Genomic DNA, 176,565 nt, shown 5'->3' on the forward strand with positions numbered 1-176,565 from the left:
CGAGCTCAGCGATTGGAAGCTGGTGGAAGGCTCCAGTGCAGCCATGACCGCAGCTCTCGATAAAGCGATCAAGGACGAAGAGCCGGTCATCATTACCGGCTGGACGCCACACTGGATGTTCTCCAAATATGATCTGAAATATCTGGAGGATCCGAAGAAGATCTATGGTGAAGCTGAAGAGATTCACACTCTCGTTCGTTTGGGACTGGAAGAGGACCAGCCAGAAGCGTATCAGTTCCTGGACAACTTCATGTGGACCTCCGATGCAATGGGTGAAATCATGACCGCGATTCAAGAAGGCCAGGATCCCGCCGAAGCTGCGAAGGAATGGGCGGAGAATAACACGGATCTCGTCGATGAATGGACAAAGGATATTCAGCCTGTAGATGGCGAAGAATTCAAGTTCAGCTATGTAGCCTGGGACTCTGAAATTGCGAGCACGAACCTTGTGCAGTACATTTTGGAAAGCAGACTTGGCTATGAAGTAACGGCATTGCAGGTTGAGGCTGGTCCAATGTGGACCGGTGTCGCAAACGGTGACGTGGATGCCACTGTTGCAGCATGGCTGCCGCTGACTCATGCGGATTACATGGCTGAGTTTGAGGACAAGGTGGTCGATCTCGGCCCGAGCATGGAAGGCGTGAAGACAGGACTGGTCGTTCCTTCTTATGTTGAAGCCAATTCTATTGAGGATCTCAAAAGCGAATAAAGATGACTCGATTCTCACGTTCTTAGTGCATAATGCATAATGACAAAGAGGCTGTCCCACAAGATCCAGGATCTTACGGGATGGCCTCTTTTGATTGTGGTGAGAGTTACGTGACTTGGTTCACGCCGCTGTCGCTAGATATCTCTAAATTTGCAGCAAGCTCTGGATCAGCAGCGACAGGATCAGCACGCCGCCGCTGGACATCGTGGCCTTCATGGACGCACCCATTAACGGCAGATATGCCTCTGAGCGGTTGTGCTCCTGGAGCCGCCCGTACACCATATACAGCGGAAGCACTGTAATCAGTGCCGCCAGACCATACAGCGGGAGCGCTCCTGCCGCGACACAAGCTACCATGGACAAGCATGCCAGCAGCAAGAGGAGTCTGGAGAAGCGAAGGGCTCTCTTTTCTCCCCAGACGACGACCAGTGTATTCTTCCCCGCCTGCCGGTCTGCCTGCCAATGCAAAAAGTGGTGGTTAAACAAAATCAGCGTAGTTAACAACCCGATGGGCAACGACAACAGCAGTGCCCGGTAGTCCATGTGAGAGGTCTGCACATAATAAGCTCCCATTACCGGCAGGATGCCGAAGGAGAGCAGGATGGCAATTTCACTATAGCCTTTGCCCCGGTAGCCGAATTGAACCGGTGGCGCAACATAAAAATACGCAATGAGTCCCCCCAGCGCTCCGAGCACAAAGGCCCACCAGCCGCTGAGAAGGCCCAGGATCACGCCGCTTGCAGCAGCGATGACGAACAGCAGCCAGGTCACAGCCTCAAATTTGCGAAGGGACCATATGCCTTGCGTCAAGAATCCGGAGTTGGTCGAAATTGCATCGACATGGTGATCGGCTTCTCCATCTGCTCCATTCTTGAAGTCCCACAGATCATTAATCATGTTGGAGAATAAATGCGCTGCCGCTGCACCTGCCAGAGTCAGCAGAAACAGCCACGGGTGAAACTCTCCTGTCCACACATACGCTCCCAGCGCTCCGAGAGCCACGGGAATCAGCATCACAGGAATGACATTCAGCCTGGAAGCTTTAGCAAATGATGTCCAGCCATTCATATTGCCGGTTCACTCCTTTCTTATCGTCAGTTGGACGTCTGCAATCTTGCGAAATCAGACGCCGCCACATTGTGAAACAAAGTACGATCTCCTTTATCATAACATATTTCAGCAGGCGTTTGAGCCGCGTTTTCTATGATTCTCTTTTTCAAATGATATAAAAAAGAAGCCTGCCCCGACTGCCCGGGACAAGCTTCTTCATCCTTACTTTACCACGATGCCTGATCCAACAAAGCCTTCAGGCGACCCGGATAATCGGTAATAATTCCGTCTATGCCGGACGCTGCTGCCTCTGCAAGTGACGCTTCATCATTAATGGTCCAGCCATACACCTTGAGGCCCTTACTCTGCGGCCCCTTCAAATCCTTGAGCTCCAGCCGGCTGTAATTGGGATGCAGGGAGAAGACCTTCGTGCCCGCCGCCAAAGGCAGCTCTTCATGGCGATCCAGCGTCAAGCTGTACAGCAGGCCGACTTCAATCCGCGGCTCCAGCTCCCGAATGAGCCGGAGGCTCTTCCAGTCGAAAGAGGATATCACCACCTGATCCAGCCTGTCACAGTCTCTCAAGAGCTTGACCAGCGCAGGCTCAATAGCTCCGTGATACTTGCCCTTGATCTCCACATTAAGCATGACCTGCGGCGGAACGAGATGAAGCACCTGCGCAAGGGTTGGAATGGTCTCCCCGGCATAGCGTTCATGAAACCACGAGCCCGCATCATAGGTCTGCAGCTGCTCTACAGTCATATCATTCACTTTGCCGGAGCCATTCGTTGTCCGGTCAATGGAATCATCATGAATGACGACCAGGCTGTTATCCTTGCTAAGATGAATATCCAGCTCAATGCCGGTACAGCCCTGCTCCAATCCCAGCCGGAACGCAGCCAGCGTATTCTCGGGAGCTTCTCCGGAAGCCCCCCGGTGAGCAAAAATCACCGGCTTGTTAGGTATGGACATCCTTCCTGCTCCTTTCTGTAACGCTTTCAGGTTCTCTGTTTATATCACTGCTGTCGGTTTCAGCTGTGTGCCCAACCCCAGCTTCTCAATCAGCTGAATCATTTGCTTGGACATATTCACATAGCCCTCAGCATCCGGGTGCAGCTTGTCCGGGAAGCTGTCCTTCCATTCCTCGCCGAACACCTCCAGGCCATCCAGGTAGTACAGATTGTTATCTCCCTGACCTTGCATAACCTCAACGGTCTCGCGAACAATCGTGCGCATGATCTGCAGTGTCAGATCTACCTTGTTGGGATGCGTTTCCCGACTTTCCTTCTCGGCGAAGATCGGGGACTGAAGAATAATCGGAGTGTGCGGGTGCTTCTCCCGAACGACCTGTACGAAGCCAATCAGTGCTGCCTGGAAGGTACGCTCACTCATGGACGATACGCCCATAATATTAATGCCGGCACAGATCGAAATGAGATCAGCCGGAAGCTCGCGAATCATGCGCGCCACCATCATTTCCAAATGGCAATTTCCGGAGTATCCCAGGTTGGTGCTGTGCCAGTCAAAATGGTTCGCCACCAGCGCCGGCCACGTTCTTGACGGTCCTGAAGCTTCCTCGCACTGTGTTATTGAGCTGCCATAGCTGATCCATCTCAGACGGTTGTCCTCAATATGGCTGTAAGATGCGCCGTGATCGAGCTCCAGCTCACGTACGATGAGCGGACCTTTTTTCTGCGGGAGAAACAGCTCCACGCGGCTGGAGTTCTCCGGCAGGTTATCAAACCGGCACACCTCCTGATTGGGAGTCATGTCTACCGACTGATGCAGCTTGCCGTCAACCACGCAGTCGATGGTCCGCTCAACATCAGAGCCCTCTACGTGCAGCACAGCCGTACGGCTGTCACTCTTGAAGGTGATGCGAACGCCTGCGGGTACCTCTGTCTGACGCAGCAGCGACTTGGGTAAGAACAGCTCCTGCTGCTCATACGGAATACGCCATGGCTTTGCGCCCGCTGGTGTGCTTTCTACACTTACCGCTCCTTGATAATCTAATTCTGTCCCCTTCAGCTTCATAATGAATGAAGCACCTCTCTTTCCTTCTGCCTGAATTTGTGGTCGTCGGCATCCCGTGCTCTACCGAAATTACGATCATGTTAAAATTCGACACAAAATCCGTTGATCCTTTCTCGAAAACGTATTCTTTTGTAGAAAATAGAGCACAAAAAAAGCTTCATGCGAGCCCTAAGGACGCATGAAGCTGGTTGATTGGAAACGTAGTATACCCTCTAAATAATATGCTGGAAACGCTGGGCGTGATCTTCCAGCTGCTGAGATGAGACAGACAAGCCGTTGAAATCCTCCACCGCTGCTTTAATCATGTGCTGGCTCTCCTGAACGTCGAATTGCACCTGACTCGCTCCTGTGGAAATCTTGATGACTTCCTTCGTAATCCCGTTGATGTTGCTGCGTACTTCCCCGATGGACTGCTCCACCTTCACCGAGAGCTTGCGAACCTCCTTCGCCACCACATCGAACCCGCGTCCGTGCTCTCCGGCTCTTGCGGCTTCAATCGCTGCATTCAGAGCCAGCAGCTGAGTCTGGCTGGCAATATCGCGGATCGTCTGCACCACGCCTTTGATTTCATCCGCACGGCGATGCAGGCCCTCCAGCGTCAAGGCATTATTCTCGGAGACCGAAGCGATCTGATCAATCAGATTCATCAGCTCTGCACTACGATGGATGCCCTTCGTCGACCGGCCGCTTAAATCCTCAGCCATCTTGAGCAGATTCTCTACTACAAGGGAAATATGGTTCTGACGCTCTGTAATATTGGTTGCGATCTTCTGGATTCCGATGACCTTGCGGGCATCCTCGTCCATGATCGGCATATAGGTCGCTTCCAGCCATACAGATTGACCGAGGGCGTCTCTTCTCTCGATTTTGTCCTGAAAGCTTCGGCCTTCGAATAGCCGCTGCCAAAACAACTCATATTCCGGACTAAGGCTGAACTGAGGCAGACAAAATTGCTTATGATGCATACCGAGCATATCCTCTTTGCGGTACTTGACGCTTGAAGCAAACAGATCATTGACATAAGTGACTCTTCGACTTGCGTCGAAACGTATAACCGCCACGTACTTTTCCAGCGCATGTACAATCATAGGATCCGATACTCTAACCTCTTCCAGCTGCTGCAGCATAATATGTACCCACCCTCTCAACATTTCAGACCTTAGTTGAAACATTAGTCCTAGTTACAATTACCCTGTATATCTCTAAATTGAAACATTTTTATCGTTATTTTTCGACATATTCAATCTGCTCCATGATTCAATCCAGCAGCCCGTGGATAATGGCAACCGCTTCCGCCCGGGTCAAAGCGCGATCCGGCTTGAACGAGCCGTCCGGATCGCCCTGCATCCACCCAGCCCGGAATACAGCATCCACGATACTTTTGGCCCAGTGGAGCTCCACATCGTCAAAAGCCGGCGTACCTTCACTTCGCTCCAAGCCGGCGCTTTATGGAACGCCAAACAGCCGTACCCGCGTGTAGCTTTCGGGTACGGCTATATATAAACTTGATTCAGCGGCAGCCGTTACACTACCTTGCTTTATACGGCCACCACATTCGGTCTTCCTCAAGCAGCAGCCCTTCGACTCTCTGGCGCAGCTGCTTTAGCCTCCTGACCTCGCCCTGCTCAGTAGCATACTGAAACACCGCCGCGACAAGCTCTACGAAGGTACGGTAGTATTTTTCCCGGATGGGGATGCACCATAAATAGTCCTTCCCATCCAAGAGATCTCCCTGATACAGGCTGATGGCCTGCTCATAAGCGGCTATGGTCTCACGCCGGGTCGGCTGCTTACAGGCAGCCAGTCGATCAAACTCACGAAAATCACAATATACGTCTTTCGCATCTACGGTGTAAATGCCATTTTTGCTTCGGATGTGGAGCTGGATTCCTGCATTTCGCAGGGATTGCTTCAACCGGAACATCATCGTATGTAAATTTTGCTGGGATTTCTCTACGGACGACTCTTCCCACAGCTCATCAATAATCCGCCATTTGCTAATTCCTTTGTCCTGGTGCAGCACGAGCAGTGCCAGCAGCTCTTCGATCTTCGGGGTTAAAAAGCTTGATGGACTCCCCTCTATCCGCAGATGCGGATTACCAAAGAAATAAAGCTCTCCCTGGTCAGGGAGCTTGGGAACATCCAGTCCTTTTTTCTTATAGACCCGGCTCACAATTTCATCCACCGACTGTACATCGACCGGCTTCAAAATATAATGAATCGCGTTCAGCTCAAACGCCCGGATCGCATACTGCTCGTAAGCGGTCACGAACACAATGGACAACTCCTTCGTATTCGGGGACTCCATCAGTCTGGCTGCCAGCTCCAGTCCGCTCATCTCCGGCATATCCACATCGAGAAAAAGCACATCGGCATCCAGCTGCGGAATCTGTATCAGCGCTTCCTCCGGATCTGTAAACGAGCCCATGATGCTGATTCCGGACGCTTCTCGGATGACCTTATTCAGCAGATCCAGGACGAGCCGCTCATCATCGACCAGTACCGCCTTAATCATGACATCACCTCCTGCTCTCGATGTAGCGGAATGGAGAAATAGACCTCGGTTCCCTGACCATTCGTATTGAATTGCAGCTGTACGCCGTACATTTGCTTTAGACGAGCGTTCACATTGAGCAGACTGATGCCGTTTCCTGTTCGGTCCGCTGGATCCTTGTTACCCTGCCGGATCGGAGCCAGCTGCTCGGCGGCCATGCCTTTGCCATTATCCTTCACACTGATAAACATGCTATTGTCCCGCTTCTGAATGATCAGCTTCACTTTGCCGCCGTGTTTATTTTTTAAAATCCCATGCCGAATGGCGTTCTCCACCAGTGGTTCAATGACGAGCGGAATGATCTGCAGGTGCATTAGATCCTCATCGACGTCAAAATCAACCTGAATCCGGTCCTCGAACCTGGCTTTTTCAATATCGACAAACACTTTAATCCAATCCAGCTCGTTCCTGAGCGTAACATAGTCTGTATTCACATCCACCTGAAAGGAGCGCTTCAAATAATTAGACAGATCACTCAGCAGCCGGCCCGCCCGTTCGCCATTGGTGTAGCACAAGCTGATAATACTGCTCAAGGTATTAAACAAGAAATGCGGTTTGATCTGTGCCTGCAAAAAAGCCAGCTCGTTGCGCTGTGCCTCCTTGGTTGTCTGATCGAGCGTGGTATGCGTCTGAATCAGCTGAATGGACAGCTCCTCATTACGTTTATAAGAGTTGGCATATCGGACCAACAGCAGTGCAGCCAAGGCGATGCTGTAGACGGAAACCGTCAGGAAGGAGATAAACATATCTGACTTGATGCCCACGCTGAACAGAATCATATCCAGCCAGTACAGAAAAACACTGCAGATACAGATCAGAAGCGTGCGGTGCTCCGGACTGCTGGAACGGCTGCGGACGTACTGAATGACCACTCTGACCCAAGCCGTAAAAAACAGCAGTACCGTGGTGAGGATATAAAAAGTGAAGGTACCGGTATAAATCTGAACAGGCACAATGAGCACCAACAGCATAAAAATGCCATAGTACACCAGCAGGAGATAAAGGCTTCGGCGGGACAGAAAGGCCGGGTTGACCTTATGGATCACCACCCACACCGTGATGACGCTGCAAGCACTCATTAAATGCCCGAACCGGAAGGTATGCTCCAAAGTCATTCCCGGGATAAATTGCGCAAAAATACGCTCGCTGTAAATCCCGTTCATAATCCCGAAGAACAGGCAACTGAGCGCCAGCGGCAGCGTGACCGGTTCTTTTTTGCGATAATGCTTGTTCCCCAGCCACAAGAGCAGGTACAAGAAGCCAAGCACCATAACAATTAAGATCATGGCGAACTCGAACATTAGCTTGCGGTTCTGCAGCAGGGAAAGCCCCTCCTGCGTTCCAAACAGCATAGGTTTGGCAATGCCGCCCACAATATACTCGTGATTGGCTGCGTGAATGACGATCTCTGCCGTTCGCTCCTCCAGTTCAAAATAGACAACCGTGGAGGAATTACCCGCCACGCTATTCTTGAGCGTCATCGAGGCACGGCCGTCCTCCAGCAGCAGCTCTCCGTTGACATACACCCGGCTGGCATTGCGAATATTTGCTTTTTTCAAGGCGAAATATTTATGGTCAGGAATGTTGTGAATCACCGCCCGGTAAGTAGCAAAGCCTTTGGCCATATGCTCATTGCCGTCCAGATCCATGAGCCAGTTGCCTGGCACCTGTATATACGATGCTTGCTGTGAGAGTGCAGTGAATGATTCCGGATCGACAAACTGATTCCAGTAAAATTCCCACTCCCCATCCAGCGCAATCACCTCGTCATGAAGGAAATTCGTTTCAGCCAGATCCAGGGTGCCCTTTTGAACATGAGTTGTTATCTGCAAAGCTTGCGAGTAATAATATATAAGAACCAGTAATGTTACAGTGATTGCGGTTACAAAAGTGATGCGGATACGTTTCAACCTTCACACCCTCTACCCTGTTTCGTGTCACATGTTGTCGTTTGAAGTCGCACGGTCCGTTTCATGGTAGCATAATTCTCCGGGGACTAACATTCTTTTTATCCCAGTTATGGTGTTATTTCATAGTAATAAGAAGAGTGATGGCAAACATCATTATAACAGCTCATTCTGTGCGCCACGGCCGTATCCACTCACTACTTTGTCGGGTATAATGGTTTATAAATAAGGATCCAAGACGATCGCAAGAACGAAACGATTTAGCAACATATTTTTATAAAGGAGTGGTTCTCCATGTCAATGGTACGCAAACTCCATCCTCATATAGCAAAAGACTTAAGGGAGTTTTTATCTGAAAACAATATTTCCACCAAGAAACTTGTTATAGACCTTGAAGCAGAAACCATCGAGGACTTTGATGATTACTCCGTCGATGACATATTAAGTGTGGCTGGAATCCTGAAGCCCGGTGAAGCGCAACAATTATTAGATCATATTCAGGAGTCACGGGAGGGCTGGGGAAAGTGACCCACAACCACTCCTACATGTCGATTCTGCTGTCTCAAGAAAAGCAGCATTCATGCAAAGCAAGCAGAGAAGCAAGGGACGGAAAATAAAAACTCCTGATGCGCTCATTATTGCAACTGCCTTAACAGCTAATTTGATACTGGCTTCTCTCCTCACATCGGCAATAAATCACTAGGAACGGTATCTAACTAGATTTTGAACCCCTCCTAAGAATCAAAAACAGAAGACACCTTGGAGCGATTTCCATCACTCTAAGGTGTCTTCTTTTATAAAATATGGACAAAATGTGGGCAATCCGGGCTTCTCCGAGGAGAAACCCTTGCCACACAGGGGTTCATACCCCGTTTTACATCATGCCACCCGGTGGCGCAAAAACACCAGGTATATGGAAAATGCAGCACCGCTATCTTCGTTCCGAATGTTTGGCTGATTAGTAAAGTTGGTTGGGCTTAAGGGCAGATAATCATTATATTAAAATAAACTTTACAAAAGTTAGTAAAATGGGGCTCACCTCTTTATTTATATCTCCTAGAGATCAGAAACTCGGCAACGGGGTACACAGCCAAACCGAAGCACAAGATGAGGTTTAATGGAACATTGTCTTGTCCATTCACGTACTTCTCGACGACGAGAAGGATGACCAAGGCGATTAGAAGGGCGTAGTAACTGATTTTTGCGCTTTTCAATTGAATCGTCTTGCCCAATTCGTCGTCTTGACTGAAACCCTGATGCTGGGTTCCCCATGTCAAAGCGGACATGACCACTCCGAGCGGAATCGCCAAGCGGATAAAATCGTCAACAACCCCAAGCGTATCTCGTTGAAGCCACCGGTAGAACATTTGACAGAACAACAGGAAGAATAGTCCCCCAACGATATAAGCTAGAAGCTGACGCCAGTTCATCTTGGCGGTTTTCATAATTTTGTTCCTCCTTGAAGAGACTTGTTAATTACGAATGAATAACTCATCGACTGTCATGCCTAAAACTTCCGCAAGTCTAAAGGCAAGCTGGAGCGTCGGATCGTATTTATTATTCTCGATAGCATTGATCCAACTCCGTATATCAAAATGTTTTTACATCTCCATTTAATTACACTGTAAATGTCAAATTCTTTTACAATTTTCCCCTGATAAAAGCTGACTTCATAACTTAAGGGCGCGTTAAGCAAACGGAGACCGTTACTCTAACAGCACAGCGGCAGTCTTGCAATTAGACTAAACAGTGGGCACAGCTCATTCCACCAAAGACGCCAAACAAGAATGCGCATATCGAATCCTTCCATGCGATTCTAGAATCGGAGTGTTATCAGCGGCACGAGTTTGAGAACTATCAACAAGCGTATGAAATCGTCAGCCACTTTATCCACAACTACAATCACAAGCGAATCCATGGTAGCCTACACGATCTGTCGCCGTACGAATACCGAGATGCAATTCAACAAGGAATGGTGGAGCCCAAGGTCATCAAAGTGTAACCGCCGGAAGAAAAATGACGAAAACCGCAACAACCTTAAGCAATTCTATGCAATTTGTCGAATAAGAGGTTCGTGGTCCGGATTAAAGGGGCTAAACCGGTTTGTTGGGACTTACAACAATACAGACAATTGATCCACTCCCAAGCAATCACCACAACTATGTATACATAACAGCTTAATTACAATACTCCTTAAGCAGCATGAAAGGGCAATGAAAGGGAATCTAACAGGATGCCCCTTTTCTTTAAACAGTTACATATAGTTTTCGTAATACCACACCCCAATGATAAATACTATTCCAAATAGAAACATAAGAAAAAATAATAACCAAACTACAAACAATAATATCCAAAGACTTCGTTTAAATACTTTTTGAATTAGTTTATTCATTATTCCTGTTAACCTCCTAAACAAAATTTATATCATATTTCATTAGCATGTTCTCTGATCCGATTTTCTCGCACAGCGCGACGATTAATTGACTCGACCGCCGACATCGATACCATATTCCCAAATGGTATGTAAATTCCATAATCTATGTCATACGCATACTTCATTGCTTGCTTAGGCTGGAGTAGGCATTCATGGGTATCTCCTATCACCCAAAAATCTCCAACTATTCGTATGCTCCCCAGCAATTTCAATAAGTTTGTAAACCAGAGCTACGGAAAATGTTTTTGAAAATCCCTGTTCCTTTAGTTGTTCCATAATTATACACATCAATATTATGATCAGTAATGTATTCAAAAAATGGCTCAAGATGCTTAATCTCTAAGGCAAGTCCCTCCCTTTCATAAAAAAAGAAGACACCTTGGAGCGATTTCCATCACTCTAAGGTGTCTTCCTTTTATAAAATATGGACAAAATATGGGCAATCCGGGCTTCTCAGAGGAGAAACCCTTGCCTTACAGGGGTTCATACCCCGTATTACATCATGCCGCCCATTCCACCCATGCCGCCCATGTCTGGAGCAGCAGCCTTCTCAGGCTCAGGCTTGTCAGCGATCACCGCTTCGGTGGTCAGGAACATTGCTGCTACAGATGCAGCGTTTTGCAGGGCAGAACGCGTTACCTTCGCAGGGTCAACGATGCCTGCTTCGAACATGTTCACCCAAGTGTCAGCAGCAGCGTTGTAGCCAATGCCAACTTCTTCGTTCTTCAGGCGCTCTACAATAACAGAGCCTTCCTTACCAGCGTTCGCAGCGATCGTACGGATTGGCTCTTCCAGCGCGCGCAGCACGATGTTAACACCAGTCTTCTCGTCGCCTTGCGTTTCTACCGCAGCAACCGCTTTGTATACGTTCACCAGAGCAGTACCACCGCCGGATACGATACCTTCTTCTACCGCAGCACGAGTCGCGTTCAGAGCGTCTTCGATACGCAGCTTGCGTTCTTTCAGCTCGGTTTCAGTAGCTGCACCGACCTTGATAACAGCAACACCGCCAGCCAATTTAGCCAGACGCTCTTGCAGCTTCTCTTTGTCGAACTCGGAAGTCGTTTCTTCCAGCTGTGTGCGGATTTGCTTCACGCGAGCTTCGATATCCGCTTTGTCGCCAGCACCGTCCACGATAATGGTGTTCTCTTTGGTTACGCGTACTTGACGTGCAGTACCCAGTTGGTCCACAGTAGCGGATTTCAGGTCCAGACCCAATTCCTCGGTAATCACCTGGCCGCCTGTCAGAGCAGCGATATCCTGCAGCATAGCCTTGCGGCGGTCGCCGAAGCCTGGAGCTTTGACAGCCACTGCATTAAAGGTACCACGCAGCTTGTTCACGATCAGCATCGCTTGAGCTTCGCCTTCGATATCTTCAGCAATCAGCACGAGCGGCTTGCTTTGTTGCACGACCTTCTCCAGCAGAGGCAGAATTTCCTGGGTGTTGGAGATCTTCTTGTCGGTGATCAGGATGTACGGATTATCAAGCACCGCTTCCATCTTGTCTGTGTCTGTAATCATGTACGGAGAAATGTAGCCGCGGTCGAACTGCATACCTTCTACAACTTCCATTTCAGTCAGGAATCCACGGGATTCTTCAACCGTAATGACGCCGTCCTTGCCGACTTTCTCCATGGCTTCTGCGATCAGCTGTCCTACTTCCTCGTCAGCTGCAGAGATAGAAGCAACCTGTGCGATGGACTGTTGTCCTTCAATCGCTTTGGAGATGTTCTTCAGCTCTTCTACCGCTGCACGAACAGCCTTGTCAATGCCTTTGCGGATAACCATTGGATTTGCACCCGCAGTAACGTTCTTCAAGCCTTCGCGAATCATCGCCTGAGCAAGAACCGTTGCTGTTGTTGTACCGTCACCGGCAACATCATTCGTCTTAGTCGCTACTTCCTTCACGAGCTGAGCACCCATGTTCTCGAATGCATCTTCCAGCTCGATTTCTTTCGCGATGGTTACACCGTCATTCGTGATGAGCGGGCTGCCAAACTTCTTCTCGAGTACCACGTTACGTCCTTTCGGACCCAATGTTACCTTTACTGCGTTAGCCAATGCATCTACACCGCGAAGCATTGCGCGGCGAGCGTCTTCACTGAACTTAATATCCTTAGCCATGATATTACATACCTCCCTGGAATTTTAATAAATTACGAATGTGCTCCTATATACAGGTTAACGAATTAACCCAGAATCGCGTGGATGTCGCTTTCTTTCATAATCAAATATTCTTTACCTTCATATTTGATTTCTGTTCCAGCGTATTTAGAGAAGAGTACACGGTCGCCTTCCTTAACTTCCAATGCTACGCGCGCGCCGTCCTTCAGAGTACCGCTGCCTACAGCGATAACCTTTCCTTCTTGCGGCTTTTCTTTCGCGGAGTCCGGAAGCACGATCCCGAATGCCGTGGTTTCTTCTTGTGCGATAGGTTCTACCAATACGCGTTCACCTAAAGGTCTGATCATGAAAAATAGCCTCCTTGTTAAATAAATATAAGGTTTATCTGAGCCTTGCTGTATGTATTAGCACTCAACAAGTCTCAGTGCTAACAACCATGTTTTATGATACTCAAGTTGATCTGAAATTTCAAGTACCCCGAAGCAATTTTTACTCAAATTTTACTTCAAATCAGAGCAGCATCCGGGTTTGTCCAGCAACTCCCCTCTTCCATTGTATCCAAGGGTCCCCACTTTATGCCTGAGGGCCATTCCCGCTTCTCCCTGCAGCCCGCTTAAAGAGCACCACGCCAAACTATACGCATACATATTTGCACAAAAAAAGCGCCCCCACAGGGACGCTTCTCACTCTTCTTCTTTGCGGACATACCGCTCTTCCATTTCCATATCTGCCGCAAGCTGCTTGCGGTAGATAAAAGCGGATAAATAAACACTAAACTCATAGAGCAGCAATAGCGGAATCGTTACGAGAAAGTCGGAAATGAAATCCGGCGGCGTAATAATAACAGCGACAAACACCAATGCAAAATAAGCATAGCGCCGCAGCTTCTTCAGCCGGATCGGATTCAAAATGCGTATTCTCGTTAGAAACATCACAACCAGCGGCAGCTCGAACAGCAGCGCCAGCGGCAGCACGAGGTTAAACATAAAGCTGAAATAATTCGTAATTCCGTACGTTTCCTCCAGCCCCATGCTCTGAGTAATTGTTGTTGTGAAGGACAGCGTCATCGGAAACACGATATAGTAGCCGAATAATACGCCTGCAATAAACAGAACAAAGGTATACGGCACATAGCGGACAGCCGCCTTCTGCTCCTCTTTGCGCAGGCCAGGCTTTACAAACGCCCACAGCTGGTAAAAAATAAACGGCACTGAAATGACCAGCGAGAACAACGCCGCAATCTTCATATAAATGCCGATGCCGTCCCAGAAGGAGAAGGCATTCAATTCGAACTGCTGTGCCTGCTCTGACCCCGTCAAATACTGATAGACCGGCTCGGCAATAAACAGGCCTCCGACCAAGCCGACCACAAACAAGCTCAGCACCCATATAATCCGCCGCCTGAGCTCGGTCAAATGCTCAGTCAGCTCCATTAACTTCATCTGCTCGGACACGCCCATCATCACCTCATCACTTCACCAAGCAGCTTCACATGCTCAGAAACAATCAAATCCCTCCGAAGAGGGATTTCTGTACAGCTGCTACGCAGCTTATTCCGGCAGACGCTTGTCTTCTGCACGTGCAGCAGCAGGCTGCGGTGCAGTCTCAGTCTTCTTGGAAGCCGGCTCATCCTCTATAATCTCGCGTGCTCCGTCCTTGAATTCACGAAACGTTCTTCCTACTGCACGTCCCAGCTCAGGAAGCTTGTTCGGACCGAACAGCAGCAGCGCAAGAATAACTAACAGAATAACTCCAGGTACACCTATTGAAGAACCCATAATTACATCTCCTCCTTATACAGCACAGAAGCAGCCGACAGGGGCCGATTCAGGCAGCAAATACCGTCATCACTCAGAACAACAGCACATAGACATATATCGACATCATATCATATCAAAAATGGCATAAACAGCCCTTCTTCATGACAAATTGTGTACAAATCCTGCTTCTTTTACGTCCGTGAATCTTCCCGGTACTGCCCCGTTACCATCAGCAGCGCCTCCGGCAGCTGATCCATCACTGCCGCCAGGTTCTCATGCACACCCTTAGGGGAGCCCGGCAGGTTCAGCACGAGCGTCCGTCCGCGAATACCGCATACACCGCGGAACAGCATGGCACTGCGGTTCTTCTGCATAACCGCGGCCCGCATGGCCTCGGCAATGCCTGGAACCTGTCTCTCTATAACCCGAAGCGTTGCCTCGGGCGTCACATCCCGCACCGCAAGCTCGGTTCCTCCCGTCGTCAGCACCAGATCCACATGGTAATAATCGGTCAGTTCAATCAAAGCGGCCGTAATCTCGTCCTCTTCATCCGGGACAATCCGGTATTCGATAATTTGCCCGCCCAGCTCTTCTTCTACCAGCTCCCGGATGACCTGGGCACTGGTATCCTCGCGTTCTCCCCGTGCCCCCTTGTCACTGGCTGTCAGGATCGCCGTCTTCCACACCATGAGAAATCTCTCCTTTCCCTCATCAGCGAATATCCTGATTCATTAAATATGATTGTCAAAGCTAGACTTGATAATCTCCATTCTTGCCGCCGCGCTTGCTCACCAGGCGCGTCGGTCCGATCTGCATATCCTTTTGCAGCGCCTTGCACATGTCGTAAACCGTTAAAGCGGCAGCAGACACCGCCGTCAGCGCCTCCATCTCAACCCCCGTCTTGCCGGTGGTCTTCACAGAGGCTTCTATATAAAGCTCATCCAGGCCGTTGTCGCCAAACTGAATATCGACTCCGGTCAGCGGCAGCGGATGACACATGGGGATCCAGCTAGACGTATTCTTGGCCGCCATAATACCCGCAACCTGTGCTACTGCCAGCACATCCCCCTTCTCGATGCCGCCCTCCAAAATCCGCTTCAGCGTGTTGGGATGCATTCTTACGGCGGTTTGCGCTACCGCGGTCCGGTGCGTTACTTCCTTATCCGTGACATCGACCATTCTCGCTCTGCCCTGCTCGTTCATATGACTAAGCTCCATGATATGGCTCTCCTGTTCCTGTTTCAAACTTCATCCACCCCTGATCTGTGACCAGTCCATCCAGCCTCAGGTCATGAATCTCCATCGGCACTTGAGGGATCACCTGCTCCTGAAAACCAATGCCTATCCATCTCGGCTGCCGGCCTGCCGCCTGCGCTTCCCCATCCAGCCGGCTGCGCAGGGTATCAAAATATCCGCCGCCATAGCCCAGCCTTCCGCCATAAGCATCAAAAGCCAGCCCTGGCACCCAGATCACCTCCGGCACTTGCCCGGGGCCATATTTCACGGCTGTCTTCGGATCGGGCTCCGGAATACCGTAGCTCCCCGCTGCAAGTGAAGCTTCAGGGGTCAGATCATACAATTCCATCTCTCGAGATCCGCGCTGACTGCGAGGAGCAATAACCTGAACCCCGCTGCTCCAGGCCCATTGAATGATGGGCCAGGTATCGAGCTCTGAACGGAAGGGCAGATAGATCAGCATGCTGGCGAATCGATATTGCTTCATACATTCCACAGCCAGATCTGACGCTTGGCGTGACAGCCGGTCCCTGGTCTCCGGGCTTAATGAATCCCGAATCCCCTTCATCCTGGCACGTAAATCCGACTTCGCCTCAGACGGCAAAGATATGTCATAACTCCTGTCCAAACCTGAGCTCTTCCTCTCGGATCTTATTTAAGTTTAGTTTACCACTGTTCCTCCCTTTCGCCAAGAATGCGGAAGCGATGACGTGATCTGTCGCTTGTTTTTTATTTTTCATGTAAACTGGCTTTAATGTGACATGATGATCTGCAAGAGCTCTAGATCTTCCCGTAAAGTTCAAGATATAGATGGAGGTATTACACAGCATGCTGTTACAAGCGAACGGAATTAAGAAATCATACGGCGTTACTCCCGTGCTGGAGGGGGTGAATCTGCAGATTCTGGAGCGTGAGCGGATTGGCCTGGTCGGAGTGAACGGAGCCGGTAAATCTACCCTGCTGAAAGTGCTGGCCGGCGAAATGTCCTACGACAGCGGACAGATTTTTAAATCCAAGGAAACTACAATCGGTTATCTGGCCCAGAACAGCGGACTTCAGTCCAGCCGCAGCATCGGGGAAGAAATGCGAGAGGTGTTCGCCCCGCTGCTGGACACCGAGCGCGAGCTTCGCCAGCTGGAGCAGCAAATCGCCGAGCGGAGCAGCAGCAGTGACTCCAAGCAATACGAGGACCTGCTCGCCCGCTATGCCGCCCGCTCCGACTGGTTCAAGGACCATGGCGGATATGAGATGGAAACCCGGATTCGCAGTGTACTGCACGGTATGGGCTTTGGCGGCTTTTCGCAGGAGACGCTCATTTCCACCTTAAGCGGCGGGCAGAAGACCCGCCTTGCACTCGCCCGCATTTTGCTGCAGTCACCGGATCTTCTCATGCTCGATGAGCCTACCAACCATCTCGACATCGCAACCTTAACGTGGCTGGAGGATTATTTGCGAGGGTATGCCGGCGCACTGCTCGTTGTCTCTCATGACCGTTATTTTCTGGACCGGCTCGTGACGACAATTGTAGAAGTAGAGCGGCATCAATCCCGACGCTATACCGGTAATTACAGCAAATATATTGAATTGAAGGCGGCAGAGTATGAGTCGCAGCTGAAGCAGTACGAGAAGCAGCAGGATGAGATTGCGAAGATGGAAACCTTCATTCAGCGTAACATCGTTCGGGCGTCTACAACCAAGCGGGCACAGAGCCGGCGTAAAGCCCTGGATAAGCTGGAGCGGCTGGACCGTCCGGCAGGAGATTTGAAGAAGGCTCACTTCTCTTTTGAGACCGAATATATGTCAGGCAAAGAAGTGCTGCAGGCCCGTGATCTGGCCGTGTCCTTTGAGGGAAGCAGCACGCTGTTCCGCAATGTTTCCTTCGACCTGCGCCGCGGAGAAACCGTAGCGTTAATCGGACCGAACGGGATCGGGAAATCCACATTGTTGAAATGCTTGATGGGAGATATGCAGCCGGCCGCCGGTACTTTTCAATGGGGAACCAAGGTGAAGCTGGGCTTCTATGACCAGGAGCAGTCTAACCTGAACCCCTCCAATACCGTGCTGGAGGAGCTATGGGGCACCTATCCCCATTTTGAAGAGGCAAGGATTCGTACCGTGCTGGGCAACTTTTTGTTCAGCGGTGAGGATGTTCTGAAGAAGATCAGCTCTCTTAGCGGCGGGGAAAAAGCCCGTGTTTCCCTGGCCAAGCTCATGCTCCTGGAAGCCAATATGCTCGTGCTTGACGAGCCGACCAACCATCTGGATCTGTTCAGCAAAGAGGTGCTGGAGTCCGCCCTGATGGATTACGAGGGTACTCTGCTGTTCATTTCTCACGACCGTTACTTCTTGAACAAAATGGCGGAGCGGATTATTGAGCTGCATACGGAGGGTGCGGAGCATTTCCTGGGTAATTATGACGATTATACGGAGAAAAAGAAAGAGCTCTTGGAGCTGGGCTACGAGCCCGGAGAGCCGTTTCAGAAGACCTCTGACTCGTCTGCAGCCCGCAAGGAGTCCAAGCCGGATGCCGGAGCAGCCGATAAGCCAGGGGCCTCCTCTTATGAAGCGGACAAGCAGGCGAAGCGCGAAGAACGGAACCGGCAGCGCAGGCTGGAAACGCTGGAGAACCGCATCCAGGAGCTGGAGAACGAGATTGCCAGCCTGGAGGGAGAAATGGCATTGCCGGAGGTATATCAGGACTATGTCGCCCTGCAGGAGAAGCAGCAGCAGCTGGATGCACTGAAGGAAGAGCTGAATCCGATTTTTGCAGAGTGGGAGAATTTGCTGGAGGAAGCCTAAGGTGTCTCACTCTAATCTCATCCCAGCCGTATGATCTTAGGTATTTGGACATACTGGGAGAAAATTTACAGCGATGTTCACAAAATATTCATGATTGTAAACTTGTTTACACATCAAATGTTGTGCACAGACTTATCCCCAGATGTAGTGAATAACTCCGCCCTCATCCGGGGATAAAAAGCGCTTCATTTGCTTATAAACTGGCTTTTTCATCACTATGACCAATATTATCCACGAAGTTGTACACATTATCCACAGAATTCACACCTAATTGTGAAAATATTGTTCTCACTTTCAGTCTTTTGTAAAATCGCTGTCTATCAGCCTTCCACAGACTTATGCACAATTTGGGTAGAATATGTGTATAAGTCTGTCCACAACTTGACTTCCACTTTGTTTCGTAATAGTGCAATACGGTTAATGTAATTTTTCGTGTGTTTTATTGTAAAAAAAGATGAGGCTGTCCTCCAAAGATCCAGGATCTTGGGGGACAGCCTCTTTTTGGGGTCACCAGTCACTACCACTCCTCCAGCTTGAGCTGGGGATCCGCTTTTAGATCCAGCCCGCTGACGGCTCCCTGCTTCCACTTGAGGTGAGCTGCGGCGGCGATCATAGCCGCGTTATCCGTGCAGTACACGTGCGGAGGGATGAGAAGCGGGATGCCCTCCTGCTCACAGCGGGCGCTCAGGCGCTGCCGCAGACCGCGGTTGGCCGCGACCCCGCCGCAAAGCAGCAGCTGCTGGCTGCCGAATTCCTTGACGGCACGGATCGCTTTTTCCACCAGCACCTCCGTCACTGAATCCTGGAAGCCCTTCGCAATGGCCGCGGTCTGCACGTCTTCACCGCGCATTTTGCTCTGGTTAACAGCATTCAGCACCGCCGATTTCAAGCCGCTGAAGCTGAAATCATAGGAGTCTGGCTCCAGCCATACCCGCGGCAGCTCTACCGCCTCGCTGGCTTCAAGCGCCAGCTTGTCTACATGCGGCCCTCCCGGATAAGGGAAGCCCAGTGCACGCGCTACCTTGTCATACGCCTCTCCAACCGCATCATCCCGGGTGCGTCCGATCAGGCGGAAGTCTCCCTCCTCCTGCAGATCGACCAGCTCCGTATGTCCTCCCGACACAACGAGCGCCATGCACGGGTACTCCAGCGGAGAGACAATCCGGTTGGCATAAATATGCCCGGCAATGTGATGCGTTCCGATGAGCGGCTTGTCCAGGGCAAGCGCCAGGCTTTTGGCAGCCACGACGCCCACGAGCAGCGCTCCAACCAGTCCCGGTCCCTGGGTGACTGCAATACAAGAAAGCTCTTGCAGCTTCACACCTGCCAGCTGCACGGCCTCCTGGATGCTCAAAGTGATGTTCTCCACATGCTTGCGCGATGCGACCTCGGGCACAACTCCCCCAAAGCTTTGATGGGTTTCGATCTGGCTCGCGATCACGTTAGACAGCACCTCATGTCCGTCACGCACAACCGCAACCGAGGTTTCGTCACAGCTGGTCTCAATCGCCAGAATGAGGCTGGAGACGTCTGAAGCTGCCGAATGTGTTTGCTTATGCTCTTGCTCTATCATGATATATCTTCGCTTCCTTCCTCCTGAGCCTGTGCCCGGTAAGCATCAAGCTCTGCCCACATGATGAGGGCGTCCTCCTGATTGTCGGAATAATAGCCTTTGCGGATGCCGGCGGGGGCAAAGCCTTTTTTGACATACAGATTCCGGGCTACCTCATTGCTTACCCGTACCTCCAGCGTCATGCGCTCCATCCCCATAAAAGCCGCCGTCTTCATCAGCTCGTCCAGCAGACGCTCGCCCCATTTTCGGCCCCGGTAGTCCCCCAGCAGGGCAACATTCGTAATATGGGCCTCGTCGACGATCGTCCACATCCCCGCATAGCCGATCAGCTGGCCTTCATATTCCATGACCATATAATGGGCAAAATGGTTCATCGTCATCTCATTTTGAAACGCTTCTTCGGTCCACGGAAGGCTGAAGGCATCCTGCTCGACCTCCATCACGCTGGGGATATCGTCCAGGGTCATACGCCTGAATGTCAGCCCCGCCTCCCGCTCCGGGTGCTCCTGTTGCTTCATCTGATGCTGGCCTCCCTTCACCGCTTGCGCAGCAGATTGCTTTCTGCCTCAGACAGCTGTGTATAATTCGGTACCAGCGTATGCGGCTCGTCCCGCTCTCCTCGCAGCAGCCGCGCTGCTCCCAGCAGACCCGCCCACTGGCCTTCCAGCTCATAAGGAAGAACCGTTACCGGTCCTCCATAAACCTCAGCCAGTCTGGATGCTGCATCGGCGTGAACCCCGGTGTCTCCAGTAAACCAGATTCCCGCTGGCAAAGAGTCCTTTTCCAGCGTGACCAGCCGTTCACTTAACTCCTCCACCCAAGATTGCATAAGCCGGATGGCATCCGGTGCAAGCCGCTCCGGTGCAGCACCCGTGCTTCCTTCAAATAACGCCGTATAGGCCTGGCCTCTGCGGGCATCCATCACAGGAATGACCCAATGCCGGCCAGCCCCCGCTTCGTCGTGCCTCTTCAGCGCCTGCTCCAAACCGCCCCATGCCAGTGCGTGCAGGCTGGATATCCCCACAATCGGGATGTCGTTCGCCCAGGCCAGGGTCTTGGCCGCAGTCACCGCCATGCGCACGCCGGTATAAGATCCTGGACCCACACCGACCGCAATGCCGTCCAAATCGGCAACGGTAACCCCTGATTGCTGAAGAACACGCTCCAGCACCGGATGCATATGAACCGAATGATTTCGTTCTACACTTTCATGAATTTCGCCCAGCAGCTCCTGATCCTCCAGCACAGCTGCAGCCAGCGAGGCTGTGGACGTATCCAACGCCAAAAGCCGCTGTCGCGGCTTGCTTTGATTCCTGCTCATCGCTATCTAACCCCGTTCTGTTTCAAGTCGCGGCACCAGCCGTCCGTGATGTCACCCTGGCCGGTCAGCGTAATAAGGCGGGCCGAGTCGCCCCGGTGCTCCAGGTGAATATGCAGATGCTCCTGTGGCAGCAGCTCTGTGATGAGCGAGCTCCATTCCACCAGGCACACACCATCGCCGTAAAAATAATCGTCCAGCCCCAGCTCATCCGCTTCCTCCAGGGATAAACGATACACATCCATATGGTAGAGCGGCAATCGCCCCTCGTACTCTTTAATGATGGTAAAGGTCGGACTGTTTACCACACCACTCACGCCTAGCGCGCGGGCGAAGCACTGGGAAAAGGCCGTTTTACCCGCCCCAAGATCCCCGTCCAGGCCAATGACCGTACCAGGCTGTACCACGCCAGCCAGCCAAACGGCCAGCCGCTCCGTATCCTCCAGCCCGGAAGACTCGTAATTAAATGTTTCTGTCACTTGTATTCACCCCATACGTGAATGCTAATCGTCAGCTCCAACATGTCCTTAATTATATCGGTCCCAACAAGCACCCGCAAGGGAAGCGAAGCGCAGGACGCAAAAAGGAGCCGGGACTCCCCGGCTCCTGTGACTCTGTATAAATGGAAGCGTTAAGGTTATTGATTCCCGGCATCAATGATTCTTCTTATTATTACATAGGTGCTTCGTAACACAAGATGGCGGTTGTCTTCTTTGCCGCAAAAGCATAAGTAACTGGATAATCAAAAAATGGATAACTACTGCGTGTTGTATGTTTTTTTGATTATTCTTCCATTTTACCCTATTATTAATTACATGTATTAACATTTAAATACAGCTTGGAGGAGAACTAATGAAACGCATTGTCAAAATAGGACTTGCTGGAATCCTGCTCACAACCGTATTTTGCGCAGGTGCTTATGCTTCAACAGTAGTACCTAAAGTCTTTGTTCATGGCAATATCACTCAAAGCACAACAGCACCGAAAATTATTGATGGAACAGTCTATGTACCACTTCGTACAATATCTGAAGGCCTTGGAGCAAATATTCAATGGGATAATAAGAGTAAAACCGTGTATGTCAATTCTGATCCGAACTTCAAAACGGAAACCGGCAGCGTATCGTATGTAAATGAGCGTGATCTAGCATTTAATTGGATTATGGCCTACGATGATCGACGGAAGGAAGATGTACTTGCATTAAACGCACCGGGATTCAGAACAGATATTTATAATGAAAGCTTCCCTATTGGAAACTACAATATGGCCAGCATTATCGAAATGCAACCTGTAGACCGCAGTGAAAATACTTTAACTGTACGTATTGTGCAACGAGTCACCGCAGAAGATGATTACAATGTCAAAGTAGAGAAATGGAAATTCACATTTGAGGGAACTAACAAAATTAAATCGGTGATGATCGTACCGAAATCGACCCAGTATTTAGAACGATACACCTTGTTTCCAGGAACAAGCTTTGGAGAGTAGAATACCAACCATAAACATGTTTCCCTAAAAGTAAAGATCCTAAATAGCGAGTTAACTCCTTATGTATGACTTTCAGTTTGTCTATCTAAGATAGACAAACTCTTTGATTTAAAGCCGCTAAATTTAGCGGCTTTTTTGTTTGCATATGAAGACTCCTTTGAGGATTATACTAGCATGCACTATCGCTCAGCATGTCCGTAAGGAACTGTGATACAACTACTGTTTCATTTACTTCCCGTTCTTTTACATAGGACTCTCTAATAAAACCTCACTCGCCCTCCTGCAGGCGGTCTACACTGACCGTCATCGTGTTGGCCGGGCGGGAGCCCACCTGCACCGTCGCCATGCCGTTGGCATGGTCCAGTTCCTCGATCCACACCGGCTGGCCGGCAAGATGAACCTTAATCGTATCCGGTGATTCAAAAATATGAATAGCGCGCTGCATCTCCATCCTCTATTCCTCCTCTCCATAGCGGGGAGTCTCGTCCACCGTATTCATCGTATCTGTGGTCGTCTCTCCGATCTCCCCGTTGTCATCTTCTGTCACGTATCCGCCGCCGAGCCCTTCGTTGATCATCCGGTCCACATCAAACATCGTCGATTCCCGGGACAAGCCCCGGTCCTCGCCGGTCAGCTCCTCCCAATCCAGCATCTCGCCGTTTACAGGCTCCAGTGCGTCCTCATTGAAGAGTGAGCTGTGCTGATCCGGCAGTCCGCCGCTTTCCTTGCCTCGTCTTTCGTGCTGCTTCATGGTTATGCATGCTCCTTTTCTGCCAGGAATCCCTTCTCAATATGCCTCCATCCCCCCGGTATTATGCAGGCCGTAGCGTCATAAGGAGGTACTTTTTGGGGCAAACTATAAATAGTTTATACAGAAGCGATATCAAGGATAGAAAGGTTGTGCCGCCACATGCATACCGTCTGGAAGGGTGCCATCAGCTTCGGATTGGTCCATGTCCCTGTCAAAATGTTCTCCGCCACAGAAGATAAGGATATTTCGATGAAATATTTACATAAAGTCTGCGGCAGCCCGCTGTCCTATGTTCGCAAATGCCCCGTGTGCGAGGAGGAAGTGGCATGGGAGGACATCAGCAAGGGCTATGAGTACGAGAAGGGACGCTTTGTTCTTTTTGAAAAAGAAGAGCTCGAGCAGCTCACCGATGCAAACAGCAAGAGTATTACGATTCTTGACTTTGTGAATTTGACGGATATTGATCCGATTTATTTCCAGAAGACGTATTATCTCTCTCCCGATCAGGCAGGGTCCAATGCATACCGCCTGCTGCTGGAGGCTATGCGGCTGTCGGGCAAAATCGGCATCGCCAAAATCGCCATCCGCTCCAAGAGCAGCCTCGCTGCCATCCGCGTGCTGGATGAATGCCTCGTGATCGAGACGATTTTTTATCCCGATGAGATTCGGCCGCTGTCACAGGTGCCCAACCTGCCGGAAGGCGTCGCCGTCAATGACAAGGAGCTGACCATGGCGCGCATGCTGATCGAGCAGCTGTCCACGCCGTTTGAGCCGGGAAAGTATACAGATGATTACCGGGAACGGCTGCTTGGTGCGATCCAGAGCAAGATTGCGGGCGAGGAAATTAAGGTCGCTCCGGCGGCGCAGGAGAGCAATGTTGTCGATCTGATGGCTGCCTTGCAGGCCAGCATTGAGGCTGTCAAGCCGATTGCGACGGACCCCGGGGACGCCGGCAAAAAGCGCAAGCCTGCCCGGAAGCCGGCGGCTGCAGCTGCGGCCAAGGTTAGCGGGGACGTCGGCGCCGCTCCCCCGGCCAAGCCGAAGCGGCAGAGCCGTAAAGCCAAGTCACCGGAAGCCGGCTCCTGATGGCCAGCGGCAGCCCCCTGTTTCCGAGGGAGCCGATGGCGCCCATTGCGGTGGACGACATTCCGGAGGGCGAGGAATGGGGCTACCAGCTGAAGTGGGATGGCGTGCGCATCCTGGCGCTTGTAGAGCACGGCAAGGTGACGCTCATGTCACGCAAGCTGCTGGATAAGACGGCCCTGTATCCAGAGATTACAGCATGTCTGCGCAGCGGATTTCAGCAGCGCCTGCTGCTGGATGGGGAGGTCATTTATTTCGATCCGGAGCAGGGACGGCCGGTGTTTCAGAAGGTGCTGCAGCGCGAGCGCTCCAGAGTCGCTGCCGCCCAGAGTCCCCGGCTCACCTATGTTCTGTTTGACCTGCTGATCGAAGGTGAAGAAGATCTGCGTACGCTGCCGTATGAGCAGCGACACGCTCGTCTCCAGGAGCTGATGGCGAAGCAGCCTGGTCTGCTGCTGTCCGAGCTGTTTCGTGATGGTCCCCGCCTGTGGGAATGGGCACAGGAGCGCGGCTGGGAAGGCATCGTCATCAAGCGCCTCAGCGCACCTTACCGCGAAGGCAAGAAACACAAGGATTGGCTGAAGAAGAAGATAGCACTCACCGTACAAGCCAGCTCACCCGGAATCATTCTGCGGGAAGGACGGGTTGCCAGTCTCGTTGTATTGGGTGAAGACGATGCCTATATCGGACGAGTCTCCCTCGGGCTAACCGAGCCGCTGAGGCGTCAGCTGCTCTCCTTTGCCCAGCAGCATCCCGGGCCGCCGCGCTGGTCACCATCGCCTGCGGCTGGGCGCAAGGAGCAGATCCAGTGGCTCAGCCTGCCTCTACAGCTTACGGTCACGTTTCTGGAGTGGAGTCAGGACGGTATGATGCGTCATCCGAAGCTGCTGCATTTGGAAGGGCTGGAGCCGGAATGAGGAAGCAAGTGAAAGGCTTGCTGAGGATTGAGGGCCAGGACATCGTGGTTACGAATCCGGACAAGCCCTTATGGCCCGAGGTCGGCATTACCAAAGCCATGTATTTGCAGAAGCTGACCGCCCTCTCTCCATTTCTGCTGCGTTACACGTCCAATCGGCTGCTCACGACCATCCGCTATCCGCACGGGGCTGCGGGAGAATCCTTTTATCAGAAAAATGCGCCTCAGCCGCGTCCCTCCTTCGTCCAGACCGCCGTTCATGAGAAGATTAACTACGTGCTGTTGAATGGCCTGCCCGAGCTGCTGTGGCTCGGTAATCTCGCCGCACTGGAGTTTCATCCGTCGCTGCACGCTGCCGGCAGTACACTGCCGTGCGAATGGATGATTGATCTGGATCCCACACTTCCCGAGGAGCCGCGCATCATGGAAGCAGCCAGCCTCGTAGGAGAGCTCCTCCGCTCGCTCGGCATCCAGTCCGTTCCCAAGACGTCCGGGGCTACCGGCGTGCAGATTATCGTGCCGATTGAAGCCGGGCTGACCTTCGAGGAGCTGCGCAGCGCCGGACAGTTTCTCGCCCAGTATGTATCCCAGAAGCATCCCGAGCTGTTTACGGTAGAGCGGCTGAAGAAGCACCGCGGCAACAAGATTTACTTCGATTATCTTCAGCATTACAGCGGACGCACGCTGGCTGCTCCCTACACTCCCCGCGCACGTCCCGGTGCCACAGTCTCTACACCCTTGACCTGGGAAGAGGTGAATCGGAATGTCTCGCCTTCCTCCTATCATTTGCTCAATATTGAGGAGCGGCTCCAGGAGAAAGGGGATTTGCTGTCTCTCCTCCCTCCCCAGCCACTGGCACCTCTTCTGGGACATCTGCGCAAGAAGCAGACCTGATCTTTCATAGAAAAAAAAGCATCCTGCATACGCGCCAAACGCGATATGCAGGATGCTTTCTTGTTAGTGGATATCCTTCTTCTTGAACCGTCCGCCCTTCACATCGTGAATATTGCCTACAGCGAGGAAAGCTTGCGAATCCCAATCCTCCACGATGGTCTTGAGCTTCGCTTCCTCCAGGCGCGTAATAACGGTGAAGATGACCTTCTTGCTGTCGCCGGTATAAGCACCCTCGCCATCCAGGTAAGTCACTCCGCGTCCCAGACGCTGGGTCAGAGCATCCCCGATCTCCTTGTAGCGGTCGCTGATAATCCATACCGATTTGGACTGATCCAGCCCCTCGATCGTAATATCAATCAGCTTGAACGCCAGATAGTAGGCAATCAGAGAGTACATGGCCCGGTCCCAACCGAAGACGAAGCCGGCGCTGCCCAGGATGAACAGATTGATGAACATCACAATCTCTCCGACCGAGAACGGCAGCCTCTTGCTGAACAGAATGGCTACAATCTCGGTGCCGTCGAGCGATCCTCCAGAGCGGATGACCAGACCGACGCCGATCCCCAGAATGACACCCCCGAAGACGGCTGCAAGCAGCGGATCAATCGTAATGGGAGCCACCGGATGCAGCAGATACGTTCCCAGAGACATAACCAAAACGGCAAAAAGCGTAGAAAGCGCGAACGTTTTGCCAATTTGCTTATACCCCATGAACAGAAAGGGCAGGTTAAATAGCGTCAGAAAGATCCCCAGCGGCAGTGCGGTTGCATGGGATACCATGATGGAGATGCCTGTAATTCCGCCGTCAATAATGCGGTTCGGGACGAGGAAGATTTCCAGACCCACAGCCATAAAGCCCGCACCCAGGGTGAGAAAAATGAGCCGCCGCAGCAATCTCGCCCACATCGACTTGGCAGGCTGCTTCTCCGGCTGCACCGGCGTCTTCGCGGCAGGTGACACCTGCTGCTCGCGCGGCGGTGGTGCCGGCTTGGACAAGGATTTCAGTTCACTGGACATATGATTCCCCCGATTCTTAACCCAACGGCCGTCTTGCGGCCTGTCATGTAATATGTTTATTTTATCACATAACCTTGCGATATAGAAAAGGAGGAGGTGAAACAATATTCACCGCCTCCCGATAATATAAAGTGATCAGCCCTTCCTTATAGCATGGGAGACAGCATGCGGCAGAAGATCTCCGCTGCTTTTTGCGCGCGTCCCCGTTTGTGAAAGGCCTCCTCGTCAATCTCCTTACTGTGCGTCAGATCCTCCTGAAAATCAGCTACCAGATGCCCGATCGGCTGCGGATCGAACATGACCGCCGTCAGCTCAAAGTTGCAGAAGAAGCTCCGCATATCCATATTCGCCGTTCCTACCGAGCCCAGCAGGTCATCCACGATGAGCACCTTCGCATGGATGAAGCCTTTTTGATACTCATAAAATCGTACGCCGGCCGTAATCAGATCCTCTACATACGAGAGTGAAGCCAGCTTGACGAGTCGTGAATCCGCCTTGTCCGGGATGATGATGCGCACATCTACCCCGCTGACGGCCGCCGTTTTGAGTGCTTCAAAGATGCCTTCATCCGGGATGAAATAGGGCGTTGTGATCCAGATGCGCTCCTTGGCTACCGAAATAGATCCGAAGCACATCTCCTGAATTGCGTTCCAGTTCAGATCCGGACCGCTGCTCAGAATCTGCACCTGCTCATCCCCCTTGCATTGATGCTTGGGGAAGAGAGCCATATCGACGATTTTTTCACCGGCAGCGAGCCGCCAGTCATGCAGGAAGACATTCTGGAGAAAATAGACCGCGTCCCCCTGCACCTCAAGATGCGTATCGCGCCAATAGCCCATATCAGGGTATTTGCCCAAGTAATCGTCACCGACATTTATGCCGCCGAGAAAGCCGACCGTGCCGTCTACCACGACAATTTTGCGGTGATTGCGGTAATTGATCCTCCGGTTCAGCACGGACACCATCGCAGGAAGGAAGAAGTGAAACTCTACGCCCGAATCCTTAAACCTGCGGATGAATGAGCGCTTCAGCTTATAGCTGCCCAGCCCGTCACAGATGAGGCGGACCTTCACGCCCTCCTTGGCTTTGCGGATCATGACATCCTGGAACTTCGTCCCGATTGAATCATGCCGAAAGATATAAAATTCCACATGGATATGATCCTTTGCCTGCTCCATCGCGTGAAGCATCGCAGCAAAGGCCTCTTCCCCATCCGTCAGCACCCGGGTCGTATTGCAGCCCGTAATCGGCGTCTCGGACAAGTGATTCAGCAGATTGAACAGCCTCAGATTGTGCTTGAATTCGGGGTTATGCATGCCGGATACCTGATCCACCACCGCTGCGCGGTCCCACAGATGATTCTTGATTTCACGGAAGAGCCGGGTGCCCCGATTGCGGATTTTGAGCCGCTGCCTGTAATCCTGGGCAATAAAGTAGTAGAGAATGAAGCCGAGCAAAGGCAGGCAGAACAGAATAAACATCCAGGCCACCGCCTTGGACGGGTTGCGGAATTCCAGCAGCAGCACAGCCGCCATCTGAAGCACAAACGCAATGAGTGCAAGCAGGAGCCACATAACGGCAGCCTCCCAACGTCTAAGTATAATGGTTCCGTCCTGCAGTGCATGCAAAGATTTCTATTACAGCATTGACCAGGAGGAGAGTGATTAATCAATACATACCCAATCTCCCCGGTAACTGAATACACCGCGATCCATCCCGGGATTTGCTGACATGTTTCCACGTCCTCCGGAATAGATAAAGAGTAAGAAGCCGTCCAAGCATTGCCATGCCGCTTGCTATGAAACCCGGGCGGTGCAGAAAGGGGTGCTCATGAAACGAAAGCCGGGAAAGCAGCCGTTAACTCTGCTCGTGCTGCGGGATGCCCAGCAGTCCGTGCGGCAGATTCATTTGTCCAAGCCCTTGATGATCCTCGTTCCGGCCGCTGCCGTTCTCTCGATAGCCGGCCTGATTCTTACGATGCACATACAAGCTGAGCGTACCGTCTCCGGGCTGGAGCGCCAGCTGCTATTAAAAAATCTGGAAGCCTTGCGCATGGAAATTACGGTTACAGATAAGGATGAAGCGATTGAGCGGTTAAACCAGGCCATTCTTCAGCTGTCCAGTGAAGCGGCCGAAACCGAAGAGCAGATGCAGCGGGTCCAGGAGCTGGAGGCCGAGCTGCGGCAATTCATGAAGCGTCACGGGTACGATCCGGATAACATTACTTCCCTGGAGTCTTCAGGCGGCATGGGCGGCGAGTATGTTGCAGTGCACGAGTCTGAAATGCTGCAGCTGGCCGAAGAGACCCAGGATGATTTCGAGCGGGTGCGGCAGCTGATGTCCGTCATGGAGCAGGCCATCCCCCGGGCTCTCGACAGCGCGGAGCAGACTCGCCTGAAGCGGGAGGCCACCCCTTCCCTGTGGCCGACCAAATCCCGCACGCTGACGTCCAGCTTCGGCTATCGAACCGATCCCATCAATGGAAAAACCGCCTTTCATGCCGGCATCGACATTGCCGGTGACACCGGCGATCCCGTATATGCCGCCGCAAGCGGGACGGTCAGCGCCGTGGAAAGGAGTGCGGTCCGGGGCCGCTACGTCATTGTCGATCATCCGGACGGACTCCAGACCTGGTACGTTCATCTGGACTCTGCTGCCGTTCAGGCCGGGGACTCCATTACCCAAGGCGATGTGCTCGGCCGGCTGGGAAGCACCGGGCGCAGCACAGGCCCGCATCTGCATTTTGAAGTCGTGAAGAATAACCGAACGGTAAACCCGCTGGAATATGTGAAGTAAATGCAATGGATTTGAAGGAGGATGAATACACATGATGAGATCCAGGAAGAAGTCAGCACGGCGGTCCCAAGGCCCCGCCACATTGATCAGTCAGGGAAGCCAGGTCGAGGGCAAGCTGATCTGTGAGAGTGATCTTCGGATTGATGGACAGTTTCAAGGAGATATTGAAAGCACGGGAGAGGTAACGATCGGAGAGCTCGCTGTAGCGCGCTCAAATATTACGGCCAAAGAGGTGTTCATTGCCGGAAAGGTGTATGGCGACGTGGCAGCTGAGGAAAGACTGACGATTACACGAACTGGACAAATGTATGGGGATGTGGTGGCCTCCTCCCTCATCATTATGGAGGGCGGGGTGTTAAACGGGGCCAGCCGCATGGAGCACCAAGCTTCTTCGGGGGATTCCGGTACAGCTTCCGATGCTCGCCATTTGCCGCAGCCGGAAGCGGGATAAGACTTGAGGACGGTTGGAGGATGAAGCAGCGAGCAGGCCATATGACGGGGTCATTCAAGGCTCGGGCCTTGATGTCCCCGGCTGGCTGCTGGCTATGGAGGATGGATCCTGACATTTTTGGGCGGCACATTCTTCGCAGAGTCCAATCGGAATATTATGCTTGAAATAACCGGTACGAAAAATTTTTCCGGACTGGTTCACGACACGGCAGCAAACAATGCAGTACATGTTCATCTCATCCATTCGGACCGCTTCCTCTCCGGGTCGTTTGTCGGATTGACTCGATACATATTGTATCATATTTAAAAATGTATATAATCCCGAAAAGTTTGTCAACCCGCAGTTAGGTCTTTTTGCCTGAGTGGGAAGAAATAAGGTCTTAATATAAAAAAGACAGCTGCCTCTCCGGTGCAAAAGTCCGGTGCGAAAGGCAGCTGTCTTCTATTTCGTCATGCCCGTCTGCTCCTGCAGCAGACGGCTGAATCTGCCCTGCCGGTCCTGTGCCAGCTGACGGTAGCCCCCCTGCTGGATAACAGCCCCCTGCTCCATGACTATGACCTGATCCGCATTGCGGATGGTGGACAGGCGATGGGCGATCACAACAATCGTCATGCTTCCTCTCAGGCTCTCCAGTGCAGTCTGGATCAGCCGCTCGTTCTCTGTGTCCAGGGCACTGGTCGCTTCATCCAGCACGAGCAGGGTCGGGCGCTTGAGGATGGCCCGGGCGAGAACGATCCGCTGTCGCTCTCCTCCGGAGAGGCGGATTCCCCGGTCTCCAATGACCGTGTCCAGCCCCAGCGGCAGGCTGCGCACGAATTCCTCCGACGCGGAGAAGCGCAGCGCTTCCCACAGCTCTTCCTCCGACGCATCCGGTGCCACCAGCTTTAAGTTATGGCGAATGCTCTCATGGAACAGGAAAGGGTCCTGCGGAACATATCCGATGCCCTCCCGGAGCCGGTGCAGCTGCTGCTCCTTTAGCGGGATGCCGTCTACGAGGACCTCCCCGCTTTCCGGCGGAATCAGGCCCATGAGCAGATCCATCAGGGTGCTCTTGCCCGCGCCGGACCTGCCGACGATGGCTGTCATTTGACGGGCAGGAATTTGAATGTTGATATCGCGAAGGGCATAGACGGGGGAGTCGGGTTTATACCTGTAGCTGACGCCGCGGCACTGGATGCCCTGGGTCATGTGCAGCTTCTCCTGTTTCCCCTTGTTCTCTTCCTCGCCTCCTGTCCACTCCCGCTCTTGTCTAAGCTCCTGCTCCAGCCGGCGCATCGCGGTAAAGGCGGGTATGTTCGTGACAAGCTGCTCGGACTGTGATTGAATCGTAATGAAGCGCGGCCATAGCCTGGAGAAGATCAGCACGATCAGGATCAGCTTCTCTGCCGGGGTATGCAGCATTTCGATGGACACATAGATAAATCCCGCGATCAGCAGCACCGAGGACAGGCGGTAGATGAGCTGGGACTTGGAATTAATATCTCCGAACGTAATAAAATTGGTCTCCATTTGACGGGAGAGCCTTGCGAACCAAGAGGTATGAAAGGGCTCAAGACGATTGCTCTTGATGTCCTTAATGCCGCTGAAATGCTCCTGAATCCCGGCAAAATAATACTTCGACAGCTCCGTCGTCTGCTCTCCCACCCGCTTCGACCCCCGAATATATCTTCGTCCGAACAGCGCGAGCGCAGCACCCGAAAGAAGCACAAAGGCGGTCAAGAGCGGCGAAATCCAGAAGGCAAGGCCGATCTGAATCAGTGTGAACAGCCCGGCTGTAATCATGCTCATGAACAGAAATACTCCTTGATTGACCCTTCCCAGCTCATTGGACATCATGTGGTGAAAGTCCGATTTGCGGCTTCGGAGGAAGAACTCCCACCTTGCGTACAGCAGTCCTTCATACGTTTCCATCCGCATCCGGCGGATAAAGCCCTGCAGCATGCGCGTGCTTAGCAGGCTCTGCAGCCGGGTGAGCATGGCTTGCCCTCCCAGAATAAGCACATACAATACTAGTACCAGGAGCAGGCTCAGCTCGGTGAACCAGCCTTCCAGCAGGGTCTGCACCCCCGATACAAGCGGCCAATCGTTCCAGGCCTGCTGCTCCAGGAGGCCGATCATGCCCAGCAGCGGAATCATGAGATACAGTCCGAGTCCTTCCAGCAGGCTGATTACCAATACAAGCGTGATATTCAGAACCAATCTGAAGCCGGAAGCTCTGTACAGCTTGGCGATAAAATACATCAGATCCTTCAAGACAACAACTCCTTATACGCCGGAGCGTTCCGGCTTGAGGCCTTTACGAGAAGGCTGCTTTGCAAAAATGCCCACGACAGCATACTGCTCATGCCCTTCAGCTCCGGTCACCAAATAAGAGCCGCTGCGCAGCCAGGCATGAGCGGCCATACGGCCCTGAGCATCTCGGCCGCTTCCCAGGTACAGGGTGCTCTCCACACCGCGCCGCTCCAGCATGACCATGGCTGCTACCGCTTTGACCAGACACTGACTCTCCCACCAGGTATAGCGGCTCATACGGTGTACCGCTTTGGATACCTGCTTCAGCAGCCTCAGCTCCTGCTCCGTGCACGGAGCTGCCGAGGTCTCCTTCATCGGAGCTCCCAGCGAAGCGGACACCTTGGCGAACGGAAGCAGCTTGAAGATTCGGCCCCAGGCCAAGCAGAGATAAGCCTCGGCATGCAGCATTTTTACGGAAAGGGAACTGTTCAGAATGCGCTGCAGCTTTGTCTTTCTCCTCATGACCCCGACTTCACCTGAATGAGGCCTTCCTCAACCAGCTGGGTGACAAAGGCCTGAACCTGCATATCACACACCTCGCGCTCAATATCGTATTCTGCGACCAGCTGATCCACGATCAGAGACAGCGAGATCGGCGCTGCCGCCAGCTCCCAGATCCGTCCCCCGATGTTCCCCAGGTTGTAGTACTTCCCGTTCTGTATACTCATCATGACCTTCTCGCCGTCCATGTCACTGACCAGAAACCCTTCCTTCTGTACGATCAAATCTTGGGCTGTCATCATATGGCTCTTCATCTTTAATTCCTCCCCGCGAATGGATTTTTGGACAAGGCCTGGAGACGGCGCCAGGACCACAGCACCGGCCGAAGCACGTAATACAAGAAATGGAGCTCCCGTGGAAGCGGCAGCTGCATAGCATCTCTGGAGTTCGGAAGCAGCTTGTTTCGGAAATAAGCCGCTCTTTGTTTTCCGTCCATAAGTGCAATCAAGTAACGGTTATAGTGCCAGGCTACGCTTTTTTCCGGGACTGGATTGAGCTGAACGATTCGTTCAATGTAATGAAGCGCCATGGCGGCCAGCTGCCGGCTCTTCGCGCTTTTCATGAAGGGATGCAGCTCTACCGGAATCCGGACGTAGAACAGTGCCGACGCCAGAATCCAGGCCTGCCCCGCATAATGCTCCCCTCCCTGCTCCCGTAGATGATGCTCCAGGAGAAGAGCGTCTAGTCGCGGAGTCAGCTTGACTATATCCATCAGCCAGCGGAGACGGAACCAGCCGTGCCTCGCCCCGTGGTCGGTCAAATACCCGAGCAGATCCTCATGCCCCAATCCGTATACGGTCTGCCCGGACACCGAGATGGCGCTGCGCCGGGACCAGAGCTGATCAAAGGAATACGCTTTGCTGAAGTGCGGATTGAGGCGCCAATGGAGCTCCACCTGAGCCGCGTGCGCCGCATGCTTTAACGAAACATGGTGACTGGTCTGCTTCCAGTTCGCCAGGACACGCTCCTCTTCCGGGATGTACCCGAGTTCCTTCAATACTCCCTCGGCTTTCTCGACCTCGTCTTGATGCAGCAGCAGATCCAGATCCTTGGAGGTCCGAAGAGACACATCCCCATACAGCTGCATCGCAAGAGAAGGTCCTTTCAGAAACAGGCAGCGGATTCCGGACTTCTCCAGCGCCGCCTGAATGGTGCTCATCTCCCGGGTCAAATGCAGCATCTGGACTGTATTACTCTGGTACTGCCGGCGAAGAGCTTCGAGAATGTCATCCGGAACCAGCCGTTTCGGCAGCTCCTTCAGCCGCAGATAGACGCGCGGAAACACCCGATGATGCATGGCCAGCCGGACCAGCAGACTCCAATCCAGCTGCGGCGGACATTGCCGGACCAAGGCTTCTGCCGGTACCTCCTCGCGCAGCAGCCGCAGCATAAACACCAGCTCTTTGGGCATTGCAGAGCTGCTTCGTTCTAGAATCCCGCGGGTTTTCAACATAAACACCTCCGTAGGTATCATGACAGGGTAGGCACCGGCTCTCGCAAGCCTTGATTCATACCGGGACGCCCCACCGAATAGTAGACGAGCCCGGTTTCAGCCAGCTGCTCTTCCGTGTAAATATTCCGTCCATCAATCAGGTAAGGCCTCTTCAGCCAGCTCTCAATTTGGACCGGGGAAATATGCTGGAATTCGCTCCACTCGGTCAGAATGCACAGGGCATCACATTCACGAGCAGCGTCCGCAGCCTCACTGCAATACTCCACGCCGTCCTTCCCGAACTGCTTCCTGAAGTTATCTGCCGCGACCGGGTCGTAGGCTTTCACGCGCACCCCCCGCTCCAGCAGCGCCGAGATAATCTCAACAGCCGGGGCATCCCGCACATCATCCGTCTCCGGCTTGAATGACAGCCCCCAGATGCCGATGACCGCGTCCTCCATGTTCTCCAGCAGCAGGTCGAGCTTTCGCACGACGTTAAAACGCTGATCGCGATTCACCTCAACGACGGATTTCAGCAGCTTGAAATCATAGTCCATCTGCCCTGCAATCTGAATCAGTGCCTGGGTATCCTTAGGGAAGCAAGAGCCCCCGTACCCGATTCCTGCCTTCAAAAAAGAAGAACCGATGCGCTTGTCGAATCCCATTCCATGGGCGACTTGAGTCACATCGGCTCCTACCTTTTCACATATGTTGGCAATTTCATTAATAAAGGAGATTTTGGTCGCTAAAAATGCGTTGGACGCGTACTTGATCATCTCGGCACTTCGGATATCCGTAATGACAATATTTGCGGTCAGCCGCTCATGAAGCTGTACCAGCTTGTCAGCTGCCCTTACACTGTCGGTCCCGATAATGATTCGGTCCGGATTCATCGTGTCCATGACCGCTGTACCCTCCCGCAGAAATTCCGGTACAGATGCGACGTCGAACTCCTCCCGGGTTCTTGCGGCAATAATCTCCCGGATTTTCTCGTTCGTGCCGACCGGAACCGTACTCTTGGTTACGACTACCGTATACCCGCTCAGCGATTCCGCAATGTCCACCGCCGCCTGCTCGATATAGCTCAGATTCGCCTGGCCATTCGGCAGAGAAGGCGTTCCTACTGCGATGATAACCAGCTCAGCCCCTTGAACAGCGTCCGCGGTGTTCGTCGTAAAGCTCAGGCGTCCCTGGTCCAGATTATCGACAATCAAGGGCTGCAGGCCCAGCTCGTAGATGGGAGCTTCTCCCGCCTGAAGGCGTTCGATTTTCTCTGCCACCTTATCCACGCACACCACCTGATGCCCCAGCTCTGAAAAGCATACTCCTGACACCAAGCCGACATAGCCGGCTCCAATCACTGCAATCTTCAATGGATTTCACTCCCCAGCGCCATCATAATAATTTCTTCCCAGTGCACAGCGAGCCGGACAATATCATCCTCAATCAGCTGGCTGCCGGTCTGTACCTCGATAATCTCCATATCTGTAAACCCCTTCAGGCTATGCCGGGCCTCAGCCGGGATGACGATCACATCGCCTTTACCTACCTTGGAAGCCACGCCGTCCAGAATCATTTCTCCTTCGCCGGATATGACCGTCCAGACCTCGCTGCGCAGCAGATGGTACTGGTAGCTCAGATTGTTGCCTGCGGTCACGCAGATGCGCTTGGTCAGCACCTCATACCCTCCCGGATACTTGATATAGTCGAGCACCCGGTACCGGCCCCAGCGCCGTTCCTCGTACATGGGACGCTGGTCCCCGAAGGAAAGCACCTCCTTGATGCGCAGACTGGCATTTTTCTCTGACACCAGAATGCCGTCCGGACTTGCTGCCACAATCAGGTTCGGGGCGCCAATGACCGTAATCGGGATGTCCAGCTCATTAATAATATGCGTGTTGAAGGAATCATCCGTTAACACACCCTTGCCGACCAGAGGCGTGTGAATCTCTTCGGTCAGCATATCCCAGGTGCCGAGATCCTTCCAGATCCCGTGGTACGGCAGCGCGACAATCTTCTCTGCCCGCTCCACGATGGCATAATCGAAGCTGATCTTCTCCATTCGGCTATATTGGCGAAGCATTTCTTCATATTGAATCGGTAGGCCGCGGTCTAGCAGCTGCTGAATGATATAGCCCAGCCGGAAAGCAAACACGCCGCAGTTCCACAGCGCTGACTGCTGAATCAGCCCGCGGGCCTGCTCTTCATCCGGCTTCTCCGCAAAGTGGCTGATCCTCACATAATCCATTCCCTGCTCGGTCACAGCATGCTCCCCCGGCACCATATAGCCGAATTTAGAAGAAGGGCGGTCCGGCGCTGCGCCAATTAATCCAAGGTCCGCGCCAGTGTCCTTCAGCAGCGGCTCCAGCTCTTTGACCTTCTGGAAGAAATGTGTCTCCACGTAGGGATCCACCGGCAGCACGGCCACGATCTCATCGAGGCTTGCCCCCTTCATGGAATATAAATAGCAGGCAGATAAGGCAATCGCCGGGAAGGTATCCCGGCGCTCCGGCTCGACAATGATCTCCAGCTCATAGCCCAGCTGACTTTGCAGCAGCTCCACCTGAGATTTGCCTGTAGCTACGGCGGCGGTGGATTGAAGCTGCAGCTCCCCGAGCTGGCTCCAGACACGCTGCACCATGGACTGCGGCTGTCCGTCAGGTCCTTTGAGCACCTTCAGAAACTGCTTCGATCGGGTCTCATTCGACAGCGGCCATAAGCGGTTCCCGCTGCCTCCGGACAATAGTATCATTTGCACGTTACCCGCTCCTTTTCACTTCTGTAATTCGGGCTGGGCCCGGTTGGGCATGCAGCATGCCCTCAATGACTCCCTGCATCCGGCGGATAAATACGTCCTCACTAAAGGCCTGCGCATGTCTGCGTATGGCGGCCGGGTCCCAGGCTTGCTGTTCAAACCGCTTCATGGCTGAAATGAGAGAGTGTACGGACTGCTCTTCAAAGAACAGCCCCGTCCTGCCTGCAGCCACTGTGTCCAGTGCTCCGCCTTCGCGGTAGGCAATGATTGGCCTTCCACAAGCGTTTACCTCCAGCGGCGTAATCCCGAAGTCCTCCATTCCCGGAAAGATCAGCGCCTTGCAATGCTGCATGCGGCGAACGACCGTCTCATCACTTTCTCTACCCAAAAAGGTTACCGTCTCCCCAGCCATCTCCTCCAGCCGCTTACGGTCCGGGCCATCCCCGACAATCAGCAGCCGCTGCTTCGTTCTCGTGCATGCCTTCACGGCAAGCTCAATCTTCTTATAAGATACGAGCCTGGACACTACCAAGTAGTAATCTCCCGGCTTGCGGTCACTGATCTCAAAGCGGTCAATATCAACCGGGGGAAAAATAATTTGTGCTTCTGCTCCATAGTGGCGGCGAATCCGTTCCTTCACAGTCGTCGAATTGGCGATCAGCCGGTCCACCTGCCTGGAGTTCCGCTGATCCCAGATTTGCAGCGGATAGGTCAGCCATTTGGCCAGCAGCTTTAAGGCTCTGGGTACCTTTACCCCTTCCATATACGACTCGAAGCTCCACGCAAAGCGCATCGGAGTATGGCAGTAGCAGGCGTGCAGCGCCCCCCGTCCTTTTCGGACTCCCTTGGCATAAGCACTGCTGGAGCTGAGGATCAAGTCATAGCCCTCCAGATCCATCGACCTTACAGCAAAGGGATACAGCCAGAAGAACAGCTTGAATTTGCTGAATATACCGGGAATGCCCTGCATCCAGGTGGTCCGGATATCCGCATCCTGAAGCTCCGGCAGCAGCTTGCTGCGATCCATTATCGTTGTATAGATCGGCGCATCCGGAAACATGCGGTGCAGCACCGCTACAACCCGCTCCGCGCCTCCCATCTGGTTCAAATAATCATGCACGATGGCCACCTTCAGCTCTCTCATCACATCATCTCCTTTACCGGATGATGCTCCAGCTGTTTTCCACTGGCTGTATGCAGCAGCTGATGATATACCTGCTCTACCTTATCCGCGGTCTGGGTAATACAGAAATGATCGATGGCACGCTGCCGGCCGTTCTCACTCAGCCGGGACCACAGCTCGGGGTTATCGAGCGTTAAGCGAACATATCGGATCAGCTCCGGGACATTTCCGGTTTCATACATGAAGCCGCTTTGTCCATGCTCAATAATCTCCGGCACGCCGCCGCCGTAAGTCCCGATAACCGGTGTGCCTTGGGACATGGCCTCAATCACGACTCTCCCGAAGGGTTCTTCCTTCGAGCATAATAAAAGGAGGTCCGCTCCGCAACAAATTTCCAGCACATCGTCCCGGAAGCCGGTAAATCGAACCCGGCTGCTCAGACCCAGGCTCTGCACCCGTTGCTGCAGCTGCTCCAGATAACGCTCGTTCTCCGGTCTGAATTTCGCTTCGCCGACAATCCACAGCACCGCATTCCGACCCTCCTGAACCAGCGTGGAAAAAGCCTCAATGGCATCCTCCTGCCTCTTCCATGGAGCAATCTGACCAATAATAGCAAGCACCTCGACATCATTAGCGGCTCCAAGCTCATGGCGAACCTTGACACGCAGACGCTGCCGCTCCTCCAGGCCCAAGTGCTGCAGCTCCACACCATTATGAACCAGGTGATAACGCTGCTCCCGGCCCTGTCCCTTCATTTCCTGGAGAACAGGATTAGAGATGCCGATCAGTGCATGTGCGCTGCGGGAAGCGAACCAGCGGATCAGCCTGCCCATCCAGCCCTTGGGCGGCAGATCCCGCACATGCCATACGACCGGGAGCCTGTGCAGCCACCGGAAAGAGCCTGCCATAATCCCGGCCCGGATGGAGTTGGCATGAACCAGCTCAGCCCCGCTGTGCCTGAGCTGCCGAGCCAGCTTCCAGCCGGCACCCAGCATCCCCAGCAGATCGACGGCAAGCCGCAGCGGATTGCGAGTCATTCGGGCCCGATAGCTCGGCAGCGGCTGTACGTCCAAGTCAAGGCTTCGCGCCCTGTCCAGCAGCTCGCCTTCCGGAGCGAACAAGACCGGCTGGGCCTGCTTCAAATGCCGGGCCGTTAACAAGAGGCTGATTTCTGCGCCGCTGATCATGCTTGTATGGTTATAGAATGCGATTTTCATGGCCGAAATGTCCTCCTCTTCTGAATTTCCTCGGCGAACACGTCAGTCACCGCTGACGCTACCCTGCTCCAGGTATAGCGCTCCAAAACTTTAGCGCGGCAGGCTTCTCTAGAGGGAAGCAGCGCCGGGTGATCCAGGACGTCGATGATTTTGCGGCTGATGGATTCCGCCGTGCCGTCTGTGAACAGCAGTTCCTTCTCCACATCCTCCAGAATCTCCCGCGTTCCACCGTAAGGCGTTCCCAGAACCGGCGTTCCACAGGCCAGGGATTCAACCGTAATCAGTCCGAAGCCCTCCAGCGTCTGTGTCGGTACAATGCTGATATCTGCAGCCTGGTAACAACGGACCAGCTCCTCATTCGAGATGCGACCTAGCAGCTTCACATGCGCCGAGAGTTCAAGCTCGTGAATCATATTTTCCAGCTCTGTACGCAGCGGTCCGTCACCCCCAATCCACAGGACGGCATCCGGATGGTGCTGGATCACCTCCCTCATGGCATAGATCAGGCGGTCGATTCCCATCCGGCGAACCAGACGGCGGATGCAGAACAGCACCGGCTGACCTGCAGTAAAGCCCATCTCCGCGCGCAGTTTCTCCCGATCCAAAGATGGCTGAAACAGCATATGGTCTACCGCGCCGGGGATGATATGAATCTTTGACTTGTCAATGCCGTACGTGTGAACCAGCACATCCCGAAAATACTGGCTCAGTACAATAAAGCTGTCGGAGCGGCGGTATGTAAGCTGCTCTACCTGTTTTTTCAGCCAGAACCTGGCTTCGTTCATCAGCCCCGTCTTCGCATTCTCCTCTACCTTCGATTCCATAGCCCAAGGGCCGTGGAAGTGCGTCACGATGGGAACGTGCAGCGGAATCTGCTTTCGCGTCACCATCGTGGTATAGAAGGCAAAATGCGGATTGAATACATCCGGCTGAAAGCTTCGAACTGCCTGGACCGCATGCCGCTGCACCACTTTCATCCGATTCAGGAAATGATTGATCCGAATATCGGAAGCGGCATTGTCGATGCCGCGCTCCTGGGGCAGCTGGGCATCTCTCGGAGCAACCACTACGCCCATACCCCGGTGGCCATACTCACTCATTGCCCTTGTATAATCGGCAAAATACCGGTTAAGCCCGCCATGCTGAATATCTATCCAGCCCATGCCGGTCGATAGTACATTCATCGCTCGCTCACTTCTTCCATTGGATTTAGCTGATCAGTGTATTCTGGTAAATCTCAAGAGTGTCTCTAGCTACCCGCTCGACGCTGTAGTACTCCAGCCCCTGCGATGCTTTTGTCCGGTAAGCGTTTAGAACGTCAGGATATTTCAGCATAGCCATAATTCCTTTGGAAAGCTCCTCCGCCGATTTGGGTGGTACGAGCAATCCGTATTGTCCAAACTCTAGGGCCTCCGGCATACCGTCCACTTCGGTTGCAATAATAGCACAGCCAGCTTCACGGGCTTCGATCAGCACTAATGGAAAAGGATCTTTATGTGACGCTAATACGAAAATATCTGCAGCTTTCATATAAGCTCGCGGATCGGATTGATATCCAAGAAAATGGATTCGTTCTCGGTAATGCGAAGTGTCTGCCTGAGCTTCAAATGCTTCCCTGTCCGGACCGTCTCCAACTAGATATAAATGAGCTTCTTCATACTCTTTTGCCACAACATTGAACGCCTCTATAAGCTCGGCAATCCCTTTTCTCACATACATGCCTGCCACTGTTACAATCGGAATCCCTTCGAGAACAACCTCGGTCGAGATCTCCGTTCGTGGACTACCTATGGTCCCGTTACGAACCACATGCAGTTTGTTGGCTAAAATTCCTCTGCGCTGCATGGACTCCGCAACAGCTTGACTTACAGCAATCACCGAATCTCCCACCTTCATGATATTGGCGCTCTTTTGAAACTCATTGTGAACATGGGTAATGATTTTGTATTTGTGAAAGCCTTTCAGCAGCCGGGAAAGCAAGGCACCGGTCATCATATGCGCATGAATAATGTCAGGCTGGAATGCCTTGAGCATTTTTCGGAAATGAAAAAAGGCCTGGAGCATCGGCACCGGCCTTCGAGTTTGATTCAGATTATAATGAGTGATTCCGTGTTTATTGAGCAGCTGAGTATACCCCCCTCCCGCCGAGGCAACCGCTACATTGTGGCCGAGTCTGGCCTGCTCGCAGGCTAAGTCCACCATCACGTTGACAATGCCGTTCCCGCATTCTTTTACATGATTTGCGATATGCAAGATATGAATATGAATCACCTCGTCTCCGCCGCAGCGTGTACTTGTTTCATATTACGGATATATTTTCTGGAAATCATTAACGTTTGGAACGCATCCCGCATACCTTTGATCCCGCTTGTTCTTAATTTATTAGCTGTGATATGAGCGCCAGCGAGCAAGAGGAACATGTAGGCTTTCATCAAGGTTCGATCGGTCTGCCTATAACGTTTATATGTAACATAAATTCGTGAGGCTTCTTTAACGGGTCTGTAGTAATCCCGGTTCTCACTGGATGGAAAATGATGATTGACCGCTTCTTTACACAGATAGATTGTGTAACCAAGCTTTACAGCACGAGTAGTCAAATCCACTTCGTCATATCCGTAAATAAGCTGTTCGTCAAACTGAATTTCCTTGAAGAGCTCTGCCGGGAAAATGGTGCTGTTGATCACGACGGTCTGGATGTTACCCTTCTCATACTCATATGGTTTACTCTGATGTCCCAGAAAAGATTGATTATTCGGATATACAAGCAGACCATGATTGAGTTCCAGCCCCGTGATAATAGCCTTATCCCGTTGGGCCTGATTTACAGCTTGGAGTGCTGCCAGTGCATTCCTTATAAAATGCTCCTGCATAACGACATCATCATCCATAAATAGTAAATGTGATCCAGTAACTGCAGGAAGAATATGATTGCGGTTTGCACACAACCCTTTCTTCGGCCCATTCAAATATGTAACCGACGGAAACGCATGAGCAATCCATTGTCTTGTTTCTTCATTTGTACTGTCATCCGAAATAATAATTTCGTGTGCGGGAATGGAAGAATTTAAAACCGATTGGATCGCTTTATGCAATTCTTTGGGGCGATTACGAGTGCAGATACAAACTGAAAGTTGTGGATATTGCTCCATTAATGTCACCTCCAAATTTTAAAGATTTGCTGAAAAATAATTGAACTATAGTGACAATCCATCAAACATTAAAATAAGAAAACAAGAATTCAACTTATTTAATACTTGCTTCTATATTGTTGAACTCGCTCAAATACCCACCTAATATCTTTCCCTGATATTAGCCATTGTTTAATCATCACTTTATGCTTCATCTTATAGATAAAAGAAATAATAAAAAATTCAACGCAGGAAGATATTAAAAGACTGATCGCTGCACCATGGATCCCTAACCAAGGAATTAATATATTCAGTAGAATTACATTAGACCCAAGTGTTATTAGTCGAACTATAGTAACAGCACCAGGTCTTCCTATTGACATGAAACCCTGAGATAGAATCCAGGAAAGACTAGCCAACGCAGTCTGGAATATCAGTATACGAAATACCGGAACCGCATCATCAAATGAACTGCCGTATAACATAATAAGAGCATAGGGCGCTGCAATAAATACTAAAGCTCCAATCAGTACAGTAATAATTGAACTAAATCGGAACACCCTAAAAGTTAAATCTAATGCTTCATTTGCCCCTAGCTCTGAAGCTTTAGGATACAATACAGTTGTTATTGCATTCTGTAATGTGTTAAGCATTTTAGCCAAATTTAATGAAACTACATATAATCCGAGAGCACTTGGAGACAACAAACCTACTACTAATATTTGATCAATATAGCCAGAAAATGTTCCAGCCACATCAGTACCGTAAGACCTAATACCATAACTCATTAATTTCTTAGCGGATCGCCTCTTCTGTCGTTGTTTTATTTTGTAATAAGATACAAGACGTACTGTGGTCCATATAGCAATTGGAATAACCGGAACAAGAAATGCTATTGAAGTCATAAATGGTGTTACATGATTTGTAAATACTAAAATCAATAATATTATTAAAGTACCAAAAACTGGAGAGTATCTCATGAAATTAAATTGCCTATATTCTCCCCTCGATTGCAAGGCCGCTGTGTTAATTGAACCTATCAAAGCCACTGGTGACATTACTAAAGCTAAGGTAGCAAACTCAACAACTAATGTAGAATAATCTTTCATCCAGAATGGAATAATTACGGATCCCAAAGCCATTGCAATAATTCCCAATATTATACTCATATATAATGCAGTAATGTACAAAGAACCTTGATCCTCATCTTTTCTCTTCATAAAATATATTAGAGCAGTTGGCACTCCCATTGTAAGAGAGTATGCTAGAAATCTAGGCCACATAATCATTGCAGCCTGCTCTCCCCGACCTTCTGGCCCTAGATACCGGGCAATAATAATTCCTGTTACTACATTAAGCCCAAGTATAAATACATTAGATGCAAATACTTGAAACACATTGCCGATGCTTCCCCTCTTGTTCCTGAAGTTTGCTAACTTAACAATCATCATGTGCAATACTTCCTTCACGATAATTTATCGGGGTGCGATTTAAAACCTTATTAAATAGATACATATACTTTTCGGACATAATTTCCCAAGAATTATTCTTTGCCACGTTTCTTGCTTCCAAAGCCATATTATGTAGCTTGGTTCGATCGTCAAGCAGTTCATTAAGAACTCTAACCAAAGAATCAACATCATCCGGTTCTTCTAGTATTGCTGCTGAGTGACTAGATAGTAGTTCTACTACACCACAACAATTACTTGTGATTACAGGAAGACCAGTTGCCATCGCTTCAAGAATAACCAGAGAAAACGGCTCATATCTAGAAGGAAAAATAAATAAATCAGATAAAGACATTATTTCCGCAATATCTCCACGGTAGCCTAGAAAATGTACTCGATGCTTTATACCTAACTGTTCTGCCAGCAAGGGATAAGGACTCTTATCTACATATCCTAAAACTAATAATTCAATTTGCTCCGTCCTAGCTATTGACATCAATACCGTCTCTAAGTTTTTTCGCTTAGACTTAAGATCACCGGCGAATAAAGCATAAATCCTTTCATTATGCAAACCAAATTCACTACGTACAACACACCTCGGATAGAACTCATTTAAATCTACGCCATTCGGAACCACTGTAATTTTATTTTCATTAATTTTAGCGCTATGAATTAGTTCTTGCTTCACTTGCTCAGAAACTGCTATCACTTGCTTTGTACGATTAATTGCAATCCGCTCTAAAACTGAATTTACCTTGCTATAGATAAATTGGTAAACGCTCTTCGGGCTCTTACTTTCATGAAATGGATGATATGGGGACTTAATCCAAGCACTGTGAACAAAGTGTACACAATTAATATCAGATCGAGCATAAGTTATAAATCCATTAACTATTAAGAGTTGTATTGATTTTCTTTTAACAAAAATAAAGAAAGTCGATAAAATTGCAAACCATTGATATTTAAGAAGCATACTAGGTAATATACTTACCTTGATTTGGTGCCATTCAATATTTGGATGTAATCTTAAGTCTTCATCTAGTTCTGAAGATACGACAAGAATCATGTGTCCTTGTCTTAAGGCCTCAACTATAACTTCATAGTTAACTCTTCCCTGTCCATCACCTTTTTTCACTTTATGTGTCACGAAGCAAATTTTCATTTAGCTACCTCTTTCATAAGCGAATCACTTAAGATACATCTGGTCATGGTCTCCATCAATGCTTCGGCAATTTTATCATGCCCATTTTCATTCGGGTGAAAGCGATCTGCAAAGTAATCATCCCACTGATGCAGCATCATAGATGAATCACACATAAACACTTTTCCGCTAGCTCTAGTGTACTCAAATATTTCTTTAAGTGCTCTACGGTAAATTTCCATAGAGTTAGGGGTTCCAGGGAAATATTTTTCTTCTATACTTCCTGGTATTAGTAGGATAATCCTAGTGTTTGGACTATCACAAAGCACCTTTTGCACAAACTCCTTCGTTTGTTGCTTAAATTCTGTGACATCCATCCACTGTTTACCTCCAAATACTTTGATCAATAAAACCTTCACTCTCCAACGGATTGCTGATTCCATTTGTTCCATACATCTTCTAGTGAATCGGGACGAATAATACGGTCTAGGATCCATCCAACCAGCTTTCCGCCACCTACGAGGCATATACCGAAGTATACTTTTTCGTTCTCTCACTACTGCTTCAGTGTTTCCATGTGCAAATACGATTAGTTCAGGTTTCATTTCCAGGATATCGTGCTCATATCTTTGGCGCGACTCATTAACTTGCATTGCACTAGCTCCGTAATTAATTATTTCAATTGGTTCTGTTAACCCTTTACTGAGCTTTGACTTTAATAAATTGGCATAAGTTTTACCCGATCTAGTTACACCTAATCCTTCAGTTATTGAACCTCCTAGGAATACGATACGCAATATTAGACCTCCCATTATTTTTTTGATCTGAAGGTTTATCTACATACGTAAATGAAAGTGCAAGTAACAGTAATAATACAAATCCGCTTAGACCCCGTAATACATTACTAGCCATCATCAAGAATATAATCACACAAACTATGGAAAACGAAAGGGGTGTGTAAAGCTTTTCTAGTTTACTCGATTTGAACAAGGACACTAACAAATACAAAATAAATATTATAATCACAGTCCCAAAAAATACGCCAAATGTGTAAAATATGTTCAAATAACCGTTATCAAATGCGATTAAAGCAGTATCATTCTGAGTCAACTTCGCCCCTAAACCCGAGCTGCCTAATCCCATACCAACCGGATTAGATAATACTGTCGTAAATATGTGTTTGGAGAATAGTAATCTTTCATTGAAGGAGTGATCATCCTCTAATGCACTGAACGTATCCAATCTGGATACAACCTGTGAAGAACCAGGCAATACAGGAAGAATAAACTGGTAAGCCAGCAGTAAGATCGCTGCCAATATCAGCAGCTGGAGCCTATTCTTCATTTTTGAACGAAAAAAATACGCCATGATCATCACAGCGCATGCTATCCAGCCTACTCTTACTAAAGTAAGCAATAAGGCAAACGCAACTAGCAGTATGCCAGCATATCCGAATACACGCCATTTCTTCTGAACGACCATAACGGCCAGAGCTACAGCAAGAAATACCCCTGCTGGGCCCGGTGAGTTCAGGAGTGAAAATAATCTGAAGCGTTGCGGCTCCGCAATGCCAATGGAATTCATCTCGGCATTTGTCATCCAGAAATGATCCCAAGGTGGAAGCACCATATATTGATAAATACCGTAGGCTGCCACGAGCACCGCTAAACATGAAAAGCTGCGAAGCCATTGATCATGTGTCTTCCGACTAAACCCGGTCAAATGGACATACACAAGCACAAGAAATGGAACCACATAATTAAGAAGATCAAATACCGAGGACAATCCGTATCTCCAAAAACCTATGGCAAAGCCATAGACCAGTGCGGCACCAATTAATTTAATCACAAGTCCGATTCTGCGATCCAGATGCTTTATATTTGGGATAACAGGGATCAGCATGACCAAGCTGACCGTATAAGGAATTAACGAAATCAAGGAAGTCTCCGTGTAAGAACGAAAAGACCAATCCAGAAATCGTCTTATTTCTGGGCTAAACACCCACATGGTCAATGCGTAGGGAAGAAGGGCTTGCGGGCTTTTGAAATGAATATGAAGCGCAACAAGCATGCTAATGAATAGTAAACACAGCTCAATTAGCCTCATATGCAGTGATCCTGTAGAACCTGCAAGTCCTGTCATCACTGCAATGAAAAGAACCATTGACGCAAGAACAAGCCTGCCTAGCACGCGATCCGTACCACCCAAGGCGCGGCTTAATCCAAAGATCCTCTCCATGTCTTCCATCCACCCCATCTGCCTTTAATAGATAGTTTCCCCTTTTTCAAAGCCACATACCTCTGCTCTGGAAGCATTCTCAGACACTGCAGCAGCCCTGGAGATGATTTACTCCCAACCGCCGCAACCCATAGCAGATACAGCACACGGCGTGACAGGCTCGCATGCTTCAGCATGGCATACGTCTCATTGTGGGCCATATTGAAAAATGCGGTCTCATTGAAGCTGTTTCGCTGATCCTCATCAAATCGCTCTGCCGGGAAATGGTCTACACAGACCTGCGGATCGTAAATCAGCTTCCAGCCCTTCGCTTTCACCGCTCTGCTGAATTCCAGCTCGTTATGAACCTGCGCACCGCTCCCCTTCAGGCGCTCGTCAAACCACAGTCCGGCTATCGCCTGGCGTCGAAAGCTCATATTGGCGCCTTTAAGAACATCGACTTCCCGTGGATTTCCCATGCCAATATGATGATTTCCGATGATACGGCCGTAGGGCTTGATGATCCCAACCTGGGATTTCATTGGCTCGATGGCTGTTCCCCGTATGTGGACAACATCTCGGCCCCCAACGCCTCCTACCCGGGCATCTGATTGATAATGATGCTCCAGCTGCTCCAGCCAATCGGGGTGAGGAACGGTATCATCGTCTGTAAACGCCAAAATGGAGCCTGTACTGTTCTGAATGCCGCAGTTCAAGGCCGCAATCATTCCACCACGGACGACAACGACCATGACCAGGTTTTCGTCCTCTATTTTCTCAATAAAACGCCGGGTTTCTACATCGGTATCTCGTACCACAACCACAATCTCATCGGCTTGCCTGCGCTGCTGGCGAAGGCCTTCCAGACAATGGAGAAGCACCTCCACCCGCTGATACGTGGGAATTATAACGCTTATTGTCATCTTCATCCTTTGAACAACTCCATCAATAAGCTGAATTCGGAAACACCATGACCTTGACCGTACGCAGGATCACCTTCAGGTCCAGCCAGAGTCCGCGTTTCTCGATGTAATCCAGGTCGAGGGCCAGCATTTCCTCGAAGCTCAGGCCGTTTCGTCCGCTAACCTGCCACAGTCCAGTACATCCCGGTGTGACAGCCAGGCGCTGCTTGTCGTAGCTGCTATACTGTTCTACTTCTCGCGGCAGTGCCGGCCGCGGGCCGACGAGGGACATGTCTCCCCGAACGACATTCCACAGCTGCGGCAGCTCGTCAATGCTCGTCTTGCGAATCCATTTGCCGATTGCTGTAATCCGGGGATCCTCTTTCATCTTGAACATGGCCCCGTTGATTTCATTCTGTGCAAGCAGCTGCTCCAGCTGCTCCTCCGCGTTGGAAACCATGGAACGAAATTTATACATGCGAAACAGCTTTTCGTTCTTTCCCACCCGGGTTTGGCAAAAAAAAACGGACCCCTTAGGATCCTCCAGCTTGATCGCCAGGGCAATGACCAGTAAAAAAGGGGACAGCAGCAGCAGTCCCCCTAACGCCAGCAGCACATCGGTGCTGCGCTTCCATGCCAGATACAAGCGGCTTTGATGACCGCCGAGCTCTCTCCCCGTCCGTTGCTGCAGTGTATAACCGCCATAGCTCGTACTGCCATCCAGCACGATGTCTGCATCGTTATGCTGCGAATTCGGATACATGATTCAGGTCACCTCGTTAATTCAGTATTTTTCCGGAGTGCTCCCGTTCCAAAATACTCTCCATGCCCTCCAGCAACGGCTTGCGAAGCTCATCATTCTGCAGCGCAAAATCCAGTGTCGTCATAATAAAGCCCAGCTTCTCCCCGACATCATGGCGCGTGCCTTCGAAATCATAAGCGTATACGCCTTGGGCCTCGTTCAGCTTCTGAATCGCATCCGTCAGCTGGATTTCACCGCCCGCGCCCTCCTCCTGCCGCTCCAGATAATCGAAGATTTCTGGCGTCAGAATATATCTGCCCATAATGGCCAGCTGGGACGGCGCTTGTCCTGCCGGAGGCTTCTCCACGAAATACTCCACCTCATACAGCCGGTTCATTTTCTTCGCCGGTGCAATAATGCCGTAGCGGTGTGTCTGATCCATCGGTACCGTCTGCACCCCAATCATGGATCGCTGCGTAGTTTCGAATTGCAGCGCCAGCTGGCGGATACAAGGCACTTGAGATTTAACAATATCGTCACCCAGTAGAACCGCAAACGGCTCGTTTCCAATAAAATTACGTGCACACCATACGGCATGCCCTAGACCCTTGGCTTCCTTCTGTCTTATGTAATGAATATCTACGTTTGAGGAACGGCGAACCTCGTCCAGCAGCTCGAACTTGCCCTTGCTGAACAGATTGTGCTCCAGCTCAAACGCGTGATCGAAATGGTCCTCAATGGACCTCTTTCCCTTGCCGGTGACAATAATAATGTCTTCAATGCCCGAAGCCACGGCCTCCTCAACAATGTACTGAATGGTTGGCTTATCGACGATCGGGAGCATTTCCTTCGGCATCGCCTTGGTTGCCGGCAGAAACCGGGTGCCGAGCCCTGCTGCGGGAATAATCGCTTTTGTGACCTTTTTCATCGTACCTTCACGCTCCTGTCCATATTTTGGTGGAATGAATACATCAGGACTCTTTTTGTTTTTACAGAGGACTTAGCTACACACTCTTCCCCCTGAAAAAAACATAGCTAAGCCTTCTGAACAGGGCATTCAACCCATCCTCACATCACACCCTTGACAATCATGTCTAAGGTCCGAAAACGAACCCACAGCGTGACCGAGTGCCTACAGTGATAAAGGTGCAGTAGACATTACCTATTCGCTGTAAATTCCTTACTGCCTAGACGACCCGATTCATCACAACGCCCAGCATTCTGGCATGAACATGCTCCAGCTGCTCCCGGGCTTTCTTCAAATGCTCTTTTCTCACCTTGCCCGGCGCGGCAACCATGATCACCCCGTCACATATGGAGCCGACAATTACCGCATCCGAAGCCGCCAGTACGGCAGGAGTATCTACGAGTAGAACATCATATTGCTGCTTCAGCTGCTGCAGAAGCTGGTGCATCGCCGCAGAATCAATAAGCTCTGACGGATTGCCCGGAACAGGGCCGGACGGCAGCAGATCCAGATGCTCGAAGTCGGTAGGCTGCACTGCATCCTGAATACTGCAATGGCCGGTCAATAGGGAGCTCAGTCCCTGATGGTTCAGCTGAGGAAAAATGCGGTGCAGCGACGGCTTGCGCAAATCGGCATCGATCAGGAGCACCTTTTTGCCTTCCTGGGCATATGCGATCGCTAGGTTGCTAATCGTCGTTGTCTTGCCTTCTCCCCCCTGAGATGAGGTGACCATGACAGTGCGTGACTCCTGATCCTTGAAGGAGAACTGGATCTTGGTCCGCAGCAGCCGGTAGCTCTCCGCGATGGAGGATTTGGGGTTCATGGATACAATCAAACTGCTCTCATTGCTGAATCGTGGCATACTTTCCCTCACCTGCCTTTGGTTGTTGTGGAGCTTTCTTCGACTTGAACGCCGGCTTGAGATCACTCTTGGTCATACGGCCGACAGAGGCCAAGACCGGAGCTTCCATAATTTCAAGCACCTCTGACTCCGATTTCAGGGTGTCATCCAGATAATCCAGCAGGAAGATAAACCCGATCGCCAGCACGAAGGACACCATGAAGCTGATCAAAAGGTTCATCACCGGGTTGAAGTTAATAGCTCCCGGATTGGCTGCCGGGTCGGCTTCACTCAGAATCGTGATATTATCGATATTCATAATGCTCGGAATTTGGGCTTTAAAGACGGTAGAGACCGCATTCACGACAGCAGCGGCTTTTTCATAGGAAGTATCTTGATAGACGAGGTTCATCACCTGAGAATTGTTCGCTGAGGAAACCGAGATGCGGGCGGCCAGCTGTGATGCGCTCTCCCCCAGCTCGGGGTATTGCTCGACGACTTTATTCATTACGGCCGACGACTTGATAATTTCTTTATAGGAATTGATCAGAAAAATACTCGTTTGAATGGTGCTGGCATTCAATCCATCGCCCGACGACTGATTCACGATCAGCTTTGCATTTGCTGCATATACCGGTGTTGTAAAATAGAAGCTCTTCACACTTGCTGCCGTTAAAGCGACCACCACCATCATGACAATCAGCCACCACTTTTTCTGGATGACCCGGAAATACTGTTTCAGTTCCATTGGCTCGCAACCCTCCGCTAATGATTAATGCTGACACTTGTAACTAGAGTCCTACTCCGAGGCTCCACCCGAAGTCATGTGTAAGCCTTGCGATACACTATGTAGATTACACACCATAATTTAAGATACAATTTGTATCATGTCAAGCTAATTTTCGTGTTTTTCTGGAATCTGGAAGTCTGTTTGGATGTAAAGGTTTTCATTTTTAGGCAATAAGCAAGCCATGGATGTAACTAGAACAAGCCCCGCAGAGCCTGAATCTGCAGGGCTTCATCTTCTTTTCTGGTACCTTAGGTCCGGATGAGCTGCACACTGCCATTGCGTATGGCTATGCGGTAACGCTCCCCGGTCGCTTCGTCCGTCAGAATTACACCATTGCCCGGTCCCCTGATTTCAAGGGAATCCGTCATATAGCTGTGGGGAACCGGCGAGTAGGACCCGATCTGGTCCCAGTTCACCATGACTCCTGCAATATACGTGTCCCCGGTTTCCGGAATACCCGCGATGCTAAAATTGTATAATCGTCCGGTTCGGCTGGACATCTCCCGGCCCCGGAGGTGCTTCCACCCCGGCTCCCGCCAAGTGATTGTATCGTTAAAAATATATTCCCAGTTCTGCGCCGTCACCCGTCCCAGGGAGCGGTACAGGGAGCTGCTACCGGTGCTCGTTTCGAGGATGAAATACTGCATCGCCAGGTTCCGTCCGGCATCCCCTTCGTACGGAAGCGAGGGTGCCTGAAAGTCAATCACAACTCCCGGAGACCGCGAACCATCCGGGGTCACCTTCAATATAACGGGATTGCGGCCAAGGACCTGCTTCATTTCATTGCTAATAGGAACCGGAACCTGCTGCGGACTGACGAGACTGATCGTACCGCCATTCGTGACAGTCCAGTTCGACAGCACCTCCGGGTTGCGCAGCAGATTGGGCGCGGAGACAGGCATCCCTGTGCGGTGCTCCCGCTCCCGCATCCGTTCGTGCAGGTCCGAAGTCCGGTACAGCGGGGTCCATTTCCGCCGGATGACAGTCTGGGGCAGATTCAACCCCGTCAGATCACTTTCCCGTTCACCGGTCAGGACTTCAATATATGCGGTGCCTTTTCCACCTGGAGCCGTGGATAATCGCAGTTCCCCCAGATCATTATGAATGGTGACTGGATAGGTCAAGGTACCGAACCAGGCCGCATACTGCTGCTTCTCCTCCAGCCGCATCAAGGAATCCGGCAGTGCGTACTGCCAGCGGGTGGGATCGTCCGAGTATGAAGGAACGGACCAGGAGAACCCGAAGCCGAACATTCTGAGGCTGGAGGTATTCGATTTACTGAGCAGCTTGATGGCAGCCTCCCCGCACTGCTCGAATTGCACAGTGGTGTAAATGCCGTTTAAGCCATTCACAGAAGCGGCCTGGCGATAATCGTCCATCCCGCTGTCAATACATTGGTAGATCGCATAAGGCGCAAAGCCCAGATGCACCCTGTGCATATCGGCGGGAAAGCCTCCCCGGTGTCCGGCATGAAGGATGGTTCCCAGCAAAACGCCGCAGAATGCTCCGGAAATGCCGCCCCCTTGAAAGAAATAGTCCCCCGAATTGATTCTGCAATACACACCGATGAGCCCGCCCCAGGAGCAATCATAAGAGGTGACATGGCCCTTCGTGCTGTTCAGCAGCAGTCCCGTCTTCACTCTAGCCGTCTGAATATTGCGGAAGATTGGGGTAGCACCGCCTGCGACCTCGATCGCTGCACTGCCTGCTGCAAACATCTCATAAGAGCTCTGCTCGAACAGGCTCTTCTCCACCCAGGTCGAAAGATTTCTGGAATTGTAGCCCACCATCCCGAAGATGGAGAAGTTCTCAAATACCGCCTTGACCCCCGCATCCTGAATCCGCAGGCACGGGAGCAGGTCCGAGGACGTGTCCAGCGGGTCCCACAAAATCCGGCTGCCCTGCTGCCCGCTGTCTACATAGGGCGCTTCACCTACAATGCCGCGGCTCTGATTCTCAATAGTCTGCCGAATCCGGTAATCCCCGGACGGAATATACAGCCGGTGCCGCTTGCCGCACGCTGCCATGGCCGCCTGAAAGGCAGCCGTATCGTCAGCCTTTCCGTCGCCGACAGCCCCATACCATTTGACATTAATGCCCAGAGCCCTCATTTCCTCATCCATCGGATTGGCCATCTTATCTCCTCCTTGCTATATCATAGTGAAGGCCGTGCAAAAAGGTTTGTAGTACACGCCCAGGGCCGTATCTATATTCTATGAAATTGCACCTTGATGGTTGAATCCGGCTTCTCTGCTCGTATATGATACAGAGTGACTGGAGATACATATTGTATCAAATAACAAAAGGAGAAGGTGTTTGTGCGTATTTTGTTCACAGGGCTCTGGGCCATCCTGCTCTTCATATTTACATGCTCCTTCAGCTTTCAGGACCTCATCCAGCATCAAAGCCTTGACTTCAGCTTTAATGCTTCCCCCGATTGGTCGGAGCTCACCGAACAGGATGTTCAATGGTATCGGCGCGACTGGGTGCTGCGTAAGGCCGGACATCTCCTGGGCTTCTTTCTGCTGGCACTTCTGGCCTCCGGTGGAGGCAGAAGCACGTACGCATTCGGCTTGTGCCTGCTGTACGCAGCAGCTACCGAAATTTTGCAGCTGTATTTTTTTCGCGGTGGGCGTATTTACGATATGGCTATTGATGCTTTGGGGGTTCTTATGGCCTACCTGTGGTGCAGATTTCTCGTGAGGGTCAAATTAACCACTACTAATTTCACTAGACATAAAAAAAACACTTGATACAATTTGTAACTTCATGTATATTATGACCGATACTAAATGTATCTAATAAAACGTCAGGATGATCATGAAGGAGAAATGGATCATGAGTGCCATCGCCTGTATTTATCGCCTGGACGGAGAACCTGTACAGGCTGGGCATGACGAACTAGTCATGGACGCCCTGAAGCTGTACCCGGCAGATCAATGCTCCGTGTGGCAGCATGAACATGTCATGCTAGGATGTCTGCTCCAGCAAATGACGACCCAGTCTCTGGAGGAACAGCTTCCCTACCACGATTCCCGCCGCGGTCTGGCCATAACGGCAGACTGCATTCTGGACAATCGGGAGGAGCTCATGGACCAGCTGCTGATTCCACAGGAGCTGAGATCCTCCATGCCAGACAGCCAGCTCCTGCTGTGGGCCTATGAGAAGTGGGAGAGACGCATGCCGGAGCGGCTTGTGGGAGACTTCGCCTTCATCATCTGGGATCCGCGTCAGCATGTTCTGTTCGGTGCCCGGGATTTCTCCGGAGCGAGAACGCTGTATTATCATCGCGACCGGCAGCAGCTGTCCCTGTGCACCATGATTAAACCCCTGCTGTCCCTGCCCCATATACATAAAAGTCTGAACCATACCTGGCTGGCCGAATTTCTCGCCATCCGCGGTGTGTTCGAGCCGCCGGATATGCTCTCCACTGTTTATGAGGGGGTTGCCCAGCTGCCTCCCTCACATACCCTCACCGTCCGAGGAAATGACATCACGATTCAGAAATATGACAGCCTTAGAAATATCAGCCCGCTGCAGCTATCCTCCTCTCAGGAGTACGACGAAGCTTTCCGGGGAGTCTTTCAGAAAGCGGTGACCTCCCGCTTCCAACGGAGCCACCGCAAGGTGGGCGGCTATCTCAGCGGAGGTCTGGACTCCGGTTCCGTCGCCAGCTTTGCCGCCAAGGCACTCCAGCAGCAGCAGCGGCCGCTGCATACGTTCAGCTACGTCCCGGCCGAAGATTTTGAAGACTGGACACCCAAGCGCAGACTCGCCAATGAGCGGCCGCTGATTGAACAGACGGTTCAGTTTGCCGGTAATATGGAGCCCAGCTACTTGAGCTTTCAAGGAGCCAGCCCGTTCACCGAGATCGATGAATGGCTGGATACCCTGGAGTCCCCTTACAAATTCTTTGACAACACCTTCTGGCTCCGCGGCATTCATGAAGCCGCAAGCCAGCAGGGCATTGGTGTCCTTCTCAGCGGTGCCCGTGGTAACTACAGTATCTCCTGGGGTCCCGCATTCGGTTATTACGCCACTCTCTTGAAGCAGCTTCAATGGGGCAAGCTTCGGCGGGAGGTTCAGCAGTACAGCTTGAATACCGGCACCAGGCGCAAAATTATGTATTCTGTCTTGTGCCGCAAAGCATTTCCGATCGTCAATCGGCTCAAGCCGGTGGGAACAGCTTACGAGTTTCCGCAAATGATCAATGACGCTTATGCCAAAGAAACCGGCATCTACCATCGGCTGCAGGATCAGGCCTTTATTGGCATCGGCTCTGAAGCCGAGCTGCCGGCAGATCCGCTGGAGGCGCGAAAGGTTCATTTTGAACGCATTCACATGTGGGGTACGACCGGAACGAGCGGCTCCAAGCTTTCACTTCGCTACTCTCTTTGCGGCCATGACCCGACGAATGATCTTCGTGTCATCCGGTTCTGCCTGGCAGCACCCATCGAGCAGTTTGTGCAGCAGGGCATGGATCGGGCGTTGATTCGCCGCTCCACCAAGGGCTTGCTTCCGGATTCAATCCGCCTGAATCAGCGCACGCGGGGTATACAAGCGGCCGACTCCCTGCACCGAATGAAGCCGCATTGGCAGGAATTCTTGAACGCTCTGGAGCAGATGCGGCAGGATTCGCGGATGCAGCATGTGATGAACATGCCGGCCGTAGATACCGCGCTTGCCGAAGCACGGCATGGTATTGCGTCAGATCAAGCTTACCAGCCGGCATTCAAGCTGCTCATGCGAAGTCTCATTCTGCATCGATTTCTGCAGCACCACATGTAAAGCACTGTGCTTGAAAGGAGGTGAATGCGATGAAAAAAGAATGGAATGCTCCTACATTGGAAGTGCTTGATATGAACATGACGATGGCAGGCCCAGGCGATGTCCGTCCGGACGCTCTTCAACCGGACCCGGACGAAATGGTACATTTTAGCTAATGCTGTACACATGCACAAAACAGCCCCTGTACCGCTTCCTCCGGGTATTCGGGCTGTTTCTCTTCTTACTTAATAGAAGGAGTGAGTGAATTGTCTCAAGAACTACATTCCATCCCGATGTACAAAGCATTTGGCTTGCACATACAGAGTGAAATTCACTTTCCGGAATTGCCGACTCTCCCTCCTGCTTCAATCCAGGCACCACATTCTTCTGAGCCGATCGATCTTTACATTGGCTATGCGGACCTTGCCAGCCAGTGGGCTTCTTACTCCCCAACGGGTGCTTATATCAACACGCCGGACACCTATATGCTGCGCATCGAAGGCCTGGCTCTGTTCGCGTGCAAGAACGGAAACCGGATGGAGGCTTCTCCTGAGCCGGGAGCGGACCCGGATCAGCTGCGCCTGTACCTGCTGGGCACCTGTATGGGAGCGATCCTGCTCCAGCGTAAAATCCTCCCCCTTCATGGCAGCGCTATTGAAATCGACGGCAGAGCGTACGCCATTGTCGGCCATTCCGGACATGGAAAATCGACGCTCGCCTCAGCGCTGCTGCAGCAAGGTTATCGCCTGCTCACCGATGATGTGATCCCCGTCAGCAGGGATGCTAACGGCACCTTTCAGGTTACCCCCGCTTATCCGCAGCAGAAGCTATGGCAGGAAAGCCTGGATGTCTTCGGAATGAGCACCTCGGAATATCGTCCGCTGTTTGAGCGTGAGACTAAATTTGCTGTGCCGGTCACGTCCTCCTTCGTTCAGGACACCCTGCCGCTGGCCGGAATATTTGAGTTAGTCAAGGCAGACTGCAAAGACCTGATGCTTCAGGAAACAAGCCGGCTGGAACGGCTGTCCTTGCTATCAAGGCACACCTACCGCAGCTCCCTCCTTGAAGGATGCGGCCTGACCGCTTGGCATTTTGACATCACTGCGCGTCTGGCCTCCCAGGTAGATCTGTACCGCGTCTGGCGTCCTATAGACCAGCAAACGATACACTCCCTGCGCGAACTGGTGCTGGACAGAGCCCGCAGCGTCTCCGCAGCGTTCTCCCAATGATCCCGGTCCTCTTCTCTCCACAGCCAAAGAGAACATCCAGGAGATATCCCGGATGTTCTCTTTGGCTGTGCTGCTATTGCGGTGGCTGCATATGCTCCACTAGGATGGACCGGATTCGCTGGCGTTCCTTCGCTTCCACGATATAGTACCAGATTCCGCCGATGGTCGCGCCGGAGCCCTGAATTTCGATTTGTTTTGTGCCGTGCAGGTTCTTGCGGTATTTCGTCATCAGAATCTTCATTTCCTCAAAGGTGATGTCGGTCCTCACACTGCTCCCGATCCCCTCCAGCAGCTCATTCAAGCTGAATACCGTAGACATCTGCAAGGACTTCTGAAGCACGCCGTCAACAATCTGCCGCTGCCGCGTGTTCCGACCGAGATCGCCCCGAGGATCCTCAAATCTCATCCGGGAATACGCCAATGCCTGATCACCCGTAAGCTCAATACTGCCCTGTGTAAAATGGTAACCCCCATAATCAAACGCCATCGTATTCTGAACGCGGACTCCTCCCAGCGTGTCAATGATCCGGGCGAAGCCCTCCATATTAACCTTCACATAAAAATGGACCGGTACCTGCAGGAACGATTCTACTGTGCGGACAGACATATCCACGCCGCCAAAAGCGTAAGCATGATTAATTTTGTCCACCGTTCCGTGGCCGGCAATCGCGGTTCTTGTATCGCGGGGGATGTTAAACATCAGGATGGATTCCCTGGCCGGGTTCACGGACAGCAGAATCATCGCATCCGAGCGTCCACGGTCATGCTCACGCTCATCCACTCCCATAACGAGTACGGTGAACGGCTCCTTCTGATCCAGATTAGCCTGGATCGCCGGAACACTTTCTCCAGCCCTAATCGAAATCGCTTCCTTGTCAATGACAGCAGCCATATCCGATTGCGTGGCCTTCGGCTTGTTCCCCTTAGAGACCGGCTCCGTCTGAAGCACCGTTGGGGGCAAAGGTGTACGTTCTTCAAACATCTCATCCGCTGTTTTTTTCACCGAATGATACATACTGTACGCATAAATCCCGGTCCCAAGCAGCAAAGCTCCCAGAACCAGGGTGGTGATTTTCATGATTTTCCTCAAATGGGGTTGACTCCTTCCATCCCTTCCATGACCCGATTCATATGTTTCTAGTCACAATTTGACAAAAGCAAATGTACTTTTCTGCGTAAATAGAACACGTATTTAAGTTAAAAGAACTAATGACCTACCTGCGCAAGTATAGTAAAATATATGTATTCTTTTATTTGCGGGGATACAGTGAAGCTCCAGACCTCCGCTCCCGCCGGGAATGCCCAAATAACGGGCTTTGATAATGATGAATACGCCGATCCACAGAGTACCGTGACATCATTCGATTTAGCATGCCGGTAATCCGGAGCTTTTGCGTTTCATCCGCCTGCAGCTTGACGATGTAGAGCATTCGGCTCTCCCACGGCTTACTCCCTGCAATCTCCCCTTGCAGCAGGAGACGGTCTCTGGAGTCCATAAGCTCATAGATCAGCTGGACGCGATCCGATTGAGGAATTTCCCATTCACACAGAAATAGCAGCTGCTGCGGACTGATTTCCAGCACAGTTACCTCGTGGAAACGCCCGGATATAGGAAGTGTGCCGATGGCGGCAAGCTGTATTCGAACAGATGGGCCATATTGAATGCCCGAGAACATGGAACTATCCATAATACCCCTTCTTCTTTCGAGATTTCTGGTATAGGACATTCAGATCATGGATACAATGATACCAAATGTTTCAAGAAGATACGTTTCGTATCTAATTTCTATTTCCATATTACGATACATATTGTATCTAGTCAATACGCTTCCTTAGGATTTACGGGCAGTATATCCATTTATTTCATGGGTACTTTTTTATTGTTAATATAAAGGTGTGATTGTTAGCTACCGGAGGAGGACCATTCATGAACTACGGAGAAAGGATTGCAGCATTGCGGGAGCAGAGGGGCTGGACGCAGGAGGAGCTCGCAACTTCGATCGGCATCACCCGTGCTGCATTATCCCACTACGAGAAGAACCGGCGCAAGCCGGATTTCGAAACCTTGACCGGACTGGCAGACCGCTTCAATGTGTCGATTGATTATCTCATTGGACGGACCGGCAACGAGAAGATGGTTATGGAGCCGGATGTCAGACAATTTGTGGATGAGCTGGAGCTATCGGATGAGGACCTGTTGAATCGGTTCCACTTAACTGTAGATGGCCGCAAGCTGAGCGAAGAGGAAGCCCGGCGTTTCATTGCCTTCGTTCGGATGGAGCGCTCGATGAAATAACAAATCCCCGGATCGGTTTATAGGTCCGGGGATTCTTTCCACGCTGCGGCGGCTCGTAAACCACCCTCTTCGCTGCTATTCGTCTTCTTGAAGCGCAAGATGCTGCTTCCATTTGTCGGGATGGATTCCCATTTGGCTCATAATGGCATGAATGTCCAAGCTCTTTGGCTCCTGGTTCGGCTGCGGATTATTGATCCGCGTTCCGGTTTCTCTCTCCTTATTCATCCGCTACTTACCTCTTCCTTCCTTGTCTATTCTCTCCATCCCCCGGTATGATTACATCGCGTGCCACCCCTAACTTACTTACCAATATTATAATGGACCAAGCCTTGAGATGCTGTCGTCTCATGGAGGCTTGCCCATAAATTTTAGCTTCTAATTTTGTCGAATACTCAGCACATTTTACTATCCAATACTGAATTGTTAGATTTAGGCTGGATTTTGAGTAGCGTGGTTTGTCATTATGCAAGCAGCAGGCCTTTATACCCAAATTTATGTAAACCTTTTCATTTAAGACCTCGATGTGTTCATGACATGTTATTAAAAAAGAACGGGACGCTCCGTAAGGAGACGTCCCGTTCTCATGTCTGATCCTCTATGCTGCTTGTGATTTAGGCACCGCCAGTGCGCGCCAGCTCTCGCATATTCGCTTCGAAAGCGGCCAGCAGGGCAGCATCCCCGGTCAAGCCTTGATCCTGGACCTTCTGAATCTGCTCCAGCATCCGCTTGTAATCCTTCGGTATTACCTTCACGAACTTAGACAGTGACTGCTCCCAGTCTCCCAGAAGCTCCTGCGCTACACTGCTGTCCGTGTACATGGAATGCCGCTGAAGCATCGAGAACAGAATTTCAGACTCCTCTGCATCCTCTACGCGCTCCAGAAGCACCATTTCGCGATTGCAGCGATCCATAAAGTTTCCTTCCGGATCGTACACATAGGCTGTACCTCCGGACATCCCGGCTGCAAAGTTCCGGCCCGTCTCGCCCAGTACGGCTACACGTCCGCCGGTCATATACTCACAGCCGTGATCGCCTACGCCTTCAACGACAATGCTGGCTCCGGAATTCCGAACCGCAAAGCGTTCACCGGCAATCCCGCGGATATATGCTTCACCGCTCGTTGCTCCGTAAAATGCCGTGTTGCCGGCAATGATGTTCTCTTCCGGTACAAAGGTCGCCTGCGGGGAAGGCTTCACAATAATCTTTCCTCCCGACAAGCCTTTGCCGATGTAGTCATTGCTGTCGCCCTCTACTGTCAGCGTCATGCCCTTCGGTACAAAGGCGCCAAAGCTTTGGCCTGCAGAGCCTTCGAAGGTAAACTGAATCGTATCATCCGGCAATCCGGCAGCGCCATACTTGCGAGTGACCTCGCTGCCGACAATTGTACCTGCAGCACGATCTACGTTCGTAATGTGATACCTGCCTTCTACAGCTGTGCCAGCTTGAATTGCAGGCTCCGCTTGCCCCAGCAGAACGCGCATATCCAGCGTTTCTTCCAGACCGTGGTTCTGGTGCTGAGTACGGTAGCGCGTGCTCTCTTCGTTCAGCTCCGGCGTATAGAGAAGCGCGGAAATGTTGACGCCTTTCTTCTTCCAGTGGCTGTCTACATTGACGGAATCCAGGCAATCCGTGCGTCCGATCATTTCATCAACGGTGCGGAAGCCCAGCTCAGCCATCTGCTCCCGCATATCCTCTGCCACAAACTTCATAAAGTTCACAACATGCGCCGGATCTCCGGTGAAGTTCTTGCGCAGCTCAGGATTCTGGGTAGCGACGCCGACCGGACAAGTATCCATTTGACATACACGCATCATGATACAGCCGATCGCCACCAGTGGAGCTGTGGAGAAGCCATATTGCTCCGCGCCCAGCAGCGCCGCAATGATCAAGTCACGGCCGTTCAGCATCTTGCCGTCCGTCTCCAGAACGACGCGGTCCCGAAGGTTGTTCATCATCAGCGTCTGATGCGTTTCGGCAAGGCCCAGCTCCCAAGGCATCCCGGCATGACGGATGGAGCCCTGTGGTGAAGCACCGGTACCCCCATCGTAGCCGCTGACCAGAATAATATCTGCACGTCCTTTGGCAACGCCTGCGGCAATCGTGCCCACACCGACCTCGGAAACGAGCTTGACGTTAATGTCCGCACGAGGATTACTGTTCTTCAGATCGTAGATCAGCTCAGCCAGATCCTCAATGGAATAAATATCATGGTGAGGCGGAGGCGAGATCAGGCCGACGCCCGGCGTGGAGCCGCGAACCTCTGCGACCCAAGGATACACCTTACGTCCCGGCAGCTGGCCTCCCTCACCCGGCTTGGCACCCTGCGCCATCTTGATTTGAATTTCATCCGCGTTCACCAGGTAGTTCGAGGTTACACCGAAGCGTCCTGAGGCTACCTGCTTGATGGCGCTGCGGCGGGAATCACCGTTCTCATCCAGTGTGTAACGCGCCGGATCCTCGCCGCCTTCACCGGTATTGCTTCGTCCACCGATCCGGTTCATCCCGATTGCAAGGCTCTCATGCGCCTCTTTACTGATAGAACCGAAGGACATCGCGCCCGTCTTGAAGCGCTTCATGATGTTCTCCAGCGGCTCGACCTCATCCAGAGGCACTGGCTTGCCTCCCGGCTTGATCTGAAGCAGAGCGCGGAGCGTCATATGGCTCTCGTTCTCACCTTGTACCAGCTCTGCGTACTGCTTATATACCTTGTAATCACCGGTGCGTACAGCTTGCTGCAGCAGGTGAATCGTTCTTGGATTGAACAGATGCTCTTCTCCGCCGTTTCTCCACTGATACTCACCTACAGAATCCAGCGCCTTATCGTTGCCGTCTTTGTCTGTAAAGGCACGCTCATGGTGTGCCAGAGCCTCGGCAGCCACTTCTTCAAGGCCGATGCCTCCGATCCGGGAAGGTGTCCAGGTGAAGTACTGATCCACGAACTCGGACTTTAATCCGACCGCTTCAAAGATTTGAGCACCGCGATAAGACTGAATCGTGGAAATCCCCATCTTGGAGAGCACCTTCACGACGCCCTTGCTGGCAGCCTTGATGAAGTTCTTGACGGCCTTCTCGTGAGAAATACCGCGAAGCATCTTCTCTTGAATCATATCATCCAGAGTCTCGAACGCCAGATAAGGGTTGACGGCACTTACGCCATAGCCCAGCAAGAGCGCAAAATGATGCACCTCGCGAGGCTCGCCCGATTCCAGCAGAATGCTGACCCGGGTACGGGTGCCTTGGCGAATCAGATGGTGATGCAGGGTCGATACGGCGAGCAGTGAAGGAATCGCTGCGTTCTCGCGATCAACACCGCGGTCAGACAGAATCAGAATGTTGTGGCCCTTCTTGATTACGCGGTCAGCCGCTTCACACAGGCCATCCAGCGCCTTGCGCAGCCCTTCCGCGCCGTCTGCAGCGGTAAAGAAAATCGGAATGGTCATCGACTTGAAGCCTGGACGATGCACGTGACGGATTTTTGCAAAATCCTCGTTCGAGAGAATTGGAGAATCCAGACGGATATGACGGCAGCTCTCCGGCTCCGGCTGCAGCAGGTTCCGCTCCGGCCCGATGGTCGTAGCCGTAGAAGTGACCAGCTCCTCCCGAATCGCATCAATCGGCGGGTTGGTTACTTGGGCAAACATCTGTTTAAAATAATTAAACAGGCGCTGCGGGCGGTCGGACAATACAGCCAGCGGAGCGTCATAGCCCATAGAAGCAATCGCCTCGGCTCCGGTCAGCGCCATGGGCTCCAGCACCTTGCGCAGCTCTTCATACGTGAAGCCGAAGGATTGCTGCAGCTGACGTACATTTTCGTGCTTCGGATTTGGAAGCTCCGGTGCTTCAGGAAGATCTGAAAGCTCAACGAGATGCTCCTTCAGCCAATCACCGTAAGGGAGCTCGGAAGCAATCTTTGCCTTTACTTCTTCATCAGAAATAATGCGACCTTCCTGGGTATCAACGACCAGCATACGGCCTGGGCGCAGACGGTCCTTGCGCAGCACGTTCTCGGCAGGGATGTCCAGAACTCCTGCCTCGGAGGACAGTACAATCAGGTCATCCTTCGTCACATAATAACGGGATGGACGAAGACCGTTACGGTCCAGTGTCGCGGCGATCTGAACGCCGTCTGTAAATGCCATCGCGGCCGGGCCGTCCCACGGCTCCATCAGCGTGCTGTGATATTCATAGAACGATTTCTTCGTCGTGTCCATGCTCTCATGATTGTTCCAAGGCTCCGGCACCATCATCATCGCTACGTGCGGCAGGGAGCGTCCGCTCAAATACAGAAACTCGAAGGTGTTATCGAACATGCCTGTATCCGAGCCGTCCGGGTTAATGACAGGCTTGATCTTCTCCAGGTCGCTGCCGAACACTTCACTCTCAAACAGGGATTGACGGGCATGCATCCAGTTCACGTTGCCGCGAAGCGTATTAATCTCACCATTGTGGATCATAAAGCGGTATGGATGCGCGCGCTCCCAGCTTGGAAACGTATTGGTACTGAAACGGGAGTGCACGAGTGCAATCGCCGAGGTCAGGGAAGGATTTTGCAGATCCAGATAGAATTGGCCGACCTGAACTGTCGTCAGCATGCCTTTATATACAATCTTGCGGCAGGAAAGGCTGGATACATAGAAGGTATCGCCTTCCGGCACATTGCTGTAGCGGATCGCCAGCTCAGCGCGTCTGCGGATTACATACAGCTTGCGTTCGAAATCAAGGTCGTTCTGAATATCTTCACTGCGTCCAATAAACACCTGGCGGACGTAAGGCTTCGCTGCCTTCGCCGTCTTGCCAAGCATCTCGTCATCCGTCGGGACATCGCGGAAGCCGAGCAGAGTCTGTCCTTCTTCAGCAATGATGCCGGCAAGCTTCTGCTCATGCACTTCGCGAACGGCTGCATCATGGGAAAGGAACAGCATCCCGGCGCCGTACTGGCCTGCCTCTGGAAGCTCAAATCCCAGGCGCGCTGCTTCTTCAGCGAAGAAGCTGTGCGGAATCTGCATCATAATGCCCGCTCCGTCACCGGAATTCGGCTCACTGCCTTGTCCGCCGCGATGCTCCATATTGCCCAGCATTGTCAGCGCCTGGCTGACGATGCTATGTGAAGGGCTGCCCTTGATATGTGCGACAAAACCCATGCCGCAGGCGTCTTTCTCAAACTGCGGATCATATAACCCTTGTTTCTTCGGGAATTCGGTATGTTTCATAGTAAGCAACCTTTCCTGTTACAAAATAAAATAAAGCCGAAAAATGGGTCCTCCAAGACAAACCGGCCATTTCTCCTGCTTGGTGATCAATATTTGCATGACAATGACATTTTGTGCAAAATAATAAGAAGGAGCCTTCATCCATTAACATCAGAAGTTAGATTAGTGTTATTATTTTAGCATTCCCTTAATATCAGCGCAATTCAAACTTTTTATAATTTCGATAACTTTTGCTTTTGTGACCGTTCTCAAGCCAACTTACTTGATTGCTTATGTATAATAATGCAAAAAAACCACCAAAAAAGACATTCCGCATTTTTCAGCGAAATGTCTTTTTTTGTCACTGCACGGCGGTTATTGCCGGAGCGGGGTTGACTCTCTTCTTGTATTGATTCGTTAGGAAATACACGGCCGTCAGCACCAGGCACCCGCCGCCAAAGGCGGACAGAACCAAGGTATTGCTCCAGATCACGCTCACATCACCGGTAGAGATTACAGCCTTGAAGCCCGCTACACTGTACGTCATCGGAAGCAGCGGATTAAACAACCTCATCCAATCGGGAATCAGCTCCAGCGGGAACGTGCCTGCGCTTGTCGTAAGCTGTAGAATCAGGATGACTATGGCAACAAAGCGTCCCGGCAAATCGAGCCAAGTTACCAGCGCTTGAATCAGCAGCATATACGACAGACTCGTGATGATCGCAAACCCATAGAACATGGGTACGTTCTGGACCTCCAGATCCAGGCCGTAAATCAGAAGCAGCACGGCCAGCAGCGCCTGAATGACTCCCATAGCTGCAAAGGAAAGCGTCCGGCTCACGAGTCGGCTCAAGCCGCCAGCCCCAGGCACCGAAGACTCCACCACCGGCATCACAATGGAAGTAATCAGTGCACCGACAAACAATCCCAGCGACAGGAAGTACGGCGCAAACCCGGTCCCGTAGTTGGGCACCTCGTTTACTTTCTGCTCCTCCACCTCAACGGGTCCCGCAAACATCGTATACGTGCTGTCTGTTGCCTGAACCGCACCTGCCTGCTCCGCGGCTTCATTCAGTCTGGCTGCGAGTGTGCCGGAGCCGGATGTCAAGGAATTCATTCCGCTGACCAGTTCACCTGCACCGGCATCCAGCTCCTTCGAGCCGTCCGCGAGACGCCCGACCCCGCTGCCCAGCTTATCCGCGCCTTCGCTAAGCGCCAGCGTGCCCTGCTTCAGGCTGGCGGCGCCATCTGCGAGCTCAAGGCTGCCCTGTGCAGCCTCGCCCAGCTTGCTGCCAAACTGCTTCATGCCCGCCGACAGCTGTTCTTGCCCCGCCGTCAGCGATTTGGCACCCGCAAGGAGCTGTTCACTGCCGCCGGACAGCTCCTTGCTGCCCTGTAGCAGCTCTTCTGCGCCGGTGTTCAATCTGCCTGCTCCCTCGCTCAGCTCGGCAGTCCCCACCTTCAGCTTCGCGGCGCCGGCCCGCAGCTGCTCCTGGCTCTCACTCATTGATGCAGTGCCGGCTGCGAGCTCCTGGCTTGCTGCCAGCAGCTGCTGCAGTTCTGGCAGCGCAGCCAGCTGCTCATTGCTTTCAGACAGCTGCTGTAAGCCCCCGGCCAGCGCTTCGGCCCCTTCCTGCAGAGCCATAGCACCTTCCTGTGATTGCGCAAGGCCGTTCTCCAGGCTTTCTGCTCCGTTTGCGGCGCTCTGTGCTCCTGCCTGCAGCGCTGCAGCCCCATCGCGGCTGGCTTCCAGCCCTGCAGTCAATTCCCGGCTGCCGCTGGCTGCTCTTTCAATGCCGGCAGCCAGCTGAGTGCCGCCGCCGGCAGCGTCCTCTGCACCTGCCTGCAGCTCCTTCTGAGCCGCAAGCAGCTGGGACAAGCCTGATGCCAGCGCCTTCGCGCCCCCGTCCAGTGAGCTCGTGCCAGCCGCTATCTCCTGAACGCCCTGTGCCAGTGGAGCGACTCCGGAGCGAAGCTCCTCTGTACCGCTCACCAGCTTGCTCAGATTGTCTTTCAGCTTGAGAGCTCCTTCGTCCAGCTTCACCGCACCGTCTGACAGCTCAGAGGCACCCTGACCTGCCTCGCTCAGTCCGCCTGCCAAGGCGTGGACCTGCTGAAATAACGTCTCGGTATAAGCCTCTGTCACTTTTGCAGACACACTGGACTGAATCTGCTTGACCGCACTTCCACCGATCTGACCTGCGAGAAAGTTATAGCCCTCGTTCGGCTCAAAGATCAGCTTCGCCGGCTGCGGCTGCTCATCCAGTACAGTTGTCGCCTGCTTCGAGAACTGCTCTGGAATCACAATCGTCATGTAGTATTCATTATTTATCATCCCAGTCTCCGCTTCTTCACGGCTGACAAACTGCCAGTTGAAGTCACCGCCCTTCTTCAGCTCGGCAACAAGGTCCTCCCCAACGGTCAGTGTCTTCCCCTCGAATTCTGCACCCAGGTCATCATTGACGACGGCCACGGGCAGCTGCTCCATTTTTCCATACGGATCCCAGAAGGCTCCTAAGAACATCCCGCTGTACATAATCGGAATAAACAGGACGGCAATGAGTGGAATCAGCAACTTCCGATTACGCAGAGCCGCTCCCACATCCTTGAAAAACACATTCACTCTTCTCCATCTCCTCTTAATACAATATGACTATTTTGTTCATTTGGTCATTCCTGAGCAAAAAAATAAGACATTCCACCTGGGACGCCCTTCACCTTGGCAAAGCGGGTCCCTCCGTTATATCCGGCCGGATCCCGCATCCTTTAGTCCCTGCTCCATAAACAGCATCATATATTGCTTCACGTCATTCTTGGCCAGCGGCTCTCTCAAGCCATTAAAATTTCCTGCCAGAGACGTATACAGCTTCAGCATCACAAAGGCTATAACCTGAGAATCGCAAGGCTTGATCTCCTGCTGCTCAATCGCGTTCTCCACCACGCCTTGAATATACGATACAATTCCGTTCTCTACCTTGGACAAGCCATAGCCTGCCTTAGCGGTACCTAGATCCCGTTTCTCCTGCCCCAGCTTTATAAACAGCGAATGCTCATCCCGGAAATCCAGGAGCGCATCCAGCACGTCATACAGATTATCGAAGAAATGTCGGTCCTTACGGATCGTTCGCTCCGCGATCTTCTTCATCTCCAGCATGACCGAAAGCAGAATCTCTTCAAACAGCTCTTCTTTATTCGCAAAAAAAGTATAGATCGTCCCTTTGCCTACATTCGCAATCCGGGCTACCTGATCCATGGTTGTCGCCTTGTATCCAAAGCGCGCGAACGATTCGGCCGCGGCATCCAGGATCAGTTGACGGCGGTCTACAGCTGCCATATATCCATCCCCCTCCTTCGTGTATTATAATAGAAGAAACTTGTCCGGAATCGATAAATTGACTATAATTCAATTCTGGTCATTCAGTCATTCCAGTGTAGCAAATTCATCGCTGAAGCGCAATAGCTGCCATAGGCTTGGATTTTACAAAAATAAACGGAAAACATCCGCAGCTACAGCGTATATACTAGTAATGTCCTTTTTTGCGAAGTCACTCTTCAAAAATCCAATCCGTTTTTGTAAGATAGAGGAAGAAAGAAGTGGTGAAAACATGCGAAAAACAAGAGTGCTTCTCTTTTCAGAAGGCTTCGGCACAGGACATACCCAAGCGGCGTATGCATTGGCAGAAGGCCTCAAGAGAAAGAATCCGCATATTCAGTGCCGGGTCATTGAGCTTGGCAATTTCCTGAATCCGACAGTAGGCCCGCTGATTCTTTCTGCTTATCGCAAGACGGTAAGCGTCCGGCCCCGGCTTGTAGGCATGCTGTACCGTTCACAATACAAGAAATCGCTGAACAAGCTGACCCGGCTCGCACTGCACCGGATTTTTTATGCGCAGGCTTCCCAGGTCATTCAGCAGCTCAAGCCGGACCTGATTATATGCACCCATCCTTTTCCCAATGCCGTGGTATCCCGGCTCAAGCGTCAAGGACTGCACGTTCCTTTATACACGCTGATTACTGATTATGATGCGCATGGAACCTGGGTAAATCCCGAGGTTAATGAATACCTGGTGTCCACGCCGCAGGTGAAGAAGCTGTTGATGCGCAGATCGATCTTATCGCAGTACATACATGTAACCGGCATTCCGGTCCATCCGAAGTTCTGGGATCCTGAGCCTCCCGAGGCTCTCCGGACGGAGCTGGGGTTCAAGAATATGCCAACGATCCTGATCATGGGCGGCGGCTGGGGGCTGATGTTCAATAAGGAGCTGCTCAGCAAGCTGGCATCGAGAGCTGACGATATTCAGCTGATCTTTTGCATGGGACAGAACGACAAGCTCGTCGCCGAGATGAAGCACAATCCGTTGTTCCGCCATCCGCACATTCATGTGCTGGGATACCGCAAGGATATCCACAAGCTGATGGGCGCCTCGGACCTGCTCATTACAAAGCCCGGGGGCATGACGTGCACGGAAGGAGCCGCCAAGGGCATTCCGATGCTCTTCTACGAGCCGATTCCGGGTCAAGAGGAGGAGAACTGTCACTTTTTTGTGAGTGAGGGGCTTGGTGAGGTACTGGATCAGCCTGCGGTGCTGGATAAATGGCTGCAGCTGCTATCCTGCCGCTATGAGGACGTTCTGCAGTACCGCCGCCGCATGATGGACGGGGTTTCCCCGCATCTTATGCCTGATCACTGTGTGAATCAAGTGCTCTCCATGCTGAACCGCGAAACCGTGGCCATTCCCCATGGCGTTCAGGTGCTCGTGGATCAATAGTCTATCTGCCATCATTCAATAGTACTGTGCATCCTATACAAAAGGCTGGGCCCGCATGAGTAGCGGGTCCAGCCTTTTTGTGCGATTAGATATGAGGTTGTCTATAAGACTATATCTCCAGACTTTGTCCGGATGTCAGCGGATAGCCTTCGATGCCGGACTGCTTCAGCCGGTTACAGAAGTCCTGTCCATCCTGCTCAATGCCCGGAAAGGTGTTATAGTGTACCGGGATGACCCGTGGTGTGCGCAGCCATTGCGCTGCCAGCAGGGCATCCTGCGGTCCCATCGTGAGCGCATCTCCGATCGGCAGTGCCGCGCAGGCTATGGAATTCATCTCGCCAATCATCCGCAGATCACTGAATAGCGCGGTATCCCCGGCATGATAAAAGGTATGTCCTCCCATGGTGAGCAGCACGCCGGCCGGCTGTCCTGCATATACCCAGGAGTCTCCGTCCGATACGGATGAAGAGTGCAGCGCACTCGTCAGCTTAACCTCAAAGCCGTCATATTTGCGGGCCCCGCCAATATTGAGTCCATCGGCTTGAACCCCTTTTTTGCTGCAAAATACAGCAAGCTCATACACTGCAATAATCGGGCAGTTGTTTCTCCTGGCAAGATCGATGCAATCGCCAAAGTGATCATCATGGCCATGAGTCAGAATGACCGCATCCACTTCAATATTTTCCGGGGACACGCCACTTGAAGGATTGCCGGACAGAAAAGGATCTATAATCACCCTCGTCGCCTCATGCTCAACCAGCGTGCAGGAATGACCGTAATACGTTATTTTCACAGGGTTAGCACCTCCTGCTGTTACATTACCCGAAGGAGGCTATTTGTAAAAAGAATGATTTCCGATTTTTTTCGCAAAGGTTCTGGAATGATGCACCGTCAGGTCTTGAGCTAACGTTAAGGACAGGAAAAAATACGTATCATCGCTGACCGCCTTCTCGCCATGAAGTGCAGCATGCACCGCTTTAATCGTCTCTTCGCTCGGTTTTACCCGGTCCATACGTCCGTTCGCAACGGGACTGAACTGATGCTTCTGGTAAATCACATTTCTAATCGTATCGGGAAAATTGGCTGACCGCAGCCGGTTCAGGACAACATTGGCAACTGCCACTTTGCCTTCGTACGGTTCGCCTTCCGCCTCTGCCATAACAATCTTTTGGAGCAGAAGCAGCTCTTCAGCTGACAAAGCGTATTCCCAGGTAGCGTGCTGCTTCTCATTCTGGGTTAACGTCTTCGTTCTTGTGAAGAATAAAGTTGTGGGGGGGTGTAGGCTGTTCGCCTTGGCATTAACGGCATGAGTCCCCTCTGTGTTCTTCGGCTTCGCCTGGGCCTTAGGTGCTGAATCTTCTGTGCTCTCATCAACGGGCTTGGCTGTGCTTTTCGAATGCTGGCTCGCAGTTGCTTTCTCTTTAGCCTGAGCTTCTTCCTTGTCGGATTCGCTCTCCTGCTGCCGGGGTTCCGGAATAGACAATGCCTTGTCTGGCTCCGGCTTCCAGCCTTGAAGCTGGCTTGAATAATGAAATGCCGGTAGTTGAAACGGTTGGTTCTCATTCGGGCTTGAATGTTGAATCGGTGCTGCATTTGGCTTGACTGCCTGTATCGCTGTGCTGCTTGTTAACTCGGTACTCTGTCGGCTTGCTTCGCCTGGTTGCTGTGCCGAGGCCGCAGATGGCTTGCCGTTCACCAGGGAAGGCTTGCTCTTCTCTGTCTGTTCTGCGGATGTCTGCATTCCCAGCAGGCTTATTAAAGACAAGCTCACTAAAAGCGCTCCGACCAGCAGAGCGATGAAGCGATTTTGCCTAAACATTGAAATATCCATGTTCTTCCTCCTATAAGTCGGCACATTCCCTCTCTATGTAACCAGAAATTCAGGAGTTGAAAACACCCATTCTCGCAAAAATAAAAAGTTTGAGCGCGCTTCCTCCTGAGAGATCAGCCTGAAAAAGCAGCTCGTTCCTGAACTTCGTACATAGGGCTGGCACCCATCACGGTCCGATACAGCACCAGAGCGTCCGCCGTGAAGCGAACACGCTCTGGTCCCTGCTCCAGGCAGGGGATGGGAATGCGGCCGTCTATAAATTTTCTGGCAGCGGTAATATGAGGCCGGTAAGGGCGTTCCTCCGGCTTTAAGCCGAGGGCTGCCATACTGGCGGTCACCCGCTGCTGCAAAACCTGCAGCTCCTTCAGATCTCCGTCCACGCCTGTCCACATGACTCGCGGCGAAGCAGCCAGCCCGAACACCCCGCCCTTGCCGAGCGTAAGTGAAAAAGGCTTCTGTATCGCTGCAACGCTGGACAGGCTAGACACCACGGAGGCCGTCATCTCCGGATCCAGATCTCCAAGAAACTGAAGAGTAATATGATAATCCTGCGGGTGCACCCATTTGCGGAAGGACAGATGCTCCTTCAGCTCCTGAGTCCATTGAAGCATAGCGCCGGCTGCTTCCCGGGGCAGCGGCAGAGCGACAAACAAACGCATGACCGAGCTTCGGTCGGCTGCATTCATGCCATAACCTTCTTTCCTTTGTGGTTTGATTGCACCCTTACAGGATGTGCATTTCCCGCACTAAGTTCTACATGATACCATAAAATCTGAAAAAGGGAATGCAAAAAACTCCCAGCACGCCTGAAACGGCGTCGATTCAGCCTCTTCAGCTGCGTATATTTCATCAGCTTTGAATCCTGTTGTCAAGTCAGTGAGGCAGGATTATGGTCATCCTCCATCCCCTTCATGTAAGCGCTATACTCCTTGCCAGATCCCGATTTTAAGGGGTGCACCTGTTCCCCTATAGCAGACCCGGTCACTGATGCTGGATGTTTCCCGACATGCATCACTGGTTTAATTCTGATAAAATATTGAACGACCTGGTACTTTTTTCATTCATCTGAAGGAGGAGACCCCATTCATGCCGAAAATTGTTGCATTACACAAGCTTTCCCAGGAAGAACAGAACCGGATCACCGAGGCAGCGCAAGGCTATGAGCTCGTTGTCGGGAAGTATAAGGAGCTTCCATCCGGAACGGTATCCTCTGCGGATATTGTGCTGGGCTGGACCAAGGATGCTCAGGAGGAAGCCTTGCAGGAGAACAGCCGCGTTCGCTGGATCCAGGTTTGGTCCGCCGGTGTCGATAAGCTTCCGTTACAGGACTTCAAAGCCCGGGGCATCCAGCTTACGAATGCCAGTGGTGTGCACAGTATTCCGATTACCGAGCATATTTTCTCGCTGATGCTGGCCTTCAACCGGAATCTTCACCGCGCGATTGAAGGACAAAGCAGCCATCAATGGATCAAAGGCGGAGATTTTCGCGAGCTGTCCGGCAAAACCGCTGTCATCATCGGTGTCGGTCACATCGGAAGTGCTGCGGCGAAGGCAGCGCAAGCCTTTGGAATGAGAACGATTGGCGTCCGCCGCTCTGGCAAGCCTGACCCTTATATTGATGACATGATGACCACAGACAAGCTGAATGATGCCCTTGCGCAAGGAGATTACTGCATTAACATTTTGCCGCTCACGGACGAAACGAAGGGTTTGTTCAATAAAGACCGATTTGCTGCCATGAAGAAAGGAGCTTTCTTCGTCAACGTGGGCCGCGGACCTAGTGTAGTTACCTCCGCCCTTGTCGAAGCGCTGCAATCCGGACATCTGGCCGGCGCCGGACTGGATGTGTTCGAGGAGGAGCCGCTTCCAGCGGACCACCCGCTGTGGGATATGCAGCAGGTCATTATGACCCCGCATACGGCCGGTGATACGGTTCATTATAACGAACGGATTATGGATATATTTATAGACAATCTGAAGGCTTATGCAGATGAAAAGCCCTTGCCGCGCAACGTCATTGATTATGAGCGGGCGTACTAAGAGCTGTCAGCAGCTTCAATATAGATAGCAATAATCCCGGCAGTGTGACTGCCGGGATTTGCTATGTTTACATACTCTGGCACAGCCATATATCCCGCGTAAAGGTACCCTTGCGCGTCTGTACATGTCTCAGCACGGTCCAGCCGGTGTCTGCAAGGAGCGTCTCCAGCGGCTCGGGCGCTACGATTACGGCCCGGCCCGTCAGGCGGCGCAGCGACCTGAGCATCTGTATTTTCTCTTCCTCCGGAAGCACTGAGCAGACGTTGTACGGCAGATCCAGCACAGCTGCATCATAGCGGCCGCTGCGGTCATTCATATCCTGAATTCGTACACAGTCCTCGCCATACCCGTAATGCCGCAGATTGACTCTCGCACCCTGCACAGCAAGCGGATTTAAGTCGCCGCCTTCTGCTCTGAGCCCCATTGAGAGCGCCTCAATGAGCACATTGCCCATGCCGCAGCAGGGGTCAAGGAACGTCGTTCCCTCTAGCCGGGGTACTGCAATATTGACGAGTGCCCGCGCGGTCCGCGAGCTGAGGCCTGTCGAATAATTGTGCGGCTTGGAGGTATGCTCCAGCCACTGCCGCGGAGGCAGGTGCAGCTCACCGAGCAGCCATTTCCCTCCCGTGGCGGCCAGGCCGAAGGTGACATCCGGCGACTTCATTCGGGCCTGTCCCTGAATACAAGCGCCGATGCTCCTTTCCCGTGTTCGCTGCTCTTCATAGCTGCAGGCATCGCTTTCTTTCAGGTAGACGACCTTGAAGGTCATCTCCTCCGGCAGAGAGAGGCTAGCTGCCTGAAGCGCCAGCTCCTCGACCGTTGAAGCGGCAAACCAGACATCCAGCCGCGCTGTCAGAAACGGACTCCGGTCCGGGTTTACAGCTCTTTCACTGAATAGCAGGCCCCGGCTGGACGGTGCAGGCGATGATTTCGGCGTAACAGAGAAAGATCCTAGCAGCTCTGACAGCTCCAGCGCGCACAACGCCTGCTCGGATTCATGGGCAGCATAGGTGTAAAGATATGCATCCATCATGCTCATCCCTGCCGCATCACCTGAGACAGCAGGCGGTAAGAGCTCAGGCGCTGTTCATAGCTGCCCAGCGGCGGCGTAAAGATCATAAATTCACTGCAGCCGTAGTACTCTGCCATCAGCAGCAGCCGTGAATGTACCTTGTCCGGCGTGCCCGTAATGACCCGCCGCTCTTTCTCTCCTTCTTCCATAGGAAATCCGGGCATTACGACCTGCTCCGCCAAGGCCTCGGCTTCCCCCGGTACCGCGGCACAAATCACACTCACAGCAACCATAGCTGCCGGTGACGGCTGCAGCGGCGATACTGTGAAGCTCTCCCGGTATTGTGCCAATATTTCTTTGCCGTCCTTCTCACTCATAAACTGACCGAACACATAACCTGTCCCGTGCTCAGCCGCCAGGGCAGCACTCTTGGTGTTCGTACCCAGCATCCAGAGTGCCGGCTGGATCTTGGGCACCGGCTTAGCGGTTACCGCAGCTCCCTCATACGTATAAGCATCCTGAAGCAGCTCGCTCAGCGCCTTCACCCGATCACGCATCTCTGCCACATGCGAGAGGTAATTGCCGCTCAGTGCCATCGAAGCATGGGCGGAGCCTCCGGGAGCCCGCCCGATGCCCAGATCTACCCGATCCGGGAACAGTGCTGCCAGCATGCGGAAATTCTCCGCTACCTTGAGCGGACTGTAATGCGGGAGCAGCACCGCTCCTGATCCCAGGCGAATCTGCTTCGTAGCCGCGCCAATTCGCGCCAGCAGCACCTCCGGCGAAGCGCAGGACAGCTGATCCATATCATGATGCTCTGCCGCCCAGTAACGATGATATCCCCAGTGCTCCGCCTCCTGTGCAAGTGTTACAGTATGCTGCAAGGCTTCTTCAAAGCTTGATTCCCCGGTGTGCGGAACGAGATCAAGCACGCTTAATGACAGCTGTTGCATGTGAACCCCCTCCTGATGACGTCTCTTGCCGTTCATTAATCCAGGTCATAGATAGAGCCGACCTTTAATCCAAACAGCTCGTTATAGATTTTCTCTGCGAAGGCGTCCGTCATGCCTGCAATATAATCAATGACCATATGCTCCCAGGTCCAGATCGGCTGTGACCGCTTCTGATCCTCTTCATAGCGCTGGAGCCAGTCCGAGGGAATAATGGCTTTGGACGATTCCGGATCGAGAAACGCGCCCCATAGGCGCCGGATGATCCACTCGCTGCGCTTTTGCAGCCGCTGGACGCGAAGGTCGCGGATCATTGTCACCCAGGCGAAGCTTTTGAGCACACTGACCGTTCTCAGCATATCCTCGTCCTCCGCGCCCTCCTTCACGAACGTCACCTTTTTCCAATCTCCATCCGGAATGACGCCCAGGCTCCCGACAAACAGGCTGACCCAATACGCCTTCACCTCGCGCCGGGTGCGGGAATAATCATGCTGACACATGGGCAGCTTCTCATTCCAGACACGCTGGAAGTCATCCAGCACCTGTGCTACCTTCGGGCCGATGCTCTCCGGCTGCCAGCCGCTCCAGAAATCATCCTCCAGTGTCGTAATCTTCTCCACAATGAGCCGGTTCAGATGTCCGTCTCTCAAAAAATGCTCATGCACCTCAATCTTGCCCGCTTTAATTCCATCCTCCAGATCATGCGCGGAATACGCGATGTCATCGCAAAGATCCATCAGCTGCGCTTCCAGCGTCCGCTTCTTGTCCGGAATTTCCCAGGCCTGCCGAATCTGTGAAATATACTCCCACTCATGGCGGTACATGCCCTTGGGCTTCTCCAGCCCGGAAAAAGGATACTTGTTCACGCCCAGCAGCACGGCATCAGAGAGGTTCAAGCCGTTAACATCCTCTCGTTTCTCCAGAAACATCATCAGACGGAAATTATGTGCATTGCCTTCAAAATGCTCATATTTCTCCCGCATCAGCCGCTTCACCCGCAGCGCCTCTGCGGGGTCCGGAATGCCCGGCTGCTTCGCCAGCTCCTGCTCCGTCTTCCGGTCCACCAGCTTATCCAAAATATCCTGAAGCACCTCCTCGCCCTTATGGCCAAACGGAGGATGCCCGAAATCATGTGCGATCGCCGCGCACTCTACAACCTCGGGATCGATGATCAGACCGGCACTCTCTGCCGACTTAGGCAGCACCTCCGGGTAAGAGCGAAGCAGGCTGCGCGAGGCCTCCCTTGCAATCTGCGCCACCTCCAGGGAATGCGTCAAGCGCGTGCGGTAGTAATCTCCCGTGCCGGCCCCGAATACCTGCGATTTGCCCTGCAGCCGCCGAAAGGTCGGCGAATGAATCAGGCGGGAATAGTCCCGCTCATAAGCGGCCCGGGTTACGTCCTGCTTCGTCTGCTCCGGATATTGCCGATGCTCCCGCAGAGATTTCAATATATGCTCCATACTGTTCCACTCCTGTAACCAGTCTCTCTGTCTTGTGTTCTAATTATATGTTATTCCTGACGGTATTGAAAAAGGATGTCAGGTATTTTTGGAGTTTACTTCTTTCCATGAGATGCATTCCGATCATCCCGAAGTTCTTTTTGCAGCTCCAGAACAGCATGGTTTAATGCTTCAAGCTTCTTCTCAACACGCAGCAGCAAGAATCCGGCTACTACAATTGGAAATCCCAGGTTTGAAACCACAGAGCTCATCAGTGTAATCCAAGAAGAATCCTGCATGCATCACTCGCCTCCTTTCCTTTATCGACGTTGTGTCGTAACACTGAGTACACCTATTCCTTGAAATGAGATATCGCCTCCGCTTGCTACAAATATTGTACCTTCTTCAGGATATATCGCTGACGATCCAAGGAAGAACCTCGGACGAATCTCGGGACAAAAAAAGCAGGAACACACGTTCTTATTTAGCGGTGCTTGTCCCGTTGTATATTAGCTCATAGCTCTGCCATTTCCCTTCGCCTTGCTCCCCTTACGCAGCTTCTCCAAGTGAAGCATTCCCCGATCTGCAAACGCAAGAGCGAGCTTGTAAAAAGCGCGGCTGCGGATTTTGGCATACGTATCCTTGCTGACGGGCGGCTCCAGCATGTGATTGTACACCTTGTAATCGTAAACGTCGTCCTGCTTCAAATACCGCTCTCGAATCAGCCGCTGCTCCCGTTCACTCAGCCGTTCTACCATGAGATCAATCGTATCGCAATACTGCTTCCTCGCGGCAGGAACATCCATGTTCGTATTCTCTGCCTGCGCAGTCTGCTCTGAGGTTCCATTGGTGGGACCATGAGATCTGTCACCGTATAAAGCGGTCAGATCGGTTTCCCGGGCTTCAAAGGTGATGGTTTTATAAATGCGGTATTTTTCAAACAAGGCTTCAATGGCCTGCTGGGTCTTGCGGCGATCCAATTCCGGTAAATGGTGATTCATGCTTCTCACTCCTTAAAAAAATGTAGTGCGGGCTCAAAGGCTCTTCCATTTATCGAAGTCCCTGTTCCCATTTTGTTCGTATTTAAGATCAATATACCACTATTTGGTGTTTGTCGTAAAACAGGAATGCGTGACCCTTTTTGAATGCTGCTTAAGATATGCTCTTGTTTCCTTGCCTTTTGGCAACGATACGCAGAATTTAGAACCTGTTGGCAACACGCAGGCTCGTGTTTATACTATATAAAGGATGCAGTATATTTGAACGTTTAGGAGTGGCGGATGTGGAGCAAGCATTTGGCGAATATCTGAAAACACTTCGGGAAGATCAGAATCTCAGCATCAGTCAGCTATCGCAGGCGGCCGGCATTAGCGGCTCCCAAATTTCCCGGATTGAAAACGGCCTGAGAGGGATTCCCAAGCCGCAAACGCTCCGCAAGCTAGCGGAGGCGCTTCAAGCTCCTTATGAAGAGATGATGCAGGCGGCAGGATACTGGGAGGATCTGCAGTCCTCCGAGGACGAAGACAAGCTCGTGATTCCGGAATGGGCCACCAACAAGGACAAAAGGGATTTCAAGCACCTGCTCGAGGATGACGGAGAGCTTATGTTTGATGGAATTCCGCTGGACCAGGAGGACAAGCAGCGTATCAAGGACGTCCTGACCGGACTCTTATGGGAGGCCAAGAAAATGAACAAGCGCGGCAGGAACAAGCCATAGCTGTCCAGAATGTTAGGGGAGAGATTAAGTAAACGCTGACTCCCGTTAAATTTAGTAAAGCTGCAGGTGAATATCATGGATGATCTGCTTCAAGCACTTGTACGCAAGCTCGTACGCAAACATCATACAAGCTGTCCTTTTACACTGGCTTCGCTGCTCGGCGTTCACATCCGTTATGCTGATCTCGGCAAGTCTACCAAGGGGCTTTACGTCCGGAAGCTACGGCGGCGATTCATTGTCATTCATTCCAGGCTGCCTTTGGAGTGGCAGCGGTTCGTCTGTGCCCATGAGCTGGGTCATGATCGGCTGCATAAAGGGATCAGCCGTTTGTTTTTGGAGGATCACTCGTACTTTTGGCCAGGGAAGCTTGAACGCCAGGCCCATCGCTTCGCCATTCTGCTCCTTACCGCTAACGTGACACTGCAGCCCGACGAATCATTGAGAGAGTATTATTTAAGAGCCGGCATTCCACAGGAAATGCTTTATTTTTTTGATATTTAACCGAACACACATTCTTAATCAGGCGTGCTTGACGGATTGTAATTATTGCATGCTCACTTTATGATAGTTCTATCGATCTGTGTATTTATTCGGGAGGGAATGTATTGTGGCCGTATTTATAAACGAACAAATTCAAGCATCAGAGGTGGTCCTTAGCGGATTAAACGGAGAGCCGCTCGGGGTGTTGTCCCGGGAAGAGGCTCTTGCGATGGCCCGCTGGTATAAAGCCGACCTACTCTGCACCTCGCTGATGAGCAGCCCGCCGCCCTGCAGACTTGTTGCTAAAGGGAAAGGAAAGGCCTTCGCGCAAGGGCAGAAAAGAACGGAGAACAACAGCCGCCCCGCCGCGGACAAGAAGTCCAAAGGAACAGCGAAGGAAAAAGTAAAAGAGCTAAGATTTACTGCGCACATCGAGGAGCATGATTACGATACCAAGCTGCGCCAGGCAGACAAGCATCTCCGCTCCGGCAAGCCGGTGCAGCTTGTGGTCAGAGCCTCCGGCGCCAAAGAGGCTGCCGCGGCCAAAGCCGTGCTGGAGCGTCTCTTGACCGATCTGAAGGAATCCGGAACAAAGGAGACCGGGATCCAGTCCAGCGGTAAAGGCGCTCAGGTCAAATTGAATCCGCGCTAATGTATGAGAAGCTTCGGCTCATTCGTAGATGCTGACCATCATAGGGGATTTGTTAATGGAAGCTAAGTGACCAGGAAATCGATCGTTGATCTTAAACCAAATGACATGCTAGAAGCATGGGTCTGGTCTACAACGACATTTGGCGATGAGCTTATTGAAGTGACCGAAATCACGTAATACAAAGCAAAGAGCAGGATTTATCCCCTACTCTTTGCTTTGCTTGTACTCGTTTAGTTTGGTTGGACCCGTGTAACACCATTATAGATATAACGTCCAGGAGCTCCATCGCTGCCTCGATTTAGAATGAGAGCACTCAGTTGATCGTGTTACTGCGTTGTTCGGTTGTTCGATTGTTCGGCTTCATTTCATTAGTGCGGCACCTGCGCCTCAAAATCCTGCCGGCTGCCAAGGTCGCCGTGGTAGAACAGCACATCTCCGTCCAGCAGCGGAAACCTCTGTCCGGCAGGGTTGCGGATACTGTCCTGAAAGCCCTCAAGCCGCCACTGATTCATATGCGGGGCATGGATATACTGCAGATGCGGATGGGCAACATCCCCATTCCGCACGCTTTCAAGGTCAAAGTTCACGATAATGTATCCCTCTTTCAAGAACAGGTCCGATTGCTCGTCCAGTCCATAGCGCCGGGCATATTCCGGCAGCGAGGTCCCCTGCGGCACCGCATAGACCTCCGCCGGCAGGCTGTATTCGCCGTACCAGCGCTGGATCGCGGCACTCGCCCGGTAAGGATCTACCGTAGGCGGAAGGCCAGCCTTAGGACCGATCAGGGTCCGCAGCTGGGACGGCAGCAGCAGCCAATCATAACGGCCAATCCATGTTTTCTCCGTGCTCACCTGCTGGAGGTAGCGGCTCGTGTAGGGCTGCAGTGCCTCTCCTTGCGGACCTCTCTGGTACTGGTAAGCGGCCGTATCGAGCAGCTCCTGCAGCGGCACATTGCGCAGCCGGGTATTCAGCGTGATCTCGCGCTTCACCGTATCCTGCGGGGAGCCGATTGGAATGAAGTACTCCTTCCCGCGGTGGTAGTACAGGTCCACCGGCTGGCGACCCCGGCCATCTAAATGGACAAAATCAAATCGCGGTGTGATGGCGATACCGTCACTTGACCCGAACAAATTGCCCTTGGTCTTCACATCAAACTTGAAGTGGTAGCCCGTCTTCACAGCGGCATTAGCATAGCCGGCCTGCGGGTGCTTGCCCGGTGCAATCGGCAGGGTGTATGGCAGCACGTTGCCACGGCTGCCTCCATCCAGATGCTGCAGGCCGGTCCAGTACACCTTGCCGGTATGCTCTCTGCTTCCTTTCGCGGTGCGGAACACCGTCTCCCATGTGTAATCAGCAATATCCGTCACCTTGAAGTCATACAGCCGCCCGATCACGTCCACACTGACCTCATCCACCGCAGCGTGGTGCGAGAGATGAAGGTTTGCCTCCCGTTCCCAGCTGTAGTCTGCCGGAGCATTCTCAGCCAGCGTCCTGAAGTATACCTCGTACTCGCCTTCGTCGACCCATACCGGCAGGAAGAACTCCGTGTCCAGCTGGTGAACCGGAATGTCGATCCACGTATGCTTCGGGATAAAGGTGCTTCGATCTGCCTGATAGACATCAAACGGAAAGCGAACCTGCTTACTCCGAACATAGCGGGCATAATCCCGGTTCCCGTAGCCGGGAAAGGACGACGCCTGCAGATGCTGTCCGGAGGTTGGGATCCGGACGGTGAAGGGCCGATCCAGAATGAAGGCCGCCCGGGTAGGATGGGGCTCCGTCTTTTGGTTGTGCGCCTGGTCATCGGACACTGAGGCATAGAGGACAACCGGAGTATGTATTGTCACTGGATTAATGGATGCAATCGGAAAGACCGGATCGACTCCACTGTCCTGGATCTGGACGGGCATCCGCTGGTAAGCCAGGGTGCCCTGGCTGGGCGCCCTGGAGCGGTTGATTTTATCCGCCGAGATCACATGGTTCGGACTGTACAGTACATCAGGATGAATCCAGCCGGGCGCAGGAAGGGCCGATGGCGCCGGGCCCGACTCCTCCACCAGCGAGCTGTCCAGGATCAAGCTTTGGTTGAAGGTCAGGTGATCATTCCGGACCTTGACGGGCGTGACTGCTTCTTCCGCATAGGCTGTGAAATCCTCGGCTGGCACCTGGTCACCGGCGACCGTCTTGAGCGGCAAAGTGACCGCGTTGATGGAAGGCTCCAGAAGGTGCTCCCCCGCCGTTGCAGCAGCATAGGAAGGCGGCGTATATCCTGCCGGGCGCAGGGTCATCGTACCACCGGACAGGGCATAGTTCATCAGCTCCGCCTCCTGCAACTGATACACCTCCAGTTTCCCGATCACCCAGTAAGCGTAAGGTCGCTCTACCGTGTACTCCTGAGTCACCGTTTCGCTGCGCTGCTTGCGGACGGTTATCGTCGTGGGCTTTCCGCTGGCATCCGGCGGCCCATTTTCTTCCTCATCCCACTGAAGCAGATACGGCTGTGTGACCGGAACCGTGTATGTACACGTTCCGTGCATGTTCACAAACTCATTTTGATATAGATATGACCGCGCCATCACGTTGCCGTAGAGAGATTCCGAGGTCGGGATGCCCTGAAGCACGTCAAAGCGCTCCTGCCCCCGTGGATCTGCCCGAATTACGGCGGTCGCCGACGGGTCCATAACACTTCCCGTCACCGAGTCGCCTGGAACGGGCGCGGTGCAGCCGCCTCCCGGCGCGGGCGGCGGACCACAGTCTCCCACGCACCCGCCGTCTTGAACGGTCAGGGTGAGCGAGGCGGTCAGGACGTAGCCCTCATCATTCGGGGTCTCCTGCTTCCGCCAAACCGCGGTGACGGTCGCCGTCCCCGGGCTGACGCCTTTAACCTTGCCCGAGCTTCCGACAAGGCTAACAACAGACTGCTTGTCTGTGCTCCAATCGGCAGCGTAGGAGATATTCACCGGCGCGCTGAAATCAACTTGCCCTGGAGACAAGGTCGAAACCGCGGCGGCCAGACTCGTCTCCTCACCGATATCCAGCGTGGCCTTACCGGTGAGGGTGATTTTTTTCTCCTCGATTACGTCCCCACGCCAGTAGATGTTGATGGGGGTGTAGTAGCCAAAGGTCCACTTGCTCCAGTCCAGATAGCAGCCGCAAGCATCGCTCCAGGCTTTGTTGCCGGTGTCTTCTTGACTAAACGGTACGAACCCTTTTCCTGTTTTTGAAGTGATAATAGTAGCGGTCTTTAGATCTGTTATTTCTAAGCTAGTAATTTCAGATTGATATCCCTGACGAATAAGAACTGATTCTGCCTTTGTTATGATTTCATTTTTGACTTTTTCATAAGTATAACCCTGGTTATCCAAACTATTATACCGAGTTGGTTTGTAATAAAGATTACTTCTCATTTCAACCTTATCAACTACTTCTGTGACGTCAGGAATAGGCGCAAACTTTGTACCTGCATTATTCGCGTAGATGTACCCACCCGGAGCGCGGTAACTTTCTGCACGAAACCTACCATCGTCGATTTGATACCAATAGACTCCAGGGTTAGCTTCTTTTAATCCCTCGACTCTTATCACTTTTTTCTGGTAAGCCGTAGGTCCAGTTGACGCTTTCGGGTGAAAACTTGGCGTAGGGAGTTGTTCAGTGTCTGCTAGATCTGTGCTTTCAGCAATAATTTTGCTTGCTGCCAACGAGTAGTTCTCCAACATGAATAAAATTCCAACTATACTTAATAACGCCGTCAGGTTTCTAATTGAAAAAAACATGAAAAGCACCTATTACTTAGTGTATGGAATGGACCACGATGCAAGCGTTCCATTCCCAATTCTGCCCATATCACTACCATTAGCCCCATCGCCTATGCCTCTATTTAGAAATCGATGCATCCAAAAACGGCGTGGCACATCTTTTTTAAAAAACCCGGTCTTTATGAAATGATCTTTTGCTGGAAGTACTGTCAAACCAAACCTTGTAACTGCCTCACTGTTAAAACCATTTCCGGCCGTGAAATTGTAAAGCGTTGAGTTAGGAAATGCTGCATTTGTTAAAGACGTGTTGTCATTAGGGATCACGGTCGCCTCGAGAAACACATTATATACAAGGGGATGTACTGGAAATGTAAAATCACTAGATATAAACATCTTCCCATATAAATTCTTAGATTCTGATTTGCTCACTGCATCGACCACGATCATTCGATGCACCGTCATCGTTCCCCGGTTATAAAGCATGGGGTAAGGCTTATTAGCAAAGCTGTCAAAACTGGTGATTTTATTTGAACCATGAACGGTGTGATACACATGCGGCGTCGCCGACAGCAGATTCGTCCCCGTCAATCCAACCTCACGCATCTCCTCCAGATCCTGATAATCTGACGCCTCTTTAAGTTGTACCTGCTGGTATCGGGACAGAATGACGGCGACCTCTGCCCGGGTCGTTGGCTGGGATGGACCGAAGGTGCCGTCCAGATAACCCGTCATCAGTCCTGTGCCAAGCGCCACCGATAGATAGGGATAATCGCTCGGGCTTAATCCACCCTTGTAGTACTCAGCCACCGGTACTAGCGTATCCTTCGTATCCGAAAGCGCCTGTTTAAATCCTTCATTTCTGGCTGCAAGCCCTGAAGCCATCCACTTCGCCATCTCACGGCGGGTCAATGCCTTGTCTGGCTTAAAGCCGCCCGAGTAATCTGACGGCGTCAGAAAGCCCATCCCGATGGACTGTTCAATGCCAGATCTTCCCCAGTGACCTGCAATATCTGCAAAAGTGCTAGAGTCATTCTCTACCACGTTGCTCGAAATCCGTGACAGCAGTACGGCAAATTCCGCCCGCGTGATATGGGCTTGCGGCCGAAACGTCCCGTCGGCATATCCTTTGAAATACCCTTTAGCTACGGCACCTTCAATAGAAGCCTTAGCCCAGTGACTTGCTGGCACATCGTTAAACGAAGCTTTGGCTGCTTCCGCTGACTCCCCGTTCCCCAGTATGGCACCTATACACATTGCACCTGCCATAAGCGTCATCCACATTTTCTTCACGCTCTTTCTCCTCCTTAATCCATTTTGCCTGCACCGAGATCTTGTGCATCTCAATCAGCAAGCGACAAGCGGTATTCTGACGTCTAGCGATAACTAATACTGTCAATATTTTTATTGAACCATTTTTCCCGATCACTCAGATCTTGGAATAGAGAATGTTGTAAGGGTACCGTATCTCCCCATCGAACCACCATTACTGCTAGATTTCCATTCTCTGTTTAGAAACTTATGCATCCAAAATTTTCGCGGGACATTTTCCTTAAAGAATCCTGATGTCAGGTAATTATCATCTCTTGGAAGAACCGTCAGACCAAATTCTTTGATTGTCCCACTTTCAAATCCTCTTCCTGTGGTGAAGTTATAAACAGTTGCTGACGCAAAGGCGGCATTTGATAACGATGTATTGTTGTTTGGAACCACTGTGACCTCGAGAAAGACATTGTACATGTCACCCCTTACCGAAATACTGAAATACGAGTCTATAAACATCCTTGCGTACAAATTGTTATGTTGAGTTGAGGATTTTGCATCTGTAACAATCATTCGATGAACCGTCATAGTCCCACTGTTGTACAACATTGGATAGGATTTGTTTGAAAATCTAGTGAAATCCGCAATTTCAGTGGTGCCTAATATTTTGGGATACTCATGCGGCGTCGCCGACAGCAAATTCGTCCCCGTCAATCCAACCTCACGCATCTCCTCTAGATCCCGATAATCTGACGTCTCTTTATGTTGTACCTGCTGGTATCGAGATAGAATGACGGCAACCTCTGCCCGGGTCGTTGTCTGGGATGGACCGAAGGTGCCGTCCAGATAACCCGTCATCAGTCCTGTGCCAAGCGCCACCGATAGATATGGATAATCGCTCGGGTTTAATCCACCCTTGTAGTACTCAGCCACTGGTACTAGCGTATCCTTCGTATCCGACAGCGCCTGTTTAAATCCTTCATTTCTGGCTGCAAGCCCTGACGCCATCCACTTCGCCATCTCACGGCGGGTTAATGCCTTGTCTGGCTTAAAGCCGCCCGAGTAATCTGACGGCGTCAGAAAGCCCATCCCAATGGAATGCTCAATACCAGACCTTCCCCAGTGACCTGCAATATCTGCAAAAGTGCTAGAGTTATTTTCTACCGCATTGCTCGAAATCCGTGACAGCAGTACGGCAAACTCCGCCCGCGTGATATGGGCTTGCGGCCGAAACGTCCCGTCGGCATATCCTTTGAAATACCCTTTAGCTACAGCACCCTCAATAGAAGCCTTGGCCCAGTAACTTGCTGGCACGTCGTTAAACGAAGCTTTGGTCGCTCCCACCACCTTAGCGCCCCCTAGGAATAGCCCCATACATAGCGCGCCTGCCATAAATGCTTTCCACGTGTTCTTCATTCTCTTCTCCCGTTAAATTCGGTAATTTCGTTCCAGCTTCAACTACGACTATGTATAACAACATTGCTTTTGATAAACGGTAAAAGATTCAATCTTTTACCACGGATAAGTAGTTTGTTATGAACTTCTTTATTTTGACATTGGAATAGCCCAAGAAGTTAGTGTTCCATTTCCTAACCTGCCCATATGGCTGCCATTCACACTGGCATTTCTATCTTTGTTTAAGTGATTGTGAAACCAGAATGTTCTCGCAACATCTTTTTTAAAAAAGCCTGTCTTTATGAAATGATCGCTAACTGGAAGTAGTGTTAATCCGTATTGGCGGGCCGTTTTACTCTCAAATCCCCTTCCTTTTGTAAAATTATAAAGAGTGGAGTCAGGAAACGCCCCATTAGTAAGAGACGTGTTGTCATGAGGGATGACTGTCGCCTCCAAGAAGACATTGTAATGATCATCAACCACACGTACTGTAAGATCACTAGACATGAACATCTTCCCATATAAGTTCTTAGATTCCGTTTTACTCACTGCATCCACTACAATCATTCTATGTATCGTCATCGTTCCTCGATTATAGAGCATAGGATATGGCTTATTAGCAAACTTATCAAAAGAAGAAACTCTTTCTGTTTCGTATGACTTCGTGTACACATGCGGCGTCGCCGACAACAAATTCGTCCCCGTCAATCCAACCTCACGCATCTCCTCCAGATCCTGATAATCTGACGCCTCTTTAAGCTGTACCTGCTGATATCGAGACAGAATGACGGCAACCTCTGCCCGGGTCGTTGGCTGGGATGGACCGAAGGTGCCGTCCAGGTAACCCGTCATCAATCCTGTGCCAAGCACCACCGATAGATAAGAGTAATCGCTCGGGTTCAATCCACCCTTATAGTACTCAGCCACTGGTACTAGCGTATCCTTCGTATCCGACAGCGCCTGTTTAAATCCCTCATTTCTGGCTGCAAGCCCTGACGCCATCCACTTCGCCATCTCACGGCGGGTTAATGCCTCGTCTGGCTTAAAGCCGCCCGAGTAATCTGACGGCGTCAGAAAGCCCATCCCGATAGACTGTTCAATGCCAGATCTTCCCCAGTGACCTGCAATATCTGCAAATGTGCTAGAGTCATTCTCTACCACATTGCTCGAAATCCGTGACAGCAGTACGGCAAATTCCGCCCGCGTGATATGGGCTTGCGGCCGAAACGTCCCGTCGGCATATCCTTTGAAATACCCTTTAGCTACGGCACCCTCAATAGAAGCTTTAGCCCAGTGACTTGCTGGCACGTCGTTAAATGAAGCTTTGGCTGCTCCCACCACCTCAGCGCCCCCTAGGAACACCCCCATACATAGTGCGCCTGCCATAAATGGTCTCCACGTGTTCTTCATTTGCCTTGTCCTCCTCGACCAGCTCCGCTCCTTCTGAAATTGAAATCCTCCCCTCCTCTTAGTCAGCAAGCGACAAAACTCGCACTACAGGAAATTCTACCCATCTATTGCTATTTCCTCCTTATGAAGTCCTCAAGTACCAAAAAAAGCAGAGCCCGCCCAATGTCTCGGCAAGCTCCGCTTTATACGGCAGCAGGTAAGTATTTACAGTCAGTGTAGCACGGACCCTGTATAAAATCAATTGAAACGTACGTCTCCAATCCCGAAGCCCGGGGCCCAGATGGAGAACAAATACGCAGCACCTGCTGCAGCTGCCAGCAGCAGCATAATGACCAGATCATATCTGGAATATCGGGATTCGTAGAAAAAGGTTCTGCCCTTCCCCTGATCCCCGTCAAATTGCTTGGCTTCCATCGCCGCCGCGACGCGGTGGGCCCGGCGGATGCTTTGAGCCAGCAGCGGCACCGCGAACATATTGGCCCGCTCCGCCAGGCCGCGAATTCCTTTTACCGGACGCATACCGCGCACCTGAAGGGCCTGTCTTCGAATCAGAAACTCTTCCCACACCATCGGCAGCAGCCGAATGGAGGCCATAAAGCTGTACGCAAACTTAGGAGCCAGCTTCAACTTCTGCATCAGTCCATAGAAGAGGGCTACCGAAGACGTGGTCGTTACGAATAACAGCCCTTCCGCCGCAAACGCAATCCCTTTAAATCCAAGATGCAGGCCGCGGTAGAAGCTTTCCTCCGACACTTTAAACAGCCCCCACTCCCACCAGATGGTCTCTCCCTTCCCGAACAGCATCATCGTGGAAGCCGAGGAAACAAACGCGATCAGAAAGGGCAGTGAAAACAGCCCGATCTTCCACAGCTTCAAGCCGCAGAGCAGCACCAGACAAACCGTAAACACCGCAGCCTGATACATTATAAAATCCAGATTGTGCGTCAGCACCGTCATGGTGAACAGCAGCAGCAGAATACCCAGCTTGACTACAGGGTTAGCTTTATGCAGCCATGTGATTCGATCCTGTCCCCATACATTCATACCCCCACCTCCACGACACTGCTGAAGGATTCGGCCTTGGCCGCACATGCTTCCTTATCATACATGCCGCGGCTTGTCTGCCGGGACAGCAGCCGCCCCTGACCGATCTCCCAGATCTCGCGGGCCGCCTGATGAGCAATTTCCATCTCATGGGTGACCATCAAAATGGCGGTTCCCGCCTCATTCAGCTCCTGGCACAGCTCCAGGATGGCAAAGGTATTCCGGGCATCCTGCCCGAAGGTCGGCTCATCCAGCAGCAGAACGTCAGGCTTGCGGACCATCGCCGTTGCGACGCTCAGCCTTCGCTTCTGTCCGGTGGACAGCTGGTACGGATGCCGATCCTCCAGTCCCTTCAAGCCGAAACGGGCAAGACAGACCTCCGCTTCCTGCATCGCTTTCTCTGGAGTGTACCCTTCCACGATCAAGGAATAAGCAACCTCATCGAGCACCCGCTCACACACAAATTGCAGCTCCGGATTCTGAAACACAAATCCGATGCGGCGAAGCGCCTGCTCCCGCTGCTTGCGCACCCGCCGCTGACTGCCCGCCGGTATGACCTGCTCTCCAAGCCGGTACGTGCCGGTGAAGGGCAGCAGAGCCATCAGGCCGAGTAACAGCGAGCTTTTGCCAGCACCATTATGTCCGATAATGGCTGTGAAATCCCCTGGATACACCCGCGCTTCATCAACATGAACAATAGGTTGGTTTCTTCGCAGCACCTGAAATTGGCTCAACTCCAGCACAGGTGCAGGATTGCCTGTCTCTGTCAGAGGTCCTCCCTTCAGCTGATCCGGGACTCTGCCTTCCACTAAGCGCGATGACCGCTCCGGTTGCGTGGACCGAAACTCCTGCCACACTCCCGGGTGCCAGATGCCGTACTGCTTCAGCTCCTGACGATAGTCACCAAAAATAAAATCCGGTCTCCCATCGCCCAGAATCTGGCCCTCCGGTCCAAACAGCACCACCCGGTCCACGTAATGAAGCATCTCGTCGATCCGGTGCTCCACGATAATGAGCGTTCGGTCCCCTGAAACCGCCTTAACGGCTTCCCAGATTTGCTCCCGCCCTTCCGGGTCAAGCAAAGCAGAGGGCTCATCCAGGAACAGCACCTCCGGCTCCAGCAGCAGAGCTGATGCCAGCGCCAGGCGCTGCTTCATACCTTGTGACAGTGTGGAGATCGGTGTATGCATGTCGGGCAGCTTCAGCCCGACAGCGTCAAGGGCTTCCCGCATCCGATCACTCATATGGTCTCGCGGGACCTGTAAATTTTCCAGCACAAACGCTAATTCTTCATCGACATAAGGCATACAGAACTGCGTGTCTGGATCCTGAAACACATATGCCCATGAAGACGGATGCAGTTGGTCCGCGCATTTCATCGGCACTTCTACGGCTCTCGGAATCATTCCGCTCAGCACCTGAATGAGCGTAGATTTACCGCAGCCGCTCGGTCCCAGCAGCAGAATCTTTTCCCCCCGCTTTGCTTGAAAGCTAAGATCTCTGAACAGCAGCGGACCGTCTCCCGGAAACTTCAGCCGGAGATCCCGAACGGATGCGGCAATCGGCTCCACCGCTTCCGCCGTATCCAGCACCCTTGCAGCCGGCTCAGCCATTCCGTGCATCATCCAGAGCCGCATAGTCTTTGGAGGAGGCCGGATTCAGCAGCGAGGTCACCCCGGTCCGCTCCAGCGCCTTCGCCAGCGCCAGCATGGCCAGGCCCGCAATCAGCACACCGCTGATGACGCGCATGGAATACTTGAATATGAACATCCACAGTGCATAATCATCGGTATAGCTTAAGTAGAAGTCCATGAACATAGAGCCGAAGGCTGCTGCAGCCCCGGCCAGGGCAACCACCCAGGCCCCCGTCTTGCGATAGCGGAATGCGGCAAATATCAGCTCACAAGCTAGTCCCTGAATCAAGCCGTACAGCAGCAGATTCAAGCCCCACCCGCTTCCGAACAGTACCTCGATGTGCGCAGCAGCGAGCTCGGCAATGACTGCGACTCCGGGCTTTCGGATCAGCAGAAACGCAAGCGTCGCCGCCGCAAACCACATGCCGTACATGAGCTCGCCCGCCTCAGGAAACAGCGGCTTGAACAAGCTGTACACCGATGCCCAGAAATGATACACCACTCCAAATACTAACGAAATTAATACGGTGACGAGAATGTCACTGAGGCGAAGCCCCTTTTTTACCGGTAAACCTCCCAATGTCTTGCTTTGCATGTCCTTCATCCTCTCTTCTTCCTAGAATAACTTGCAAGAACGACAAAAAACCGCCTGGACACAAGCGCAGACGGAAAACAGACCCAATAGACACAAAGGGACGCGGATATTCTCTACGCTGGCATTACCCAGTTCAGATTAACGGTCAGCAGCAGGATCTTATCTGCAATCTCAGCCTGATTCACTCAAGCCCCCGTAGTCCATATTCGGTTTTTGGCTGACTTAAAAATACACAGATTTCCAACAATTTGCAAGAGTTTTTTTCACAGCGCTGCGCCTTATTGATTTCACCCTTGTTCTATGTCAATATAGTTCAGAATAGGAATGCTTCGTAAACGCCTGACACACGCGGTTTAAGGTTAAAGGAGAATATTATGGCCAAAACATTACTGAGACTGATGACCGAGCTTTCCTCCCGCCGTTGGGTATCCCGGGTAATGGGACGCTTTTCACACAGCGGGCTAAGCCGTTATCTGATCCCAACATTTATTAAAGCCTATCAAATTCCAGCCCACGAGGCGGAAAAAGAAATTCAGGAATACCGGTCGCTGAACGAGTTCTTCTCCCGCCGGCTAAAGATCGGCATGCGCGAGATTGATACGACGGCGGACGCGATGACCTCTCCCGTGGACGGCATTATTACCGGCATGGGAGAAATTCATGCAGGAACCATTCTAAATGTGAAGGGCCAGGATTATACCGTGGGCGATCTGCTCGCGCAGTCTCCCCGCATGGAAAATTACATGCATGGATATATGTATGTGCTGTACCTGAGCCCGACAGATTATCACCGCATTCACTCCCCCGTGACCGGCACCCAATCGGAAAGTGAATATCTCAAAGGCAAGGTGTATCCTGTCAATGATTTTGCGATGACGCATATCCGGGGAGTGTTGAGCCGGAACGAGCGGCTGATCACATACATTGCCCACGGATTTGGCGAGGTTGCTGTGGTGAAGGTCGGTGCCATGAACGTCAGCAGCATCCGCTATGCGGATGAATCGCGCACCCAGTGGAGCATCGGGGACGAGCTGGCTTATTTTGAATTCGGTTCCACCGTTGTCCTGCTGACCGAGAACGGAACCTTCACTCCCCGCGGCGATCTCAAGGTCGGCGATAAGGTCCGAATGGGAGAGCTCCTTGGCCTGCTGCACCCTCCTGCGAGCAAAGGCTAGCGGCCCCTGTCCTGTCACATATCTGTATAACCAAGCGGCAGCCCACCCACGTGAGCTGCCGCTTTGATCTGTTTATGAACGCACCCGTTAGCACCCGTTATTTCCGACTGCGCCGGATCGCTGACAGCACCAATCTCCGAAACAGGCGGTGCGGCAGCAGACGTTTGGCCGCAAGCGTCCAGCGGCTGGAGGATGGCAGCATATATCTCAGCTTGGGAGACTTCTGATCAACAATATTTCCTACCTGTACCGCGACCTCAAGAGGATCGCCGCTTGCGCCTGCGGTCTGGCTGGAGAAGGCCAGCACGTCCTCCAGCATCTCCCGGTACGGCGACTCTGCGGCGGGCTGGATTCCGCGGAAGCCCTTGTCCCAGATCGGCGTACCGTAGGCGCCCGGCTCCACCAGAACCACATGAATGCCAAACGGCTCAAGCTCCATCGCGAGACTCTCTCCCAGCCCTTCTACCGCAAACTTTGAGGCAGCGTACGGACCGTATCCTGGAAAGCCGATCACCCCGCTGATGCTGCTCATCAGAATGAGCTTGGCTCCCTCACTTTTCCGCAGCAGCGGCAGCGCCGCACGGGTCATGGAGATCGTTCCGAACACATTAACCTCAAATTGTCTCCGCCAGCTCTCTAGTGACAGCTCCTCCACAAACCCGCCCACCGCCTCTCCGGCATTGTTCACGAGCACGTCGAGCCGTCCCCAGCGGTCACTCGCCTCTTCCACTGCAGCATGGACCTGCTCCTCCAAACAAATATCGAGCAGCACGGCATGGATGCGTGTTTCGACACCGGCTGCCAGCGCCAGATCCATCAGCTCCGCCCGTGCTTCCTCTCTACGGACCCCGGCCATAACCTCATAGCCTCTGGAAGCCAGCTCCAATGCGATCAATTGTCCGAAGCCGCTGGATGCACCGGTAACCAGCGCGCTCTTGCCGCTGCGCGGCTTTACACCGTCAGCAGGCTTGTTGTTCCTTGCCATATTCTACTCTCCTTTATAACACATCAAAAAAGCACCCTGAACCGTGAAGCGCTTCAAGGTGCTGCTGAGTTTAAGCTGTATTAGAACCACATATCCACTTCGGGATTGGAATCAACGAATTTGGACCGACGCAGGCGATTTCTAAAAACGCTCCAGCCTCCTCGACCGCCGTTCAGGCTGCGCATTCTTCTTCTCTGGCTCATTGCCGGCACCCCCTCTCTGTATGTCTTGTCTTCCCTGATATTACCCTAGCAGGATTGCGGTGAACCAGATCCAAGCATGCGGTCAATTTCTGGATCCTGCAGTCCCTAGCGTACCTCTGACGGGCTTTTGCCGGTGTATTGCTTGAACTGCCTGCTGAAAAAGAAAATATCGCGGTACCCCAGGGCATCTGCCACCTCCGTCACGTTCATGCCCTGGTGCAGCAGCAGATGCTGTGCCCGTTCGATCCGCATCTTAATAATATACGACTGGACCGGAACGCCGACCAGCTCTTTGAACTTGATGGAGAAATAACGCGGCGACAGCCCGGCGCGGGCAGCCAGGTCCTCCACCTTGTGAGAAATGCCGGGATGAAGACGGACATAATTGGCAATCTCCTGAATGGCCTCACTCAAGTGATGACTGGCCTTTTTGACGTGTGGGGCCGAGCGGTCTTCCCGCAGCAGGAAAATCATCAGCTGTTTGAGCAGGAGCTTCCCCTCCTCCTCTGCCCCGAACGGCTGGTCGAGGTACAAGCGCACATAGCGGGCGAGCAAATACTCGAAATCAATCGTGTCCTTCAGCTGGCGGTACCGTGCAGGAATATCCTCAACCGGTTCGGTGACGTCAAAATGTATATAAGTCAAGACCAGCGGCTTCTGCGGGTTATGTGTTGCACTAGTATAATCGCCGGGATAAAAAAGAAAGCAGCTTCCTTTGGACACCTCGTAAGGCTCATCATTCACAATTACGGTGCCCTCACCGCTCCAAACATAGAATAGGTCATAATTTTGCATCGGTTTCTCACGCTTTTGCCATTTCCATCCGGGCTCGCAGACAATTTTGGCCAAAGCGGGCTTGATTACAAAAGAAGACGGCGATGCGTCCAGCATCACGTCATTCCCCCTGTCTTTCATTAATCGCACTACTACCCATCATACTCTTTTTTCAGCCGTTTTGCATATCCCTGGAGCTGACATTCCGTGATAGCTTATTACCTGGGGCAGATGACTTGTAATGGCGCTCATTTTTCGTGACGCTCACGCGGTGAAGTGATATAATGTTAGGCAATGATTGTAAACAGAAGGTAAATCCATTTTAACCCTAAGCATTCGGAAGGATGATATGAACTCATGAATTCATTGGCTGCACAATTGAATGAAAGCATTTCCGCGGGCAACCGCCATGTGTATGACATGCTGTCCAATCTAGGCCGAGAGATTTACTTCCCGAAGGAAGGCATTCTAAGCCAATCTGCGGAAGCCGCCAGCCAAGCCAAGCGATATAACGCAACGATCGGCATCGCCACAGAGGGCGGCGGACCGATGCACCTGGGCGTGATCCAGGATAAGCTGTCTGCCTATGCGCCGAAGGATCTCTATCCATATGCCCCGCCAGCCGGCAAGCCGGAGCTGCGCAGTGCCTGGCGCACGAAGATGCTGAAGGAGAATCCAAGCCTTGAAGGCAAGAGCATCAGCACTCCGATTATTACCAATGCGCTGACGCACGGCCTCTCCATCGTAGCAGATCTGTTCGTGGATGCAGGTGACGCTGTCATCTACCCGGATAAGAATTGGGAGAACTACGAGCTGACCTTCGGCATCCGCCGGCATGGCGAAGCAGTGAATTATCCTTTGTTTACAGAGGACATGAAGTTCAATGCCGCCGGGCTGCGCGAAGCACTCCTGAATCAGAAGGACAAAGGCAAGGCCGTCGTCATTCTAAATTTTCCGAATAACCCGACCGGCTATACTCCAGGAGCAGCCGAAGGCGAAGAAATCGTATCCGCCATCAAGGATGCAGCCGAAGCCGGCATTAATGTCGTCGCTGTCACAGACGATGCGTACTTCGGGCTTTTCTTCGAGGATTCCCTCCAGGAATCCTTGTTCGGGAAGCTGGCGGATCTCCATCCCCGTGTACTGGCTGTGAAGATTGACGGAGCTACGAAAGAAGAATTTGTCTGGGGCTTCCGCGTCGGCTTCATCACGTATGCCTCTCAGGATGCTGGTGTGCTGACTGCACTGGAGCAGAAGACGCTCGGCATCATCCGCGCCACAATTTCCAGCGGCTCGCACCCGTCCCAGACGTTTGTTCTAGAGGCGCTGAACTCCCCGGAGTTCGAGGCACAGAAGCAGGAGAAATTCGTTATTATGAAGGGCCGGGCGAACAAGGTGAAATTCCTGCTCGACAGCGGTAAATACGACGGCGCCTGGGATTACTATCCGTTTAACTCCGGATATTTCATGTGTCTGAAGCTGAAAGGCATCTCCGCCGAAAGCCTGCGCGTTCATCTGCTTCAGGCGTACGGCTTGGGCACGATCGCACTGGGTGAATATGATCTGCGGATCGCCTTCTCCTGCATTGAGGAGCAGCATCTGGAGGATCTGTTCGATCTCGTATATCAAGGCATTCAGGATTTGCAGTCCTCCTAATGCGACAGCAGGGCTGCTCCGAAGAATCTTCCGAGAAGATTCCGGAGCAGCCCTGTTTTTATTTCATGTACCCTCCACGCTCGCCCATACCTGTTCACCACGAGCATCATACAATACCATGTATCAAGCAACCACAACCAATTACGAACCGAAAGGGGAATGAAACATGAGTGCAGTTGCAGGTGCAGCAAGATGCGGAGGATACGGATACGGTGGATACGGTAATGTTGGAGCGATTCTGGTACTCTTTATCCTGCTCGTAATCATCACTCGCGCTTTCTGGGTATAATCCCGGTGACGCTTCCGTGGGGCTGTCGCAAGAGTAGACTCAAGGGATGGCCTCATCTTTAAGAAAAGAGCATGCAGCAGGCAAAATAACCAGCCAAAGGTATTATACCTGGCTGGTTATTTCTCTTTGTTGGCTTAAGGATGCAGCGATTTCGGACCAGCGGACGCGGACGCGTTCGCCTTTGACGCCAAATTCTGACATCGCTTGAGCTACAGGTCGTCCTCCTCCAGCTCCTTTTTGGCCTTGCGCATGGCAGCGGCACGGAAGCCCCACACCAGCACGAGGCCTGCTGCTCCCGTTCCCAGCACACGGACCGGCTGGGAGAGGAGCTGAGGCAGAAGGGGCAGCCACAAAAGCACCGCCCATAGCAGCTGCAGCTGAACCAGCAGCTTCACTTCATTGCGGGAGCGGGAGCCCTCCGGAAGCGGATAAACCATCAGCCAGAACGATTCCCGGTGCACATTCCGCAGCGACGACAGCTGAAGTCCCGCAATCATCAGGGCCACCAGGTACACTGCGGCTGAAGCAAGCTGTCCCCCGGTAATGATCATAAGAACAAGGCCCAGAGCTAAAACGCGCAGCAGAATCCCGAAGGACTCACTGCGGGACAGGCTTTTGATCAGCAGGAAACGGTATGCCGTCTCCTTGCTCCAGGGGATGCCGCTGCCCCATCGGGACAGCCATTTACGGGCATACACCCGCTGCTCCCCCTGAGGCACATTTACGAACCAGCTCAAGATAAGCATAACCTTTGCGGCATGCCGCTTCTCCAGCTGAATGAATCGTTCCCAGGGAACGGGGTGACGTACCGGAATCAGGCTGGCGGCGAGGTAAGCTGCAGCCAGCAGCGTGACAAAGATCAGACTGCTGACCGGGGAATACCACAGCCAGGATGCCAGCGCCAGCCCAATGACAGACCATCTCAAGAGGCGAAATCCGGCAGCCGCTGGCTTGTACACCATATGCTGCTCTCTCCAGCTTCCCCAGCCTGACAGCACCTTCAATCCGCTCAACAACAGCACCGTAAAAGTCAGACCCTGCGGATCCGTGTCACTGCGGATGTACAGCGGCCATAGAATAGTCACCGCCAGCAGCAGCAGGATCAGCTTGTACACGATGCCACGGATAACAGCACTGCTGAAATAGGAGGCCATTCTGGATTCCTGAGGCAGTAAGAAGACAACATCCGCAGGCTTTAGATATGTACGGGCGCTGCTGAATATCGTCAGCGGCAGCAGGATGCCAAGCATGATCCAGCGGATCGGCAATTCCTCTGGCACATTGATAAGGATTGACGTATACCATGCGGAGAACGCAATCAATAGAAACAGGAACACTACGGCGACACCACTCTGCAGGACATAGCCCAGATACGGCAGCACCTGGCTCCAGAATTGTCCGCGCCGGCTAGATAACAGCTCCTTCAGGTTCATCGGCGGCTCCCGTCTTGAATCAACGCATAAAATAACTGCTCCAGCGGCAATCCCGGCTTTCCGGCCTGCTCCGCAATGTCCTCCAAGCTGCCTTGGGCAATAATCCGGCCATGATGCAGTACGACAAAGCGTTCACAATAATTCTCGATCGTCGATAAAATATGGGAGCTCAGCAAAATGGATGCGCCGGTCTGCTTGATCTCCACCATGAAGTCCAGCAGTGAACGAATCCCCAGCGGGTCGAGGCCCAGAAACGGCTCATCGATAATGTACAGCGACGGCCGGGCCACGAAGGCGCACATAATCATGACCTTCTGGCGCATCCCCTTGGAGAGATGCGAGGACAGGCTGTCCATCTTCTCCTCCATCCGGAACATGCCGGACAAGGCTGCTGAGCGGGCCTCATAATCCGCTTTACTCACCCCGTAAGAGCGGGCTGTAAATTCCAGATGCTCCCGCACCGTCATCTCCTCATACAAAATCGGTGACTCCGGCACAAAGCCGAGCGCTCCATGATAACCCTCCGCATCCTGGCTGCGGGTTCTGCCCTGCACCCTGATCTCGCCCTTGTGCGGGTTCATGAGTCCAAGAATATGCTTCATCGTCGTGCTCTTGCCCGCTCCGTTGAGGCCAATCAGACCGACCATTTCTCCCGGCCGCACCTGAAAAGACACCTCATGCAGCACGGGACGGTTCAAGCTGTAGCCTCCGCTCAGTCCATTCACGGACAGGATCTCGGAAACCTCCTTCATTCCCTCACCCCCAACTTCTATTCACCCTTGGATTTATTCTTCAGCCATTTCGGCGCTCCTTTGTTCTTCCGGTCCTTGAGACGCTCGCTTTGCGATCTTGAGGAGACACTCTCTCTTGCACCGGCAGCAGATGACGGCCGCGCCGGCCGGTTCTCACTGCGCGCTGACGCCGGCTTCCCAGCGGTCTCTGAGGAGGCACCCTGCCGCGGCGAACGTTCGGAGCCGGGGCGTACGCCAGCCGTCTTCGCCTTCCCGCCGCTTCCGCCTGCCGGACGTTTAGCCGGAAAGCTGCTGGAGCGCGGTGTCCGTACCTTGCCGCCATACAGCGCCCGCTCTCCAATGGAGATGCCCAGCTCCTGATTGAATTTCCGCATAATGAACACCTGGCGGTCGGTGACTACCGTCACGGCCATACCGCTTTTTCCCATACGTCCGGTTCTGCCGGCTCGGTGCGTATAGCTCTCCGCGTTCAGAGGAGGATCATAATTGATGACCATCTCTAGCCCTTCAATATCCAGTCCTCTCGCAGCAACATCACTTGCAACCAGCAGCTGGGTGCTTCCTTCGCGGAACGCTTTCAGCACGCGGCTGCGTGTCAGCTTGTCTGCCTCCCCGTACAGGGCGGCGGAGGATAAGCCGACATAGTTCAGCTTGGCTTCCACCTCCGCCAGATCCTCCGTCTGATTCACAAATACGATCACGCGCTTCGGGTTATAATGCCGTACAATCCGGCGCACCATATCCACCCGGTCCCGCTCTTCCGCGACAAAATACACATGCTCCAGTGTAGACGGAGTCCGTGCACCAGGATCAATGCCGATCTCGACGGGCCTGTCCATCTCCTGCTTGACCAGCTGCGCTGTTTCCGCACTAACGGTGGCGGAGAGAAATACGAGCTGCCGCTGACGCAGCGTGCTCTTCAGAATCCGGTCCACATCTCCGGCGCCTCCCAGCTTGAATACCTGATCCACCTCATCCACAACCACGGTGCTGACTTCATGCATCTTCAGCTTCTTGATTTCGATCAGCTCCCGCACCCGTCCCGGTGTTCCCACAACCAGCTGGGGATGCTGCTTCAGCTTCTCCTGCTGACGCTTGATAGCAGCGCCGCCGATCAAGGAGAGCACCCGAATTCCTCTTGCTTCTCCGTACCGCTCCGCTTCCCGCACAATCTGCATCGCCAGCTCCTGGGTCGGCGCGAGGATCAGCTTCTGCAGATGCTTGCTGTCCGTGTCAATGCCCTGCAGTGCCGGCAACAGATAGGCCAGTGTCTTACCGGTCCCGGTCTGCGAGGTGGCCAGCACATCCTTGCCTTCCAAAATAGGCGGAATGGCTTCTGCCTGAACCGGAGAAGGCTCTGTAATTCCGTGCTCTGCCAGCCGCTCTGTAAATTCCCCGGCGATGCCGAGGCTTTGAAATCCATTAGAGGTCATGATGTTACTCCATCCTTTATCTCGAGAGTCCCGAGTTTCGTTTCATTCATTATATGCTAAAAAAGGCGCCCTCACCAAGTCAAAGACAAATTCCCTCGCCTTTAAGGTCTTCGGCCTCCGCCGCGCAAAAAAAGACGCCCCGCTTCCGGGGGCATTTAGCTTCCCTCGGGAGCGGGGCGGGTCGTTGCAGCATTACTTCATATCCAGCCAGCGATAAAGCACCTTGTCCATCAGTCTTGGAAACAGCTGATAGATTCTCATTCCCGCCGCCGCAGATCGCGGCAGATTGAGCTCTTCCTTCCGCTTCTTGATCAAGTGCACAATCCGGTCAGCAACGTAGTCCGGCTTCATGACAAACCAGCTAATATTTTTGACATATTGTCCTGAAGGATCTGCCTGGTCAAAAAACGGCGTGTCAATGGGACCGGGATTTACGGAGGAGACCGTAATCCCCGTTCCTCTCAGCTCTTGGCGGAGCGAATTGGTCAAGCCCAGAACCGCATGCTTGCTGGCCGCATAGCCGGATGACTTGGCAATCCCCATCTTCCCTGCAATTGAAGCGATATTGACGATCTGTCCGAAGCCCTGCTTCAGCATAACCGGCAGCACCGCTTGTGTCGTCCGGACAATGCCCATGTAATTGACATCCATCATATCCTGAAACCGCTCTGGCGGAGCATCCAAAAAATTCTCAAATACGCCGTAGCCCGCATTGTTGACGAGCACATCAATAACACCGTGCCGCGCCTCAATGTCGTGAACGACCGCTTTTACCTCTTCGGCATTGCCAATGTCCATCTGAATCGTTTCGTATTTGCCAGGCATTCCGCTGACCGCCTCTTTCAAGCGGGCTTCGGATCTGCCGGTCAAAATGACATAGGCCCCCTGCTGGGACAGCTTCTTGGCGGTCAAGGCCCCGATTCCGCTGGACGCTCCGGTGATGACTACAACTTTATTTTCAAGCATGATCAATTATCCTCCCTGCAGCCTCGCCGGGCAGGCTGGATCTTCGCCTTCGGTGTGATGGGCTGTGATCCTTCTATTTTATGAAATCATGACCTGAATATCCAGTTCCCCGATGCCGTCCATCTTCAGCGGGATACTGAGCGCTTTTCGTGAAGAAAATTCCGCAAAGCCTTCCGAGTGGTACACCTGCGGAGGCGTAATGTCCACATTGACCCCCTGATTGGATAAAATGGTGCTGGCATTCCCGCTGATCATATTGCTCAGCTCTGAAATCGCGCTCTTGCCCATTTCATCCATCTCCGTAATCACAAAGCCTCCCATCATGATCGACACCATGCGAAGTGCCACCTGCTCGTGGAGGCCAAAGACGATATCGCCCTTCATTTGGCCTGTCATGCCGATCAAGATCCAGATATGGTCCTGCTGAGATGAGATTTCTTTCACACCAAGAGTACCGGTTGAAGGCGAAATCTGGATGACTTGCTCAATGACATTCCTTGCTGATTCTAAAAATGGGTTGATGACTTCCGCTTTCATTCCCGAATGCCCCCTCGTCTGGGTTGTTGGTCAGGGTCCTAAAGTCCCACGTAATAGTGTAATGCCATTATAATAGATACCCTGTAATAATTCATCATAAATTAAGTCTGGAAGCGTTGTGCCAAAATCACGGGCCCGAGTCAACGGAATAAAACCCTCTCTAAAGAGGGTCTTTTGTAGTAGTTCAAAAAGAACAGTCTCTTACTATTTATCGGTTTTTTTCGTCTGCATTTAATAAACCAGCTGAAATTTTTTTACGGCAGACACCGTCATTTTCCAATCTTTCATGCTGCATACGTTTGCCCCCTATTTCAGAATCCCCTATAATTCAAGAAGACCCTGATTCGTGTACCGGTGATCAATTTATCTAGACTAGGAGGAAGGCCATGAATATCAGCCAGCTGGAAACGCTGATTACGATTTCCAAAACCATGAGCTTCCGTAAAGCCGGAGAGCTGCTAAACCTGACTCAGCCTGCCGTTTCGGCTCAAATTAAAAGTCTGGAAGAAGAATTCAAAACCGTGCTGGTAGACCGCAGCCAGCCTGTCACGTTAACTGACCGTGGACAAGTATTTGTAGAGCACGCTGATCAGATTCTACGCATTGTGGATGAGATGAAGCAGCGGCTTTCCGATTTGGATCAGACCCCGCAGGGGCATATCCGGCTCGGCACTACGACCTCCATTGCGATTCAGATCCTGCCGCGCGTGCTGTCGTATTTTCAGGATCAGTTTCCTCATATCAAGACGACGATTCAATCCATGGCATCCTCACAAATTTATCATGGTGTCGAGAACAACCTGATTGATGTCGGTATTGGCTATCTCATTGAGCGTAATCCCAATGTAAGCTCCTCCATCCTGTTCTATGATTCCTTTGAGCTGGTCGTCTCTCCTGACCATCCGCTAGCCAAACAAAGTAAAGCCGGCATTGAAGTGCTGGGCCAAACTCCCTTGATTTTGCTGACTCAGGACACTGTAGGCCGGCGCTTTGCAGATGAAGTCATGAGAAAGCATGGCATCGAGCCCCAGGTCATTATGGAGCTGTCCAGCAGTGAAGAAATCAAGCGGATGGTTGAAATCAACATGGGAGCGGGCATATTATCCAAGCAGTCTGTCTCCAAAGAGCTGCGCAACGGCTCTCTGCGCATTATTCCTTTAATTGAATTGGAGGTCAGTCACCCTGTCGGCGTCATCTATAAGAGCGGCCGGTATGTGAGCTCCGCGATGCGCCAGTTTCTGAGCGACTTGAAGGGCATGCCGGAAACACAGTTTATCAGCACGGAATAAAGTGCCGCCGGAGCACACCAGGACATCATATTCCAAGGAGGATTCCCATCATGAAGTTTGACTTGCATACCCATCATTTTCGTTGCGGACATGCGGACGGTAACATTCGGGATTATATAGAGGCCGGAATCGCCGCTGGACTTCAGGTCATTGGCATCTCGGATCACACGCCTTTCTTCGGACATGAAGAGGAGCAGCCGTTCCCCGGCATTGCGATGGCGAAGAGCGAGCTCGCCCATTATGTAGAAGAAGTACTTCAGCTCAAAAAAGAATATGACGGGCGTATTGATGTCCTGCTCGGCATTGAATCCGACTTTTTTCCCGAACACGGCGCTCTATATACCGAAACGCTCTCCCGATATCCCTTTGATTACATTATCGGTTCGGTCCATCAGACCCTGGGCGTCAGCATTTTCAACAAGAACCGCTGGAAAGGGCTGTCCCCTCAAGAGAAAGTGATGCATAAGGAAGAATATTATGCCTTGATCCGCCAATCCGCCCGGCACGGCCTGTTTCAAATTCTCGGCCATATTGACGCCATGAAGGGCAATTACCCCTCGTTCTCCGATATTATGACGGAAGAGGCGCTGGAGGAGACGCTGAAGGTCATCGCCGAGTGCGGCGTTGCCATCGAGATCAACACCTCCGGGAAGACCAAGCTCAGCGGCGGCTGGTATCCCTCCCACGCCATTCTGGAGCGTGCCTTCCACTATGGCGTGAATGTTACGTTCGGCTCTGACAGTCATGTCCCTTCGCGGGTCGGTGATGAGCTGATGGAGGTCGCTGCGGTACTTAAAGAGATCGGCTATACAGAGTGGGTGTATTACAAGCAGAAGCAGAAGGTTTCCGTTCCTCTTCCTTGAGGCGGAGATCTTTTTTTATAGTGGGTCATATTGAGGACAAAAAAAAGTGGACCCGAAGCAATTCGGGTCCCAAAGCATTTATATATTCTCAAAAGGGGGTCATGTGATAAGCTTACCCGATCGCTGTTAGAGTTTGATAACAGCTATATTTCAATTGTGTGACAATGATTTGCCTTAGCGGCTGGACAGCGTAAGCACGGTAATTTCCGGCCTGCACAGAAATCGCATCGGGAGTCTCGTCGTCCCCAGCCCGCGGTTAACATAGAGCGGCATTCCACGCTCACCCACGTTGTACAGACCCTGCACGTAGCGAAGTGCGCCAGGGGGCGTAACAACCTCACCAATGCCTGGCAGGCGAATCTGCCCCCCGTGGCTGTGTCCTGAAAGCTGAAGGTCTACAGGGTAAGTCGAGACGATACCGGCATAATCCGGCTCGTGCATCAGCATAAGTGTGTACATGCCCTCCGGAATGCCCTGTAATGCCTGCTCTGCATCAGGGGTTCCCTCCAGCCAGTCCTCCAGCCCCGCTACCGCGATGACCTTACCGCGCCGCTCCAGCAGCACATGGCTGTTGCGCAGCACCGTAAAGCCGGCAGAGGCCTGCTTCGAGACCAAATCATCGGCATTCTCATAATCATGATTTCCGAGAATCGACAGCACGCCCAGTGGAGCCTGCAGGCGGGACAGCGCCTCCAGCGAGCCGTCAAGGGCCTGAGCACGTCCGTCCACCATATCCCCCGTGAACACGATCAGGTCCGGCTTTTCTTGCAGAATCATCTCTACAACCTTCCCGGTCTTGTCAGACCAAAGAGGAAATCCGAGATGCAGATCACTGAAATGTACAATCTTCATGCCGTGAAAAGAAGCGGGCAGGCGCTGCTGCTGCAGATTCAGCCGGGTAAGCTCGATATGATTCGGCTCCCAGAATGCCCCGTAGCCTGCCCCAAGCAGCCCTGCGGCCGCTGCAGCCTGAAATCCGCGCTTCAGAAACTGCCTCCGCGTCATTCCCCGTCCGAGAGGCGGAGACAAGGATGGCGAGGAGTCCGGCTCTGTACCGGATCGTGATCCCGATGTATTCATCCTGTAGGTCCCCCCTGTTCCCGGTCTTTTGGAGCCTCATCCGGCGGCTCATCAAACGGTCCCTTCTTCTCCATGGGCAGTTCGTTCTCATCGCCGGGATCAAAGATCTGCCGTAGCGTTCCGAGCATGGATAGGGCGTAGCCCACGGTAATGAAGCTGAAGGTCATTTGCATCGTGACGACGAGCCGCGCCGTATTATCCACCGGTGACACATCCCCGTACCCGACAGTGACAAAAGTGGCTACACTGAAGTACAGAAACGTAATCATCTGGCTCAGTGTGTCTTCACCCAGATTCGTGCCCTCAAAGGATGAGCCCTCAAACAGCTTGTAAATCGACATATACACGATCGTAAAGAACAGCACGCAGGTCAGCGCCGCAAAGCTGATCCGCATCAGCGTCGTCCGCATCAGAATATGCTTATGCACCGACTCGGCAATTTTATTGAATATATAAATGATATAAAACACGACAGACAGCAGCACAAACAATACAACCAGCACCCGAACACCGGCTTCTCCCGGCACGACCGACATCAAATCAATCCATCCGAACAGATCCTCCAGCGACACGGCGATATAAATCAACAGCGGTGCCAGCAGCACCGGCCTGCTCGACCATTTCTTGTCCACATTATAAAAGATCAGGATCAGAGAAGCCAAGCCGATGATATTTATAATCCACATCCACCAATTCAAAGCCTCTCCGCCTCCCTTTGCTGGTCTCTTCCGTTAAGACCTACCTATCTATTACCCGTTATTCCGTGAGGCTGCTTCAGCCCTCTTGCCGGTAAAAAAAGACACCTGCGTTAACTGCCGCAGGTGCCTTTACATTCAGATTATACGCCCAGCCAGCGCTTGAAAAGCTGCTTCGTGGTGTCTTTGTTCATTTCTGCAATGGAGGTCGTCAATGGAATGCCTTTCGGACAAGAGCGGACACAGTTCTGCGAGTTTCCGCAGCCCTCAATGCCTCCGTCCTGCATCAGCGTCTCCAGGCGTTCTTCCTTATTCATCTCACCCGTTGGATGGGCGTTGAACAGGCGCACCTGAGAAATGGCTGCCGGACCGATGAAATCGGTCTTCTCGTTCACGTTCGGGCACGCTTCCAGGCAGACGCCGCAAGTCATGCACTTGGACAGCTCATAAGCCCACTGGCGCTTCTTCTCCGGCATACGCGGTCCCGGACCCAGGTCATAGGTACCGTCAATTGGAATCCACGCCTTGACCTTCTTCAGGGCGTTGAACATCCGGCTGCGGTCGATAACCAGGTCACGAACGACCGGGAAGGTCTTCATCGGTTCAATCTTGATCGGCTGCTCCAGCTTATCCACCAGTGCCGCACAGGCCTGACGCGGCTTCCCGTTAATGACCATCGAGCAGGCGCCGCATACTTCCTCCAGACAGTTGGCTTCCCAGCATACCGGAGAGGTATCTTTCCCCTCAGCGTTGCTCGGATTCCGCTGAATTTCCATCAGCGCACTGATTACGTTCATGCCGGGACGATACGGAATCTCGAAATCCTCACTGTAGGATTTCGACTCCGGGCTGTCCTGACGGGTGATACGAAACTTGACGTTTTTCGAGGACGCAGTTGTTTGAGCCATGTCTAATCCCCCTTCTTACTTATCTTTCGAATAATCGCGAATACGCGGTGTAATCAAGGATACATCCACTTCTTCATAAGAGATCTGCGGTCCATCCGCCGTCCACGCGGCTTTGGTCGTCTTCAGGAACTCATCATCATTACGGTCCGGGAACTCCGGCTTGTAGTGGGCACCGCGGCTTTCGTTCCGCATAAGGGCGCCCAGAGTCATTGCCTCAGCCAGCTCCAGCATGTTCCACAGCTGGCGGGTAAACGCTGCCCCTTGGTTATTCCAGCGGGATGTGTCCGTCATATTGATGTTCTTGTAGCGCTGCTTCAGTTCTTTGATCTTGTGGATCGTTTGCTCCAGCTTGTCGTTATAGCGAACCACCGTCATATTGTTGGTCATCCACTCGCCGAGCTCCTTATGAATCACATAAGCATTCTCGGTACCCTGCATGTTCAGCAGACCGTTAAACTTCGTCTCCTGCTCCTTGACTGCCCGCTCGAACACGTTGGAGGAAACATCCTCGGACGATTTCTTCAGGCCCTTCACATATTCAATTGCCTTCGGCCCTGCAACCATTCCGCCGTAGATGGCGGATACCAGAGAGTTCGCTCCCAGGCGGTTCGCGCCGTGGTATTGATACTCACATTCGCCGGCTGCAAACAGACCCGGAATGCTCGTCATCTGGTTGTAATCGACCCACATGCCGCCCATGGAATAATGGACCGCCGGGAAGATTTTCATCGGGATTTTGCGGGGATCATCACCCATGAATTTCTCATAGATTTCGATGATGCCGCCGAGCTTCACATCCAGCTCCTTCGGATCCTTATGGGACAGATCCAGGTAAACCATGTTCTCGCCATTAATGCCGAGTCCCATGTCTACGCAGACAGAGAAGATTTCGCGGGTTGCGATGTCACGAGGCACCAGGTTGCCGTAAGCCGGATATTTCTCTTCGAGGAAATACCATGGCTTGCCGTCTTTATAGGTCCAGATCCGGCCGCCTTCACCGCGGGCGGATTCCGACATCAGGCGCAGCTTGTCATCGCCCGGAATCGCTGTCGGGTGAATCTGGATGAACTCGCCGTTGGCGTAGTGAACACCCTGCTGGTACACAGCACTTGCCGCTGTACCTGTATTAATAACCGAGTTGGTCGTTTTGCCAAAAATAATACCAGGACCGCCGCTGGCCAAAATAACCGCGTCGGCACGGAATGCGCGCAGCTCCATGGTGCGCAGATCCTGTGCATTGATGCCCCAGCATACGCCGTCGTCATCCAGCACGGCGTTCAGGAATTCCCAGTTCTCGTACTTCGTTACGAGTCCTGCAGTTTCCCACCGGCGAACCTGCTCATCCAGCGCGTACAGCAGCTGCTGGCCGGTTGTAGCCCCCGCGTACGCGGTACGGTGATGCTTCGTGCCGCCGAAGCGGCGGAAGTCCAGCAAGCCCTCCGGCGTCCGGTTGAACATAACGCCCATGCGGTCCATGAGGTGAATGATGCCGGGTGCCGCGTCACACATAGCTTTTACCGGCGGCTGGTTCGCGAGAAAGTCTCCACCGTAAACGGTGTCGTCAAAGTGCTCCCAAGGTGAGTCGCCCTCCCCTTTGGTGTTCACGGCTCCGTTAATGCCGCCTTGCGCGCATACAGAGTGGGAACGCTTAACCGGTACCAGCGAGAATAGATGAACGTGTGCTCCGGCTTCTGCTGCCTTGATGGTAGCCATCAAGCCTGCGAGGCCTCCGCCCACAACAATAATGTTAGATGCCATTCTTAGGTCACTCCCCTTAGCTTAGAACTGTTTGGATCATATCAATCATTGCGGCAGCTTCTTCAAACTCCGAGCCGCGGAATGCATTCAGCGCCATAACGAACATTACGCTCATGATAACGAACAAGCCCATGCAGATGTATGAGGATACACGCTGAGCACGCGGTCCGACCGTGATGCCCCAGCTGACCATAAACGCCCACAGGCCGTTTGCAAAGTGGAACGATGCCGACACGATCCCGATCACGTACAGGACGAAGATCAGCGGATTGGTAACCATCTCATGCATGGCAGCTCCCAGCTCTTCATGCGTAATGTTGCCGATGGCCACCTGGAAGCGGGTGTCGTACATATGCCAGATGACAAACACAAACGTGATGACGCCCGTAATCCGCTGCAGCGTAAAGCGAATATTGCGGGAGTAGTTGTATCGGTCGATGTTGTTGTTCGCCTGATAGGCAATGTACAAGCCGTAAACTCCATGGTACAGCAGCGGCAGCCAGATCAGAAACGTTTCCAGGAACAGAACCAGCGGCATGCTGTTCAACAGGTTAACCGCCTTGTCGAATCCCTCTTTCCCTCTTTCATACGCTTGATAGTTCGTCAGCAGGTGCTCGATTAAAAAGGCGCCGAGCGGGATGACCCCTAGCAAGGAATGCAGCTTTCTGGAATAATACCCTTTCATCAGTGGACGTTCCCCTTTCATTGTGTATAGCGTTTTCATGAATCCAATCACTGTGAGGTAGTAACCCATCTTTCATGATACAGCATAATGCGATCTGTTTGTGACATGATTCTACAAAACAGGGCAGACTGCGAACATCATGTGTCACATTTTATGTTACTCCTTTTTTTCTTATAATGGAATTGCAATATAATTATTAAACGTTATAATATACACGCATAACGAGACGTTACCCATTTATAAGGAAGTGAAACCCTTGTTCGATGAACTGGATGTATTTGCTGTTGTGGTAGAACAGAGCAGCTTGAACAAAGCCTCCAAGCTGCTGAATCTGTCCCAGCCCGCCCTCTCCCGCAAGATTGCCAAGCTGGAGGACGAGCTGGGGGTACAGCTGTTTAACCGGCGCGGCAAGCGGCTGGAGCTGACCTCCATCGGACAGCTGGCGTACACTTACGCCCTTGAACAGCGGCAGAACCAGCTTCGCTTCATGCAGACCCTGGCTCACTACCGCGAGGGAGAACAGATCACAATTACCCTGGGAGCCAGCCTCACGACTCTTCAAACAACGCTGCCCCCCTTGGTGAACGCCTTCATGGAGCGCCATCCTTCGGCGGAGATCAAGCTCATTACCGGCAAAACGCATGAAATCGTGTCCTCCGTGCGGGACAAACGGGTCGATGTGGGAATTGTCGCTTCCTCCATCTCCCAGGCGGGCCTTAATTGCATCCCGCTCTTTGACGACCACCTGGAGCTGGTACTGCCTGAGGGACATCCGCTGGCTGATGCGCCCGAGGTGGGCATCGAGCAGCTGCAGGGGCTGCCGATGATCATCTTCTCGACCGGCACCTGGTACCGCAAGCTGACCGATGATCTGTTTCATCGGTGGGGCATTATGCCGGACATCCGCATGGAGATTGATTCCTTTGAAGCAATTGTCCGGCTCCTCCCCACCTGCAAAGCCGCCGCACTGCTTCCCAAGTCATACCTTCGGCCGCAGCTGCTGGCCGACAACGGACTTGTAGATATCCACATTCCGGTCCTCATCGAGACCCGGCGCACCACCAGCCTTATCTACGGTGAAGCCTCCGAGCTCAGCAGCGCGGCCAGCCGCTGGATTGCAGAGACCGAAGCACTATTCCGCAAGCTCGCGGAAGAGCGGCGGCAAGCCGATAACTAATGCTTCACCGCTTTCCTTGCTGAAACGACAATAGGCAGGCGAGACAGAGTATTCTGTCCCGCCTGCCTATTTCACACACTGCTTCATGCCCGGCCTGGCCCGCAGGCTTCACCTTAGGTGTTAACGACTTCACCTTCAAAGCGGTCAATATTATTCTTAGTTCCGATGACGACCATTATATCTCCCGCCTTGAGGACGTCCATCGCCGTCGGCGCCACAATAATACCCTTATGCTGATTGAGAGCCACGACGCTCACTCCGTATCGCGTCCGGGTGTTCAGCTCGCTGAGCGTTTTGCCGTCCATGCATTCGGTTACGGTCATCTCCACCAGCAAATAATCCTTCGACAGCTCCATATAGTCCACCAGATTGGGAGTCACGAGCTGATGCGCGACCCGGATGCCCATATCCCGCTCCGGAAAAATCACGCGATCCACGCCCAGCTTATCCAGAGCCCTTCCGTGCAGCACCGAGATCGCTTTGGCTACGACCGTCTTCACACCAAGCTCCTTGAGCTGAATTGCCGTCAGGATGCTCGTCTGGATATCATCGCCGATGGCCACAATCCCGCAGTCAAAGTTTCGGATGCCTAGCGATTTCAGCACCTCTTCATCCGTAGCATCCGCAACAACGGTATGTGTCAGCAGATCGCTCATATCCTCCACAATCTCTTCGTCCCGGTCCACGCCCAGCACCTCATAGCCAAGGTCCATCAGCTCCAGCGCCAGACTGGCGCCGAAGCGACCAAGGCCGATCACCGCAAACTGTTTTGGTTTCATGTCCTTCTATCCCCTTATCCAATAATCATTTTGCCTTCCGGATACCGGTACAGCTCTTTTCCCTTCTTCGGCCCGAGCGCGAATACGAGTGTCAGCAGGCCGACCCGGCCCGCAAACATGGTCACCGTAATCAGTACCTTGCCGAGCAGGGACAGCTCGGGCGTCAGTCCCATGGACAATCCTACCGTAGAAAATGCCGAGGCCGTTTCAAACAGAATCGCCAAAAAGCTCGCATCCTCCGTTGTAGACAGCACCATAGCCACTGCTACAATAAACAGCAGAGCCAGCAGAGAGACCGTCAGTGCCTTAAAGATCCGCTCCTGCGCCAGCCGGTGACGGAACAGCACGATATCATCACGTCCGCGAATCATCGAAATGACGGCACCGATCATAATCGTAAAGGTCGTCGTCTTGATTCCCCCGCCCGCCGATCCCGGCGATGCTCCAATAAACATAAGAATAATGATAAAAAACTGAGTGGCCTGGCGCAAATCCGGAATATTCAAGGTGTTGGCCCCTGCCGTCCGCGGCGTGACGGACTGGAACAAGGAGCCCCACAGCTTGCCGTCCCAGCCCAGTGCGCCCAGCGTTTTGACATTCGTAAATTCAAATATAAATATAATGACCGTACCGATCACAATCAGCGCTCCCGTCATGGACAGCACCACCTTGGAGTGCAGGGACAGCTTCCGCCGGGTTTTATAATCTACGATTTCTGACATTACAATAAAACCGATTCCGCCGGATATAATAAGAAATAGGCTCGTAAGATTAACAAAAGGATCACTCACATAACCCGTCAGGCTTCTGAAATCTCCGAACAGATCAAAGCCCGCATTGTTAAACAGGCTGATCGCGTGGAAAACAGCAAAATAGGCCGCTTTGCCCAAGGGCATATCGAATGCCCATCTGGCCGTATAAATGATTACCGCCACCCCTTCAATATACAAGGAGTACAGCAGCACTCTTCGGATCAGCCGCACGATCCCTTCCATAGCGGTCTGATTCATGGCCTCCTGCAGGATCAGCCGATCCTTGAGCGAGATTCGGCGCTTGAGAACCAGTGCAATCAAAGTAGCCATCGTCATAAAGCCCAGGCCGCCTACTTGTATCATACACATAATGACGATTTCCCCAAACGTGCTGAAGAACGTTTCTGTATCCACAACGACAAGACCCGTAACGCAGGTTGCAGAGGTGGCCGTAAACAAGGCATCCATAAATCCGAGCCCTTCCCCGCTTTCGCTGGCTATGGGAAGCATCAGCAGAAAAGCCCCCGTCAAAATAATGGCACTAAAGCCCGCAACCAGAAACTGCGGCGGGGACAAGCGGAGCCATTTCAGCTTCCATTTCAACTTCCGTTTCACTTTGCTCACCTCTTAAAAATGGCACATAAAAAAGACACTGGAAATCCAATGCCTTTTTATCGCGTTTGGGTCCCTGTGCACACAGCCTACGAGGTTAGCTGACGGATTCGGGCATATCACAGGCTGCCCTATTCGCTTCTCCTGCAAAAAGCGAAATTCACCCCAATTACATGGTTCCCCCGTTTTCTTATCGAAACTCGGCTGATCTATTCAATTATCGTCATGACGTTCTGACATGATGTGATTATAACGCATGCAGCCAGGGAATATCCAAAACCGTTTTTGACGGAAATCCATGTAAAAAGGTTCAAATTAGCCATATTCCAGAATCACAGCATCCCCTTTTCTGAGGTTTTCGAAATCTTTCCCGTGTTTTCAGTTTTTTTCAAGCTATTTGAAGGTTTCCTTCCTTGGACCATGCGCCCTTATTTGTGCTCCCGGCATCCCAGCCTATATACTTCTAAATAACAAAGCCTTCAACAGAGTCATCAAACTGAAAATCCATTTCGCAATAAAGGAGGGACATCATGAATCGGTCAGGCTCCCCGCTGGTCCTTAGGCCAGATTTCAAGCCCTTGCTCCTGATGGCTTTGGCCGGCTGTATACTGTTTCTCGCCCTGCAGGTGTACCCTGCACTATATTCCGGGGCGTCAACACCCCAGCCCATCGACAAATCCGAAGCAGCAGCGGCGGCACAGCGCTTTTATACCGAACAGATGACGCTGAGTCCCGGCAGCAGCCAAGAGCCCTTAGTGACATATACTGCGCGCTCTGAGCTTTACGGCTACCTGATGAAGGAGAAGCTGGTGCAGCTCTATGACGAACAATTCAAGGAGAAATATCCTTATGAGCTGTACCGGGTCACTCTCGATCAAGGAAATAGCAATGCCATCCATGTCGATGTCAATATGCATACCGGAGCAATTGCCGGCTTCACCTACGATTCGCAGGACTCCGGCTATGAGGGCGCCATGCTGCAGGAGGGCCGGGCGCAGCGGCAGCTACTGCTCCTGCTCGAAGGAGAGCTGACGCTTGCGGAGAAGCAGGCTTTAGCTGCCCCTTGGGTACAGCGCGCAGGCTATGATCCCGAGCAGCTGACGATGGTCACAGGCAAACGTGAGCCCGGGCTGATCTACCGGGACCCTGATGCTAAGGCCGGGGATGCGGTGCTGCAGCTTGCCTTTACTTTTGAGAACGGACAGCTTCGTTCTTTCGAGCCGGCTTTTGCCGCTCCTGAATCTCATCTGGCTTATGTCGATCAGCAGACCATGGCTGCCGTGCTGCTTACCTTGCTGGGCTACGGGCTGTTCACCCTTCTCCTGGGCATCCTGGCCGTCATTTACAGCGTCAGAACCCGGATGTACATCTCCTGGAAGCGAGGCGTTCTGCTTGCAGTCATCGTGTTTGTAACGCAAATGCTCAATGTGTACAATATGCTGCCGTCCTATGAAGCTCAAGGGATGTCGGAGACCATGATCGGCGGGCGGCTTCTCTTCTATGCCGGCTACTCCCTAGTCTTTTCGGCCCTGGTCTACTTCTCTCTTGCCGGGGGAACAGGGCTGTGGCTCAAAGAGGATGGCTTGAATCCTTTTCCCGAGGTCCGTGAGACCGGTTATGGCCGCTATGTATTGCAGAGCATGAAGCTGGGTTATGTATGGGCATTTATCTTGATGGGCGTGCAGTCAATTATTTTTGTCGTTCTCGGGCTGACACTGAACACATGGTCAACCATTGACGCCAGCCAATCTCCCTACAATATGCTGTATCCGTGGCTGTTCCCTCTGATGGCATGGTTTGCCGGCATCATGGAAGAAACCGTATACCGCCTGTTTGGCATTAAGATGCTGTCCAAGATATTCCGGAGCACGCTGGCCGCAAGTCTGATTTCGTCCCTGATTTGGGCGTTGGGGCATACGCTGTATCCTATTTTCCCAATCATATCAAGGCCGATCGAGCTCATCGTTATCGGTTTACTGTTCAGCTTTATCTTTCTGCGGTATGGATATTTGGCGGTCATGTTCTCCCACATCGTCTTTAACAGCATCCTGATGGGCTTCAGCCTGGCGATGATGAATGGAACAGGGAACATACTCACAGGCATCTTCTACATGCTGCTGCCAGCCATCGTGGGGTATCTGATCCATGTCTTCCATCGTCCGAAGATCCTTCCCGGCCCCGCAGCATAAAGCGATTCATACAGCACTGCGATGACACTATAAAAGAGGCTGTCTCTTTGAATCAATCCAAATAAAGACATGGAGGAGCTGGGCTAACCGCCCTGACTCTTCCATGTCTTTATTATTAATCTTGCTTTGGCGAGACGAATTCATCCTCTCTATTCGTTTCCGCCATCGGTCTGCATCTCGTCATTCAACGCCTTCAGAATCTGCCTCGCCAACTTGTCGCCAATCGATAACGGGCGGAAATCCTCAATACTGGCTTCCTTGATCTTCTTCACCGAGCCGAAATGCTTCAGCAGCAGCTTGCGCCGCTTCTCGCCAATGCCGGGAATGGCATCCAGCTTCGAGGTGACCATCGACTTGCCCCGCTGCTCGCGGTGAAATGAGATGGCGAACCGGTGCACCTCATCCTGAATGCGCTGCAGGAGATAGAACTCCTGGCTGTCCCGCGGCAGCGAGACTGGCTCCGGCGGGTCACCGACCATCAGCTGAGCTGTCTTATGCTTGGCATCCTTGACCAGACCACAGACCGGGATAAAGAGCCCCAGCTCGTTCTGCAAAATGTCAGACGCTGCCGAGATCTGCCCTCTGCCACCGTCCACAACGATCAGATCCGGCATGGCAAGATTCTCCTTCAGCACTCGTTCATAGCGGCGCCGGATCACCTCGCGCATCGTCTCATAATCATCCGGCCCCTGTACGGAGCGTACCTTATATTTACGGTACTCTTTTTTGTCCGGCTTGCCATCAGTGAATACCACCATCGCCGAGACCGGATTTGCTCCCTGAATGTTGGAGTTATCAAACGCTTCGATCCGGTGCAGCTTCTCAATACCGATGACCTCACCGAGATTGGCAGCAGCGATCGTGGTCCGCTCTTCATCCCGCTCAATCAAGCGGAATTTCTCGTTCAGCGCGACCTTGGCGTTGTCCACCGCCATGCCAACCATCTGACGCTTCGTGCCGCGCTGCGGCACATACACCTTGACACCAATCCACTGCTGCAGTGCTAAAGCCGCTCCTGAGGGCTCCACCGCACCGGGACGGGCGATCTGCTGCTGCAGCGGATTGTCCTGCAGCGCGTCCTCCTCACTCTCCGTTGCTTCCGCTTCTAATGCTGCTTCGGCCGCCAGCGGCTCCTTTGGAACCGGAACCATAGATTGCAGCGCCGCCGCACTGACAGACGCTGCAGCCTGCTGCTCCGAAGAGGCTTCAGCTGTGCCAGCCGCCTCCCCGCCTTCGGAAGGCTCTCCTCCAGCCTGCTCCGAGGCCTCCACGGGATAAGGAAGCAGAATCTCTTGCGGCAGCGCCGGATTGTCGCTGTAATACTGGGCTACGAAGGACAGGAAATCACTGTAGGCTTCGCCGTAATACGGGAAAGCCGACGTGTTGCGCTGAACCATTTTGCCCTGGCGCATATAAAAAATCTGCACACACATCCAGCCCTTGTCTGTCCAATAGCCGAACACGTCCCGGTCCCGGGTATCTGCGGTCGTAATTTTCTGCTTCTCCATGATGGCATCAATATGCATAATCTGATCCCGAAGCTCTTTGGCCCGCTCGAAGTACAGCTCCTCAGCAGCCTCCTGCATCTTCCGCTGAAGCTCCTTCTTCACTTCCTCATGCCCGCCGCTCAGAAAGCCGCGAATGTCGTTCGTAATATCCTCATAAGCCTGCTGCGGAATGTCCTTCACACAGGGCGCCATGCACTGGCCCATATGGTAATAGAGGCATACGTCCTTTGGCATGACGTCACATTTGCGGAGCGGATACATCCGGTCCAGCAGCTTCTTCGTTTCATGGGCCGCATAGGCATTCGGATAAGGGCCGAAATATTTTGCTTTATCTTTAAGCACCTTCCGCGTCACAATGAGGCGGGGGTGCGGTTCGTGAGTTATTTTTAGATAAGGATAGGTCTTGTCGTCCTTAAGCAGAACGTTGTAACGCGGCTGATGCGTCTTGATCAGGTTGCACTCCAGAATCAGAGCCTCCATGTTGCTGCTCGTCACAATGTATTCAAAGTCACGGATCTCCGAAACGAGCCGCTGGGTCTTGCCGTCATGACTGCCGGTGAAATACGAACGGACCCGGTTCTTGAGAACCTTCGCCTTGCCCACATAAATAATGGTGCCTTCTCCGTTCTTCATCAGATAGCAGCCTGACTGGTCAGGCAGCAGCGCGAGCTTGTTGCGAATCTTCTCCATGGCCTTCTCCTGTTCCTGAAGCCTACGCGCAAAGTCCTCCATCCTTCTCCTCCTCTCCAAGGGGGGAAATCACACAAAGCGCCTCCGGCAAATCAATACCGAAGGCGCTGTATGAGTGCTTGCAAGTCTCAGCGTTATGCTTATTGGTGCTTCGCGATAATGCCTTTCAGAGCTTCCTTGGAGTTGAGCCCTACTACTTTATCGACAGGCTGGCCGTCTTTAAAGAAGATCAGCGTAGGAATACTCATTACGCCAAAGCGGGATGCGGATTCTGGATTCTCATCCACATTCACCTTCGCAATTTTCACATCATCACCGAGGTCCTGGGACAACTCATCCAGGATTGGAGCCAGCATCTTGCAGGGACCGCACCAAGGCGCCCAAAAATCAACTACAACCGTTCCTTGACCTTCTACTTCGTTCGCAAAAGTCTGGTCGGATACATTGACGATAGCCATGAGTTTCTCCTCCTTACTGTAATATCGTTTCAGTCGGTGCTTAAACTATTATGTCTAAGCCGGCCCCCATAGTATACCACACTCTTCTGCCGATTGCGAAATCAGGAAACGCACCCGGCTGTGCCGATATTCTTTACAAACTTGCTGCCCACCCAGTATACTACTAGTAACAACCGTATGCTGGCGGAGAGACCGCCATCGTCGGCAGTTTAGGAGGCAGCACCATGGACGCTAACGTGCACGTAGTAGATCCTCGGGAGCATGTGAATGAAGAACCCCGCAATGACTTTTTCGACCTGATGCTCGGCTTTGGGGGCATGTTTGTCCTTATGCTCGTTATATTCTTCGCAATGGTCATTGTAAAGTTCATCATCAGCTAAACGCTCAAGAGTCCCAAAGAAGAAGGTATCCCCGGCCTGATCCAGGCCTGCGGGATACCTTCTTTTTTGGGGGATAGACAGAAACGCTTAAGATCTCCTCATATTTCCGCGCTGATTCTCACCAAATAGCTGTATCTCATCAACAAACGGCGCAATCCGGTTCATCAGGCGCTGTCCTTTATGGCTCTCTTCGCCGTCCTTGCTGGTGAAGCTCAAATGCTGCTCCAGTCCGTCCAGCCGGTAATTGGACGTATAAAAGGTCGGCTTGCGGTTCATGCGAAAGTTCAGGATCGAGCCCAGCACATGATCTCTGACCCAGGGACTCAGGTTCTCTGCCCCGATATCATCAAAGATAAGCAGGTCACAATGCTTCATCACCTCAATGCTTTCCTTCAGCTTCGCACTCTCCTGCAGCATCGACTTGATATCCTCCACGAAGTCAGGCATATATACGATAACACCGGTGTGCCCTTCCTTCGCCAGCTCATGCAGCAGATAGCACATGAGAAACGTCTTTCCGGTTCCGAAGGAGCCGGTCAGATACAGCCCCCGGGGCGACAAGCCGTTCTCCTTCGTATCCCGGATGTAACGGAAGACCTGATTCACCGCCGGGGCGCGAAGCCGATCCTTCGACATAATCTCAACCTCGTTATAGCCTTCCTCCAGGGCCCGCTCGTCCACATAAAAGCTGCGGACGCGCTTCTTGATCTGCTCCTCATTCATTCGGGAAATCTGAAGCGCACAAGGCGTCTTCCGCTCGTAAATCTCTGCCTTGCCGTTAACCGTCTGAATATCCAGGCTGCTGAAATGCCCTTGAAAATCATTCGGACAACGCTCCAGGCCCGGACAATGCTGACAATGGTCATGGTCCTTGGTATATTGATAGATCCGGCTCAGGTTCCTGTTGATCGCCTGCTCATCCAGCTCGGGATGCTCGGCCTTCAGGCGGAGCACCAGCGGATGACTCAGAATCCGGCCCAGAAGCTCGTCGGATCTGCGGCGGAAGGCCGGACTTTTCATACTGTCGAGCAGCTGTCCGAGGGATTCCATCGTCATCACCTTCTTTCATAGGTTCATATCATGCATTTGAGCTAACGCCCTAGCCTCTCTTCTTGGAGGTCTGCATCTCGGCAGCCAGTCTTAGCATTTCCTCATACTCCTCTTCCGTAACGCTCTCTCCGCCGGCAGAGGTCTGAGCAACCGGAATCTCCGGCTTGCCCTTCCCCCCTTTGGCGTATGTACGCGTGCGTGAAGCGGCAGCCGCTTGCTTGCCCTTGCTCTTGGCCTGGTCGCGGATATACTGGACGGCTTTCTCATAGGTGTCGACCTGCTTGAGCAGCATGTTGGAGGCAATCGCCTCGACAAAGTTCCGGTTGATCCGCTGGTCGCCGCCTGCAGCAATTAAAGACATCAGATAATGAATCAGAATATTAATAACTTCGCCCGGAAGCTTATAGCTATGGTCGATTTTCTCGAACATATCCATGAAGTGAGCCGGCACCGAGCCCGGAAAAAAGGTCTGCAGCAGCCGGGTATACGGTTCATTGCGAAGCATCATATTATATTGGTGAATATCACACTTGGACTGAAATTGCAGCGGAACCTCCACGTAATATTCGCTCTGGACTGCATGCTCCTCTGCCGGCACGTCCTGATCGGCGCTCAGCTCCTGATGCAAAGCGACCACCTTGCCTGCGGTCACCTGACGCTTCTCCTGCAGCTTCATGCCCTGACGGAAATGAAGACTTGCCTTGTGCTGGAGATCATCGAGCATAACCTCACCCTGACTGGAGAAAATCCCATCTTCATCCAGCAGACGGCATAAATCCTGCACATTCAGGTCATACTTGCGGACTACATAATTGACGACACCCAGCTGTTCATGGTCATGGCGCAGCCGTTCCACAAAGACGCGGTTCCGCGATTCACGCGGAAAGCGCAAAATAATGTCCGCATAATTCAATCCGCCTTCTCCCGCAGAGACTACAGGAACCGCCTGCTTGCGCGGCGTCTCCACCTCGGTCAGCGCCTGCTCGAGCTCGTAATCAATCACATGCGTATTCAGCTCAAAAATATCATAGAAAGGAACCGAGATGTTCTCCTTGTTGAAGGAAACGCCAGTCCACTCCTGCGGTTCCTTGCTCCACAGCTGCTCCCGCAGGGCAAGCACGGCGAATTTGCCGACCTTGTCACGCAGCAGCAGTGTCAGATGCTGTGTATTAAAAAATTCCGAGGGCGACAATGGTGTCTGCAGCTCGTACTCATATATATAATCGTCATTTTCCGGAGCATAAAGCCGGCTCGTCTGCAGCAGCCCTACCGCCTCCAGTTTGGAGGTTTGCTCAATCAGGTAGCGGCGGCCCTTCTCGCTGGGCTCCAGGCCAAGCGTCAGAAACAGGCGGCGCTGCTGATCAATCGGGGAGTACCCCACCTTTTCCAGCGGCACATGTGTGCACAGCAAGCGGTACAGACTGATGGCGAAGGCGCCAACCATCGGTTGATAAATGGAACTGAGCATTTTGTCATCCAAGCCGCTCAGGCAGAAGTCGCGGTACACGCAGTAACGGTGATTCTCGGTATAATGCAAAAAATTAGTCATGCGCATGGTGTAAGCTCCTTCCCCGTCTTTTTCGCCAAGAACAGGTCCCGGCCGAAAATAGACTGCCTCTATTCTATCATAAATACAGAGGACGATATCTGTTAAATCCAACTAAATTCTATGAAACCACCTGTGAAAAAAGAAACAAAAACGACCCGCCCGAATGGGGTGAGCCGCCAATGACATCAGACACAATCCAACATTACCTTAGAACATCTTAAAGCCCTTGACGCGCAGGACATGAATCGCCCAGCCGCTCAGCACCGCACCTGCCAGCCCCGCAATCCCGGTCAAATAATCCACCAGGCCGTACGAGCCGATATGGCTCAGGAACGTGGTCTCGCTGGAGTTCCACATACTGTATACTACCACCGGCAGAATGACAAGCACGAATAGATAGCACGGAAACCAGGTCGTCTTCATCAGCATGTTCAATATAAAGCCAATCCCGAACATCATTACAAAAAATAATATCATCAGTACCAACACGGGGATCAATTCAAGCATTGCCGACCTTCACCTCTTCTTTATACCGCCGCAAAACCGGACGGACTAGTTAGTAGTTTACTAAAAAAAATGTCGCTTATCAACGAATATTCCATGAATAGATTGTGTCAGGGTTTGCCCTTCAGCCCCTCCTTCGCTACAATGTAGGAAGATATGCCTGACCTAACCATTTCACGATGAAACAGGAGTGATCATATGAATGAAGCTGCCATGACCCTGGAGGGCTGGTACGCTCTGCATGATTTTCGTTCCATCCATTGGCCGGCCTGGAAGGCCGCGGATGAAGAGGAGCGCGCAGTTGCGCTGGAAGAGCTCAATGAATTTCTTTCCGCCTGGGAAGCCACCGGGGAGAGCAAGCAAGGCAGTACTGCTGTATACACGATTGTTGGACAAAAGGCTGACTTCGTGCTGATGCACCTTCGCGAGACGCTGGAGGAGCTGAACGAAATCGAAAATGCCTTTAACAAGACGACGTTTGCCAAGTATACGACCAAGGCTTACTCTTACGTAAGCGTAGTGGAGCTCAGCAATTACCTGGCCGGATCTTCCGGCGGCGATCCGATGGAGAATCCGCATGTGATTGCCCGCCTGAAGCCGGAGCTTCCCAAGTCCAGGCACATCTGCTTCTACCCGATGAACAAGAAGCGGGATTTGCAGGACAACTGGTACATGCTCAGCATGGATGAGCGCCGCACGATGATGCAAAGCCATGGCCTGATCGGCCGCGGCTATGCCGGTAAGGTGAAGCAGATTATCACCGGCTCGGTCGGCTTTGACGACTGGGAATGGGGCGTAACCTTGTTCGCAGATGATGCACTTCAGTTCAAGAAGCTTGTATATGAGATGCGCTTTGATGAAGTCAGCGCGCGCTTCGGCGAGTTCGGTCCGTTCTACGTCGGCAACCTGCTTCAGGCCGATGACTTTAACCAGCTGATGAAGGTTTAGCACTTGCATGAACTATAAAGAGGCTGTCCCAAAAGATCTAGGGTCTTGCGGGATGGCCTCGTTTGTTGTTGCGAGATGCCATGCGCGAGACGAAACGTTCCTCCCCTCGCTGTTGCCCCCAAATTTCTTTGAATTTATTCTGGCAAGGGAGATTTGCTCAAGAAGGCGGCAATAGACCGAAATAAAGACATGGCGGTGCTGGGATCACCTCCCTGACTCCGCCATGTCTTTATTTTTTGCTTCAGATCTCACTCAAGTGAGCTGCCTCGTTAAACAAGAATCTACTTTGGGGACAGCCCCTTTATCATAGCTTATCCAACGTTCATTCTAATTCTCGTCCTCACGAAGAGACTGAAGATATTCCGCGGTAGCCGCATCCCTCGCCCTGCTCTTCTCCTTCAGCCGCTCGATCGCCGGCATAATGAGCAGGTCCACCTCCTGCTGAATAGAGTAGGCGAGGTCATAGCGCTCCTGGGATTCCAGATAGAATCCGACCTCCATGAGCGCGTTATAACGGTCCAGCTCCTGCCGCTCCAGCAATCCGCGTACCTGTACACTGCAATGTCTCATTTATAGAAACCGTCCTTTTTTGAGTACGAGCGGAATGCCGCCGATCATAAACAAATACCGGAGATCCACCAGCTTCTTCAGCTGCGCTGCCTTCCAGCCCTGATACTGCTTGCTTCCCACGACGCCAATGCCCTGTCCCTTGCCCAGGGAAGCTACGGTGCCCTTGTGCTGGTACTGGAACTTCCGCAGCACCTTGCCGCGAATAGTAGCCACAATGTTCTGTGCGCAGCAGATGCCCTGCTGGATGGCCATCTGAGCCGTTGGCGGGTAAGGGCGCTCCCCGTTCAACACCAGGGAATTGTCACCGATAATATAAATATGATCATGCCCCGGTGCCCGCAGATATTCATCCACCTTGACCCGGCCGCGCATCGTCTCAAGTCCGGCAGCTTCAATAAGCCGGTTGCCCCGGATTCCTCCCGTCCACACGACCGTGTTGGAACGAAGCTCCTCTCCGGTGCTTAAGACGACGCCATGCGGAGTACACTCCTGAATTGCGGTGCCGAGCTTAAAGGTAACGCCTTTACGCGTCAGCAGCTCCATTGCGTAATCCACCAGCTCCGGCGCGAAGCCCGGAAGGGCCGAAGGGGCCGCCTCGACATTGTAGATATTGACCAGTGCGGGATCGACATCATATTCCTTACACAGCTTCGGGATGCGGTCCGCAAGCTCCGCCACAAATTCGATGCCGCTAAAGCCTGCACCGCCCACAACGAAATTAATCCGCTCCTGCGGCCGGCGTTCATTCTTGTAGAGCGCGAACTGATGCTCGATATGGGAGCGGATCAGCCGGACCGAGTTGATGCTGCGGATGGACATGGCATGCTCTGCAAGTCCTGGAATCCCGAAGGTTTCGGGCTCACCACCCAAGGCAATGATGAGATAATCATAGGAAAGGGTACCATCCTCAAGAATGACCTTCTTGTCATGGAGCCGGATCTCCTGTACAGAGGATTTGACCAGATCAATCTTGAACTCGTCGATCAGCTTCGAGATGGATACTCTGGTGTTCTCGATGCTGTCTGTTCCTGCAGCGGGCATATGCAGATGGGTCGTTATATAATGATAGTCATGGCGATTGACCAGCGTGACATCTGCTTCATTATAATTCAATTCCTTTTGCAGCCGCTGCGCTGTTAAAATGCCGCCGTAACCCGCTCCAAGGATTACGATTTTCGGTATGCTGCTCATCTTCCTGCTCCTTCCAAGCTTGCTTATCTATATAATTGGATTTCAGAAATATACGTTTGGTACCCTGTGATATAACATAAAAAAATAGAGAGCTCTGGATTAGAGCCCGCTGAGATTGACACATGATGACGCAAGTTATCACGTTAATCATAGACAGTTTCAGAACAAAGATCAAGCGGTAATTTAGCTAGGAAAAACCACCCCAGCTTGCATATGCCGGATTATCATTATAGGAAAGCCTGCTTCCATCCCGTGAAAGCGCCTCCCCTGCTCCTTCGGCTTTCTTTGAGGGGTAAAGAGCATTATAATAATGATGAATTGCTGGAATGGTTTATAAAAAAAACGGAGGTGTACCCCCATGACAGATATACCGCAGGAGTCAATGACCGACCTGCTCATTATTGGAGGAGGCCCGGCAGGCATGTTCGCCGCATTTTATGGCGGCATGCGGCAGGCCTCGGTGAAACTGATCGAGAGCATGCCTCAGCTCGGGGGACAGCTGTCTGCATTATATCCCGAGAAGTATATATATGATGTCGCCGGCTTCCCGAAAGTGACCGCTCAGGAGCTGGTTAACAATCTATCCAAGCAGATGGATCATTTCGATACCGATATCCGCCTTGATGAGAAGGTCCATACGGTGGAGAAAGCCGCGGAACGCCATTTTATCGTCAAGACGGATAAGGGCGAGTATCACGGTAAGTCTGTGATCATTACGGCCGGGGTTGGCGCCTTTGAGCCCCGGCGCCTGGAGCTGCCGAATGCAGCCGCTTTTGAAGAACGCAACCTGCACTACTTTGTCAGCGATTTGAGACGCTTTGAGGGCAAGAGAGTGCTGATCAGCGGCGGCGGAGACTCTGCCGTTGACTGGGCCTTGATGCTGGAGCCTTTGGCTGCGCAGGTTACCCTTGTACACCGCCGGGATAAGTTCCGTGCCCATGAGCATAGCGTAGAGCGGCTTATGAGCTCCAGTGTACAAGTCATTACCCCTACCGAGATTACCGCGCTTCACGGTGAGGACCAGATTACGAAGGTGACCCTGACTCATATTAAGAGCAAGGAAGAGCAGGATATTGAGGTCGATGATGTAATTGTCAATTTCGGCTTTGTCTCTTCGCTTGGCCCTATTACAGAGTGGGGTATTGCGATTGACAACAATTCCATTGTGGTCGATTCCCGGATGGAAACGAGCGTATCCGGCATTTTCGCCGCCGGGGATATTACCAGTTATCCGGGCAAGGTTAAGCTGATCGCAGTTGGCTTTGGCGAGGCACCGACGGCTGTAAATAACGCGAAGGTTTATTTTGATCCGGACGCCCGGCTGTCTCCGGGGCACAGCACCAATATGAAGATGTAAGGACACAAAAAAGGTATCTTTCTTCTGCAGGCCCAAGGCCAGCGGCATGAAAGATACCTTTTCTATGAGGCAACAGAATGGAGCTATTGCCATAGGTGCTGCTCTATATATAGTAGGTGACTGCCGGCGGACTAATGCAGGAGCATGATGGAATCGGTGTTGAGGTTCCGTTTCTGGATCTCCGCCATCAGAAGAGATATGAATTCCCGTTCAAGCTTCAGTTCTACCGCCATATAGTAGGAATCCAAAAGCATCTCATCCGTTAACATAGCCATCAGAATACACCCCTTCCTCAATTTTCCTGAATTCATCATATCAGACATTGGATGACAGAACAACCGTTCGTCTATCCACAAGGCATTGTGGAAATCCTGTGCACAAAATGTTGGTAACTATCCCCAACCTGCATGGAACTAAAGTGGATTATGGGGATATTATTTATACACAGGCTGCGGCCGTCCGTGGGTCTCCAAAAAAAATAATAGATTTATATATTATATCGGCAAGCTAGTATTCTTTTGTTATTACCCGAAAGGGGAATCAAGTAAACAAAATTGGAATTTTTTGATGAAATCATCAGTGCGGACGAGTATTTACCTCAAAGATCCAGATGCGTCCTTCGGTATCAATTCCATAATCAAAGCCCAGCTCTCCTATACCTGGAAAATGCTTCTCCATCACTTCAATGCCGATCCGTGTCAATGCTCGAAGATCCTTTCTGATCTGCGGCACATTAGCCTGTGGCAGTGAAAGGGCGATAGCCCGCCTGCCAGGAAGCATCGTTCCGCCTTTGCATAAATTGGTCACGAATAGCCCTCGCCGTGCCAGCCGCCCTACCATTGCGCGGCATGCCCAGGCGCCTTTATCTTTTACCACCTTGACCCGGTAGTCCAGCGGCCGGCCCTGAATAGTGGCCAGCTCAATACCCTGCTGGATCAAATAGGCTCTCCTGAACCGGAGTCTGGAGAGGAGCCGAAGCAGCTCCGGGAAGGCGCTGACATGGCGGCTTACTCTCTGATGCCTGACGCTGTAGCCCTTTTCGTTAGACTGGATCAGGATCACCCCGTTCCCGCCTGTACCGACGACCGGCTTGATTACCACCTTCCCATGCTTTAGCAGCATGGAGTTGAGTGCCTCCGGGGATAATGCCTTCGTTTCCGGGATATATGGAATTAACCGCGGATCGCTCCGCAACGCTTCGGTCTTTAACCACTTGCTGGCCAATTGTCTGGCTGCCATGCCCCGACACCTCCTCTGAAGTAGACTGACTTGCTCTACGCTAGAAAGCTGATGCTATATTTTACTCAGCCCCGCCCTCTTCTTCTTGGATGATTGTCCCGCTATCCCTAATTAATCACCACAGCGGATCAGGCTGTCTCTTTCCAAACCCTGCAATCTGTCGTATAGTATTATGGAAGCTTTACGCGGAGCATCATGCTGGATTTTTAGTAAGGGGAGGCATTTACATTGGAGGCTTTTTTCACTGTTCTATACTGGATTGCCATGATTGGCATGTCATTATCTCTGGCCGCCATTACCGTATTCATTTTTGCCATCGGCTTTAAATTTCTGAAGGACAAGCGCAGAGGCCTCGGAGCGGGCTGCATCGCTTTTTCATTAGTAGCTGCATCCATGGTGATCTTTATGCTGAATGAGAAATTCTTCTTCGCTTCATAAGAAAGAATACGACCCCCGAAGGATTATGCTTCAAGGCTGAAGCGCAATCCTTCGGGGGTCGTTTTCATTTACTGCGTCTTACGTTGAAAAAGTATCTATTGAAGAATTATTGCTTGCTCAAAGGTAAGAGGTGCGGAAAGTTCTTTCCAGTAGTAACACTCTTCGTACACTTCTTTAACGACATAAAAACGACCTCCATAACGGTTATTTTACCGTCATAAAGGCCGTAATCCACAATCCCTAAACGTTAAATTTAGGGTTGTTATTATACCAAATCGCCATTGAGGACTGCGTTTTTACAGGTACAATCCGCACTTCCCCGGAAAGCGCGTCCTAGCAAGGCTCCTCGCTCGGCTTGCCCGCATCGGTTGCTGTACGGAAGGAGCTTCCGCAGCCGCAGGTCACGGTCGCATTCGGGTTATGAATGGTGAAGCCGCCGGTCATTCCCGACTCTTCAAAATCAATTTCCAGGCCGTTCAGATACTTCACGCTTTCCTTATCGACCACCACTTTAAGGTCCTGCACATCCATATATACATCACTTTCCGTCTCGTCGTCGTCAAAGCCCATGGCATAGGAGAATCCGCTGCAGCCACCGGAAGTCACGCCCAGACGAAGGAACATATTCGGTAATTCCTGCTCAGACAGCATCTCTTTCAGTCGCTCTGCTGCTGATTCGCTGATTGTAATCATAGGTATCCCTCCTTTTCGCGTTTCATGTCTTAGTATACTCCAGATTACGACATCCCTCAAGCCAGGGTCTCCCTGTCTACACGGCATCTCTAATGACTTTAAACAAGGATCATGCTTCCCTTATGGCAAGCCAGCTTCTTCATCGTTTTCCTCTTGGTTTGTATTGCTCCATGCAGAGGTCGGGTTTATAATAGGGAGGAAACTTGAGAGGTCGAAGGCTGGATTACATGCCGTTATGCTCCCCAGTTTGCCCTGAGCCCATGGGCTGCGGCTGGTCTATAGTTGTATATTTTTTCACATATTATTGTAAATATAACGACTGCCTCCCATTGGTTGATGTACTTAGACAGCAGCGCGCCCGTGACGCGCACCAAGATACACAGATCTCCATCATGAAGGCATGCTTCGGGATCTGTCATAAGGAGGAAGGTATAGAATGTCTACCCTGATAAGTCCGGCCATGGACAAAAGAATGGCTGAGATCGTAGAAAAAGTTCAAAACGGAATCCGTCTCGATGTGGAAGACGGTGTATATTTATACCAAACGGATGACCTTTTAACCCTGGGACAGCTGGCTAACGAAGCCAATCTGCGTAAAAACGGGAAAAAGGTTTATTTTATTGAGAACATGAGCCTGTATTTTACCAATGTGTGTGAATCTCACTGCGCCTTCTGCAACTTCCGAAAAGATCAGGGCGAGGAAGGCTCGTACACCCTCTCTGGTCCGGAGATGATTGAGTACGTCGAGCAGCATTTTCATCCGGGAATCCGGGAATTTCATATCGTTGGCGGGCATAATAACCATGTTCCGTTTCAATACTATGTCGATTCCTTGAAAGCCCTCCATGAGCGTTTTCCAGAGGTTACTTTGAAGGCGTATACGGCTGCAGAGATTGAGTTCTTCACGCGAATCAGCGGACTTAGCATTGCCGAGGTGCTTCAAGAGCTCCAGAAGGCTGGGCTGAAGTCATTGACCGGCGGCGGCGCTGAGATTTTGTCCGATCAATACCGTCAAAAAATGAAAGTAGATAAAGCAAATGTCGATCAGTACCTGGAGGTGCACCGGACTGCGCACCAGCTCGGGATCCGCACGCACACGACGATGCTGTATGGATCGATCGAAAGTCATGAGGACCGGATTCGCCATATGATACAAATTCGCGAGCTGCAGGACGAAACGAACGGCTTCATGGTGTTCATTCCGCTCTCTATGCAGCCGAAGAATAAGAATGCGGGCATTATGCGCCGCAACTCCGCTTATGAGGATCTGAAGACCATCGCGATCAGCCGCCTGATGCTGGACAACATTGATCATATCAAGGCGTACTTCATTAATATTGGTGCCCAGCTGACCCAGGTGGCGCTGAGCTTCGGAGCCTCCGATGTGCATGGTACGATCCTGAAGGAGCGCATCAGCCACGCAGCCGGTGCCCTGACCCCGGAAGGCTTGACCCGCAAAGAGCTGGTCTGGCTGATCAAGGGTGCAGGCCGCATCCCGGTGGAGCGCGATACGTTTTACAATGAGATCATGGTTTACGAATAAGCCGTTTATCGCTGCTTCATGCGGTTAAGAAGAAGTATAAGGACACCCCGGCCAAGGCACAGGCACCAGGATGATGACTGCAAGCTCTGGCCGGCAGAAAGGAAGACATATATGAAAAAGCTCGTCATACTCGGCGGAGGCTACGGCGGTCTTGCCTTGATTCAGGAATTATTCAGCAGCTATCTTCCTCATGACCTGGAGGTTGTGCTCATTGACCGCATGCCTTATCAGGGACTGAAAACGGAATATTACGCACTGGCGGCAGGTACCGTTGCAGATACCGAGCTCCGCGTCCAGTTCCCTGAATACGATAAGCTCACGATTCATTACGGAGAGGTTACCTCCATTGATCTGGAGCACAAACGCATTCACCTTCACCAGGAGGACCCGATGGAGTATGATCAGCTCGCCATTGCGCTGGGCTGTACAGATCAATACCACGGTGTGCCGGGTGCAGCAGAATATACGTGCAGTCTCCAGTCCTTCTCGGGGGCGAGAGAGTCTTATCTTCGCTTGAACAACCTGAAGCCCTATAGCCAAGTGCATATTGTGGGCGGCGGACTGAGTGGAATCGAGGTCGCTGCGGATCTGAGAGAGAGCCGGCCTGATCTGAACATCGCCATTCTGGACCGGGGTGCCCGGGTACTTTCTTCTTTCCCGAATCGCCTGTCGGCCTATATTCAGCGTTGGTTTGCCGAGAACGACGTGAACATTCTGTCCGGAGTATCGGTCTCACGCGTTGAACCGAACATGGTATATAACATTGAGCAGCCGATTGCCACAGATATTACGGTATGGACCGCGGGCATCCAGCCGGTCGAGGTCGTGCAGAAGCTGGCATTGCCGAAGGATCGAAGCGGGCGTGTTATGCTGAATGAATGGTACCAGGTACCTTCACACCCTGAGGTTTATGTCATTGGGGACTGTGCCAGCCTTCCGTTCGTGCCAAGTGCTCAGGCAGCTGGCGCCCAGGCAGAACAGATCGGCCATGTTTTGAAAGCGTTGTGGAATGAGGAGAAGCCCAAGGTTCATCCTTTGAAGCTGAAGGGCACCCTCGGCTCTCTGGGCAAGCGTGCAGGCTTTGGCCTGATGGGCAAGACCTCCGTCATCGGACGAGTTCCCCGCCTGCTAAAGAGCGGCGTGCTGTGGAAGTCCAAGCGTCATTTCTAATTCGGCTCTTTCGCAGCTGAATGCGCCGCCAAGTCAAGGAACAGGGAGCTCTTCCTGTTATTTCGTTTCCAGCTCCCGCAGCCGTTTCAGGACAGCAGCATATAGCTCTTTCGCGGTTGGCGCTTCTACTTCCTCGTTGTTGACAAGCGCAAACGGTGTTTGGTCACATTGGCCGCAGCTCGTCAGGCATCCGTATTCAATGATGCTGCACAGTCCCTGCTCTTCTAGCGGACGCAGCGCTCGATCCGTTCCATAACTGGTGTTGCCGGCACAAAATTCAACAATTCTTTTCATTTGTAACAACCTGCCTTCAGATTGGCATTTTAATTTTCATCTATTTGTACTATAATATATGGAGGAAAGGAGTTGATCAAGATGAGCGAGAACACACAAACCACCGTTTACGATGAAGTGGCAGAAGTGCTCGATAAGCTTCGTCCGTTCCTGCAGCGTGATGGCGGTGACGTTGAGCTGGTCGACGTTGAAGACGGTATCGTTAAGCTGAAGCTGGTAGGTGCCTGCGGTAGCTGCCCAAGCTCCACGATTACACTGAAAGCCGGTATTGAGCGTGCACTGGTTGAAGAAGTGGAAGGCATTGAGGAAGTTGTTCAGGTATTCTGATCCATATAAGCTGAAGAGCCTTGGTCCATAACGGATCAAGGCTTTTTTTATTCTCATGTATGGATTCAGGACTGTGAAGCAATCTTGGGTCGAATAGGGTCCAGGCCGCCGGAAATATCCATAATGTTGCCGGTAATGAAATCGGAATGATCCATGCACAGAAACTCAATCACCCGTGCGATATCCTCTCCGCTGCCAGAGCGTCCGCGCGGGGTATCACTGTCGCTAATGCCAGCCACCTCAGCGATACTCTTCTCTTTGTTCGCTCCGCGAATATCACCAGGACAGATCATATTGACGGTAATCCCGTAAGGAGCCTCTTCAACCGCCAGCGTTTTCGTAAATGAAACCAGTCCGACCTTCGCTGCTGCATATACAGATCTGTGTGGCCAGGAACGGGCTTCTCCGGCATGACCAAACCCGAAATGAATGATCCGTCCCCACTTCTTCTCCCGCATAGACGGCAGTACCATATGATCCAGGAGCATCACTCCCGTCAGATTGCCGTTCACCAGATGAATAATTTCCTCGGACGTATATTGCGAGAACAATCTCCGCTCGCGGATAAATGGTCCCGCATTGTTCACCAGAATATCCACCGTACCCAGGTGCTGCTCAGTTTCCTCAGCCAGATGCTCCAGATCCTCCTGCTTTGCGACATCGGCCCGGACTGCAATGGCTCTGACACCGAGAGCTTCGATCTCGCTCTTCAGGACGTAAGCTTGTTCTTGACTATTCACATAATTGATAGCAATATGGCATCCCTGACGGGCGAGGGATAATGCTGTCATTTTTCCCAAACCGGTTGCACTGCCCGTAACCAGCGCTACTTTTCCCTTCAAAGGTCCTTCCTCCTCCGGCTTAGTCTCTTCTTCATTCTCAGTATAAAAGATTTCCTGGGAACGCTCAACAAACGCTCCATAAAGTCAATAAAGGCATGACTGCCGGCTTGCTGCTCGCGGCCAGTTCATGCCTTTATGATTGATGAGATCCCTGCTATGCATTTCGGCTTAACAAGCCGGTTTCCGGCAAGCGGGTCGCTTTAACGAGATAGGAGGAGATAACCGGAAATCTCTTCGCCAGCTCGGGATACCAAACATTCGTTTTGGCAAACGCAAGCCGTTGAATCATCCGCGCCCGCCGCAGCAGGCTGCCGAATTGGGCTTCGGCCTCTCTGGTGTAGCCGCTTCTCCATTCCTCCAGAGACAGCTCCCCATTGAGATACTGACTGGTCAAGCGGCTGCACAGCAGTGAGGAGCGCAGTGCAATCGACATACCGTCTCCACACAGCGGAGGAATCATCATCATAGCGTCCCCGACGTGCGGAAAGTCTGACCAGGGCTCAGGGGCATCCGATAGACGCACGGGGGCAATGGAAACCTGCGTGCCTTCAACGGGAACGGCCTCCTGAAGCCTGGCTGCCAGCTTGGGATTAGACTGGGCGGCAGCCTGCAGAATGTCCTGCACGGATTTACCGGCAGCCTGCACAGATTTCAGGGTCAGCAATGCCGCGATGTTTACTTTTCCGCCCTCAATGGTATTGATTCCGGTGTAGCCCCCCTCGCAAAAATACAGCTCTACCTCCGGTCCTAATGTGAGCCCCGTATAATGTGATTTCACACCGACATAGACCGTCTGATCTCTGTACTGATCCTCGGTATTGGGAACGAATTTCGGCTTTCTAGTTCCGTGGGCAGCAATCACGGCGCGAGTATGGTACAGCACCTCCTCCTCACCGGTCTTGATGCCGATCTGGTAAGTTCCATCCGCGTCCTGCACAATGGAGGTGACGTTACTCTTCGTCCGTATTTCTGCGCCTGCAGCAAGCGCTCTTGCATGAAGCAATGTATCCAGCTCATAGCGGCTGATGCCCCAGGCCTCACCTGGCAGCGAGGCTTCCATCTCCCCGCCTTGGGGCATCACGATTCTTGCTTTGGAGATCGGACTTGGTGAGATTAATGTCAGCTGGGGCACAATCCCCAGATACTCCAGCATCTCTTTCGTTTCCGGTGACATAAATTCACCGCAGGTCTTATGCCGGGGGAATTCCTGACGATCCAGCAGCAGCGTACGATGGCCCTGCTGCGCCAGCTGTATAGCCGTGCTGGCTCCGGCAATGCCTGCTCCAATAATAACGGCGTCCCAACTATGCATATCCGATTCCACTCTCCTTTCCTACCGGCTTCAAGGGATGCGGAATGACTACCGCATAGCGGAACAGAGGCTTCCAGGAGAACGTCATCGTTTCATGGTTCAGCCGGCGCTTCAGCTCCTTCCAGTCTCTCGCAGTAAATCCCTTGGCTACGGACAACGGGCCGTCATGCCGAATGTAGCGGTTACGGGAAATCAGCCGGGTTGTCAGCCAAACTGCAGTGTAGGAAACCTGATGCCTGTGAATATCATTGATCACAACACCATACCGGGAGGCGCGAAGCATATGAGAGACGATGTCTACCAGCTCATCCCCGTCAAAATGGTGTACGAATTGGGAGCCAGTAACAATATCAGCCGAGGCATCCGGAAGATCGCGCACGTCCGCACGCTGAACCTGAATCCGCGGCTCATCCTTGAACAAGGCCGCGGCTTCCTGGCACGCCTCTTCGGTGAGGTCGACAAGAATAATATGCAGCTCCACTCCCCGGCTGTCTGCCCATTCCAGCAGCTTCCGATTGACGTCACCGGAGCCTGCGCCTACATCCAGAACACTCAAGGACGCCGGGCTGCCCATCATTCTCCACAGCTTTTCCACGCCATAGCGTGTCGGTCCGGGAGCCGCGAATATTTTGTTCAAGCGCCTTAAATGCACCAGCGCCTCGCTCAGCTCTGCCCCGCCCATGGAGAAGTCATCCATTAACTCGTCTTCCTTCGCCCGGCTCGATAAATTCCTAAAGATAGACATGGTCCGCCTCCGACTCGGATGCCACCTTTGCCGCAATATATTCAAAGCGCATAAGCTCGGCTGTCAGGCCAGGGCCGAACGCCATGGCTACTCCGTTCTGAGCGGCGCTGCTTTGGGCTTTAAGGTCCCTGCGCATGGCAGCCAGTACGAAGAGAATGGTACAGGAGGACAGATTCCCGGCGGTACGCAGAATCTCGCGGCTGAACCGGGTTTGATCCTCCCGTAGACTCATTACCTCTTCCACGGAGTCCACAATGCCTCTTCCGCCAGGGTGAATGGCCCACAGTTCAGGAAGCTCCTCTCCTTCAAAGAGACGCTCCATTTCCGGAGCAATATATTGTCCCAGCAGTCTCGGAATCCGCGGCGACAGATATAGATCAAAGCCGAAATTGCCAACCTCCCAGGTCATATCCTCTGTCGTGTCCGGCAGCAGCACTGAATATCCTCTGCCCAGCTGGAAATAATGGCGGCTGTTTTCATCTGCGTGGCCAATGACGCAGGATGCCGAAGCATCGCCGAAGAAGGAGGCCGCAAACAGAGCTTCCTTCTCCATCACAGGCTGGAAGTGCAAGGTACACAGCTCTACGCAGACGACAAGCACAGTCGATCCCGGTGCTCCCTGCACGACATCCCTTGCCATCTGAATCGCTTTGAGACCTGCAGCACAGCCCTGGAAGATAACCGGCAAACGATTAACCCTTGGCGACAGGCCCAGCTGGGAGATCAGTGTCACATCAAGGCCTGGAAGGTATTGCCCCGTACAGCTGACTGTAATGAGATGGGTAATGGATTCCGGATGCGTACCTGCATCCTTCAGCGCTTTCTGGGCAGCTTCAAGAGCGAGCGGAGGCGCTTCTCTTTTATATGTATCCATCCGTTCTTCTGTGGTCGGTATGCCGCTGGCATCTCCGGTAGGAAGATACTTGCAGTCCTCCGCAGCTCCTGTATAGCTCGGCTCTACTGTATATCGGGTATCCACTCCGCAGGAGTTAAAAATCCTTCTTGCAAAGCGCGCCAGATCCGGCTTGTCCTGCAGATGGGAAGTTAGCAGATTGGTGATGTCAGGCTGAGGAACCTGATGAGCCGGCAGCGCTGTACCGAATCCCAGGATTGAGGCTTGCTGTGGATTTGTTTGAGGATTAGGGTTCATGAAAATGACCTCCTGAAATATGAATTCGTCGTTACCGTAAACAAGCTTCTCGCCAACGATAAGCCTAATGACTTTATTATGCCGTTATTGAACCTATTTACCCTGAACCACTTAAAAGGAATCTCACCCACTATAAAAAATACAGCGACTCCGGAAAGTTTCCGGGCCGCTGTATGCTCATTTCCATGAATTTGTTGGATCGACATCTGGCTTTTGCCGTTTTAGAATGCCGGGATAATAGATCCTTTGAACTGCTCTTCGATAAAAGTCTTCATCTCTGCCGAGGTCAGTGCCTCTGCCAGCTTCTGAATCGCTTCGGAATCCTTGTTGTCCGAGCGGGCAACAAGCAGGTTGGCATAAGGGTTATCCTTGTCCTCGATGACCAGCGCATCCTCCAGCGGATTCAAGCCCGCTTCCAGCGCATAGTTCGTATTAATGACTGCTGCATCCATCTCGTCGAGCATCCGGGGCAGCATCGCTGCATCGACCTCTTTAAACTCCAGGTTTTTCGGGTTGCCGGTAATATCCTTGGCGGTTACAGCCAGATTGCTGTCATCCTCCAGCTGAATAACACCATGCTTGGCCAGCAGAAGCAGGGCACGTCCTCCGTTTGAAGGATCGTTTGGAATGGCAATGACTGCACCGTCCTTCAGATCGTCCAAAGACTCTACCTGATTGGAGTAAGCTCCCATCGGCTCCACATGCACCGCAGTAACTGGAGCGAGATCGAAGCCGCGCTGCTCGATTTCGCCATCCAGATACGGCTTGTGCTGAAAGAAGTTGGCATCGATTTCTTTCTGGTCGGTCTGCTGGTTAGGCTGGACATAATCCGTGAATTCGATAATTTCAAGCTGAATGCCTTCTTGCTCCAGCACCGGCTTGACGTGCTCCAGAATTTGCGAGTGAGGCTGTGGCGATGCCCCTACACGCAGAGTGACGGTTTCACTTGCTGCTCCGTCTTTAGCTCCGGCATCCGAGCCGGTGCTTTCTTTTTCAGTGTCTGTCCCGCAAGCCGCAAGCACCAGAAGCATAGCCAGGGCCAAGATCATTACATTCCATTTTTTCATCTCGTTATATCCTCCAATATTTATAAATTTCACTTTTTTCTGCTTATGCCTACTTCCGGGTGTAATGCCGGACGATTCGGTCGCCTGCCATCTGCAGCAGCTGTACCAGCAGAATCATCAGCACAACCGCTACGAGCATCACTTCGGTTTCATAGCGGTTATAGCCGTATTTGATCGCGAGATCCCCCAGCCCGCCGCCGCCGACAAGACCGGACATGGCGGTATAGGACACCAGAGTCACGATCGTAATGGTCACCGCCGCGATCAGGCCTGGCCTGGCCTCCGGAAGCAGCACTCTCAGCACAACCTGCTTGGTTGAGGAGCCCATTGCCTGAGCGGCCTCAATAACGCCTTTATCCACCTCGCTCAGTGCGGTTTCTACAAGCCTTGCAAAGAAAGGCGCTGCCCCGATCACCAACGGGGGAATGGTTCCGAGCACCCCATAGGATTGACCAACAATGACTTTCGTAATCGGAATCAAGGCCACGATCAGGATAATGAATGGCACGGAGCGCAAAATATTGACTACGAAGGAGAGAACACTGTATCCTGCTCTCGCCCATCCTGACGAGGATCTTGACCACATGTACAGCATCACACCGATCGGCAGGCCGATCAGCACCGCGAACACGGAGGAAGCCAGAAGCATTCGCAGGGTGTCCAGCGTGGCTGTCAGTACTTCTTCCCAATCCACCAGGGTAAAATCCAATCCGAGCATCAGCCTGCCACCTCCACATCAAGTCCTTCTGCCTGAAGTGCCGCAATCGTGGCAGCTACCGCCTCCGGCTGGCCTTCAAATCGAACGATCAGCTGGCCATAAGGGGTTGCCTTGATCGTTGAAATCTTGCCCTGCAGGATTGCAAAAGCGACGCCGGTTTCTTTCACGGTCTGGGATAGAGTGGACTCGTAGGTTTTTGGCCCCAGAAACGTAATTTTGACTGTCTGGCTGTGGGACCCTTGAGAAGAAGCTCCCTGCTCGTACAGCGCCTCCGGAATAAATCCTTGATCCTCCCGGATAAAATCACGGGTAACCTCGTGCTTAGGTCGAAGAAACACTTCCGTGACCGGCCCCTGCTCCACAATCCCGCCCTGATGAATGACAGCAACCCGGTCACAGATGCTTTGAATAACATGCATTTCATGAGTAATGAGAACAATCGTGAGCTGAAAGCGCTCGTTGATGTCCAGCAGCAGCTTCAGGATGGAATCCGTCGTCTGCGGATCCAGTGCCGAAGTGGCCTCGTCACATAGCAGCACCTCAGGATCACTGGCCAGTGCTCGGGCGATGCCAACCCTCTGCTTCTGTCCCCCGGACAGCTGTGCGGGATATTTATTGCGATGCGCCTCCAGACCGACAAGCGTCAGCAGCTCACTGACCTTCCGTTCAATTTCCGCCTTGGGCGTCTTGATCAGCCGAAGCGGAAACGCAATATTGTCATACACCGTCGCTGAGGAGAGCAGATTGAAATGCTGAAAGATCATTCCGATACGGCGGCGCTCCTCCTGCAGCTGTTTTTTGCCGAGAGCTGTTAATTCGACACCGCCCACCCAGACCTCTCCCGAGGTCGGACGCTCCAGCAGATTCACGCAGCGAATCAAGGTGCTTTTCCCAGCTCCGGAATGCCCGATCACTCCAAAAATCTCGCCTTTCTGTATAGATAAATCGAGGCCTGACAAAGCGGTTGTCAACGCACCCGGTTTACCGTAATGCTTCGTAAGCTGCTTCAGCTCAATCACAGGCTGTACACTCCTTCCCTTCACTTCATTTTAACCAAAAAAAAAGAGAGCCCTATGGATTCCTCAGATGCAGAATCAAAAAAGGGCTCTCTTCGCTAACGAAAGAAAGATGCCTTGTCTCATCTGCCAAGACTGCGCTGTCGCTCAGTCTTGAAGGAATTAGCACCATGACACCTCTGATTCCCGCGGTATGCTGACCGTGACTCAGAAGTCGGTTGCCGGGCTTCATCGGGCCTGTCCCTCCGCCTCTCTCGATAAGAAAACATCGATATGAAATTATAATTTGATCGTTTTCAGAAACTATTCATGAATGCAATAGTTAGTATATGCCGTTTTCATTCTAAAGTCAAAAGGAATTTTAAGGAAATTTAAACCCGCTTTACGCCTTCATTCCTCTTTCAGACCAGAGCTTATTGGTGTAGTGATAGGACGCAGCCAGTGTCTTGCACACCATATCCAGCCCCTGTTTCAGATCATCCAGATGCTGATCCAGATCCTCCAGCTCCACCTTGTCGTTGAGACCCTTATGGCGCTGCCACAGATCATCCTGCATCTCCGAATTCATGTAGTGCACCTCGGCGTTACGGCGTTTGCGAAGCACGGACATCGGATTGCGATAGCTGTCCTTGATGGCTTCCAGCTCTCGGGATAAATCCTCATGGGTTTTCAAATATTTAAACTGCCGCAGCACCGTAAAATAACTGAAATGCGCCTTAACCTTAGACGTATTGAGATCATAAAGGTCATTCAGCACGGTTCCGAGCTTGTCGAGAATGGAGAAGACCCGGATAAATGCATTTTTGTAAAAGTAAACGTAACGGCCGTACTCTCCCTGCTCCTGAATGGACAGCTCATCGACATATCCTGCCTTGACCGATTTACGAAAATGTCCTGCTGCAAAGCAGCTTTGCTCCAGCTCATCCAGGGACACAATCAAGCCGCGCGTCCAAATCTCCAGCTTGCGGAAATCATGCGTGGGGTCTTGGTTCTTGTCAATTTCCTTCTGCAGAAGCTGTGTGGTTGTTACCATGGTTTCTATCGCATCTTCCATGAGCCCGTGATTAAGTCTAGGCTCCTCCCCAAGCAGTATTCGAAGCATGGCGTAACCTCCCTACGTTCAAGTTCAAGTTCATATAAGACGCGGCAGCTGGCGTATCGAGCGATGTTTTATTAAATATAAACAGATCTCTGGAGGAACTAAACCACTGCAGAGAGGATATGGAGCCCCACCTTTAAAATGTCCTTAAGGGGTCCCTGTTCATTCGTAAGGTGAACAAGCAAGCCCCCGAGGAGCTCGAGGACTTGTCGTATTGATTATTGGGTACCGTGCATGTGTTCTACATCTTATGAGGCTGCCGTTGCAAGCTGTTGATCTGCCTTCTGGGCAGGACGTGACCGGCTCAGCTGCCACACCCGGACACTAAGGTAGGCCAGAACCCCGAAGAGCGCTGAGATGAGCAAGGTATGACCCAAAGCGGCAAAAATGTACAGCTCCTCATTCTGCATCGTAGACATCAGCACTCCGCCGCTCAGCACCTGCAGCAGGCACAGCACTAAGGCCGCAACGCCCAGCATTTGAATTTCTTTATTATTGCGGTGACGCCAAAAAGCGAAATGCGCCATCACTGCAATGGTCAGCAGCAGCAATGCCGCCGCTACGCGGTGCATAAAGGCAATGCCAACGCCGCCTGAAAGCTCCGGGATAAGCTCTCCGTTACACAGCGGCCACCCGGAGCAGCCTTCCCTGGATTCCGTATGGCTTACAAATGCCCCTATGTACACTACCACGTAGGAGTACACTGCAGTTGCCCATACCAGATTCCGAAACCTCTTGCTGACCTGCGGCAATGGCTCGGAATCTTTCGTATCACCTTCATGCTCCAGCCGCCGCATAGCCAAGGCCAGCATCACCGAGCTTGCGAACGCAATGAGAGAAAACCCGAAATGCAGTGCCATCACAGCCGCTGATTGCGGAGACATTACGGCCATTGCGCCCATAATAGCCTGCAGGATGACAAAGACGGAGGTTAGCCCCACGTACGCCAGCAGATCCCGGCGATGCCGCTTGTAGCGAACGAAGGCAAGCAGAGAAGCCAGCGCTGACAAGCCAGCCAGTCCACTAATCAGGCGGTGCGAGTATTCAATCATAGAAGCCAGGGTGTAAGCGGGAACAAATTTCCCATTGCATAACGGCCATTCCTGCCCACAGCCCAAGCCTGAGTCTGTCTTCGTGACCACCATTCCGCCAAAGGTCGCCAGAAACATAACGAGGCACGTTATATAACTGAGCCATTTCAACTGTTTATTATTCAAAATTATTCACCTGCTGCCTTATATTTCGTATTCTGAGCATGAAGTTTCCCCACGCCATCTATATTATAGCGGATCATGGCGCCGGGGTCATGGCTTGTTTGTGACAAAATGTTCAAAAATAAAGCACTATCTCCTCTTTACAAGGAAATAGTGCTCTATTCGTATCTCATTTACTTGTGGATCGTGTTGTATACCTCCAGGGCGCGCTGCAGGAAGGCTTCAATCTCTTCCCGCGACTTGCGGAGCTTGTTCACGAACCGAACCAGCTCACGGCCATCCGTGTAAGCCACAAAGCTCGGGATGCCCAGGATATTCTGCTCCTGACTGACATCCCCCACCTGATCCACATCAACCTCTACCAGTGTCAGGCGGTCGCTGTACTGGGCTTCCAGGTCCGGCATGAAGGGATCGATAAATTTGCAGTCACCGCACCAGTCTGCCTTGAAAACAGCAATGGTCAGTCTTGGGGGCTGGATCGCAACTTGAAACTCAGCTTTTGACGTGATTTTTTCCATAGGTAACTCCCCTTTTCCTGTGAATTCCTCTCTCCACAATAGTGAAGCAAATGTCAGAGTGGAAGTCAAATTTTGCGAGCATACTACATGGGTACTCAAGAACACTGCGAAAGAAGGTCATGGTATGCCACAGCAGCGGAGACAGCGGACAGGCTCCCTTTGGTCGATGCTGAGCGCCCTGCCTCATGCCGCTTCCGAGGCTGTCAGCGGCTTAGCCGCATCCTGGCACAACTCCGGCGAGCTTCGCAGGAGCAAGCTTCCTCTGGATTGGAACGAGGGAAGCGTCAGGAGCATCCTGTGTATTCTCGACCGCACGGCTGAGGGCTGCCGGAGGGAACGCGACGCCCGTCATTCAAGGTTTCAGGCCGGAGTCGATGCTCCGCTGCCGGGCAGCAAAGCAGAGGACCTCGTTACGGCGGATCATCTGCTCATTCAGCGGATTCAGGAGATGACTGCCGATCGGAACCGAAGCAATGTAACACGCACGCAGGCTTATCTAGAGATCTATCTGGAATTTCCGGAGCTGCACTGGGCTCTGCTGGCCCATCTGGTTTCAAGAAATGCCGGCTGGAATATGACGGATCTGAAGGGCGGGCTCATGTCTGATTTGACCGATGCCGCGTTCAAGCTGAACATGTACCGATTTCTGGAGCGGTGCAACGCGCTTATTTTTCAAGATGCCTATCCGCAGCTGCTGTTGTATAAATATAGCCGTGAACAGAAGCGGAGCTGCTTTCACCTGCTGCCCTCGTTTCATGTTTCGGCCTTCATGACGCCGTTTTGGGAACGGTTCTGGATCGAACGCAGCAGCGGAGTGCTCAGTGTCGCCCTGATCATCAATGAGCAGAACTACATCGAAGGACGGGTGGTCTCCCATCCTTTTTACCGTGAGCAGGTGCTTCAGCATCCCTACCTCAAAATTCATGAATGGACCCGCCTGAATCAGATTCTGTTTCCACTGGGAGACAGTCGCTGCCGCCATGAGCTGTACAAAGAGTCCATTCTTCCCCTGCGCCCTTTAATCGGCCTGACCGTGCAGCATTTTGCCGACCCGTCCTCGCGGATCAAGATCGGCAAATCTCTATACGGCATGCTGTTCGGATATAAGCGTGTGCTGGAAGGTGCCTTGCATTTCGTCAACTGCACCCCGCACCTGGGTTCTAGGGAAGAGTATTGGCCTGCTCTATTCACATATCAGGCTGAGGGCTCCATGGATGCCCCTGATGAAAGCCAGGCTCTGCTCCAGTCCGAGTGGCTGCCGGACGGGCAGCGGCTCTACAGCCCGCGGCTGCTTCAGGTGTGGGAAGACCTGGATTACGAAAGCATTCCCCGTTATGACTGGTATCAGCAGCCGGATATGCTGCGTCATGTCAGCAAGCCGTCACTGCCCTATTTTGTAGATATGACCCACCGCCACCGTTCTTCGCTGGAGCGGACCTCCATGGCCCATGACGCTGGCCGGTGGCTGAAAGGTCCAAATACCTGATCAGCCTTTCTGGCGGAATGCAGAAGGCGCAAGCCGCATCAACGGACGCAGTACTTTTTGAAGCACGCGTGGATACCCCTTGAGCTCAGCCTGCCGCACAACCCCGAGAATGATCAAGAGCAGCAGGTACAGTGCACCTACCACGATGCCAACAATTGCGCACACAATCAAAAAGGCCAAGCGGTCAGGCATCACATTCACCAGCTGGCGGCTAAACCCTTCCGTACCGTAGCCGGCGCCAAAAGCGATCAGCACAGTCATGCCAAAGGCGATCCAGCGGGTGCCGAGAATGGAGAATGAGACAATGCTCTTGATGGTACGCACATTCAGAATCGTGATCACCAAGAAGCAGAGCGCCGTAGCTGCAATGATGCCGTAAATACCGAGCAGCGGCGATAACAGATAGCTGCCGGCCAGCTTTACCAGCAGGCCGACGATGACGTGCTTGACTGTGATTTTTGCTTTGCCGGTTCCCAGCAGAATGGAGCCCGAGGTAACCATCGTAATCTGAAAAATCGTAGTCAGCGTAAGCATCATAATAATACCGGTGCCCTCGATGGAGCTAAACAGCAATCCATTCAGGGAATAAGCGGCGGCGGCAAGAACCAGCACGACCGGCATTCCGGACAGAATCGCTACCCGCAGCGCCAGCGTAACCTGATGCTGCAGATGCTGCTCGTCTTTTCGGGCATAGGCAGCCGAAATAATCGGAATCAGTGATTGCGCCAGCGCGACTGCCAGGATGGGCGGGATTCCGGCAATGCTTTGAGCCCGCGTGCCTAGCACGGCCAGGGCTGCTGTAGCTTCCTCAGGGCCAATGACTCCGTTTAGCAGCGGCTTGACCAGTGAGGTATCGAGAAAGTTCACCGAGGGCACCGTCACGGAGGACAGCACAATCGGAATGGAAAGCGTAAATATCGCTTTATAGATCGTTCCCAGCGGAATGGTGGTGTCTGCGGCCAGCTCATGATTCAGCTTATCCTGACGGCGCAGCCGCAGAGCAAAGGCCAGCATGACGGCAAAGGCTGCCAGGCTGCCGAGCACGCCGCCAAAGGTAGCACCCGCGGCAGCAAGCGGATCATTATAGCCAAAGTGAATCAATATGTATGCGAGTCCGATGCCCGTCACCACTCTGGCAATCTGCTCTACAATTTGCGAAATTCCACCGGGCGTCATAAAGTTGCGGCCTTGAAAATACCCCCGCATCATCGCAATCGTCGGAAACAGCAGCAATGCCGGAGCAAGTGCCTGGATCGCTGCAGTTGCCTCCGGCAGCTTCGTCAGTCGGGCATAATAGGGCGCGAAGAAAAAGAGCAGCAGCGTAATGACGACCCCGACCCCGGCGGAGAAATACAGTGCAGCCTGATAGACCCGCTTGGCTTCTGCCGGGCGGTTCATCGCGTAGCGTTCGGATACCATCTTGCTCAGCGTGCTCGGCACGCCGGCGGTCGCTAAAGCGAGCAGAATCAAATAAATGTTGTTCGCACTTGCAAATGCAGATTGGCCGATATCATCCAGCAGGTGCTCCAGCGGAATCCGCTGCGCGATGCCGAGCACCCTTGCCACCAAGGCAGCCGCTGCCAGAATAATCGTCCCTTTAATAAAGCTGTCTTTTGCCAAAATAGCACCCTTCTTTCTTCCTCACGGCGTATCAAAAAACCCAAATAAAAAATATGACAATCATGGCCAGCTGTAAAATAACTTTGACCAGAATGCTGCTAAACAGACCCAGCACCGACCCTGCCCCAACCTTCATCGCTTTGCCCGGTCCCGAGCCGGCAAGCATCTCTCCAATCAGCGCACCGATAAAGGGTCCGATGATCAGGCCGAAAGCCGGGATGACGAACGGACCGATGATCAGGCCAATCGTACTGCCCCAAATGGAGGCTTTAGAGCCGCCCAGCCTTTTGACGCCCCAGGCATTGACGGCGTAATCCGCCACGAACAGCACGAGCAGAATCAGCGTTTGAATGATCCAGAACCATACGGTGTAATGCTGAAATGTGAAGAACCAGCCATATACGAACAGTGCCAAATAAATGGCGACCACACCCGGCAAAATAGGGTATACGGCCCCCGCCATGCCGACGGCAAACAAGGCAATTACCAGAATCCAGCCTAACACATCCATCTGATCTCACTCCTGTCTCAGGATAACATCTCGGATCACCTCAGCGATGCCGTCCTCATTATTACCCGCAACTACGAGATCCGCTTCATCCTTCACCGTCTGCTGGGCATTGCCCATGGCTACACCGAGCCCCGCCGCCTGGATAGCGGCCAGGTCATTCAGGCTGTCTCCACAGGCGACCACCTGCGACATGTCCAGCCCCAGCAGGTGACACACCTTCTTGATCCCCTCGGCCTTGTTTACACCCAGCGGATTGATCTCCAGATTGAACGGTGATGAGTTGGTAATTTCCAGGCCGCCCATATCCTGCAATGACATTAAAATATGATGGCGGACCTCCTCGTCCTCCGTGTAATATCCGAACTTCAGCCATTCCTGCTCCTCTAAAGTTTGGTGCAGAGCCTCACTCCAGCTGTCCCGGTTATACACCTGTTCTACCGTATAGGCCCAATACCAGGCACCGGTCTTCATAGCCAAGGCATGCATCTGTCGGACCAGACTGACATCCATCAGCGAGCGGTGGTACAGATCGTAGGGAGCTTTCCAGATTTCACTTCCGTTGACCGTCACCATCGGTGTGGCGAGCTCCAGCTGCTGTGCATAGGGATAAGCGCTTTTGAAGGCTCTGCCGGTAGACAGGCAGACATGCACGCCCTGCCGGACCGCTTCCTTAATCCACTTTACCGTTTCCCTCGAAATCTCATGCTCATCCGTCAGCAGTGTCCCGTCCATATCCAATGCCAGCAGCCGGTACTTTAAACTCATATGACCGCTCCCTTCCGCAAATAGCTTCCTTGCTTCAACATAAGGACATTTTATCACAAACCCGAGCCTCTCTTGCAAATGACACCCCGTGCATCGCACAGGAACATAGCAAAAAAGGACCCCTGCCCATCGCTGAGCAAGAATCCTCTTATGCGGGTAAAGGGATGCTACTCCGCGACTTCCTGCGGATTTCCCTCTGCCGCTGGTGCTGCTCCTTCTTCCTGCAGCTCTTCAGCCGCTTCACCTTCCCCCTCAGTCCCTTCCACTTTGGGATGCGGGGTGCCGTCCAGGCCATAAACCTCATCGTAGGCGTCAAAAATTTTGCGAGCGATAGGTGCAGCGCTGTAGGATCCGAAGCCGCCTTCCGGAACGATGACAGCCACCGCGAGCTTCGGCTTGTCTCTGGGCGCAAAGGCCACAAAGACACCGTTGTCTGTAAACTTAGCCTCGCCGTTCTCGTATATGACCATCTCCGAGGTTCCTGTCTTGCGGGCAAAATCATAACCAAAGCCCTCAAAGGAGGAAAGCCCCTGCGTATTCATGCCTTTAATAACTTCATCCCAGTGCTTATCCTCGAATTCGACGGTATTCAGTACCTGCCGCTTGAAGGTTTGAATGACCTGCCCGTCCTGATTCTCGATCTTCAGCGCCATTTGCGGCTTGATGCGCTCTCCCTTATTAGCAATAGTAGCTGTATACTGTGCCAGCTGCAGCGTTGTATACCCTCCGGACTGTCCGAAGGAGGCGAAAGACAGAGCCGCCATCGCACTGCCGGCCTGTTCGATGTTATCGTAATCGATCTTGCCAAGAAACTCTTTAGGCAGGCCGGACTGTGTGGAGACGCCCAGTCCAAACTGCTTCATATAATTATCCCAGACCTCTATTCCCGAAGCGCCGTACTTATTAAACAGCTTCTCTCCGACCATATCAATCATGAAGGCGTTAGAGGACTTTTCAATAGCGACCGCTCCGTTAATCGAACCCAGCACCTTGCTAAGAGAGTTTCTGACCTTACGTTCATCCTTGCCGATTTGAGCAAAGCCCTGATCGTAATAATAATCGTTGGCAGCAAACAAGCCTTCCTGCAGGCCGATCAATACACTGAGCGGCTTAATCGTAGAGCCTAGCCAAGGAACGGAATCCAGACCGTTCTTGGAACGCCCGCTGCCGTAAGGGGTAATAGTCCCGTTCTTGTAATGAGCTGTCACATGGTCCCAGTCCTGGGTTCCGTCCTTCCATACATTCGGATCATAGTCAGGTATACTGGCCATGGCTACGATGTTTCCCGTATCGACTTCCATGGCCACAGCATAGCCTGTCTGGGCCTCTGGATGCGTCTCACCGGAGAACGGCGTCGTGCGAAGCCATTTTAACTGATCTACAATCGCCTGCTCCGCCTCCATTTGAATATCCTTATGGATGGTGGTGTACACATTATACCCCTTCTCCGGCGGCATCAGTGACGGCACACCGTCAATCATATTCTGGGGATTGATCGGTATGCTCATATAGCCGCTTTTGCCGCGGAGCGCATCCTGAAACATCAGCTCGAGTCCGTCGACACCGACGAGCTCGGATTCCATATAGGTGAGCCCTGGTTCCCGATCACTGTTCTTCTTGTCGATCGCTGCATATTTATCCAGGCTTTTCTGACCACTGAACTTTTTGAGGTAGCCGACAGCCTGCACCGCAACCGTATCGGTGTCATAGTAGCGGACATTCTCCTCTACAATTTCCACCCCCGGAAATTGCTGCTTGTTCTCAATAAAGAACGCAACCTCTTTGTCCGTCAAGTCACCCTTGATACGGCGGGGCTCGTAACCATGCTGCCGGTTCGACTCCAGATCGAGCAGAGCGATAACCTCCTCCACCGTCAGCTTGGCATCCGGCTCGCCATGCTTGTTGAATGCCTCTACCATTTGTTCTGCGAACGCCTCGATTTCCGGACGATTCTTTTCTCCGGCAGGAGAGTTCTTGTTATAGTTTTTGAGGAGCGTGACGTACAGGGCATTGGATGGCTTGGAGTAAGCAATCGGCGTGCCGGCTGCATCCAGAATGCTGCCCCGGATCGGATTGAGCGGGTAATTTTTCGTTCGTCCCCCCGTCTCCTGCTGGGTCAGCTCCGGCCCTTCGACAAATTGTAAAAATGCAAGGCGTACAATGATGACGCTGAAAATAATAAAAGTGCTGAAGAAAAAAATGTTGATGCGCATGTTAAATTGACGCCCTGCATTTTCCTCTTCCTCTCTGCGCTTTGGGTCCCGTTTAAAAAGCCCCACCTTTGCTCTCACCCCTTTGTTTGCTGTAGCCTGTGTTCTTTAGAACACTTCCTCCTTGATATGCGTTTCGGAGAAACGCGGAGGGTTAAACCAATCTCCGCTCGGTGCCCAGGTTGGATCCAGCGGCACCCACTTGTCCTGCTCTGACAAATACACCTCGTTCCAGGCATGCGGGCCAAAGCCGCCTTCTCCGTTGTAGCCTCCCCCGGTCACTACGCGGACTTGTAGCTCCTGCGAACGGGCCATCATCGCGTAGAGGCGGGCATAGTCTATGCATACGCCCAGGCGCGTGTCATACGTATCCTGAGGAGTCTGCTCTTTCCAGATCCGCTGCTGTTCATACATCTCAACCTTATCATAATCATAGGATATTCTCGTGCCTACCCAGTCATAAATCATCCTGGCCTTCTCTTCATCCGTGACTGCGTCCTCAGTGATGTAAGCTGCCGTCTGTTCAATGCCTTCAGGGATAGCATGATCGATGACCTCGTACTTTTTCTGCATAATACCGTTCAGCTCTTTCTGAACGGACTGCTTAAACACCGGAAGCTGACGCTGCACCAGGGAGCCGGACAATGGCTCAATGACTGCCTGCGCACCTTGCTTATACAGCGGCGAAGCCTCTACATAGCGGCTGAACTCGCTGGCCGGGTTCAGGCTGACGCAAATAAATAACAGGGCAATAATAATCATTCCGCGCGCCGCCCCCAGCAGGACCCCGATTAACGCTCCCGCCGAGCGGCTGATCAGGGAGGACGAGCCCTCTTTGTTGCGGGTGTTCTCTCTGCCTGATGACGACAAGCCTCCAATGGTTAAGGCTGCCAGCAGGCGCAGCAAAGATAGAATGATGCCGTAGCTTATGATGAACAGAACCGCAAACCGCAGCAGCGGAAAGCTCGCCAGAGAATGCACGGCTGTAAACCAGATCTGCTCCCAGAAGCTGAGCTCCCTTGCCGGCATGCGTTCAGCCAGATCCTGCAGCCAGGCTGCGGCCTGAGGAGATACAGACAGGGTAAACAGAACCGAGATTCCCAGGCCCACGACACGCATTAGCGTATCTCCCAGAAAAAAAGCCAGCCTGCCTGCTGATCGCGACGCTCCCCGGTTCCAGCCCTGCACCAGAGAGAACACAGCAATGAGCAGCAGCAAAATCGTAACGGCATTGCCTTCCCGCAGACTGTCACTCCAAGCCGAAAGCATATCCTTCCTCCTTCTGCCTCATTCTGTGCTGTTTAATTTCGCTTGACCGATGTATTCCTGGATGCTTTGATTCACGTCCCAGGTTCCCACAGGCACTCCCCGAAAGGTCACCTCGACCTCATTCGCACCGCTTTCTCCCTTCAGCTCCAGATTCGGGGATTTGATGCTGTAGGTGCCGTCCTTGTTCGATGTATATTGTGCTTCCTTCGCTTCTTTCATCATCAGCGTCATGGCCTCGGCTTTGACCGTATCCACGGTCTCATTCTTGACCGTACTCACGACCTCCCCGATTCGATCCAGCGATATTCCGCTGTAAATCAAGAGACCGCCAGCAATCAAAATCACAAGCAGCCATTTCACCATGGTCTTGACTACATTCACTACAATCAGAAGCACAATCAAGCCAATCGCAATAATTAGCCAGTTCTGCTCTAGAAATTCAAGCCATACTTGTGTATCCAACCCTCTCACTCCTATCGGTATGCCCGTAATCTTCCTATGAGCCGTACTTATGTTAGTATACATGATTGCCTCCCTCTCTGTCAGCCAGACGCAGGGAACGGCGAGGGAGGCATAAGCCTGGACATTTCCGCGTACAAGTAGTACAGCTTGGTTTTTTATTCCCTGCGGCTTGGAGGTGCCTCAATGTGAAAACGGCCCTGTGGCTATATCTGTTTCTGTTCCTGGCTTATTTCGATCTTCATGCCCAGCATCCCGTGCTGACACCTTTTGCCCTGTCATTGGGAGCGGCACCGGCTTTCATCGGCTGGATGATGGGCATTTATGCACTCACTCACCTGCCCGGCAACCTCTTGGCGGGCAGCCTGATTGATCGCCATGGCAGCCGGCGCTACATTATTTTCAGCTTAACGGCAGCGGGAATCATTCTTCTGTTTCAGGCTCATGTCCAACTGCCCTGGCAGCTGCTGCTGCTGCGGTCGATCAGCGGCTTTGTGCTTGCTTTTCTGTCGCCAGCCTGTCTGGCACTCCTTGCCTCGTTATCCGTGAATCCCGTAACCCAGGGGAAATATATGTCCGGGCACGGGGTCGTCCATACGCTCGCCTCTGTGCTTTCTCCTGCTGCCGGGGCCATCATCGTCGCCCAAAGCGGATATAGCGGTACCTTCGTGGGTCTCGGGTGGCTGCTTATTTTTACAGGTGTAATCGCCTTTCTGACTGTGCCGCGTCCTGCCCGGCTCCCGACGAAAGCACGTCTACCGCAGAAAGTGACCGCAAAGGCCGAGCCGCTGCCGCAGGAAAGCTTTCCCTTCAGCCTCCGCCTGTACATGGTTCCATTTACCATTGCCTGCTGCCAGGGAATGCTCTTCTTTGAAATCTCGCTGCGTTCCGGCGGGCATGCCAGCATTCTGTCCACCGGGATTTTATTCTCCGCCGTCAGCATGGGCGCACTAGTGACGCTCAGCATGCTGTTTCTGAACCAATATTCCCCCGGCAAAAGAGTGGCCGTCGCCATGTTCATCCTGGCGCTTTGCTTCTACGCGCTGGCCGCCGCACACACACTGCCGCTTATTGGCATCCTGCTAGTGCTGGGGATGGCCAAGGGACTTCTGTTCCCAGCCCTTTCCTCTCTGTTTATTGAACGCAGCGGAGGAGCAGCGCTTGGCAGGGTGTTCTCTTATCAATCCATTGCCATGTCGATTGGCTCCTTCGCAGGACCTGTGGCAGCCGGACAGCTCCGGGGACATACTTCTCCTTACTTTATAGCCTTTCTGCTGTTAATGGCAGCTCTGATCGGTTTATTAACCGGCAAACAGAATTCCGCCAAGGTCATGCCCTCGGGGATACAGCTGTAGCTTCTTCTTGCTTTATTAGGCTGGAGCACAGTCGTCTCAGCGCCTTGTTCATACTATAAAGTACAGCTCATAACTACTACCATGATTACGAACCGAATGAAGGGGTGAAACAAAATGAGTCACGTCAACAAAGCAGCTGCTTATTGCGGCGGTGTCGGTACTTCTGTCGGCATGATCCTGGTGCTCTATATCCTCTTGGTCATCATCTTGAGCGGTCTGTTCTACTAAGCTGATCCTCAGCTTTATGGAGGTCTCTGCTTCATCAACAGAACGGTAGTCATGCTTTGCAGGCTGTCCCGCTGGGGGCAGCCTTTCATGCTGCCTTTTTTGCATTAAAAACAGGCAGAACGTTACAATATACATATATCGTTCATTTCCCGGGGAATGTGTGTTTCCATTTTCTTGCCAAATAAACATTGGAGGTGGATGCCTTGCCGATTTTCATTATTGTAGAGGGGAAGAACGACCGGAGCCGGCTTCGCCGCCTTCTGACACCGGAGATTGAAATTGTATGCACCTTTGGCACCCTGAATACAACCAGGCTTGAAACCCTTCACAAGCAAATTCGTCATGAGGACGTATACCTGTTTATGGACAATGACAGCTCCGGCAAAAAAATTCGCGGCATACTTCGGGATTCCTTCCCCGATGCTGAGCATATTTATACCCGCAGAGGTTATGCCGGTGTAGAGGGGACTCCCGATGAGTACCTGGTTGCCCAGCTGGAGAAGGCGGGTCTTGAAGAGTATATTGTATATCCTCCCGAGATGCTGCCCGGTAATTCGTGGGACAGCCAGCATGACTCCCATTAAGAGAAAAAGGACGATCCTCTAAAGGAACCGTCCTTTTATCATTTATTGAACGAGGCTCTTGAGATCCTTGACGATGTCCTCCACCTTGACCTGCATAGGATCAGTGGCGTCGTACAGCTTGCGGATATTGTGATCTCCATCGACCAGAGCAATCCGGTTACCATGAGAAAAATTACTCGTTTCATTCCCGATTAACGGTATTTTGAACGAGCCCTGCATCAGATCCCGCGTTTCCTCCTGGTCGCCGCGCAGGAAATACCAGCCACTGTAATCAGCGAAGAACTGATCACCGAAGGCTTTGATTTTTTCGGGGGTATCGGTCTCGGGATCGAAGGAGAAGGACAGGATTGCAGCTTTCTCTCCAAACAAGCCCTCCTCCTTCTTCAGCTCATTCTGAACCTGAGATAACACCATGGTGGTTGGCGGACATACGTCCGGGCAGCTGGTGAAGTAAAAATACATCAGCCTCACCTTTCCCTTCGTATCATCCAGCGTCACCGTCGATCCGTCCACATTCTCCATCTGGAAGTCGGCTACCTGCCCCATCACCGGCAGCTTGCTTTTTCCAATACCTAGAGTACTGAACAATAAAGCCCCTGCCGCAATCAGACAGACAGCTAGAATTAGCCAGGTCCATTTATATTTCTGAAGCAAATTCGACATCATGTGCTCTCCTTAACCGTTAAAGTGACAATATGTACGGATTAAAGTGTACCATAACGGAGGCAGCCTGTGGCAGGGAAAACAGTCCGGCGGACAAACTTCCTATGACAATTTCGTGACATCTTTTATACGCTTTCGTCCTTGACGGAACGTTTCTATTACGGCACAATTTGTCTAGGCAGCCCAATTTAGCGGGCAGCAAAAAACCCGAAGCGTGACGCTTCGGGCGGTATGCACAAGTCCTGATAAAGTTACTGACTGCTGCGTCCGGAAAGCGATTGCTCTGCCAATTGGACGAGGCGCTTGGTGATATATCCTCCCAAAGAACCAGTCTCACGGGATGTGTAATGACCCATGTAGCCGTCTTGTGGAATTGTGACGCCCAGCTCTTGCGCGGCCTCCATCTTCAGCTGCTGCAAGGCTGCGCTCGCTTGGGGAACAACCAGATTATTACTGCGGGATCCTCTTTGTGCCATGTTGTACATATCTCCCTTCAATGATGTCTGTGTCTTTTGCAAGCTTGCAAGCTTATTATGTCTCGCTCTTCGCAGCATTATACGGGAAATTCACATTATTATTTATAGGGAGGTCATAGGATATGGGAAAGGGATTGTCGCTGTGGTTTGCATCTTCCTCCATCGTTCTGATGGCTGCCGCCTCCATTATGCTCAGTCATAATATATGGGCTGCACTAGGCTTAGGGGTGCTGACCATCCTGAACATTGGATGGGGCTTTATCGTCAAAGCAAGATTGCGCCGGTCCGGCAAAGAGTAATCCTCCAGCCGTGCATTTGGGCTTCCGCCATTTCTAACGAATCTGTTATGATGGAACAATGATGAATATAATGAGCAAGAAACCATGTGGTGAAGGAGCATCGATATGAATCAGGTGACCAAGGGTCAGTGGAATGATTATGATACCTATACTCTTAACAGCGGCAGTCTCGAGGTTACAATTCTGCCCAGACTCGGAAACAATGTGATCGGAATCAATGACCTGCACGAAGAGCGCCAGATTATTCGCAGACCTGACGAAAGCGAGCTGGCATTTTATCTGCAAAAACCTTACCATTTCGGCATGCCCCTGCTGATTCCGCCCGGAAGAATATCCAAAGGACGCTTCCAATATGCCGGGCAGGATTATCAGTTTGATCAGAATACAGTCAACGATAATCATATACATGGCCTGCACCGGACTCAGGCCTGGTGCGTCAGTGATATTGAGGAAGACGAGGAAGGCTGCTCCGTGACAACAGAGCTTCATACCAGCGATGACCCTCATTGGCTGCAGCAGCTCCCGGAGCCCCTGAAGCTGCAAATGGTGTTTCATCTTCAAGGAACGACGCTGCAGCAGCGGCTACGCGTGAGCAATCTGGGAACTTCACCGGTTCCTTTCGGAATGGGATATCATACGTGGTTTCTGCTGGACGGAAGCCCCCAGAACTGGCAGCTAAGGCTTCCGGTAGATCATATTTGCGAGCTGGATGAAGAGCAGGTTCCCACCGGCGGCACCGTCCCCCTTCATGAGCTTGCCGAGTTACAACATGGAATGAGCCTTGCCGGCTCGAATCTGGATACGATATTCAAGCTTCAGGAGAATCAGCCTGCTGAAGCTGTTCTTACCCGAAATGACGGGTATACGCTTCACTACTCTGGAGATTCGTCCTTATTCAAGCACTGGGTGCTGTATACGAAGGGCGAAGCGCAGGACTTCTTATGTATAGAGCCCTATACGTGGCTGCCTAATGCACCGAACCTGCCACTGAGCAAGGAAGAGACAGGCCTGATTGAGCTTCTTCCCGGCTCTTCGGTAGAGCTCGTAACCACGCTTCAGATCCGCCGCCCGGAATCCTCTTCATAGTCTGAAGCCTTTCAACGATTTAGCTGTCCTTGCGGTCTCACACTCGCGAAGGGCAGCTTATTTCATGAACGGCTAATATTACCAGACTTCTGATTCTCTCTATAGCGCATGAGAAGCAGGACTTTCAACCATAATATCCTCATCAGCAATGAAGGAGGTGACAGAGATGGGCATGGGTCAAAACGGACAAGGTCGCCGTAACAGAAGCTCGAACAACCTGGTTGTTCCTCAAGCTAATGCGGGTCTGCAGCAAATGAAATATGAGGCTGCACAAGAACTGGGCGTAAGTATTCCTCAAGACGGTTACATGGGTCATTACACTTCCCGTGAAACCGGTTCTTTGGGAGGATACATCACAAAGCGTCTGGTACAAATGGCAGAGCAGCAATTGTCGGGTCGTTCTAACTCGTAATTGATTCTCTTCCCTCCAGATGATGAGAATGAGAAAGAGGCGGTCTTCTCCCCAAAGATCCGCCTCTTTCGTATGTACATAATAAAAGAAATAAGGGCTAAATCAATATTCTGCAGCTGCATCGGATACAGCCGGCCTGCTATAACGAATCATCATGTTTGCCATGTTGTAATTAGATTCCAGTACCGCATCCACGAGCACGATGCCTTGCTGAATGGTGAACTCATAGCTGATCTCGCCATGGGTCCAGCGACGCTTATGATTCAGGCTCTCAAGTGCCATGCTGCGAAAAGAGCTTTGCTGCACCGGTGTCAAGCCGCAGCCCGCTGGTGTTATTACACCGTTCCGGCCTGCAAGCGGATTATGGCGAATACCGAATTTGCCAATGACATTGTTTCGTATTTGCACAAACACGGTACCTGAGTTCAGTCCGGCCAATTCCTCCTCCAGCTCCTTAAACACGAGATCCAGCTGCCTTGCAAGAGATAACTGCTCTAATCTTATCATCTTCCTCCCCCTTTCCATTCCTATCATGATTAGGTATTTCAGCCTTTTACTAGGGCTTGTGACTCATTATAGGACAAGCTTCAAAATCCATCAACAATTTACAACATAATTGGGTATATATCCCTACTTTTTCATATTTAACACATTCATATTTCGTTTTTTTATGTCATTTTATTCTTTAATATGACAAAAAAAAGAGGCCAGCCAGTGACCTCTCCTGCATACCGCTTTCATATTTAAATCATCATTCTACACCATATTCTGAGTCATTTGCAGAAATTGACGAATATCCTGCTCGCAAGATGAAGCTGCTTTTTGCCAGAAATCCGGACGTGTCAGATCTACGCCCAGATGCTTTTGCGCCAGCTCCTCCACAGGCAGTATGCCGGTATCCTGCAGCAATGCATCATATCGTTCAGCAAAAGCTTCGCCCTGCTCCAAAGCAAGTGCGTACAAGCCGGCGCTGAACATATACCCAAATGTATACGGGAAGTTGTAGAACGGCACGCCTGTAATATAGAAGTGCAGCTTGGAGGCCCAGAAATGCGGATGATAGCCGGACAATGCATTCAGGTAAGCTTCTTTCTGAGCCTGCTCCATGAGATTGCTGATCTCGGACGCCGTCAGGATGCCCTGCTTGCGCTGCTCATAAAACGTGGTTTCAAACAAGAACCGGGCATGAATGTTCATAAAAAATGCCACGCTGCGGTTAATTTTTTCTTCTAAGAGCGCCAAACGCTCCTCCTCCTGCTGAGCTCCTTTGACCTGGGCATCGGACACAATCATCTCCGCAAAGGTCGAGGCTGTCTCAGCTACATTCATGGCATAGCTCTGGTTCAGTACCGGAAGCTCGGTCATCAAATGCTGATGATACGCATGCCCCAGCTCATGAGCCAAGGTAGATACATTGGAGGCCGTGCCGCTGTAGGTCATAAAAATCCGCGTCTGATTGCTGTGCTTCAGTGAGGTGCAGAAGCCTCCAGGGCGCTTGCCAGGGCGATCCTCCACCTCAATCCAGTTCTTATCAAAGGCCATCTGGGCAAAATCCGCCATTCTCGGGCTAAAGGCACGGAACTGGCGGACGATGCTTTCCGCAGCATCATCGTAGCTGATCTTGACTTCCGAGGTTTGCAGCGGTGCATCTACATCCTCCCAGGAGAGCTGGTCCATACCGAGCAGCTGGGCCTTGCGGTTCAGAAACTCCACCAGCAGCGGTTTCGTGCTTTGCACGACGGACCACATCGCATCCAGCGTCTCCTTCGACATCCGGTTAACTGCCAAAGGCTCCTTCAGCACCTGGTCCCAGTCGCGGGCCTCATACAGCTTGAGTCGGAACCCGGACAGATGGTTTAATGTATCAGCACAATAGTCTTCCGAGGCACTCCAGGCCTCTTCCCATTTCTGGAATACTTCCCTGCGAACCTCCTTGTCGGGATGGCTCAGCTTATTGGCAGCCTGGCCTGCGGAGAGCATACGCAGTTCACCATTCTCTTCAAAAGGAATCTGAATATGGCTCACAATGGTGTTATAGAAATCTCCCCATCCGTGATAGCCGTCTACAGACAAAGACAGGGCTAGGCTTTCCAGCTCAGGACTCATCTTCTCCCGGGCCCGGCTGCGGCTTTCACTTAAGGTAAAAGAGAGCGGTGCCATGTTATCCTTAGCCATCCAGTCATGAAACAAGGTATCGTCAATATCACGCAGTAAAGTACTGAACTGTACTGCAGCACTCTGAAAGGAAGCAAGAAGACCCGTGATTCGGCCCGATAACTGGTTGGCCTTCTTATCGCTTTGATCCTGTGCAGACAGGCAGCTGACAAAAGAGCGGGCTTCACTGCCCTTGGCCGTGCACTGCTCCAGCAGCTCCACAATGCCCTCCAGTCCGGCTGCTTCCTCCAGTGTCTGTGGTATGGATGCCGACTTCACTTGCTCCTGAAGCAGCTTGATATCCTGCTCCAGCCCTTGGATAAAGGCTTCAAACTCACTGGAGGCTGAGCCTCCCGGAAATATCGTATCCAGATCCCATGTCTGGCGCAACGGATGCTTCATCCTGTTCATCAACCTTTCCAAATTGGATTCATCAGTGTATAACTAATAGAAGTGCTTAGCAATCTTAAACAACGAAGGAGCGATCATGATGAGACCCTTACAAATATCCGCCGAAACGGCGCTAGCTTTATCGAAAAAGCTCGGGATTCCGCTCGAGAACCTGATGCATATGCCCCAGCATATCCTCATGCAAAAAATCGCCGAGCTCTCCCAATCCGACAATGAGGCGGATCAAGAAAGCCCGGAGAACAAGGACGGGAAGGAATCATGATCCCTTTTTCCAACACATGGCCTTATGACGTCGTCTCCAAGGATGTGTACGTCCAGAGCTGTCCTTTCTGCGGAGCCGACAATGTGCTGCTGCCCATGAAGCCGAAGGAGCTCATCAGCGTACGGGAGGGCAAGAAGAAGCTGCTCATCTTCCCCTGCTGCCACAATAAGGTTACCGTGGTGGACAGCGATGGAGATTATATTCTGACCGATCAGGCTCTAAGGTAGTCTCGTGCACCGACCGCGAGATTAAGACGAAGCCGGAGCATCCGTCTCCCGCTGTGTCCCCTCGGCCATCATCTGCTCCCGGAGCAGAGCCCATTGTTCTCTGGAGGCGCGGATCATCGCGGCATCGGTAATTTTCTGATCCTGTACGACTCTGGAGAACCATTGCACGGCTTCCCGGTATCGGCCGACCCTGCGGTTAAGCTCTCCGATCAGATATAGCAGCCGCGCATCATTTCCAGTAAAGCCTTCATATTCATAGCAGCGAACATACGCCTCCAGACTGTACTCCAGGAAGCGCTGCTCCTGCTCCGCATCATTTTGATACCGGTACAGCCAGGCAATATGCTGCAGCAGGCTCGCCACAATCCTGTCCTTTTCTCGGATGGCCTGGGCACACAGCAGAGCCAGCTTGTACGTTTCCAGCGCTTCCTCCAGCCTCCGCGCCCCGCCGAAGTCCCGCGTATTCCAGCGCCTTCCGACCTGATCATGAAATGCGGCTCGCTGCGCGTCATTCAGACTGGTCACAGAATGCTCGGTAAAGGCGAATCCGCAGGAGGGGCATACCCGGACGACGTAGAAGTCCGGATTCTCATTTTTGTAATAACCGCAGAAATCTGAATCACTCCGGTACGCCTTCTTCAGGCTGGGCCGAACCCTAGAGGTCTCAAACTCATGCTCACAATAAGGACATGCTACTTTAATTTTATACAGCGGCTCCATTGCCATGCTCATGACATCCCTGTCCCCCGCGCGTTCGCGCATTAATAGCTGTTCACAAAATGCCGGGCAGGCCCGGACAGCCGGTCCAGCACGAAGCTGGCCAGCGGTTCTTGAATACCTACATCCCGCAGGGCATGAGCCATGCAATGCAGCCATTCATCGGCATGTCCATCCGTGATGGTAAACTTCATATGCCTTGCTCGCATCATAGGATGGCCAAAGGCTTCCGAGAACAAAGCAGGCCCGCCAAAGAATTGGCTCAGAAACATATATTGCTTCTCCATAACCGGCTCGATATCTTCAGGAAACAGAGGCGCCAGCACGGCATTCTGCTGTACTCTAGGATAGAATGCCTCCACTAAAGCACGAACTCCCTCTGCTCCTCCCAGCTGGTCATACAGACTAAGACTTGGATCCATGGTATATATCATCTCCTGTCTTTCACACAACTCGTTATGCTTCTCATTATATCAAACCTGCCGCAAACGTCTAACCGTACCCCGGACACAAAAAAAGAGCTAAACTCAATGTTTAGCCCCTTGCTCCTTATCAGTAGCTTCTCCAGTCTTCTTCACTTTGACGACCCAGCGAAGCCCGTATCACATAAACAAACGCGCATACCAGCAATCCGGTCACTATACTCATAATCATCACTCCATCTCTGTTTCATCGTTACTTAAGATGTGCTTTGATGGTTTTAATTATAGCATAATACTCACAAAAATAAAGCTTTTTTGTAACCGCTTTCTAGGTCTTTTTGTACTGTTTGTCCTCATAACTGCATACAGTGGATCAGAGCCTCCCATGATTGCAATGGGACCTATTACTGTCTTTACTGGGGGGATTCAAGTGCATCATGCCTATTAAAAAGCTCGGATTTCCTATATTTACGGCCTTGATGCTCAGCCTCATCCTTCTGATGGCAATATTTCCGGAGTCTGCTCTGCAAGCTGCGGTACGCGGACTTTCCATATGGTGGGACGTTCTGTTTCCCTCCCTCTTTCCGTTCTTCGTCATCTCGGAGGTGCTGCTTGGCTTCGGCGTGGTCCATCTGATCGGCACCCTTCTGGATCCCTGGATGAGGCCCTTATTCCGCATTCCCGGCTGCGGCGGCTTCGTCGCCGCTATGGGCTACGTGTCCGGCTACCCGGTAGGCGCCAAGCTGACGGCCAAGCTGTGGGAGCAGAAGATGATTACGCGGGAAGAAGGAGAGCGCCTGGTCGCGTTCACCACCTCCTCAGATCCTATTTTTTTAATCGGCGCTGTCTCTGTCGGCTTTTTTCACAGCACCGAGCTGGCACTCATTCTGGCGATCGCTCATTACGGAAGCGGACTGCTCGTCGGATTGCTGATGCGATTTCATGGCGATCAAAGCTCGTCCTCTTCTCCCGCGCAGAAGCACAGCATGAAGGGCAGCCGCCTTAAGCGCGCCGTCCTGGACATGCATGCGGCCAGAAGCGCTGACGGTCGACCGCTGGGTGTGCTGCTGACAGAAGCCATTCAGTCCTCGCTGCAGCTGATGGTGGTCGTTGGCGGACTCGTCGTTTTCTTTTCTGTATTTTTGGAGCTTTGGACCCAGGCTGGTGTTCTGTCTGCGATCAATGCGGTGCTTGGCCAGCTGCTGCTGGCAGCGGGCGCTCCCGAGCAGCTCAGCATGGCCCTTATGGGAGGCTTATTCGAGGTCACACTGGGGGCTAAATATGCTGGAGGCGCTGGCGAAGCTGTACCTTTGATCTATAAGGCTGCCGTGGCTGCTTTCGTGCTGTCGTGGGGAGGCCTTTCGGTGCATGCCCAAATTGCCAGTATCCTTCATTCCACCAATCTGCGTTACTTGCCCTTTATGGGGGCCAGGCTTCTTCATGGGGCCATGGCTTTCACCGCCGTGCTGATCTTATGGGGTCCATTTATGGGAGAAGCCGAGCCTGTATTCACGCCAGTTCCTGTTTCTGATGGGGCTCTGAGCGGTTATACCCATTACATGGCCTGGTTTAGCCTGCTGCTCACATTGCTGTTAGGTGTTGTGATTATGACAGAGGCGGTGTATTGGATCTCGCGTAAATTGCGCAAATTGAAATCGTGAAGCATTGTTTTCTGTCACAGGATTGATTATCATCGTTATATAATCTTTTTAAAGGAGCTTATCGACTTGAGATACTATGTTCTGGACCGCGGTGATCCCTTGTCAGTCGAATTAAGTCAACAATTTCATAAGCTGGCGGGACAACGGGGCTTTCAGCTGGACGCGGAATCCCCGGAGATCGTAGTTTCTATCGGTGGAGATGGCACCATGCTGCATGCCTTTCACACGTTCATTGACCGGATTCCCGATCTCGCTTTTGTCGGGGTGCATACTGGGCATCTGGGCTTCTATGCAGACTGGAAAGCCGATGAAATCGAGAAGCTTGTTGATATGATGAGCGGGGAAGGAGAGCCGAAGGGAACGAAGCCCCGCTTCGTTAAATATCCTTTGGTTCAGCTGGAAATCCACAAGAAATCCGGCTCTGCCTCTTATATTGCGTTGAATGAATTTACGCTCAAGGGTGTCGATGGAACGGTCGTTGCCCAGATCGACATCAATGATGTCACGTTCGAGATGTTTCGGGGCGATGGCATCTGTATATCCACCCCATCCGGCAGTACAGCTTATAACAAGAGTGTCGGCGGCGCCATGGTGCATCCTTCCATCGATGCCTTGCAGATTGCGGAAATTGCATCCATTAACAATCGGATTTTCCGCACACTGGGGTCGCCGCTGCTGCTGCCAAAGCACCATCATTGCGATATTTTCTCCCGCAAGGACCAGCGGCTATTGTTAACGGTGGATCATAACAATATTCCGATTGATGACCTCATCTCTGTGCGCTGTCAGGTCGCCGAGCAGCAGGTCAGCTTTGCCCGCTACCGGCCGTTTCCATTCTGGAATCGGGTACGTGATGCATTCCTTGGCTAGTGCGGCTGCCAGACATAAAAGTAAAGTGGAGATCCCGGGCTTGTCCCGGGATCTCCACTTTTATGTTTCGTGATTTTATTTATGGACTGTCAGACAGCGGCAATGCGTCTTCGCTTTAGTTCTGGGGATCCTGGCTCCGGCTCGCCTTGGAGGCAGAACGCGCCTCTCTGCGGTCCCGTCGTTCCTTGCCTTCCCTCGGCTTGGCGTCTTTCCAGGGCTTTTGCGGCCTTCCGCCTCGGGACTCTCGTCCCTCCCGAGGCTCCTTGCCATTCTTGGAGCGGGACTGCGGCTCGGTCCCTTCCTTCACTTCCCGCTCCTGATTCCGGGAAGGGGGTTTTTCAGTCACCCGCGATAAATCCTCCCGGGGTGATGCTGCCATGACCTTGGCCGACGGTGCCGAAGCCTCCCCCGGCTCCTCCTCACTGGAAGCCGCCGCTGCTTCCTGGTTCAGCGTCTCCTTCAGCTCCCTTAATTCCTTGGGATCCTTGATCTCCTTGCTTTTGTGAAGAACAAAATACGCACAACCAAAATTACAATATTCATTAATATAATCCGACAATGTCGAGAAGCTGGAATCTCTGGTCGCCTTGGGGTGATTATCGCGGTAGAAGCCCTTGAGCCGAAGCTGATTGTATCCCCAGTCCCCTACAATATAATCATACCGTTCCAGCACCTCGCTGTACCGATCCCGGAACACTTCCGGATTCCAGCCACTGCGGTAATCTATGACAAGCTCGTAGCTTTTGTTCCCGATCACAATCACGTTATTCCCCTGCCTTTCCCGGCCAGACCCCTAATCTATAGGGCGGTCTCTTCCTTTCGACGTTCTGCAGAGCGAACCTGCTCATGAGCATGATATGAGCTCCGCACGAGCGGACCAGACTCCACATGGCTGAAGCCGCGGCTCAGGCCTTCTTCCTTCAGCTTCGCAAACTCTTCAGGAGTATAATATTTCTCAACGTCCAGATGCTTCTGTGTAGGCTGTAAGTATTGCCCGATGGTCATAATATCGCAGTCTGCAGCGCGGAGGTCATCCATCGCTCCCAGAATTTCATCCCATTCCTCACCTACGCCCAGCATAATGCTGGATTTGGTCGGAATGCTCGGCTGCATAGCTTTAGCCCGGCGAAGCAGCTCCAGAGAACGTTCATATTTCGCTTTCGCCCGCACCCGATCCGAAAGGCGCTCCACCGTTTCAATATTATGATTCAAAATATCAGGCTTGGCATTCATGACAATCCGCAGCGATTCCTCATCGCCCATAAAGTCAGGGATGAGCACCTCGACACTGCACAGCGGCAGACGCTTGCGAATTGCCTTCACCGTCTCGGCAAAGATCATCGCACCGCCATCCTTCAAATCATCCCGTGCCACACTTGTTACGACGCAGTGCTGCAGATTCATCTGTTCAGCGGCCTCCGCGACCCGCTCCGGCTCTTGCAGATCCAGCTCCGTCGGCAGGCCGGTATTGACGGCACAGAAGCGGCAGGCTCGCGTGCAGATGTCCCCCAAGATCATGAACGTAGCGGTTCGGTTCGCCCAGCATTCATAAATGTTCGGGCAGCGCGCCTCCTCGCAGACGGTATGTAGCGTTTTGGAGCGCATCATATTTTTGATTTCTTTATAGTTATCTCCCGTAGTGAGCTTAATCTTGATCCATTCCGGCTTCGGTTTGCTGTCTTTCGTTTTGGCCAAGAAAGAAACCTTCTTTCATATAAGGTTAAGTGTTTGCATGAACTTTCACATATTATATCATGAAAACCCTTAGATTACCTATCCTTGTCGCTATAGGATTGATCTATCCCCGGCATGGATAAAATCAGCTCTCTCGATACACCCTACAGGCAGGCATGGATGCGTGTATACCGCGATTGAACCAGGAGGACAGATCATGAAAAAAGCAACTCATAGGCGTTTACGGCGCTGGACCTGCCGGATTGCAGCCTTGGTGATGGCCTCTACAGCCTTAGCGGCCTGGCCGGCTGAAAGCTGGGCAGCCTTGCCGGACAAGTCGGCAGCGCAGTCCTCATCGCCTTCGAGCGCGAAGGATGACCCCTTTACGTACCGGATGCAGCTTTACGAGCGTATTGCTGCCGTCACTCAAGTTCCCTGGTACCGCCTTGCGGCCATCGACCAGTATGAGCGAACGCTGACAGCTGTCCATCCGAAGGACCGGAAGCATCCCGAGCGACACATCGGAATCTTCGTCCCGCTGACCGCTTGGGCAGGGCCGCTTAATCCCGTTCCTGAGGACACCCATCCCTTTACCATTGAAATGTACTCCGGCCTTGGACAGGATGGAGACGGAGACGGGGCCGCCGATCCCAATAATGATACCGACCTTCTTTACAGCGTTGCCTCTCGTCTCGCCGCCTATGGTCCACATGAGGATGACTTTGCCAATGGCCTGTGGGCTTATTATCAAAACGGACGGGCCGTTCAGCGGATTCTGCAGTATGGAAAGCTGTATGAGACGCATGGCAAGCTCGATCTGTTTGCCCATGCCTTCCCGCTTCCGGTCAAAAGCGATTATTCCTATCGAAGCACCTACGGTATGGGCAGAAGCTACGGGGGGCGGCGGATCCATGAGGGCACCGACCTGTTTGCCCGCTATGGCGTGACGGTGAGAAGCACCTGCTACGGCATCGTGGAGCTCAAGGGCTGGAACCGTTTCGGCGGCTGGAGAATCGGCATTCGCGATCTGAACAATCATTATCATTACTACGCCCATCTGCAAGGATTTGAAAAAAGCCTTCAAGCCGGCGATGTCGTCACGCCGGGTCAAACTATTGGCTGGGTTGGCAGCTCGGGATACGGAAAGCCCGGTACCTCCGGCAAATTCCCGCCTCACCTTCATTACGGCATCTACCGGGATACCGGCCTCAGCGAGTGGTCCTTTGATCCTTACCCGCTCTTGAAGCAATGGGAGCTGCAGGAACGCCGCGCACTTCAGAACAGCAAACAAACGCGCCGCTAGAAGCAGCTGCGCGTTTGTTTGCTATTCATGCTCCAGATTCCCTCCAACCTCGCCGCTGCCTTCAGTTCCTTCAGTCTGGCCTTCGACTTCTGGCTGCGGCACGATCTCATTCCCTGACGGAGCAGCAGGGCTTGAAGGCTTCACATCCCCCGCATCCGGTGACGTAAGCCCCGGTGACGGGATCGCAATGCTGGGAGCACCTGCGCTATTATTGCCCACCGGCTTGCCTTGACCGTCATAATAATACATGGGCACATCTCCCACCACCAGCATATAAGAGATCGGAATATCGGTCTCCACCACCTGCGGCTCCATATCAAAGGGCACAACGACGGCAACCTCTGTCACAATATGAACGAACACCTCAACCAGAATCATGTTAATGCCCGCTTCCTGCTGGCGGGTGTCCAGCTGCACCTTGACCGCGCCCTGGGGCTCAATCTTGACCGGAATTTTCGGTCCGAAGGAAGCAACGACCGGACTTTTGAGCACCTGCCCGAGCGGGATATGCTCTTTTTGCTCATGAATTGACTCCAGCGTCTCCTGCACCAGCTCCGTAGTAAACGAGGTTATCTTCAAATGCTCCGCATAATTCAGCATAAAGCCGGTCACCTTACCCGTGCTGTCTGTCTTCCAATTCACCAGATCATCAAAGGTTTTGCCATCTGTCACCTGGCTCGTAATCGCCTTGTTAATCGCCTCTGTCGCAATCTGCTTTACCCGAATTTGAGCGAGGTGCATGATGGGCGGCTTCAGATTCCGCTCAACATACAGAAACAGCTGAAACACCCCGAACAGCACCAAAAAAACAACGCCGACCCACCACCTGCGCCGCACCTTCAGGCGCAATCCCTTTCCCTTGTCCGGCGGTGCCCAGCCGGCAGACGCCGGCTTGCCTCCATGTCGGCTTCGCACCGGGCGGTATGCCGATTTGCGGTAGCGTTTATGCCGGTTGCGCTTGGGCCAGCCCCGCCAGGATAAAGACAGCCGGCGGCTTCCCCATTTTTTTCGTCGAAACATCTCACTCTCTCCTCCCTCTCCGGAGGTTCGCGAACAAGCCATTGCAGCCAAGCTGCACCTCTTCATCAGCCTATGCAAGCCAAGCCCAAAAAAGAAGAACGGTCGCCTCAACTGGGCACCGTTCTTCCATCAATAGCTTTTAGCGTTGCAGCCGCTGCCTTAACGCCTCAAACAGCAGCACTGTCGCGGCCATCGCCGCATTCAACGACTCTGCCTTCCCAGGCATCGGAATGATCACCGCGTCATCCACCAGCGCCGATACTGCAGGTGAAACACCGCTGCCCTCACTGCCGATCACCATCCAGCAGCTGCCAGTAAAATCATACTCAAAGGCCGAAGCCTTGCCCTCCAGAGAGGTCGTAACCAGACGCGCTCCCCGGGACCTGGCCTGCGGCAGCAGCTCCTCCAGATTTCCCTCGATCACCGGCAGGTGAAACAGCGAGCCCATGGTCGAACGCAGCGTTTTGGGATTGTACACATCCGCACAGCCCGTACCCAGCAGAACGCCTCCTGCTCCAGATGCATCTGCACTGCGGATAATCGTTCCTACATTGCCGGGATCCTGCAATCCGTCCAGCACAATGACCGGCTTCGAGGGATTCTCAAACAATCTGTCCAGTGAGCCCGCTTCCTTGCGTACAACCGCAAATACCGGCTGCGGCGTCGAAGCCTGACATACTTTTGCAATAATGCCCTCTGTGACCGCAATCCATTCCACATGTCTGCCCTGATCCGGAAGCTCCGCGGGAATCCCCCGGTCTTTATCATAGGCCACACACTCAATGTCAGCCCCGAAGCTCAAGGCCTCCTGAACGAGGTGGATGCCCTCTACGACATATTTATGCTGCTGATCCCGATGCTTCTTGTCCTGAAGCTGGGCCCAGCCCTTCACGCGGGAATTTTGGAGAGAAGAAATTTCCATGTTAACACCTGCTCTATTATCAAAATAAGACCGACAATTATCTAGGGTACGCCAGCTCCAGCTTGGTCAGATCATTCTTCTGCCCAACAATAACCAGCACATCCCCCGCTGCAAGACGGTCCTGCGGATTGGGAGAGATGTTCATTTTACCATTCGTGCGAATACCCATCACGTTGCAGCCAAAGCGCGCCCGGATGTCCAGCTCGATCAGGTTCATTCCGATCATATCCGCCGCGACCTTCATCTCCATGATGCTGTAATCGTCCGACACCTCGATATATTCCAGGATGTTCGGGGAGATCAGGTGATGCGCTACCCGAAGCCCCATATCTCTTTCCGGAAAAATAACCTTGTCCGCGCCGATTTTTTGCAGCACCTTGCCATGCAGCTCATTCTTCGCCTTGACGATAATGACCGGCACGCCCAGATCCTTGAGAATCAGAGTAGTCAAAATGCTGGACTGGATATCCTCGCCGATTGCGACCACGACCACATCAAAATTGCGAATGCCGAGTGCCCGCAGCGCTTCCTCATCCGTGGAATCCGAGGATACAGCCTGTGTGACCAAGCCGGCAATCTCCTGCACCCGCTGCTCACTGGCATCCACGGCCAATACGTCAAAGCCCATCTCGCTCAGCTCTTTGGCCACACTCGTTCCAAACCGTCCCATGCCAATGACGGCATACTGCTTCTTCGCCATATTTTAACCTCCACAGCCCCATAAAATACTATATTGCCAGTATAGCACAACGCCGATGCTTGTTGAATTTAACGACAGACAGAGGGGCACATTAAGAACGACCCTAACAACAAGGAGGAATTTACCCCATGTCCATTTTGTTAGATCTGCGGCAGGCCGTCATTCATAAGGTCCATGATCAGGATGAACAACAGCTGCGCTCGATGATCGAGGGTTCAGTCGATGGCCCCGAAGCTGCGCTTCCGGGACTTGGCGTTATGTTCGAGATGATATGGAAGGATATGAAGGAAGCCGAGCAGGCCGACCTGATTTCCTCTCTGCATGATCACCTGAAGACGGTGACCCCGGGGCAGCTGGTACCGCAGTAACCGTCTCGCAAGGCACAACAGCCATCCCCTCGCTTGTTGAGGGAATGGCTATTTCATTTGCTTATACAGCGATACCGCTTAAATTAAGGAGCCGTTTCGAGGAATTGCGCCGTCGGATTTTTATCCATCGCGGTTCTCATGGCATATTCGTTCTCGAACAAGACGACATAATTCTCCTTCTTGTCCTTCACCAGCGTAGAGTTAATACGGAACTTGGAAGGATCGATTTTGTCATCCACAATCCAGCGGGCGAACTGATACGGCATACGCTGAAGCTGAACCTCCACGCCATATTCCGCCTTCATCCGATATTCGAACACCTCGAACTGGAGCTGTCCTACCACGCCTAGAATCATATCCTCAAAGCTGATCGTCTTAAATACCTGAATCGTACCTTCCTCTGTCAGCTGATCTACACCTTTTTGATACTGCTTGTGCTTCAGTGCGTTCTTGACTGTCACCTTCGCAAACAGCTCCGGCGAGAAGGTAGGCAGCTCATTAAAGACGATCTCACCGCCTTGACTCAATGAATCGCCGATACGGAAAATGCCGGGATCGAACAATCCGATAATATCGCCGGGGTACGCCTCCTCCACAATATCACGGTCCTGAGCCAGAAATTGCTGCGGCTGTGACAGCTTGATCTCCTTGCCTGCACGTATATGCTTCACGCTCATGCCGCGTTCAAATTTACCGGACACAATACGAAGGAAAGCAAGCCGGTCCCGGTGGGCGGGATTCATATTCGCCTGAATCTTGAATACATAGCCGGTAAACTTCTCATTCGTGGGCTCGATCATGCCCTGGGTGCTGCTGCGAGGCTCCGGCTTCGGAGCCAGCTGCAGGAAGTTCTCGAGGAACGTCTGCACGCCGAAGTTGTTGACCGCACTGCCGAAAAATACCGGTGTCAGCTCGCCCTTCAGCACCTTCTCCAAATCGAACGGATCACCCGCTACATCCAGGAGCTCCAGGTCCTGACACAGCTGATCGTGCAAATACTCTCCGGCCATATCCCGAATGATGGGATCATTGTAATCCTCGACTTTTTTGACAGCAATGGTAGAATGATCGTCGTTCTGGAACAGCTCTACCTGATTCTTCATACGATCATATACCCCGCACAGGTCACGTCCAGAGCCAATAGGCCAATTCATCGGGACAGAGCGGATGCCGAGCACCTGCTCAATCTCTTCCATCAGATCAAAGGGGCTGCGTCCTTCCCGGTCCAGCTTGTTTACGAATGTAAAAATAGGAATACCGCGCTTCGCGCACACCTGAAACAGCTTGATGGTCTGGGCCTCCACGCCCTTGGCGACATCAATTAGCATGACAGCGCTGTCCGCTGCGGTCAGCGTCCGGTAGGTGTCTTCACTAAAATCCTGGTGACCTGGTGTATCCAGTATGTTAATCCGATGACCCTGGTAATCAAACTGCATCACGGAGGAGGTTACCGAGATTCCCCGCTGCTTTTCAATCTCCATCCAGTCACTCGTGGCATGCTTGCTTGCTTTTCTTGCTTTAACCGATCCCGCCAGGCGAATCGCGCCGCCGAACAGCAGCAGCTTCTCCGTCAGTGTCGTTTTACCGGCGTCCGGGTGGGATATAATTGCAAACGTCCGCCGTTTATCGACTTCGGTCTGCAGCTCATTCTGGAGTTTGCTCATTTCACTGTTCCCTTCGTACTAAAGTCATGTATATCATTGTACCACAATCCATACGCAAATCATCCCCATACCAGGTACGTATGGGGATGATTTTATTCTTATCTGGTTCAGAGAGGGCTTGCTGTTCCCTGTTCCCTGTTAGCTCTTCATCCAAATAACCTTGTCCTCGTCCTGCCCGTTAACAGGCCACCAGTGGAAGCCGTCCTTTTCCAGTAAAGCGTCCGCCTGCTGTGGTCCCCAGGAACCGGCCGGATAGTTCTCCAGCGGGCCTTGGTTGTCTCTCCAGGACTGCGCAATCTTGTCCACAAAGGACCATGCTGTAGCCACCTCATCCCAGCGGGTGAAGTAGGTATGGTCGCCTCTTGCAGCATCATGGATCAGGCGCTCGTAAGCTTCGGGCGAGTTAATGCCCACCAGGCAGCTTTGGCAGAAATCCATCGCTACCGGCTCGATTTCCGATTCAGAGCCTGGCTTCTTGGCGTTAATCTTCACATACAAGCCTTCCATCGGATTCACGCGAATGACGAGCAAATTCGGCTCCAGTGAATGCTTCTGGCCCAGGTAAACATTGCCTGGCATCCGCTTGAATTCCACCACGACCTCCGTCGTCTTGACTGGCAGGCGCTTGCCTGTACGGATGTAGAATGGAACTCCCGCCCAGCGGAAGTTATCGACGAACAGACGGGCTGCAAAATATGTTTCCGTGTTGGATTCCGGATTTACCTTATCCTCTTCGCGGTAGGCCGGAAGCTCCTTGCTGCCGTTGCTGCCCTTCGTGTACTGGGCGCGAACAACATGATCCGCAACCTCTTCACTCGAAGCGTACGGACGCAGGGAACGCAGCACCTTCACCTTCTCATCCCGAATATCCTCCGGCAGCAGACGGCTAGGCGGCTCCATCGCAATCATGGTAAGCATTTGGAGCATATGGTTCTGTCCCATATCGCGCAAAGCGCCGGCATGATCGTAATACCCGCCGCGCTCCTCCACGCCCACCGTTTCGCTCAGCGTAATCTGAACGTTCGCGATATGCTTATTGTTCCATAGCGGCTCAAAAAACGCGTTCGCAAACCGGATGACTTCAATATTCTGAACCATTTCTTTGCCCAGGTAATGGTCAATCCGGTAAATCTCCTCTTCCTTGAACACCTGGTTAATTTCTTCATTCAGCTTCGCTGCGGACTCCAGGTCATACCCGAACGGCTTCTCAATGACCAGACGGTTCCAGCCTGCACCATCCAGCATGCCGCCCTTCATCAGATTGAAGGATACGCTGCCGAACAGCTCCGGTGCCAGGGCCAGGTAGAACAGGCGGTTGCCCGGAATTTCATATTTGGCCTCAAGCTGCTCCGTTTGCTCCCGAAGCTCGCGGAAGCCGTCAATATCATTAATGTCGAGCGACTTGTATTCAAAATGCTGTGCAAAGGCATCCCATTCTGCGTTCAGATCAGAACGGTAACGCCCGAATTCCTGAATGGATGAATAGACATCCTGACGGAATTCATCCTGTGTACGCGGACGGCGGGCTACTCCAATGACCGCAAAATCCTCCGACAGCTTGCCTTCACGGTAAAGACTATAGATCGCGGGAAACAGCTTGCGTTTTGCCAGATCACCGGTCGCTCCGAATATAAAAAATACCGCTCCCGGTGTATTTAGTGTATCGAAATTTAGATTTTCAGCCATGGCTCCTCATTCTTTCTATGTAATATAGTGTATTTTTATGCACCAAAGTTTATCACGATGTGATGACATTTTAGCATATCCGTGTCAAGTATGCTATCTCATTTCACACTTTTGTTATTGTTATTTCAAGATCTTGTGTCCATTTTAAGCAGAAGTGCCGGATTTTTCGATCCACAAACATTCTTTTTCTTCATGTAATCTTCATGCATTCTACCCTGCATATCTCACAGAGAAACCTCTCTTTCATTTCCCTGTCTTTCCCTTCCATACATTGCCCTTAGCCAGCTTGTTTCATTCAGGAAGTGTGTGCTGCGCCGGCATTCCCGCCTGAAATCTGCATAGAAACAGAAGGTATGGAAGCGACAAAAAAAGCTCCAGCCTTGTCAGCCCGAGCTTCTCTATTTCTATTCAGCGAGTCCGTTTTTGTAAGCGTAAATGGCGGCCTGTGTCCGATCCTCAACGCCAAGCTTCGCTAAGATATTCGTCACATGGAATTTGACCGTCTTGATCCCGATAAACAGCTCATCCGCCAGATCCTGATTGGATTTACCCTGTGCAAGCAGGCGCAGCACCTCCATCTCCCGGTCCGTCAGCTCACTGTGCGCAGGCGCTTCAGCTTGAGGGCGGCGAAACCGGTTCATCATTTTGGAGGCTACCTGTGATTCCAGTACAGATTGTCCCCGCACCGCCGCCCGGATCGCGTCAGCGACTTCGGATGCACGCGAGGTTTTCAGCAAGTAGCTGAATGCACCGGCCTCGATGACCGGGTACATTTTCTCATCGTCCAGATAACTGGTGAGCACAATGACCTTGCAGTCAGGGAACAGCTTGATGACCTCCCGCGTGGTCTCGATGCCGTCCATTCCTTCCATGACCAGATCCATCAGGACCACATCCGGCACATACTCCTTTGCAAGCCGAATGCCTTCCTCACCGCTGCCCGCTTCCCCGACAACCTCAATCCCGTCCTCCGTGCCCAGCACAGCAGCGAGGCCGATCCGAACCATCTCATGATCATCAACAAGCAGCACCTTGATCGGTGTCTCCATGTCAGACTCCGTTTCCTGCGGCATTTCCATCCTCCTCTGTCTTATTACGCTCTTCGTCCAGCAGCGGTACCGTAATCTCAATTCGCGTGCCCTTCCCTGGCGCCGTAATGATCTGAATGGCTCCCCCCAGCTCAATGACCCGCTCCTCCATCGTAGAAAGGCCATAGGAAGCCTGTTTCTTCTCGTCCAGCTCAAATCCGACACCGTTATCTCGAAGCATAACCCTTACGGTATTGAGCTTACGGTGGATGCGGATGTCCATTTTATCGGCTTTGGCATGCCGGAGCGTGTTCGACATGGCCTCCTGTACAATGCGGAAAAGATGATTCTCTATGCCCTTCACGAGCATCAAGCCTTCATCCATCTCCAGCTGAATTTCCATCGGAACCTTGATCTCCAGCTCCCGGATCAGCTCTCTCAATCCCTGCTCCAGCGCCTTTCCTTCCAGATACACGGGCCGCAAATGCAGCAGAAGCGCGCGCATCTCCGATTGCGCTACAGAGGCCATTTCCTCGATCAAGGCCACCTGACGCTGCGCTTTGTTAAAATCCTTCTCCAGCGTTCGTCCCACCGCAGTAGCAGTCATGGATATCGCGAACAGCTGCTGCGAGACCGCATCGTGGAGCTCCCGAGCCAGCCGCTGTCTCTCCTCTACGATGGCTGTAATCCGGGCCTGCTCCGCCAGCTGGGCATTGTTCGTGGACAGCCTCTGCAGCGACGTCACCTGCTCTTCCCAGCGCTTGCTGATCCGATCCAGCTGCTCGCCCAGCCGTCCCACCTCATCATCTCCAACATCCGGCATAGAGCCTGCGGTAACCCCGCTTTTTTCCCAGTCTGATAGTGTTTCTCTTACCCGGTCCAGCTTCCGCCTCACCCGGTATCCCTGGAAGAACCCGTATCCTACTCCGAGTCCGATCGGCATTAATACCATGGTAATTCCGGCTTGGATCGTGTCTCCCCAATCGTTCATGGGCCGAAGATACCCGTATGTATATAGCACATATAAGACGATTAGCAATATGGCAAAGCCTAGAAGGGCGCCCTCACGCATGCTCCGCGTAATCATATTTGATTTCTTATCAGATTCCAAGTGACAGCCCTCCTGCAGCTCTATATTTGTTCATTACACCATCCGGATACTCAAATCTCCGCCAAGATAAAAAACAATAAATTTCACTTTATACTCACTCGTCTCATAATTAGGAGATTTCCAATTCAGGCGATTCATAATGCCGGTTTCTCGCTTTAGGCTGGTGTCGATCGAGCCAAACAGAATAAATGCCTCAATCTCCACTCCGTAATATTCCGGAATGACGATGTCGATATCACCAAGCAGACCATGAAACATAAGCACCGTTTCTTTCTCTTCCGGTAAAGCAAGTGAAAGATCCACATCCGCTTCTCCCAGCACATGCCACACACTGAGGCTCTGCATGACCCAAGGCGCCCGATCCCAATCAAAGTTAGACATAAACGTCTGCTGCTGGTGGAAACGGTCATTTCGGTGAGCCTTCTTCACCTTTCCGTAGAAGAAACCGAGCGAGATTAAGCCGATTCCAATGACCAGCATCAAATGATCCAGCAGGAGCATCACTGAGCCTACGCCCAGCAATACATATCCCCGTTTAGGCCAGCCCACACGTATTTGCTGAATGCCTGCTGCCACCAGCAGAAGAGCGACCACGGTGAAAAATCCGATCCATTTGCCGAACAGCAAAAAGATTCCCAGACCGATGAGCACAAAAGCAATTCCGCTATTTTTCTCCATGTCGCACCTCCTTCAGATGGCTGCTGCTCTACTGATTATTTTGCTATACAAACCAAAACGATGCGGATCATCCGCACCGTATGGTCAGTAAGCTATAAGTCACGCTGATCCTGGATGACTCCTTGCCACTCCAGTAGCATATCATATTCCGTTCTTTTCGAACACGCTTTTACTGCTCGGACTTGGAGCCGCCGTTCATCTTGTTCTTCATGGCATTCAGCTGCTCTTCAATCTTCAGCTGCTTCTCAGCATCCGCTGGATTGGTGTAGCCGGCATGCTGTGAAGGATAAGGCGCTCTCATCACATCTGCCTCCGCTTCAAGCTGCATAATCTTTTCTTCCATGCGGTGGAAGCCCATAGACGCGCTGCCGCTTTCAATGCTATGCAGGCTGCTGACCTGAGACATCTGCTTTTTCGCTTTGGCCATTTGGGCACGGGCTACCAGCTCGTTGCGCTTGTTGCGCATTTTATAGAACTCATCCTTCATTTGGTGCAGCTGTGCAACCAGCTCTTTCGCCTGTGCATCAGACTGCTCATGAAGCCCTTGGTATTCCTCCTGCTTTTGGTCAAAATACAGCTTCTCCTCCAGCAGCTTCCGTGCGACCTCTTCTTGACCATTTTTCAAGGCAAGCTCGGCCTGAGCTTCCCGCTGACCTGCCATTTTCACCGCTTCCTCAACGCGCTGCTTCATCCGGCGTTCATTCGCCATTTGCTTGGCAACCGTAACCTCGGCTTCGTGAATCTCAGCCTCCATGTCACGCAGATACTGGTTCAGCATTACAATCGGATCCTCAACCTTATCGAGCAGCTCGTTTACCGACGCCTTTGTCATGTCCTTAATTCTTTTGAATACTCCCATATTATAAATCTCCCTTCTCGTACTTGGATAATTTTTGTTTTAGCTCTTCAATCTCTTTCTTTAACGCTTTTTTCTCGATATCCTTCAACATGGCATCCAGCTCCGCATCCGGTGGCGGTGTGCCGGGTGATTGCTTCGTTGTAGTAAAGCCCGGATCTTGAAATGGCGGATCGTACCGATCATAGTCATCCTGATCATATCTACGGTCCCTTCCACGGCCATAGCGCCGGCCTCTTTCATCATAATCATCCTGGTACTCCGATCGCCGGCCTCCGCGCCGGTATGGATCACGAGGATTAAGCTCCTTGGGCACGACCAAAGCTGCAACCAGATAGATCCAAAGTGTGGTCCCGCAGGTTATAAAGATACTGACTACAAAAATGATGCGCAGCACAGTGGAGTCAAAGCCAAGCTTGTCTGAGAGCCCGCCGATCAATCCGGTAAATACCTTGTCTCGGGAGGAGCGGTATAATTTCGTCATGATTACTCCTTTCCGCTGTCACTCAGCTTCTGTTTCAGCCGGGCAAGCTCTCGCTCTAGCATACTGGAGATGCCTTCACTCTGGGAGGTGCCTTGGTGATCCGTTCGGCGGATATCCCGAAGACTTTTGGCTTCAAGCTCCCAGTCTGTAATACGATCCTCCAGCCTGTTGAACATTCGCGGAACGTCCTGTCCGGGATATCCGCCGCTGCGGCCGTTCATACGCTGCTGTAAGCGCAAGGTTTCCATTCTGGCCGCGTAGTATTGGCGTTTGCTGTACGCGCTCTGATACTCCATACGCAGCTCCCCCAGCTGTACCTCCACCTCACGCAGAGCCTCTTGGCTTGTTGTTAACAGCTCCTGATACTGCTCGATTTTCTCTTCATATATCAGCTTCTCTTGCAGAGCCAGCTTCGCTAAATGATCCTCCCCAGCTTTTAGAGCTAGCAATGCCTGCTCTTCCCGCTTACTTCGCATGGAATCGGCTTGAACCACCTGCTGCTTGAGATGACGAGTGTGGGATTCACACTGCTGCTGAAGCTTTTCGGCTTCCAGAATGTCCTGCCTGGTAGAGTGTAAGAACTGGTCAATGAGCTTGACAGGGTCCTGACTCTGTTCCAGCTTTTCATTCAGAGTAGCCATCGTAATATCACGAATACGGCGTAACACACTCATAGTCGTTTAATCCTCCTCTTCCTTCATATTCAACATGATGTCTTTGCTTGTTGCTTGCTTCTACCTTAATAATAACGCCGCCGGCTTCGCTTCAATCGGGATACGCCCCAGACGATCAATGCAATACCCAGCAATGGTCCGAACAGCCAGGACAGCTTGCCTAGCAGTGAGATAATACCAATCGCCATCACGATCCAGCCAATAAGTGTGTTGCCCCGCTTAATTCCATAGTAGCCTAATCCAATCATGACTAATGGAATCAAGAGACTGAACAGCCAGCCCAGCAGAGGTCCGAATACCCCCAGAAGAATTAATGCGCCTAGCCCGATCAGTAATACAGCCAACCCTTTATTTCTTGAGCTTCTCAAGGTTTCACCGCCTTTCTTATTTTCATGTCGTACTTTGTTGCTGCTGTTGATGTTGATGTTGTTTTTGAATTTCAACCTTATGTCCTTATTGTAGAGAAAAAGCAGGAATCCTAAAACAGACTGAGGACGGTATTTCATCCTCGACTAAAGTCGGGGATGCCTTACGACCTTTGTCGAAGCCTGCTACTGCCTCTGGATCGTTAATGATTTATCAGAGAAGAGAATGGGCATACAAAAAAAGCGGATGAGATATCACTCATCCGCAAATATAAAAAAGGAACATGGTTTCCCATGTTCCTCGGTGATGCCGGTGAAGGGACTCGAACCCCCACGGTTTCCCTCACGATTTTGAGTCGCGCGCGTCTGCCAATTCCGCCACACCGGCTAATGGCGTGCCCTAAGAGATTCGAACTCCTGACCTTTTGATTCGTAGTCAAACGCTCTATCCAGCTGAGCTAAGGGCACAAGATATAATAATGGAGGCGCCACCCAGATTCGAACTGGGGATAAAGCTTTTGCAGAGCTGTGCCTTACCACTTGGCTATGGCGCCAAACAAAAATGGAGCGGACGACGGGAATCGAACCCGCGACCCTCGCCTTGGCAAGGCGATGCTCTACCGCTGAGCCACGTCCGCAAATGGCTGGGGATATAGGATTCGAACCTATGCATGACGGAGTCAAAGTCCGTTGCCTTACCGCTTGGCTAATCCCCAACAATCATATTCATAATTTTAAAATAATGGGGCGATCGATGGGACTTGAACCCACGAATGCCGGAGCCACAATCCGGTGCGTTAACCCCTTCGCCACGACCGCCATATATTTTAAGTTTAACTGGCAGGGGCAGCAGGAATTGAACCCACACTAACGGTTTTGGAGACCGCTGTTCTACCTTTAAACTATGCCCCTAAAAACTGGTGGAGGATGATGGATTCGAACCACCGAACTCGTACGAGAACAGATTTACAGTCTGCTGCGTTTGGCCACTTCGCTAATCCTCCAAGGTGGTGCCGGCGAGAGGACTTGAACCCCCAACCTACTGATTACAAGTCAGTTGCTCTACCAATTGAGCTACACCGGCAAGAAAAGAACTACAGTATTACATTAAGGTGGCTCGGGACGGAATCGAACCGCCGACACGAGGATTTTCAGTCCTCTGCTCTACCGACTGAGCTACCGAGCCTTAAAGCTCTTTCGGTTTAAAAAAAGAATGGCGGAACTGACGGGATTCGAACCCGCGATCTCCTGCGTGACAGGCAGGCATGTTAGGCCTCTACACCACAGTTCCATGAGGCATGATCGCTATGCGATATAATTGGTTGCGGGGGCAGGATTTGAACCTGCGGCCTTCGGGTTATGAGCCCGACGAGCTACCGAGCTGCTCCACCCCGCGTCATTAAATTATATGGTGGAGGCTGAGGGGATCGAACCCCCGACCCTCTGCTT

174 protein-coding genes, 12 tRNA genes, 1 pseudogene and 2 riboswitches (1 of these 189 cut by a window edge) are annotated in these 176,565 nt (G+C 52.2%); of the genes and pseudogenes, 47 read left to right on the forward strand and 140 right to left on the reverse strand.

Going from position 1 to position 176,565, the window contains the following annotated elements; all coding sequences use genetic code 11:
• Positions 1-709 carry the 3' portion of a glycine betaine ABC transporter substrate-binding protein gene (locus JJQ72_RS07155; RefSeq protein ID WP_279591700.1) on the forward strand. Its footprint begins 215 nt before the window's first position, so only the last 709 of its 924 coding nucleotides appear in the window; its start codon lies beyond the left edge, outside the window; the stop codon is at positions 707-709.
• Positions 710-853: 144 nt separating this feature from the next.
• On the opposite strand, the gene JJQ72_RS07160 is transcribed toward JJQ72_RS07155, so the two are convergent.
• The 7 genes from JJQ72_RS07160 to JJQ72_RS07190 all read right to left on the reverse strand — a co-directional run bounded on the left by JJQ72_RS07160 (position 854) and on the right by JJQ72_RS07190 (position 8,256).
• Positions 854-1,777 (reverse strand): prenyltransferase, encoded by a 924-nt coding sequence (locus JJQ72_RS07160; RefSeq protein WP_208203216.1) that lies wholly within the window; start codon positions 1,775-1,777, stop codon positions 854-856.
• Between the two features lie 209 nt (positions 1,778-1,986).
• Positions 1,987-2,730 (reverse strand): glycerophosphodiester phosphodiesterase, encoded by a 744-nt coding sequence (locus JJQ72_RS07165; protein ID WP_208203217.1) that lies wholly within the window; start codon positions 2,728-2,730, stop codon positions 1,987-1,989.
• A 39-nt stretch (positions 2,731-2,769) separates the two neighbouring features.
• Positions 2,770-3,792, reverse strand: coding sequence for an SGNH/GDSL hydrolase family protein (locus JJQ72_RS07170; protein ID WP_208203218.1), 1,023 nt, complete (start codon positions 3,790-3,792; stop codon positions 2,770-2,772).
• 212 nt (positions 3,793-4,004) lie between these two features.
• Positions 4,005-4,919, reverse strand: a complete 915-nt coding sequence (locus JJQ72_RS07175; protein WP_208203219.1) for a methyl-accepting chemotaxis protein — start codon at positions 4,917-4,919, stop codon at positions 4,005-4,007.
• Between the two features lie 130 nt (positions 4,920-5,049).
• Positions 5,050-5,229 carry an S-layer homology domain-containing protein gene (locus JJQ72_RS07180; RefSeq protein ID WP_208203220.1) on the reverse strand — a complete coding sequence of 60 codons (180 nt, stop codon included), beginning with the start codon at positions 5,227-5,229 and terminating at the stop codon, positions 5,050-5,052.
• Positions 5,230-5,320: 91 nt separating this feature from the next.
• Positions 5,321-6,307: a response regulator gene (locus tag JJQ72_RS07185; protein ID WP_208203221.1), complete on the reverse strand. Its 987-nt coding sequence runs from the start codon at positions 6,305-6,307 to the stop codon at positions 5,321-5,323.
• Positions 6,304-8,256: a sensor histidine kinase gene (locus JJQ72_RS07190; protein WP_208203222.1), complete on the reverse strand. Its 1,953-nt coding sequence runs from the start codon at positions 8,254-8,256 to the stop codon at positions 6,304-6,306. Before JJQ72_RS07190 ends, JJQ72_RS07185 begins: the two co-directional genes overlap by 4 nt.
• Positions 8,257-8,547: 291 nt before the next feature.
• On the opposite strand from JJQ72_RS07190, the gene JJQ72_RS07195 reads away from it, so the two are divergent.
• Positions 8,548-8,781, forward strand: coding sequence for a hypothetical protein (locus JJQ72_RS07195; protein WP_208203223.1), 234 nt, complete (start codon positions 8,548-8,550; stop codon positions 8,779-8,781).
• Between the two features lie 515 nt (positions 8,782-9,296).
• On the opposite strand, the gene JJQ72_RS07200 is transcribed toward JJQ72_RS07195, so the two are convergent.
• Entirely contained in the window at positions 9,297-9,698 is a 402-nt protein-coding gene (locus JJQ72_RS07200) for a hypothetical protein (protein WP_138226814.1), read from the reverse strand.
• A gap of 27 nt (positions 9,699-9,725) precedes the next feature.
• Positions 9,726-9,839: pseudogene (locus JJQ72_RS07205) on the reverse strand (helix-turn-helix transcriptional regulator); the annotation flags it as partial.
• Positions 9,840-10,015: 176 nt separating this feature from the next.
• Here JJQ72_RS07205 and JJQ72_RS20840 point away from each other — a divergent pair.
• A complete protein-coding gene (locus JJQ72_RS20840) occupies positions 10,016-10,255 on the forward strand; it encodes an integrase core domain-containing protein (protein ID WP_208203320.1) in 240 nt (79 codons plus the stop codon).
• Between the two features lie 927 nt (positions 10,256-11,182).
• On the opposite strand, the gene groL is transcribed toward JJQ72_RS20840, so the two are convergent.
• From groL to JJQ72_RS07245, 7 genes are all read right to left on the reverse strand, one after another.
• Entirely contained in the window at positions 11,183-12,811 is a 1,629-nt protein-coding gene (gene groL, locus JJQ72_RS07215) for a chaperonin GroEL (protein WP_138226815.1), read from the reverse strand.
• A gap of 65 nt (positions 12,812-12,876) precedes the next feature.
• The gene (groES, locus tag JJQ72_RS07220) at positions 12,877-13,158 is read right to left on the reverse strand and encodes a co-chaperone GroES (RefSeq protein WP_138226816.1); all 282 of its coding nucleotides are present in this window, start codon (positions 13,156-13,158) and stop codon (positions 12,877-12,879) included.
• A gap of 336 nt (positions 13,159-13,494) precedes the next feature.
• Entirely contained in the window at positions 13,495-14,271 is a 777-nt protein-coding gene (gene tatC / locus JJQ72_RS07225) for a twin-arginine translocase subunit TatC (protein ID WP_243895946.1), read from the reverse strand.
• A gap of 90 nt (positions 14,272-14,361) precedes the next feature.
• Positions 14,362-14,589: a twin-arginine translocase TatA/TatE family subunit gene (locus JJQ72_RS07230; protein WP_138226818.1), complete on the reverse strand. Its 228-nt coding sequence runs from the start codon at positions 14,587-14,589 to the stop codon at positions 14,362-14,364.
• A 173-nt stretch (positions 14,590-14,762) separates the two neighbouring features.
• Entirely contained in the window at positions 14,763-15,260 is a 498-nt protein-coding gene (locus JJQ72_RS07235) for a MogA/MoaB family molybdenum cofactor biosynthesis protein (protein ID WP_138226819.1), read from the reverse strand.
• Between the two features lie 61 nt (positions 15,261-15,321).
• Positions 15,322-15,789, reverse strand: a complete 468-nt coding sequence (moaC, locus tag JJQ72_RS07240; RefSeq protein WP_138226820.1) for a cyclic pyranopterin monophosphate synthase MoaC — start codon at positions 15,787-15,789, stop codon at positions 15,322-15,324.
• The gene (locus JJQ72_RS07245) at positions 15,779-16,435 is read right to left on the reverse strand and encodes a 5-formyltetrahydrofolate cyclo-ligase (protein WP_243895931.1); all 657 of its coding nucleotides are present in this window, start codon (positions 16,433-16,435) and stop codon (positions 15,779-15,781) included. Before JJQ72_RS07245 ends, moaC begins: the two co-directional genes overlap by 11 nt.
• A 200-nt stretch (positions 16,436-16,635) precedes the next feature.
• Between JJQ72_RS07245 and abc-f the strand changes: the two genes are divergently transcribed.
• Positions 16,636-18,606 (forward strand): ribosomal protection-like ABC-F family protein, encoded by a 1,971-nt coding sequence (gene abc-f / locus JJQ72_RS07250; protein WP_208203225.1) that lies wholly within the window; start codon positions 16,636-16,638, stop codon positions 18,604-18,606.
• 517 nt (positions 18,607-19,123) lie between these two features.
• On the opposite strand, the gene tsaD is transcribed toward abc-f, so the two are convergent.
• From tsaD to tsaE, 4 genes are read right to left on the reverse strand one after another with little or no spacing between them, the layout of a single operon-like run.
• Complete coding sequence (gene tsaD, locus JJQ72_RS07255) at positions 19,124-20,179, reverse strand: tRNA (adenosine(37)-N6)-threonylcarbamoyltransferase complex transferase subunit TsaD (protein WP_138226830.1); 1,056 nt, start codon at positions 20,177-20,179, stop codon at positions 19,124-19,126.
• Positions 20,176-20,697: a ribosomal protein S18-alanine N-acetyltransferase gene (gene rimI / locus JJQ72_RS07260; protein WP_208203226.1), complete on the reverse strand. Its 522-nt coding sequence runs from the start codon at positions 20,695-20,697 to the stop codon at positions 20,176-20,178. Before rimI ends, tsaD begins: the two co-directional genes overlap by 4 nt.
• A 17-nt stretch (positions 20,698-20,714) precedes the next feature.
• Positions 20,715-21,500, reverse strand: coding sequence for a tRNA (adenosine(37)-N6)-threonylcarbamoyltransferase complex dimerization subunit type 1 TsaB (tsaB, locus tag JJQ72_RS07265; RefSeq protein WP_208203227.1), 786 nt, complete (start codon positions 21,498-21,500; stop codon positions 20,715-20,717).
• A gap of 2 nt (positions 21,501-21,502) precedes the next feature.
• Positions 21,503-21,976, reverse strand: coding sequence for a tRNA (adenosine(37)-N6)-threonylcarbamoyltransferase complex ATPase subunit type 1 TsaE (gene tsaE, locus JJQ72_RS07270; RefSeq protein ID WP_208203228.1), 474 nt, complete (start codon positions 21,974-21,976; stop codon positions 21,503-21,505).
• A 373-nt stretch (positions 21,977-22,349) separates the two neighbouring features.
• Between tsaE and JJQ72_RS07275 the strand changes: the two genes are divergently transcribed.
• Positions 22,350-22,985, forward strand: a complete 636-nt coding sequence (locus JJQ72_RS07275; RefSeq protein WP_208203229.1) for a copper amine oxidase N-terminal domain-containing protein — start codon at positions 22,350-22,352, stop codon at positions 22,983-22,985.
• 268 nt (positions 22,986-23,253) lie between these two features.
• Here the strand turns inward: JJQ72_RS07275 and JJQ72_RS07280 are convergent, their stop codons facing one another.
• Together JJQ72_RS07280 and JJQ72_RS07285 are read right to left on the reverse strand one after the other, a co-directional pair.
• Positions 23,254-23,436 carry an H-type small acid-soluble spore protein gene (locus JJQ72_RS07280; RefSeq protein ID WP_208203230.1) on the reverse strand — a complete coding sequence of 61 codons (183 nt, stop codon included), beginning with the start codon at positions 23,434-23,436 and terminating at the stop codon, positions 23,254-23,256.
• A gap of 3 nt (positions 23,437-23,439) precedes the next feature.
• Positions 23,440-23,736, reverse strand: coding sequence for a hypothetical protein (locus JJQ72_RS07285; protein ID WP_208203331.1), 297 nt, complete (start codon positions 23,734-23,736; stop codon positions 23,440-23,442).
• A 159-nt stretch (positions 23,737-23,895) separates the two neighbouring features.
• Here JJQ72_RS07285 and ku point away from each other — a divergent pair, with 159 nt between their 5' ends.
• Genes ku through ligD form a run of 3 tightly spaced genes read left to right on the forward strand, consistent with a single transcriptional unit; the run spans position 23,896 to position 26,629 of the window.
• Positions 23,896-24,822: a non-homologous end joining protein Ku gene (gene ku, locus JJQ72_RS07290; RefSeq protein ID WP_208203231.1), complete on the forward strand. Its 927-nt coding sequence runs from the start codon at positions 23,896-23,898 to the stop codon at positions 24,820-24,822.
• Complete coding sequence (locus JJQ72_RS07295) at positions 24,822-25,736, forward strand: ATP-dependent DNA ligase (RefSeq protein ID WP_208203232.1); 915 nt, start codon at positions 24,822-24,824, stop codon at positions 25,734-25,736. The genes ku and JJQ72_RS07295 overlap by 1 nt, the downstream gene beginning before the upstream one ends.
• Entirely contained in the window at positions 25,733-26,629 is an 897-nt protein-coding gene (ligD, locus tag JJQ72_RS07300; RefSeq protein ID WP_208203233.1) for a non-homologous end-joining DNA ligase, read from the forward strand. The genes JJQ72_RS07295 and ligD overlap by 4 nt, the downstream gene beginning before the upstream one ends.
• A 63-nt stretch (positions 26,630-26,692) precedes the next feature.
• Here the strand turns inward: ligD and JJQ72_RS07305 are convergent, their stop codons facing one another.
• Together JJQ72_RS07305 and cls are read right to left on the reverse strand one after the other, a co-directional pair.
• On the reverse strand, positions 26,693-27,646 hold the full coding sequence (locus JJQ72_RS07305; protein ID WP_175415342.1) for a YitT family protein: 954 nt from the start codon (positions 27,644-27,646) through the stop codon (positions 26,693-26,695).
• Positions 27,647-27,792: 146 nt separating this feature from the next.
• Positions 27,793-29,220 carry a cardiolipin synthase gene (gene cls / locus JJQ72_RS07310; protein ID WP_208203234.1) on the reverse strand — a complete coding sequence of 476 codons (1,428 nt, stop codon included), beginning with the start codon at positions 29,218-29,220 and terminating at the stop codon, positions 27,793-27,795.
• Positions 29,221-29,476: 256 nt separating this feature from the next.
• Between cls and JJQ72_RS07315 the strand changes: the two genes are divergently transcribed.
• Complete coding sequence (locus JJQ72_RS07315; protein ID WP_208203235.1) at positions 29,477-30,442, forward strand: M23 family metallopeptidase; 966 nt, start codon at positions 29,477-29,479, stop codon at positions 30,440-30,442.
• Positions 30,443-30,473: 31 nt separating this feature from the next.
• The gene (locus tag JJQ72_RS07320) at positions 30,474-30,893 is read left to right on the forward strand and encodes a bactofilin family protein (protein WP_243895932.1); all 420 of its coding nucleotides are present in this window, start codon (positions 30,474-30,476) and stop codon (positions 30,891-30,893) included.
• A gap of 54 nt (positions 30,894-30,947) precedes the next feature.
• Here the strand turns inward: JJQ72_RS07320 and JJQ72_RS07325 are convergent, their stop codons facing one another.
• From JJQ72_RS07325 to JJQ72_RS07430, 22 genes are all read right to left on the reverse strand, one after another.
• Positions 30,948-31,136, reverse strand: a complete 189-nt coding sequence (locus JJQ72_RS07325; protein WP_138226842.1) for a hypothetical protein — start codon at positions 31,134-31,136, stop codon at positions 30,948-30,950.
• Between the two features lie 198 nt (positions 31,137-31,334).
• On the reverse strand, positions 31,335-33,146 hold the full coding sequence (locus JJQ72_RS07330) for an ABC transporter ATP-binding protein (protein WP_208203236.1): 1,812 nt from the start codon (positions 33,144-33,146) through the stop codon (positions 31,335-31,337).
• Between the two features lie 12 nt (positions 33,147-33,158).
• Positions 33,159-33,647 carry a lasso peptide biosynthesis B2 protein gene (locus JJQ72_RS07335; RefSeq protein WP_138226844.1) on the reverse strand — a complete coding sequence of 163 codons (489 nt, stop codon included), beginning with the start codon at positions 33,645-33,647 and terminating at the stop codon, positions 33,159-33,161.
• The gene (locus tag JJQ72_RS07340; RefSeq protein ID WP_138226845.1) at positions 33,644-33,940 is read right to left on the reverse strand and encodes a lasso peptide biosynthesis PqqD family chaperone; all 297 of its coding nucleotides are present in this window, start codon (positions 33,938-33,940) and stop codon (positions 33,644-33,646) included. Before JJQ72_RS07340 ends, JJQ72_RS07335 begins: the two co-directional genes overlap by 4 nt.
• Positions 33,941-33,942: 2 nt before the next feature.
• The gene (locus JJQ72_RS07345) at positions 33,943-35,139 is read right to left on the reverse strand and encodes a nucleotidyltransferase domain-containing protein (protein ID WP_208203237.1); all 1,197 of its coding nucleotides are present in this window, start codon (positions 35,137-35,139) and stop codon (positions 33,943-33,945) included.
• 17 nt (positions 35,140-35,156) lie between these two features.
• Entirely contained in the window at positions 35,157-36,491 is a 1,335-nt protein-coding gene (locus JJQ72_RS07350; protein WP_208203238.1) for a UDP-glucose dehydrogenase family protein, read from the reverse strand.
• Positions 36,488-37,876, reverse strand: a complete 1,389-nt coding sequence (locus JJQ72_RS07355; RefSeq protein WP_208203239.1) for a sugar phosphate nucleotidyltransferase — start codon at positions 37,874-37,876, stop codon at positions 36,488-36,490. The genes JJQ72_RS07350 and JJQ72_RS07355 overlap by 4 nt, the downstream gene beginning before the upstream one ends.
• A 1-nt stretch (position 37,877) precedes the next feature.
• On the reverse strand, positions 37,878-39,017 hold the full coding sequence (locus tag JJQ72_RS07360; protein ID WP_208203240.1) for a glycosyltransferase: 1,140 nt from the start codon (positions 39,015-39,017) through the stop codon (positions 37,878-37,880).
• On the reverse strand, positions 39,017-40,213 hold the full coding sequence (locus JJQ72_RS07365) for a glycosyltransferase family 4 protein (RefSeq protein ID WP_208203241.1): 1,197 nt from the start codon (positions 40,211-40,213) through the stop codon (positions 39,017-39,019). Before JJQ72_RS07365 ends, JJQ72_RS07360 begins: the two co-directional genes overlap by 1 nt.
• Entirely contained in the window at positions 40,210-41,397 is a 1,188-nt protein-coding gene (locus tag JJQ72_RS07370) for a glycosyltransferase family 4 protein (RefSeq protein ID WP_208203242.1), read from the reverse strand. Before JJQ72_RS07370 ends, JJQ72_RS07365 begins: the two co-directional genes overlap by 4 nt.
• 25 nt (positions 41,398-41,422) lie before the next feature.
• Positions 41,423-42,466 carry a glycosyltransferase gene (locus JJQ72_RS07375; RefSeq protein ID WP_208203243.1) on the reverse strand — a complete coding sequence of 348 codons (1,044 nt, stop codon included), beginning with the start codon at positions 42,464-42,466 and terminating at the stop codon, positions 41,423-41,425.
• A 14-nt stretch (positions 42,467-42,480) separates the two neighbouring features.
• On the reverse strand, positions 42,481-43,362 hold the full coding sequence (locus JJQ72_RS07380) for a glycosyltransferase family 2 protein (RefSeq protein ID WP_208203244.1): 882 nt from the start codon (positions 43,360-43,362) through the stop codon (positions 42,481-42,483).
• Between the two features lie 98 nt (positions 43,363-43,460).
• Complete coding sequence (locus tag JJQ72_RS07385; RefSeq protein ID WP_208203245.1) at positions 43,461-44,792, reverse strand: oligosaccharide flippase family protein; 1,332 nt, start codon at positions 44,790-44,792, stop codon at positions 43,461-43,463.
• Positions 44,779-45,951, reverse strand: a complete 1,173-nt coding sequence (locus tag JJQ72_RS07390) for a glycosyltransferase family 4 protein (RefSeq protein ID WP_208203246.1) — start codon at positions 45,949-45,951, stop codon at positions 44,779-44,781. Before JJQ72_RS07390 ends, JJQ72_RS07385 begins: the two co-directional genes overlap by 14 nt.
• The gene (locus JJQ72_RS07395) at positions 45,948-46,727 is read right to left on the reverse strand and encodes an SGNH/GDSL hydrolase family protein (protein WP_208203247.1); all 780 of its coding nucleotides are present in this window, start codon (positions 46,725-46,727) and stop codon (positions 45,948-45,950) included. The genes JJQ72_RS07390 and JJQ72_RS07395 overlap by 4 nt, the downstream gene beginning before the upstream one ends.
• Complete coding sequence (locus JJQ72_RS07400) at positions 46,693-48,177, reverse strand: O-antigen ligase family protein (RefSeq protein WP_208203248.1); 1,485 nt, start codon at positions 48,175-48,177, stop codon at positions 46,693-46,695. The genes JJQ72_RS07395 and JJQ72_RS07400 overlap by 35 nt, the downstream gene beginning before the upstream one ends.
• A complete protein-coding gene (locus JJQ72_RS07405) occupies positions 48,147-49,076 on the reverse strand; it encodes a glycosyltransferase family 2 protein (protein WP_243895933.1) in 930 nt (309 codons plus the stop codon). Before JJQ72_RS07405 ends, JJQ72_RS07400 begins: the two co-directional genes overlap by 31 nt.
• Before the next feature lie 16 nt (positions 49,077-49,092).
• Positions 49,093-49,812 carry a sugar transferase gene (locus JJQ72_RS07410; protein WP_208203249.1) on the reverse strand — a complete coding sequence of 240 codons (720 nt, stop codon included), beginning with the start codon at positions 49,810-49,812 and terminating at the stop codon, positions 49,093-49,095.
• A gap of 16 nt (positions 49,813-49,828) precedes the next feature.
• Positions 49,829-50,719, reverse strand: coding sequence for a UTP--glucose-1-phosphate uridylyltransferase GalU (gene galU / locus JJQ72_RS07415; protein WP_138226856.1), 891 nt, complete (start codon positions 50,717-50,719; stop codon positions 49,829-49,831).
• Positions 50,720-50,978: 259 nt separating this feature from the next.
• On the reverse strand, positions 50,979-51,620 hold the full coding sequence (locus tag JJQ72_RS07420) for a CpsD/CapB family tyrosine-protein kinase (protein ID WP_138226857.1): 642 nt from the start codon (positions 51,618-51,620) through the stop codon (positions 50,979-50,981).
• A complete protein-coding gene (locus tag JJQ72_RS07425; protein ID WP_208203250.1) occupies positions 51,601-52,347 on the reverse strand; it encodes a YveK family protein in 747 nt (248 codons plus the stop codon). Before JJQ72_RS07425 ends, JJQ72_RS07420 begins: the two co-directional genes overlap by 20 nt.
• A gap of 290 nt (positions 52,348-52,637) precedes the next feature.
• Positions 52,638-54,524 carry a glycosyl hydrolase family 28-related protein gene (locus JJQ72_RS07430; RefSeq protein ID WP_208203251.1) on the reverse strand — a complete coding sequence of 629 codons (1,887 nt, stop codon included), beginning with the start codon at positions 54,522-54,524 and terminating at the stop codon, positions 52,638-52,640.
• 183 nt (positions 54,525-54,707) lie between these two features.
• Here JJQ72_RS07430 and JJQ72_RS07435 point away from each other — a divergent pair, with 183 nt between their 5' ends.
• The 4 genes from JJQ72_RS07435 to JJQ72_RS07450 all read left to right on the forward strand — a co-directional run bounded on the left by JJQ72_RS07435 (position 54,708) and on the right by JJQ72_RS07450 (position 58,385).
• Complete coding sequence (locus JJQ72_RS07435; RefSeq protein ID WP_175415344.1) at positions 54,708-55,142, forward strand: VanZ family protein; 435 nt, start codon at positions 54,708-54,710, stop codon at positions 55,140-55,142.
• An 85-nt stretch (positions 55,143-55,227) separates the two neighbouring features.
• Positions 55,228-57,177, forward strand: a complete 1,950-nt coding sequence (locus tag JJQ72_RS07440; protein ID WP_208203252.1) for an asparagine synthase-related protein — start codon at positions 55,228-55,230, stop codon at positions 57,175-57,177.
• A 29-nt stretch (positions 57,178-57,206) separates the two neighbouring features.
• Entirely contained in the window at positions 57,207-57,332 is a 126-nt protein-coding gene (locus JJQ72_RS07445) for a paeninodin family lasso peptide (RefSeq protein WP_208203253.1), read from the forward strand.
• Between the two features lie 117 nt (positions 57,333-57,449).
• Positions 57,450-58,385 carry an aldolase gene (locus JJQ72_RS07450; RefSeq protein ID WP_208203324.1) on the forward strand — a complete coding sequence of 312 codons (936 nt, stop codon included), beginning with the start codon at positions 57,450-57,452 and terminating at the stop codon, positions 58,383-58,385.
• Between the two features lie 73 nt (positions 58,386-58,458).
• Here the strand turns inward: JJQ72_RS07450 and JJQ72_RS07455 are convergent, their stop codons facing one another.
• Together JJQ72_RS07455 and JJQ72_RS07460 are read right to left on the reverse strand one after the other, a co-directional pair.
• On the reverse strand, positions 58,459-59,475 hold the full coding sequence (locus JJQ72_RS07455) for an LCP family glycopolymer transferase (RefSeq protein ID WP_208203254.1): 1,017 nt from the start codon (positions 59,473-59,475) through the stop codon (positions 58,459-58,461).
• Between the two features lie 160 nt (positions 59,476-59,635).
• Positions 59,636-60,073 carry a hypothetical protein gene (locus JJQ72_RS07460; RefSeq protein ID WP_138226864.1) on the reverse strand — a complete coding sequence of 146 codons (438 nt, stop codon included), beginning with the start codon at positions 60,071-60,073 and terminating at the stop codon, positions 59,636-59,638.
• Between the two features lie 239 nt (positions 60,074-60,312).
• Between JJQ72_RS07460 and JJQ72_RS07465 the strand changes: the two genes are divergently transcribed.
• On the forward strand, positions 60,313-60,681 hold the full coding sequence (locus tag JJQ72_RS07465; protein ID WP_138226865.1) for a helix-turn-helix domain-containing protein: 369 nt from the start codon (positions 60,313-60,315) through the stop codon (positions 60,679-60,681).
• Positions 60,682-60,756: 75 nt separating this feature from the next.
• Here JJQ72_RS07465 and JJQ72_RS07470 read toward each other — a convergent pair whose 3' ends face one another.
• The 4 genes from JJQ72_RS07470 to JJQ72_RS07485 form a co-directional block, all read right to left on the reverse strand.
• A complete protein-coding gene (locus JJQ72_RS07470) occupies positions 60,757-60,906 on the reverse strand; it encodes a hypothetical protein (RefSeq protein WP_175415346.1) in 150 nt (49 codons plus the stop codon).
• Positions 60,907-61,292: 386 nt separating this feature from the next.
• The gene (gene gltB, locus JJQ72_RS07475) at positions 61,293-65,891 is read right to left on the reverse strand and encodes a glutamate synthase large subunit (RefSeq protein ID WP_208203255.1); all 4,599 of its coding nucleotides are present in this window, start codon (positions 65,889-65,891) and stop codon (positions 61,293-61,295) included.
• 340 nt (positions 65,892-66,231) lie between these two features.
• On the reverse strand, positions 66,232-68,493 hold the full coding sequence (locus tag JJQ72_RS07480; protein ID WP_347880729.1) for a YhgE/Pip family protein: 2,262 nt from the start codon (positions 68,491-68,493) through the stop codon (positions 66,232-66,234).
• Positions 68,494-68,610: 117 nt separating this feature from the next.
• Positions 68,611-69,204 carry a TetR/AcrR family transcriptional regulator gene (locus JJQ72_RS07485; protein ID WP_138226868.1) on the reverse strand — a complete coding sequence of 198 codons (594 nt, stop codon included), beginning with the start codon at positions 69,202-69,204 and terminating at the stop codon, positions 68,611-68,613.
• Positions 69,205-69,475: 271 nt separating this feature from the next.
• On the opposite strand from JJQ72_RS07485, the gene JJQ72_RS07490 reads away from it, so the two are divergent.
• On the forward strand, positions 69,476-70,642 hold the full coding sequence (locus JJQ72_RS07490; protein ID WP_208203256.1) for an MGDG synthase family glycosyltransferase: 1,167 nt from the start codon (positions 69,476-69,478) through the stop codon (positions 70,640-70,642).
• A 109-nt stretch (positions 70,643-70,751) separates the two neighbouring features.
• On the opposite strand, the gene JJQ72_RS07495 is transcribed toward JJQ72_RS07490, so the two are convergent.
• The 3 genes from JJQ72_RS07495 to thpR form a co-directional block, all read right to left on the reverse strand.
• Entirely contained in the window at positions 70,752-71,435 is a 684-nt protein-coding gene (locus JJQ72_RS07495; RefSeq protein WP_208203257.1) for a metal-dependent hydrolase, read from the reverse strand.
• 39 nt (positions 71,436-71,474) lie between these two features.
• Positions 71,475-72,473 carry a cell wall hydrolase gene (locus JJQ72_RS07500; RefSeq protein ID WP_208203258.1) on the reverse strand — a complete coding sequence of 333 codons (999 nt, stop codon included), beginning with the start codon at positions 72,471-72,473 and terminating at the stop codon, positions 71,475-71,477.
• 113 nt (positions 72,474-72,586) lie between these two features.
• On the reverse strand, positions 72,587-73,159 hold the full coding sequence (gene thpR / locus JJQ72_RS07505) for an RNA 2',3'-cyclic phosphodiesterase (protein WP_208203259.1): 573 nt from the start codon (positions 73,157-73,159) through the stop codon (positions 72,587-72,589).
• A 400-nt stretch (positions 73,160-73,559) separates the two neighbouring features.
• On the opposite strand from thpR, the gene JJQ72_RS07510 reads away from it, so the two are divergent.
• Complete coding sequence (locus JJQ72_RS07510) at positions 73,560-74,513, forward strand: D-2-hydroxyacid dehydrogenase (protein WP_138226873.1); 954 nt, start codon at positions 73,560-73,562, stop codon at positions 74,511-74,513.
• A gap of 67 nt (positions 74,514-74,580) precedes the next feature.
• Here the strand turns inward: JJQ72_RS07510 and JJQ72_RS07515 are convergent, their stop codons facing one another.
• The 5 genes from JJQ72_RS07515 to JJQ72_RS07535 form a co-directional block, all read right to left on the reverse strand.
• A complete protein-coding gene (locus JJQ72_RS07515; RefSeq protein ID WP_243895934.1) occupies positions 74,581-75,546 on the reverse strand; it encodes a TRM11 family SAM-dependent methyltransferase in 966 nt (321 codons plus the stop codon).
• A gap of 2 nt (positions 75,547-75,548) precedes the next feature.
• Positions 75,549-76,478 (reverse strand): MsnO8 family LLM class oxidoreductase, encoded by a 930-nt coding sequence (locus JJQ72_RS07520; protein ID WP_208203261.1) that lies wholly within the window; start codon positions 76,476-76,478, stop codon positions 75,549-75,551.
• A 35-nt stretch (positions 76,479-76,513) separates the two neighbouring features.
• A complete protein-coding gene (locus JJQ72_RS07525; protein WP_208203262.1) occupies positions 76,514-77,935 on the reverse strand; it encodes a deoxyguanosinetriphosphate triphosphohydrolase family protein in 1,422 nt (473 codons plus the stop codon).
• A 95-nt stretch (positions 77,936-78,030) separates the two neighbouring features.
• Positions 78,031-78,213: a YvrJ family protein gene (locus tag JJQ72_RS07530; RefSeq protein ID WP_138226877.1), complete on the reverse strand. Its 183-nt coding sequence runs from the start codon at positions 78,211-78,213 to the stop codon at positions 78,031-78,033.
• Positions 78,214-78,423: 210 nt separating this feature from the next.
• Positions 78,424-78,915 (reverse strand): ArpU family phage packaging/lysis transcriptional regulator, encoded by a 492-nt coding sequence (locus JJQ72_RS07535; RefSeq protein WP_208203263.1) that lies wholly within the window; start codon positions 78,913-78,915, stop codon positions 78,424-78,426.
• A 281-nt stretch (positions 78,916-79,196) separates the two neighbouring features.
• On the opposite strand from JJQ72_RS07535, the gene JJQ72_RS07540 reads away from it, so the two are divergent.
• The 3 genes from JJQ72_RS07540 (at position 79,197) to infC (ending at position 80,763) form a co-directional block, all read left to right on the forward strand.
• Positions 79,197-79,631 carry a helix-turn-helix domain-containing protein gene (locus tag JJQ72_RS07540; protein ID WP_208203264.1) on the forward strand — a complete coding sequence of 145 codons (435 nt, stop codon included), beginning with the start codon at positions 79,197-79,199 and terminating at the stop codon, positions 79,629-79,631.
• Positions 79,632-79,706: 75 nt separating this feature from the next.
• Positions 79,707-80,132, forward strand: coding sequence for an ImmA/IrrE family metallo-endopeptidase (locus JJQ72_RS07545; RefSeq protein WP_208203265.1), 426 nt, complete (start codon positions 79,707-79,709; stop codon positions 80,130-80,132).
• Positions 80,133-80,238: 106 nt separating this feature from the next.
• Positions 80,239-80,763 (forward strand): translation initiation factor IF-3, encoded by a 525-nt coding sequence (gene infC, locus JJQ72_RS07550; RefSeq protein ID WP_208203266.1) that lies wholly within the window; start codon positions 80,239-80,241, stop codon positions 80,761-80,763.
• 368 nt (positions 80,764-81,131) lie between these two features.
• Here infC and JJQ72_RS07555 read toward each other — a convergent pair whose 3' ends face one another.
• From JJQ72_RS07555 to JJQ72_RS07585, 7 genes are all read right to left on the reverse strand, one after another.
• On the reverse strand, positions 81,132-84,128 hold the full coding sequence (locus tag JJQ72_RS07555; RefSeq protein ID WP_243895935.1) for a DUF5704 domain-containing protein: 2,997 nt from the start codon (positions 84,126-84,128) through the stop codon (positions 81,132-81,134).
• Between the two features lie 420 nt (positions 84,129-84,548).
• Positions 84,549-85,799 carry an S-layer homology domain-containing protein gene (locus JJQ72_RS07560; RefSeq protein WP_243895953.1) on the reverse strand — a complete coding sequence of 417 codons (1,251 nt, stop codon included), beginning with the start codon at positions 85,797-85,799 and terminating at the stop codon, positions 84,549-84,551.
• 141 nt (positions 85,800-85,940) lie between these two features.
• Positions 85,941-87,194 carry an S-layer homology domain-containing protein gene (locus tag JJQ72_RS07565; RefSeq protein ID WP_208203268.1) on the reverse strand — a complete coding sequence of 418 codons (1,254 nt, stop codon included), beginning with the start codon at positions 87,192-87,194 and terminating at the stop codon, positions 85,941-85,943.
• Positions 87,195-87,323: 129 nt separating this feature from the next.
• The gene (locus JJQ72_RS07570) at positions 87,324-88,583 is read right to left on the reverse strand and encodes an S-layer homology domain-containing protein (protein WP_208203269.1); all 1,260 of its coding nucleotides are present in this window, start codon (positions 88,581-88,583) and stop codon (positions 87,324-87,326) included.
• 237 nt (positions 88,584-88,820) lie between these two features.
• Complete coding sequence (locus JJQ72_RS07575) at positions 88,821-89,627, reverse strand: energy-coupling factor transporter transmembrane component T family protein (RefSeq protein ID WP_138226885.1); 807 nt, start codon at positions 89,625-89,627, stop codon at positions 88,821-88,823.
• A complete protein-coding gene (locus JJQ72_RS07580; protein ID WP_208203270.1) occupies positions 89,624-91,240 on the reverse strand; it encodes an ABC transporter ATP-binding protein in 1,617 nt (538 codons plus the stop codon). Before JJQ72_RS07580 ends, JJQ72_RS07575 begins: the two co-directional genes overlap by 4 nt.
• Entirely contained in the window at positions 91,233-91,856 is a 624-nt protein-coding gene (locus JJQ72_RS07585) for an ECF transporter S component (RefSeq protein ID WP_208203327.1), read from the reverse strand. The genes JJQ72_RS07580 and JJQ72_RS07585 overlap by 8 nt, the downstream gene beginning before the upstream one ends.
• Positions 91,857-92,230: 374 nt before the next feature.
• On the opposite strand from JJQ72_RS07585, the gene asd reads away from it, so the two are divergent.
• Positions 92,231-93,031: an archaetidylserine decarboxylase gene (gene asd / locus JJQ72_RS07590; protein ID WP_138226887.1), complete on the forward strand. Its 801-nt coding sequence runs from the start codon at positions 92,231-92,233 to the stop codon at positions 93,029-93,031.
• Between the two features lie 97 nt (positions 93,032-93,128).
• Here the strand turns inward: asd and JJQ72_RS07595 are convergent, their stop codons facing one another.
• Positions 93,129-94,016, reverse strand: coding sequence for an SDR family oxidoreductase (locus JJQ72_RS07595; RefSeq protein ID WP_208203271.1), 888 nt, complete (start codon positions 94,014-94,016; stop codon positions 93,129-93,131).
• A 308-nt stretch (positions 94,017-94,324) separates the two neighbouring features.
• Entirely contained in the window at positions 94,325-95,110 is a 786-nt protein-coding gene (locus JJQ72_RS07600; protein WP_138226889.1) for a helix-turn-helix domain-containing protein, read from the reverse strand.
• Positions 95,111-95,350: 240 nt separating this feature from the next.
• Here JJQ72_RS07600 and JJQ72_RS07605 point away from each other — a divergent pair, with 240 nt between their 5' ends.
• Positions 95,351-96,649, forward strand: coding sequence for an aminotransferase class I/II-fold pyridoxal phosphate-dependent enzyme (locus tag JJQ72_RS07605; protein WP_138226890.1), 1,299 nt, complete (start codon positions 95,351-95,353; stop codon positions 96,647-96,649).
• A gap of 166 nt (positions 96,650-96,815) precedes the next feature.
• A complete protein-coding gene (locus JJQ72_RS07610; RefSeq protein ID WP_208203272.1) occupies positions 96,816-96,938 on the forward strand; it encodes a YjcZ family sporulation protein in 123 nt (40 codons plus the stop codon).
• Between the two features lie 209 nt (positions 96,939-97,147).
• Here the strand turns inward: JJQ72_RS07610 and JJQ72_RS07615 are convergent, their stop codons facing one another.
• The 5 genes from JJQ72_RS07615 to JJQ72_RS07635 all read right to left on the reverse strand — a co-directional run bounded on the left by JJQ72_RS07615 (position 97,148) and on the right by JJQ72_RS07635 (position 102,059).
• A complete protein-coding gene (locus JJQ72_RS07615; RefSeq protein WP_208203273.1) occupies positions 97,148-98,371 on the reverse strand; it encodes an ABC transporter permease in 1,224 nt (407 codons plus the stop codon).
• Positions 98,368-99,123 (reverse strand): ABC transporter ATP-binding protein, encoded by a 756-nt coding sequence (locus JJQ72_RS07620; RefSeq protein WP_208203274.1) that lies wholly within the window; start codon positions 99,121-99,123, stop codon positions 98,368-98,370. The genes JJQ72_RS07615 and JJQ72_RS07620 overlap by 4 nt, the downstream gene beginning before the upstream one ends.
• Positions 99,124-99,140: 17 nt before the next feature.
• On the reverse strand, positions 99,141-100,556 hold the full coding sequence (locus JJQ72_RS07625) for a DEAD/DEAH box helicase (protein WP_208203275.1): 1,416 nt from the start codon (positions 100,554-100,556) through the stop codon (positions 99,141-99,143).
• Between the two features lie 192 nt (positions 100,557-100,748).
• A complete protein-coding gene (locus JJQ72_RS07630) occupies positions 100,749-101,522 on the reverse strand; it encodes an SDR family NAD(P)-dependent oxidoreductase (protein ID WP_138226894.1) in 774 nt (257 codons plus the stop codon).
• A 78-nt stretch (positions 101,523-101,600) separates the two neighbouring features.
• On the reverse strand, positions 101,601-102,059 hold the full coding sequence (locus JJQ72_RS07635) for a chemotaxis protein CheX (protein ID WP_138226895.1): 459 nt from the start codon (positions 102,057-102,059) through the stop codon (positions 101,601-101,603).
• A 386-nt stretch (positions 102,060-102,445) separates the two neighbouring features.
• Here JJQ72_RS07635 and JJQ72_RS07640 point away from each other — a divergent pair, with 386 nt between their 5' ends.
• Together JJQ72_RS07640 and JJQ72_RS07645 are read left to right on the forward strand one after the other, a co-directional pair.
• Entirely contained in the window at positions 102,446-103,348 is a 903-nt protein-coding gene (locus JJQ72_RS07640) for a LysR family transcriptional regulator (RefSeq protein WP_208203276.1), read from the forward strand.
• A gap of 50 nt (positions 103,349-103,398) precedes the next feature.
• Entirely contained in the window at positions 103,399-104,211 is an 813-nt protein-coding gene (locus tag JJQ72_RS07645) for a histidinol-phosphatase (RefSeq protein ID WP_138226897.1), read from the forward strand.
• 174 nt (positions 104,212-104,385) lie between these two features.
• On the opposite strand, the gene JJQ72_RS07650 is transcribed toward JJQ72_RS07645, so the two are convergent.
• The 5 genes from JJQ72_RS07650 to JJQ72_RS07670 form a co-directional block, all read right to left on the reverse strand.
• Positions 104,386-105,291: a metallophosphoesterase gene (locus JJQ72_RS07650; RefSeq protein ID WP_243895936.1), complete on the reverse strand. Its 906-nt coding sequence runs from the start codon at positions 105,289-105,291 to the stop codon at positions 104,386-104,388.
• On the reverse strand, positions 105,288-105,989 hold the full coding sequence (locus tag JJQ72_RS07655) for a potassium channel family protein (RefSeq protein ID WP_138226898.1): 702 nt from the start codon (positions 105,987-105,989) through the stop codon (positions 105,288-105,290). The genes JJQ72_RS07650 and JJQ72_RS07655 overlap by 4 nt, the downstream gene beginning before the upstream one ends.
• Before the next feature lie 140 nt (positions 105,990-106,129).
• Entirely contained in the window at positions 106,130-106,894 is a 765-nt protein-coding gene (gene sdhB / locus JJQ72_RS07660) for a succinate dehydrogenase iron-sulfur subunit (RefSeq protein ID WP_138226899.1), read from the reverse strand.
• Positions 106,895-106,909: 15 nt separating this feature from the next.
• A complete protein-coding gene (sdhA, locus tag JJQ72_RS07665) occupies positions 106,910-108,652 on the reverse strand; it encodes a succinate dehydrogenase flavoprotein subunit (protein ID WP_208203277.1) in 1,743 nt (580 codons plus the stop codon).
• A 16-nt stretch (positions 108,653-108,668) separates the two neighbouring features.
• Positions 108,669-109,337, reverse strand: a complete 669-nt coding sequence (locus JJQ72_RS07670) for a succinate dehydrogenase cytochrome b558 subunit (RefSeq protein ID WP_208203278.1) — start codon at positions 109,335-109,337, stop codon at positions 108,669-108,671.
• A gap of 256 nt (positions 109,338-109,593) precedes the next feature.
• Between JJQ72_RS07670 and JJQ72_RS07675 the strand changes: the two genes are divergently transcribed.
• Positions 109,594-110,514: a LysR family transcriptional regulator gene (locus JJQ72_RS07675; protein WP_208203279.1), complete on the forward strand. Its 921-nt coding sequence runs from the start codon at positions 109,594-109,596 to the stop codon at positions 110,512-110,514.
• Positions 110,515-110,627: 113 nt separating this feature from the next.
• Here the strand turns inward: JJQ72_RS07675 and JJQ72_RS07680 are convergent, their stop codons facing one another.
• The gene (locus tag JJQ72_RS07680; protein ID WP_138226902.1) at positions 110,628-111,293 is read right to left on the reverse strand and encodes a potassium channel family protein; all 666 of its coding nucleotides are present in this window, start codon (positions 111,291-111,293) and stop codon (positions 110,628-110,630) included.
• Between the two features lie 14 nt (positions 111,294-111,307).
• Positions 111,308-112,648, reverse strand: coding sequence for a TrkH family potassium uptake protein (locus tag JJQ72_RS07685; RefSeq protein ID WP_233281260.1), 1,341 nt, complete (start codon positions 112,646-112,648; stop codon positions 111,308-111,310).
• A gap of 80 nt (positions 112,649-112,728) precedes the next feature.
• Positions 112,729-112,873: riboswitch (cyclic di-AMP (ydaO/yuaA leader) on the reverse strand.
• 314 nt (positions 112,874-113,187) lie between these two features.
• On the opposite strand from JJQ72_RS07685, the gene JJQ72_RS07690 reads away from it, so the two are divergent.
• A complete protein-coding gene (locus tag JJQ72_RS07690; RefSeq protein ID WP_208203280.1) occupies positions 113,188-114,846 on the forward strand; it encodes a CPBP family intramembrane glutamic endopeptidase in 1,659 nt (552 codons plus the stop codon).
• A gap of 149 nt (positions 114,847-114,995) precedes the next feature.
• On the opposite strand, the gene uvrC is transcribed toward JJQ72_RS07690, so the two are convergent.
• Together uvrC and trxA are read right to left on the reverse strand one after the other, a co-directional pair.
• Positions 114,996-117,086 (reverse strand): excinuclease ABC subunit UvrC, encoded by a 2,091-nt coding sequence (gene uvrC, locus JJQ72_RS07695; RefSeq protein WP_208203281.1) that lies wholly within the window; start codon positions 117,084-117,086, stop codon positions 114,996-114,998.
• A gap of 98 nt (positions 117,087-117,184) precedes the next feature.
• Complete coding sequence (trxA, locus tag JJQ72_RS07700; protein WP_138226905.1) at positions 117,185-117,502, reverse strand: thioredoxin; 318 nt, start codon at positions 117,500-117,502, stop codon at positions 117,185-117,187.
• A 224-nt stretch (positions 117,503-117,726) separates the two neighbouring features.
• Here trxA and JJQ72_RS07705 point away from each other — a divergent pair, with 224 nt between their 5' ends.
• Complete coding sequence (locus JJQ72_RS07705; RefSeq protein ID WP_208203282.1) at positions 117,727-117,882, forward strand: YqzM family protein; 156 nt, start codon at positions 117,727-117,729, stop codon at positions 117,880-117,882.
• Positions 117,883-117,969: 87 nt separating this feature from the next.
• Here the strand turns inward: JJQ72_RS07705 and dnaI are convergent, their stop codons facing one another.
• The 3 genes from dnaI to JJQ72_RS07720 form a co-directional block, all read right to left on the reverse strand.
• Positions 117,970-118,932, reverse strand: a complete 963-nt coding sequence (gene dnaI, locus JJQ72_RS07710; RefSeq protein WP_208203283.1) for a primosomal protein DnaI — start codon at positions 118,930-118,932, stop codon at positions 117,970-117,972.
• Positions 118,933-118,981: 49 nt separating this feature from the next.
• Positions 118,982-120,487 carry a DnaD domain protein gene (locus JJQ72_RS07715; protein WP_138226907.1) on the reverse strand — a complete coding sequence of 502 codons (1,506 nt, stop codon included), beginning with the start codon at positions 120,485-120,487 and terminating at the stop codon, positions 118,982-118,984.
• Positions 120,488-120,688: 201 nt separating this feature from the next.
• The gene (locus JJQ72_RS07720; protein WP_138226908.1) at positions 120,689-120,988 is read right to left on the reverse strand and encodes a YuiB family protein; all 300 of its coding nucleotides are present in this window, start codon (positions 120,986-120,988) and stop codon (positions 120,689-120,691) included.
• A gap of 195 nt (positions 120,989-121,183) precedes the next feature.
• Between JJQ72_RS07720 and hemQ the strand changes: the two genes are divergently transcribed.
• Complete coding sequence (hemQ, locus tag JJQ72_RS07725) at positions 121,184-121,933, forward strand: hydrogen peroxide-dependent heme synthase (protein ID WP_208203284.1); 750 nt, start codon at positions 121,184-121,186, stop codon at positions 121,931-121,933.
• Positions 121,934-122,260: 327 nt separating this feature from the next.
• Here the strand turns inward: hemQ and JJQ72_RS07730 are convergent, their stop codons facing one another.
• Together JJQ72_RS07730 and JJQ72_RS07735 are read right to left on the reverse strand one after the other, a co-directional pair.
• Complete coding sequence (locus tag JJQ72_RS07730) at positions 122,261-122,503, reverse strand: hypothetical protein (RefSeq protein ID WP_208203285.1); 243 nt, start codon at positions 122,501-122,503, stop codon at positions 122,261-122,263.
• On the reverse strand, positions 122,504-123,694 hold the full coding sequence (locus JJQ72_RS07735; RefSeq protein ID WP_208203286.1) for an NAD(P)/FAD-dependent oxidoreductase: 1,191 nt from the start codon (positions 123,692-123,694) through the stop codon (positions 122,504-122,506). It lies immediately after the preceding gene.
• Positions 123,695-124,052: 358 nt separating this feature from the next.
• Between JJQ72_RS07735 and JJQ72_RS07740 the strand changes: the two genes are divergently transcribed.
• Positions 124,053-125,051, forward strand: a complete 999-nt coding sequence (locus JJQ72_RS07740; protein WP_208203287.1) for an NAD(P)/FAD-dependent oxidoreductase — start codon at positions 124,053-124,055, stop codon at positions 125,049-125,051.
• A gap of 131 nt (positions 125,052-125,182) precedes the next feature.
• On the opposite strand, the gene sda is transcribed toward JJQ72_RS07740, so the two are convergent.
• Positions 125,183-125,326, reverse strand: coding sequence for a sporulation histidine kinase inhibitor Sda (gene sda, locus JJQ72_RS07745; protein ID WP_138226916.1), 144 nt, complete (start codon positions 125,324-125,326; stop codon positions 125,183-125,185).
• 301 nt (positions 125,327-125,627) lie between these two features.
• A complete protein-coding gene (locus tag JJQ72_RS07750) occupies positions 125,628-126,290 on the reverse strand; it encodes a YheC/YheD family protein (RefSeq protein ID WP_208203288.1) in 663 nt (220 codons plus the stop codon).
• Between the two features lie 228 nt (positions 126,291-126,518).
• Here JJQ72_RS07750 and JJQ72_RS07755 point away from each other — a divergent pair, with 228 nt between their 5' ends.
• On the forward strand, positions 126,519-126,728 hold the full coding sequence (locus JJQ72_RS07755) for a hypothetical protein (RefSeq protein ID WP_138226918.1): 210 nt from the start codon (positions 126,519-126,521) through the stop codon (positions 126,726-126,728).
• A 333-nt stretch (positions 126,729-127,061) separates the two neighbouring features.
• On the opposite strand, the gene JJQ72_RS07760 is transcribed toward JJQ72_RS07755, so the two are convergent.
• Positions 127,062-127,421: a HesB/IscA family protein gene (locus tag JJQ72_RS07760; protein ID WP_138226919.1), complete on the reverse strand. Its 360-nt coding sequence runs from the start codon at positions 127,419-127,421 to the stop codon at positions 127,062-127,064.
• A 436-nt stretch (positions 127,422-127,857) separates the two neighbouring features.
• Between JJQ72_RS07760 and mqnE the strand changes: the two genes are divergently transcribed.
• Complete coding sequence (mqnE, locus tag JJQ72_RS07765; protein WP_138226920.1) at positions 127,858-128,964, forward strand: aminofutalosine synthase MqnE; 1,107 nt, start codon at positions 127,858-127,860, stop codon at positions 128,962-128,964.
• A gap of 111 nt (positions 128,965-129,075) precedes the next feature.
• Positions 129,076-130,134, forward strand: a complete 1,059-nt coding sequence (locus JJQ72_RS07770) for an NAD(P)/FAD-dependent oxidoreductase (RefSeq protein WP_138226921.1) — start codon at positions 129,076-129,078, stop codon at positions 130,132-130,134.
• A 57-nt stretch (positions 130,135-130,191) separates the two neighbouring features.
• Here JJQ72_RS07770 and JJQ72_RS07775 read toward each other — a convergent pair whose 3' ends face one another.
• Positions 130,192-130,428, reverse strand: a complete 237-nt coding sequence (locus tag JJQ72_RS07775) for a DUF1450 domain-containing protein (protein ID WP_208203289.1) — start codon at positions 130,426-130,428, stop codon at positions 130,192-130,194.
• A gap of 81 nt (positions 130,429-130,509) precedes the next feature.
• On the opposite strand from JJQ72_RS07775, the gene JJQ72_RS07780 reads away from it, so the two are divergent.
• Positions 130,510-130,755 (forward strand): NifU family protein, encoded by a 246-nt coding sequence (locus JJQ72_RS07780; RefSeq protein ID WP_138226923.1) that lies wholly within the window; start codon positions 130,510-130,512, stop codon positions 130,753-130,755.
• A gap of 65 nt (positions 130,756-130,820) precedes the next feature.
• On the opposite strand, the gene JJQ72_RS07785 is transcribed toward JJQ72_RS07780, so the two are convergent.
• The 10 genes from JJQ72_RS07785 to JJQ72_RS07830 form a co-directional block, all read right to left on the reverse strand.
• Complete coding sequence (locus tag JJQ72_RS07785; RefSeq protein WP_208203290.1) at positions 130,821-131,597, reverse strand: SDR family oxidoreductase; 777 nt, start codon at positions 131,595-131,597, stop codon at positions 130,821-130,823.
• 154 nt (positions 131,598-131,751) lie between these two features.
• Entirely contained in the window at positions 131,752-132,909 is a 1,158-nt protein-coding gene (locus JJQ72_RS07790; protein ID WP_208203291.1) for an NAD(P)/FAD-dependent oxidoreductase, read from the reverse strand.
• On the reverse strand, positions 132,902-133,654 hold the full coding sequence (locus JJQ72_RS07795; RefSeq protein ID WP_208203292.1) for a methyltransferase domain-containing protein: 753 nt from the start codon (positions 133,652-133,654) through the stop codon (positions 132,902-132,904). Before JJQ72_RS07795 ends, JJQ72_RS07790 begins: the two co-directional genes overlap by 8 nt.
• On the reverse strand, positions 133,641-134,804 hold the full coding sequence (locus JJQ72_RS07800) for a type III polyketide synthase (RefSeq protein ID WP_208203293.1): 1,164 nt from the start codon (positions 134,802-134,804) through the stop codon (positions 133,641-133,643). The genes JJQ72_RS07795 and JJQ72_RS07800 overlap by 14 nt, the downstream gene beginning before the upstream one ends.
• A gap of 221 nt (positions 134,805-135,025) precedes the next feature.
• A complete protein-coding gene (locus tag JJQ72_RS07805) occupies positions 135,026-135,871 on the reverse strand; it encodes a MetQ/NlpA family ABC transporter substrate-binding protein (protein WP_208203294.1) in 846 nt (281 codons plus the stop codon).
• A 49-nt stretch (positions 135,872-135,920) separates the two neighbouring features.
• Complete coding sequence (locus JJQ72_RS07810; RefSeq protein ID WP_208203295.1) at positions 135,921-136,589, reverse strand: methionine ABC transporter permease; 669 nt, start codon at positions 136,587-136,589, stop codon at positions 135,921-135,923.
• Positions 136,589-137,608 carry a methionine ABC transporter ATP-binding protein gene (locus JJQ72_RS07815; RefSeq protein WP_208203296.1) on the reverse strand — a complete coding sequence of 340 codons (1,020 nt, stop codon included), beginning with the start codon at positions 137,606-137,608 and terminating at the stop codon, positions 136,589-136,591. Before JJQ72_RS07815 ends, JJQ72_RS07810 begins: the two co-directional genes overlap by 1 nt.
• 116 nt (positions 137,609-137,724) lie before the next feature.
• Positions 137,725-137,869: riboswitch (SAM riboswitch) on the reverse strand.
• A 118-nt stretch (positions 137,870-137,987) separates the two neighbouring features.
• Entirely contained in the window at positions 137,988-138,707 is a 720-nt protein-coding gene (locus tag JJQ72_RS07820; RefSeq protein WP_138226930.1) for a Cthe_2314 family HEPN domain-containing protein, read from the reverse strand.
• 245 nt (positions 138,708-138,952) lie between these two features.
• Complete coding sequence (locus tag JJQ72_RS07825) at positions 138,953-139,921, reverse strand: COX15/CtaA family protein (protein ID WP_138226931.1); 969 nt, start codon at positions 139,919-139,921, stop codon at positions 138,953-138,955.
• Between the two features lie 170 nt (positions 139,922-140,091).
• Positions 140,092-140,436, reverse strand: a complete 345-nt coding sequence (locus tag JJQ72_RS07830; RefSeq protein ID WP_138226932.1) for a thioredoxin family protein — start codon at positions 140,434-140,436, stop codon at positions 140,092-140,094.
• Positions 140,437-140,560: 124 nt separating this feature from the next.
• Between JJQ72_RS07830 and JJQ72_RS07835 the strand changes: the two genes are divergently transcribed.
• Positions 140,561-141,922 (forward strand): DUF2515 family protein, encoded by a 1,362-nt coding sequence (locus tag JJQ72_RS07835; protein WP_208203297.1) that lies wholly within the window; start codon positions 140,561-140,563, stop codon positions 141,920-141,922.
• Here JJQ72_RS07835 and JJQ72_RS07840 read toward each other — a convergent pair whose 3' ends face one another.
• The 6 genes from JJQ72_RS07840 to JJQ72_RS07865 form a co-directional block, all read right to left on the reverse strand.
• A complete protein-coding gene (locus JJQ72_RS07840) occupies positions 141,923-143,545 on the reverse strand; it encodes a putative polysaccharide biosynthesis protein (RefSeq protein WP_138226934.1) in 1,623 nt (540 codons plus the stop codon).
• A gap of 28 nt (positions 143,546-143,573) precedes the next feature.
• Positions 143,574-144,053, reverse strand: coding sequence for a DUF456 domain-containing protein (locus tag JJQ72_RS07845; protein WP_208203298.1), 480 nt, complete (start codon positions 144,051-144,053; stop codon positions 143,574-143,576).
• 6 nt (positions 144,054-144,059) lie between these two features.
• Positions 144,060-144,818 (reverse strand): Cof-type HAD-IIB family hydrolase, encoded by a 759-nt coding sequence (locus JJQ72_RS07850; RefSeq protein ID WP_208203299.1) that lies wholly within the window; start codon positions 144,816-144,818, stop codon positions 144,060-144,062.
• 167 nt (positions 144,819-144,985) lie between these two features.
• On the reverse strand, positions 144,986-147,031 hold the full coding sequence (locus JJQ72_RS07855; RefSeq protein WP_208203300.1) for a peptidoglycan D,D-transpeptidase FtsI family protein: 2,046 nt from the start codon (positions 147,029-147,031) through the stop codon (positions 144,986-144,988).
• Between the two features lie 105 nt (positions 147,032-147,136).
• Positions 147,137-148,297 carry a transglutaminase domain-containing protein gene (locus JJQ72_RS07860; RefSeq protein ID WP_138226937.1) on the reverse strand — a complete coding sequence of 387 codons (1,161 nt, stop codon included), beginning with the start codon at positions 148,295-148,297 and terminating at the stop codon, positions 147,137-147,139.
• Between the two features lie 18 nt (positions 148,298-148,315).
• Positions 148,316-148,759 (reverse strand): hypothetical protein, encoded by a 444-nt coding sequence (locus JJQ72_RS07865; RefSeq protein ID WP_208203301.1) that lies wholly within the window; start codon positions 148,757-148,759, stop codon positions 148,316-148,318.
• 185 nt (positions 148,760-148,944) lie between these two features.
• Between JJQ72_RS07865 and JJQ72_RS07870 the strand changes: the two genes are divergently transcribed.
• From JJQ72_RS07870 to JJQ72_RS07875, 3 genes are all read left to right on the forward strand, one after another.
• On the forward strand, positions 148,945-150,111 hold the full coding sequence (locus JJQ72_RS07870) for an MFS transporter (RefSeq protein WP_208203302.1): 1,167 nt from the start codon (positions 148,945-148,947) through the stop codon (positions 150,109-150,111).
• A 114-nt stretch (positions 150,112-150,225) separates the two neighbouring features.
• Positions 150,226-150,339 (forward strand): sporulation protein YjcZ, encoded by a 114-nt coding sequence (locus JJQ72_RS20845; RefSeq protein ID WP_397332477.1) that lies wholly within the window; start codon positions 150,226-150,228, stop codon positions 150,337-150,339.
• A gap of 203 nt (positions 150,340-150,542) precedes the next feature.
• Positions 150,543-150,923, forward strand: a complete 381-nt coding sequence (locus JJQ72_RS07875) for a toprim domain-containing protein (protein WP_138226940.1) — start codon at positions 150,543-150,545, stop codon at positions 150,921-150,923.
• A gap of 42 nt (positions 150,924-150,965) precedes the next feature.
• On the opposite strand, the gene JJQ72_RS07880 is transcribed toward JJQ72_RS07875, so the two are convergent.
• The gene (locus tag JJQ72_RS07880) at positions 150,966-151,586 is read right to left on the reverse strand and encodes an SCO family protein (RefSeq protein ID WP_138227869.1); all 621 of its coding nucleotides are present in this window, start codon (positions 151,584-151,586) and stop codon (positions 150,966-150,968) included.
• 251 nt (positions 151,587-151,837) lie between these two features.
• Positions 151,838-152,062: an alpha/beta-type small acid-soluble spore protein gene (locus JJQ72_RS07885; protein WP_138226941.1), complete on the reverse strand. Its 225-nt coding sequence runs from the start codon at positions 152,060-152,062 to the stop codon at positions 151,838-151,840.
• Between the two features lie 122 nt (positions 152,063-152,184).
• On the opposite strand from JJQ72_RS07885, the gene JJQ72_RS07890 reads away from it, so the two are divergent.
• The 3 genes from JJQ72_RS07890 (at position 152,185) to JJQ72_RS07900 (ending at position 153,859) form a co-directional block, all read left to right on the forward strand.
• Entirely contained in the window at positions 152,185-152,361 is a 177-nt protein-coding gene (locus tag JJQ72_RS07890) for a hypothetical protein (protein WP_175415347.1), read from the forward strand.
• A 105-nt stretch (positions 152,362-152,466) separates the two neighbouring features.
• Positions 152,467-153,447 (forward strand): aldose 1-epimerase, encoded by a 981-nt coding sequence (locus JJQ72_RS07895; protein WP_138226942.1) that lies wholly within the window; start codon positions 152,467-152,469, stop codon positions 153,445-153,447.
• 172 nt (positions 153,448-153,619) lie between these two features.
• Entirely contained in the window at positions 153,620-153,859 is a 240-nt protein-coding gene (locus JJQ72_RS07900; RefSeq protein WP_138227870.1) for an alpha/beta-type small acid-soluble spore protein, read from the forward strand.
• 102 nt (positions 153,860-153,961) lie between these two features.
• Here the strand turns inward: JJQ72_RS07900 and JJQ72_RS07905 are convergent, their stop codons facing one another.
• Both JJQ72_RS07905 and JJQ72_RS07910 read right to left on the reverse strand, forming a co-directional pair.
• Entirely contained in the window at positions 153,962-154,366 is a 405-nt protein-coding gene (locus JJQ72_RS07905) for an O-methyltransferase (protein WP_208203303.1), read from the reverse strand.
• Positions 154,367-154,615: 249 nt separating this feature from the next.
• The gene (locus JJQ72_RS07910) at positions 154,616-156,415 is read right to left on the reverse strand and encodes a M3 family oligoendopeptidase (RefSeq protein ID WP_208203304.1); all 1,800 of its coding nucleotides are present in this window, start codon (positions 156,413-156,415) and stop codon (positions 154,616-154,618) included.
• A gap of 88 nt (positions 156,416-156,503) precedes the next feature.
• Here JJQ72_RS07910 and JJQ72_RS07915 point away from each other — a divergent pair, with 88 nt between their 5' ends.
• Positions 156,504-156,686 (forward strand): YycC family protein, encoded by a 183-nt coding sequence (locus tag JJQ72_RS07915; protein WP_138227871.1) that lies wholly within the window; start codon positions 156,504-156,506, stop codon positions 156,684-156,686.
• The gene (locus JJQ72_RS07920) at positions 156,683-156,913 is read left to right on the forward strand and encodes a hypothetical protein (protein ID WP_138226945.1); all 231 of its coding nucleotides are present in this window, start codon (positions 156,683-156,685) and stop codon (positions 156,911-156,913) included. The genes JJQ72_RS07915 and JJQ72_RS07920 overlap by 4 nt, the downstream gene beginning before the upstream one ends.
• Before the next feature lie 21 nt (positions 156,914-156,934).
• On the opposite strand, the gene JJQ72_RS07925 is transcribed toward JJQ72_RS07920, so the two are convergent.
• Together JJQ72_RS07925 and JJQ72_RS07930 are read right to left on the reverse strand one after the other, a co-directional pair.
• A complete protein-coding gene (locus JJQ72_RS07925) occupies positions 156,935-157,639 on the reverse strand; it encodes a DUF2225 domain-containing protein (protein ID WP_138227872.1) in 705 nt (234 codons plus the stop codon).
• A 35-nt stretch (positions 157,640-157,674) separates the two neighbouring features.
• Positions 157,675-158,052, reverse strand: a complete 378-nt coding sequence (locus JJQ72_RS07930) for a globin domain-containing protein (RefSeq protein ID WP_138226946.1) — start codon at positions 158,050-158,052, stop codon at positions 157,675-157,677.
• Between the two features lie 437 nt (positions 158,053-158,489).
• On the opposite strand from JJQ72_RS07930, the gene ylbJ reads away from it, so the two are divergent.
• Positions 158,490-159,713: a sporulation integral membrane protein YlbJ gene (ylbJ, locus tag JJQ72_RS07935; protein ID WP_208203305.1), complete on the forward strand. Its 1,224-nt coding sequence runs from the start codon at positions 158,490-158,492 to the stop codon at positions 159,711-159,713.
• A gap of 66 nt (positions 159,714-159,779) precedes the next feature.
• Positions 159,780-160,583 carry an NAD kinase gene (locus tag JJQ72_RS07940; RefSeq protein ID WP_138226948.1) on the forward strand — a complete coding sequence of 268 codons (804 nt, stop codon included), beginning with the start codon at positions 159,780-159,782 and terminating at the stop codon, positions 160,581-160,583.
• Positions 160,584-160,698: 115 nt separating this feature from the next.
• Here JJQ72_RS07940 and JJQ72_RS07945 read toward each other — a convergent pair whose 3' ends face one another.
• Both JJQ72_RS07945 and lipA read right to left on the reverse strand, forming a co-directional pair.
• Positions 160,699-161,340, reverse strand: a complete 642-nt coding sequence (locus JJQ72_RS07945) for a YutD family protein (RefSeq protein ID WP_347880730.1) — start codon at positions 161,338-161,340, stop codon at positions 160,699-160,701.
• A 41-nt stretch (positions 161,341-161,381) separates the two neighbouring features.
• Positions 161,382-162,278: a lipoyl synthase gene (lipA, locus tag JJQ72_RS07950; protein ID WP_138226950.1), complete on the reverse strand. Its 897-nt coding sequence runs from the start codon at positions 162,276-162,278 to the stop codon at positions 161,382-161,384.
• A gap of 196 nt (positions 162,279-162,474) precedes the next feature.
• Between lipA and JJQ72_RS07955 the strand changes: the two genes are divergently transcribed.
• The gene (locus tag JJQ72_RS07955; protein WP_208203307.1) at positions 162,475-163,560 is read left to right on the forward strand and encodes a M23 family metallopeptidase; all 1,086 of its coding nucleotides are present in this window, start codon (positions 162,475-162,477) and stop codon (positions 163,558-163,560) included.
• A gap of 21 nt (positions 163,561-163,581) precedes the next feature.
• Here the strand turns inward: JJQ72_RS07955 and yunB are convergent, their stop codons facing one another.
• From yunB to JJQ72_RS07970, 3 genes are all read right to left on the reverse strand, one after another.
• Positions 163,582-164,580 (reverse strand): sporulation protein YunB, encoded by a 999-nt coding sequence (gene yunB, locus JJQ72_RS07960; protein ID WP_243895938.1) that lies wholly within the window; start codon positions 164,578-164,580, stop codon positions 163,582-163,584.
• Between the two features lie 139 nt (positions 164,581-164,719).
• Positions 164,720-165,502, reverse strand: coding sequence for a TrmH family RNA methyltransferase (locus JJQ72_RS07965; protein WP_208203308.1), 783 nt, complete (start codon positions 165,500-165,502; stop codon positions 164,720-164,722).
• A gap of 37 nt (positions 165,503-165,539) precedes the next feature.
• Positions 165,540-166,202, reverse strand: a complete 663-nt coding sequence (locus tag JJQ72_RS07970) for a potassium channel family protein (RefSeq protein ID WP_138226953.1) — start codon at positions 166,200-166,202, stop codon at positions 165,540-165,542.
• 128 nt (positions 166,203-166,330) lie between these two features.
• Between JJQ72_RS07970 and sspI the strand changes: the two genes are divergently transcribed.
• Positions 166,331-166,570, forward strand: a complete 240-nt coding sequence (sspI, locus tag JJQ72_RS07975) for a small acid-soluble spore protein SspI (RefSeq protein WP_208203309.1) — start codon at positions 166,331-166,333, stop codon at positions 166,568-166,570.
• Positions 166,571-166,653: 83 nt separating this feature from the next.
• Here sspI and JJQ72_RS07980 read toward each other — a convergent pair whose 3' ends face one another.
• From JJQ72_RS07980 to JJQ72_RS08080, 21 genes are all read right to left on the reverse strand, one after another.
• Positions 166,654-168,234: a peptide chain release factor 3 gene (locus JJQ72_RS07980; protein WP_138226955.1), complete on the reverse strand. Its 1,581-nt coding sequence runs from the start codon at positions 168,232-168,234 to the stop codon at positions 166,654-166,656.
• A 138-nt stretch (positions 168,235-168,372) separates the two neighbouring features.
• Positions 168,373-169,920, reverse strand: a complete 1,548-nt coding sequence (gene zwf / locus JJQ72_RS07985; RefSeq protein ID WP_208203310.1) for a glucose-6-phosphate dehydrogenase — start codon at positions 169,918-169,920, stop codon at positions 168,373-168,375.
• Positions 169,921-170,324: 404 nt separating this feature from the next.
• Positions 170,325-170,969 carry a response regulator gene (locus tag JJQ72_RS07990; protein ID WP_208203330.1) on the reverse strand — a complete coding sequence of 215 codons (645 nt, stop codon included), beginning with the start codon at positions 170,967-170,969 and terminating at the stop codon, positions 170,325-170,327.
• A 1-nt stretch (position 170,970) separates the two neighbouring features.
• Positions 170,971-172,059 carry a sensor histidine kinase gene (locus JJQ72_RS07995; protein ID WP_138226957.1) on the reverse strand — a complete coding sequence of 363 codons (1,089 nt, stop codon included), beginning with the start codon at positions 172,057-172,059 and terminating at the stop codon, positions 170,971-170,973.
• Between the two features lie 33 nt (positions 172,060-172,092).
• A complete protein-coding gene (gene liaF, locus JJQ72_RS08000; RefSeq protein WP_208203311.1) occupies positions 172,093-172,737 on the reverse strand; it encodes a cell wall-active antibiotics response protein LiaF in 645 nt (214 codons plus the stop codon).
• A 169-nt stretch (positions 172,738-172,906) separates the two neighbouring features.
• Positions 172,907-173,596, reverse strand: coding sequence for a PspA/IM30 family protein (locus tag JJQ72_RS08005; protein WP_138226959.1), 690 nt, complete (start codon positions 173,594-173,596; stop codon positions 172,907-172,909).
• 1 nt (position 173,597) lies between these two features.
• Positions 173,598-174,077 (reverse strand): PspC domain-containing protein, encoded by a 480-nt coding sequence (locus JJQ72_RS08010; RefSeq protein ID WP_208203312.1) that lies wholly within the window; start codon positions 174,075-174,077, stop codon positions 173,598-173,600.
• Between the two features lie 2 nt (positions 174,078-174,079).
• Positions 174,080-174,751 (reverse strand): PspA/IM30 family protein, encoded by a 672-nt coding sequence (locus JJQ72_RS08015; protein WP_208203313.1) that lies wholly within the window; start codon positions 174,749-174,751, stop codon positions 174,080-174,082.
• 65 nt (positions 174,752-174,816) lie between these two features.
• Positions 174,817-175,119, reverse strand: a complete 303-nt coding sequence (locus tag JJQ72_RS08020) for a LiaF transmembrane domain-containing protein (RefSeq protein ID WP_138226962.1) — start codon at positions 175,117-175,119, stop codon at positions 174,817-174,819.
• A 305-nt stretch (positions 175,120-175,424) separates the two neighbouring features.
• A tRNA-Leu gene (locus tag JJQ72_RS08025) sits at positions 175,425-175,504 on the reverse strand.
• 3 nt (positions 175,505-175,507) lie between these two features.
• Positions 175,508-175,584 (reverse strand) — tRNA-Arg (locus tag JJQ72_RS08030).
• 12 nt (positions 175,585-175,596) lie between these two features.
• Positions 175,597-175,670, reverse strand: a tRNA-Cys gene (locus JJQ72_RS08035).
• Between the two features lie 9 nt (positions 175,671-175,679).
• Positions 175,680-175,754, reverse strand: a tRNA-Gly gene (locus JJQ72_RS08040).
• A gap of 3 nt (positions 175,755-175,757) precedes the next feature.
• Positions 175,758-175,832, reverse strand: a tRNA-Gln gene (locus tag JJQ72_RS08045).
• Positions 175,833-175,859: 27 nt separating this feature from the next.
• A tRNA-His gene (locus JJQ72_RS08050) sits at positions 175,860-175,935 on the reverse strand.
• A gap of 19 nt (positions 175,936-175,954) precedes the next feature.
• Positions 175,955-176,028 (reverse strand) — tRNA-Trp (locus JJQ72_RS08055).
• A gap of 6 nt (positions 176,029-176,034) precedes the next feature.
• Positions 176,035-176,120, reverse strand: a tRNA-Tyr gene (locus tag JJQ72_RS08060).
• Between the two features lie 4 nt (positions 176,121-176,124).
• Positions 176,125-176,200: transfer RNA gene (locus JJQ72_RS08065), tRNA-Thr, on the reverse strand.
• Between the two features lie 29 nt (positions 176,201-176,229).
• A tRNA-Phe gene (locus JJQ72_RS08070) sits at positions 176,230-176,302 on the reverse strand.
• Positions 176,303-176,330: 28 nt separating this feature from the next.
• Positions 176,331-176,407, reverse strand: a tRNA-Asp gene (locus tag JJQ72_RS08075).
• A gap of 28 nt (positions 176,408-176,435) precedes the next feature.
• Positions 176,436-176,512: transfer RNA gene (locus tag JJQ72_RS08080), tRNA-Met, on the reverse strand.
• Positions 176,513-176,565: the final 53 nt, after the last annotated feature.

The sequence above is a fragment of the Paenibacillus sp. F411 genome (genome assembly GCF_017582705.1).
GTDB classification, from domain to species: domain Bacteria; phylum Bacillota; class Bacilli; order Paenibacillales; family Paenibacillaceae; genus Paenibacillus_AQ; species Paenibacillus_AQ algicola.

Bases quoted from the DNA above. Each gene is read 5' to 3' on its own strand.
- JJQ72_RS07160 (WP_208203216.1), bottom strand. From the start codon at position 1,777: ATGAATGGCTGGACATCATTTGCTAAAGCTTCCAGGCTGAATGTCATT.
- JJQ72_RS07165 (WP_208203217.1), bottom strand. From the start codon at position 2,730: ATGTCCATACCTAACAAGCCGGTGATTTTTGCTCACCGGGGGGCTTCC.
- JJQ72_RS07170 (WP_208203218.1), bottom strand. From the start codon at position 3,792: ATGAAGCTGAAGGGGACAGAATTAGATTATCAAGGAGCGGTAAGTGTA.
- JJQ72_RS07175 (WP_208203219.1), bottom strand. From the start codon at position 4,919: ATGCTGCAGCAGCTGGAAGAGGTTAGAGTATCGGATCCTATGATTGTA.
- JJQ72_RS07185 (WP_208203221.1), bottom strand. From the start codon at position 6,307: ATGATTAAGGCGGTACTGGTCGATGATGAGCGGCTCGTCCTGGATCTG.
- JJQ72_RS07195 (WP_208203223.1), top strand. From the start codon at position 8,548: ATGTCAATGGTACGCAAACTCCATCCTCATATAGCAAAAGACTTAAGG.
- JJQ72_RS07200 (WP_138226814.1), bottom strand. From the start codon at position 9,698: ATGAAAACCGCCAAGATGAACTGGCGTCAGCTTCTAGCTTATATCGTT.
- groL (WP_138226815.1), bottom strand. From the start codon at position 12,811: ATGGCTAAGGATATTAAGTTCAGTGAAGACGCTCGCCGCGCAATGCTT.
- groES (WP_138226816.1), bottom strand. From the start codon at position 13,158: ATGATCAGACCTTTAGGTGAACGCGTATTGGTAGAACCTATCGCACAA.
- tatC (WP_243895946.1), bottom strand. From the start codon at position 14,271: ATGGGCGTGTCCGAGCAGATGAAGTTAATGGAGCTGACTGAGCATTTG.
- JJQ72_RS07230 (WP_138226818.1), bottom strand. From the start codon at position 14,589: ATGGGTTCTTCAATAGGTGTACCTGGAGTTATTCTGTTAGTTATTCTT.
- JJQ72_RS07235 (WP_138226819.1), bottom strand. From the start codon at position 15,260: ATGGTGTGGAAGACGGCGATCCTGACAGCCAGTGACAAGGGGGCACGG.
- moaC (WP_138226820.1), bottom strand. From the start codon at position 15,789: ATGGAGCTTAGTCATATGAACGAGCAGGGCAGAGCGAGAATGGTCGAT.
- abc-f (WP_208203225.1), top strand. From the start codon at position 16,636: ATGCTGTTACAAGCGAACGGAATTAAGAAATCATACGGCGTTACTCCC.
- tsaD (WP_138226830.1), bottom strand. From the start codon at position 20,179: ATGATAGAGCAAGAGCATAAGCAAACACATTCGGCAGCTTCAGACGTC.
- rimI (WP_208203226.1), bottom strand. From the start codon at position 20,697: ATGAAGCAACAGGAGCACCCGGAGCGGGAGGCGGGGCTGACATTCAGG.
- tsaB (WP_208203227.1), bottom strand. From the start codon at position 21,500: ATGAGCAGGAATCAAAGCAAGCCGCGACAGCGGCTTTTGGCGTTGGAT.
- JJQ72_RS07275 (WP_208203229.1), top strand. From the start codon at position 22,350: ATGAAACGCATTGTCAAAATAGGACTTGCTGGAATCCTGCTCACAACC.
- JJQ72_RS07280 (WP_208203230.1), bottom strand. From the start codon at position 23,436: ATGGAGATGCAGCGCGCTATTCATATTTTTGAATCACCGGATACGATT.
- JJQ72_RS07285 (WP_208203331.1), bottom strand. From the start codon at position 23,736: ATGAAGCAGCACGAAAGACGAGGCAAGGAAAGCGGCGGACTGCCGGAT.
- ku (WP_208203231.1), top strand. From the start codon at position 23,896: ATGCATACCGTCTGGAAGGGTGCCATCAGCTTCGGATTGGTCCATGTC.
- JJQ72_RS07295 (WP_208203232.1), top strand. From the start codon at position 24,822: ATGGCCAGCGGCAGCCCCCTGTTTCCGAGGGAGCCGATGGCGCCCATT.
- ligD (WP_208203233.1), top strand. From the start codon at position 25,733: ATGAGGAAGCAAGTGAAAGGCTTGCTGAGGATTGAGGGCCAGGACATC.
- JJQ72_RS07305 (WP_175415342.1), bottom strand. From the start codon at position 27,646: ATGTCCAGTGAACTGAAATCCTTGTCCAAGCCGGCACCACCGCCGCGC.
- cls (WP_208203234.1), bottom strand. From the start codon at position 29,220: ATGTGGCTCCTGCTTGCACTCATTGCGTTTGTGCTTCAGATGGCGGCT.
- JJQ72_RS07315 (WP_208203235.1), top strand. From the start codon at position 29,477: ATGAAACGAAAGCCGGGAAAGCAGCCGTTAACTCTGCTCGTGCTGCGG.
- JJQ72_RS07320 (WP_243895932.1), top strand. From the start codon at position 30,474: ATGATGAGATCCAGGAAGAAGTCAGCACGGCGGTCCCAAGGCCCCGCC.
- JJQ72_RS07325 (WP_138226842.1), bottom strand. From the start codon at position 31,136: ATGGATGAGATGAACATGTACTGCATTGTTTGCTGCCGTGTCGTGAAC.
- JJQ72_RS07335 (WP_138226844.1), bottom strand. From the start codon at position 33,647: ATGAGGAGAAAGACAAAGCTGCAGCGCATTCTGAACAGTTCCCTTTCC.
- JJQ72_RS07340 (WP_138226845.1), bottom strand. From the start codon at position 33,940: ATGAAGAGCCATATGATGACAGCCCAAGATTTGATCGTACAGAAGGAA.
- JJQ72_RS07345 (WP_208203237.1), bottom strand. From the start codon at position 35,139: ATGTTGAAAACCCGCGGGATTCTAGAACGAAGCAGCTCTGCAATGCCC.
- JJQ72_RS07360 (WP_208203240.1), bottom strand. From the start codon at position 39,017: ATGAGAGAGCTGAAGGTGGCCATCGTGCATGATTATTTGAACCAGATG.
- JJQ72_RS07365 (WP_208203241.1), bottom strand. From the start codon at position 40,213: ATGAAAATCGCATTCTATAACCATACAAGCATGATCAGCGGCGCAGAA.
- JJQ72_RS07370 (WP_208203242.1), bottom strand. From the start codon at position 41,397: ATGAATGTACTATCGACCGGCATGGGCTGGATAGATATTCAGCATGGC.
- JJQ72_RS07380 (WP_208203244.1), bottom strand. From the start codon at position 43,362: ATGGAGCAATATCCACAACTTTCAGTTTGTATCTGCACTCGTAATCGC.
- JJQ72_RS07385 (WP_208203245.1), bottom strand. From the start codon at position 44,792: ATGATGATTGTTAAGTTAGCAAACTTCAGGAACAAGAGGGGAAGCATC.
- JJQ72_RS07390 (WP_208203246.1), bottom strand. From the start codon at position 45,951: ATGAAAATTTGCTTCGTGACACATAAAGTGAAAAAAGGTGATGGACAG.
- JJQ72_RS07400 (WP_208203248.1), bottom strand. From the start codon at position 48,177: ATGGAAGACATGGAGAGGATCTTTGGATTAAGCCGCGCCTTGGGTGGT.
- JJQ72_RS07405 (WP_243895933.1), bottom strand. From the start codon at position 49,076: ATGAAGATGACAATAAGCGTTATAATTCCCACGTATCAGCGGGTGGAG.
- JJQ72_RS07410 (WP_208203249.1), bottom strand. From the start codon at position 49,812: ATGTATCCGAATTCGCAGCATAACGATGCAGACATCGTGCTGGATGGC.
- galU (WP_138226856.1), bottom strand. From the start codon at position 50,719: ATGAAAAAGGTCACAAAAGCGATTATTCCCGCAGCAGGGCTCGGCACC.
- JJQ72_RS07420 (WP_138226857.1), bottom strand. From the start codon at position 51,620: ATGCCACGATTCAGCAATGAGAGCAGTTTGATTGTATCCATGAACCCC.
- JJQ72_RS07425 (WP_208203250.1), bottom strand. From the start codon at position 52,347: ATGGAACTGAAACAGTATTTCCGGGTCATCCAGAAAAAGTGGTGGCTG.
- JJQ72_RS07430 (WP_208203251.1), bottom strand. From the start codon at position 54,524: ATGGCCAATCCGATGGATGAGGAAATGAGGGCTCTGGGCATTAATGTC.
- JJQ72_RS07440 (WP_208203252.1), top strand. From the start codon at position 55,228: ATGAGTGCCATCGCCTGTATTTATCGCCTGGACGGAGAACCTGTACAG.
- JJQ72_RS07445 (WP_208203253.1), top strand. From the start codon at position 57,207: ATGAAAAAAGAATGGAATGCTCCTACATTGGAAGTGCTTGATATGAAC.
- JJQ72_RS07450 (WP_208203324.1), top strand. From the start codon at position 57,450: ATGTACAAAGCATTTGGCTTGCACATACAGAGTGAAATTCACTTTCCG.
- JJQ72_RS07460 (WP_138226864.1), bottom strand. From the start codon at position 60,073: ATGGATAGTTCCATGTTCTCGGGCATTCAATATGGCCCATCTGTTCGA.
- JJQ72_RS07465 (WP_138226865.1), top strand. From the start codon at position 60,313: ATGAACTACGGAGAAAGGATTGCAGCATTGCGGGAGCAGAGGGGCTGG.
- JJQ72_RS07470 (WP_175415346.1), bottom strand. From the start codon at position 60,906: ATGAATAAGGAGAGAGAAACCGGAACGCGGATCAATAATCCGCAGCCG.
- gltB (WP_208203255.1), bottom strand. From the start codon at position 65,891: ATGAAACATACCGAATTCCCGAAGAAACAAGGGTTATATGATCCGCAG.
- JJQ72_RS07485 (WP_138226868.1), bottom strand. From the start codon at position 69,204: ATGGCAGCTGTAGACCGCCGTCAACTGATCCTGGATGCCGCGGCCGAA.
- JJQ72_RS07490 (WP_208203256.1), top strand. From the start codon at position 69,476: ATGCGAAAAACAAGAGTGCTTCTCTTTTCAGAAGGCTTCGGCACAGGA.
- JJQ72_RS07500 (WP_208203258.1), bottom strand. From the start codon at position 72,473: ATGGATATTTCAATGTTTAGGCAAAATCGCTTCATCGCTCTGCTGGTC.
- thpR (WP_208203259.1), bottom strand. From the start codon at position 73,159: ATGAATGCAGCCGACCGAAGCTCGGTCATGCGTTTGTTTGTCGCTCTG.
- JJQ72_RS07510 (WP_138226873.1), top strand. From the start codon at position 73,560: ATGCCGAAAATTGTTGCATTACACAAGCTTTCCCAGGAAGAACAGAAC.
- JJQ72_RS07515 (WP_243895934.1), bottom strand. From the start codon at position 75,546: ATGATGGATGCATATCTTTACACCTATGCTGCCCATGAATCCGAGCAG.
- JJQ72_RS07520 (WP_208203261.1), bottom strand. From the start codon at position 76,478: ATGCAACAGCTGTCATTAAGCGTGCTTGATCTCGTTCCGCACACCGGG.
- JJQ72_RS07525 (WP_208203262.1), bottom strand. From the start codon at position 77,935: ATGGAGCATATATTGAAATCTCTGCGGGAGCATCGGCAATATCCGGAG.
- JJQ72_RS07530 (WP_138226877.1), bottom strand. From the start codon at position 78,213: ATGCAGGATTCTTCTTGGATTACACTGATGAGCTCTGTGGTTTCAAAC.
- JJQ72_RS07535 (WP_208203263.1), bottom strand. From the start codon at position 78,915: ATGAATCACCATTTACCGGAATTGGATCGCCGCAAGACCCAGCAGGCC.
- JJQ72_RS07545 (WP_208203265.1), top strand. From the start codon at position 79,707: ATGGATGATCTGCTTCAAGCACTTGTACGCAAGCTCGTACGCAAACAT.
- JJQ72_RS07560 (WP_243895953.1), bottom strand. From the start codon at position 85,799: ATGTGGATGACGCTTATGGCAGGTGCAATGTGTATAGGTGCCATACTG.
- JJQ72_RS07565 (WP_208203268.1), bottom strand. From the start codon at position 87,194: ATGAAGAACACGTGGAAAGCATTTATGGCAGGCGCGCTATGTATGGGG.
- JJQ72_RS07570 (WP_208203269.1), bottom strand. From the start codon at position 88,583: ATGAAGAACACGTGGAGACCATTTATGGCAGGCGCACTATGTATGGGG.
- JJQ72_RS07575 (WP_138226885.1), bottom strand. From the start codon at position 89,627: ATGAATGTATGGGGACAGGATCGAATCACATGGCTGCATAAAGCTAAC.
- JJQ72_RS07580 (WP_208203270.1), bottom strand. From the start codon at position 91,240: ATGGCTGAGCCGGCTGCAAGGGTGCTGGATACGGCGGAAGCGGTGGAG.
- JJQ72_RS07585 (WP_208203327.1), bottom strand. From the start codon at position 91,856: ATGCAAAGCAAGACATTGGGAGGTTTACCGGTAAAAAAGGGGCTTCGC.
- asd (WP_138226887.1), top strand. From the start codon at position 92,231: ATGGCCAAAACATTACTGAGACTGATGACCGAGCTTTCCTCCCGCCGT.
- JJQ72_RS07595 (WP_208203271.1), bottom strand. From the start codon at position 94,016: ATGGCAAGGAACAACAAGCCTGCTGACGGTGTAAAGCCGCGCAGCGGC.
- JJQ72_RS07600 (WP_138226889.1), bottom strand. From the start codon at position 95,110: ATGCTGGACGCATCGCCGTCTTCTTTTGTAATCAAGCCCGCTTTGGCC.
- JJQ72_RS07605 (WP_138226890.1), top strand. From the start codon at position 95,351: ATGAATTCATTGGCTGCACAATTGAATGAAAGCATTTCCGCGGGCAAC.
- JJQ72_RS07610 (WP_208203272.1), top strand. From the start codon at position 96,816: ATGAGTGCAGTTGCAGGTGCAGCAAGATGCGGAGGATACGGATACGGT.
- JJQ72_RS07615 (WP_208203273.1), bottom strand. From the start codon at position 98,371: ATGAACCTGAAGGAGCTGTTATCTAGCCGGCGCGGACAATTCTGGAGC.
- JJQ72_RS07620 (WP_208203274.1), bottom strand. From the start codon at position 99,123: ATGAAGGAGGTTTCCGAGATCCTGTCCGTGAATGGACTGAGCGGAGGC.
- JJQ72_RS07625 (WP_208203275.1), bottom strand. From the start codon at position 100,556: ATGACCTCTAATGGATTTCAAAGCCTCGGCATCGCCGGGGAATTTACA.
- JJQ72_RS07630 (WP_138226894.1), bottom strand. From the start codon at position 101,522: ATGCTTGAAAATAAAGTTGTAGTCATCACCGGAGCGTCCAGCGGAATC.
- JJQ72_RS07635 (WP_138226895.1), bottom strand. From the start codon at position 102,059: ATGAAAGCGGAAGTCATCAACCCATTTTTAGAATCAGCAAGGAATGTC.
- JJQ72_RS07640 (WP_208203276.1), top strand. From the start codon at position 102,446: ATGAATATCAGCCAGCTGGAAACGCTGATTACGATTTCCAAAACCATG.
- JJQ72_RS07645 (WP_138226897.1), top strand. From the start codon at position 103,399: ATGAAGTTTGACTTGCATACCCATCATTTTCGTTGCGGACATGCGGAC.
- JJQ72_RS07650 (WP_243895936.1), bottom strand. From the start codon at position 105,291: ATGAATACATCGGGATCACGATCCGGTACAGAGCCGGACTCCTCGCCA.
- sdhB (WP_138226899.1), bottom strand. From the start codon at position 106,894: ATGGCTCAAACAACTGCGTCCTCGAAAAACGTCAAGTTTCGTATCACC.
- sdhA (WP_208203277.1), bottom strand. From the start codon at position 108,652: ATGGCATCTAACATTATTGTTGTGGGCGGAGGCCTCGCAGGCTTGATG.
- JJQ72_RS07670 (WP_208203278.1), bottom strand. From the start codon at position 109,337: ATGAAAGGGTATTATTCCAGAAAGCTGCATTCCTTGCTAGGGGTCATC.
- JJQ72_RS07680 (WP_138226902.1), bottom strand. From the start codon at position 111,293: ATGAAACCAAAACAGTTTGCGGTGATCGGCCTTGGTCGCTTCGGCGCC.
- JJQ72_RS07690 (WP_208203280.1), top strand. From the start codon at position 113,188: ATGAATCGGTCAGGCTCCCCGCTGGTCCTTAGGCCAGATTTCAAGCCC.
- uvrC (WP_208203281.1), bottom strand. From the start codon at position 117,086: ATGGAGGACTTTGCGCGTAGGCTTCAGGAACAGGAGAAGGCCATGGAG.
- trxA (WP_138226905.1), bottom strand. From the start codon at position 117,502: ATGGCTATCGTCAATGTATCCGACCAGACTTTTGCGAACGAAGTAGAA.
- JJQ72_RS07705 (WP_208203282.1), top strand. From the start codon at position 117,727: ATGGACGCTAACGTGCACGTAGTAGATCCTCGGGAGCATGTGAATGAA.
- dnaI (WP_208203283.1), bottom strand. From the start codon at position 118,932: ATGGAATCCCTCGGACAGCTGCTCGACAGTATGAAAAGTCCGGCCTTC.
- JJQ72_RS07715 (WP_138226907.1), bottom strand. From the start codon at position 120,487: ATGCGCATGACTAATTTTTTGCATTATACCGAGAATCACCGTTACTGC.
- JJQ72_RS07720 (WP_138226908.1), bottom strand. From the start codon at position 120,988: ATGCTTGAATTGATCCCCGTGTTGGTACTGATGATATTATTTTTTGTA.
- hemQ (WP_208203284.1), top strand. From the start codon at position 121,184: ATGAATGAAGCTGCCATGACCCTGGAGGGCTGGTACGCTCTGCATGAT.
- JJQ72_RS07730 (WP_208203285.1), bottom strand. From the start codon at position 122,503: ATGAGACATTGCAGTGTACAGGTACGCGGATTGCTGGAGCGGCAGGAG.
- JJQ72_RS07735 (WP_208203286.1), bottom strand. From the start codon at position 123,694: ATGAGCAGCATACCGAAAATCGTAATCCTTGGAGCGGGTTACGGCGGC.
- JJQ72_RS07740 (WP_208203287.1), top strand. From the start codon at position 124,053: ATGACAGATATACCGCAGGAGTCAATGACCGACCTGCTCATTATTGGA.
- sda (WP_138226916.1), bottom strand. From the start codon at position 125,326: ATGGCTATGTTAACGGATGAGATGCTTTTGGATTCCTACTATATGGCG.
- JJQ72_RS07750 (WP_208203288.1), bottom strand. From the start codon at position 126,290: ATGGCAGCCAGACAATTGGCCAGCAAGTGGTTAAAGACCGAAGCGTTG.
- JJQ72_RS07760 (WP_138226919.1), bottom strand. From the start codon at position 127,421: ATGATTACAATCAGCGAATCAGCAGCAGAGCGACTGAAAGAGATGCTG.
- mqnE (WP_138226920.1), top strand. From the start codon at position 127,858: ATGTCTACCCTGATAAGTCCGGCCATGGACAAAAGAATGGCTGAGATC.
- JJQ72_RS07770 (WP_138226921.1), top strand. From the start codon at position 129,076: ATGAAAAAGCTCGTCATACTCGGCGGAGGCTACGGCGGTCTTGCCTTG.
- JJQ72_RS07775 (WP_208203289.1), bottom strand. From the start codon at position 130,428: ATGAAAAGAATTGTTGAATTTTGTGCCGGCAACACCAGTTATGGAACG.
- JJQ72_RS07780 (WP_138226923.1), top strand. From the start codon at position 130,510: ATGAGCGAGAACACACAAACCACCGTTTACGATGAAGTGGCAGAAGTG.
- JJQ72_RS07790 (WP_208203291.1), bottom strand. From the start codon at position 132,909: ATGCATAGTTGGGACGCCGTTATTATTGGAGCAGGCATTGCCGGAGCC.
- JJQ72_RS07795 (WP_208203292.1), bottom strand. From the start codon at position 133,654: ATGTCTATCTTTAGGAATTTATCGAGCCGGGCGAAGGAAGACGAGTTA.
- JJQ72_RS07800 (WP_208203293.1), bottom strand. From the start codon at position 134,804: ATGAACCCTAATCCTCAAACAAATCCACAGCAAGCCTCAATCCTGGGA.
- JJQ72_RS07805 (WP_208203294.1), bottom strand. From the start codon at position 135,871: ATGAAAAAATGGAATGTAATGATCTTGGCCCTGGCTATGCTTCTGGTG.
- JJQ72_RS07810 (WP_208203295.1), bottom strand. From the start codon at position 136,589: ATGCTCGGATTGGATTTTACCCTGGTGGATTGGGAAGAAGTACTGACA.
- JJQ72_RS07820 (WP_138226930.1), bottom strand. From the start codon at position 138,707: ATGCTTCGAATACTGCTTGGGGAGGAGCCTAGACTTAATCACGGGCTC.
- JJQ72_RS07830 (WP_138226932.1), bottom strand. From the start codon at position 140,436: ATGGAAAAAATCACGTCAAAAGCTGAGTTTCAAGTTGCGATCCAGCCC.
- JJQ72_RS07835 (WP_208203297.1), top strand. From the start codon at position 140,561: ATGCCACAGCAGCGGAGACAGCGGACAGGCTCCCTTTGGTCGATGCTG.
- JJQ72_RS07845 (WP_208203298.1), bottom strand. From the start codon at position 144,053: ATGGATGTGTTAGGCTGGATTCTGGTAATTGCCTTGTTTGCCGTCGGC.
- JJQ72_RS07850 (WP_208203299.1), bottom strand. From the start codon at position 144,818: ATGAGTTTAAAGTACCGGCTGCTGGCATTGGATATGGACGGGACACTG.
- JJQ72_RS07855 (WP_208203300.1), bottom strand. From the start codon at position 147,031: ATGCGCATCAACATTTTTTTCTTCAGCACTTTTATTATTTTCAGCGTC.
- JJQ72_RS07860 (WP_138226937.1), bottom strand. From the start codon at position 148,297: ATGCTTTCGGCTTGGAGTGACAGTCTGCGGGAAGGCAATGCCGTTACG.
- JJQ72_RS20845 (WP_397332477.1), top strand. From the start codon at position 150,226: ATGAGTCACGTCAACAAAGCAGCTGCTTATTGCGGCGGTGTCGGTACT.
- JJQ72_RS07880 (WP_138227869.1), bottom strand. From the start codon at position 151,586: ATGTCGAATTTGCTTCAGAAATATAAATGGACCTGGCTAATTCTAGCT.
- JJQ72_RS07885 (WP_138226941.1), bottom strand. From the start codon at position 152,062: ATGGCACAAAGAGGATCCCGCAGTAATAATCTGGTTGTTCCCCAAGCG.
- JJQ72_RS07890 (WP_175415347.1), top strand. From the start codon at position 152,185: ATGGGAAAGGGATTGTCGCTGTGGTTTGCATCTTCCTCCATCGTTCTG.
- JJQ72_RS07895 (WP_138226942.1), top strand. From the start codon at position 152,467: ATGAATCAGGTGACCAAGGGTCAGTGGAATGATTATGATACCTATACT.
- JJQ72_RS07900 (WP_138227870.1), top strand. From the start codon at position 153,620: ATGGGTCAAAACGGACAAGGTCGCCGTAACAGAAGCTCGAACAACCTG.
- JJQ72_RS07905 (WP_208203303.1), bottom strand. From the start codon at position 154,366: ATGATAAGATTAGAGCAGTTATCTCTTGCAAGGCAGCTGGATCTCGTG.
- JJQ72_RS07910 (WP_208203304.1), bottom strand. From the start codon at position 156,415: ATGAAGCATCCGTTGCGCCAGACATGGGATCTGGATACGATATTTCCG.
- JJQ72_RS07915 (WP_138227871.1), top strand. From the start codon at position 156,504: ATGAGACCCTTACAAATATCCGCCGAAACGGCGCTAGCTTTATCGAAA.
- JJQ72_RS07920 (WP_138226945.1), top strand. From the start codon at position 156,683: ATGATCCCTTTTTCCAACACATGGCCTTATGACGTCGTCTCCAAGGAT.
- JJQ72_RS07925 (WP_138227872.1), bottom strand. From the start codon at position 157,639: ATGGCAATGGAGCCGCTGTATAAAATTAAAGTAGCATGTCCTTATTGT.
- JJQ72_RS07930 (WP_138226946.1), bottom strand. From the start codon at position 158,052: ATGGATCCAAGTCTTAGTCTGTATGACCAGCTGGGAGGAGCAGAGGGA.
- ylbJ (WP_208203305.1), top strand. From the start codon at position 158,490: ATGCCTATTAAAAAGCTCGGATTTCCTATATTTACGGCCTTGATGCTC.
- JJQ72_RS07955 (WP_208203307.1), top strand. From the start codon at position 162,475: ATGAAAAAAGCAACTCATAGGCGTTTACGGCGCTGGACCTGCCGGATT.
- yunB (WP_243895938.1), bottom strand. From the start codon at position 164,580: ATGTTTCGACGAAAAAAATGGGGAAGCCGCCGGCTGTCTTTATCCTGG.
- JJQ72_RS07965 (WP_208203308.1), bottom strand. From the start codon at position 165,502: ATGGAAATTTCTTCTCTCCAAAATTCCCGCGTGAAGGGCTGGGCCCAG.
- JJQ72_RS07970 (WP_138226953.1), bottom strand. From the start codon at position 166,202: ATGGCGAAGAAGCAGTATGCCGTCATTGGCATGGGACGGTTTGGAACG.
- sspI (WP_208203309.1), top strand. From the start codon at position 166,331: ATGTCCATTTTGTTAGATCTGCGGCAGGCCGTCATTCATAAGGTCCAT.
- JJQ72_RS07980 (WP_138226955.1), bottom strand. From the start codon at position 168,234: ATGAGCAAACTCCAGAATGAGCTGCAGACCGAAGTCGATAAACGGCGG.
- zwf (WP_208203310.1), bottom strand. From the start codon at position 169,920: ATGGCTGAAAATCTAAATTTCGATACACTAAATACACCGGGAGCGGTA.
- JJQ72_RS07990 (WP_208203330.1), bottom strand. From the start codon at position 170,969: ATGGAGACACCGATCAAGGTGCTGCTTGTTGATGATCATGAGATGGTT.
- liaF (WP_208203311.1), bottom strand. From the start codon at position 172,737: ATGGAGAAAAATAGCGGAATTGCTTTTGTGCTCATCGGTCTGGGAATC.
- JJQ72_RS08005 (WP_138226959.1), bottom strand. From the start codon at position 173,596: ATGGGAGTATTCAAAAGAATTAAGGACATGACAAAGGCGTCGGTAAAC.
- JJQ72_RS08010 (WP_208203312.1), bottom strand. From the start codon at position 174,077: ATGACGAAATTATACCGCTCCTCCCGAGACAAGGTATTTACCGGATTG.
- JJQ72_RS08015 (WP_208203313.1), bottom strand. From the start codon at position 174,751: ATGAGTGTGTTACGCCGTATTCGTGATATTACGATGGCTACTCTGAAT.